Origin of the sequence: Microcystis sp. MC19, assembly GCF_003019735.1 — a bacterium.
Taxonomy (GTDB): Bacteria; Cyanobacteriota; Cyanobacteriia; order Cyanobacteriales; family Microcystaceae; genus Microcystis.
In genome coordinates, this window is record NZ_CP020664.1 from 1,949,767 (window position 1) to 2,175,000 (window position 225,234).

Here is a 225,234-nt window from a genome sequence, read left to right on the forward strand (position 1 = left end):
CAAGGGGAGTATCCCTGTCTAAGGGGTCAATGGAGGCGGATTTATTAACACTATTTGCCTCTCCTGTCAAGGCCGATTCGCGAATTTGCAGGTTAAAAGCTTCGATAATTTGGCCGTCGGCGCTGATTTGGGTTCCCGCTTCAATCAGCATGATGTCCCCGGGGACGAGATTAACCGCATCTATTTCTGTGCGTTGACCCTCGCGGATAACATTAACTTGGGGAGAGGAAAGTTTTTTTAAAGCGGCCAGAGCTTTTTCGGCGCGACTTTCTTGCAGATAGCCGAGGATACCATTGAGGATGACAATTGTTAAGATAGCGATCGTATCTTTGAAGGGAACACCAATTTTAGCCAGATGACCGCGCTGCAATTCCAGTAAGTCCAGTCCTCCGGAAATTATGGCCACGGCAATTAAGAGGAGGAGCATAATATTGGTAAACTGATCTAGGAGAATTTGCCAATTACTGCGCCCTGGACGTTCTTGTAGTTCATTTTTGCCATAATATTTAATTCTTTGGGCGATTTGCTCCCTATTGAGGCCATTAACAGCCGAACTACCGAGGATAGATAGGGTGGTTTCCACCGGATAGGTATGCCAAGGTTGTTGCAAGTTAAGGCTAGAATGGGCAGAATAGTCGGCATTAGCGGCCATGGCAAGTGAAGATAGTTGATCTAGATAGATCTTAGCCCTTTCTTTCCAGGGTCACAGAAAAAAACAAATGTTTAAACTGGCTCTTCCTGCTTCGCTACTCCCTCCGGTGCAGTCTTAACGAGTAATGTAGATAAGTAGCTGGTTATAATTAAATTGAAGATATATCCCCCCTTGATCCCCCCTTGATAAGCTGTCCTTTAGTCACATCTTTCTTAACATTTCAAACCTTTGTGGCACAAGGCTTTCAAGACTCGGTTAACAATTTGTAATATTCCTTGTTGACACCCTTACTGACAAAGAAAAAACTGAAATCAAGTCAGGATAAGGGTTGGAGTGCTTACTGCAAAAATTGTTAAGAAAGATCCCTATAAGGGATAGCTTGATAAGGGGGGTGTCTGAAAGTTTTTAACATCTACCTAGTTAGTCAATAGCCTAGTAGGGCAAAGTAAACCAGAATTGTGAACCTTTTTCGTCATTATTCATAATGCCAATTTCACCCCCGTGAGCATGGATAATTTGACGACATAGATATAAACCTAGTCCTAAACTAATCTGATTATTATTGTTGCCTTTTTGATAGCGATCAAATAATTGTTTTCTCTGGGTTTCGCTAATTCCCACCCCATTATCGGCAATAGTACACCAGAGATAATTGCCCTCTAGTCTAGCGGATAAAGTGATAATTATCCCCTGGGGATTGTGTTTAAGGGCATTGGCTAATAAATTCTCAAAAACTCGCCAGAGATGGTGAGCATCGGCATTAACTAAGGGTAAATCGGGGGAAAAATTATTAATTAAAGTTGCTTGATTTTCCTTTAATCTTAACTCCCATTCCTGACCGATCTGTTGACCGATTTCGTAGAGAGATAAAGGCTTTAGTTCTAGGGAAACTCCCCAAAGATCATTCTGTCGGGTTTCGACGAGAGAATCAATTAAAGTTAATTGTCGATCGCAACTGTTGGCCATCTGTTGTAAAATCTTCCGGGATACTTCTTTAGTTTCTCCCTGAGAATTTTTAATTAAATTATTTAAGATCATTGACATCCCAATCACGGGATTGCGGAGATCGTGAGAGACGGCATGAAGATAAATTTCTAAAGTTTCCTCAGTTTTTTGACGTTCTTTAATTTCGTTTTGTAGTTGTTTTTTTTGACGGCAAATAGTTAATTGATTTTCAATGCGGGCCATGACTTCTTCCCCTTGAAAAGGTTTAGAAATATAATCGACACCTCCCACTTGAAAAGCTTTGACTTTATCTAAAACATCATCAAGAGCGCTGATAAAAATCACGGGAATTTCTCTGGTTTTTTGATCAGCTTTTAACTGTTCACAAACTTGATAACCATTGAGATCGGGCATATTAATATCGAGGAGGATCAGATCTGGAATTAGCGATCGCACTGTATTCAGGGCCATCTGTCCATTAATCGCTTTGCGTACCTGATATCCCTTCTCGGTGAGCATAATCGACAATAGCCGCACATTATTGGGCAAATCATCGACAATTAAGACACTAGGGCGCGGTGTGAGTTGAGTCATGCCGGTTATTTTATAACTCAAACTGTTTGACTAAAGTGTATAAAAAAACAGGGGCTTGCCGAAAAAGTTTTTCCTGGGGGCAGCCTGTCGGGTGGGACAAGCGAGAAAGTCTCCTTACCCTACAGCAATCCCCTAGGGATTGTTGCCCATAAAAAAAGCACGGAATCCCACAACAATCAAGGAAGCGCTCAAGAGAGTTATTAATGTCCAAATTTGGTTACTTTGGGTTCCTTCCACCTTGATCAGTCGATTATCGATACTATCGGCTTTCTCTGTTAAAGTTGCTAGTCCTATCTTCACATCGGTGACATTTTTCTGTAGGTTGTCTAGCTTTTGATCGACATTTTTTTGTAAGGTTTCTAGCTTTTGGTCAAAACTTTTGGCGAGATTATCTAGCTTTTGGGCAAAACTTTTTTCGAGATTGTCTAGCTTTTGGTCAATATCTTTCTGGAAAGTGTCTAGCTTGCGATCAACACTTTTAATACTATCTTTAATTTCCTTGAGGACAGATTCGAGGGAATAGGTAACGTTTTCTGCTGTCATTGCGGTTAACTCCTATCAGTCGAGAGATAATTTCATTATCGATAAAAATCCTCTTAATTCTCCACTTGATTTTTTTCGGGAAATCTCGCCTCATCTTCCAATTTATCGCTGATTTCCGGCAGTTTTAGCAATATTCCAGCGAATAACCAATAGTAAATAGAAACGGGATCGACGGAGAGAGGATAATAGTAGGGGTTATAGCTAATAAAAAGTAGGAAAATCCAGATACAGAGACCCCAATGCTTTAAAGCCGCATTTTTCACCTTTAAATAGGACTTAAAGGTGAGAATACAGAGAATTGTCACCAGTGCCATAAAAGCGATAAAACCGACAATACCGATTTCGTAGAGGAGTTTAGCGTAGTAGGTCTCAATTAGTCTTATCCCTTCTTCTCCCACTATATGACGAGAGCCAGTGGTGGCTGTGCCTAAACCAAAACCAAAAAGCTGTACATATCTGAAGATCCACTGGATTTGATTGACTACAAAGTCAATGGGAGATGAATATAGCCAGCGACCGATAAAATTTAGCCCTCTTTCCCGAATAAAGGGAATTAACGTCACCGCAAGCAGGGAAAGCAGCCCCAAGATTCCCAATTTTAATGGTAACTTTTGTTTATTTTTGCTAGTAGCAATAAAAAGAACCAAGTAAAACAAAGGTACTAGCAATAAAGGTAATCTTTGTCCAGAAACCAGAGTCGCAAGGAAGACTAAAACCATTGCTACCCAACTGGCGACGCGCCATCTTTTTTGTGAATCACTAAAACTGGCTGCGTAACTGATGACGCTACTAGATACTAAAAACCAACCCCATTGCCAAGGATCGGAAAATGTGCCGGGGAGACGAATTAAGCCTCGATCGGGATTATACAACACCGAACCCCCGACAAAACATTGAGCTTTCAAGGTGGCTTTGTCGGTAATATCTGGATAAAATTGGGTGTCGGATTTCGGGGCAACAACTTCCAGTTGATTGAGGAATTCATTATCGGGACAGATACCTTGGACGAGTAAGAAGTATTGAACTAGAGCTAAAACGCAACAGAATAAGATCATCACGATTAAAAGCCGATTAACCACGAATAAATCCCGTTTTTCCTTGATTAGATAGTAGCCACAGAGAACCAGGGGAATATAACCGAGGAGGGTTTTTAATCCCACAATTCCCACGTCAATTGCTCCTTCGGGTAGATTGACAAAAAGAAAAGTTATCAAGCTGCTGACAATTAAAATCAAAGCTGTGATGAGAAAAGGCTTGATTTTGGGGCTTAATTGCTTAAAAGTTTTGGTTTTAAGTAAAATTGCCGCTAAAGCTGGGAAATAAAAGGCATCCTTGGCGATTTTGTAGAGAGCATAGGATGGCTCTTCACCAATAAAGTTGCCCTTTACCTGAAAAACTCTCGCCACGGCAAAAGTGACGGTACTACTCAGGGGAAGATAGATGATTAGGGCTAATAATCCCAGACGGGGATGGATAAAAGAAGCGACCATGGCAGGAACTGCGAAAATTCCCAACAAGGCGGCTTTTTTGTCCAATACAATCCCTAAAACTAGACTAATTATTATGGTAGAGATCGCTAGTATATTTAGTAAGAGATAGTTTCTCTCTTTCATATTGTGCAGCTTTGAGCAGGTTTAGGAGAAAGTGTACCAGATTTTTGCCGAGATTCTCATTCTCAATGGGGAAGTGGGGAGCTTTTCAGTCATCAGTTTACTGATAACTGAAAAGCTGATCACTGATTCAAGGCTGATGGCCGAGAGTTTCCTTTTGCTTCTTAGCTTTTGCTATACTTATGTAAAATTTTATTGATCTCGATCTTGACTCCGTGGCCGAAAATCTTTCTTTTCAAGACCTTTATCAAGCTGGCATCAGTGCTTTTGAGCGTGGACAATATCGTCTTAGTATCGAGCAATTAAATGCGGCTTTAGCCTTAATTTCCTTAGGCTCCCGAGAAGGGGGTGAGATCCAAATTTGGTTAATTTCTGCCCATCAGGGGTTAGGAGAGGGGGAGAAAGCTAGTGAAATCTGTAAGCAACTTATTACCCATCCTATCTATCAAATTCGCGAACAGGCCAAGCGTCTGCTTTATATTATCGAAGCTCCCCGTCTCAAACGCCCAGATGAGTGGATGACGAAGATTCCCGATTTGGAGAAACTTCCCGACAGTACAGCGCAATTTAAAAAGGGAACAAATAAACAGAAAAAAGAAGAACCCCCCGCACCCATGCAGTTAGAGCATCATAAAAATACTGTTTTTAGCGGACTAGCGATCGCTATTGTTCTATTGATGCTCTGGTTTTTTGCTAAAAATAGCTAAATTAGTTGACAATAGGCTTCTAATATGCTAATGCAGTTAGCTATGGCTCCTAGATGGGCGATTTCATAACCGTGGGTGTTTTGGGTGGGAAAACCTAAGCAAGCGGCCCTAGCTATATGACCAAATTTCATGGCAATGGAGGCATCGCTACCAAAACCACTAATAACGGCTAATTGCAGGGGGATTCCCGCCTTTTCGGCCGCTATTCTCAATTCTTGATTTAATTGCTCATCATAGATACCGTAACCATCCTGAGACAATAACACAGGACTGCTGCCATCCTGAATCGGATATTCAGGAGCGAGGGGACAGATTTCTAGGGCAATTAAAGCATCTAAGCGGTTATTTGCGGTGAAAAATAAGGCCCCTAAGGCTCCTACCTCTTCCTTGGCTGAGGCAACCAGATATAGATCCACCGCAGGGTTAATTACTCTGGCCGCTAGTTCTAAAAGAATCGCCACGGAAGCTTTATTATCGAGGGTATAACTGGCAATGTAGTCTTTTAGTCGAAAGGGTTGTTTTCGGTGTTTTCCCACCACGACTCGACTACCGACGCGCACCCCGCAAGCGTCTAATTCTTCTGGAGTCAATTTCGTCTCTATCCATGCGGATTCCCAGGTGACGGGTGTGTTTTCCTGCTGCACTTTTTGCGGGGATTGATGGGAAATATGACGGGAACCAAAGGAGAGAATCCCCGCTCTGGTTTCTTGATCACCGATAATATCTACCACCCCCTCTCCGTAAATCCAAGGAAAAGCTCCCCCAAGTTGGCGAATTTGCAGAGTACCATCGGGATTAATTGCCTTGATAATAGCGCCAATTTCGTCTTTATGACCAGTAATAGCGATTTTTTGGGTCGAATCCCGTCCTTTAATCTTGCCGATGACATTTCCCGCTTGATCTTGCCATGTTTCTAATCCTAACTCTTGAAAGCGTTCTAGTAACAGGCGATCGATTTCCGTCTCCATTCCACTAGGAGAATGATGAAGGACAAGAGTGGCAATATTGTCAAAGAGGTGATCAAAATCCATATTTGTCTTGATTTGTGGGTCGAAAGAGAATTATTATCGAAACTGGAAGCCGAGAAGGTTTTACAGTAACAATAATTGCTAGTTACCATTTAATGATTAATCAGAGGTGCAGAATTAGCCAGAAAACCCGCAACTTTTAGAGACTCTAGCACCGAATTGTCGTCCTCTACCCAATAGTTTTGTCCTAAACGCACAAATTGACGCTGAGTTCCCGCACCGATGCTGGCAATAACGGGAACTTTTGCCTTTTGTTTGTCTCCCGATTGCAGAATACTTTTAAGAAGATTTTGACGATTTTGGTTGACGACATCTTGCAGGGATAAGTTAACCATCACCATTTTAATGGTTTCGATCGGTTCCGCATCTTCGATAATTAATTGTACCCGATCATCTCGGCGATCAACTTTTCCCCACACCATTAAAGTTGCTTCCTCCACTAATAATTTTTGCAGACGTTCGTAGCTATCGGAAAAAACCACCGCTTCCGACTGTCCCGAGGCATCTTCTAGGGTTAAAAAGGCCATAGGAGTCCCCTTTTTGGTCATAATTTTCTTGACAGCATTTAATAAGACAATGGCACTGACTTTTTTTCTGGTTTTGTGTTCTTCTAAGTCAGCTAAATTGATGGGAGATAGGACTTGAGCCGCTCTTTGTAAAGCTTTTAAAGGATGTTCGGAAACATAAAAACCCAAATGCTCTTTTTCCAGTCTTAACTTTTCCTGTAGGGAAAAATCTTCCACTGCGGTGGCACTGGGAGACTGTTCAAACTCCGATTCTTGTTTATTTTCTATGCTCCCTCCTAGCATATCAAAAATATTCATTTGACCACTTTCTTTCTCTTTAGTGCGTTTTTGCGCCCAAGCAACTACTAATTCTAAATCTTCAATTAATTGATGGCGATTCGGTTGAATTTTATCAAAAGCACCAGAATAAATTAGCGTTTCTAAAGCTCTTTTATTGATCACTCGTAAATCAACACGCTCGCAAAAATCTCCTAGGGAAGTAAACTTTCCTCCCGTTGCTTCCCGCGCTTTTAAAATAGCCTCGATCGCATTTTCGCCCAGATTTCTAACTGCGGACAAACCAAAGAGAATTTTGCGCCCAATCGGGGTAAAATGTTTTTGCGATCGATTGATGTCGGGAGGTTCGACATCGATATTCATTTTCTGACAGTTTTCTCGATACTTTTCCACCTTATCCTGATTATCGCTACTAGCAGTTAGTAACGCTGTCATATATTCCACAGGATAATTAGCTTTTAAATAAGCGGTTTGATAGGTGACGTAAGCATAAGCGGTAGAGTGAGATTTATTAAAACAATTGGAGGCAATTAACCCGTTGCCCAGCAAAAAATTATGATCTTTCTCCACACCAATATCATAAACTGGTTTCCTTCCCAGGGATTGACGACCGATAATTTTAACCATATTAGTAACCCAACTCTCCAGAGATTTTGACAACGGTGCTAATAGAAATATAGCATTTATTTGTTCCCTCAGGCTCCCCAGGGCAAAAAAATTACCATATTGATAACTAAAGTGTATATTCTACTGACAATAGATTAGGATCAAATTAAACAAGAGCATCGAAAATTCGGGTCGAAAACACCGCCGTTTGGCTCTTCTGGTTTTTGTGTGGAAGTAAGAAGAATAGGGATAATTTGGGTGCATCTCAATTTGGTTGAAATATCTATAGGACATTTTGGGCGCACGCGGTGCGCCCCTACCATTGGCGCATTATTGTAGGGGCGAATTGCCTTCGCCCTCTTTGAATAACTGCTGCTGCTCACCTATAGGTGACGGAAAGTCATAAATAGGAGATGCAGCCGATAATTTTCGGGAAATACAGTCTTTAAAGCCTTGTGGCCAGACTACTAGGAATGATAAACACTGATTATCACACAAAGTCGAGGAGAGCCGCCGTTTTAGGTTGGATTTACTATTAAATAGTAGCGCATTTAAACGATCTGCTTCGAGAGTGGTAGTGCCAGTAAAAATATTTTGGACCCAGGGCCTGGGGTGTCGGTGTCAGTCTGTAGAGCCACTATGCAAAGCGGGACAAAATGCAGCAGTGGAGATAGCCAAGAAACCTGGCCACTGACGGCAAGGACTTATATCGCACCTTGACCAGAGGTCAGCAATGGGTGGTTCAGGGATTGTGTTATAATTCTGGCCAGGCCATCAAGGGATTTGAAAAGGAGTAACACCATGAGTCTATCTTCAGAAGCCTATCGCCAAGCCCTCGTGCGGGATGGAGAACGGCGCTATCAGGAATGGCACCAAAATTATCACAACCAATGCCGTCAATCAACGGCTGAATACCAAGCTCGTTCGGCCCAACAACGCCCAACAAACCAACAACGCCCAACAAAGCCCTGGATTTCCTCGGAAGCCTACCGCCAACTTTTGGTCAAAGATGGGGAGCGGCGTTTTGCGGAATGGCATGGCCAGTTTTTAGACTATCAACGACAATTTCTGGCCAGTCAATCCACCTAAACGGATGTCAACAAATCCGCATTACAGCAATCTCTGAAAATAGTGGCCAGAGTCCACGAAAAAATAGCTAATACCATTTTTCTTTATTCGGGGCAGGCATCCTACTCCCCCCCACCCCCCCTTGCCCCCCCGAAGTCGGGGGGTTGGGCGTGAGGGTAATTAACCGTCTCTGGCATTACTTTTGAAAAACGATATAACACCAGACAAGATTTACTACATAACATCTCAAGAAAGCTCGTTGATGAAAACGAAATCATAGTAGCAGAGAGCCTTTGTGAAAAAGGATTAGCGCCTACCAAATTAGCTAAATCAATACATGATGCTGGTTGGGGAATGTTGCTAAATTTCTTAAGCTGCAAGCTAGATAGAGAAGAAAGATTCTTTGACGTTAAGTAAGCTAAGACGTATTTAGGGTTTGCTGAATAAATGTGAAATGTCGGCAAGGTAAGGGTTTTGTGGCTTTACGAGCGAAACAGGTGCAAGATTTTGAGAGAATCGTGCTTCAAAACCTTGCGTCTTCATCGGCCCGCATCCTGTAGGGGCGAAGCATTCGGATAGAAAATCTACGGTTTCACCGATAGGTTATTGCCCGAATGCTTCGCCCGTACTTTTTCAGCCAGCCCTATTTAAAGCTCTTATTCTTGGATTGGCCGAATCTCCTCCAATCAGGGTGAGGGCATCTCAAACGCTATTGACAATTGGCCAATTTTGTGATAGGCGTGGGCATCTCAAGTGATACCAGTCAATCAGAATAGTTACGAAATCTTAACATTTGGTCGATTTTTGCTTAACAATTGAGATGAGAAATTCTACTCAAATATGCCTGAATCGCCCTCTGGGTAAGCAACTCACACGAAGTTCATTTTGTCAAGGGTTGTTAAGATGCGCTTACTTTCCCCTGTTGCTTATCTGGTATGAACTGTGTAAAATACCTATTACTCTCGGTTCCCAGATCACCATAGGTGGTGTTTTAATAACTGATAAAACTACCCGCAGTGATATTGGTTCAACTTATGTCACGACAGGCAGTGGACAGCTTAATCGAAAAACACTATGTGTGGAAAATGAGCGAACCGTCAGTTATTAATAAAAATCCCTGCTTCCAATCATTTCTTAAACCTCTGCCTTGATGATGAATTTTCTGATCAATATTTTTTTGTGGCTCGTGTCCGGCTTACTCAAATATCAGCCTAGCAGAGAACAAAATCTCCGCCCTAGTTCCCCTGTATATACTTGTCCTAGTTGTGGTTCTCACCATACTATCAAGAACGGTTCTACTCATAATGGGAAACCCAAACGTCAAGAGCAAGAATGTAGTCAACCGTTTGTGAGCAATCCCACTAATAAAACTATCTCTCCCGATACCAAACAATTAATCCCTCAACTCTTGCTCGAACGAATTTCCTGAGGAGGAATTGTGAGAGTAACAGGGGTAAGTTGCTCATGGTTACAAAATTATGTCAACAATAAACTGGCGGCTGTTCTGCGTCAAGTAAAGGTTTCGGACAAACCAAAAGGTAAATTGCTCATAAAATGTGATCAGATGTGGTATTTTCTTTTTTCTAAGACGATAAAGGTGTATATTTGGCTGGCAATTGATAGAAAGACAAGGGAAATTATTGGTGGCTATTTAGCAGATAGGAGTCGCCAATCAGCCCAAAAACTTTGGGCAGGTTTACCCGGTGTTGACCGACAATGTGCTGTTGCTTACACTCATTTTTGGGAGTCATATAAGACAGTAATTCGGGAGCATCTCATTTATGCAAGTGAGTAATTATACTTGTCCCTAAAACTGGTTTCTAGTAAGGCTTTCAAAATAGTTTGACATAAAACCTGATTTAGGGGTTACAAAGGTGAGATGCTCCCCAGTAATTCCGAGTAAACGTCATCGAGCGGTAGGAAAAGAAACTGGTCAAACTAATCCCATTGAAAGACTTAATAATACCTTTCGACCAAGGGTTTCTCTGTTGGTGAGAGAGATTCTATCTTTCTCTAGAAAAATGTAGAATCACGTTGGGGCCGCTTGGTATTTTATCCATGGCTACAATGCACAGTAAAGCAAAGCATTAAGGCTCCATCACCACTACCGAATCACCACCCAGAAAAGTCAAAAGGTAAATTAGTCAGAGAGTGTGATGAAATGTAGTCATTGGTTTTTTTAAGACGATAAAGGTTTATATTTGGCGGTTAATTGATGGAAAGACAAGGGAAATTATTGGTGGCTATTTAGCAGATAGGGGTCGCCAATCAGCCCAAAAACTTTGGGGCTAGTTTACCCGGTGCTGACCGATAATGTCCTGTTACTTACACTGATTTTTGGAAGTTATATAAGACAGTAATTCTGAGTAAACATGATCGAGTGCTAGGAAAAGAAACTGGTCAAACTAATCCCTTTGTAAAGACTTAATAACACCTTTCGACCAAGAATTTCTCTGTTGGTGAGAGAGAATCTATCTTTCTCTAAAAAAATGGAGAATCACCTTGGCGCTGCTTGGTATTTTATCCATGACTACAATGCGCAGCAAGGCAAAGCATTAAGGATCCATAACTACTAGAGAACCATCACCAGAAATTTTTGTCAAGTTAAAATTGTACCAAATTTAGATGAGCTTACCCTGTATAGATGATTTCCTGACCTCAGATCACATTTTATTGTCTTGTCAACTTCAATCTAAAAACCGAGAAAAAAGCAAAACCGTCCATCGTACCATAAAAAAATTATGCAATAGGTCTAATGTATCGGACTTATCTGAGAAATGATTACACACTTCTTAACGAAAAAAATGAGAAATCCCTACATACTTCTTAACAAAAAACATCTAACTTAGGTATTGACAACGACAAATACAGGGTGTTATCTTTAAAAGTGCGGAAGTGATGAAGGCAGAAACCCCAAATAAGTTTCTGAATCCTCCATGACCTCAGCATTGTACACTTTCTATGAAAACAACAAAAAGGTATACCTACCATGGCAGTTGAAAAAACCAACTCTTCCTCTAGCTTGGCTGAAGTTATTGATCGTATTCTTGACAAAGGTATCGTTATTGATGCCTGGGCTCGCGTCTCTCTGGTGGGCATCGAATTATTGGCGATTGAAGCTCGTGTAGTTATCGCTTCGGTTGAGACCTACCTCAAATATGCTGAGGCCGTTGGTCTGACTCAATCTGCGGCGGTTCCTGCTTAAGGATCGATCACAGATTCTCCCATCTGCTGAGTGAAAACCCAACCAGGTTTTCCAGATTCTCGGATTTTCTTTGATCCCTATTGAGTTTAGTTACCCGTCTCTTGGGGCGCAATAGTCTGTAATTGACAGGCTTGGCACGGCAACGGATAGCGGAAACAAGGCTAGACACAGACAAATTATTTTTGTCACCGTGTTTTTAGCGCTTGCTGCTACGTTTACCGCCTATCACCGGAATGTAAGGCTCGCTGTTTTTTGCGATAGAAACCCATTCTTTGGCTAGGAGGCCACGCCCCTTGGTCTGGTGTAGTTTGCTATCTCAACTTTTGGATCAGCACTGTACACTTTCTATACAAACAAAAAAAGGTATATCTACCATGGCAGTTGAAAAAACCAACTCTTCCTCTAGCTTGGCTGAAGTTATTGATCGTATCCTCGACAAAGGTATCGTTATTGATGCCTGGGCTCGCGTATCTCTGGTGGGTATCGAATTATTAGCGATTGAAGCTCGTGTAGTTATCGCTTCGGTTGAAACCTACCTCAAATATGCTGAAGCTGTTGGTCTGACCCAATCTGCAGCGGTTCCTGCTTAAGGATTGATCCCAGATTCTCCTATCTGCTGAGTTAAAACCCTACTGGGTTTTCCAGATTCTCGGCTTTTCTTTAAATCCCTATTGAGTCTAGTTACCCCTCTCTTGGGGCGCAATGGTCTATGATTGACAAGGTTGGCACGGCAACGGATAGCAAAAACAAAGCTAGACCCATACAAGTTATTTTTGTAACCGTGATTTTGACCTTTGTAGCTAGGTTTACCGCCTATCGCCAGAATGTAAGGCTGACTATTTTTCTGAGTAGAAAGCCATTTTGGGGGTGGGAGGTTGCGCCCCTCAGTCTGGGGTAGTCCCCTACCTCAACTTTGGGATGATAAGAAAAGTCGAAATCTGCTGTCTCTCCCCCCAGTCTCCGTGAAGGTTTTTCTAACGGGTGATTGGGTCAAATCCATTCCATAGTATTTAGTAATTGAGGACAACCCCATGCCTGCTCTCATGGAACAGTTCCGCCAGGATCGTTTATCGATTGCTGAAGAAGTAGCTAAACTCTCGCGAGAAGTACAATCTTTTCTGTTGGATGTCAAAACTGAAAGACAAAAACAAGCGCAAGAACAGGCAACTGCTTTGCGCCAATCTTTCCAAAAAGTTCAACAGGAAAGCCACTTGTTTTTAACAGCTACCCAAAAACAGCGTTTAGCTCAAGCGGAAAAGCAAAAAGAGGATTTACGTCAATTTCAAGAACAACGTTTAGCGGAAGCCAAACGGCTAGACAACGATTTACGTCAACAGCGTCTAGATCGAGCCAAACAGCTGAAAGAGGATTTAAGTCAATTCCAAGAACAACGTTTAGCAGCAGCAAAACAGCTGGAGAACGACTTACGTCAACAGCATCTAGATCGAGCTAAACAGCTGAAAGAGGATTTAAGTCAATTCCAAGAACAGCGTTTAGCGGCAGCGAAACAGCTAGAGGACGACTTACGCCAACTTCATCTAGATCGAGCTAAACAGGTGAAGGATGATTTAAGTCAATTTCAAGAACGACGTTTAGCTGAAGCGAAACAGCTAAAAGACGAATTGCGTCAATTTCGTCAAGATTTGTCTATCTACGTTTTTGGCAAATAAATCTCTAGGTTAATTCCAACCCACTTAACCCTAGGGCTAGAGTAAAAACCCTCTAGTCCCTTTTCCTGGCTAAACTAGAGGACTATCTGAGAATACAACAATAAGCCTTTGGTTTTAAACCTGCCATGCTGATCCTGCTTTTTTAAGTTTCTAGACTCAACGTAGGGGTGGTCGGTTCCTGTATGGGCGACTCTAGGGTTCTGGTAAATTAAGAAGTATTATAGAACTTCGCTTAATTTATAGTTAATGTTGTCATTATTAGTCTTTTATTGACAAAGGAGGTAAGTGAAAAGGACTGCATCTGCCCAGAGCTTGTCAAGGTTCTAGAGCTAATTGATGACAGTTCCTAATCTTTTGCGATATTATGTAGGTAAGCCTTAAAAGCCAAAGACGATTAAACTTGCCGTAAAATTCGGGTAACACGAGCGTCCTTGCCGACTCGGTTATGAAAGGTAAACCTGAACCAGCAGTTGTTAGCTCGAGAATATCCGTCCGCTTCAGGCGGGGATTATCAATGGTATTTACTAGATTTCGACTATGACATTTACTGAAACTCAAACAAGAAGAGCCGTCCTCTGCCTTCGCCCCGGTCAATTTGTTGTTACGCCTTCGATTGATCACATTGCCACTCGCGCCCTACGTTATCTAAACTCTGGTTTTTCCATTCATCTATGTGGTCCAGCAGGAACGGGAAAAACCACCTTGGCAATGCATCTGGCCAATTGTTTGGCCAGACCTGTAATGCTCATCTTTGGCGATGATGACTTTACCAGTTCCGATTTAATTGGTAGCCAGTCTGGTTATACCCATAAAAAGCTGACGGATAACTATATCCACAGCGTTCTCAAAGTTGAAGACGAGCTAAAACACAATTGGGTGGATTCTCGCTTAACAATGGCCTGTCGAGAGGGTTTTACCCTAGTTTATGATGAGTTCAATCGTTCTCGACCTGAGGTCAACAACGTTTTACTCTCTGCCTTGGAAGAAAAAATTCTCACCCTGCCGCCCACTAGCCATCAACCCGATTACCTACAAGTCAATTCTCAATTTCGGGCAATTTTCACCTCCAACCCAGAAGAATATTGTGGGGTTCATGCTACCCAAGATGCTTTAATGGATCGGTTGGTAACCATTAATATGCCTGAACCAGACCAACTGACTCAGACTGAAATTCTTGCCCAAAAAACGGGGATTGGTCGAGAAGATGCCTTATTTATTGTCAACCTCGTCAAAACCTTTCGGGTGAAAACTGAGGCTGAAAAAACCTCAGGTTTGCGCTCTTGTTTAATGATTGCTAAAGTCTGTGCCTCTCACGATATTGTGGCTAGTCCCTCTGATGCGGATTTCCGTGATATCTGCGCCGATGTTCTTTTGTCCCGCACGAATTTATCTATTGATAAGTCAAGAGCAATTTTATGGGAAATCCTCGACGACAATCCGGTAGAATCCTTATCCGTTCTAGAGGAAACGGAGCCTTCCGAAGACCAAGCGTCAACTTCTGAGCCTTCGACGGGAAATCAATCGTTCAAAGCCATTCAATCTTTACTGCGAGGCAACTTGCCCCAGCGGAAAGACTAATTTTATACTCTTATTGAGTGAAACCAACCGTGACTTCTTCCACTTTTGCTGGCTCGCTCAAAACCCAATCAAACAACGCCCTGAAAACAGCAACTCAAGGTTCGGGTTTAGCGGATATCCTCGAGCGAGTTTTAGATAAGGGAATTGTGATTGCTGGCGATATTTCCGTTTCGATCGCCTCCACTGAACTTATAAATATCCGCATTCGTTTGTTAATTGCCTCTGTTGATAAAGCCAGGGAAATGGGAATCAACTGGTGGGAAGGAGACCCCTACCTCCATAGCCAATCCCAAGCTTTACTGGCAGAAAATCGGCAGCTTTCACTCCGACTCCAAACCCTAGAAACTGAGCTTGAAACCTTAAAATCCTTAACCCAATTGAGTGCAACGGAGAGCCATGATACCAGTCCGAACGATGAAGCACATTCCTCAGATGCGTGAAATTCCTCACTTGAATCCTCAAAGGGTAGGAAATTTACACGAGTTGACGATTGCCCCCCTTGATAAAGCCAGAGAAACGGCGATTAACGGCTTGCAAGGTTATCCCTACCTCCCCAGCCAATGCCAAGCTTTATTCGCAGAAAACCTGGAACTTTCACGCCGACTGCAAACCTTAAGATCCTTAGGAAAATTGAGTGCAATGGAGAGCCGTGATAGCAGTCAGAACGATCAGTCACATTCTCCATATACAGTGAAATTTCTCAATTGAATCCTCAAACGGTAAAGAAGTTTACACGGTTAATGATTGCCTCTGTTGATAGAGCAAGGGAGATGGCAATTAATGGGTGGGAAAGCGACTCCTATCCCTATAGCCAATCCCAAGCTTTATTAACAGAAACCCCGGCAGCTAAACTTTAAGCCTTAAAATCCCTACCCCAATCGGGGGCAATGGAGAGCCATGATACCAGTCAACAATGATCAAGCACATTCCTCCTGTCGGCGAAGTTCCTTACTCGAATCTTCCCAAGGCAGAGGAAATTTGACATTGTTTAATTACATCATTTTTTCCCTCAGATAAAATTTCTTGGCCAAGCCCCCCACTAGAGACCACCCTTAAGAACTCCTCATTTACCAACTCCAACCATGACCCTTGCTTGCACACCTTACGATTCTGATAATCAAGCCTTGCTGACCAGTCCAGAAAGTAGTAGCCAAGCCGGTTTAGCCCCTTTACTGTTAACTGTTGTGGAACTGGTACGCCAACTGCTCGAAGCCCAAATCATTCGCCGGATGGAAAAAGGGGTTCTCAGTGAGTCTGATTTAGATAGAGCCGCAGAAAGTATCCAAAAATTGCAAGAACAAGTTCTCTATTTGTGTGAAATTTTTGAGGTCGAGCCAGAAGAGTTAAATGTCCACCTAGGAGAGTTTGGAACTCTTTTACCGGAAGCAGGGAGTTATTACCCAGGAAAGGAGGGTATTAAGCCTTCTGTGTTAGAATTAGTGGATAGACTCCTCAATACGGGAGTTGTTGTGGAAGGAAATGTTGATCTGGGTTTAGCTCAACTAGATTTAATTCATCTAAAGCTTCGTTTGGTTTTGACTTCTCATCCGCTTTAATTTGGGAGAATACTGATGACAGTGGGTCTTTATTTATATGGAATATTTCCCGAACCTGTTCCTGACGGACTGGTTTTGCAGGGTATTGATAATGAGCCAGTTCACAGTGAGATGATTGATGGTTTTAGTTTTCTCTACTCCGCTGCTCATAAAGAGAAGTATTTGGCATCCCGTCGCTATTTAATTTGCCATGAAAAAGTATTAGAAACTGTCATGGAAGCAGGGTTTACAACGTTGTTGCCCCTGCGGTTTGGCTTAGTTATCAAAACCTGGGAATCCGTCACCGAACAACTAATTACTCCCTATAAAACCCAACTGAAAGAATTATTTGCTAAACTGTCAGGACAACGAGAGGTTAGCATTAAGATTTTTTGGGATAATCAGTGGGAATTACAAGCGGCTTTGGAGTCTAATCCTAAGTTAAAACAAGAACGGGATGCGATGATGGGGAAAAACTTAAATATGGAAGAAATTATCCATATAGGTCAACTCATTGAAGCCACTGTATTGCAACGGAAACAAGACATTATTCAAGTCTTTAGAGAGCAATTAAATCATCGCGCCCAAGAGGTGATTGAAAGCGATCCAATGACGGATGACATGATTTACAATGCAGCTTATTTAATTCCCTGGGAGCAAGAGCCGGAATTTAGCCAAAACGTTGAAGCGATCGATCAGCAATTTGGTGATCGCCTAAGAATTCGCTATAACAATTTAACCGCACCCTATACCTTTGCCCAACTTGTCTAAGGAGATTATCAGTTATGTTTCTCGATCTTTTACTTCTTCCTGTTACCGGTCCTATTGGGGGTCTGATCTGGATTGGGGAAAAAATTCAAGAGCGTGCAGATATAGAATATGATGAGGCGGAAAATTTGCACAAATTATTATTATCCTTACAACTATCTTACGATATGGGCAATATTTCTGAGGAAGAGTTTGAAATTCGGGAAGAAGAACTGTTATTAAAAATTCAAGCCTTAGAAGAAGAGGCAGCAGCAGACCAATCTGAATCTTCTCTCTAAACTGGCAATCTTTCCCACCCTACAAGTCAGGAACAAAATCACAAGTTGTAGCAGCACTTAGTAAGGGCGGCTTTGACAGGCTCAAGAACTCGTTGAACCTCGGTCAGAACTAGCCCTTGATCAAGACTTAATATTCTAGGTAAAAAGCTTGGAAATTACTAGAATTATTAGAGGATTGAGCAACAGTTTTGGGGGAATCAGGTTTTTTAGCTACACTAGGAGGATTGACTGTACGCATATTTTGAATACTTTGTTCTGTGATCTCAATTTGATCTGTCACAAACGTCAGACGACTTTTTAACTGCTTAATCTGCCGCTCCATCATTTCTAATTTTTCTTGGATACGTTGTTTTTCAGTAATTAACTTATAAAGCTCAAGTTGCTGATCTGCTTCAGATTGCTTCCGAGGCATAGTGCTAATTTTAGATCTAATTGGTCTGGGTGGACGAGTGGTTGTCATAACAATCCCTGAATAACTTAGAGTATTCTAGCATATCAACGGCCCAATATAAAAATTCGTAAAAAATCGTAAATTTTCTTTCGATCAACCTTATGAAATTGTACAATCTATATACTTACGCTTTTTTGAAAACCCCAATAGAAAGCCTAAAATTACCCGTTGGAATGGCTAACCCGTTGTTACTGATAACCGGCGGAGACCTCTCGGCCGTAGTCGAACCTGAAGTTAGTTTAGACACTTTACAAAATGATGATGAACGCTTGATTCAATCGGTTTTATGTCATGATCGAGTCATCTGTGAATTATTTCAACAAACCACTATTTTACCCTTACGTTTTGGCACATCTTTTTTAGAGACAGAAAATTTACTGACTCATCTTTGTTCCCATGCCCAAGAATATCAAGAAAAAATTGAAGAACTTGAGGGAAAAGGAGAATATCTTTTAAAATGTATTCCCCGTAAGCTAGAGGAGCCTGTACTCTCTTCTGAAAGCAGGGGCAGACAATATTTTTTAGCCAAAAAACAGCTTTATGAAGCCCAACAAGATTTTTATACTTTGCAAGGTTCAGAATGGCAAATTATCGTGGATTTAGTGAGCCAAAGCTATCCGTCAACGAGGATTATTAATGCTCCAGGGACAGAATCACGAATTTATCTTTTAGTTGATTTTCAAGAAGAACCTTTACTAATCGAGCAAGTCTTGCATTGGCAGAAAGCCTGCCCCCGTTGGGAATTACAATTAGGACAAGTTTCTCCCCCCTATCACTTTACTTAACTTGATTTCTCTATGACTAACTTTAACTTGGTAAATAACTCTCTAAGTTGCTATGACACTCGACATTTAGTTATGTTTAGTGGCAAAGGAGGAGTGGGAAAAACCACCCTTTCCTGTGGATTTGCTCGCCGTTGGGCTAAATTATTTCCCGAGGAACAAATCCTATTAATCTCAACCGATCCTGCTCATTCTTTAGGGGATGTATTGCAAACAGAAGTTAGCGATGAGGCATTACCTGTAAAAGACTTACCTAACTTAAAAGTTAGGGCATTAGATGCGGAAAAATTGCTCTTAGAATTTAAAGAAAAATACGGAAAATTTTTAGAAACTTTAGTAGAACGGGGCAGTTTTGTTGAAGGAGAAGATTTAACTCCTGTTTGGGATTTAGACTGGCCAGGTTTAGATGAAATTATGGGTCTATTAGAAATTCAGCGATTACTTATTGACAATGTTGTAGATCGAATTGTTGTTGATATGGCTCCCTCTGGTCATACCTTAAATTTATTGGAAATTAAAGACTTTTTAGAGATTATTCTCAATTCTTTAGAGTTGTTTCAAGAAAAACATCGTGTTATTTCGCAAACTTTTTCAAAAACCTACAATGCCGATGATGTGGATGACTTTTTAGTCAAAACACAAGCAGAATTAACCGAAGGCAAACGAATCCTACAAGATCTGGATTTTACCCTTTGTTTAATTGTGGCAATTGCCGAACCGATGAGTTTATTAGAAACCGAACGATTACTCAATAGTTTGCATCACTTAAATATTCCCTGCGGCAGATTATTTATTAATCGCATTCTAACGGATCCTAATCAAAATTTAGATCGCTACAGTGAGCAACAGCAACTCCTCGATAAATTCCTAAAAATTCCAGGTCAAGAGACAATTTTCACCCTGCCCCAACAGGCAAAAGAACCCCTAGGAGGTGAAGCATTAGATCAGATCATGAGTCAAATTGAAATTATCGAAAAAGTAGAATTTATGGCCCCGCCTCCTATTCAATGGCCGCAAAAAATTCTGCCGAGTTTTAGTGATTTTATTGACGACAAACGCCAACTCATTATCATTGGTGGCAAGGGAGGGGTGGGAAAAACCACCGTTGCCGCAGCTATTGGTTGGGCGTTAGCTAATCGTCATCCCGAGCAAAAAATTAGAATTATTTCTATTGATCCTGCTCATTCTTTGGGAGATGCCTTTGGGACAAAGTTAGGACATCAATCCACACAATTAACTGCTAATTTAAGTGGTCAAGAAGTTGATGCTAATATCATTTTAGAAAAATTTCGGGATGATTATTTATGGGAACTGGCAGAAATGATTAGTGGTGAAGGTAAGGAAGAAGGGAACATCAAACTAGCTTATACTCCAGAAGCTTGGCGACAAATTGTCGCTCAATCTCTGCCAGGAATTGATGAAATGTTGTCCCTAGTAAAAGTAATGGAGTTATTAGACCAGAAACAACAAGATTTGATTATTTTAGATACGGCTCCTACCGGTCATCTCCTGCGATTTTTGGAAATGCCAACGGCTTTAGGAGATTGGTTAAGTTGGATTTTTAAGCTTTGGATGAAGTATCAAGATGTCTTAGGGCGTGTAGATTTAATGGGACGATTGCGAATCTTAAGACAACAGGTGATGTCTGCCCAGAAAAAACTCAAAGACCCCCAACATACAGAATTTATTGGAGTTTTGCAAGCCCAAGATGCCATCGTTGCCGAACAACTGCGATTGACAGCATCTTTGCAAAAAAAGGGAGTCTATCAACGTTACGTCGTGCAGAATCGTTATCATGCTAATGAGGAAATTGATCGGGATTTATTCCCAGATCAAACTTTGATCCGCTTACCCAGTTTACCTCGGTCTGTAGAACCGCTAGCCCGGGTCAAAGCCGCGGCAGATCTGTTATTTTAAAGGTAATTAGTCTTTAAAGTCGGACTTCTTAACCCCATCTATCACCCAGTCCCCATCCTTCACTTGACTCAGGAGAAATTTTATGGTAGAACTATTCAAAGGCTTTGAGCAATTAGTCGAACTGGCTAAAACCTTAGAGGAAAAACTGGAAAAAGGGGAAATTAAAACCGAAGTGCAGTTTAACTCTCGTTCCTTGAGTAACATCCCCCGTGCTGGCGGTATTCCCCGTTCAGGGGGAGTTTCTCGCCCGAGCAATTCTGGTGGGGATGATTTTGAGGTGAATCGCAATCGCGATACCCCCACCGATTCAGGGGTTGAAGACAGTGTGACACCACCCGAAGGACCGACCACGGCTTCCCTGAAAGATGTTGGTGGCTTGACGGAAGTGATTAAAGAACTCAAGGAACTAATTGCCATTCCTCTGAAACGCCCCGACTTATTGGCCAAGTTAGGACTTGAACCCACTCGCGGCGTTCTCTTAGTCGGCCCCCCTGGAACCGGTAAAACCCTGACTGCCCGTGCTTTGGCCGAAGAACTCGGTGTTAACTATATTGCCTTAGTCGGACCAGAGGTGATCAGCAAATATTATGGGGAGGCTGAGCAAAAACTGCGGGGAATTTTTGAGAAAGCCAGTAAGAATGCGCCTTGTATCGTTTTTATTGACGAAATTGATAGCATGGCACCCGACCGCAGTAAAGTTGAAGGGGAAGTCGAAAAAAGACTGGTGGCCCAATTGCTCGGTTTAATGGATGGCTTTGCCCAAAGCCAGGGGGTGATTGTTCTAGCGGCGACAAACCGTCCCGACCATCTTGACCCCGCCCTCCGTCGCCCCGGACGGTTTGACCGAGAAGTCCTCTTTCGGGTGCCTGACCGCAAGGGCCGTTTAGAAATCCTGCAAATTCTCACCCGTTCCATGCCCCTAGATGAATCAGTTTCCTTAGATCTGATTGCCGATAATGCGGTGGGATTTGTCGGGTCAGATTTAAAAGCCGTTTGCCAGAAAGCGGCCTATAGTGCTTTGCGGCGCCAGGTTCCTACGATTGACTCGCGAATTCCAGAAACAATGACGGTAGTCCAAGCCGACTTTTTGCAAGCCCTTAAAGAAGTTAAACCGGCGGTATTGCGCTCTGTGGAGGTGGAATCTCCCCATGTGGCCTGGGACAATATTGGCGGACTTGAACAGATTAAACAAACCCTACAGGAGTCTGTGGAAGGGGCATTACTCCATCCGCAATTATATACGCAAACCAAAGCCCAAGCTCCCAAAGGTATTTTACTTTGGGGTCCCCCTGGAACGGGAAAAACCTTATTGGCCAAAGCGGTTGCATCTCAGGCGCGAGCTAATTTTATTAGTATTAATGGACCTGAGCTTTTGAGTAAATGGGTGGGGGCCAGTGAACAGGCGGTGCGTGAGTTGTTTGCCAAAGCTCGTCAGGCAGCCCCTTGTGTGGTTTTTATTGATGAAATTGATACTTTAGCGCCGGCAAGAGGTCGTTATAGTGGGGATTCGGGAGTGAGTGACCGGGTTGTGGGACAAATCCTCACGGAGTTAGATGGGTTGCAAACGGGGGCAACGATTTTAGTGATTGGAGCCACTAATCGCCCAGATGCCTTAGATCCAGCCTTATTGCGAGCGGGACGTTTGGATTTACAGTTAAAAGTTGATTTACCGAATGCCTCTAGTCGTTTAGCAATTCTGGGGGTCCATAATGATGAACGTCCTTTAGAGGATGTGGATTTAGGCCATTGGGCCGAGGCAACCGAAGGCTGGAATGGCGCAGATTTAGCGTTATTATGTAACCAAGCGGCACTGATGGCAATTCGTCGTTATCGTCATCAGGGAATGACTGACCCAACTGAGATTCGCATTACAACGGCTGATTTTAATCATGCTTACCAACTGTTGATTGAACAGCGTGCCAATTGATTTTTTTTCCCCCTTACTTTAAGTAAGGGGGGAGAATCTCAACTCAGGAAAACCATCCTAAAAAGGAAAATTTGCCAAAATCTCTGCGATCAAATGAGCCACCACCCATATTGGTATAAGTTTAGTTTATGCCGCTATCGGTGGATTTAAAGGGCCAGCTTCTGTCATCCTTGCTTTCTGTTGCTTCAAATCGGCTAGTTGTTTTAGCAATTGTTCTCTTACTTCATAGCGATAGGCAAAAAAATGCTCACCTATCCCTAGGGTCGCTAGATACTCTTCTAGCAGACGGGGCTTGACCCAAGCAATCACCGCCAGTTGCCACCAGAAACGGAACCGCGTCGGTCGGACAATCCCCTGCCGCCAGAGCAAGGAACGGAACAATTGCCACTGTTGCCAATCTAATTTACGGTTCGATTTGCCGCGCCATCCCCCCATCATCATGAAATGGTTGAAGGTTCGTTTCAGGTAGTTAACAGGCTCGTAGATTTCCCAGAAAGCATCGATGTATTCTTCGGTAATCTCTTCCACCGGGCGAGTTGGCTCAAAGTTCATCATCGCTCCCTGATGGAAAGTACCCATGCCATCCACCAGACGACCTTCCCGTTGCAGGCGATTCCACAGGGCAGTATTTTGCAGTGCCTGGAGCAGGCTAAACTGCCCCTGGGGAATACTCGCCTCCATAATAAAATCTTTGATCCGCTGCCCTGCGCCAGATTTCTCATTGTCAAAACCGATAATGAAGCCAGACATAATCTGCAGCCCCATGCGGGTAATTTTGTGACAGGATTCGATCAGGGATTGGCGGGTGTTTTGAACCTTGTTAATGCCCATTAAGCTATCGGTATCTGGTGTCTCAATCCCCATAAACACCAGCACAAAGCCGGCCTTGACCATTAACTCAATCAGTTCGCTGTCTTCGGCCAGATTAAGGGAAGCTTCCGTAATCAGTTTAAAGGGATACTGGTGTTGTTCCATCCAGGGGATCAACTCCCGCAGAAACACCTTGGCATTCCGCTTATTGCCAATGAAGTTGTCATCGACAACAAAAATGTAGCGCCTCCAGCCCAGTTGGTATAACGTCTCCAACTCAGCCAACATTTGTTCTGGGGTTTTGGTGCGAGGTTTGCGGCCATAGAGGTTGATGATGTCACAAAATTCGCATTGAAAGGGGCAACCGCGAGAAAACTGCACGGTAATCGCCAGATAGGCATCCAGATCTAGTAGATCATAGCGGGCGATCGGTGTCATGGTGACATCGGGTTTCTCACTGGCTCTAAAGACACCACTCGGTTCACCCCGCTCCAGGGCCGCCAGGAACAGCGGGATTGTCAGTTCTCCTTCATCCAGAATCAGGTAATCTGCTCCAGCTTTTTGGGCAACTTCTGGATAGGAGGTGGGGTAAGGCCCGCCCACAGCCACTTTTTTACCCAACTGCAACCCTTTGGCAATCAATTCTTGAAAGTCCTTTTTCTGAATGATCATGGCGGAGATGATGACCAAATCGCACCACTCCCAATCGGAAGCCGTTTCTAATCGGACATTGCGATCAACAAACCGGATTTCCCAATCCGATGGCAATAGGGCTGCCACCGTAATCAAACCCAGGGGCGGATTGGTTGATCTTAAACCGGCTAGATCTAAAGTCTCTTGATAGGACCAAAAGGAGTTGGGCATCAGCGGCCACAGTAATAGGGCTTTCATTCAGGTGTCTCCAATGAAGAAGCTAGATGCTTTACATACTAGCCACAAAGCCCAAGTCGATCAAGACTTTTTTTTTACTCATAAATTAGTTCTAAATAAATTGTGAAAAAATAGCTATTTTTTGGAGATTAGCACAATTGAATGCACGATGCTTGCTAAAAACCCGTGTTTTACCATTTTTATCAACGCAATGTAGAGGCTGTTTGCCTCTTTTGGGTATTTTTGGGTAGGTTTGCTAAAAAATCCTGATTCTGACAAACCCTCTTAAAATTCGCAAGCTCCGAATAGTAGAGGTTTCAGTCCCTAGTCAGTCTGTTTTATCGGTAAAACACGAGTTACTAGACATCTCGACCATGACTATTTATGGTCAGGTAAACATAAGCGTAGTTAGACAATTTTATACCGACATGGACAAAAAATTTTCTCCTATTAATTTTCGTCTTTATGACAAGCGGCAGGGAAAAACCAAGAAGGATGACTTGAGAGAAATGGTCAAGGAGGTGATGGAATGGGGGTAGTTCCCTCATACATAATTTGGGATAGATCGATCTGTAGTATTATTTGGCCGATTGGATAGTTTAGGTTCCTATCTCTTGAGATTTAAGCAATATTTATGATCCCAAAATTACCAAGAAATTTATCATAAATCAACTATAAAAAATATAGTTTATGTCTCTTTAATTTTCGACAATAAATAAATTAAATAACTGGTAATTATAGTCAAATTTATGACCAAAATCAATTATATTCAGCTATTTGTCCGATTAATTCTCCTCCCTTAGGAGAGGGACAATCTCGCAGATAGACAGTCAATCATCTTCGGGTGCGATTGTCTGGTTTTAACTAATTGCGGTAAAATTAACCTAAATTCTCTATCGGCAAATTCGATGACTGCCTTCACTACTTCCCTAGCTCTTTTAAGTCAATTTAAATTGGGAGATTTAAACTTAGAAAATCGTCTTGTGCTTGCTCCCATGACGCGAGCGCGAGCCGGAGAAAAACGTCTGGCCAATGAGATAATGGCCGAGTATTACCGGCAAAGGGCCAGCGCGGGATTAATGATTACGGAAGCGACGGTAATTTCTCCCCAAGCTAACGGTTGGCAAAATACCCCCGGTATCTACACCGATGAACAAGCGCAAGCATGGCAAATGGTGACAAAAATCGCCCAAAGAAAAGGAACACCACTTTTTTGTCAATTGTGGCACTGTGGTCGCGCTTCTCATCCTAGTTTTCAGGAAAATCGGGCTTTACCCGTTGCCCCTTCCGCAATTAGGATTAAGGGGGAGTCGTACACACCCATAGGTAAACAGCCCTACGAGACCCCTAGAGCCTTAGAAACCGAGGAAATCCCCACAATTGTCGCCGATTACCGCCAAGCCGCTCAGAGGGCAAAATTAGCGGGGTTTGATGGCATAGAAATCCATGGGGCTAATGGTTATTTAATCGATACTTTTCTACAATCGGCCACTAATCAGCGTCAGGATAAATACGGTGGCAGTTTAGAAAATCGCTATCGTTTTTTACAGGAAGTAGTCGAGGCAATTTTAACTGTTTTTCCCAGTCATCGGGTGGGGGTGCGTCTGTCTCCCAATGGGGTTTATAATGACATGGGTTCCGAGGATTTTCGAGAAACTTTTCTCTATGTTGCCCAAAGATTAAATGAGTACAATTTAGCTTATTTGCATCTGCTAGATGGCTTGGCTTTTGGTTTTCATGAAAAGGGTCAACCGATGCTTTTATCCGAGTTTCGGGCTGTTTTTAATAGTGCTTTAATCGGCAATTGTGGTTATACAAAAGAAACTGCTGAAGCCGCTATTAAGTTAGGAGATGCGGATTTAATTGCTTTCGGTCGCCCCTATATCAGTAATCCCGATTTGGTGGAAAGATTCGCCAATAATTGGCCCCTTAATCCCGATGCTGAGATGAAAGATTGGTATTCTTTTGACAAGGAAGGTTATATCGATTTTCCCAGTTATAAACCCTAGTTAGATATGTGCAATCAATTGTGTCTAGCTACTTATCCATAATAACTACCGCTTTGACTCAGTGGAAGTCAAACAACTTCCCTTTCGCCTTGATGGAGTCTTTCAGCCTCAAAATAATAACCCGAGATTTCATCGTCAAACCAGGGTGGGGACGAGGATAAAGTTATCCCCTCACCCAACCTTACTTACCAACGATTTAAGAAACCGCCACCATTACCCCAGCGCGGTCGGGAATTAAAGAAACCACCACCGTCAGACCAACCATTGCGCCAAGGCCGCGCATTAACGAAACTACCACCGCGACCATCTACCCAACCACCGGCACGACTATTCCCCCAACCGCGATTGCCACCATCTCCCCAGCCTAAAGCTTGTAAACTAGGGTCGGCAGTACCTTCTGGCAGTTGGTTAACTCGTTCGCGTACAGCGCTAGATAGACGACTTAAACGCGCTTCAATGGGATTAGCCTCCTCTGAGGCAGCCTGGGCAGTGCTAGTCAGACCGAAGGCAGATAAAGCGAGAAGAAAGCCGACTAAACCGGTTTTATTGCTGATATTCACCTGAATTTCTGCTCCTATTTGGCTTCTTGGGGATTAATTTGGGCGTGTTCGATAACTTTGAAGGCAAAAAACCCCTTTAATAATTCTGGGGGGATGGGAACCATGCCTTGACTACCGAACCAGCGATCGATTTGACTAACGGTGGCCGTATCATTGGTGATGTAATCCTGCATCATTTTAACAATGGCATAGTTGACATCATCCAAAAAAGTAGAGTTATTTTCAGGAACCATGCAAGCAATGCCAAAATTAGCTAGAGCTTCTTCGGGGACGATTTCGTAAGCTTGAGGGTTATCTCTGAGGATTGTTCCCGCTAAAGAAATGCTATCCCCCGCTATTGCGTCAATTTTACCAGTTTTTAAAGCTTCGATCGCTTCTTCTACGGTGCTGTAGGTAGTAACAATTGTTGCCTGCGGTTGTACTAATTTAATCACATCCACGGCCGCAGAAGTGGGAACCAAGGCGATCCGTTTACCGATTAGGGATTGAGGAGTGGAGAGATTGCTACCCTTTTTGGCTAAAATCCTAATCCCAGAAATGCTGTAACTGATGGAAAAATCGACCACTTTCGCCCTTTCCCAAGTAAAAGCCGTACTACAGGCGATATCGATGTCCCCGCTACGAATGAGATTAATTTTCTCTCCGGGTTGGTTCGCTTCCACCATTTGCAGGGTGACGGGACGACCGAGACGAGTTTGCAATCGTTTTCTAATTCGTTCCAACACATCCATAGAATAGCCGACTAATTCCCCCTTATCATTGATGTAGGAGTAGGGAATCGCATCAAAACGGGTTCCTACGGTCAAAAATCCCGTGCGAGCCACTTTTTCCACCACTGTTTCCGCTAAACTTGCACTGGCGAGGAACATAGGTAATATGCAACCCAGTCCCACTAACTGTAAAATTTTCTTCATAAATCGAGTGCTTGCTCCCGTACAAACATAACTATACTAGAAGTCGCTAAAAAATCTTCAAGGTTTCCATAATAATTTCTGTGAACTTTTACAAATTAGATGGCGGTTCAAGGCGAATTAATTGGCCGTTACCTTCATCGGTGAGCAGGTATAAAAATCCATCAGGACCTTGACGCACATCCCGCACCCTCTGACCGATGGGAATCGCTTCTTGATTGATAATTTCACCGGATTTATTCACTGACAGACGGCGAATATCCCTGGAAACTAAACCACCGGCGAATAAATTTCCCTGCCAATCAGGAAAACGATTACTGGTATAAAAGACCAATCCCGAAGGAGCGATCGCAGGTGTCCAAATTGTTTTCGGATCGATCATACCGGGGCGAGATTTTTCGCGGGAAACCGGGGTATTAGTGCCGTACTCTTGACTAGCAGAAACCACTGGCCAACCATAATTTTTACCTTTTTCAATTAAATTTAATTCATCCCCTCCTTTCGCTCCGTGTTCTGTTGCCCAGACTCTTCTAGTCATCGGATCAAAGCTGATTCCTTGAATATTCCGATGGCCATAACTCCAAATTTTAGAACCCGCAAAAGGATTATCTTTCGGTATAGAACCATCGTCATTGATGCGGATAATTTTACCTAAATGACTTTGCCGATTTTGGGACTGTTTTCTAATTAAATCCCCCGCTAATTGTAGGGGAGGATTGCCCCCGTCCCCAATCGCTACCAATAAAGTGCCATCCGGTAGCCATAATAACCGCGAACCGAAGTGTTGAGAGCCAGTTTTTGCCTGGGAAACTTCAAAAATAACCCGCACATCTCGCAAACTTGCACCATCATAAACCGCACGAGCGACGCGGGTACGATTAGCCTCCTGGTCTCCGTGGGCATAAGTTAGATAAATCCAGCGATTTTGGGCAAATTGGGGATGAATTGCCACATCGAGCAATCCTCCTTGTCCGACGGCAAAAACTTCGGGAACTCCAGCGATGGCTTTTGGTTCTAATTTGCCCTCTCTAACCACTCTTAAACGACCGGGACGCTCTGTGATGAGGATTTCCCGGTTAGGTAGCCAAACCATCGACCAGGGATGCTCTAAACCCTCGATTACGGTCACTTTTTGCCATTGATTTCTCTGGGAATTATTCGCCGAAGTTAATACATTTGCACCTTGACAACTGGAGATAATTATGGTAATTAAAACGCTAGATACTAAAGGCGAGAAAAGGCGATTGAAAGAATTAAGCATTAGTTGGTAACTCCCCAAGTTTGCCATGGCATAGACATCATTAAGGTTGGTTCGGGTTAATTGCTCGTACAAACTATTTTGCAATACCTCTAATTTTCGCTTTGACTTTTTCAATGAATGAAGAAGAATTAACATCGTGGAGATGTTGTTTACTGGCTTTACTTAGGATTGATGCCACTAAACCAAAGGAGGACTGTGAAGAAAAAATCAAATCATTACAACTGGCTAACAAATACATATCCATTAATGCTTCTATGCCATTTTGAACGCGATCAGGACATTGATCCCAGTTCTGGTGCATTCTTTCTCCCGATGGTGGAAACCATTTTGGTGTGGTGATAATATTTGGGAACTCCTCTTGAAATTTTTCAACAACTTCTTGAGAATCTGTCGCCAAGAAAATGCTGTTAAATTTATTGTTTTTGTTGATTTTTTTAGTATTAGTAATTAGCTTATCTAAAGGAATCTTCATGTCTGTATATCTAACATGAACGCCTAGGGTATTCACTCCAAAGTAAGATGATCGGAAATCTTCGATAGACTGAACAATTTCAGGTTTCAGGCTTAGATGAGAGTTTAATACCTGTTTGATAATAGTACGATCATCCATTTTTGCCAAGTAATCGAACTTCCCATGAAAGAGTTGTCTCATCTGGTTGATTTTATGAGTATAGGCACAGAAAACCAGAATCTCACTCTCATAATTTGTTCTAGATAATTCAACCGACATAGATTGATCCGAAATCCTTAAATCTTTTCTTAGTCCACCAAAAGATTGATCTAACTTATCAATCCATATCTCAGGATAGACAGACTTGGTATCAGGTATAGATTCTACTGAAACGGTCTTTGGACAGTTAAAAAATAGAGGGAAGGAGTTGATATCGTCATGACAATAAGTATTATCCCGCCAATCAATAACTAACTGGCGATTACTAATTTCACTATAGATTATTGCACCACAGGCGGCCAGAATTCGGTTTCCCATGCCAGAGGAACCTTTACAAATCAGAAATTTTCTAGAGCTATTCATATTTTCTATTAAGTATCTACTAAACTATAAACCTAGGCGACGGCGAGCTCTTTTCAAACTAAAGGGGGAGTGAGCCATAAATAGCTTCACAAATTCTAGGCGACGCAGATAGAATCTGTTGGGTTAAACCCTTTAAAACGGATCTTCTCGACTTTGTGTGATAATTTTTGCTTATGTAAGGTTAAATGCTTACTGGGCAATACTTTTAGGACTATTTTGTGGAAGAAACTATCAGTATAAACCTCGTTTCCACACAGAAACCAGAAGATACTTAAAACTTCCTTGAGTAGGTCGGAACGAGTAAAAACTGTTAAAATAACTGGCGGCAAAGAACTAGGTAAAGGCACCTCATCAAGAGACATTGGTAAACTTGTTAAATTCATAGACTACCGCAAAACAAAAATTTTAACATCTGCACAAATCATGCCCAATATGGTAACACCTTAATTTGACTGTGTCAAGCTTGATCACACTTAGATAACTCCCAGCTAGAATTTTTTGACCTTAACTGGAGAGAAAACTTTTATTATAATGTTCTATCTCCTGTCTCCTTTTCATGACCACTTACTTAACCGTAACTTTCTATCCCTAGATAAAATTTTGCATAGTTAGCGATTACTAAAAATTATATCATTGAAAACCCCTATCGGTCATTAAAGGGATAAGGAATAATTATTTTAGATACTTTATGTTTTTTCTCACCTGCTTCTCTAAGTATCTTGAGTCAGATAGCGGATGCGAGATTTCAGAAATTCAGCGACTCCATAAATTTCATCAAGACTGTCTATATTCGTGGTTGCTTTTTTACCAGTTTCGACGTTATCGGGAATACTGATTGATTTCTTGCCAGTTTTTTTGAACCACAGACGACAGACTGTTTTGGTTACTTTTCCATCTAAGTTGATACCAAAATAACTTCTAGTATCTTTAAATTGAATGCGTGCGGTATTGATTTCTTCCCGTAGAATTGATTTAATAATGTAAAATACTTCCAGTTTTTCGGGATTAATTCCAGGTTCCTCTGGTTCTTCTGGTGGAGGATCTTCTGCTGGTATATCAGGAGGATTTTGTCCAGTTTTTTTGATGATATCATTGATATACTCTTTGAGAGAACGCTTAATAATTTCTGTGAATTTTTCAACAACTAATGCAGTTCTCACTCCAGAATACACATGACTAACAAAAAACTTAACAAATTCGGGGGAAGGATCATTTAATTGCTGGGCAATCACTTTTTTAACTTCTTTGGTGTACAATAAATTGCGAGCAGCCTCTTTTATTTTGCCAGAATTGAAGTCAGATGTGCTAGTGCTAGATTTAGAAAAACGTTTTAATTCGTTAACAGAAGAGTCGTCAAAGTCGAGAATGTTAAACTCAAAAAATGGCTTATTGTCCATGATATTATCCTTGACGATATCCGTATAAAACCGATAGATAATCCCATTAGTTAAAACTCCAAAGTTAGCTCCAGTTGCATTAAAATATCGATGCAGTTGGGAACTATGTTTAGGATGCTCAAGATTTTGATGACAGCTTTTACATTCCATCAAAATAATCGGTTGATTGTCCAAACAAATAGCATAATCTACTTTTTCTCCTTTTAATCCAGTTAAATCGGCACTATATTCGGGGTGAACTTCCATGGGATTGAACACATCGTAACCCCATGCTTGCAAAAAAGGCATAATAAAAGCTGTTTTGGTTGCCTGTTCGTTTTGGATTTGAGAACGAGAGGTTTCAACTTTTTGAGCAATTTCTTTGAGTTTATCGATTTCCATGATAGCCTCATTATCTAGGATGTGTGGGTTCTCAGCCTAACCATAATTTAACCTTTTTTTTACATCAGGGTCAAGCATTTTTTACTGTCATCATCATTGATTCACAAATATTTACACTAATCCAGTGCCATCCGGATATTTTGTGCTATCATTTCTAGGAACGGGTTATTTTTCTTATGTCGCCATTTGATCAAAGATAATGCTTGCTTTAGAACAGCTTTATGAACGGGAGTATGATCGCTGGTTAAGCGAGACGATCGAGTTATTAAAAAATCGTCAGTTCGATCGGGTAGATTACGAACATTTAATCGAGGAGTTGGCAGCTTTGGGACGAAGCGAAAAAACTGCTGTTAAAAGTTTAAGTTTACAAATAATAATCCATCTCCTAATTTATCAATTTTGGACAACAGAAAAAGAAAGAAATAGTAATCATTGGGCGGCAGAGATTATCCCTGTTCGAGTACAATTAGAAGATAAGCTCACCACCAATTTAAGCAAATTTCTAGAACTAGAGTTAGAGAATATCTATGAAAATGCCCGCTTAATTGCCGAAAAAAAGACAGGATTAAAAAATTTACCGATAATTTGTCCCTACTCTCTGACACAAATTCTTGAGAAACAGTGGTTTCCCGATACAGATAATCAATAAACTCTCAAAAATATGGACTCTCACAACAGTGAACCGATTATAATTGCCGAAGCTGTGGAAAAATGGTATGATAACCGCTTTCATGCTTTGCGGGGAGTCAATCTCACTGTGAATAAACAGGAAGTGGTCGTGATTATGGGTCCGTCTGGTTCGGGAAAATCCACCTTTATCCGCACTTTTAACGGGTTAGAATCCTATCAAAAAGGCCGCATTATTATTGACGGAATAACTGTGTCCCACAACCTCAAAAATATCGAGGCAATCCGTCAGGAAGTTGGCATGGTTTTTCAACAATTTAACCTATTTCCCCATCTGACGGTATTAGATAATGTCACCCTCGGTCCGATGTGGGTGCGCGGTTGGAAAAAAGCGCAAGCGGAGGAAATAGCGAGAAAACTCCTCGAAAAAGTTGGTATTCTCGAACAAGCGCTTAAATATCCCCCTCAGTTATCGGGAGGACAACAGCAGCGGGTGGCGATCGTTCGCGCTTTGGCCATGCAGCCGAAGGTGATGTTATTCGATGAACCCACCTCAGCTTTAGACCCAGAAATGGTGCGAGAAGTCTTGGAAACAATGCAAAGTTTAGCCAAATCGGGGATGACCATGGTTTGTGTCACCCACGAGGTAGGATTTGCGCGAGAAGTGGCCGATCGAGTGGTATTTATGGATCAGGGTTTAATTTTGGAAATTGCCCCCCCAGCAGAATTTTTTAATAATCCTCAATCCGATCGAACTCAGCAATTTTTAGCAAAAATTCTTTGATTTTCCATGACTTGCTCTGCAAAATTAAGTTATCGAGGAGCTATTGAATCAAAATATCGGCTCTTTTGGATTTGGTGGGTAAAATGTATTCTAAGATACAGTCCTGCTGGCGAGGGAGTGGAAGGAACCACAGAGACACAGAGGACACAAAGATCGATCGAGCCTATGTGAGTTAAACTCATCACACAAAGAATAAGAGATCCGAAGATTTTGGATTTTTGCCAGAAATCTATGATTAAACCATCTCTTTTTCTTTTTCTACCTCGACTAAAAGGGGAACGAGATTTTCATTTAAACGACCGGCTCGAATTAGTTCTGCGTAGGTATTAGCTTCGATATCAAGTAAAGTATCTTGAAATTGTTCGGCCACCACGTCTTTTAATTGTGGGTTTTCCTGTAGTAATTTTTGCAACTGATCGCCCAAGGACTTTAATTGTCCTTCCACCAGAGTTTTTTTGTCGCGATAAAATTCGGGATCGATATCGGGAAAACGTTCTGGTTGTTGTAGATAATTAGACACCCTAGTTAAAGCAATCTGACGAGCAATTAAGGCCGAATATTCGGTGCGAATCGGTTGATCACCAATAAGATTGAGGGCATTTAACAGCCATTGTATAGATAATCCTTGCACCAATAAAGTAAATAAAACCACCCCAAAAACCACGTCAATAATTTCTTGACGGTAGGGGATAGAGGTAGGAACACTTAACGCTAGGGCGATCGAAACCGAACCGCGCAATCCTCCCCACCATAACACCGTTCTTTCCTTGAAACTGATCCTATTACCCGTAATTAGGTTACTAATTCCCCCTAGTCCAAAAATTGAGAACAGACGGGAAACCACCATAGCGGCGATCGCTATTAAAATCCCGGTTAAGTGACTGCCGAGACTCTCAAAACGAGTTTGATCACCGATCAGTAAAAAGATGATGGAATTGACAAAAAAGGCGATAAATTCCCAAAATTCGCTAACTACCAGGCGCGTGCGGGGACTCATACCAATGCGCGAACCGAGATTACCGAGAATAATCCCGACAATTACCACCCCAATCACACCGGATCCGCCTAATTTTTCCGTGACGAGATAGGTTCCATAGGCAGAAACTAGGGTGAGAGACTGTTCCACAAAAGGCAGATCGAAGCGTTGGGTAAGGTAGGAAATGCCGAAACCGATCACGCAACCCACACCGATGCCAATCCCCACAAAGGTGCAGAATCGAGCGATCGTCACGGGGACGGAAAAGGTATCGACTCCCAAGGGAATCCCCACCAAGAGGACAAAAGCCACCACAGCGACCCCATCATTAAAGAGACTTTCCCCTTCCATCAGGATCGTCAGTTTTTTACTGGCCCCCAATTCTTTAAATAGGGCAATCACAGAGACGGGATCGGTGGCAGCTAGGGCAGCACCCAACAGAAAAGCGATCGATAGGGGTAAATTGGCAAAAATATGTAGGGGATAGGCGACTCCCAAAACGGAGATAATCACCCCGATAACGGCAAAAAGGACGATAGTAACCCAATATTCCTTTAATTTAGCCCAAGGAATATTCCAAGCGGCTTCAAAAAGGAGGGGAGGCAGAAAAATTTCCAGAATTAATTCCGGGGAAAGATTAACTAGACGCAAATCTAAAAAAGCTAAACCCATACCGACAATAACTAACAGCAGGGTGTAGGGAATTTTGCGGAGGAAGGCAACGGTTCTCGATAAAGTGGCGACACTCAAGGAAATGGTCAAAACTAGCAGGAATTGCTCTAAATTATGAGCGATCGCCTCGTTAGCAGTAGATTCTAGACTCATTATTTTCAGTTATCAGTTATCAGTTATCAGTTATCAGTTATCAGTTATCAGTTATCAGTTATCAGTTATCAGTTATCAGTTATCAGTTATCAGTTATCAGTTATCAGTTATCAGTTATCAGTATTAAGTGGCAATTGCGGGGCTTTCTTTTTTCTTTTCAGTGATTACTGTTTACTGATTACTGATTACTGATCACTGAAAAAGTCTCCTAACACCCTAGTCATTCGGGGACTGAGGAGAGATTTTCAAAGAGGAAATAGCCCCTTCTTCTATGGGGGTTTCTGATGTATTTCTTTCGCCACCGAGAGAAGGAGTTTTACTATTGCCAGAACCGCCACTTTTCGGGGGTTTCGAGGAGAGGAATCGGGCCTCGAACTGTTTGATCAGCACATACAACACCGGGACGAGAAATAAACTCAACACCGTGGAAATCAGATAACCGCCTAGGATTGCAGTTCCCAGGGACCAACGACTCATCGCCCCGGCGCCGGAAGCGATAACCAAGGGCAAGAAACCGACTAAACCGGAAATAGCCGTCATCAGAATCGGTCTTAAGCGTTCCGTCGAGGCCCGGGCTGCCGCATCGGGAATACTTAAACCCAAAGTACGGGACTGGTTAGCGAATTCCACGATTAAAATCGCATTTTTAGCCGCTAAACCGATCAACATGACCAAAGCCACCTGAGCATAGATATTATTATTCACCGCCGGGAACAGACTACCCACTTGTAGGAAATTCGCCCGCAACAGTAAGGCCCCCATGGCACCTAGGATCGCTAGGGGAACCGTAATCATGATGATAATCGGGTCGATATAGCTTTCGTACTGGGCCGCAAGGACGAGGAAAACCACAATAAAGGCTAATCCGAAGATAACTGGGGCAGCCCCGGCGGAAGTTTTTTCTTGGAAAGCTGTACCCGTCCAAGCGTAACCGAAACCGGGCTGCAGGACTTTCCGACAAACATCTTCCATCACTGCGATCGCCTGTCCCGTACTAAAACCGGGGGCGGGACTACCCTGAACGTTAATCGAGGGATAGAGGTTAAAGTTAGTGATAATCGGTGGATAGGTGAAGCGTTTGACGCTAACCAAACCCGATAGGGGAATATTGGCCCCGGTACGGGAACGGACGTAAAGACGGTTAATATCTTCAGGATTAGAGCGATAATCCGCTTCTGCTTGGGCAAAGACTCGATACAAGCGATCGCCTAAGACGAATTGATTGACGAAGTTGGAACCGAGATAGGTTTGCAGGGTACCGAAAACGGCCTGCATATCGACGTTTTGCGCCTGTAGCTGGTTGCGATTGATGGAAAGTTCCAGCATCGGCGTGTCGGTGGTAAATTGGGTGAAAATTCCCGATAATTCTGGTCTTGTTCGGGCCTCGGCCATGACGTTATTAGCGTTGGCAATCAAAGCGTCCATGGGGAAAGAAGCGCGGTTTTGGATAAATAACTCGAAACCGCCGGTAGAACTTAATCCATCCACGGGGGGCGCATTAACGGCGAAAGCGCGAGCATCTGGGACTTTAGTGGCTAATTGTTGGTTAATTTTCCGCAGAACCCCGAAAACCGACTTATCTTCCCCGGGCCGTTCCGACCATTCTTTTAACTTGACAAAAAATAGCCCTTGGTTGCTGCCACTTCCGGCAAAACTAAAGCCCGCCATACCGACAAAGTGTTCGATTTCTTCGATACCGTCGAGAATTTCTTCGTTAATCTGACGGATAACCTGGTCGGTGTAGCGCAGGGAAACCCCGGGGGGTGCTTGCACCAAAACGAAGGCATAACCTTGGTCTTCTTCGGGGATAAAACCCTGGGGAGTGGTGCTATAACTCCAAGCTGTGAGAAAGAGGGCGGCGATAAAGAAGGGTAACACTAAAAAACGGATGCGGATCAGAAATTCGATCGAGCGTCGATAGCCTTCTTTAACTGCGTTGAAACCTCGATTAAAGCCCTCGAAAAACAGTCCCAAGGGTCCGCGGGTGCCTTGGGGCGGTTTCATGATAATCGCCGACATGGTGGGGGAAAAACTGAGGGCGTTAAAGGTGGAGATGATAATTGAAGCGGAGATGATGACGGCAAATTGTCGATAAACGATCCCCACCGTACCGGGGAAGAAGGTGACGGGAATAAAAACTGCCAGCAGTACAAGAGAACTGGCGATCACCGCCGAGGTTAACTCACCCATGGCATCGAGGGCAGCTTGAAATGGCCGCATTCCCTGCCGTAATTTTTCCGATACCGCTTCTACGATCACGATGCCGTCGTCCACCACTAAACCGGTGGCTAGAATGACGGCAAACAAGGAGAGGTTATTGAGAGAATAGCCTAAAGCCAGGGCGACGGCCATGGTTCCGATCAAAGATACGGGAATAGCGATCGCCGGAATGATCGTGGTGCGCCAATCCTGAAGGAAGATAAAAATGACGAGAATAACCAGTAAAATCGCCTCCACCAGAGTGCTAAAGGCTTCTTCCAGGGAAGCGGCGACAAAGGCGGTATTATCGAGGGTAATGGCGATATTTAACCCCGGGGGGAAACTTGGTTCTAGTTCCGCCATTTTTTCTTTTACCAGTTTGGCAGTATTCCAAGCGTTGGAACCGGGCAACTGATAGACGATATAGACAACGGCGGGGGATTTGTCGAAATAGGCGGCGGTACTGTAGCTTTCGGCTCCGATTTCTGCGCGTCCTACGTCTTTAATTCGGATTAAATCGCCATTTTCCCCGACTTTGACGACGATATTTTCCGCTTCCTCCCCGGTGGCAACCCTACCAACGGCGCGAATGGCGATCTGGAATTGCTGCTCTTCGGGACTGGGATCACCGCCAATTGTCCCCGCACCCACCTGAATATTCTGTTCTCGGATCGCCTGTACTACTTGTTCCGCCGATACACCCCTAGCGGCTAAAGCATCGGGATTAAGCCAAAAACGCAGGGCGTATTCCCTTTCCCCGATGATTGTTGTACTACCAACCCCCTCGATCCGGCGAATCTCAGCATCGATGACTCGGTCAACAAAGTTACTTAAAAAGACCGTATCGTAGGGATAATTACCCTTTTCGTCCGGTTTGGCGGAAATCCCGTAGGCAAGGGTAACGCTGGGGGATTGGGTATTGGTTGTCACCCCCTGCCGGTTCACTTCTTCCGGTAAACTAGCGGCGGCGGTACTGACACGGTTTTGTACCAACACTTGGGCAATGTTCCGATCCATTTCCACCGGGAAAAAGACATTCACCGTACTCTGTCCAGTATTGGTACTCTGGGACTGCATATAAACAATCTGTTCTGTCCCGTTAATCTGGCGATCGAGTACCGTGGTAACGTTATCCTGTACGGTTTTGGCATCGGTTCCCAAATAGTTGGCATTTACCGCTACCTGAATAAATGCCAACTGGGGCAGTTTTTCTAGGGGTAAAAAGGGAACAGCGATCGCTCCGATCAAAACGATTAAAATCGAGCAAACTGTGGTCAGAACGGGTCTTTTAATGAAGGTATCGGCAATACTAAGGATCATAGGGCGTTACTGGTTCATCTTTTCTAGGATAGTTGCGGCGGTGGGAGATTTACGAGTCAGATAATTAAATATTAATAGTTTAAAGATGGTATCTAGGATAACGGGAACAGTGGCCACAAACAAGCTAATAAATGTAATATTCTCGCGCCAACCAAAGTGCCGGAACAAAGTTTCTAAGATTACCGTCCAACCCTCCGCCGAATGAAAACCGACAAATATATCGGTAAAGAGAATAAAAATAAAGGCTTTGGTGATATCATTTAAGCTGAGAAAATAACGACTAACATAAGCTCGCGTAATTGCCAATTGTTGACGACCAAAAATTAAGATCGAAATAAAGGCTATTAATCCCGTGAGATCCGATAGTAAGTTTTTCCAACCATCTTGACTTTCATAACCAGCTTCTCTGAATAATTCTTGCACCTGTTCCCGAAAGGTTTCTTCTGATTCATTCCCTACTTTTGCTACTCCTAAGACGTGCTTGATTTCTTCAATTTCTTGAAGTCTAGCAAATTCCCTGAGATATTTTTCGCCAATTTCTTGAGAAATATAAACTTCTGATATTTTCGCTCTATCCACACCAAAATAGTTTAAAACAGGGCTAAAAATAAAGTTCCTACTAATAACCTGCACCAAGAGAGGAACTAAAATAATAATCAGGATAAAACGAATAGCAATCCGTTGCTGTTGTCGCAAGGTACGGAGTTGTTTAATAACGGTTTGTTCGTATTCGGGGGTTAATTCTTGCTGGAAGTTAAAAAATTTATTACCAGTTGCAGGAGAAATTATCTGGTTATCTTTATCCCTGGGTTTATCATCGGTGAGATTGGTATTAGGCAGATTTGGGGTTTGATTATTCGGTAATGGGGGCAGCAATTCCCCTAAGTCTAGGCGATATTTACCGATAATATCCTCGATCGCCTTTAAAGTCTCTAGGATGTTATTATTTTCTGGGTTAGTTTGCGGATTGATAAAATTACCCAGACGCACTTGAGTTAAATCGAGACGTATCTGTAATAATTCTCGCTCTAGGGTACTTTGAAAGTAATCATAAACACTTTTTCCTCCCACGGCAGCCGGGGAAATTTTTTGTCCCCCAAAATGTTTATCTTCGATCGCTTTAATTTTCAGCGCTCTCTGATAAGCTGATTCTAAGGCCACTAAAGAGCGTCTTTCTACCCATTGATTAACTCGATTCCAAGGCACGGCTATAATCCTCGCTTTTCTGTCATCACAATCACCACGGTAAGCTATCAGCGTTGGCTAGATATCTACTTTCGAGAAATATCCATAATATTATTACATTTTGAGCGCAGGTGATGCACTCCCACCATTGAGGAAATACAACGTTTCTCATCAAAATAAATTGTAACCTAATTTGTTATCGACGACCGATGACTGACTCCCTAAAACGAAAACCTCCTAGCTCTCCCTTAAGATAAAGGCTATCATTAAATTTAGCAATAAATTTTAGAGATTGAATGTTCCTCGACAAATAAACTATAGTTACTTTGAAAGATTTCAGGAGTAAATCTATTAGCCTGTTGCCGACAATTTTCTGGAGCAATTTTATCAGCGTGATCAACAAAATATTTAACTGCTTCTACCAAAGATTGGGGATTTTGTTCCCCAAAAAGTAATCCTGTTCCCTGGGGAGAATTTTCCCGCAGATCTCGCACGGTTTCTAAAGCACCTCCGGCAGCAAATGCAATCACGGGAGTACCACAAGCTTGCGCTTCCACTAAAGCAATACCAAAATCCTCACAAGCAGCATAAATAAACGCTTTTGCTTTCGACATATATTCTGCTACCATTCGATCGGACACTGCCCCTAAAATCTGAATGTTATCCCTTGCTAAATGTCGGATTAAAGCCATCTGGGGACCATCTCCAATAACCACTAGGGGTAATCCCAATTGATTAAATGCCTCCACAATTAAAGGGACTTTTTTATAACTAACCAAACGAGATACTACTAAATAAAAATCTTCTTTTTTCTCTTGGTAGGGAAAACGCTCAATTTGTACGGGAGGATAAATAACTTTTGCCTCCCGTCGATAACAGCGCCAAATTCGTCTAGCGGTGTGGTGGGAATTAGCCAGAAAATAGTCCACACGATTAGCAGAAATCACATCCCACTGACGCAAACCATGCAAAAGATAACGGGTGAAAATACCGGGTAATCCCTGTCCTAACTTACTATTAGCCAGATAGTCAAAAGTTAAATCCCAAGCATAACGCATCGGAGTGTGACAATAACAAATGTGCACCTGATCCGGTCGTATTAAAACCCCTTTAGCCACACAATGGGAGGAGGATAAAATCACATCATAATCCTCTAAATTTAACTGCTCGATCGCTAGGGGAAGAAAAGGTAAGTATTTTTGTACGCCATTTCTCGCTTTCGGGAAATTTTGCAGAAAAGTTGTCCCGATCGAGCGACCATAGAGATAACTATCGGGATTAGTGGACTCAAAATCGATCAAAGCGTATAAATCCGCCTCTAGACATTGTAAAATCTCCCTAACCACTAATTCCGATCCCCCCGTCGCCTTTGGGGTTAACCACTCGTGAACCAGAGCGTACTTCATAGGATAATCAATAATCTCAGCCGTAATTATAGCAGTAAGGGATCAATAGTTCACTTTCTGGTTTTCTCTTCCCCAAAATTACCGATACCTATCCGATCAAGGTAAAAAACACCAGAAAGAAATTATTAAAATTTTCCAGAAAAATTGCAAAGTTTAGTAAAAATTACTAGCAAGATCAGATGATCGAGTTCATAATGGGGATCAAGGAAAAAATAGACTTAAACCGATTGGGATCAAGAAAAACTAGCTTGATATACAGAAGATAACTAATTAATGAGGTTTGCTATGATCACCCTGCAACAAGTGCGCTGTCCTAATTGTGGAAATTTTGCCGAAAGACAGCATATTTTAGAACACCATCTCGTTAGCACCGCCTGTTCTCACTGTGATTATCTGTTAATTAGCTGCAGTCTCACAGGAAATGTACTAGAGTGCTATGCACCCGGTATTGGTTTAAGAAATTAACACTGCCCCCTAGCCGGATCGAAAATGTCTTGTCAAAATTAGAGTGAGAAGACAAAATCAAGGAGCTAAGTAGCTATGGGGGGTAATTTCTTCAAGGGAGCGATCGCCCTGGGGGTAATAGCGGGGATTATGGGATTTACCAATCCCCCCCAAGAACTTTACAGCGAATACGCCGCCGAAAAACTCCTCGCTCATGCCGACAAAATTGCTTGCGAGAAAATCAGTCTCTGTGACTCGATCGATTCCTTGCCAGTGGCAGCCAGAAATGTGATCAAAAATCAAATCTTAAAACCAGCGATCGAAACCTCTAGTCAACGGCAAAATTTAGGTGTGTTCAGTATTTACACCACAGAAGTACCGGGGGTGGCTAAAATTAGAACTATTGGCGCTTTTGGGCATTTCTTAACTTTCTCGGAGACTTAGGCTTTGATTAGTGCTGGTTTAACGGCTACCAGCTTAATAATGAGTTAAGATGATCGTGTTAACCCGCGATTTAAGCGATAGAGTCGTCAAGAATACAGATTAATGCTGCCTAACCGTGTTTAATTTTCTGCCCATTCTCCGAAAAGCGATCGCCCGTTGGTGGTCCGAATTCACCCTCCAAACTAAATTAATGGCTGCGGCTACTTTAGCCGTTTCTTTGTTGATGAGTGGTTTAACCTTTTGGGCGGTTAACACGATCCAGCAGGATGTGCGTCTCAATGATACCCGTTTTGGCCGGGATTTAGGGCTGTTATTAGCCGCGAATGTCTCCCCCCTCATTGCTGAGGACAATTTAACCGATTTAGCCCGTTTTTCAGCCCGTTTTTATAGTAGTACCTCCAGTGTTCGTTATTTAATCTACGCTAACGAGGAGGGTGAAATATTTTTCGGTATTCCCTATTCTACCGCCGAAGTTAAGAACTCCCTGACGATCGAGCGTCGCATTCAATTACCAGAAAATTATGGCGAAAATGGGGAAACTCCCCTCATCCGTCAGCATAAAACCCCCGACGGTGAAGTCACCGATGTCTTTGTTCCCTTAAATCATGAAGGCAAATATTTGGGAGTATTAGCGATCGGGATCAATCCTAACGCTATTGTGGTGGCTTCTTCTAATCTAACCCGTGATGTTACTATTGCCGTTTTTGTCTCGATTTGGGCTATGGTGATTCTCGGGGCAGTTTTTAATGCTTTGACTATCACCAAACCGATCAAGGAGTTATTAGTCGGGGTAAAAAATATTGCAGCGGGAAATTTTAAGCAGCGCGTTGATTTACCCCTGGGAGGAGAGTTAGGGGAATTAATTCTCAGTTTTAATGAAATGGCGGAAAAATTGGAGCGATACGAGGAACAAAATATCGAAGAAATGACCGCCGAAAAAGCGAAACTAGATACGTTAATGTCCACTATTGCTGATGGAGCAATTCTCTTAGATACTAACTTTCAATTATTATTAATTAATCCAGCAGCTCGGGAAATATTTGGCTGGGAAGATCGGGAAATTATCGGTAAAAATGTTTTACATCTTTTTCCCTCGGAGTTAACCGTTAAACTAACTAAACCCCTCTATCAAATTGCGGCGGGAGAACCACTCCAGAATGAAGAAACCGCTAATCAAAATCAGAAAAATGCTGTTATTAATCAGGAAAATAATAACTATGCCCCAGCGGAATTTAGATTATCTTTAACTTACCCGAAACCCTGCACAATTCGCATTTTGTTAACTCAGGTATTCGATCAGTATCGGGAGAATGTCCGGGGAATTGCCATGACGCTACAGGATATCACCAGAGAAACAGAATTAAATGAGGCAAAAAGTCAATTTATTAGCAATGTTTCCCATGAGTTAAGAACACCTTTATTTAACATCAAATCTTTTATTGAAACCCTGACAGAATTTGGTGAGGATCTCAGCGATACAGAAAAAAGAGAGTTTTTAGAAACCGCGAATCATGAAACCGATCGCTTAACTCGTTTAGTTAATGATGTTCTCGATCTTTCTCGGTTAGAATCCTCGCGTAACTATAACTTAGATGCGCTCGATATCGGACAATTAATCGAACAAACCCTAAGAACCTATCAACTCAATGCTAGGGATAAAGGACTAGAATTAAGCTCGGAAATTGAAGCCAATTTACTACCAATTTTAGGCCATTATGATCTACTCTTACAGGTATTAACTAATCTAGTTGGTAACTCCCTAAAATTTACTCCTGCCGGCGGTAAAGTGGTGATCCGTGCCTATAAAATAAGCAGAGATAATCCCCAAGAAACTCTCAAAATTCGCGTAGAAGTATCCGATACTGGTATTGGCATTGATGCCGAGGATCAAAGTGCCATATTTGATCGATTCTATCGGGTAGAAAATCGCGTTCATACTCTAGAAGGGACGGGATTAGGATTATCGATCGTCAAAAATATTATTGAAAAACACTATAGTCAAATTAATTTGATTAGTGAAGTGGGAATTGGCACAACTTTCTGGTTCGATCTAGATTTATATCAAGGCTTGATCGCCAGCAAAAAAATTAACGACGTGAGTTTATAAAAGCCAAAGCAATACTGGCCAAAATCAGGGTTAATAATAGCAATAATCCCTTATTTCTGAGACACCAATTTTTAAAAACCCTAGGCAGCGGGAGAGGAGGAATTTTTTCGGCTATTATTTGGCTATTTTTGTATAAAGTGCAACTGGTAGCGTAGGGACGTTGGGGAAAATTACAGCTATCATCGCCATGATAAAGACAGGTTTCACATAAAAACTCACCCGTGACGGCTTGATGTAGGGTCATACCGGGATGACCATAGGCCTTGAAAATATTAGCACAGTAGGGACATTGTAAGGCTTGACTATCGACCTTGTGCTGACAACGAGGACAGGTAATCATGATCGCTAAATTTTCCCTTTGAGGATTGTCATTGCTAAGGTAGATCCCCCCGCCTATCGGCACCCCCCTTATCAAGGGTAGATCCCCCCGCCTATCGGCACCCCCCTTATCAAGGGTAGATCCCCCCGCCTATCGGCACCCCCCTTATCAAGGGTAGATCCCCCCGCCTATCGGCACCCCCCTTATCAAGGGGGGCAGGGGGGATCGAACCCAAAATCTATCTTCAATTTAATTATAACCAGCTACTTAGCAAAATCCCCTGGCTTTTTCCGGTTATTTGACTAAATAGCTGCGCCATTGGGAGGCAACTTCTTCCAGTAAACGCCAAGTTTTTCCCTCGATCTGTCTTTGTAAATAAAGATCAAAATTGTTGTGTTGTTTGGTATCTTTTTGATGGGGCAATTGTAGAGTTAGATCGTAATCCCCCTGCAAGTGATAGGCGGGCAAATTGCCCACATAAATCGGTTCCAGACTGGTGACATTAATTTTAGCAATTTTTACCTGCGGCTCATCGATCTGTAAAGATTGACTAAGACGATCGGATGTGTGACGAAATTGTAATAAAAGGGCTTTAGTGACGATTTCTCCAGGGGGGGCAAATTCTTGGGGGGGAGTGACACTACCACAAGCAGTCAGGAAGACAAGGAAAATACTGGTTAAAAAACCGAGAAAACGGCGCATACAATGATATTTTGAAAAAGAATGGCAGCGGGTTAAGAAAGATTATGACTCAACCAAACGAGCGAGAGAATTTCAGCCAAGCAGAAACGGTGATCCGACTACAAGAGGCGATCGAGCAGTTAAATTCGATCGTTTCCCAACTTAACACGGGAACGGGGACAGTGTTACCTCCCAAAGTTGTCGTTGATAATCTTCTTAACTCAACGCAACAGTTAGCCGCTGCCTTAAAACCAGACGAATTCGCGGAAGTTGAGCAAAGTTTAACCCCAGATTCTCCCATGGAAGCAGTCGAGGGAATCGACGATATTTTACCGGATTTCGATCAGGTGGAGGGGTGGTGGACGGCAATTTTGAACAAAATTCGCCGACTTTTACCGACGGGAATTGGCGAAAAAATTCCCGATTGGTTAATCACTGGCTTGTTAACAGGAAGTTTAGTCACTATCCTCTTAGTCGCCGTCATCAGTTTACCGAAAAATCCCGGGGAAATTGCCGAAAATATGCCCGAAGTTATCCCTAGTCTCCCACCGGCAGCCGGGGAAATTATCGAAACTCCCCCAGAATTAACCGCACCAGAGGCACCGATTCCCGTCCCGATTACCAAAGCCAAACCGCGATTGACTCCCGAACAAAGTTTAGTCGCAGCCATTCAAGAGGAAATTACCGATTTAACTACTCGTTATCCCGCCGGTATTATTTCTACCGTAGAGGCAGATTTTTTGGCTAGTCGTCTAGTAGTTATTTTGGGCGATAATTGGTATAGCCTCGAGGCATCACAACAGGATAAATTGGCTAATTCGGTGTTTCAACGTTGCCAAAGTCTCGATTTTCGCCGCTTGGAAATGAAGGATAACGAGGGAATTCTCCTCGCTAGAAGTCCCGTTATCGGCGATCGAGTGGTGATTGTCAATCGCACTCAACCCAGCACTGGCATCTCCTCCGGTGAGTAGTTGTGAGCGCAGGGGAAGAGAGTTTTCGACCAAGACAGCCGCAAGAATTCTCGCCCACCAGGCCGCTTTTTTCTCTCCCTGGTTAGATATCTATCTGAATATACACAAAAATTAGTGATCCCTGACTTAACAGTGCTATAATTGGCTAGGTAAAATTTTGTAACGATTCTTAATCTTGAACCTACCCGATAGTCAATGCCTCCCCCCGCCCTGGGTGGACGCGACCTTTTTGGTGCCAGAAAAATTGCTCCGATCTAACCCAACTCCCTTAAACCTTTCTAGGGTTTCCCTGACCGCCAAAATTTTGCCCTAACTACCAAGAGTTAAGAGATTTCAGATTATACCATGAACTCTGTTATTCGTCAACAGCGAGCGCTGATCACCGGAGCCAGTAGCGGCATCGGCAAAGAAACCGCCCTCGCTTTCGCCAAGGCGGGAATTAATCTGGTGTTAATCGGTCGCGATCAACAAAAATTGGCAACCGTGGCGGCAATGGCGGCAGATTTAGGCGTATCAGCCCAAGCTTACCCCTTAGATTTGGCAGATATCCCGGAAGTAGCTCCTAGTATCGCTAAAATCGCCCAAGAATCCGGACCGATCGACATCCTGATCAATAATGCCGGCATGGGTTACACAAATCCCTTGGCCGACACACCTTTGTCAGACTGGCAGCGGGTGATCGCTCTCAATTTAACCAGCGTTTATCAGTGCGTGCAAGGGATTTTACCTGCTATGCGTCAACAGGGGGGAGGCATGATCGTTAATGTTTCCTCGATCGCCGCCGATAATTTTTTCCCCGATTGGGGGGCCTATAGTGTCAGCAAAGCTGGATTAGTGGCATTTTCTCGCATTTTGGCGATCGAGGAGCGGGCCAACGCCATTCGCGTCACGATTATCACCCCCGGGGCTGTCAATACTCCCATCTGGGACAGCGATAGCGTTAAAGCAGATTTCGATCGCTCGGCCATGTTGACCCCAGATATCATCGCTCAGGCCATTCTGCAAGCGGTGTTACTGCCCAAACAGGCCGTAGTGGAAACGATGACCATTATGCCCAGTGCGGGGGCATTATAACCCAAAATACTTCTATTTATCAATCAATTCGCCTACAGGCATCCTCATTATGACCATAGCTTCTTCTAACGGTTTAAACGGTAATCTAACCGACGCTATCCAAGCACGCGTGACCACTCGCCCCGATCGCAACACCCACAATGGCAAAACCGCTCAAATTCATCCAACTTCCGACGAAAACAAAGAACAGATGATGGATGCGGTCAGAAATATCCTGATCTCGGTGGGGGAAGATCCCGACAGAGAAGGTTTATTAAAAACCCCCAAACGGGTGGCCGAAGCGATGCAGTTTCTCACCCAGGGCTATCAACAATCCCTAGAAACCCTCGTTAATGGTGCGATCTTCGATGAAGGTCATAATGAGATGGTATTAGTGCGCGATATTGACTTCTTTAGTCTCTGTGAACATCATATGTTACCCTTCATGGGTCGGGCCCACGTTGCCTATATTCCTAACCAAAAGGTGGTCGGATTAAGTAAATTGGCCCGCATTGTGGAAATGTATTCCCGTCGTTTACAGGTGCAAGAGCGCCTCACCCGTCAGATTGCCGAAGCGATTCAAGAAATTCTCGACCCCCAAGGGGTTGCGGTAGTCATGGAAGCAACCCATATGTGTATGGTGATGCGCGGGGTGCAGAAACCCGGATCCTGGACCGTCACCAGTGCCATGTTAGGAGTCTTCCAAGACGAGCAGAAAACCCGCGAGGAGTATCTTAACCTGATCCGTCATAAACCCAATTTCTTCTAGTCAGGGCAATGGGGAAATGGGGAAATGGGGAAATGGGGAAATTTCAACTAAAACCCCAAAACCCCCCGCAACGCGCACGCAGTGACCACCCCAAGACCCCAACACCCCAACACCCCAACACCCCAACACCCCAACACCCTAAAACCCCAACACCCTAAAACCTTATAACTGATCACTGAATTTTTGCAGTCGCTCTAACAAGAGGGCGACTTTTTTGAGGTCTTTATCCCCTGGCGATCGCTCAACGCCGCTAGAGACATCAATGCCATCGGGGTGCAGCCTGGTTAAAGCTTCACCAATATTATCGGGGTTGAGTCCTCCGGCGAGAAACCAGGGCAAGGGGGGCGAAAAACTGGCTAAGGCTTGCCAGTCTAAGGTATGTCCCGTACCGCCGAGCAATCGGGGATGGTAGGCATCTAAAAGTAAAGTATCGACGCTATTAAAGTAAATTGCCGACTTTTCCCAACTTTCTCTGTCTTTGATCCGCAAAGCTTTGATAATTTCCCGGTCGGGTAATAATTGCCGCAACCTTTGGCAATATTCGGGAGATTCCATACCATGTAACTGCACACTTGTCAAGGGGGTTTTAACAATTATTTGCTGAATAATTTCCGGTTGCTCGTCGGCAAAAACCCCAATAAAATCAATTTTGTCGGGTATTGCGGCGATAATAGCGTTAATTTGCTCGCTGTTGACGTAACGAGGCGAACTCGGTACGAGGATAAAACCTAAGGCCGTAGCTCCTAAATTGGCGATCGCTCGTCCCTGGTCTGGTTGGGTAATGCCGCAAATTTTAATTCGCATTTAATCTTATTCGCAAAACGTTACAAAAACTGTTAAGTATTCAAACAAAAAGCAGTTTCGGGTCAAGAGCTTTTTATAATGCCCTGTGATTAACAAAATCTTATCAAGACTGGAGCGCAAATGATCCCTTCCGCCTTACTTTTAGCCACTGCTCAAACCATTCCTTGGAATTTATCCGTCGGGATTACCATGACGTTAGCTAACCTAGTAGCGTTCGTTATCGGTTATTTTGCCATCCAAAATACCGGAGCAGGCCCGGCTTTACCCTTGCCGCAGTTAGCCTCCAAAAAAAGCTTCGGTCTGCCGGAATTATTGGCTACCATGAGTTTTGGCCATATTCTCGGTGCGGGACTGGTTCTCGGTCTTTCTAACGCAGGTATTCTCTAATCAGTAATCAGTAATCAGTAATCAGTGACCGGTAATCCTCAGAGAGAGGAGCCAGTAGTCAGTAGTCAGTAGTCAGGAGAACTAAGTATAAAGATATTTTAGGCAACTTCATCCCTATTTTCCCATTTTTGAACTCTCAAGAGTTAATTATGTCAGAAGTCTAGGTGATTATTCTGGCTGCCCGCGAGAAAATTAAAAAATCAGTTGCTCAAGTTGAAGTTAGAGACTTTGCTGACGAAGAAGAAGCAGTATTGGCTAAATTAACCCATGAAAGTTAGATGGCTGCGGAAAGCAGTATCGAAAATAATTGGTAAATCCGAACGTTGCTAATCGCTTAATTAATCGTAAATATTGCCTCTGTCTCCTTGCCGATTTTAAAAATAACTCGCATTTTGCCAACACGAATTCTGGAGAATCCTTTCAACTCACCTTTAAGTTTTTTGATATCAAGTTCTTCAGGAGGATAAAGGTTTTGAGTTTCAAGGCAGGTTTTGAGAATACCAATTTTAGTCAAAACAGATTTTCGGCTATTGGCATCTAGTTTCTCCAAAAATTTATTGGCTGATCTACTGATCCAGATCTTCACGATTAAACCAGTCTGTAATATCAACGAAGCCGTCGTCTTTGTAATCAACAGGATTAAAGGTTGCTTCTATGTCAGCTTGTTCTATAGCGTTTCTGATTCACAAGAGGTACATTCCCGATCCTGAACAGCTTAATCAGCAAAGGTTTGAGTGTGCCGCACAGATGCGAGAACCGCTATATATCATCAATATAGGGAATCAGCATCTCGAAGAATTTAAACCATTCTTCCCGCATAACTTTGCGGACGCTTTCCTTGATGATAGTTTTGAGCATTAGAGCATCTAAGCTGTTTGCAGGATCTATATATTTTCCTCCAATCTACTCAAGAAAACGGGTTTCTTACAGCAGTTATCTTAATGATCAGGTAGGAAGTTTTCGTTTTGGGGTGTCGGTGGTCGATACCAAATTAGGTTACACTTCATCTTGATGAGCAACACTGTACCGCGAACCGAAGTTAAGTACAGCCAATAGATCGTAAAATTTAAACAGTTATTCTATGGATTTTTAAGGCTTTTTTCTGAGATTGTAAAATTTGGTTAAGCAACTAAGTAAAAGTGAGCGATCGATGCTAGAAAAAACACCAATGACAATGATAGATTTCTTTCGCAAAAGTGAAGGAGTTTGGTTTTCTCAACGTACTGTTCATCGTTTTGACGCGGCGGGAGATGAATCAGGAGAATCTAACTTAATTATCAAGGTTTTAGCCGCAGATAATCCCAAAGTTCTGGAAGTTTGCCGAGAACAAGGGGTAAATCCAGAGTTAATTAGTGGCGGAGCTAGTTTTCAATGGCAGGGCAATTTAAGCGAAAAAGCCCCCGATCCTAACTACGAAGCGATTCTAGTCGATGTTCCCAATCCTGTCAATGCTCGCTATGGCAAATTTCTCCGCAATAAAGGCTATGTGGAAGACATTCCCGTTATCGGGGTCTATCATTTTGCCGAGGATGGAGTATTAACTATAGATACAGAATACGAGCGTAATCAAGGACAGGAGCGCTGCTGGTTTATTACCGATAATTTTCGTGTGCGCGTCAGTACAGTCAAGATTATTAATGGTGTGAATTTAATGACCTATTGTTCCGAGCGCCGTTGTGTCGAGTCTTCTTTTTTAGAAGACTTAATCGAGAAAAATCGCCAGCGAGCCATTAATAGTTAAATATTTTCATCAAAGCGAGTTTGAAAACTGCCATACTTAAACCAATATTGTTTTAATTCATGGTGGGGAGTGTGTAAACTCGCTTTCACTTGGTAGAGGAGAATTTTGCGGTGAGTGCCGATCCAAACTCGTTTAAGCGGTTCCACAGAAATCACCGTTCCGCCTAAACTTTTCACACACTGCTCGAAGCGTTCCACCGCAGAATAATCTAAGGTTTCAAAGAGGAAAAAGTTGCCCGAACAAACCAGATGACGGCTCCGGATCCAAGCTTGCATTTTTTGACGGGCGACTGGTGGGAGCATGGTGGTAGATTCTTGGATAGTTTCCATTGGTTTCCGTTCAGTCTGCTGATTAACCGTTCAAATCATCGAAGGAACTTCGGCGGCAAAATTCTGTATTTTGACAAATTTCAAAGCTCCCGCCGTTGATCCCCATACCTGTTCGTGGTTGTCCACATCTAAACCGCGATCAAAACTGACAAAAGTGTTTTCTGTCAGTTCCACATCGCTAACTAAATAGGTTTTTTTGCCGTATTTTTCGATAAAACAACTATTGCCCTCTACCTGGCCACGAAAGAGATTTCCCTGCCGTTGAAAAATCATCGAACAGTGATAACGGCGATCAATTTTGTCTGGTTTTATACTGCGTAAAATTGACAGTTCCCGTCCCGCTCCTGCATAAAACATCGGGTTTTGTAAACTGTAATTTTCGATATAAATATCCTCTCCTCGATCGATAAAACGATGCACCCCTTGCCGATAGGGTCGCCAGAGATCGTAATCGTAAACCTGTTCGGAATAAAACCCAATTCCTCCGAAAAAATCCCAGGGTAAAGGTCGGAAAAATACATGGATATGGGCGTAATTTTTGGCATCTTCAAAAGCTTGTTGCTGATTGCTAAAATCCCCCGCTATCCAGTGAGCTAGAGTTAAAAGTAAATCACTGTCCGCCATGGTTTTTACTGCCCTAAGATACAGATAAATCGCGAATTTCTGAGGAAAAAGAAGCCGTAACTACTCCCGTCCCCTCACTGGTTTTAATCAAAGATACTCGTAGGCGAAAATTAGGAGTAACAAACCAGATTTTTTCTTCAGCAGTGGCTCTTTCATATTCGGTTAAGAGGACAAAAGTGCCGTCTTCTTGAAAGTGATAACGACCGATGGAGGGAATAGTTTCTGCATAACCTTGATCCCGCAATAATCGCCCTGATCGAGGATTATTTTCATCGGGAATTGGGATTAAAATTGTCGTTCCTTCAAAGGTAGATTCATCATCCCAATCCGATTCTCCTTGCCAACTCATGCGAAAGGGATTACTGGCAAAATTTGCATCGATATCATAGGACTTACACAGGTCGATTACCTCCTGATCTTCTTTTTTTAAAGGCACGATATCGATCGTCGATTTGACCTGTTCAAAGTGAGTAAAAGCTAGATGGTGAGCGCTGCGCTGAGATCGCCAACGACCGAGGGAAAGTTTGACAAATTGTCTGATATCCATAGGATAAAGCAGGTTTTAACGATTAATTATCAAGGAATTTTCGTAGAAAAAAGAGCGAATAAGAAGGGGGCATTTCACTATTCGCTCTCGAAAATTTTAGGAGATACTTAAGTGTAATCTTAAGCTATTCTTCTTCTGATTATAACTTATTTTTTTTTCAGTGGAATTATAATTTTTACTAGGATTAACTGAGTCGCAATCAAACCAGTGATTGTTATTAAACAATCAACAAAACAACAGTATTGATCGTGAAAATATTTCGGTAAATTAATCACGATTACTCTGGTTATAGCTAAATATTAAAAAGCTCAATATTTAGCCTTAAAATAATAACTGTTTTTTCGGAGATTTAAAGTCAGCTTTTTGGTATTTAAATTACTCCTTGAGACCGTTTATGAGAGGGAAGAAGGTAGCTGCAAAAGAGGGATTTCGAGCATTTGTACTAAAATTCTTCTAGGCCGTTTAAATCCAGTAAGCCAAGACCCATTTTAACCGCCTATCCTTAGATTAGCCGAATCTCCCCCAATCCCCCCAACCCTCCTTTGCCCCCCCCCGAAGTCGGGGGGGTTGTGGGGGGGGTCTTGCCTCTTGCCTCATCTCAACAAGCAGTTTAAATCCAGTACAGCTTATCTGTGAGGCAAAAACCCCCTCAACGAGTAGAGAAGCTATCCCTACTCGTTCACTATCGAGGTTTTTAGGCGATTTCGGTGATACTAACGATCGTACCGCCCGCCCGATGGATACGCTGAATTTGGGGAGTCATGCGATCGCCTGGTACCAGATATTCCGTGGTACTAACCCGGCGAGGACTATCAAATTTCGCCCCTTTAACGACAATTTTGAAAGTCTTCTCGGTTGCGTCTTTGTAGGCACTCAAACGACCACCTTTACTAGGTAAAGTGATGGGACTGGCGCTATTAGTCGCCACTTCCGCACCCAAACGGGCCGCGGAGAAAGCACTATCAACCCCGGCATAACCTTGGTAGAGGGAAAGGGTGCGATTGTAGTTAATATTTTTCTGACCGACTTGGCTTTTCGCCCCTTGGTAATAGGGAACAATATTATCGCCGAATTTGCTTTGATATTCGCTGCTATCGAGATAGGAGTCGATTTCCGCTTCGTAGCCTTGACCGACACAAATCTGGATATGGGCTGAAATTTCTCCCTGGTCCGCCGGGGCCCGACCTAAGAGGTGTTTGAAATTTAACTCGATAAAACGGTAGGGAGCGCAGGACTCAAAGTAACGACGGCGATAAAAATCCGATTTAGCAATCGCACGGACAAATTCCCGCACCGTCAGATTACCATTAGCCAGTTGCGATTCGGCAGTGGTTAGGCGCTCGCTTTCCATCACGTGGGGATTCCCCAAAACCTGCTTGTAAACTGCCCGAATTACTGCGGCCACTTCGTCGGGACTTCTCGACGGTCGCAGCTCCACTGGACTTTCTAAAACTAAACTCATTGAGATTCTCCTAAACAAAAACGATAGCTGACCGGAACTCTAGTTAATCGGGGTGATACTAGCGATAACACCCCCCTCACGGTGGATGCGCTGGTATTCTTGGGATAATTTGTTAAAAGGGACGAAATAAACCTGATTACTGCGGCGGAACTTGGAGACGCGGTTAACTTTGCCCAAGGAACGATAACCGGTCACCTCAATGCGGTAAACCTTGCCTTCTTCCCCGGCACCGGCACCCAAACGCGACCGCGCACCACTAGAGGTATCTTGGAAAGACCAACCATCACCCACAGAACCACCGGAGGGGGGAATAACGGGGAGGGGAATTTCTTGAATAACGTATTTGTTCAGTACGGGAGCTTTACCAGAAATACTGCCCTTCAGGTCGCTGCTGGAGTTACCGCGAGATAGAGCGAAAATATGGGTGAATCCCACCATATTGCGCCCCGGTTCTGTTTTATAGCCTCGACAATAGGGAACGATGTTTTCGCCAAAGGTGTTTTGGTATTCGTCGCTGTCGAGGTAGGAGTCAATTTCTGCCTCGTAGCCTTGGCTATCGAGAATTGTACTGTGGGCGCGCATTTCTTCCAATCCGTCGGGAGCGCGACCGAGGAAATGTTTAAAGTTGAGTTCGATAAAACGATAGCGGGGACAGGTATCGAAGAAACGGGAGCGATAGAGATCGGATTTAGCGATCGCACGGACAAATTCCCGAACGCTTAATTCTCCTATTTTTAATTGGGATTCAGGAACCACTGCCCGTTCGCTTTCCATAACGTAGGCATTGCCCAAAATTTGCCGGTATACGGCTTGAATTAAAGTTTCTTTCTCGGCCGCCGATTGTCCGGGGAGCAATTCTAGCGGGGGAGTTTCTTCGTACCGGGCCACTCCAAGTTGGGAAGCAGGTCCAAAAGTCATAGCAAAACAATCTCCTTAAGGTGGGGTAAAGGATTGCTGCGGGACGACTTCGGGACAAAATGCCTTCTCAGCCTTTCCCGCAGGGTCAATTTGGCGATCGATGCTTAATTTCTCGGGCGAGTCCATCAAGAACGCTCAACAATTGTAGCAAAGGACACGAAAAGAAACCGGTGAAAAGATCGAAAAGATATCGATAAAATTTGGTAAAGATATCGGGAAGATCAATATAGTAAAGAAATCGGAAAGATAACGGAAAGAAATCGGAAAGATTTTTCTCCAACCCTTGCTAGGTAAAGCATAAGTTGGTTATTTAAGTGCAAGAAATAATTAATCTGAAATATAACTTTACAAAATTTTGGTCAAAGAGTCGAGAGGTGTTTTATTATTAAGCTGTATTTCAAAGAATGAACATTTTTTGATAAGTTTAAACTGATGCTGATCTTGATATCGGCAGCTGCTAACGGTTAACCCATCTCTAGCGTTCCATGAGGATTCTTTTAGTTGAAGACGATAGCCGTTTGGCAGCCACCTTAGCGGAAGCCCTCACCGACCAATTTTATGTGGTCGATACGGCTTTAGAGGCAGAATCGGCTTTAGAATACATCAGGGCCAGCGATTACGACCTGTTACTATTAGATGTCATGTTGCCGCAATTAGATGGCATTAGTTTTTGTCAACAATTGCGATCGCGTGGTTATCAGATGCCGATCCTAATGGTGACGGCCCGGGATACAGTTAGCGATAAAATTTCCGGTTTAGATGCGGGAGCCGACGACTATATCGTTAAACCGGTGGATTTAGGGGAATTATTCGCCAGGGTGCGGGCTTTACTCCGTCGCAATGTGGCCTCGCTGCCGCCGATTTTAGAATGGGGTCATTTACGCCTAGATCCCGGGGCCTACGAAGTTAGTTATGCCGGCGTTGCCATCCATCTCACCCCCAAAGAATACTGCATTTTAGAACTGCTGCTGCGCCACGGTTATCGCTTAATCGGTCGCCGCACCATCATCCAGCACGTTTGGCCGATGGAGGAATCCGTGGAAGAAGATACGGTTAAGGTTCACCTGCGCGCACTACGACAAAAGCTAAAAGCGGCAGGAGCGCCCGAAAATTTTATCGAAACTGTCCACGGTGTCGGCTATCGTCTCTGTAAAATCGATTAACCCCGATCCTCACAAACAAAGTCCACTACTCGATCGGTTTCCCGGGATGAGCGGATGCGACGACTACCGCTGCCGAGTTCGCCGCCACGACAATTAGCCCACCAACGCTCGCGACTGCCATTAACGATCGCATCAAATTCTCTAATTCTGCCACTATCATAATAACTGCGGCGATCAACGACAAAACGACCGATATTGGGGAGGCGAAATTCTTCGTAAACATTACCTTCCCAACCGCCACCAGAATTACCGTGATGGTCGTCGGTGCGTACCTCAAACTCGCCCCGACAACCATTTCTGACCACAATATTGCCGTTTTGGAAATCCCAATTACCCTCACAGGGAGCAGCGGAGCGAGTGCGGGTTAATCTCACCTGGGCCCATCGAGCATTGACGGGACAGCGAGTAGTGCGACCGCTTTGACTTTCACAATTAACTCTCATGGTTCTGGCCGCTGCTGGCTCGCTCCCTAGGGGATAAATTAGCAACAAACCGAGACTAGATAATAAAATTTGGCGAAACATTGTTTTTATCTCCAAGAAATTCTCTAGTTTATCTTACAGGGGTATCCAGAAAATGAGTAATAGTTGCTTGAGATGCGTTAATCAACAAAAAAGAAGGGTGATTTAACTTCACCCTTCCCCCTATTCGGTAAATTTTCTTGCCATCCTTAGAGAGCGTTACCGCGAGGTAATACTTCTTCAGGGAAGATAAAGTTTTCGTGGGGTTGGTCTTGGGGAGCCATCCAAGCTCTCAGACCTTCGTTAAGCAGAATATTTTTAGTGTAGAAGGTTTCAAATTCCGGGTCTTCCGCCGCTCTCAATTCCTGAGAAACGAAGTCATAGGCCCGGAGGTTAAGGGCTAATCCCACTACACCCACAGCACTCATCCATAAACCAGTCACGGGGACAAAGAGCATGAAGAAGTGTAACCAACGTTTGTTGGAGAAAGCGATGCCGAAGATTTGCGACCAGAAACGGTTCGCTGTCACCATGGAGTAGGTTTCTTCCGCTTGGGTGGGTTCAAAAGCTCGGAAAGTGTTGGAACCTTCACCGTCTTCAAACAGGGTATTTTCTACCGTCGCTCCGTGAATAGCACAGAGAAGCGCACCACCGAGGATACCAGCTACACCCATCATGTGGAAGGGGTTGAGGGTCCAGTTGTGGAAGCCTTGGAAGAAGAGAATAAAACGGAAGATACCGGCCACGCCGAAGCTAGGGGCAAAGAACCAGCTAGACTGACCGAGGGGGTACATCAGAAAGACACTGACGAAGACCGCAATCGGACCGGAGAAGGCGAGGGCGTTGTAGGGACGAATGCCGACTAAACGGGCGATTTCAAACTGACGTAGCATGAAGCCAATCAGGCCGAAAGCACCGTGGAGGGCGACAAAGGGCCATAAACCGCCGATTTGACACCAACGGGTGAAGTTACCTTGGGCTTCCGGTCCCCAGAGAAAGAGGATGGAGTGACCGAAGGCATCGGCGGGGGTGGAGACGGCTACAGTCAGGAAGTTGCCGCCTTCTAAGTAGGAACTGGCTAACCCGTGGGTGTACCAGGAGGTGACGAAGGTGGTGCCGGTTAACCATCCACCTAGGGCCATGAAGGCGCAGGGGAAGAGTAGTAAACCAGACCAACCGATGAAGACGAAACGGTCTCTTTTGAGCCAGTCATCGAGAGCATCAAACAGCCCTCTTTCTGGGGCGCGTCCGACAGCAATGGTCATGGGGGTTTTCTCCGAAAAATGTATATTATTGCTAAGATTCCGCCCTCTCTTCTCCATCTATCCGAGCAGGCCAGCAGATGTGTTGAAGAATTGTGAGAAATCTTTACTTTTCTTAACTTACACTATATTGGAAAAAATGACCAATATTTTTTAGGTCGATCTTAAAAAAATCTAAAATTTTTTCGGGAGACCAGTTGCTGGGCGTTGCGGGAGGAGACCACTTCGTGCGCGTTGCGGGGGGATTTGGGGAGATGGGGAGATATGCCGCCTCAATTGCTTGGTATTGTCGTCTTCACGTCTTGAGTGGAATGCTGGACCCCTCTGTGGGGTAATTATCCCAAAATTGAGGTGATTAAACCGCCTAGTGTCGTATTGGGTTTTATTTAGTGGTGTTGGATCTATGCAAGTGGGATAATATAGAGGGGGTTGCTCGATCGCAGGAGGCGGTATAAGGCGTTGCTGAATCGAGATATGAACACTAAAGGAAGCGATTGTGCATCGTATCCACAAGTTAACTCAGTTTTTGGTTTTAAGAATTTCCTCAAAGACAATTCATCCTTAAAATCAGCAACGCCCAGTATAATTAATGGTTATGTGGCAGACTTGGGTTTGTCACTTTCAGGAGGATATTGCTCAGGTGGTTTTTTTTGCCCTACCGGGGGGGAAGGCGGCTTGACCGGTTTCTGACGCTTTTCCATACTCAGATTTAGTAACTCTGTCCAATCTCGAACAAGCTTGTCAAGAACATTCATATTTTCAGACTCTTGCTTAGAATCGCAAGACTCTTGCCCAGAATCATACATTAGAACTCTCCATTTTCAGGTCTATCGTCAAAATTATAACATTCCTCAAAAGACCATCCCATCAGTTGACCATGAGATTTTATATTTCTAGCATAAAAGTAAATCATTATAGTTTTAATTTTCTCTGGATATTTATCTGTTCTATGTATGAAATCGCAGTATATATCGTCCGATTCCCCCGGTTCAATTACAATGATTGCACCTTTTTTTTTAGATCTACCTTTTTTGAATATATTCCTGGAAAATCGATTTGTAAATTCTCAAATTGTTCCGCTTCTTGGATAGAGTAAATAACATCTTCTATAATAGGTGATACCCAATTAATTCTTGCTTCGACGTGATCAATCTTTATTAGCACATTACCAATATTTTCGATCTTTGCAATAATACGAATCAACAAAATTTTGTTGTTTAGTAGCATATTGCTATGAATGCAATGATGAGTGATTTTGTGAGTAATTATCGCCTTGGGTTGAATTTGTCTTTTCTGCCAAAACCAAATTGCAGTGGCAAAAATACCAACAATGGTGACGATAGACTGAAGGGTTTGAGCTACATTTCTGATCACTTCACTATTTGATACAAACCAGTTAAGTGATATCTGAATATTTGTCATAAATTGGTTTAAAAATTGCATTTTTTTATTTTTAAGCTAAAGTGTTTGAGATCATATCTTCTGTTTTTTGTGACTATCAAATTAATCAATATACCCCAATTGTTTTATGATTTGTTGTGCGTCCGTCCTAGTGCAATCGCTATCGCTGTAGGGTGCGTTCCCCGAAGCCTTTGGGTTTTGCCAACCGGATTTGGACAGAACCATAATAACAATTGTACTTAACGATGTACAACTCTGATGAGCGTCAACATTGTCAACTTTAGTGCGATCGCTGATCTTGTAGGGTGCGTTCCCTGATGCAACTCCTACTGCTGCACCGATAGATTTTTGGGGAACGCACCATGCTCATTCATTGAAGCAAGTGATTGCCAGCTAACAACGCCTCTGCACACTGACTACTGAATGAAAGTCAATCGGTTATGATGTTAGGGTTATCCCCACAGTGAACAGCAATCAGTGAACTGAAAACCCACATCTGATCACTAATACCCTAAAACCCCAACACCCAAGCCCTGCTATACAATGGTTTTTGACTTGTTTTTTGGAAGGGAACGCTAAACTATGTATTCGATCGATATTACCCTGAAACTCTCCCCCATCCCCATTTCCGTGCAGCGCAAGGAAGAAGCAGGAGCAGACGCTTTGTATCAAACAATTATTAACGCTATGCGATCGCCAAATCCCGAATTATTAGAATTAACCTGCGAAAAACAAACCGATAAAAAGGTGGCGGTTTTGAGCGATCAGATCAGTGCGGTGATTGTGTCACAAAAATCCGGGGCTGCCTCCACCGGTAGAGCGCCGGGGTTTGTCGCTTTAGCCACAGAATAGTTCTTTAATCAGTTATCAGTGAGCAGTAATCAGTAATCAGTGACAAGAAAACGGCAACCACCTACATAATACTTTCCACTGAAAACTCAAAACTCAAATCTGATAACTGATAAGCTGTTCATAATTTAAATTGCTTGTTGAGACGAGGCAAGAGGCACTCTTGCAAGAGGCAACAGTAAAGGGATTGGAGGAGATTCGGCTGATCATTAAGAATAAGCGGTTTAAATAGGGTTTGCGGCAAAAAGTACGGGCGAAGCATTCGGATAGAAAATCTACGGTTTCATCGATAGGTTATTGCCCGAATGCTTCGCCCCTACAGGACTCGGGCCGATGAAGACGCAAGGTTTGGAAGCACGATTCTCTCAAAATCTTGTACCTGTGGGAGCAAGAAAAGCCACAAAACCCCTATCTTGCCTACATTTCACATTTATTCAGCAAGCCCTAAATAAGTCTTAGCTTAACTGATAACTGATAACTGATAACTGATAATTCATGACTATAAAAGTAAAAGACCTCTGGTTTAGCTGGCCGAATGGGAAATCAGTATTAAATGGCTGCTCTTTGCAAGTTCCTAGAGGGGAATTTTGGATGTTGTTGGGGACAAATGGCAGCGGTAAATCAACCCTGCTGCGGCTCTTAGCGGGATTATTAAAACCTAGTCGCGGGGAAATAGAGATACCTAACCCCCTCGGTTTTGTTTTTCAAAATCCCGACCATCAGTTAGTGATGCCAACAGTGGGAGCAGATGTGGCCTTTGGGTTGGTATCCGAGGGTTTATCCACGCCGGCAATTCGGGCGCGGGTGCGGGAATCCCTAGGGGCGGTGAATTTATTAGAAATGGAAAAACGACCGATCTATGCTCTCAGTGGCGGACAAAAGCAAAGAATCGCCATTGCGGGGGCCTTAGCTCGTCATTGCGAGGTTTTGCTCTTTGATGAACCCACCGCCCTTTTGGATGGGGATACTCAGTTAGAATTAGTCTCTCAAGTGCAGAAATTGGTCAAAAACCGAGGGATTACAGCCCTTTGGGTGACGCACCGCCTTGATGAATTGGATTACAGCGATGGAGCATTTTTGTTAGAGGGGGGCAAGGTAACGGAGCGGGGAAATCCCCTAGACTTAAAAGCGAGATTATTGGCCAGTGCGGCGGGAGAATCCTAAATTTTTTGTTAATATCATTAGGATGCTGTTTTTTACAACTGCCCTTAATGCCACACAAATTACTCTCAAAGCCATGCTTAATTCTTCTGATCGTTCCCTTCTGCTGGTTGACGGCTACAACGTCATCGGCGCTTGGCCGTCCCTGAAAAAAATCAGCGATCGCCACGGTCTCGAACCGGCGCGAGACAAGTTAATTGAAACCCTAATCGGTTACACCCACCATCAGGGTTATCAAACCCAAATCGTCTTCGATTCCTACCTTCAAGACACCCCCGGCAGCCAAGAACGCTACACTAACCATTTATCGGTTTATTTTACCGCTCACGCTCAAACCGCCGACACCTATATCGAGAAAACCTGTGCCGATTTTTGGTACAATCGCGCCCCAGCTATCGGACGGATTATCGTCGCTACCTCTGATAATGCCCAAAAAATGACCGTTATGGGTTATGGGGCCCAGTGGATTTCCGCTCAACGTCTGGAAATCGAGGTGGATTTAACCGGTCGTCGTCTGAGAAAATCCCAGAGTTCTTCTCAAAGTCCCAAAGGGCGTTTTTTATTCCATTCTCTCGATGCTCAGGTGCAACAGAAATTAGAGAAAATGCGCCACGGAATTAGTTATCAAAAACCTTGACAAATTACCCCAAATATGTATCTACAAAATCCCCAGTAGAGGCACAGGTAACTGTGTCTCTAAGCTTTTCAAGGTCAGTTGCGGTCTGGGGGATTTTGTCAAAAGCTTATACTAAATCCGTTGAGTACAGGCTAGTTATGAGGAGAGGCACTCATGCAAGAGGCAAAAGGCAAGGGGGAATAAATCATCAGTTTTTAATAACCGGATTTAGTATTACTTGCTGTTCGATCTAAACCACTGGTGTCACAGTTGCAATTCTGCTAAACCTAAATAATTAATTCCCGCGGGTGTCACTTGGAAGCGACAGGGTAAAACTTTGACTCCTTTAGCCACTGCTTGACGCAATAACTGCCCGTATTTAGCATCTTTACTATCCCCCGGAGCAAATCGGTCACAATCACCCCGATTAATAAAGTAGAGCATAATCGCCTCCGCTGCCGGCAATAAATCCATTAATTCCTGTAAATGCTTCTGTCCTCGCGTGGTGACAGTATCGGGAAAAAGTGCCGTTTCTCCCTGATTCCAAGTGGTATTTTTGACCTCAATATAGGTGAGGGAATTATCACCATGGGTCAAAAGAAAATCAATTCTACTGCCATTATTTTGACCGTAGGCCACTTCCGATCGCACCTCGGTGTCATTTTTGACCAAATCGGGAAAAACTCCTTGCAACAGGGCATTTTTCACCACCTGATTAGGAAGATTGGTATTAACTCCCACCCAAGTCTCCCCCAATTGAATCATCTCCCAGGTGTAAGCTAATTTTCGCTTCGGGTTATCACTGCGAGAAAGATAAACCGGTTGACCCTCTACGCATACATCCGTCATCGGTCCGGTATTAGCGCAATGGGCCGTAATTAATTCTCCGTTGTCCAGTTGTATATCGGCAAAAAAGCGTTTGTAACGTTTAATTAAAATACCCTTGACAAGAGAAGGGTAAGTGTGAACTAACAAGGAAGTCATCAAATTTCTGCCGAGGAATATAAGGTAAAGAATAGCCTTTTTTTGGGAGCTTAACCTGAAGACAGGAGACCTTTCAGTTATCAGTGAACAGTGATCAGTAAACAGTAATCATAGTATTTTCCTTTATTCGTAGCAGGCATTTTACTCTCTTGGGTTTGGTGGGTAAAATGTATTCTAAAATACATTCCTGCTGGCGAGCAAATGGAACGAACCACAAAGACACAAAGGACACAAAGATTGATCGGTCTTATATAAGTTAAACTTATCACACAAAGAATAAGAGAGCCGGCATTTTACTCCCCTCTCCCTTTGGTTGTGGGGGTAAGGGAAATTAACCATCTCTGCGATTACTTTTGAAAAATGGCATCAGTGACAAGAAAACGGCAATTTTCTACTTAAGACTGTCCACTAAAAACTCACATCTGATCACTGATAACTGATAACTGATCACTGATCACTGATAACTGATAACCGCTCAGGTACAATAAAAGCTTGAGGCTTAATAGACATTGAGATTATGGGTAACACTTTCGGACGACTATTTCGGGTTTCCACTTTTGGAGAATCTCACGGGGGTGGGGTAGGAGTGGTTATCGATGGTTGTCCCCCGCGCTTAGAAATTTCTGAAGAGGAGATTCAAATCGATTTAGACCGTCGCAAACCGGGACAAAGCAGAATCGTGACCCCGCGTCGGGAAAATGACATTTGTGAGATAATTTCGGGCGTTTTTGAAGGCAAAACCCTCGGTACACCGATCGCTATTTTAGTGCGGAATCAGGATGCTCGCTCGCAAGATTACAACGAAATGGCCGAGAAATTCCGACCTTCCCACGCGGATGCTACCTACGAGGCAAAATACGGCATTCGCAACTGGAAAGGAGGAGGCAGATCCTCGGCCCGGGAAACCATCGGCCGGGTGGCTGCAGGAGCGATCGCTAAAAAAATCCTTAAATCTGTCTATAATGTCGAGATTATCGGTTATGTGAAGCGAATTAAAGATATTGAGGCAATCATCGACCCCAACACCGTCACCCTCGACGAGGTGGAAAGTAATATAGTGCGTTGTCCCAACGGGGAAACGGCCGCCCAAATGATCGCCCTGATCGACCAAATTCGCCTGAATAAGGACTCGATCGGCGGTGTGGTGGAATGTGTAGCCAGAAATGTGCCGAAAGGTCTAGGAGAACCCGTTTTTGATAAGCTAGAAGCCGATTTAGCTAAAGGGATGATGTCCTTACCCGCGAGTAAGGGATTTGAAATCGGATCGGGATTTGCGGGAACCTTCTTAACCGGCAGCGAACACAATGACGAGTATTTTATCGATGATAACGGGGAAATTCGCACCACTAGCAATCGTTCGGGGGGTATCCAAGGGGGAATCAGTAACGGTGAAAATATTATTATCCGCACCGCTTTTAAACCCACCGCGACTATCGGTAAAGAACAAAAAACCGTGACGCGCAGCGGGGAAGAAACCACCCTGGCAGCCAAAGGAAGACACGATCCTTGCGTTTTACCCCGAGCGGTCCCGATGGTAGAAGCGATGATGGCTTTGGTATTATGCGATCATCTGCTCCGTTTTCAGGGACAATGTACGATTAGCGATCGCTTTTTCTAAACCTTTACCCGCGATGAAATTTTTATTCCTTCATTCCAATTTTCCCGCCCAATTTCGCCATTTAAGCACGGTTTTGGCTCAAGACCCCGGAAATCAAGTGATTTTCGGCACTACCAGGCAAGAGGGAGAGATAGCGGGGGTAAAAAAATTTATTTACAAGGAAAGTCGCGCTGTTTCTCCCCAAACCCATCATTATGTCCGTCCCCTCGAAAGTGCGGTTTTACAAGGTCAAGCGGTTTATGGTGTTTGCCAACAACTGAAAAATCAAGGTTTTTATCCCGATATTGTCTATGCACATTCCGGCTGGGGGCCGGGCCTATTTATCAAGGATATTTTCCCGAAAACTAAGTTTTTAGCCTATTTTGAATGGTTTTATCATGCCCATGGTTCCGATGCTGATTTTGATCCGGCGGATCCCCTTAATGCTGATGCCGAGGCCCGGATTAGAATTAAAAATGCGACGATCCTCATCGATCTGGTCAGTTGCGATCGAGGTTTATCGCCGACTATCTGGCAAAAACAACAATTTCCCCCCGAATTTCACTCGAAACTGACGGTTTTACACGATGGCATCGATACGGACTATTTCTGTCCCCGTCCCGATGTGCAGTTAGTGATTCCAGAGATAGGTTTAGATTTATCCGGTGTTAAGGAGATTGTCACCTATGCAACCCGGGGAATGGAACCCTATCGCGGTTTTCCCCAATTTATGACGGCTGTTTCCCTAATTTTAGCCCGTCGGCCTAACTGTCATGTGGTGATTGTCGGGGAGGATCGAGTCGCTTATGGGAAAACTCTACCGGACGGCAAAACCTATAAACAATTGATGTTAGAAAGCCTTTCTTTGGATTTATCCCGGGTGCATTTTACCGGTTCTCTGCCCTACGGTCAATATAAACAGGTTTTACAGGCATCAGCGGCCCATATCTATCTTACCCGTCCTTTTGTGCTGTCTTGGTCAATGTTAGAGGCTATGGCCATGGGTTGCGTGGTGATTGGTTCCGATACTCCCCCCGTGCGAGAATTAATTACCGATGGAGAAAATGGTTTATTAGTGGATTTCTTTTCTCCCCAACAAATAGCCGATCGCGTCGATGAAGTGTTAGATTATCCCCAGGGTTGGCAAAATCTGCGTTTAAATGCTAGGGAAACTATCAAGCAACGCTACGACCTCAAGCAATGTTTACAGAATCATCTAGATTGGTTATTGAGTTGATGAAATGAGAGCATTTTCCCAAAAATACTGTCTTTTCAAGGATTCATATCGCTATTAAATCCTTTCTCTTACAATCCTAATTCCTTGCCAAGCAGGAATATTACCGGCTCGTCTTTCTTCTAATAATACGGAGGCGATAAAACGGTTAAAAACTTGTTCCCTTTTGCTGGAATATTGAGAATTTAACTCTTGGCATTCTGCAACTGTTAAGTTAACCCATAATCTTTATATAGGCAGAAAAAATCACCATTTTCTATTGTTATGTTGATTCAATAATTTTTATCCCTGCTCTAAATTCTCGCAGTGCTTGAGCATGATTTTCTATACCAATACAACGCATCAATAAACCTACATCTAAACTCGGTAAAAGTTGCGATTTACTAACAGCCTCATATCCCTCATTTCCTAAACTATAAAACAATAACTCATCATTCATCCAAAACCAAACTTCAGGAATTTGTAACCGTTTGTATGCTTCCAGTTTATTAATTCCTCCACTACTAACAACCACCTCAATCACTAAATCAGGATGTTTTCTATTTGCTCCCAATTCATAGGATTCATCACCTTCTCTTTTAACCTTTTCAAATTCATTTTCTAAGGTGACAGAACCAGTAGGAGTAAAATCTAATCCCAAAAATTCTAAATAAATTTCTACTAAGGAAGCAATACGTTTTTTGATAGTTTCGTGTTTTTTCCCTGGCATTTTTCTAATCTCCAAAACTCCATCTAAAAAAGATAACCTTAACCCTGGGCGATCGATCAGCTGTTCAACAGCTTTAAATTCTCTCCAAGTTAAGTCACTAATTAAAATTGGTTCTGCTTCTCGTTCGATGAGTGTAGTTATCATAATTTAAACCCAAATTTAGAGAGTGAATTTTTCTTAACATGATATCAGATAAAAACAGATTATCATGAAAAATATCAGAGTCTGACAAACCACCCTTAATCATACCATAGCCTTGATCAGTAAACCTTTTGAGAATACCAAATCATCAGACCTCTTGTAAAAATCAAAAATTGTTGTTAGGGTTAGAAGTCAGTAGCCAGTAGTCGGTCGTCAGGAGAATTAAGAATGAATAAAAATCAATTAAGTGGTCTATTTACATATTTTATGCAATTTAATCCTTATTTTTGACGTTTTTGAACCCTCAAAAATCAACTATGCAAGAGATATTATCTAAATTACTTGTTAATAAGTAGTCGTGCAAAATAAATTTCCTAGTGAAGAAAGGCAAAAGGCAAAAGGCAAGAGGCAAGAGGTGGTTAGATGTGTGTAATTAATTTTGCTTAGGTACTTACTGCACACTTAAAACTCAAATCTGATAACTGATAACTGATAACTGATAACTGATAACTGATAACTGATAACTGATAACTGATAACTGATAACTGATAACTGATAACTGATAACTGATAACTGATAACTGATAACTGATAACTGATAACTGATAACTGATAACTGATAACTGATAACTGATAACTGTCTTACTCGGCCTTTACCAAACCCTGAGAGCGAATACAGGCCTGTTCCCAGCGACAATCGGGATTAACTTCCACCGGTTTGAGTCGCGCCCAGATTTCGCCTTGAGCATCGGCATAAAAACTATCGATAATAGCGGGAACACGAGTACCGAAAGGTTCGGTAATCAGTACAGAATCGGTCAGATTAAATACTTCGCCACTGGCTCCCGTCGCTTTTTCGATGACGGGAATTTCTGCTTTGGGAATCGGTTTTCGGAATAGAGGAGCCGAATCGGAACGGGGACGGAGGGGAGATTTTATCTCACTACTGACTGATTTTACCATTTCTGCGGCCGGTTTTTCCTCAATTATTTCTGGAGGGGTTTCCGCGGGTTTGGGTGGTACTGCAGCCCTAGAACCCTTTTTAATAATTTGTAGAGGTTGTAGGGGAGGAGTGGCTTGAATTGGCTCTTCGGGGGGTTCAGGGGTGCTAGGGGTTTTCTTCGGGGGACGTGGCATGGTAGGACAAGGAAAATAAAAACTATAGGATTATTGAAGCACATCGAGCCGCTAACCCGCTCGACCGCTGCTGGTATCAATTTTGCTGTGGCTAATTCTTCCCTGGCCCCGGGCTAGATACCCGCACTACAGCTATCTTAGGAATTAGTCGATTCCCCTCTCCCCCAACTTATTGAAAAAAATTCTCATTAAGTATTGACAAAAATTCCTAATAAGCTTATAGTTATATATAGTGTTCTCCTCTTAAGGATCGGCAGTGGAACCGCGCGGCAGTCTCTAACAACGCGGTTCCCATTTTTTTTTGGAACGATAGAAGGCTTTTAACGTCTCTAAACTTCTAGGTTTCCTCATCCTTTGGCTTTTATGAACGATAATTCCGACCTGTACCTCGATCATCTCACCCATGCGGATACTGTCATCACTGCTGAAATTGTCGAGCATGAGAGTCAATCAACAGATGAGACAGATTGGGCAGCTCTATCCTCTCATTTACGTCAACAAAATCAAGAATTACAAGCGGAGATCTGGCGACGGGAGCAAGCTATCGGGGAACTGCGATCGCGGTTAGCCGAGCAACATCGTCGCTTGCAAAGTTGCGATACCCTAATCCAGCAGCAAAACGAGGAACTGCAATACGAAAAGCAACAATTACAGCGAGCGTTAGGAGAAATCGAACAGTATCGTCAAGCAGAACAACGGCAACCGATGATTATTGCCAATTTGACCGCAGAATTGACCCGCACGCGCCAACAATTAGCCCGTTTAGAGCGAGAATGTGCCTTAATCCAGGAAAGTTATCAGGAAAAAAGCCAAAAACTGTGCAACTATGACCAGCAATTGCAGGAATTACGCACCCGTCTCCAACGTCAGCAACGCTACACCCTCCAGTATAAATCGGCCTTGGCCCAGTATTTCCAGCGCGGTAGCGATCGCAATTCTCCCCCAGATTTAGCCATTGTCGCCAAGGCAGCCGCGATCGAGCCTTGGTCTCAGACAGAGAGCCAAGAAAGCGATGAAGTGGCTCCCATCGATGAGTTTGTAGCGGAATTAGAGACAATTGAGCCAGTAGAATCCTTAAAGAAGAAAGACAGGGATTGGCCCGCACCTATCATCTCTCCTTCCCCGAAATATGCCTCTTTTCGGGTTGATTTGCCCACTTTTATTAAATATCGCCAAGAAAAAAATAATTCCTGAACAACAGAAAGAGAGCCGGCGACTGTCCATGTTTCGTCTCGGCTCTCTATTCTGGTTCGCTCCTCACACTAATTAAAATCTATCATAAGCTGGTGATTTTATCTACTAAATTCATAAAAGTTGATATTTTTATAGTTCCGTCATCGGCAGCAGTTGCCATTTTTGATGGAGAAGACGGTTAAGTAGTTTTTGACTGACGCTAATCAGGATTAATCTCGATCGCTGAATTGGGGCCGATTCTCCGATAATGCGACAGTTACGCTCAAAATTGAGCATCGCTTCGCAAAAATTCGCGGTTAGGGGATAGAGTTTCTGGCCTTCCCAACAATCGCAAACGGTTAAAATTTGCAGGATTAAGGCTATTTCGGCGGGATGATGCCAGGATAATAGTTCTGGCTCGGTTAAACTAATTTTTTCCCGATTGAGCAGTTGTAACAAACTAGAATAGCGAGCGTGGGTGTATTGAAATAAAAAGAAAAATTCTCCTCTGGGATGGAGAGGAAGCTCATCCGAGAAAAATTTATCGATTAAATCGTTTAATTTCAGTAACCAAAAGGACAAAAATTGCTGATCTAATAATAATTCTAGCCATCCTTCCCTAAGCTGAATTTGTGGAAAAAAGGTGATTAAATGGTTAAATATGGTTTGACATTGAGCGGACGTAAAATAATAAAACAGAGGTGAACGATAGAGGATAATATCAGTTTTTGGGCAACGATAGAAAGTTAATTTATGGTTGTTTTCTGGAAAAATATTAATTAATTGTTGTTTTAAACAATGCTCGATCGAGGGGTGATTGCAGATAAAATTCATACTCAGAAGGGTAAACGTAGTCGTGCCAAATTAATTGCCATTGGCGAGATAAGTAGGTGGGTGGAATTAAATATAAAATGAACGTAGGTTGGGTTGAAGCATGAAACCCAACGCCCGCATGGGTTACGCTACCGCTAACCCATCCTACAAATAATTGTGCCTACCTACTTAAGCACTGTGGTCAAAGCAAATTTTTGGCTTAAGATGGATATAGGCAATCGGATAGTCTTTCTCTTATCAGAAACTCCAGACTATCTCTAGGGGCTTACCTCTGTCAATCTGGGGGGTTGCACTTCACTTTTGCATGGGCGATTCATGTCGTCTTTTCTGTTAGGCTTAATTTTTGTCAATTATTGATCAGTAATTCCTGGATTTCTCCCCTATTATTGCCCTGGGAATTAATATTTCGTCGGGCTTTTACCCTTTGAATATTATAATCTTTATATAAATCATCAAAAAAATTATTGTCAGAGTCAAAGTTTTTAAGGTCGGAATTACTTAAAATAAATTTATAACCTGCCCGATCGACTCGATCGATAAATTGTTTTAATCTTATTTGCTCCTCATCGTTAAAATCTTCTTTAGTATAAGAGGTAAAAGCTGATGTTTTTTTAATCGGTTTATAGGGAGGATCAAAATAAAATAAAGTCTTGTTATTGGCATAATTCAGGGTTTGGACAAAATCTCCTTGTAGGATCGTCACTTTCTGTAAATGATGGTTGACAGCTAATAAGTTTTCTTCATTGCAGATCAACGGTTTGACATATTTTCCAAAAGGGACATTAAAAAGTCCTTTGCTATTGACTCTATAAAGTCCATTAAAACAAGTTTTATTGAGAAATAATAACAAAACTGTTTTTTCTATATCTTCATCACAGCCACGAGAATTAAATTCTATTCTTTTATCTAAAAAAAACTTTTGTTGTTCCTCTAGATTTTTAAGTTCATAAAAATCCTGCTGGATTTGTTTAAGCTTGAATATTAATTCTTTGACATTATTTTTAATAACATTATAAGCCATGATTAAATCAGGATTGATGTCATTAATAATGACTTTTTGGACAGAAGAAAAATTATTTAAAACTGAGAATAAAACTGCCCCACCTCCGACAAAAGGTTCAATGTAGTTAAACTGACAATCTTGAGAAATCTGGGAATTAATCAAAGATAGAATATTAGGAACCAGTTGAGTTTTGCCTCCCGCCCACTTTAAAAAAGGTTTGCCGCTAACTGTTTTCCTTTGAGACAAAGAAGTGGTCATTATTCCTACCAGATTATCCTAATTTATTCAATTTACAGCGCAATTCAAGAAAACCTGAAAGGCGGATTTGGTATCAGAAAGGTAAACGGGGCATTGTTTTCAATACTGATTCAATTTGGTTGATTAAATCCAGCAGACGATTGCCATCCACATGAACCTCGCTGGTGGGATAATTGTCGAGGACTTCGATGACTTGAATCTCATTGTCGTTGAGGGCAGAAGTGACTAAGGAACCGCGTAAAGCTTGCCGACTAGCGGCTCGATTGGGGGTGTGGACAATTTCGGCGGCGTAATCTAGCAAACTTTCGCCAAAAAAACTATTAAGAAATTTGGAAAGAAAGATGGCATCCACCGCTACGCGACGATTAAGGATTTTGCGGAATTCTTCGGGTTTTTGGTTAGCCATCTTTAATTGTGAGGCTAAAGCGGGAGCTAATTCGCCTGTTTCGCTCAATTGCTTTAATTCTGATACCGATACGGACCCTTGGAAGATGTGGTATTTTATGATAGCTGATTCGGCGGCTGACAAAGACTGACAAACACCGAGAAAGATAGATATTCCTAGGGGAAGTAAAAGATTTTTGAACATAAACCAAAGGTGCAAAACAAGCGATAAGCGATCGGGATGATTGACTCATTCTAACGGAATTGGTTGCCGCTTAGGAAAAACTTAAGACGGTGTGGATTATCTAGAGATGAATTTTTTAGTCACCCAACTAGAAGCAAAAAGCTGATGGCTTAATGCTAATCATTAATTTACATTCGCGACAGGGCGGCGATTTTCGCTAGTTTATCTTTTTCCAAACCGTTGAGATCCTCTAGCTTTAACCATCCTTCCTTTAATAGTTGAGCAAAGACAAAAATTAGGGAAGTATAGCGATAGTCATATTTACCATCAATCTGATGTCGTCGGGCGCTCAGATAATCGTGCATTTGCCAGATATCATCTAAAACCGTGATCTGACCAGACTGTTCTTTAATATGTTCTATTAAAGTGCTAGTTTCTCGCTGATAGGCTTTTTGGAAAGCAGTTTGAGCAATTTCTTGTTCCGTATCTGACCAAATTATTTCACTCATAGGCATGATTTTAGTTTTAGGGATGATAATTTTGGATTTTTGAACTACCTCGACTCTTTTCGCCCACATCTGTAAGAATAATTGTTTAGTTATTCTTACCTAGATCGGAGAAGAAACCGGTGTATTTACCAATTTTTTTAAGTCAGCCTTTTAATTGTATAAAAAAAAGAGTTCACTTGACAAGGAACTCTAATAAGTTTCATCAGAATTTTTAATGATTTCTCTCAGTAGCTATTTAGCCACGGGCAAAGTTTAATAATTCTTTCGGAGAAGCTAATAAATCGATCGCTACGAAGAAAATTTTATTATCAGGAGTTAGGAGGAAGCGCCATGCCATATTCATACCCACACCTGCACCAAACCAAGGAGTTTGTACTTTTCCCGTCACTTTAATCTGAGTAAAACCGTCATCGGCGGGTTCTACTACACCGCGTTCGGGGATTAATTTCAAATTTTGGCATTCTTCCCGGAAAAAGCGATATACTGCCTCTTTACCGACGACGGGACGTTGGAAAGGTGGTTGCAGAGCGCCGTCAGGGGTGAATAATTCAATTAATACATCAAAGTCGTTAGCGTTGAGGTTGTCCATATAGTTGAGGACGGTGGCATTGGTAACGCCTTCAATGCTAACTTTGGTCCGTTCGGCAATATTTTGGGGAGGAACCACGGGTTCGGAAATACGGTTATAATCGCCCAGTTTCTTGGGATCATAGCCCATATCCACCACACAATTCCGCAGAACGGTGATTTGTTGTCCCGACTCTAATTTTTTAATCCCGTCTAAAACGGCGCTGGCATTAGCAGATAGTTCATAACCCTTGGGAATTGGCGCAACACTGCCATCTTCCATCCATTGTCCTAATTGATACCAGAATCCCAGTTTGATGTTAGCAGACCAAGTGCTGTAGGTGCGACAAACCGGGGTGTCAGCGTGGTTGGCTAAGTCGCACATCACCTGCGACTGTTGCAAAGGTGACATCTGCCGAATCTCATTCATGGTTTTTTCGGCAAATACCATACTAGCAGCGCCGGGGGCGGCAACGGTGATGGTTTTGCCCATTTCTAGGTAGGCAAACCAAATCAAGGCTAGTTGATCTTCGGTATTCAGCTGATTGAAACGCGCAATCGTGGCGGGAACCACATCCGCTGATAGCGTGTTGGGGAAAATGCTCCGCGCTGATTCGATCGTAAACGGCATAGATTCACCTTGAAGTAAAGTTTTGTATCAATTTACCAGCATTCTATCATATTTGCGCCCCAAGGCAGCACCCTTGGGGAAACTTTCCCAAAAAAAGCTGTACTTTAGATCACACTTACCCAGGATTATCACAAAATCTTAATGGTTGAACAACTGTTCTATCAATTATCTGGTTTTGCGGCAGCAACGAGCGATCGCTTTTAGTTTGGCGATGCTATATAATAAAAAGTATCTCCAGAGAATGATTTTTCCTGTCTCTATGCAACACCCCTCTCTGACTCGTTTTGAACCTGCGACTACTCTTGATGAAATCCATTTAACTATATCTCCTGAACCCCTATTAACTCAGAAGGAAATAGATGCTTTTTATCGAGAAGAAATGAATAAAGTGAGAGGGGAAGATAAAATTGAACGTCTAAAATTAGGGTTAAAACGGGTCATAGATACGCAACAATATTACAAAGCCTGTTTAATGGGACACACGGGGGTAGGCAAATCGACAGAATTAACTCGTTTAATTAATGATCCTGAGATTAAACAGCATTTTGAACCCCTGCGATTTAGTGTTTTAAATGAACTCGATGCGATTAATTTCAGTCCCCTTGATGTGTTTCTCTTTATGGTGGTAGAAATTGTTGAGAAAACCGCTAAAATTTCTCGACAACCCAGTGATGAAAATTTACAAAAGCTTTGGGATTGGTTTAGTTCTGAAGAATTTACCCGCAAGGAAACCAGAGAAAGTCAAATCAAAACGGAAGCAGGAGCGGGAGTAAAGGAAGATTCTTTCTGGAATAAAATTCTCGGACTTTTTGCCTCTCTCAAGGGAGAATTCCGGTTTGCTTACTCGCGAGAGAAAAAAGTTATTGAATACCGTCTTTCCCGTTCCAGAGATTTAATTAATATTGCTAATCAACTCCTGAAAGAGTGTAATCAGAACTTACAGGAAACTATGCAGAGAAGCTGGCTAATTATTGGAGAAGACTTCGATAAAGCTGGTGTTTCACAAGAAGCGGTCAGGGATTTATTTTTAAACTATTCTAACATTTTCAAAGATTTAGACATTCACATTATTTTTAATATTCCGATTGGATTGTATAATTCATCTCCTGGGATTAACCTCACTTTTGACCATAATCTCCTGATTCCCGATACTCCAGTTTTTTGCCAAAAAGATCATACTCCTAACCAAAAAGGACGGGAAGCAGTGAGAAAAGTTTTAGAAGCAAGAGTTAAATCTAATTTATTTGAAGATGGACAAATAGAGCGGGTTATTATTGCCTCTGGTGGCAATATCAGAGATTTATTTTATTTAGTTAGAGAAGCTTCTGATGAAGCAATTGTCAATCAACAAAATCTGATCATGTCTAGTCATATTAGCAGGGCAATTCGCAGTTTAAGAACAGAATATGAAAGACGTTTAGGTCAAAATCCTTATGATATCGATCATGTTAGTTATGGGGATAAGGTATTATTGTTAAAACGAATTTATGATGCTAATCCAGAAGCACAAATTCCCAATGAAGTATTATACGCTTTATTAAATGATCGAGCGATTCAAGAAGTAGATGGAGACGGGGAAAGATGCTTTATGGTGCATCCCCTTGTGGTTGATATTTTAAATGCTCAAGGTCATATTCCTACTGGTCCCGATGGAGGTGTCCCCGGTGGTACATCAAGTTAATCAAACTAATCAATCGGAGTTAGAACCGGGTACTATTTCCCATACGGCAGCTCGTTTGCTATTGTGGGGACGAAGACCATCTAGAGGTTTAGCTAGGGTGGAATTTTATGATGAGTTTTCCCGTCAGCAAGTAGTTAGAGAATTAGAGAATAAACTGCAAGAACAAGGCATTATTTTTCATAAAATTGTCTTACCAAGATGGGAAAAACCCTCTTTTGTCTTGAACTTCTTGTTAACAGAATTGGCAGAATTGGAGTCGGGAGTAGTATCAATTACTGGTTTTGAAACCGCTTTTAGTTCTGATGTTTCCCTAGTAGATGCCTTGCAATTAATTAATTTCAATCGAGAAAATTTAGCTCGCTTTAATCTCCGACAAATTTGGTGGATGAATCATGATTTTACTAACAAAGTTATTCGGTATATGCCAGATTTAAATTCTTGGTTTTTCCTGCGGTTATTTTTAACAGAAAATTCAACCCAAGCTACCAACTATAATCAGCTATTTACCGATAAAAATACCGTTCATGATCCCTATAATTTACCAGGAACAGCAGTTAACTTTGTTGGTAGAGAACAGGAATTATCCCGGATTCATCAAGCTTTTCAGCAATCTTCCCCAATTGTTTTAAGTGGGATGGGAGGTTCGGGAAAAACTGAATTAGCTTTACAGTATGCTTGGCAACATAAAGGGGATTATCCTGCGGGTATTTGTTGGATAAATGTCCTTAACAGTGACCCCGGTTTAGCTATTTTATTTTTTGCCAGAGAATACCTGGGTTTAAACATCCCCAATCAGGGAACCTTAAGTGAACGAGTGCGTTACTGTTGGCAAAATTGGCCCGAGGGAAATGCTTTAATTATTTTTGATGATGTGCGTGACTACGACCAAATTACATCTTATCTACCACCGGGAAAAGAATCTCGTTTTCGGGTTTTGATTACCACTCGCTTTAGTTACTTAGGGGTATCGCTATCAACGATAAACTTAGATGTTCTCACAGCAGCGCAAGCTTTAGATTTACTGCAAACCTACTTAGGAAAAGAACGTCTAACCGCGGAGTTAGAGGCAGCCAAGCAACTTTGTCAGTGTTTAGGATATTTGCCTCTAGGATTACAATTACTAGGCAGTTTTCTGAGACAAGCAACCACTGAAACTTTAGCAAATATCAAGGAAAAATTCCCCAAAAAAGGCTTAAAATATCTCAACTCTGATAAGGAGGAAGTCCGCAGTATTAAAACAATTCTGGATCTCAGTTGGCAACTGTTAGAAACAGAAAAACAAAAATTAGCTCTTTATCTCAGTTTATTTGCTTCGGCACCTTTTCCCAAGCACTTAATCATCAGTTTATTTTCTGATGAAGCTAAAGACGAGATAGAAAAATGGTTAACCGATAGCTTGGTTAAGCTTAATTTGCTGAAATCTTTAGGCAATGAATGGTATCAACTGCATCCCCTCATCCGTCTTTATCTACGGGAAAAATTAGAAGGTTCCGAGATAGCCAATACCGCAAAAAGTCGTTATTGTACGGTGATGACAGATACATCGAGAACAGTCCCCCAAACTCCTACTCTAGATATTATTCAAAATCTGACTCCCTTAATTCCCCATATTCAACAAGCTGTCAGGGAATATCCAGAATATATCGCTGATGAGGATTTAGCCGAGTCCTATATGGGTTTAGCTCGTTATTATAATGGACAAGGATTGTATGCTATTGCTGAACCTTACTGTCAAGCTTGTTTAACCGCAACTCGAACTCGCTTAGGAGAAAATCATCTCGATGTGGCAGATTCCCTCAACAATTTAGCACTCTTGTACTATTCTCAAGGCAGATACGCAGAAGCGGAACCATTGTATAAGAGCTCCCTTTCTCTGACAGAACAGCTATTAGGAGAAAACCATCCCGATGTTGCTACCAGTCTCAATAATTTAGCAGCATTATATCAATGCCAAGGCAGATACGCAGAAGCGGAACCATTGTATAAGCGCTCCCTTTCTCTGTGGGAACAGCTATTAGGAGAAAACCATCCCCATTTTGCTACCAGTCTCAATAATTTAGCAGAATTATACCGATACCAAGGCAGATACGCGGAAGCGGAACCATTATATAAGCGCTCCCTTTCTCTGCGGGAACAGCTATTAGGAGAAAACCATCCCCATTTTGCTACCAGTCTCAATAATTTAGCAGAATTATACCGATGCCAAGGCAGATACGCGGAAGCGGAACCATTGTATAAGCGCTCCCTTTCTCTGCGGGAACAGCGATTAGGAGAAAACCATCCTGATGTGGCAGTTTCCCTCAACAATTTAGCACTATTATACCGATGCCAAGGCAGGTACGCAGAAGCAGAACCCCTGTATAAGCGCTCCCTTTCTCTGACAGAACAGCTATTAGGAGCAAACCATCCCGATGTGGCAACTTCCCTCAACAATGTAGCAGGATTGTACAATTCCCAAGGCAGGTACACAGAAGCAGAACCTCTCTATCTAGAAGCGATTAATATTTTCAGGGAAAGATTAGGAGACAATCATCCCAATGTGGCACAATCCCTCAACAATTTAGCAGGATTGTTCCGTTCCCAAGGCAGGTACACAGAAGCGGAACCTCTCTATCTAGAAGCATTAGATTTGAGAAAAAGACTCTTAGGAGACAATCATCCCAATGTGGCACAATCTCTCAACAATTTAGCAGCATTGTACGATTGCCAAGGCAGGTACAAAGAAGCGGAACCTCTCTATCGAGAAGCGATTAAGATTGCTACCCAAGTATTAGGAGACAATCATCCCCATACCCAAACAATTATGGAGAACTATAAAACTATGTTGTCGCAACTCCGACAAGCAGAATCAAGATGAGTTAGAGTTTAAATGCTTAGGAAAATAGGGCTTGTAGGCGCACGGATTTTCCATTATGAATATAATATCATGTCAAGGGGCTTTTGTCAAGAGAAAATTTGACAACATCCAGATAATGTAGGGTACGTTAGACGGCAAAAATTTCCGCTTTAACTTCAAGCTAACAATCCGTCGTAACGCACCACCAATCATCAACTATGATTGAATTAATCACTGATAACTGATAACTGATAACTGATGACTGATAAAGCTATGACACTCAAAGAACAACTAATTAAAGAAATCGAGCAGACACCTGACACCCTTTTGACTGAATTACTTGACTTTTTGCTCTTTATCAAAGAACGACATACTGCAATAGAAATTACAGAAGAAGAGCAAGCTAACATAATCGCTTCTGAATCAGCTTATCAAGCAGGAGACTATCTAACCCTCGAAGAATATGAGACAACTCAAGCGTGAACTACAGAGTTATTATTCCGAAACCAGTTCAAAAACAACTAAACAACTTACCCAAACAACAACGCGAACGCTTAATTACTGCCATTAGACTACTTACCGATACACCTCGTCCTAGCGGAGTCAAGAAACTCAAAGGATATGATGAAACCTACCGAATTAGAATAGGAGATTATCGCATCATTTACAAAATTCAAGATCAAGAAATGCTGATTATCATATTGAGTAGTATTCATCGAAAAGATGCTTATTGAACCTCTAAGTAGGTGGGTGGAGTGAGAACTATAAAACTATGTTGTCGCAACTCTGGCAAGCAGAATCAGGATGAGTTAGAGTTTAAATGCTTGGGAAAATAGGGCTTGTAGGCGCACGGATTTTCCATTATGAACATAATATCATGTCAAGGGGCTTTTGTCAAGAGAAAATTTTTTTGACCCGGAAGGAATTCAACCTAGATAAAAACTGAGGATCAGAGCCACTAAAAAAGTCATTAACAGGCATAAAATTCCGAAATAAAGGACGATTTTAGGACGGAAAGCTGATAGGAGGAGGATAAAAGCTTTAATATCAATGAGGGAAGCGACCAGTAAAAAAGCTAGAGTGGAACCCACGGACAGATTAGTAATTAAAGAACCGGGGACAAAAGTGCTAAGACTGGCATTAACAGCGAGGGTGAAACCAAAGAACAACTGCACGAGAATTTGAGTAACGGGAGTATCCCCCCAGGCAATTAATTGACTCTGAGGTAATAATAACTGAAAGATACTAGCGATGGCACAGCCAATAATTAATAATCCCCCTAATTCCAGCGCTTCATCGATAAAGTTATCGAGAAATAACTGCACAGAAATTGGCCAAGCTTGCCTATCTCTAGTTTTATACTCATAAACAAGACTGCCGACTCTTTGTAGGGGTTGACTGGCTGCTTCCTCCGGTAAAAAACTACCAGAAAGAACTAAACTCGATTCTAGGGGAATTTCGCTATCGGTGCGGGGTTTTTCCCGATAGAAACTAAAGAGAGTGCCGATAACAATTGCCATTAACCAGACCGAAAGCGATCGATAGAAGAAAATACTAGAATAGGTGAAAGTCTGCCAAGTTAGCCAAAGAGTGACGATATTTAGGGTAGGTGCAGCGGTGAGAAAGCTAAACACCACCCCTGGGGGTACTCCCTCTAATAAAAATCTTCTAGCGACGGGAATCGTGCCGTATTGTCCGACGGGTAAGATTAATCCGATTGTACTGCCAACGATCGCTCCTAACAGTCGATTACGGGGAAATATCGCCGCTAATCGCTGTTTATTGACGAAAACCAGCAAAAAACTGGAAACGGCCGTCCCGAAAAGTAAAAAGGGAAGCGAGATCAAGACTAAACTAAGAAAAAAAGTAACAGCGATAGAAATTTGATTCATGAATAGGGTTCAAGATCGGAAGCTATCCTACAAAATAGCAGATAAGGTAAAAAGTAAAAAGAGCGGTTTTAGATGCAACAATAGGTTAGTTTGTTGAAATCAACAATTAAAAAGAACGTAAAGCGATTAATTGTGCCTCAGCTTTATGAAGGGATTCTAACCATTCTTTTTCGGGATCGCTATCGGCAACTATTCCCGCTCCCACTTGTCCCCAAACGGTGTTTAAATTCCCTTGAGCAGTCATTAATAGGGTACGGATGAGAATATTCAAATCTAAATGACCCCGTAGGTCAATATAGCCACAGGAACCATAGAATAAATTGCGTCGCACCGGTTCCAATTCTTCGATAATTTCTAGACAACGAACTTTCGGACAACCGGTAATTGTTCCCCCCGGGAAAAGAGCTTTAATTAAATCAATAGCATGATACTTTTTATCTAATTTTCCTTGAACATTACTGACCAAGTGCATAACATGACTATAACGCTCGATCGTCAGTAATTCATCCACATGAACCGATCCCCATTCACAAACTCTACCCAGATCATTACGTTCTAGATCCACTAGCATAATATGCTCGGCCCGTTCTTTTTTATTAGTTAATAGTTCCTCGGCCAATTGTCGATCGAGTGCCTCGGTTTTACCCCGGGGACGAGTTCCAGCGATCGGTCTAGTGCTGGCTATTCCTCTTTCTAATTTCACCAATCTTTCGGGAGAACAACTAATCATTTCTCCCCAAGGGGTGCGCCAATAACTGGCAAAAGGAGAAGGGTTAATCTGTTGTAAACTGCGATAAATTTGCCATCCTTTTGCCTTAGTTGTGCTTTGAAATCTTAGGGATAAATTTGCTTGAAAAATATCACCTTTTCTGATATAATCTAAGGCTTTTTTAACAGCTTTTTCGTAGTCGAGTTGAGAAGTATAAAAGATTAAGGGAGAGGGATGGGGATCGATAAACTCAAAATCGGGGTTAGTGGTTAAAGATTGTTCGTATTTATCTAAATCTTCAGGTTTAGTGGCAGCTAACCAGAGAATTTGTGCTTGGTGATCGAGAATGGCAAAACTATCCGGTTCATACCAATAAGCGACGGGAAAAGGGAGACTATCAGCTTTCCTGTCGGGTAATTTTTCTATTTCCCAAGCTAAATCGTAGCCTAACCACCCCAACCAACCACCATGGAAGGGAAGATGATCGGGAAGATGATCACATCGGGGTTGGGGGAGTAAACTGCTTAAAAAGGGCAAAATTTCGCCCAGTGCGGGGGTCCAAAGCTGACGCGGGGAACCAGCACAAAGAGAGTAACGGGAGAGGGAATTACCCGGATAGGGACTTTCTAGTAAAGTAGCGATCGCATCTTGGGAGAATAAGCAGGCAAAAACCTCGGAACCAGTGCGCTGATGCAGAGGAAGCGATCGCCAATGCCATGCTAAAGGTTTTTGCATCTAAAATCGCGGGCCAAAATAGCTGGGAAATTGGGTATAACTAGGGTTTTGGTGTTAGTTGTGGGGGAGTTGATCTTTCCTATCTGCTAACACCTATGATCTTAGTCCTAAATGTTTGCTGCCTCGTAATTATCCCCGATAATCGAGGTCAATTTCTTTAGAACCGCCGCGCTGTAATTGGCCTAACAATTCCCCTAACTGACTCCAAACCAAACCACCGATAAAGATAGTCATCGGGAGAGAGATAGCGTAGGCAACCCAACCATTGAGAATAAATATATCTAATCCCGAGGCCAGGAAAAGACAGATTCCTACACAAATACCGATAAAAGGAATTTGTAAGGAACTAGATTTTAAAAGATTTTGATCGTCTGAACCCTTATTTTTATACCAATTGTTAACCACTTGCTTGAGACTAGCTTCAAAAGCGGCCCCGCAGGTAATACCGATAAATAAACCGGCAAAAACTAGAAAATAGGGCGGTTGGGGCAGAAAATAATAATCCATAGAAAAAGTGATTAACCGATGATGACCTTAAACACTTTAACGCGAACTGGTTTCTCGCGGAAGGACAGCGGCCACACCTTGGGAGGATAATTCCCGAAAAGCGCTCATGGCCACATCCAAGAGTCGCCGCGGTTGCAATTCTCCTTGAATTAAACCCCAGAGACGTTGTACTTCGGCGGTATGGAGACGGTCATCTTCCGTTAAAGCTAATAGCAATTGACGACGCAGATAACGACCTTCTTCCGAGAGAAGAAAAGTGATGCCTAATTGCGCTGTGGGCAGTAAATCGAAGTTACTTTCCGATCGAGCCATTGTAATCATGTTTTCTAGGCGTTGCCACTGGAATTTACCGTCTTTGAACAGCACATCCAGTAAACGCCGGCGCAGTTGCGGTGATTCCCCGGTCAGGAGACGTTTAGCAACGTAGGGATAGGCCACTTGGACGATTTTGAAGTTAGGATCGAGGGTGAGGGCTGCCCCTTCTTGGGTGACGAGGGAACGAATAATCAGGGCGAATTTGGCGGGAATCCGGAAGGGATACTCGTACATCAATTCGGAGAAATCATCGGTAATGGTGCGGAAATTGAAGTCACCGACCCTTTGACCGATGGCATTGCCTAAAACTCGTTCTAGCGCTGGAATAATAGGTTTTATATCGGTTTCTGGGGTTAAAAATCCCAGTTTGACAAAGTTGCTGGCTAGGTTTTCGTAGTCTTTGTTAATTAAATCGACGACGCAACTGGCGAGGGTTTCTTTAGTTTCCTCCTCTAACTGGTCCATCATGCCAAAATCGATATAGGCCATGCGACCATCAAAGGTGGCGAAAAGATTACCCGGATGGGGATCAGCATGGAAAAAGCCGTGTTCGAGGAGTTGCTGTAATCCGGAGGTGACGCCGATTTTAACGATATTATTGGGGTCTAATCCTAAAGCTTTGATGTTCTCGGTATCGGTGAGTTTATAGCCATCAATCCATTCCAGGGTGAGGACGCGGCGACCACTATAACGCCAGTAGATACTGGGAACTTTAACTTCGGGGTTATTTTGGAAGTTGGTGGCGAATTTTTCGGCGTTGCGACCTTCGTTTTGATAGTCGATTTCCTCAAAGAGTTTGGTGCCGAATTCATCGACAATCAGGGTGAGGTCGTGGCCGAGATTGAGGGGTAATAAACGGCCGAATTTTTGGGCGGCCCAGCGCATTAGATATAAATCGAGGCTTAAAAGCGCCCGCAGCCCGGGCCGTTGCACTTTAACGGCTACTTCTTCACCGGTGGGGAGTATCGCTTTGTAAACCTGGCCTAAACTAGCGGCAGCCACAGGGGTGGGGGATATTTCCCGATAGGCTTTTTCTACAGGCATCCCCAATTCTGTCTCGATAAGGGCAAAAGCGATGTGGTTATCGAAGGGGGGAAGTTGGTCTTGCAGTTTAACTAATTCGTCTAAAAAGTCTTTGCGAACGAGGTCGGGACGGGTAGAGAGAGCTTGACCGACTTTGATGAAGGTGGGACCCAAACGGGTGAGAATTTGCCTAAGTTCGCTGGCACGCCGGTATTTATTGGCTTCTTCTTGCTTTGTCCATTTGTCCCAGAGGAGACTGAGGAGAAATAATCCTAAAGACCAAATAATCACGAAAGCGCGACCGAACAATTGCCAAGGTTTATAACGGTATTGTTGAGCGATCGCTTCTGCACTGTAAGGAGTGAACTGTGTTTCTTCTCGTTTCCGGTCAGTTTGACTGTCTTGATGCCGACTCACTAGCTAATCTCTATATATCTTACGCCACTTGATATTGTATCTAAGTTCCTGACATCAGTATACAAAACTACACATTATTTAATAATTGTTATAATTCCCTGAGAAATTATAAGTATTTATAACTAGACTGCCGGGGAAATTCTCGGCTAGTGGATGTCCTCAAGTACCTGATGGATATTTTCAACAAGCTGTTCTATAAAGGTAACGGCATCATTAACCATATTTTCATCAATATTCCAGCGATTGCCAATGCCATAACTCGGGTCTATATCAGCTTCATGGGCGATTTTATTCCTTCGATCAACAATTGCGCTAAGTTGGCTTTTAATATCTTTGGCTGGTTTATTTAGTTTGCTGGCCACTTCTTCCCACAATTTCTTGGCTGAAATTAGTCTAATGGCCTCCGCTATCTTGTCCGGTTGTTGATAGCTTTCATAGCTGAGTTTTTCTCTAATTTCAGCTTCTAGCCAATGATTACTATTAAGTTTGTTGGTGAGAAGATTTTCAATCATTGGTAGTACCTCGGAAATTGAGCGAGATTCTTGACCAAAAAAAGAACCGTAGTTTTGTTGAATTTCGTTCTCTAACCAAGAGCCAATACTAATAGCTATCAATCGTTCTTGTCGTGCGCCATTCAAGGAGACTTTAAAACGAGAAAAGGCAGATTGAGAACTGTTAGGAGTGGGAGAAGGTTCTGAACGTTGGCCTCGATAAATTTCTAGCATTCCTAGAGTAACCACTTCGTGAATATAATAATCTAAAGCGCTCACAGTCAGGACTAAAGCCGCTCTGAGGATATCCGATACATCTAGGGCCGAAGTAGTCTGAGATTTGAGGGAATTGTGGATGGCGTTCAAGTCACGAACGCGGGCAAGACTAAGGCGAAATTGTTCAATGGCTATCTGCATAAATCTCGGAGGTAAGACCGATAACTTTGTCTGCTAAGTCAGAAAAAATATCTTTAAATTTTTGTTGTTTTTCTTGGGCTTGATCTAACACTGTACCCTGCGACTTAGCTGATTTCAATTGTTCAGCAGTTAGTGCAAAAACGGGCGTTTGATGCTCTTGAGATAAGGCAATAAGACTATTAAAATTAGGAATTTTTACTAGAGTGCAGCAGTCTGATACACCATTCTGATCGTAGATAAATTTCGGTAGCATCATGCCATTTTTTCCTAGGGCTGTAATCATTTTATTGCCAATATTTTCCTCGATTTCGTTAATCCAGTTTTCAAAGGCTTTTGTTTCTTTTCCACGAATAATTCGATAGTTCTGAACAATAGTTCCCAAAAAATGTAGGTTAACTTCGGGGAAGGGATAGTTGGCGGTTTTGAGAATTGGTAAAGCACTAGCTGCCTTAGCCCATTGGTGCCACTTAGGCAAGATTTTAGTTAAAGAATCGATAGCCATAACCGAGAAAAAATCCGCTGTGGTTGGCACAATAAAAAAGTTGCTGGTCATCAGTATATTTTGATTGATTGACCCCAAACTGGGACTCATATCGATTAAAATATAGTCAGCTTGAAATCTTTCGGCAGTTTTGTCTAATAAATATGTAATCGCACCGGGGAGATTTTTTAAAGCCTGAATTGACCCACTAAGTTCTTGAGCAATACCTAGGGTAACTTCATATTCAGCTAACCCCACATGACCGGGCAATAGAAATAAACGATCACGACCATCAATAGGAATACAGTCCACAGCTTCAATTAATCTCGGTTGAGACTCAAAAGCAGGTGCTAAAGCTGTTTTAATATTAGAGTAAGTATTGTAGATTGCTTGTAGTCTTTCCTCCCTATCTTCACTTTCTTTAGCCAAAGCCATACCAGTTAAGTTGCATTGGGGATCGGTATCGACAATAATTACTCTTTTGCCCTTCTCAGCAAGCATCCAACCAAGGTTAAAAGTGGTTGTAGTTTTGCTGACTCCACCTTTATGATTAAAAAAAGCTATTTTTTGCACCATGGCATTAATTATATTTGAAGATTGTTGCCCTTGGTCATTATTATAACATCAGTGGGGGTTAAGCAGATTTTGCCATGATTTCTAGGGAAGAATAGGGCTAACCTTCGGATTCCTCGTGTTAATGCCTAGCAATTAAGAAAAAATTGCGCCATGGTTTCTGCCCTAACACCCCCAACTGGATATTTAAGCAATTTCATCGGGATTAATGCCCAATTCTCGCAGCTTTTGGGCTAATTTTTCCGCCCGTTGTTGTTCTCTTTCTTTGGCTAATCTTTCCTGTTCTTTGGCTAATCTTTCCCGTTCTTTGGCTAATCTTTCCTGTCGGGCCGACTCTTGAGGGGTGGGAACCAATTCACCCGATTCGGTGAAATAGCGCAATTTATTGGCAAAAATCCCTAAATATAATCCTAGTTGCTTACTCCATAAATAACCGTTTTCATTGGGGGTAATCGGTTGGTATTGTCCCTCGATTAAAGTGAATCCTTGCCATTCTAAAGTATTGGGATCAAACAAAAAATATTCAGGAGTCCGGAAAGTATGCTGATATAGTTCCTTTTTGGCTTTTCTGTCCACATTAGCAGTGGAATCGGAGAGAATTTCGATGATTACATTGGGATATTTACCCCCTTCTCCCCAGACAACCCAACTTTTCCTGGGACGTTTCTCTGTATCTAAAACCACGAAAAAATCTGATCCACAAAAATCTCGCTGTTTCAGTTGTCTTTCGTTATAATAAATAGTCAAATTGCCCGAGGCATAGTAATCGTTTCTATCTTGCCAGAGCCAATCAAGACAAGATAATAATAAAATAATTTGTTGTAAATGCAGATCACTTTCCACGGGTGGTTCATCACTCCATAAATCGGTGGGAGGACAGACAATATCGGTAGCAATATCTAGGGTTGTCATCGTTTATAAACCCATTGAGTCAATTTGGGGTGATTCTAGCCACAAGCCACAATCAATACAATTATATTATAAGTCCGATCGTTTTGCTTGGGGTACATCTCATTTTTGTAAATCTACTAAGTGGGGATTTTTAAGGGGAAACTCTCTGCTAAAATCGGGCGTTACTTTCGGTTTTATCACTCAATCCAAGCTTTTGGGGGGTTCTACCCCCCAAACCCCTAGGGCTGATTCATTCTCCGAATCTAATTCTTTTTTTTGCTACCTTTAATCGCTTATGAGGCAAGCAAAGCACGACGTTTTTAAAAATTTTCAGATATTTATTCCAAGAAATCGACTAAAAACGTTGCCAGATAAGGATTTGAGAGAATGACATTTGAGAGAATGAAACGACCCTACCCAAACCCCGGAGCGCATTAGTTTTTCGGTGAGATGCTTACACGCGATTGTTCATATTTTTGTACCAATTTAAGAGTCACTGATAATTGCTGATTGTCGGTAAGTAGTCGTGCAAAATTAATTTCCTAGTGAAGATAGGCAAGAGGCAAAAAGCAGGAGGCAAGAGGTGGTTAGATATGTGTAATTAATTTTGCTTAGGTACTTATTTCTGCAAATATAGGATGCATTCCTTAATCTTCCGCTCGGTCTTAGGGAGATTTTTGTCAAGTCTGAACTCGAATTACTTAACAATTCGGTGAAGGTGAATCAACGAGAGCCGTTAATCTTTATTAAGGAGGGTTTGCCCTCAATCCTCTTGGTTGAAGGACTTATAAAAACCAGAAAAAAGCAACTAAAATAACAGTGAGAGTGGCGGCAAAAATGAGAGCGTATTCAATTTTCTTATTGATAATACCAATAACCATGACTAGGGTAATTGCCAGAAGAAACACACCGATATAGACTAGATTTTGAGAACCTGAATTAACTAAATTATTATTTAAAGTCGTTGTGGGTGTGGGAGTTTGTAGAATTGTTGATGAGAGACTAATCGTGGAGGTAATGAACATAAATATTTATGACTACCATAGAACTAATTTTATACAGTAAACCGGACTGTCATCTTTGCGAAGGGTTGTTAGAGAAACTAGAAAAAATCCGTCAACCGGACTGGCAGTTAGAAATTAGGGACATTACCAGTCGAGAGGATTGGTTTAACGCTTATCAGTACGAAATCCCCGTCCTCTGTCAAAAACTGGCCACGGGGGAAAAAATCCTTCCTCGTCTTTCCCCCCGGGCAAATGCCGAACAATTAGCCCGTCTTTTAGCAAATAATTTAACCTAGGGGCTAATTACCCGGACTAGGACTAACGACCGGACTCGGAGAGGGAGAAGACTGGGCGACCGGTTGCGGTTTGGCTGCGGGTTTAGATTGATACCATTTAAAGTGTTGGTAGGCCGTGCGTGATATTTGTTGAATCAGAGTCCTAGCGTTACTATCATTGTGGGGACGTTTGACCATCACTGCTCCTAGATAGCGTTTGCCGTTGGGCATATCAATAATCCCCGCATCCCCTAACATAGAGCCAATATCACCGGTTTTATGGGCAATATCGGCGGCTTTCTCGATACCTTGCGGCAGCAGGGTGCGGGTGCGCGTTTCCTGCATAATATTCAATAGACGATCGCGGGAACGTAAACTGAGCAATTCCCCTTGATTAACTTTTCCTAAGATTGTCACCAAATCTCTCGGACTTGTGGTATTGGTTCCTTCCAAGTCAGGTAAAGGGTTATTAATTACCGTACTGGTCAAACCCCAAGCTTGAAAACGCTGATTAAGAGCCTTTTTGCCGCCCATGCGCTTGATTAACATATTAGTAGCGGTATTATCGCTAATTACGTTCATTTTAGTGGCGGTTTCTAGGGCAGTATAGGTTTTATTCACTCCTAGATACTGCATATCCCCGGATCCACTGGCCATGACATCCTTACTGGCCACAAGGGGTTCATCGAGACGAATTTTTCCCGCATCCACATCCTCAAAAAAGGCCACCAGAATGGGGATTTTAATCGTACTAGCGGCGGCAAAAATAGTATCTCCGCGAAAATTAGCGTAAGCACCGTTATCGAGGTCAATAAATAAAGCTCCCGCCTGTAATTTCGGATATTTTACCACTAAAGCCTGTAATTTCTGGTTAAGGCTGCTGAGATTTTCGTTGAAAACTAACGTGGTCGGTTTTGGGGTGACGGGTTTAGGAGTCGGGGAATTAGTAGCGGTGGGTTTTGGGTGTAGGGGTAATTTGCTCGGATCCACCACCGTTAAAACCGTACCAGCGATCGCACCTAAACCGACACCAAGGATAGAGAAGCGAAGAACCTGAAGGAGAAAAGAAGCGATTAGGTTAGGTTTACGTTGTTTTTTTGCCCTTTTAACCGGTAAAGACCTTTTTTGATTGTTTGAGTCCAGGGACCTAGGGGACTCAGGGCCAGATTGGACTTTAGTAGGACGACGAGTTACTTGACGAGTCACGGTTTTCCTCAAGGGTATCCAGATTTATTATCGATCGCTAGGAGAATTTTTTTTCTTGCCCTTGAGACTATCAAGACCGAGAAAAAGTTGCCCGATACTTTCAATATGACCGATAATGCCCCGCAGCAGGGCTAATTCCTCCACCGTGGGCCGGGCCCGATGATAAAATTGCCGGAATTTCTCCATCCTAGCGGCGGCGGTGTGGGGGTAAAGATAGCCAATTTTGAGCAAAAAGCTCTCTAAGTGCTGATAATAGCCTTCTAGAGCCTCAAAAGTGGCATTAGGGAGCATTTCTAACGGGGGTTCGAGCCTATTTTCCGTCGCCATTTGGTACAGTTCGTAGGAGCAAACCGCCACCGCTTGGGCGAGATTGAGGGAGGAATATTGAGGATTAGCGGGAATACCGACAAAACGCTGGGCGTGGTTCAGTTCGCTGTTACTTAAACCCCGGTCTTCTGGACCAAAAATTAAGGCCGATTCCAGGTTAGGGGTGAGTAACCAGGGTAAGGCGGTCCGGGGTGTTTCGAGGGGAGTATTCAGGTGACGGGGTTTCGAGGTGGTGGCAATGATGCGATGACAACCCTGCAAAGCTTCCCCAAGGGTGGCTACCCGTGAACAGTTTTCTAGGACTTCAATTCCGTGTACTGCCATGCGTCGCGCTTCTTCTGCAAGGATATCACAGGCGGGATTGACGATAATTAAGCGACTTAAGCCCATATTCCGCATAATTCTGGCAGTGGAACCCACATTTAAGGCTCCGGCCGGTTCAACCAAAATAATTCTCAGGCGATCGAGTGGGGAACTCTGATTATTTTCATCTACACTCATAGATAAGGCGCAGTTTTTGACTTTTTAATTTTAATCATGGCACGTCAGGTCTCGAAGTCCGATCTTCCCAGTAAAATTTGTCCCGTTTGCGGTTTATCCTTTACTTGGCGCAAAAAGTGGCAAAACTGTTGGCATGAGGTCAAATACTGTTCAGAACGTTGTCGTCGTCGCAAGTCCTCGGCCAATCAGTAAAAAGCCGAGAATTTTAACTATCAAATAGGCACTCTTGCAAAGGGCAATTTTTAGCTGGGGACTTAGATGGATAATTAATTTTGCTTAGGTACTCTATTAGCTTTTAATTTTACGGCTAATTTAGTAAGCTGATATTTGACTAAATTAACTTTTTCTTAAGAGAATCTGAATGCACATTGCCTGGTTAGGAAAAAAATCTCCTTTTTGCGGTAACGTTACCTATGGGCGAGAAGTGACTAATTCCCTGCTCGATCGAGATTATCAAGTCAGTTTTCTGCATTTTTCCTCCGAAAAACCCACCGTAAGCGATTGGCCCGACTTTTACGACGAAATCACCCTGCCACGTCTCTATAGTTCCCAAGTCTATACTATTCCCACCCTGAAATCGAGTCGGGTTCTACAGGATAAACTCAGGGAACTGAAACCCGATTTAGTTCATGCGTCCTTACCCCTGTCTCCCCTCGATTTTCTGCTACCAGAAATTTGTGAGTCTTTAGATTTGCCTCTGGTGGCGACTTTTCACCCGGCTTTTGATAGTAAAATTCGCAATCTCATCTCCAGTACCCAATTATTAACCTACCAACTACACGCCCCTTTTTTAGCTAATTACGATAAGGTAATTATTTTTTCCACCTCTCAACGGGATTTTTTAGTTAAATTGGGAGTCCCAGAAGAAAAATTAGCCATTATTCCCAATGGGGTTGATGTTAATAAGTATTGTCCAGGACTATCGCATATTAAAGCTCAATATAATGCCGATTGTTTATTTATTTATCTCGGTCGGATCATGCCAGAGAAAAATGTAGAATCTTTATTGAAAGCTTGGAAAAAAACTAATTTAGGGAGTAGATGCAAACTGCTCATTGTTGGCGATGGTCCATTGACTCCTTCCCTCAAACCTTTTTATGGAGAAGAAGATGGTATTATCTGGTTAGGTTTTATCGGCGATGAAAATAAACGAATTGAAATTTTGCGCGGGGTTGACGGCTTTATTTTACCCTCATTAGTGGAAGGTTTATCGATTTCCCTCTTAGAAGCGATGGCCTGCGGTGTTGCTTGTCTGGCTACGGATGTGGGTGCCGATGGGGAAGTGTTAAAAGGTGCGGGAATAGTTCTAGATACTAAAGGACTAATTACCCAATTAAAAACTCTCTTGCCTGTCCTACGAGATCATCCCGAATTAACCACAATTTTAGGTCAAAAAGCCCGTCAAAGAGTTTTAGACTCTTATACTCTCAGTAAAAATATCGATCGCTTACAGTTAGTTTATCAAGAAGTGTTAGCCCAAAAACAATCTTCTCTTAGCTACTTTCACTAAGGAATTTATATGACGATTGCCCGGACAATTTGCTTGGGATTTATGGCGGTAATTTTAGCGGGAACTTCCCTGTTGATGTTGCCTGTTTCTACCACTAGCGGCACTTGGAATGATCCAATTGTTGCCCTCTTTACCTCCACTTCTGCTGTCTGTGTCACGGGTTTAGCAGTGGTAGATACGGGTACTTATTTTTCTTTTTGGGGTCAATTATTTATTGCTTTATTAGTGCAAGTGGGGGGGTTGGGTTATATGACCACTACCACTTTTTTAATGTTATTAGTTGGGCGAAAATTTGACCTGAGACAGAAGTTAGCGATTCAAGAATCCTTTGATCGACCTTTTCTACAAGGTAGTCAAAGTTTAATGAAATCAGTGATTGCTACTACTCTAGTTTTTGAGTTAACAGCAACCTTGATTATGTTAACTGTCTTTGCCCAAAAGTATGATTTTAGATATGCGGTGTGGTTATCTTTATTCCATAGTATTAGTGCTTGGAATAATGCTGGTTTTGGCTTGTTTAAAGATAATTTAATGTCCTATCAGTCTTCAATTATTATTAACTTATCTATCACAGGATTGATCATTTTTGGAGGTATCGGTTATCAGGTAATTATCGAGTTTTACACTTGGTCTATTCACCGCTTTCGATATAAAAGAAAAGGATTTGTTTTTTCCCTTAATTATAAAGTTGCTATCAGTACAACTATATTTTTATTAGTGATAGGAACCTTGGCTTTTTTATTTACTGAACAGGGAAATGGTGACACTTTGGCTAATTTATCAATTAAAGATAAATTGCTGGCCGCTTGGTTCCAATCGGTAACATCGAGAACAGCAGGATTTAATACCATTGATATTGGTAAAATTTCCGTAGAAGGTTTATCAATTACCATGGCTTTGATGTTTATTGGTGCCAGTCCTAGCGGTACAGGGGGCGGTATTAAGACCACAACTTTTAGGATTTTATATAATTGTACCCGCTCGGTTTTAAGAGGCCGTGAAGAAGTTACTCTCTATCAAAGACGCATTCCTACGCCGTTAATTTTAAAGTCAATGGCGGTGGTTTTTGGTTCGGTTATAGCGATTATTATCTCCACCCTAGCTATCTCATTTGTGGAGACAGATTTTCAAATGATTCAACTGTTTTTTGAGGTAGTTTCTGCCTTTGGAACTGTCGGCCTATCTATGGGTATAACTGCCGCTTTATCGCCGATTTCTAAGTTAATTATTGTTTTTATGATGTATCTGGGACGGGTGGGAGTTATACTTCTAATAGCGGCTATTATCGGCGATCCAAAACCAACAGTTATTAACTACCCCGAAGAAAACCTTTTAGTGGGATAATTAATATCAGTTATCAGTTACTGGCACTCATTGACACTAGCATTTTAAATGCGTAACAGTTTAACTTAAAATTATGCAATCAATTAAATTTTTCAGTAGTATGCGTCCCCAAAATCGTCAATTTGCCGTCATCGGATTAGGCAGATTTGGGCGCGCCGTCTGTGAAACCTTACGCAACCAAGGTTATCAAGTGGTAGCGACGGATATTGACGAAGGATTAGTAGTACAAGCGTTATCCGATCGAATAGTAGATAATGCGATCGAGCTTGATTCTACCAAACCTAACGCTCTGCGAGAAGCGGGAATTTTTGAAACCGATACGGTGATTGTCGCTATTGGTAAATACGTGGAAGAAAGTATCATTACTACTCTCAATTGTAAGGAAGCAGGGGTTAATTTTGTCGCCGCTAAAGCCTCCTCAGAAATCCATGGAAAATTACTCAAAAAAGTTGGTGCAGATTTAGTAGTTTTTCCCGAATATGATGCCGGTTGTGAGTTAGCACACCGTTTAACTAGACCATCAATCTTAGAACGATTTGATCTCGATCCCGAACATAGTATTGTCGAGTTAAAAGTCCCAGAAGCTTTTCACGGTAAAACCCTAGCAGAGTTAGAAATTCGTAATCGTTATGGGTTAAATATTGTCGCTGTCGGTAATGCGGAAAAATTCAAGATTAACCCCAATCCCCAAGAAAGATTACACAAGGATTTAGCCATGGTGGTAATTGGTTCTAACCGAGATATTCAGCGTTTACCGATGTAAAATTTAGTCAAATAGATGAAGGCGATTTTTTAGCCGTCAGCCGCCAGACTTCGGCGTGAGACTTCGGACGTTCGGCGAGACTTCGGCGTGAGCTTTTGTCGAACACTTTTTTCTCCTGATATCCCTGATAACTGATAAGTAGGTGGGTGGAATTAAATATAAAATAGACGTAGCGACTGTCTTGATTGTCAAGGGGTAACTCAAAAAACAATCAAGGAGTTGCTGTCGAACCTAAAATCTCAAGCCAGAAAAAAGCGCAGCAAAAACTAAGTCGCTCAGGTTAAACCAAAGCAAGCGCAACCCTTGATCAGAGATAACAAAAAGTGTGAATCTCTAGGAACAAGGTGGTAAATTGTCAGCAAGCTGCCAAGGCTGATTTTGGCGAACCATTGCATTAAGAATAACTAAGATTTTCCGCACACAAGCAGTCAGAGCCAGTTTTTTTGATTTACCGCGTCCGACTAGGCGTTCGTAAAAGGTTTTAATCACCGGATTATGACGCATAGCTACCACCGCTCCCATGTAAAGAGTCGCCCGAATCTGAGCGCGACCTCCCTGAATCATTCGCTTACCTTTATGTTGACCACTATCATGATTAATCGGTGCGACACCGACTAAGCGAGAGATTTGTTTGGCGGTTAATTGACCGAGTTCTGGTAAGTCGGAGACGAGAGTAGTAGAAATTACTTGACCAATCCCCGGCACGGTTTTGAGTAAATTGACTTTCTCGAGCCATTGTTGGTTAGCTTGGGTCAATTCCTCAATTTCTTGATTGAGTTTTTCGAGGCAGTTATCGAGATACTCAAGATGGGCTTCGATATCGACCAAAGCTTTACCGCGAGCGCGTTCCCGTCGGTTTTTTTCGGCAGTCCGCATCTCGACAAGTTGCCGGCGACGACTAATTAAGTCGCCCAATTGACGAGATTCTTCCGACTCAACCGCTAATATTTGCGGTTGCATTGCTTCGCCAAAATGAGCTAAAATTTGAGCGTCAATGGCATCGGTTTTGGCTAATTTACCAGTGGCTTTAGCAAAGTCTCTTCCTTGACGGGGATTGATTAAGGCTACAGGTAAATCCGCTTCTTGTAATTGAATCACCAGTTCAGTTTCTAAACCTCCTGTTGCTTCCAGAACGATGAGGTTGACAGTGTAGGATTTTAGGGTTTCGACCAGTTTAGATATGTCCTCCTTTGTGTTAGCAACTTTCATCGCTTTACTGAGGGGACGAAGGTAAACATCTAGGGTCGCTTTACTAATGTCAATGCCTACCCATTGAGAGATATTTTCCATGATTAAACCTGAGAAATTGGCGGGATTAATGGTTCTTTTGGAGAGCATCCCCTTGATTTTACTCATCCTTGCCCGATACGGTCTCTTAGCTTAACAATTGATTGTTTTCGCCACGACCCCGGCGACTGTTCGAGTTTTGTCAGGGAGATTATGGTGGTGACCCTTGCTACGAAGCGGTCTTTTCCGACCAAGGTTGGGACGGTCTACCACCTCTCTCAATATACAAGGTTGGGTTGAAGCATGAAACCCAACGCCCGCATGGGTTACGCTACCGCTAACCCATCCTACAAATAATTGTGCCTACCTACTTAACTGATAACTGATAACTGATAACTGATAACTGATAACTGATAACTGATTAATTTCCTCGCCAAAAGACAATCGAATTATTGAGAGGTTGGATGATAGTGCCGGGATAATAGAAAGCGAGAATTTGTTCAGGAGACCAACCCAAACGGGCTAAATTATAGGAACCAAATTGACTTAATCCTACCCCGTGGCCGAAACCGCCACCAATAAAGTTATAACCCTGGATCTGTCGATTGGTATCGTAGATAGGATCGATGTAGAATAGGGTACTGCGAGGCGGTCCTAAGGCACTACGCACCTCATTTTTATGCAGTTCCAAAATCCCCTTATCGGTTTGAATAGTCATAGTCAGAATCCGACCGGAAGGAGAGCGCTTAGTCACTTCCATCCATTGAATTTTCTGGAAGTGGGCAAGGGGATGTTTTCTGCGTGTTAAATAGGTTTCTAGGTCTTGACTCAAATCAGCTAAAGAAGCTTGTTTTTGCCAGCGAAAAACCCTTCGGCCTGTCTCATTAAAACCATCTTTAAGATTAATAAACTGGCGAAAAGTTGTCTCATTAGCGAGGGATTGTTTCGACAGATCCCAGACTCGATTAGGGGAGTCCACCACTGCCCGGAGATAAGGTCTTTCTTCCCCATCCCACACATCACTAAAGAGGGCAGTTACCCCGCCGGTGGTGGAGGAATAAAGGGCATCCACTAACTCATTTTGGTAGGTTAAAACTAGGCCTCGCGTGGCCGTGATCGCTTGATCAGCCCGGGGATTAGTTCCCGTCAATCCATAATAAACTTGACAATGGGTATCGGCACAGAGTTCGTAATTATCGGCTTGAAAACGGCGCAGATTGCGGAGGGCGTAGGTGCGGGCGATAATAGTTTGCGCCCGGGTGGCACTTTCCGGGGCATCATGACCGATTTCGTGGGGTACAACCCCGCGCAGGTAGGTTTCGAGGGGAACGTTATTAACTAGGGTAAAAGTGCCGTAGGCGTTGGGCTGTAGGCGCATGGTTCCCCCGTACAAACGCACCTGATTGGGGCTATGAGTAACTTGAATCAGGTTTTTTTGGCTCTCGATTTCTAATTCTTTGGGAAAATAGCGCACCCCGTTGATCTGGAAAGAAACTTGCGGCTTTTCTTTGAGTAAAACACTATTAATATAGGGTTGATTGTGGCCTTTGGTTTGCAAACTGGTCAGCAACCAACGTCGCACTAGGGGATTTTCATAAACTTCTCGCTTTGCCCAAACCTGCCAGCGTCCGGGTTGGGTAATTTCTACTTTAATGCCCATTTTTGCCCAATTTTTGGCGCTATTTTCGGCGGTTTCAAAAGTGGCGTGGTCGCTCAAAATGACTTTTTCTTGGAGGATGGGAGAAGCGAGGGGACGGGGAATAACTTCTAATTGTAGGCGATTGGTTTGCAGAGTTTGGGATTGGCCATCTTCTCCCACCACGCGCAGGGTGAGATTATCACCACTGGTACTACTCAGGGTTAATTTTTCCTTGGCTTCATCGCCAAAACGTTGGACAATGCCCACTCTCAGAAGGACATCCTTGGCCACAGCGGCAGGAATTAGGGTTAAACTGAGCAAGATCGCCGCAGTTATGGAACCGATGCTAATTATTGGTTTTTTTTCCTTGATTTTTAGCATAAAGTCAAGTATCTGTTAATAAGTTTTCATAAAATTTGAGGATAATCAGAGATTATAGCAGCAGGTGGTAGTGATTTTATTGTAGTGGTGATCGCTCAAACTTTTGCTAATTGGTCATTGCAAGCTGTTCGTAATTTAAATTGCTTGTGAAGACGAGGCAAGAGGCACTCTTGCAAAAGGCACCCCCCCAACCCCCCCGATGTCGGTAGGGCAAGGGGGAGGAGGTTCGGCTAATCCAAGAATAAGCAATTTAAATGATTGACAGCTTAGTCATGGATAAAGCACCAAATAGCCCCGATGTGATTCTCCACATTTTTAGAACAAGAGAGACTCTTTCTGACCAATCTAGAAATCCTTTGTCTGAGGGTATTATTTAATCTTTCAATATGATTTGTTTGATCCGTTTCCTTGCCAACTGCCCGATGACGTTATGGGAGGGAATGGGGGCGACGACCTTCTCGATCCCTAATGTATAAGTAATTACCATCTCTAGCTGGGAAAGATGTGCCAAGCTTTTCGGTAGTAGGCTTCACGATCGGCAAGTCCATTCTCTCCACCGTTTACTCGTCGAGTGATTTCTTCTACCGTTGCACCGCGATCGCAAAGAGCATTCATCTGATTGTCATACCACCAAAAACCGCCACTGATAAAAGGATAGGTGATACTAACATAATCCACCCCTTCCATAACCTTCGGATCGTGAATATAATCAGCAAAGTCCTGATAGTACTTGCGCCCTGTTAATTGAAGGACTCCTGCTCCCTTATATTTAGGTCCATCTCCTGGGTAAATATTGCCGAGGTCTTTTCTTCCCTCATACCTACTGCCTGATGCCAATTCTTTGAACCATTTTAATCCACCGCTTTCATGGGCACTTTGGCTCAAAAAATGACGCATTCTCGGATGAGTATTAATCTCAAAAAGTTTTAAACAAGCATTAAGGTCTGACAATTCGGAATCCGAAATACGATTACCATAGATGTATTCTGTTTGCGTTTTGGTAATTAAATCGGGGACATCCTTGAGAGCAAGTAAGAGATGAGCCGTTCCAGGTCCTAGTAATTCAGGTTCAGATTCATGCTTATTTTGTTTGAATTGATGAAAAGCTTGTTGGGTTTGAGGGCCATAAATTCCATCTATCCCATTAATAGGAAGAAATCCAGCTAAGTGTAAATGGCTTTGAAGGTCTTGGCATAAATCTGGATCGTCTTTGAGCGAACTGAGTTGCACAGTCAGATTTTTTTGTACTAGATCAGATAATTGCATGGCTTAAGTTCCTCATGAAATTAATTAAGAAGTTGTCAATTTATAATTATAGCGTTTACCAATCTCATGAGGTACACCAAAATCTTAACTCCTCAATCCTGACCCCTCAAAACCTAAGACTCTGTGCCTCACAACTATGGGAATTGCTATAACAGGGTAAGAGCATCTCAATTAGGCTTGACAAAAGGCTTTCAGCACAGCCATCATATAGTTATTATCCATGGCCGCCCGTTTACTTTTTTGTGCCAGACTACGTCGGTAAGTGGATTCCTGGTTAAGAGCGTTAAGTGCTACTCGTCTCAAGAAGGCAAAATTACGAGGGCTGTGACCAGAGCGAATCCGACATTGATCCTCATTAAAAGTAACATCTAAAATCCAATGAGCCTGATTTTCAATGCCCCAATGTTTACGAATAGCATTACCTATTTTTTGAGCATCAGCAGGGAGAGAACTGAGATAAAATTGGACTTCACAAGTGGTTTTATTCCAAAGATGACGAACTCGTTTAACCATGATAATACTTTGAAGTCCTTGCCATTGAGCCTGTTGATAAAGACCGCCGAAAGCTTCTAAAGGTACAGCCCAACACCAACGTTTTTCGAGGCGATGATGACCTTTTTCCAGACGGTAATCATAACTAAATTGAATACCATCAAATTGATGTGCTTGAGCTTGCTCAAACCAGTTTTTGACCTGAGTATAAAGAGTCGGATGATTAGCTTTAAGGGCGACAACGTAGTCAGCTTTTTTGGCTTGAATATGATTAATAATCGCCGTTTGAGTTCCCATAGCATCTAGGGTGATAATTGCCCCTTGAAGGTCTAACAGTTCTAGTAAAGCGGGAATAGCAGTAATCTCATTGGATTTATCTTCCACCTTGACTTGTCCTAAAACTAATTTCTGCTCCCCCGCCCAAGCCGTCACTAAATGCAAGGCTTTAATTCCTTGATTACGGTCGTAAGAACCTCTGAGACTTTTCCCGTCTATGGGAACTATTTCCCCCGAAAGAGAACCGATTAAATGGGGCAGCCATTGAGACAAAACTTTGTCCAAAACTTCCGGGTTAATCCGTTCAAAAACCCGCCGAAAAGTGTCATCAGAAGGAATGCCATTAGGTAATTCTAAAAACTCAGATAACCAAGACTGCTTACTGAGTCCATAATTTTCCATGTCTTCCCAACCTTTGGCTCCTGCTATAACTGCTAAAACAGCAATGACTAAAATATCAGTTAATAAATGTTTTTGGGTTCGGGACGCTCTTGGGTCAGGAATATCTTGAAGATAAGTCAATAAACTAGCTTGAATTTCATTTATTGATGTTAAAGGAAGCTCAGGTTTTAGTTGAGCTTTATTTCCGGTGGGGAGAACGGGAGCAAAACCTTTACCCATGAGCTATTTCCTCATTAATTTTCATCAACAACAGTGAGACTAAGGCTAATTATAAATTATACAGAGGTAGCAGCGGCTAAGTCTGGGTACTGGCAGTGCGGGACGGTGCTATGGCGATTTGATTACCCTATTCAGAAATCTTTGTCAAGTACAATTTATACCAAATTAGATGAGCTTACCCTGATTGCTATAATCAGAAATACTAATTAATATTTAAACCAACTATAGGTTAAAACGACTGGCTTGTTTTACTTCATCTATCGCTATTTTGACATCTTGTAATAATTTTAAAGCTTCTTGAGAATTACTTCGATCCATCGTTATTTCTAATAAACAAGATGGACATTGAAAGCTTTGTTTATAGAGCAAATCTTCAAGGGATATTTGAATAAAGAACCGACATTCCGGACAAGGCATTCCTGATGGACGATTGGTTTGATTTGCGATCATGATTGTTTCCTATTTTTGTTGGTTTACACAAATTTCCAATTGGAGAAAATACCCGTTAATTTGAATCGTGAAATAAATGACGAAGTTCTAAGAATCATAGAAAATATAGCTATCACTACTCACGGTTAGTTGGCAATAGCTAATAATTAGTTAATTGCTCAAGAACTATTCGTTTCTTCCTTGCTAGATTCATTAACTATCCTGTTTTCAATCGATGATCCTTGATGAAGAATTACCATTAAATTAGCAATTCCTGTGGGCAAATCAGCCTGTCTCATTTTGATTTTGACTTTCATATTGGCTGTAGTTTGAGCAATTTTATCACCTTTTTGACCACTGAGCGCAGGTAAACTAGCCATAAAACTCGGTTGAGGAGGCAGATTATCTGAGGCATCTGAGGCATTTGTTACAGTAGAATTTTCTCCTAATAAGGAGGGGGGCTTGTCGGGCTGACGAGATTTTAAAGATTTGTGAGGATAAATATGAACATTAAAAGAAAATTCTGCGTCGTCAACTTGTAGTAAGGGTAAAGGAATTAAGGATAGCGCTGGAACTTGAATATTAACATATTCATCTTTTCCAGTTTGAAAATTGCGACGGTTATACCAAAAATTCACCATTCGCAGTCTGCCAAATTTAGTTCCGGAATGATTAACTGCTACATCTGGGGTTTCTTCTTCTGACACTGACTCAAAGCCGTATTCCTGCACAAATTCCATATACTTATTGGCGGCTCTAAAATCAGCTTCAATGGTCGCCAGTAAGGGTGCGCTAAATATTTCGTGAAGATGAAAAGCTTGATGATTACTCATAACAAAATACCTTAATTTAGGGAACTCTTTGTAAATGTTCTGAAATATCAGATATTGACCATTGATAATTGTTTAGTTCAGCCTTGATTTTGATCGAGGAAATCAGATCAGTTGGTACGTCTTTAAGTTGTTCTGGACTAACTAGAATATCTAACCTAGAATAAGTAGCTGCTTGCAGAGTGCCAGAATCAACCGTTATTTCGTCATGTAATGTATTCACCATTTGTTTAAAATTGTTATTAATTAAGGTATTTGCCCTAGTTCCCGTTCCTAAAGCAGATTTTATGTCATCATTATTTAAGAGAAACTGATCTAATAGGCTAGAGACAAGTGTAACAAACTCGTCTCGATTCAAAGCCCCTTCTGAAGAGAGTAATCGCATCCGATTCTCTAGCAGTGAATCTGTCACACGATCTGTCAAATGATGTATAAAATCTTTTGACTTCAGATTGGCCATTATTCTGTCCCATATTTCTGGGTTTTCAGCTAAAGTTTTACTGCGATCTATAAATTCAGTTAGTGTGTTTATTGCCTTCTGAACAGCTTCATGAGCAAAGTTATTAAAAAATTCCGTTACATTGTTTAAATCAATCGCTCCTTTTTCGCTTGTTACGTCATTAATAACAAAATTCAGGTTTAACTCAATTTCTTTGAGAACTCCATTGGGAACATAAAAATCACTAATGGCATTAGTATTATTAGCGTAAGTTTTATATTTTAAACCGAGTTTGCTAGAATACTCATTGGCAGCGTCCTGAGCTGCTGTTAGATCAGTTAAAATAGTTCCTACAAGTTGGCTTAGTAGCATTACATAACCTCTCCACAATTATGTAGGTGGGCAATTAAATTTACTGTCATCGAAGGCATATTTAGCTGGTTGCAATACTCACTAATTTTGAGAGAGTTTCAAAATTACTATAAGGAAAAGAGAGAGGCGCTTAAGCCATCATCGCTCCTGCTAAATATGCCTTTATAGTACAATAACCTAATTAGGGAGATTTGGGAATTTTAGGGATATTCAATGCTACAGTTTCCGTAACACTCTCACCAGCCAAAGTTCCTGTAATTTTCAACGTAAGCGTCTGTGCTTGAATGTCAGCAGTAATAGGCTGGGAAGGTTTTTTAACAGGTATTTTTACCGTAGCACTTCCATCATTGTCAGTTATAACAATTATAGGAGTAGGAGTAGGACTTGGTGAAGGTGGAAGTTTTTTCTGTGCAGAATCGAGATTTCCTATAGTTATTCCACCACTTGTGGGAGCATCAAGAGCAATAGTAAGCTCTGAATTTTTGCTTCTTAAACCCTGATTGTCAAAAGCGGTTATATTGACCGTATAATCAACGTCCTTGGAGGGGTCAATATTAATGATCTTAGGAGATACCTGAAGATTAGCATGAGGGATAGTGGGCGTGATACTAGATTGTAAAATGTTGAGAACGGATGCTAAACCAGCCGGCATATCTGCCTGACTTGCTCCCACATGAATATCCATTGTGTACTCAACCGAATATTTAGACTCCTGAGTTGCTTTTGAGTCTTTTTTACTAGAATAATTAGCATGGAACTTAATGTCAGCCGAGAAGGGACCCCATCCTACTTTAACTTCTCCTTCACCACCAGCATCAATCGCTTGTGAAGAGGTGTCTTCTTGGGCAACAGTGGAGGAGGCTGAAATATTAGCTTTGAAGTCGATAGTAATATTATCAACAGATATATAGGGAATGGGAACAATGGCTAAAAGTGGAACAATCAATTTCACTTCTCTGCCATTGCTTGTATAAATAAAGTCAACAGTCACGGCTTTTTTCTGTCCGTTAACTTCCTGTAAACCAACTTCTTTGATAAATGTCCATGAAGTTTCTGCTGCTTTTGCTTCCGCTTTAATCGCTGCGTCTAATGGACCACCGATCAAAGTTTCAAAGGGTATGCTTTGTAGTGCCGTTGTTGCTACTGTTGAGGGAGTGGTATCGATAGGCATGAATTTCTCCTTTTAGTCATAATGCTTGCTATGAAGCAAATATCCAGTCTTTTGGGCTAAAAGTGATTTTTTCAATCGTCTTTGATGTTAGGATAGTCGTTATTTTTGCCGATGGCAACGCAAATGTTGAAGCCTGTAATAAAACTTAACATTTACGGATAGAAACATCCCATCTCCATCTCGACGACATTTGTTAACCTTTTAGGCTCTTCGGTTTTTGTTATGCAATGGACGGGATTATAAGAAATGAAACCCTTATAGAGACAGACATTGCTGCTATTTTTGTCAACTGTTGGCTCTTCTAGGTTCTGTGTGATAAGTTTAACTTACATAGGATCGATCTTTGTGTCCTTTGTGTCTTTGTGGTTCGTTCCACCCCCTCGCTAGGAGAAATGTATCTTAGAATACATTTTACCCACCAAAGCTGGGAGAGCCAACTGTTTTCGCTCTAGAGCGAACTAATCAATTAAATCTCTTGCCAGATAAGGATTGAGTCGATTTATGCCCCCCTATCGAACCATAGCAAGTAACGAAGAACCACCTTTTATAACTAAACTTCCCCCTTATGAATATATTAGCTATGGCTAAAAGTCGGCTCTTCTGGTTTCTGTGTGGAAACGAGGTCTATACTGATAGTTTCTTCGACAAAATAGTCCTAAAAGTGTTGCCCGATAAGCATTTCACGATTCCATAAGCAAAAATTATCACACAAAGTCGAGAAGAGCCTAAAAGTCTTACAGAGCCTCAGTTAAAGCAACAAAACACTAATGTACTAATGAGTACAAGATACTGAAATCCCTACACAGATAGGGTTGGAAGCAAAAGTTTTCAAATTTAACCTCCCAACTGTTATAGCTTGTTTCGGGACAGAAAACCATCACAAAAATCACTACTGACTCCTGAAGACTTCAAGACACCCAACCACCAACAAAGCATCTAACTTCCCCCATCGCTGATAATGCGTAAACGTACCATTTTTTGCCCACCTTCATCCAGTTCTACTTCGATCACTTCACTGGTTAAACTTTCTAAACAGGTTAACATCGATCGCAGATGGGGATTACTTGCTCCCGTATCCACATAGAGGCGATCGGACAAACTACCTAAACGTTTCCAAGTAGTATAAAGTTTAGCCACGGCCTGCTCTAATTGTGTGGCTTGTTTAACCAGATCCGCCGCCGTATTTAGACAATCGACGCGCAACGCTTCTTCTAGAGCCATTTCAATATCTAAATTACCCCGTCGGAGAGTTTGTACTTGGGCCGCCGCGTCGAGATATTTAGCTAAACTGCGTGCTTCCGAGGTGATTAGTTTTACCGTATCTACATCGGGATTAGCGGCGATTTCTTGACGGAGAGTGTCGATATGAGTATCGGGTAACTTTTCTAATTCTTTCACTAGGGGGGCGAGATGACGCGCCGGTAAACTGCCGTCGCTGGCTTTTTCTTTCACTTCATCGGGTAGTAAATCTGAACTCATAGCCGTCCATTCATCGGCCAATTGCTTCACCTCCCGACGGGTAATTCTCTCCCCTTGTCGGGCCGCATCACTGACTAATTTTTGAATTTCGGGGGCAGATTTGGCCGTTTCCACGAAGGCGCGTTTACTAAAATTATTGATACTATCGGGATCCAGTTGTCCTTCTGCCAAGAGAGTATCGGCACTATTAGCCAATTGAATCAGAGCATAAGCTTGACTTTTAGTGATTTCTCGCTGTTTTAACCAGTTTAAAAAGCCTGTACCCCGACTATCACCGCCTTGCTTCTCCCGGTCGCGAATAGCTCGCAAAATTCGCCCCCGCCAGATTTCCGTTTGCAAATCAAAGCGATCGCAAACTTTCCAAAAAGAATCCAGTTGCTGCTGAAAGTCATGATCTTGGATGGTTTCATCTTCGGGATCTGGCAGTTGAAAGTTAAACTCTAGAGGCGTTTCAAAGGCATCAATGATCGCGGAGGTGTCGGAGGAGAACGTCGCAGCATCAACCATAGGATAGACTCGGCAGTTAATCGGGCATTTTATCTTAACTCGCTCTGGCAACCCCCGACAAGCCGATTAATCTTCAGCCACATATAGGGAAGTGGGGAAGTGGGGAAGTGGGGAAGTGGGAATTAGGAATTATGAATTAGGGATTGGGGGGACTCGGACTGGTGACAGGTGCGGGAGGTGTTGTCCCGGTCGTGGGACTAGGACCTGTGACAGGTGCAGGAGGTGTTGTCCCGGTCGTGGGACTAGGACCTGTGACAGGTGCAGGAGGTGTTGTCCCGGTCGTGGGACTCGGACTGGTGACAGGTGCGGGAGGTGTTGTCCCGGTCGTGGGACTAGGACCTGTGACAGGTGCAGGAGAAATCGATGGATTGGAAGCGGGATGACGACTCAGGAATTGCCAAGCGATCGCCACCAGCAAACCGAAGACCCCGACAGCGATCGCTGCTAGGACTAGAGGTGAAACGCTAGTACGCGCAGGGGGAGAGGTAGGACTAGAAAGAGAAGAAGATGCAGGGGTGGAAGTGGGTATTGACGTCACCACTTCTTCTCCGGGGCAGGTGTCCCCGCTGGGATCAAAATCTTGGTCATTAAGATTGGCAATAATCCGTTCTTTGGCCTGAGCATAAACTAAAGGCGTGACAGGTTCAGCCGCAGGAACTACCCGACAATAAACTAGGGCGATGGTGGAGTTATCGTGACCGTTTTTCTGGTTAGCTAGTTGTAATAAACTTTCCCCCACGGCGGTTACAGTTTTCTCCCCTTGCAAAAGAGGCACGATTTCACTGTCCCAGTATTGTTCTACCCGATCATAATCACTCAAACCATCGGAACAGAGCAGAAAAACACAATCTTGATCAACAATCAACCTCTGAACTGTGGGATGGAGATTAGTGGCGCTACCCATCCCCAAAGCTTGCACCAAGGCCCCGGCGTTGGGATACTGTATGGCATCACGATAGAGGAGATAGCCTAATTTCACTTCCCGGTCAGCGAGATCATCATCCACCGTCACTTGATGACAACCCTGGGCAGTAATCCAATAGATACGGGAATCCCCCACATGGGCTGCGTACATTTCCTGGGCATGGGCAAAAGCCATAACTAGAGTAGTACCCATGCGCTGACGATCTTGTCTTAATTCCCGATCATTGCGTTGACTGATCAGATCATTGGTGACACGAATCGCCTGTTCGAGGACAAGACTGTGACTATCGGGATAGAATTCAATATCGCTCGTGGGACTGTGATTAATTTCCCTACTCAGGGTTTCGATCGCCAATTGAGCAGCGATTTCGCCCCCTTCCTGACCGCCGATGCCATCACAGACGATTACCAGGGGATTTTGACTATGGGCCAGGGTTATGGCCTGATTAGTCGGGGGATAACAGGCATCCTCGTTGTGTTCCCGCAGCGGACCGGTATCGGTGCAGGTAAAAATCTCATAGGTGCGTTCTTGACCTGCACCGTAGTGCTGTAGTGCATAATCGAGCATAGCGATCAGGGATTCCGGGCGATCGAGATCACCGGATTCTAGCTCTTGGGTCAGGGATGCGAGAAAATCTTGAATATTAGCGGCTGCCGTCGGGATCAGACCGGTCCACAGGGTCCCTAAATCTCGTAGATTGGGAGTGGTAGCCTCGTCTTTACTTAATTCTAGCAATTGCAGCAGTTGATTATTCACTCTGGTCAGAGAAGGGTTGAGCAGACTAGAGACCACAGCTTTTTTCTGGAGGGGATGCCAGAGTTTGGCCATTTGCCATAACCAGTGAATTTGCCTTAAATCGGAAGCTTGCGACCAAACCTCGGCCAGAGTGGGCAATAGTTGCGGATAAATTAATTCTCCCGTTTCATCGAGGGGAATAGTGCCGTATTCTAACAGCCAGATGTCCATATCTAAGCGTTCATCGGGACTGGGAATATAGCCATAGACTTGGGGAATGTGGAGACGGAAGGGTAACAATTTTAGGTAGAGGGAAACCCAGCTAGGAGGTTCGTCTGGCGCTTGGGGTGCTTGAGCGGGTTTAGTATCAAGAACAATTTGTGGTTGTTTGACCAAATAACGATTATCAATTAGCTCACCCAGACGATAATAGGTTCTCACCCAATCACCCATCATCCATAAATAGCGCTTAACTAAAGGAGTACCGCATTTTTCACAGAATCTATTAGTGAGGGCGTTGGGGGATAGACAGGTTAGGTTTTGACATTGGAGGGTTATCACGGAATCCATGAAAACTGCTGACTCCTAAAGCGCGATTAGTATAGGTTAATAAAATAGCGTGTTTTTAGCCCCGTTGACTGCCAGTGTATTGCAGTGTTTCCCAAATTTTACCCTTTGTGGCTCGATCGAGAATAATTAATGCTGACACTGCCATCCCTAGGGGGCTGTCTGGGGTTGGGGAAGTGGGAATTATAAATTATAAATTATGAATTGGGGAGATGGGCAAGTGGGGAAGTGGGGAAGCTGTCTCATCACCCTATCACCCGTTCGGACCTCGGCGTGAGACTTCGGCGTGAGCTTTTGTCGAACGCTCAGTCGAACGCTGATCTCACGGCCGAAGCCCAAAACCCTATCACCCCAGGGTAAGCGTATGTAAAAATGTAGCAAATTATACAGACATCTAAGACAAGTAATGATATTAAATCCGTTGAGTATAGGCTACTTAGGAGGATAGGCAAAAGGCAAAAGGGAATAAATAATCAGTTTTTAATAACCAGATTTAGTATAAGGTGTAGGCAAGAGGCATGACAATTTGTCAGCTTTCCTTCCCTGGAGAGGACTTTTAGAGGATGATAGTTGTTGTCCCACTGATTCGCGACCCTCTCATGTCCCAAGGATTTGCTCCCACGCTGACTCAAGGAAAGAACCGTCGGAAAACTCTGGAAGCGAGCGCTCTGAGTCAGCGTCTGAAGGACTGTTTTGCCGCAATTAAAGACCCTCGGGTAGAACGGACTCCCTTGCACCAACTGGGGGATATTTTAACCATCGCCATTCTTGCGGTGCTGGCATTACTATGGTAAGTATCTAAGCAAAATTATTTGTAGGATGGGTTAGCGGTAGCGTAACCCATGCGGGCGTTGGGTTTCATGCTTCAACCCAACCTACGTTTATTTTATATTTAATTCCACCCACCTACTTAAGTATCTAAGCAAAATTAATTACACATCTAAGCCACTAAGCTGTTCGTAATTTAAATTGCTTGTTGAGACGAGGCAAGAGGCACTCTTGCAAGAGGCAACAGTAAAGGGATTGAGGGAGATTCGGCTAATCTTAAGAATAAGCACTTTAAATGCGTCTTAGCTTACTCCGTCAGACTTCTGGTGTGAGGAAACAGTGAACTGAAAACTCAAATCCGATCCCTAATAGCTGTATCCCGTCTCCCGTCTCCCGTCTCCTGTCTCGGAGTCTCCTGTCTCGACTAGGAAATTAATTTTGCACGACTACTTATTGAGATATTCCCTGACAACCACTGTCTTCTCTGCTGGTAGTTGAACGGTGAAAACGAACTCGACTTTTTTTAAATAAACTAAAATCATGACCGCTGCCTTTACCACAAAAGACACAGATAATCTCCGCTGTATTTTTATCAGCTACTAATTGGTATTTTCAAGTATGATAACCTCTTTGGAAAAACAACAAGAACGACAAGCAAAGGCGAGATTAGCGGCAAAATTGCGAGAATTAGGCATCAATCCCCAGACAATTTAGCCGGTTAAAATCTGCAAAGGGCGATCAATAACCCCTTGAGTTACAATTATCTTGATTTGACTGGACAGACTTGAATGCAACTCACTCCCGAACAATACAAAGAAAAAATGCAGCGCCGCAAGGTCATCCAAGAGGAACGTTTAGCCGAAAAAATCGCTGAAAAAGGTTTAATTATCGTTAATACTGGCGATGGCAAGGGAAAAACCACGGCAGCCCTCGGTATGGTTTTACGTTCCCTCGGTCATGGTTACAAAGTGGCGGTGGTACAATTCATCAAAGGTGCTTGGGAACCTGCCGAACAAAAGATTTTTAGTGTTTGGGGGGAACAAATCGAGTTTTATGCTATGGGGGAAGGTTTCACCTGGGAAACCCAAGATAGAGAAAGAGATATAGAGAAAGCCGAAGAAGCATGGCAAAAAGCCCTAACTTTTCTCGAAAATCCCCAATATCAATTAATTTTACTCGATGAGATCAATATCGCCCTTAAATTCGGTTATCTAGATATTCAGGAAGTTATCGCTGGTTTAGCCCGAAAACCCGCTAATTCTCACGTTATTCTCACTGGTAGAGGAGCTTTACCCGAATTAATCGAGATAGCGGATTTAGTCACGGAAATGAAGTTAATTAAACATCCCTTTCGTCAACAGGGAGTGAAAGCGCAACCCGGCATCGAATTTTAACTACTGCTTAAGCGTTGTACCGTCTCTCCCGACAATAATCGATGAGTTTCGGCGAGAAGATAAGGAATTTGATCAGCGTGGGGACTAGCGGCTAAACAGGCAGTTAAATCGAGTTTTTCCACCTCTTTTGCCTGTTGACCGGGGAACCAATGACCCCCATTCCCCAAGAGATTGTATCTGGCCTTGGCAAAGTCGAGCATATCGTAGGAGATAGCGAGATTGTGTAACCAGAGGATAGAAGGAATATTAATCTGATTGGGGGTATTTTCCCAGCTAGGTAAACCCACAGACCAAGTTTTTACCCAATTATCGCCTAAACAGTTGATCATCTCCCCTTGCAATCTCTCGATAATTGGCGGTAAAATCTCTTCGGCTCGATCGAGTAAGGGTAAAGTTTTCAGGTGTTCATCAAAATCTCTGGCTCGCGCAGCACCAATACTAAGGGTATGGACGGCCGGATGACTGAGACAGAATAGGTCATTAAAAACCATCGGACTGAGAGGAGAACAGAGAGCCACGAGCTTAGGGGGAGGATTATAGAGATGGCCGCCCTTATCGGAGGGACTAATGATAAAAACCCCCATATCGTGCTGTTTTGCCGCTTCTATGGCCGGCCAGTTATTCTGAAAAATATAGTACCAGTGCAGATTGAGGTAATCGTAACAATTTGTTGCAATAGCCTTGACAATTACATCAGTTGGTGCATGGGTGGAGAAACCGATAAAACGAACTTTTCCCTGTTGCTGTAATTTTTTCGCCTCTTGCCAACAACCGCCCTCGGCCATAGTGTCATCGAGAATTTCGGCCGTGTTGATGCCATGGATACCCAACAAATCCACATAATCTAACCGTAAAAATTGCAGGGATTGCTCAAATTTACGGCGAAATTCCCGCACATCTTGACTAGGAGAAACTTTCGTCTGCACGATAATCTTATCCCTCGGTAGTTGCGGCAAAATTTTGCCCAATTGCATCTCGGAAGTGCCGTAACCCCTAGCGGTTTCGATGTGATTAATCCCCACTTCCAGAGATTTATTAATGATTGCCTCTAAATTGCCTTGATTCTCGTCAGGAATTTGCGACATTGGCAGCTCCTGCCACTGAAATTGATAGCGCATTCCCCCACAGGAAAACACCGGCATTTGTAGATTAGTGCGACCGAAACGACGATACTGCATATATTCAGTTATCAGTTATCAGTTATCAGTTATCAGTTATCAGTGGGGAGACCACTTCGTGCGCGTTGCGGGGGGTTTTAGGGTTTTGGGGTTTTGGGGTATTAGTTGAAACTTCCCTATTTCCCCATTCTCCCATTCCCCATTCCCTGTTCCCTGTTCCCTAAATTTAATTGGGTACAGTGAGAATTTCCACACCGGTTTCGGTGACAGCGATGGTGTGTTCAAATTGGGCCGAAAGTTTACCATCTTTAGTAATAGCAGTCCAACCGTCTTTTAAGACAATATGTTGCCAGGTTCCCTCATTAATCATTGGTTCAATGGTGAATACCATGCCGGGGCGAATTTTTTTGCCCTTGCCACGAGTGCCGTAGTGGGGAACCTGCGGACCGGTGTGAAAAACATTACTGATACCATGACCGACAAAATCTCTAACCACCGAAAATCCTTGTCCTTCGGCATATTCTTGGATAGCTGCGCCAATATCGCCGATTCTCCCCCCCGGCTGCACTGCATCTATGCCTCTTTGCAGACATTCTCTGGTAACTTCCACTAACTTTTTGGCCAGGGGGGAGGGAGTACCGACAAAGAAAGTCTGGGAGGTATCGCCGTGATAACCTTCTAAAATCGGGGTGACATCGATGTTAATGATATCGCCGTCTTTGAGGATTTGATCGGCGCTGGGGATGCCGTGACAGATAACCTCGTTAATGCTAGTACAGATGGACTTAGGAAAGCCATGGTATCCTAGGGGCGCACTTTTGGCTCCATGGGCGCGAGTCCAACGTTCTGCCTCATCATTGATTTCTAGGGTACTTACCCCCGGTTTAACCATTTCTGCCAGATGATCTAACAGTTTAGCCGCTAATCGTCCGGCTCGTCGCATTTTGTCAATTTCCCGCGGGGAGAGTAAGGTGATGGTATCGTTGCCCATGAATTATCCGACTGTTGAGAAAGATTCTTGTTACATTTCTTATCCTAGCAAAATCGGGCAGCCTTAGGGTTTAGGGGGTTCGGTTATGGGAGCGGGGTGTGGGGTGTGGGGTGTGGGGAAGGAAACCTCTTTCATCTCTGGTGGTGAAAATTTTTTCATCGGGACTGACTTCTGACTTGCGTGCTTACCTTGACCTTGAAAGGGTTTGGTAGCGACAATTGGCAATTGGGTATCCTGGTTCGACTGCCTCTCACGCTAGAAAGCTCTATGGAGGGAACAACCTTTTTCGGGGAGTTTTGGTTCTCGACATATTTTTTTAGTCGTTCGATGGTAACACCTCCACAACTAGCCACGAAATAAGCTCCCGTCCAAAAATAAGGTTTATTGTCGAAATACTTTGCCGCTAAGTAAGGAAATTCTTTTCTAATTAACCGACTACTAACTGTTTTAAGGTTAGCGATTAGTTTGGATAAAGCGATGTCAGGTTTGTAATCGATAATCCAGTGAACGTGAAATGTGCTGTCCCATTTCGTGAGCGTTGACACAAAGATTTCTTTAAGTCGGGCTAAGATTTCATCGTTAATAGCTTTTCGCCGGTATTTAATAATGAATACGACATGAGCGGTAAGTCTATAAACAGAACAAAATTGGCTCTCCCAGCTTTGGTGGGTAAAATGTATTTTAAGATACATTTCTCAAGAGCGAGGGGGTGGAACGAACCACAAAGACACAAAGGACACAAAGATCGATCGATCCTATGTCAATTAAACTTATCACACAGAACCTAGAAGAGCCCAAAATTTATGATGGTAATCAGTTTATATATTAGGCAGTAAGTGTTATAATTTAACTATACATCACGAAACTAACGACAGTGATAACGCTTACCTACCAGTACAAACTAAAGGTAAACAGACAACAGGAGATAATCCACATTCTTGATGTTTGCAAAAGCGTTTATAATTACGCTCTTTCAGAACGGAAAGATTGGTTAAACTCTCGAAAGTGTCTTGCGGATCACTGTTCGTTAGTTTCCGAGTACATAATTCCTGCGGATGAACCCTATCCTAATTACTTTGTTCAAGCCAAAAATCTAACGGAAGCTAAAAAAGTTTACCCGATATTAAAGACGGTTAACGCTCAAGTCTTACAGCAAGTCTTAAAAACTTTAGATAAAGCTTTTGACCAGATAAAATCGAAAGGCTTCGGCTTTCCTAGATTTAAGAAAAAGATGCGGAGTTTTGTTTTTCCTGCGCTGTCAAAAAGCTTTCTAGGTGACGAATACTTAAATTTTCCACAATTGGGAAAAATTCGGATTAGGAAATCTAGAAAGTACCCGTCTGGGTTCGAGCCTAAACAAGCTCGAATTATCCAAAAAGCGTCGGGATTTTACGTTTCGGTTTCCTTCCAATCTACGGAATTAGTTCCCGATATGACAGTGGGGAAAACCTGTTTAGGAATTGACGCGTGGATTGAGAGTTTTGTTGCTACTTCACGGGGAGATTTAATCAAAGCCCCTCGATTTTTGTTAAAAGTACAGAGTAAGCTTAAATTGCTACAAAGACGCTTGAAACGGAAAACTAAAGGCTCTAGCAATTGGTTAAAACTCAAAGAGAAGATAGCGAGATTACATGAAAAAGTGTCTAATACTCGTAGAGATTGGCACTTTAAGTTAGCTCATTACCTTTGTGATCTCGCTGATAATATCTTTGTTGAAGATATTAACTTCGTTTCCTGGTCTAGAGGGATCGTTAGAAAACAATCTCTGGATTCAGGTATCGGTAGTTTTATTAACGAGATACTACCGTTTGTCGCTTGGAAACGGGGGAAATATTATCTTAAGGTCGATAAAAACGGAACTTCCCAGGAGTGTCCGAATTGTGGCGCAATTACTGGCAAAAAAGCGTTATCGGAAAGAGTTCACCGGTGTGATTCTTGCGGCCACATTGAACCGAGAGATACGGCATCAGCAAAGGTAATCGAGAACCGAGGAAAAAACGCGGTCGGACTGACCGTGTTAGAAAACGCTCGCGGAGGCGATTTGACGGGGATCGACCGGGTTAAACCAGGTCGATCTAGTTAAAAACCTATGAACCGAGAATCTCCCGCTACACCGCGCTCCGCGGTTAGCGGGGGAGAGTCAACTAACTTATCGTCGTCTAACCCACCCGACATTATCTGTTATACTAAAAAGCGTAGTCGTTATGAGTTGCATTTACGGTTATGACTGTCGAGAATTTAGTCATTATTGGTTCGGGACCCGCGGGATATACGGCGGCGATTTATGCGGCGCGTGCGAACTTAAAACCCTTGATGTTCGAGGGTTTCCAAGCGGGAGGCATTCCGGGGGGACAATTGATGACCACCACAGAAGTAGAAAATTTCCCCGGTTTTCCCGAAGGAATCACCGGTCCGAAGCTGATGGAAAGAATGAAGGAACAGGCCGAAAGATGGGGGACGGAATGCTATACCGAAGATGTTATCTCGGTGGATTTAAGTCAGCGTCCTTTTACCATTCGTTCCACGGACCGGGAAGTTAAGGCCAATAGTATTATTATCGCCACGGGAGCCACTGCCAAACGCTTAGGATTACCCAGCGAGGCCCAATTCTGGAGTAACGGGATTTCCGCTTGTGCTATCTGTGACGGTGCTACACCAATATTTAGAGAGGAAAACCTCGCTGTCATCGGTGGCGGTGACTCGGCGGCGGAAGAAGCCGTATATTTAACTAAATACGGCTCTCACGTCCATTTATTGGTACGCGGGGAAGCGATGCGCGCCTCGAAAGCAATGCAGGACCGGGTGTTAAATAATCCGAAAGTTACCGTTCATTTTCACACCCAAGCGCTGGATGTGTTCGGTACAGGCAGTAAAATGGCAGGACTACGCATTAAAAACTCACAAACGGGAGAAATTAGCGAATTAGCCGTTAGAGGGTTATTTTATGCCATCGGTCACACTCCCAATACTTCCCTATTCCAAGGACAACTAGAATTAGACGAGGTGGGTTATGTGAAAGTCAAACCGGGGACTGTTGCTACCAGCGTCGAGGGGGTTTTTGCCGCAGGAGATGTGCAGGACCACGAATACCGTCAGGCCATTACTGCCGCAGGTACGGGGTGTATGGCGGCGTTATTGGCAGAAAGATGGTTATCGGAGCATAATTTAATCCAAGAATACCGTCAATCAGCCACTTCTGAACATTACGAGACGAAAACCGTTAGCGAAACCCCGGCCGATACGGAGGAGACTTTTGATATTGACAAAACCCGTCACGTTGGGGGTTATGCTTTGCGGAAATTATTCCACGACGGCGATCGCTTGTTAATGGTAAAATATGTTTCTCCCACCTGTGGCCCCTGTAAAACCCTGAAACCGATTTTAGATAAAGTGGTCGATGAGTACGATGGCAAAATTTATTTTGTCGAAATTGACATCGAAGCTGACCCAGAAATTGCCAAAATGGGTCAAGTAACTGGGACTCCCACGGTACAATTCTTTAAGGACCGGGAATTAGTCAAGGAAATGCGCGGAGTCAAACAAAAAAGCGATTTTCGTCAAGTAATTGAGAGTTATCAATAATCAGTTATCAGTTATCAGTTATCAGTTATCAGATGTGAGTTTTGAGTTTACTGTTTACTGAAAAAGCTCCCCACACCCCCACTTCCCCACTCCCTAATTCATAATTCATAATTCCCTAATTCATAATTCATAATTCCCCATGCTAGAGGCCTTACAATTTGATTTTATGCGCCATGCCATCGCCGCAGGAATATTAGTTAGTATTGCCTGTGGGATTGTTGGTACTTTGGTAGTAGTTAATCGCGTGGTTTTTATCAGTGGGGGAATCGCTCACGCTGCCTATGGAGGGATAGGAATCGGTTATTTTTTCGGGATTAATCCCCTGGTGGGGGCGATATTTTTTACCTTTTTTTCGGCTTTAGGCATGGGGTTTTTACAGCGTCGCATCCGAGAGAGAGCCGATACTTTAATCGGGGTTATGTGGGCGATTGGTATGGCGATTGGGGTAATTTTTATTGATTTAACCCCCGGTTATAAAGCTGATTTAATGAGTTATCTTTTTGGTAGTATTTTAACTGTACCGAGGGATGATTTATGGATAATGGCGGCCATAGATATATTAATTATCACCTTAGTTAGTATCTTTTATAAGGAGTTGTTAGCCATATCTTTTGATGAAACCTTTGCGATTATTCGTAATATTCCCGTGGAGGTAATTTATTTGGGTTTAATGGGAATAACCGCTTTAACTATTGTGGCAGTAATGCAGGTGGTAGGATTAATTATGGTAATTGCTTTATTAACTATTCCCGCCGCTATCAGTGGACAATTTGTTAAAAATATGAAGGGAATGATGATCCTAGCGATTATTCTAGGAATTGTTTTTACTTTAGTGGGTTTGTGGTTATCCTATAGTTTAAATCTCACCTCAGGGGCGACAATTATTTTAGTGGCAGGATTGGGTTATTTAATCAGTCTTACTTGGAAACCTTTGATGCTCACTATCACCAGAAAAATATCTCATCTTTAAGGCTCTCCCCTAGTTGTGGTGATCAGAAAAAGTTATCTAGGGGAGGATGAAGGCAATTCACCCCCATATTGCCCCACATTAGTTGTTCTCTAGAGGCCGATGGGATAGTCCCGCCAATTATAACCCTAAACGCTGCTTTTGGCGGGCTTTATAGGAAGCTAACAGCCAGATAGAGCCAGAAATCAAAGAAGGAGCAAGGACGAAAAAAGTGGCCATGGTTACGGGATGTTCCCGGGCCCAGACCCAATAAATCATCACGGCAAAAATCAAGCCACAGTAAGCTAGTCCTAGAAAGGGGATGCCAATGACCAAAATGGCGAATCGAGTATCTTTATCCATAAAATATCGGGATGGCAGCGAAAATTTAGCTGATGGGTTCCGCTTGTTCCTATCTTTAGTTATAATCTTCCTTCTGGGATTGCTGGCGGAAAAATAAGGTATTTTTTAGAATTAGGCGCTGATTATTGGGAGGCCTTCCTTGCCGAAACAAAGATTAGATTTATTATTAGTAGCCAAAAATCTCTGTGATTCCCGTCAACAGGCACAGCGATTAATTCGCGCTGGAGAAGTGAAAGTCAATCATCAAATCATCGATAAACCGGCCACAGAAATCGATCCAGAAGCGGCGATCGAGGTTAAGCAGAAACTGCCCTATTTGTCAAGGGGGGGCGAAAAATTAGCTAAGGCCTTAGAATTGTTTGCTATTGATGTCAGCGATCGCATTTGTTTAGATGGCGGCATTTCTACGGGGGGATTTACGGATTGTCTCTTGCAAAAAGGAGCAAAACGGGTTTATGGGGTCGATGTGGGTTATGGACAAGTAGCCTGGAGTTTACGGCAGGATCAACGAGTTATTTTACTAGAAAGAACTAATTTTCGCTATTTAACCCCAGAAAAGTTATATGGACAAGAAAAACCCGCCAATTTAGCAGTTATGGATCTGTCTTTTATTTCTCTGACCAAAGTTTTGCCGACCCTGTGGACGCTATTAAATCCACCGCGAGAGGCGATTTTATTGGTCAAACCCCAATTTGAGGTGGGACGGGAAAAAGTCGGCAAAAAAGGGGTAGTTCGCGACCCCCAAGACCAAGCAGGGGCAATTTTTCAGGTTTTACAGGCCGCCGAAGCCCTAGGATGGTTCTATCGGGGTTTAACTTGGTCTCCCATTACCGGACCTGCGGGTAACGTCGAGTATCTTCTCTGGTTATCCACCGATACTGGCCCAGTTAGTCCCAGGTTATCAGCGATCGCAGAAATTACGCAAGCAGCGATCGAACAGTTTTAACCCCGGTATTTTCTCAAGGAATTATGAATTATGAATTATGAATTATGAATTGAGGTGTGGGGAGATGTATTCTTACATACAAAAACGATGATCGGGGAGTTCAATGTATCGGAAAATGGGAGAGATAACCCGAAAAATTCTTGTTAAATCATGTTAAGTCCCGTAGAAACGATTAAAATTCTCGAAAATCATCCCGATCGCACTTTTCCAGCTGGTGAAGTTATTTTTGCCGATGGCACGGAGGGCGAGTTAATGTACGGTATTCTTAGCGGAGAAGTGGAGATGTATGTCAAGGGACAATTGATAGAAACTCTAGAAAAAGGGGACGTATTCGGAGCAGGAGCGCTCCTGCATGGCGATAAACTGCGAGAATCCACAGCTATCGCCAAAACTGATTGTAAATTAGCCTATCTCAATCAACCGCAGTTTTTATTTGCCGTGCAGGAAACTCCCATGTTTGCGATCGAAGTGTTAAGAAGTTATTCCGATCGCTTTCGCAAGTTGAAAAAAATCTTCACCGGTGAAGCATAGAGGAACAAAAGAAAGCCATACCCCGAAAACTATTGACCGAAAGTCTCACCGATAGTTAAACGGGAACCATTGACCAAATCCCCACCAGAACGCGGAGGTTTCCCCGATAATTGCACTTCTTTTAATAATAATAAACCCTCACCCGTCTGCACCACCGGCCCGAAATTTTTCCAGAGAGCCACGATCGATCCCACTTCTCCGCTTAGATAAGAAAGGTCTTTTGTCTGTAATTCTGGAGGAAGTTGACCGAGATCCTCTAGGGGAATAGTGGCCATCACTTTTAGGGGTTGTCCCCGGAAAGTGGTTAGCGCATGAGGATAAAAACCCCGGACTCGATCGTGAATTCTCCGGCCTGAATCTTGCCAGGGGATTAGATAGTCAGATTTCTCAATTAAAGAGGCATAGGTGGCATCGTCGTTATTTTGAGGAATTGGGGTAATTTCTGCTCGATCGAGCTTAGAGAGGGTTTCTAGGAGCAAATCCGCCCCCATTTGGCCTAGGGTTGCTCCCACCTGTTCGGCATTGTCAAAAAGAGCGATCGGGCTGTAGGCTTTCAGTAACATCGGTCCGGTGTCCATGCCCGCATCCATTAACATGGTGGTAATGCCGGTTTCTTTTTCTCCCCTAGCGATGCACCACTGCACGGGGGCCGCTCCCCGATATTTCGGCAAAATTGAGCCATGAACGTTAATACAGCCTAATCTCGGCATCTCTAGGATTTCTGGGGAGAGAATTTGTCCGTAGGCAACGACTACAAAGGCATCCGCTCGCGATTGTCTGAGAAAATTTAAGGTTTTAGCGTTTTTTTTCACACTTTTGGGCTGCCAAACCGGTATTTGCTGTTCTATGGCTATTTGTTTCACCGGTGAGGGGATTAATTGATTGCCCCTTCCCCGGCGCTTGTCCGGTTGGGTAACGACGGCAATCACTTCTATATCGGGATTGGCTAATAATTTTTTTAGGGTGGGAACAGCAAAAGTCGGGGTTCCGAAAAAAACAATACGCATGGGAAAGGGGGGATTTTTCAGTTATCAGTGAGCAGTAATCAGTAATCAGTGAAAAGAAAAGGGCGAATTCTTGAGTGAGAATGTCCACCCAGTTATTAACGACTAACTATGCCAGACCATTGGATTTTTTTGGCTTTTTCCCGACGATAGGAGAAAAAATGCTCCTCTTGTTGATAGGTACAAAAAGGAGCGATCGCGATTTGTTCATCCCTAATTCCTAACTGTTGTAGTTGATGATAAATCACCCGTCGCACGTCTAAGCGCACTTTTCCTTTTTCCTCGTCAGCAAATAAGGGGGAAGGGGACAGGTTAAATAAATTCGCCAGAATTTGCTCGGGATTGGTTTCTTGGGGAAATAAACTTAAACCCACTTCTGCGGCAACTTCTCCATCTACTTGATACACTTCCCCGGCAATTGCTGGCCCCAGGGCCAGGACTAAGTTATCTAAACAACTACCGGAGTTTAATAACTGCTTAACTGCTTTGGCAACTATCCCCTTGGCTGTCCCTCTCCATCCAGAATGAATCGCCACCCCAACACCGCTAGAGCGATCGCCTATTAGTACGGGTGTACAGTCAGCACTGGCCACCCAAATCCCTTGACCGGAAGCATCGGTAATAATTCCATCCGCTTCGGCTATTTCTGGGTTAGTAATCCCTTGGGGATTTAATAGGCGATCGCCATGTACCTGTTTGACGCGATAAACCGGTACATTTGCCCCTAAAGCGGTCGTAAAAGCTTCCGGGGTTTGGGGGTAATAATGACGGGTAAAAAAGCCGTGGGACCAATCCTCTAGGAGATTACAGGTAAGATAGGGCAATCCTTGCCATGTTTGCCATTGCCACAGAGCAGTCTCGGTTAATCGGACATTGATCGCTACATTGGTCACAGTCTAAGCCTCTCTTGCTCCATTAATGCCTCGTTCTCTCCTATCCTAGTTCTGAGCTTGGCAAACGGCAACCGGAAGATTATTACCCAAACCCTTGACAAATGGCGAGACTTGCTTTATGCTTTTTGTATGGTGGGAATCCCTGCGCCCATATATATAGAGTTTTTGAGCGAAAATAAGAGAGAAAAAAATAGGCTCAAAATAAGTACCTAATTGAGATGCTCTCACCCTGAGATTCTATTCAGAATCATCATTATAAATATCTTGGAGAGTTTTATTTTCGTAGCGTTCCTGATCTTGATTTTTGACGCGACGGGAAGGACGACGATATTTTTTATTAGCTAATTTGGGTTCATAGGTTTCTTGACCTGCTTCCTTAATTTTTAACTTTAAACTTGACTCTTTCGTGCTAGTTTTCTGTAATGACTGTTCTCGTGCGATCGCTTCTTCTAAAAATTCTAAATAATGTTGGTAACGTTCCCAATCTCCCCTGACCACACAGTTAGGTTCCCGACGGTGAGTACAATCATTAAATTGACAATTTCCCAAAGCTAAACGCTCTCTCACCTCCGGAAAATAAAAAGTTAATTGTTCTGGTGAACAGTTAATATCCGGTTGGTTAAAACCCGGACTATCGGCCAATAAACCGCGATTTGGTAAAGCAAATAACTCCACATGACGGGTAGTGTGACGACCTTTTTGCAGTTTTCCCGACACATCCCCCACCCGTTGATTAATTTCAGGAATTAGGCAATTAATTAAACTCGATTTTCCCACTCCCGAAGGACCGGCCAAGAGAGTGATTTTATGGTTTAATTGTGCCAATAAAGCCTCAAATCCCCGATTTTTCTCCACACTGACAAAAAAGGGCTGGTATCCCCAACCAGCTAGGCGATCGCCCCAGAGTTCTATTTGTTCTGGTTCCCCCAGATCGATTTTATTGACACAGACGGCAATTTCTAAGCCTGTGGACTCGGCTTTCACCAAAAAACGACTAATCAGCCAAGGATCGAGGACGGGTTCAGCAAGGGCAAAAACTAGCAAAATCTGCTCGATATTAGCAACGGCCGGCCGATCGATCTCGGTACTGCGGGGGAGGACTTCTGCGATCGCACCCTGTTGATCGGCAAAATTGACCTCCTCCACGCGTACCCGATCACCAACCATTACCGATTGACCGATTTTTTGCAAGCGAGCGCGACGGGTACAGAGAAGATTTTCGCCGATAACGGGAGAATCCAAGCGTACCTGATAGAAATTTGCCTGTACAGCCACCACTGTACCGTATAAATCGGTTAATTGTGCATCTACCATTTAGGAATCGGGACGATAGACTTTGAGAACAAAAAAGCTATCTCGGTCTTCGATCGATTCTATCTGATAACCTTCCACGGTCAGGCTAGTGGGAACCTGTTCGATCGGTTCCCCGGCATCTAACCAGACTTCCAACCGTTCCCCGGCGGTCATTTTCTCTAATTGCAATTTTGTGCGGACAAAATTAATTGGGCAGGGAGTGCCGCGCAGGTCTAAAGTCATAGTTATTTATGGAAGATATTACCTAAAAAACCCTCGATGCCGCCTTTCCCCACGGTTTCCCCGCGAACTTTCGCCAATTTTTCCAGCAATTCCCGTTCTTCTCCCGTGACACGGGTAGGAATCGAGATTTTAACGGTAATGCGATGATCACCGCGACTGACGGGATTGCCTAATTTGGGAACCCCTTTATTTTCTAAAATCAGTACGGTGTTCGGTTGAGTACCGGCAGGGATAGTCAGGTCTTCTTGGCCATCTACAGTATTAATTTTAATAGTACAGCCTAGAATGGCTTGGATATAACTAATCGTGACATCCGATTTAATGTCATTACCTTCCCGTTGAAATTCCCCATCGTTTTCCACGGTTAGATAAACAAATAAATCCCCCGGCGGACCGCCTTTCAGTCCTGCGTCTCCTTCCCGGGCAACGCGCAATTTCATGCCGTTGTCAACCCCCGCGGGGATGGTAATTTTCAGTTTTTTGGTTTCCTGTCTGCGTCCGGAACCGCCGCAAACGTCGCATTTTTCCTCGATCACTTCGCCAGCACCGTCACAGGTGGGACAGACCGAAACCTGAGCAAAAGTACCGAAGGGAGTACGGGTGGCACGACGCACCTGACCAGTACCATTGCAAGTAGTGCAGGTGCGGGAACTCGTCCCCGGTCTGGCCCCACTGCCTTTACAGGTTTGACAGGTTTCCAGATGACGGATGCGGATTTCCTTTTCACCGCCAAAGACCGCCTCGCGGAATTTCAGTCTAAAATCGAGACGCAGATCCTCGCCCCGGGTAGGGCCTGTGCGTCGGCGGGTGGTTGCTTGGCCGCCCATGCCGCCGAAACCACTAAAGATTGTCTCAAATATATCGGCGAAACCGCCCATATTGTCGGCATCAAAACCGGCAGCGCCCCCAGAAACCCCAGCTTCACCAAAGCGGTCATAACGATTGCGGGTTTCTGGTTCCGAGAGAATTTCGTAGGCGCGGTTAATTTCCTTGAAGTATTCCTCGGCTCCCGGTTCTTTGTTAACATCGGGATGGTATTTTCGGGCGAGACGACGATAGGCGCGTTTGATGTCTTCTTTGCCGGCATCTCGCGAGACACCTAGAATTTCGTAGTAATCAGTGGGCATAGGGGGCTATGGTTCTGCGGGCAATTTATAAATAGAGTTTAAGTCTAGTTGTTACTCTAACAAACTATACATAATAGTTTAGTTGGGTTATCCCTACTATTTCTTTTTGTTGGGGGTTAGGGGTGGGGGAGTGGGGAAGTGGGGGAGTGGGGAGGGGGAATTATGAATTATGAATTATGAAGTGGGGAAGTGGGGAAGCTGTCTCATCACCCTATCACCCCAAAACCCTATCACCCCAAAACCCTATCACCCTATCTCCTGACGACCGTCTCGGAGTCTCCTGTCGAACGACTCCTGACGACCGATAGCTTTTCCCTTTTTTAATCTACGGCCTCGTAGTCACTGGCGCTCATTTCTTCCTCATCATAGGGAGCCTGATCACTGCCCGATTTGCCAGCTTTAGTTTCCAGATTACTATAGGTTCTGGTTCTAGTGTGGGAGATGGTTGGCCGGTCGGCGAAGGTATTCGAGGAAGTGGTCTGGATGCGGGTGGGCCGGGTCTGTCTTTCGGTGACATCGATCGATTCAAAACCAGTAGCTTTGAGGGCTTGGGTTTCGTCTTGTTTACCCCTGTAGATGCGGGTACCGATTTCGAGGACAATCTGACGAAATTCTTCCAGGGTGGTTTTTAGCTTTTCTGGGGATAGGGAGGGGTCGCGCAGGGCGATTTCTAACTGTTGCCGCTTCTGGTCCGCCAGTTGCCGGATATCGGGGGTGACTAACTCACTGTTTTCCCTGAGGGTGACTTCGTAGCTATAGAAAAGACTATCGGATTGGTGGCGAATATCGATCATTTGCAGACGACTGCGATCAAATTCGGCGTATTTTTCGGCTTCTAGGCGCATTGTTTCAATTTCGTTCGGTTTCAGCCCTCCAGTATGGCTAATGACAATGCTTTGTTCCTTGCCGGTGCCTTCGTCGCTGGCGGCCACTTTCAAGATGCCGTTAACATCGATCTCGAAGGCCACTTCGATTTGTGGCATACCCCTAGGAGCGGGAGGAATTCCCGTCAGGAGAAATTTACCGAGGGTTTTATTATCCCGGGCCATGGCCCGTTCCCCTTGTAGAACATGAATTTCCACCGAAGTTTGACCATCGGCAGCGGTGGAGAAAACCTGAGATCTGCTGGTGGGGATAGTGGTATTGCGATCGATAATTTTGGTAAAGACTTCGCCGAGGGTTTCAATGCCGAGGGAAAGGGGGGTGACATCGAGGAGGAGGACATCTTCCACTTCTCCACCTAAAACTCCAGCTTGAATCGCCGCCCCCAAAGCCACGGCCTCATCGGGATTAACAGAGCGATCGAGTTGGCCTGCAGAAAAGAAACGGGAGATTAATCGCTGTACGGCGGGGATTCTGGTGGAACCGCCGACGAGGATGACACGATCGATATCGTTAGGCTGCAGTTCGCTATCTTTGAGGGACTGTTGTACGGGTTCGAGGGTTTTTTCCACTAATTCTCTGGTTAATTCCTCGAATTTAGCGCGAGTTAGTTCTAATTCTAGGTGTTTAGGGCCGGTTTCGTCGGCGGCGATGAAGGGGAGATTGATCGAGGTGCTAATCAGGCTAGAAAGCTCGATTTTGGCTTTTTCGGCGGCTTCTCGCAGTCTTTGGATCGCCATGCGATCGCTGGCTAGATCGATGTTTTCTTGGCTTTGAAAGTTCTCCACCAGCCAGCGCACTAAGAGGTTATCAAAATCGTCCCCCCCAAGATGGTTGTTGCCGGCGGTGGCTTTCACTTCAAAGACTCCCTTTCCCAGTTGCAGGACGGAAACGTCGAAGGTTCCTCCCCCCAGGTCAAAAACGAGGATATGTTGATCTTCGTTTTGTTTATCTAAACCGTAGGCCAGGGCGGCGGCGGTGGGTTCGTTAATAATTCTTAATACTTCTAATCCTGCGATCATCCCCGCATCTTTAGTGGCTTGACGTTGGGCATCGGTAAAATAGGCAGGAACTGTAATCACGGCCTCGTTGATCGGTTCCCCCAGATAGGCCTCAGCATCGGCCTTTAATTTTTGCAGGATCATGGCCGAGATTTCTTGGGGGGTAAATTCCCGATCGCGAATTTTGATATTGACGGTATCATCGCGACCGCGTTGGCAATGATAGGCAACTCGTCCCCTTTCTACCTCGGTGTCTTGCCAACGCCTACCGATAAAGCGTTTGATGCTATAGACGGTATTTTCGGCATTAGTGACCGCTTGACGTTTGGCCAGTTGTCCCACTAGGCGCTGGGCCTTGCCGAATCCCACGATACTAGGAGTTGTCCTTCCCCCTTCCGAGTTGGGAACTATAATCGGCTGACCTCCCTCGAGTACCGCAACACAACTGTTGGTTGTCCCTAAGTCGATGCCGATGACTTTTCCCATGACGCTCTGATAATAATGGTAGTTAATAGGATACAATCGTTTACAAAAATTGTCCCCAAATTGGCCACGGGCTTTTCACCTCGTCTAAATCTTGCCGAGGATGAAACGGGACAATTTTTATCCGATCCTAACAAAACTTCTCGGTAAAATCCACAAGCGGCAGGCGAGTGGTCTATTAGGTCAGATGCAAGCTTAACCCAAAACCAGTAATTTTGCTGATGCTTTCGATCCCGATTTTTTGTAGTATCAAAAAATCACCCTTTTGACTATTTAGCGATCGCTAGTCCGCTCAAATCCGTTTTAACAGTATGATTAACTCCCAAGTTATGGATTGTTTCCCCCGCTCCGGTGTTTCCCACTTTCCTATACCTTTTAAACAGGATTGAGGACAAGCCATACTCAGAGCAATTTAGGATAAGATAAGCAATAAAGCGATCCTAGAGGACTTAATCATGATTAGAGCCTATGCTGCCCGAGAAAAAGGCGGAAAACTAGAGCCTTTTGACTACGATCCGGGTATATTAGGGGATGAAGATGTAGAAATTGCGGTGGAATATTGCGGCATCTGCCACAGTGACCTAAGTATGCTCGATAACGATTGGGGACTGACCACCTATCCCTTTGTCCCCGGCCATGAAGTGGTCGGCACGATCGCCGCTCTTGGTGCTAAAGTCAAAGAATTAAACCTAGGGCAAAGAGTCGGTCTTGGTTGGTTTTCCCGTTCCTGTTCCACCTGTGAAACTTGTATGTCGGGGGATCAAAACCTTTGTGCCACTGCCGAAGGAACTATCGTCGGTCGCCATGGCGGTTTTGCCGACAGAGTCCGCGCTCATCATAGTTGGTTAGTTCCCTTGCCGGACCAGTTGGATGCTGCCAAAGCTGGCCCGCTTTTTTGTGGTGGTATAACCGTCTTTAATCCGATTGTCCAATTTAATATTAAACCCACGGCCCGAGTTGGTGTGATTGGTATTGGTGGATTGGGCCATATAGCCTTAAAATTCCTCAAAGCTTGGGGCTGCGAAGTAACCGCTTTTTCTAGTAGTCCCGATAAAGAAGCGGAGGCCAAAGAATTAGGCGCGACTCATTTTATCAATTCCAGAGACCCCGAAGCCTTGCAATCGGTACAAAATTACTTTGATTTCATCATCTCTACCGTTAACGTTAATCTCGATTGGGGTCTTTATATCGCCTGTTTACGTCCCAAAGGTCGTCTGCATATTGTTGGCGCTGTTCTTGAACCCATGGCTACCTATGCTTTTCCCTTGATTATGGGTCAAAAATCGATTTCCGGCAGTCCTTTGGGTAGTCCCAGTACCGTCAGTAAAATGATTGAATTTGCCTCTCGCCATGGCATTGAACCGGTGACAGAAACCTATCCTATCTCCCAGGTGAATGAAGCTATGGAAAAATTGAGAACTGGACAACCTAAATATCGCCTCGTCTTGCAAATAAAATAAAACCATCTCTATCCCGGACGTAACCCCGATGACTCAACCCCTCACTCCTCCAGTTATCGATTGGGAAGAACCCCCCATTCCTCCAGAAGACTTGATTTTTGATGATGGAGAACCTTTGGAAACGCACCGTCACCGCAAGGCCATGAATGTCTTAATCGATTCTATCGAACAAGCCTATCAGGATCGAGAGGACTTTTTTGTTGGCGGTAATATGTTTATTTACTTTAGCCGTGAGCGGGTTTTTAATAAAGATTTTCGTGGCCCCGATTTTTTCGTTGTCCTCGATATCGATGGTAGTTATAAACGACAAGGATGGGTGGTTTGGAACGAAAAGGGACGTTATCCCGATGTGATCGTAGAATTAATGTCAGAAAGCACCGCAAAAATCGATTTAACTATCAAAAAAGACCTCTATGAGCGGACTTTTCGCTGTTCCCAATACTTCGTTTATAATCCCTTTGATGCCACTTCCCTGCAAGGTTGGGCGTTAGACCAAAATCAATGCTATCAAGAAATTATTCCCGACCAGCGCGGTTGGTTATGGTGTCAACGTTTGGGATTATGGTTAGGAGTCTGGATGGGCAGCATCCAACGAGAAGAAGCCCCTTGGCTGCGTTTTTATGATCTAGATGGCAATTTAATCCTCTTACCTGCGGAATTAGCCGAAATCGAACGTCAGAATGCTGAAATCGAACGTCAACGCGCTCAGGCAGCCTCTCAACAGGCCGAAAGCGAACGTCAACGGGCGGAACGTTTAGCGGCGCAATTACGGCAATTAGGCATAAATCCTGATGAAACCCCGTAATCGGCCCAGGAATGACCCCTATCTCTAAAAACCGAAAACCCACACATTCCGAGATCGGTTTGTGTGGGCTGATTGTTCACTTAATTCTAAGATTGAAAGCTGACACTTTGGCGAAATCTAAGAGCCTAACTCAGAGTAGCACCAGAGCGATCATAAGTTTGGGAAGAGAAGTCGGCCGAGAAGCGACGTTGAACGGTTTCCCCGTGGCCATTATCATTGTCAATACCGATTTCAGAAGCACTTCTGCCTAACATCGATTGTTGACGATTTTTAACGGCGTGGTGGTGACGCATCATTAAGGCACGAGCTTGTTGTTCTGTGGACATAATCATTTCCTCCGATCTGCAAATCGCATTTTGAACTTTTTTAATCACCCACTAATATATATAACATACAATTCTGTATCTATTTTTACAAAACGTCCTAATCCCAGAAAAATTAACAAAACTTTACAATAGGATGCAGGAGACAGGAGGTAGCTTTTATTTATTATCCCCACTTCCCCACTTCCCAAGACATCAATCGTCCTCAGACCTTAATCGAACTAGGTTCATCGACGGCGGCGATAATGCGATGACAACCAGAAAAGGGTTGGGACCATTGATACTGGTGTTCTAAAGGATTACCCCAACAGAGGCCGAGATATAATTCCGTGCGCGCCACATCTAATTCCGCCCATTCCGACTGGGCAACTAATTCGGCTAGAGAATCGGCAGAAATGGGACGACGGGAGTTAAGCGCCCACCAAAAATTCATATTAGAGGTGATACTGTTCCAAAACTCTAAAACCGAGGCTTTGGCAGCCATGAGAATTTCCTTGTCACCCGCCACGGCAACTAATTGATTATGAATTTCGGGATAACGGAGAGTGCGATCGCCCCATTGACAAACACGCCAGATAATACCCGAAACCTGATATTTTTGTTGATAATCGTGAACTTGGCGGCGAAAATCCTGATAGGCGAAGACTTTGCCCACCTTTTCTAGATTGATCGCCTTGGCAATCACCGGATTATCAATGCGCTCCGCCGGGGAGAGTAACAGACGTTCCCCTTTGCAAGTGGCGTGCATTTCTCGCTCGAGGATTTCAATTAACTGCTGTGTCGAGTAAGCCATACTACCGCTCTTACCTGAGAGAGGATTTCTTTTTATGATAAACTCGAATTTCCGTAGTGGAAAGGCTCGAGTGCTAGAAAATTGTCAATCATCGGAAATATCGGCAGCATACCCGTTAATACTTATCGGCGAAAAAACCCCTGAAAACACCGGAATTGACAGGGAGAGAAGAGAGTCTAAGTGCTAGGTTTGACATCGGTTACTTTTTTTCCCGTCTAGATGGCGAGAATTGTCAGGAAAAGTCAACCCATCACTCCCCCTCAAGGATTTTTATCGATTCCAGTCAATCGATCGGGAACAGTATAAGTGTATTTAATTAACTGGCCGACGTTTAATTTATTGTTCTAAGTATCTAAGCACAATTAATTACACATCTAAGCCACTAAGCTGTTCGTAATTTAAATTGCTTGTTGAGACGAGGCAAGAGGCACTCTTGCAAGAGGCAACAGTAAAGGGATTGAGGGAGATTCGGCTAATCTTAAGAATAAGCACTTTAAATGCGTCTTAGCTTACCCCGTCAGACTTCTGATGTGAGGAAACAGTGAACTGAAAACTCAAATCCGATCCCTAATAGCTGTATCCCGTCTCCCGTCTCCCGTCTCCTGTCTCCGTTCGGGGCTCGACTGAGCTCGCCGAACGTCCGAAGTCTCACGCCGAGGTCGGAACGGAGGCCGTTTTTGTAACGGGGATTTATGCCCCGCTCCAAAAACTTTTCGCCTTAAGGCGAGGTTTTAGACCTGATTTTTTCGATCAACAATAAACTTAAACTAATAAAACAAAGAGGCTATTTGGGTTAGAAGTAGGTTGTCTTGGCATCTTGTATGTTGATTGAGCATAAAGAGTAACGGAAGAGCCATTTTAAAAGAGTTTTACCATGATTCAGCAAGCCCTATATCTTTCGACAAAATTGAGATGGAGCCGCTCAGATTTGAGTTTTTAGTGAGCGGTATTAAGTAGAAAATTGCCGTTTTCTTGGCACTGTTTACTGTTGCCTGTTGCCTCTTGGCTTTAGAAGCTGATTACTGATCACTGTCTTAGCCTAGCTCCACATTACCGGTTCCTTGAAACATCAGCCAAGAGAGGAAAAAATTAGCCACAAAAATCGCTAATAAAGAAGTTACCACAGCCGTGGTAGTAGATTGACCAACTCCTTTAGCACCGCCGGTGGTGGTTAAACCCCAACTGCAGCCGATAATGGCAATTAAAACCCCAAAAATTAGGGACTTTAACATAGAACTAATTAAATCCCATGTTTCCAGAAAATTTTGGGCTGATTGTAAGAATAGGGAATAGGAAATACCGTAAAGACTATCAGAAATAAATAAACCCCCCAGTAGCCCTGTGACTAAAGAGATAATAGTGAGCAGGGGTAACATTAAACTACAGGCAATCACCCGGGGAATGACCAAATAATCGATCGGATCGGTTTTTAAAATATATAAAGCGTCAATTTGTTCTGTGACTCGCATTGTACCAATTTCGGCGGCAAAAGCCGAGCCAACTCTTCCCGCCACCACCACTGCGGTTAAAACCGGGGCTAATTCTCTCGTTAAAGCCAAGGAAAGGACTCCCCCAACAAAACTACCCGCCCCAAAAAAAATAAATTCTCTGGCTACCTGAATAGTGAAAACCATACCCACAAAAGCAGCAGTAATTAGGGCAATGGTCAAGGATTCTGGCCCAACAATACTCATTTGTTCCAGGGTATTACGTCGGTGGATTTTGCCATTAAGAATATGTAAAAAAGCTTGTCCCGCTAACAAACCGGCAGCCCCCAAACGCTGAAACCATAAACTTAAACCACCGGCAGCATCACTTTTTCTTGGCATTTGTCGAGGGAATATCGCTAAAATCTAACTTATTATAGGCGAGAATTCTCTCTGATTATCCCTCGATTGTGGGGACTTGCTTTGATGCCACTCGATCGAGGGATGACAAACCATGGTTTTGTGCTGCTGGCAGGGGATAATAGAATTATCTAGTAGCCGTCAGCTATCAACCCTGATTCTTTATCCATGCCAGATTTAGCGAAAATTATCCTGAGAAACCATAAAATTGATGCTGTTAAACGATTCCATCCTTGGATATTTTCCGGGGCGATTAAAGAGATGGAGGGGGAAGTCAAAGAGGGTGCTATCGTAGAGGTTTATAGTGATCGAGGCGAATATCTAGCCACTGGACTGTATAATCCCAGCAATATTGCCGTTAAAATTCTTTCTTTCCCAAAAGTCAGCGATATTGCTCAATTATTTCTCGAAAAATTCCAGAATGCCTATCAGCTGCGGCAACAAATCGGTTTAGTCGATAACCCGAAAACTAACTGTTATCGCTTAATTAACGCTGAAGGAGACGGTTTACCCAGTTTAATCGTCGATTGGTACAATGGCACGGCGGTTATTCAAGCTTATTCCCTAGCTTTATACCAACGTCTCGATCTGATTGTCGATTGTCTGAAAACTATCTACGCTGACAATTTACGGGCAGTTTACGATAAAAGTGCCGCAGTTTTGGCGAAAAGCGCCCATACTTCCGAGAATAAATACTTATTTGGTCAAAAAACTGGCGATGAGGTGTTAGAATCAGGCCATCGCTTTATTGTTGATTGGGAAAAGGGACAAAAAACGGGATTTTTCCTTGATCAAAGGGAAAATAGAGCATTTTTATCTCAATATTGCCAGAATAAACGGGTTTTAAACACTTTTTGTTACTCTGGCGGCTTTTCCGTCTATGCTATGCAAGCGGGGGCTGCCCTAGTCCATTCCGTTGATAGTTCCCACGGTGCGATCGCTCTTACCGAAAAAAATATCGCCCTGAATAATCTCAGTCAAGTTCCCCATCAATCCTACAGCGCCGATGTTTTTAACTTTCTGCGCGACTGTCAGGAGGATTACGATCTGATTGTTCTTGATCCCCCCGCTTTTGCCAAAAGTATCCAATCCCGTCATCAGGCGGTTATGGCTTATAAAAGATTAAATCAGCAAGCTTTCCAGAAAATTCGCCCCCAAGGTATTATTTTCACCTTTTCCTGTTCCCAAGTGGTTAACGAAGAACATTTTCAGGGGGCTGTCATGGCTGCCGCCATTGAATCGGCTCGCCCAGTGCGAATTTTAGCACGTTTAAGCCAACCGGCAGACCATCCCACCAGTATCTATCACTCGGAAGGTTCCTACCTGAAAGGATTGGTTTTAGCGGTGGATTGATGGAAAATTAAACGATTACCATCGGGATCATAGATGTAGATTTCCGGACCGTGGGAAGCCTGGCTAATTTCTCCCCTAGCACCATAGCCGATTTCGCTCCAATGCTCGATCGCTTTTTCGAGACTCTCCACCTCGAAACAAATGCTCATGCCACTGCCCCTAGAATCGCCAAATTCCTCTCTGTGGGACTCTTTAGGGCAAAAAAGACCTAATTTAAGGTTAATCAGCCTAAATTCCGCATAAACGGCGGCAAGGTAGGGGTTTGGTTCCTGTTGCAACAGTTGACGATAAAACTGCACCGAGCGATCGAAATTACTCGTGCCTAGGGCAATAAAAGCTTCTGTGTAATTGAATGGACTATCGGGGGGGTTATTCATTGGGGTTGGGGATTAGGAGATGGGAGATTGCCCAAAAGATCTACTTCAGTGCGGTGAAGATGTCAAGTCCCTTGTACTGCCAATAGTAGTCGCGTCCATTGCCAGACTTTCTATCTCCCTCGGTAGTAAGCTCTTTAAAATACCTATATCTGCAAGTCCCCTGGGGTTTCCATCCGCTCGAGGATCACCCTGAGCGTTCATCCGATCGAGTGATTTTGGGGAAAAAGTGTTAAAAAAGATTGCTGTTTGTAAAGACAACTGTTACCGTGGGTTCAAGAGTGCGCTTTGAAGGAGGAAAAATCCCATGCACCCTAACCTATCCATCTATCCCTCGATTGCTTCACTACTTATGTAGGGCATAGATGCACAAATCAAAGATTTCAGAAGCAAAACCAATAAATTTCTGTACTGTTGCTTAAAACAGGAGTTTGATCATGAAATTACAGGGAAAAACTGCCCTAGTCACGGGGGCATCCCGGGGCATTGGACGAGCGATCGCCTTAGAATTGGCCCGACAAGGTTTAAGCAGAATTGTGATTGTTGCCAGAGATCAAGAGCGATTAGAAAAACTAGCGAAAGAAATTGAGTCCCTAGGGGTCATTGCCACACCTTTAGCCCTAGATTTAACCGAAAATGACCTTGTTAGCACTTCAATTATCCGCGTTTGGCAAGAATGCCGTGGCATTGATATCCTCGTTAACTGTGCCGGTATTGCCCATCAAACCCCCTTTCTACGCTCGCAATTTTCGCAAGTGCAAGCAGAAATATCTTTAAATCTGATGGCCCTGTACACGGTTACTCGCTTAATTGCCCGCCGGATGGCAATTCGGGGACAGGGAACCATCGTCAATGTTTCCAGCATGATGGGTAAAATTGCCGCTCCTAGCTTCGCTACCTACTCGGCCACCAAATTTGCAATTTTGGGTTTTAGTCAAGCTCTCAGGTCGGAATTACGGGAACACAACATCAAAGTTGTCACCCTCTTACCCTCTTTAACCGATACGGATATGGTGCGAGAATTGCAGTTATTTCGATGGTTAAAACCGATGAGCGCCGAAGAAGTCGCCCAGACTCTAATTACCGGGTTAAATAGGGAAAAAACGGAAATTGTCGTCGGTTGGCAAAGTCATCTAGCTCTTTGGTGCCAAAAATTTGCCCCGAAACTGCTCGAGAAAATTGTCGATTTAGCCTCTCCCTTACGCCAAGGCAAAGGAAAGCGAGGATGGCGAGAAGTGTTTAACTAGGGTTTGATTAAATCTATCAGGGTGAGCATGGCTCACCCTAATCACCTTAACTAACAGGCAATTAAACGGCTGTCAGGGTTTTTTCTAGAAGTTGTCGGGGAGTTTGAACCGAACCACGACAGTGGATTTCGGCAGAATTATTGGGACTTTCAATCAGTTTAACTTTATCTAATTGGGCCCCTAATTGGCGGATCCGTTCCTCTAATAGTTGAGCGATATATAAGGCAATATTTTCGGCGGTGGGAACCACTTCGGCAAAGTAGGGAATATCCTTATTTAAAAAAGCATGATCGAAGGGTTCCACTACCAATTCATCGATCGCTTTTTGTAAATCCCCTAGATCTACAATCATACCGGTACGGGGATCGATTTCTCCCGCCACGGATACTTCTAGGTGATAATTATGGCCATGACCGTTTACCCTGGCGCATTTGCCGTAGATTTCCGAGTTTTGTTCGAGGGTTAATTGCGGTAAAGCCAAACGATGGGCGGCGCTAAAATGGGTTTTGACGGTTAAAGTTGCTTCCATATCTTTTCCTTGATATTCTGCCCACAATTCGGGGTGTTCAAATAGTTGAATTTTGACCAATGGTAAATAGGGTGCTAATCTTTGCCAGATAACTCTAGCGATATTTTCTGTGGTGGGTAGGGTTTGCTGAAATTCCGGCCAGACTTGATTGAGATAGGAGTAGTCTAATTGACTGGTTATCTCTCGTTTAATTACCTGTTTAACGGTGGAGAGATTCTCCACCATGCCATAAAGATTGAGTTCTTTGTATAGGGAGACGTATAATTCGTAATTGTGACCATGACCGGGAAAACGGCTACCAAGACCAAAAAGTCTTTGATTTTCGGCTTCGTCCCATTCTGGCAGATAATAGCGATGGCTGGCTGAAAACCGCGCTCGACGATTGATGATGCAATCCATAAATGTGGGCGATCGATGACTTTGTAAAGTTACGTTAAGAGTAACTCTTTCTAGCATAAACCAGTTTTGTCTCCTCTGGCTTGCGGACAGGAGAAAGTTATCCCTCAATTCCAGCAGGATGCGATCGCTGTGAGCTTCTAGTGAGAAAATTGGCGTTGCTGAATCAAGGTAAGTAGGTGGGTGGAATTAAATATAAAATGAACGTAGGTTAGGTTGAAGCATGAAACCCAACGCCCGATTATGTTACGCTACCGCTAACCCATCCTACAAATAATTGTGCCTACCTACTTATGAATGCCAACCGTGCATCGTATCCAAAAGTTAGTTTGAATCTAGGTTTTAAAAATTTCACATAGGAGAGGTGTTACTAACAACAATCACAGATCGCCTAAGCTTTTTAGAGTTTGTAATTCTTGTGGCCAATCTACACTATCATAATTTACGCAAATATTCCTCTTGTCCAGTTCTTGACGAAGCAAAAGCGGCTGATTTTGCGCTACTGATATGATAATCTCTAAACATAATGATTGCCAGTTATTCGCAACAGTTGCTCGTTTTTTCCTGTTGCTTGTATAATTTCGTTGGCAATCACAATAGTTCTGGAATGTTACGATATTAAACTAAGAGCCATCATTGGATTACAACAACTATTTGTGAGCAATTAATTAATAAAAAATTAATGAGTAGAAACAGGGGCAAAAAATAACCACCTCAAGATTGATTGAAGGGGAATTTATAGTATTTTAGCTGACAGGGGGACAAGTAAGCTGAAAAGCTTATGTAGCATGGAATATAGATATCAACTCCCCAAAAAGATAGGTCATATATAGTAAATATGACCTAGAGAACAAAAATGATAAGTGAATTATACCAGAAAGTGTTAGAAAATGAACTGGGACGAGCCAGATATCTACTGTTGTTAATGATAGTTGGAACCTTGCAAATACTAAAGCAAGCTAAGTTAGAGATATTAGCAGAAGCACTGCCAATACCGATCCTGTTTGAGAGTCGGAGAAAAAAACTAAAAAGATTTTTAAAGCTGGAAATTCTGAATATTGAAAAAATCTGGTTTCTCTGCCTAAAAGAGATGTTAAAACAGCAGGATAGATTCACAACAAAAGGATTAGTATATATTGCCATAGACCGAACGAGTTGGTGAGCAATTAATATCTTGATGGTGAGTCTAATTTATGACAAGAGAGCCATGGCAATCTATTGGGAGATATTGGATAAAAAAGGAAGTAGTAATCTCGAAGAACAGCAGCGAGTATTGGGGAAAATATTGACGGTGCTATCAGGTCATAAAATCGTGGTGTTAGGAGATAGAGAATTTTGCTCGGTCAGTCTTGGAAAGTGGCTTCAGAAGGAGAGTTTGTACTTTTGTTTAAGACAAAAACAAAGTACAAATGTGAAGAAAAAAGAAGGAATTTATCAAGAAATGAGAGCCTTAGGTTTAAGTCGAGGAACTCAACTATTTTTGAATGATGTCAATATTACAAAAGAGCAGGGATTTGGACAGTTTAACTTAGCTGGTAAGTGGAAAAAACCTATCGGGGTTTTCAAACAAAAGAACCTTGGTATATTCTGACAAATTTTGGGGATTTAGAGACGGCAATAATTGCCTATCAAAAAAGATTTGATATTGAGGAGATGTTCCGAGATTTTAAGTCGGGAGGCTATAGCTTAGAAGGTTCTCAATTAGTCCCGCAATACCTATCAAAGCTGATAATTGTTATAGCTATCGCCTATACAAGTGCCACACTACAAGGTAAAAAAATTAAGAATATGGGAATCCAAAAATATGTCACAAGACCTGAAAAAAGATATAAAGGTCAACGCAGACACAGCAGTTTTTATGTGGGTCAACATCTCTATCATTGGCTCCAGCTACATCAAATGTTCCCAAAAAATATAGAAGAGCTAATGCAAATTAGCCGCTATCGGTTGAAGGATTACATCAAGGGACAAAGAGCTATATCGCTTGCTCTATCTACCTTCTAGCTGGCTTGTCCCCCTCCCAGCTCGATTGGCGTTGGGAAGTTTCATTTTATTTGTCGGATTCTCCTAAGTTTCCCTGAATTTGCCCTGACAATTACTCACACTCTTTAACCAAGGTAATCCCCAATTCTTGGCATAATTCAAGCGCTTGTTGGCAGTAGTTGAGGGCAAGTTCAGGGCGATTGGTTTTGTGAGCGATTTCGGCGAGAAACACCAATTCGGATTTGAAGTAGCGCAATGTTTCTAAATTATTAGCGATAGACATCTTTTCGATGTTTACATTGCAAGATGAGTATTGCCTGTTTTGGGTCATCAATTTCATAGCGAACTCGATAGTCACCAACACGCAAACGGTATTCATAATCAGAATTTTTTAATTCAACTACACCAGAGGGACGCGGTTCTATTGATAAATCTTTGATTTTTTCAAGAATACGACTTTTGATGGGATTAGGTAAGTTATCAATCTGTTTTTGTACAGATTTAGAGATTTTAATACTATAATCCATTGTGATTTAATCCTTGCTCAAGTATTGTTCAAGGGTCACATAGTCGCCTGATTGATATTCATCCCGAACTTGTTGAAGTTCTGCTAAGGTTTCCTCGTCGTCTTGATAGGAAGTTTCTTCTGCGGCTCTCTTAGGTTTGGTGGGCAAAATGTATTCTAAGATACATTCTTCCTAGCGAGCGAGTGGAAGGAACCACAAAGACACAAAGGACACAAAGATTGATCGATCCTATATAAGTTAAACTTATCACACAGAACCTAGAAGAGCCCTTCTGCTTGAAAAATTTGTTGTTCTAGTATTTCTAATAATTGTTGTTTTTGCGTTAAGTCAAGGGATTTAATCGTTATTGTCAAACATTTCTAGGAGATAACCTGCTTCTGGTTGTTGTTTGTTAGGAGGTAATAATTCTAGAATCGTCCCTTAATCGCCTTTTTAAAAAATAGTGTCGGGGACATCTCTACATAATTTGACTTGTTGAAAAAGTTGGACGGTTTGCATTATTCATACTCCTTAATTTTATCGTAGTAAAGAGTAACAAAATTAGCTTTTTGATTATTTTTATCGATCTGCCAAATACTAATTCACTTTTTCATGCGGTTCTATATAAACTCTATGTGATTATACATTTCTTCGGGTTCAAGAATTTCCCAGATTAAGAGTAGTCCTCGAATTATTTGACCAATAGATTTACTTTGTTGGGGACAGTAAGCAATTCCTGCATGAGTTATAGATGATTGATTGATTCTTAAAAAATCAGTATCTTGAGTAAAAATCACGCGACCATTGGATAAAGCAAATTGCAATTGTACTTCATCAGATACCCCCAATAAATTTTCTTCTGGAGTGGTAGTAACATCAAGGCATCGCTGGCGCAATCCAAGAGCAATGCTATAGCTTACATTTTCATCAAGGTGAAATTTAATTTTATTGCCCATTCATTTTTTTTAGTTTTTCTTGGACTAGAGAAGGTGTTTTAGCTTGCATTTCCTTGGCAAAGGTATCATCATCTGTGATTTGTTGTCTAATTTCTTCAAGGTGATCGTGATAGTAAGAAAGGGCCGCGTAAACATCAGCTAAAGTAATGCTGGGATAATGATAAACAATTTCATCGGGTGACATTCCCAGGCGTTCGTGCCAAATAACGACATCTTGGACTTTGATGCGATGACCTGCGATGCGCGGTTTACCGCCACAAGTTTCTGGGGTAATTTCAATGTGATTGATTAAAGTTGTTGTCATTGATAATAACGAATTTGTCCGATTATAGGGTCACAAGGAATCTGCGCCCAAATGTCATATATATTATATCACGTCAAGGTTTATAGAATAATTTTATTATGACAACTCTTATAAACTTGATGCTAATTGAGGCGCGACAATAGTTTCTAGGGAAAAAGCATTCAGATCCGTTAAGCTTTTGGCGTGTTCCAAGGTGATTGCACAAATATTACCCTGCTGATCAAGATCGACCAAGGTATTTTCATTGATTTCTTGAGTCTCGACAATAGGATTGTTATTGAACTCTAGGTATAGAGTATCCGTATCCTGAAAGTAGGTGATTTTCATGGCTGACTTGGGTTATCAAGAGTTTCTAATCTTCTTCTAATAGTGATTCATTTGGCGGCGATTGCGGTTTTGAGAATTGTCCATCATATTTGAAAGTTAAGCGACAGCGAAGCCTGTATATTGACGTATTTTAGGTTCATGGAATCCCAAAACAATATCTTCTTTAGCAATGCCTGCGCTTAGTAATTCTTTGGTGATACCGTCTTCGGTGTTGTCACATTGTACCCAAATTTTGTCGTTAATAATTTCTAAATGAATCAGACAATCATGATAACGCTGATTCTGTTGCCAACCTTCTGAAATGACGAGATATTGATCATTCTGAGGATCAAAAGCTAGACGATTTTGAATGTCCGCATTGTTATAAATAATTTGGCTATAGGGGACAAGAATCTGATGAATAATTTTGCGGTAATGGTTTAGTTTATCCATTGGGTGATTACCTCATTGTCAGGGTTAAAGATAATTAGGGTCTGCTGAAAAAGTCATTGAAAAGTACAGGTCTCTTAATCAATGATTTCACTTAGCTACAAGCATAAGCTTTAGTTGTTGATTAATTTTTAAGTTATAACTTATCCTAATCATTGACCGAGAAAAAGTGCTGTTTTTCCATTTCAGACATAAAAAAGCCCAAAAAACCTGCCTCAACAGGTTAGAAAGATTCATGACTAAAAAAGTAATAGCAATCGCTGAAAAGGAAGTATGAGGAAGTTTAGCCATCACTTTACCTAAGCTAAATCTTCTTTTCCCCTGTCCAAATTTGCCCTCTATACAATTCCGAATCCTCTCATCATCGGTAGCTTGTTTCTTTTGTTCTTTACTAACATTTTTGGCTGGTCTTCCTAATGGGGGACCACTGATTCTGATTCCCCTTTCTTTACACCAAGCTCGGTTTTCTCTGGTTCGATAAATTTTGTCCACATGAACTGATTCTGGATAGTATCCTGTATAGTCATAATAAGCTTCTATTTGTGCTTTTAAATCTCCCGATTCATTAAAGTTATCCCAACTAATCCGGTCTAAAAATATGTAACCATCTATACAGCTTGCTGAGAATTTAGCCCCAAATTCTACGGGTTTTCCAGCTTTTCCTCTGACTATCGGACGGATATGGGGTTGAGTTAAGCTGACAATTCTGTCTTCAATACTCTGTTTGTTATTTTGGTACATCCAGAGTTGTTGGCGATAAACTTCTGTGACTACTAATAACAGTTTATAGTCTCTTTTTTTCAAGCTTTGTAGCGAGGCTCCTTCTGCTAAAAGTTGTTCAATATGGTCGAGATTTCTTTTTAGATATTGCAGTTGTCTTTTCAGAGCTTTTCGTCTTTGTTTGACGGTAGGTTTTCTTTTTTTTGCTACTTCTAAATAACTTTTTCTGGCTAGGAGACGATAGGTTCTCGGTTTTTGAACAAGTTTTCCTTTTAAAGTTTCATAGAGAATATCAATAATTTTTTCGGTTTGTTTTCTTCCTTGATTTAACAGGTTTAAATCCGTAGGATAACTAATATCTGCGGGCGCACAACTGGCATCTAAAATTAATTTACCTCGATTTTCTGGTTGACTTTGGGTTTCGCTCTCTAACTTTTTTTCGGTGTTTTCTTCTTCTTTTATTTCTCTCGAATTTTTGACCATAAAGCGATTCACTTTATTAATTAGTTCCAGAGTGATTCTTTCTCGAAAGTGAACCAACATTGACGCTTCAAACCGGGGTTCATTGCTGTAGGATGAAAACCCCAAGAAGTATTGTAAATAAGGATTTTCTTTGATTTGTTCTACCGTTTCTCTATCGCTTGTTCCTAATTTTTCTTTAATAATTAATGCTCCGAGTGCTGTCCTGAATGTTTTGGCGGGTGTGCCCATTTCTTCTGAAAAAAGTGATGCGTATTCCGCTTCAAATTCTGACCAGGGAATGAGGTTGGCCATAATTACCCAACGATTGTCTTGGGATAATTTCCCCTCAAAGGGCAGCTCGAAGTTTTCTGGTGGGGTTGAGGGTAACTCGCTTTTACGGTACATTAGCACTAATTAGAGAAGATGCAAGGGTGATGCAAGGGTGATGCAAGGGTTTTAAGAGATTCTAGCAGATTTAAGTGCATTTGGGAAGCTCTCAATCAAGCTAAAAGCCCTTTCCTGTAAGGTTTTTACCATTATTCAGCAAACCCTAATTAGTCTTAGTGTTTTTTCTTCAAGGAGTATTTGACCAATTTCTTGATGAAATAAGCTGTTGAAAGTTTTTTCCCGAATAGCAAGATAAAGAGTTCTATCTAAAAGTTGGCGAAAGTTTTATCTTAGACTGAGACTAATTCAGGTTCACTGATCAGCCGTAGAAGTTTTGAGTGATCAACGGTTTCCATCGCAAAGGTTTGGCCGTTTTGATCGGTAAAATCAATCAGAAAAGCTTGCTGATTAAAAGACATTAAAACAGTTCCCATTTGTCCGCGACGCAGAAGGATGGGCTGATGGGTCGTTTTGTGAGTAGCCGTAACATCTTCCGTTAGGGCAACGAGATCGTATTCTTGAATGGTGTTCATCATGGGCTAGTTAATTAATGGGATAGACATTAGTAAGACGAGGAAAATTTTCAGTTATTTGGACAATCCAGCAACTTAAAATTAAGGATTCTCCGATGTCGGTACAGAGGTTAAATTTCAGATCATAGTGAGTGCCATATTGATCGATTTTATAAAGTTCGGCTTCTCCTTCCATTACTGCTTTTTTAAGAGCATTTTCTAGTATTTCTTTATTAGCTAAGGTAATCCCTAATCTTTGTTTGAAAAGCAAGGCTTTATGTTTTCCTTTTGAATGCTCAGGATTGAGGCAGTAACGTTCAAGTTTGTCTCCTAGGTTGGCTTGATCGGCATTGGGAAGTTTCATTTTATTTGTTGGCTTCTCCTAAGTTTCCCTGAATTTGCCCTAACAGTTCCTCACAATCTTTAACCAAGGTAATCCCCAGTTCTTGGCATAATTCAAGCGCTTGTTGGCAGTAGTTGAGAGCGCAATCGCAGTGATTCATTTTGTGGGCTATTTCGACAAAGGCTTTTCAATGATTCTTTATCTACCGAAATTTTACGGGAAATAACGATAGAATTCTCGACGATGAAGAACACGAGCAAATGTAATTGTATCTTCTTCAACAAAAAAACCAATTCTATAGTCACCAATTCGGATACGATAGGCATTACATTCTCCTTTTAATTTTTTAAGGTTGTTAATTTCGCTTAGCTGCTTAACTGCTAAAATATCAGTAAAGACAAGGTTTTTGATGATTGATGACTGAGTAAGGGGAGGTACTTTTTAAATCTTTAAGATCCTTGATAAAAGTAGGAAGATAGTTAATTTTCATTCTTTTTCTAATTCAATTAAAGCTTCCTCCAAAGTTAAGGGAGTTTCATCTTTAACGTCTATCATGGCGCAATAGAGTCCAGTATCTTCATAGGTTTCTATTATTTGTTGATAGTCTTCAAAGTTAATAATAACTTGCTGTATCTGACCTTGATTATCTGTAATCAAGTCTTGAGCAAAGGGATAATCTTTGATGTTCATAATTAATTGTTCCTCATTTTGCTTGGGTTTCTAATCCCCTTCTAATTTGATATTGATTATTTTCGATCAGAGAACGGGCATCATCACTAAGATTATTATCACCTTCGATAAACCATAAAAAGGCGTGGGTATCCATTAAAATTTTCATGGCATATATTCCTCAAATTCTTCGATGGGATCATCAAAATTGTCAAGCATTTTAACGATGCCTTTTGCGCTTCCATATTGGGGATGTTTAACAGTGGGAGCAAGAGAAATGATTTGAAAGTCTTGACCTTCATGATTCTGGATAATAACTTGTTCACCTTTTGAGGCAGCTTTAAGGAGGTCAGGTAGTTGACTTTGGGCTTCGTTTAAAGTTAGTTTTATCATAGCTTTGTTCAGTTAAATATTGATTTTTGAGAGAATAATTTACCTTAATTATTCTCTAATGTAGCCTGAATTTGCCCTAACAATTCCTCACAATCTTTAACCAAGGGAATCCCCAATTCTTGGCATAATTCAAGTGCTTGTTGGCAATGGCTGAGGGCAAGTTCAGGGCGATTAGTTTTGTGGGCGATTTCCGCAAGGACTTTTAAACTACGGGCGGTTAATTCTTTAAACTTAATCTTTTGAGAAATAACTAAGGATGCTTGAATTTTGCTTTCGGCTTCGCTGTAGTTTTGTAGTTTGAGCAATATACTCCCTATAGTATGTAGAGAAGATGCTACCCCTTGCTGATCGCCCATTGCTTCACTGATGTCGAGAGATTGCTGGTGATAGGCGATCGCTTTTTCATACTGTCCCAAGGAAAAATAACAATTGCTTAGATTACCGAAAGAAATTGCCACCCCTTGCCGAAAGCCGATTTCTTCACTGATATCGTGATATTGCTGATGTAGTTCTATCGCTTTTTCATACTGCCCCAAGGAATTATAACAATTGCCTAAATTCCCTAGAGCATTTGCCGTCTCTTGCCGATCATCGATTTCTTTGCAAATTTCAAGAGATTGCTGGTTATAAGCGATCGCTTTTTCATACTGCCCCAAGGAATTATAACAACTGCCTAAACTCCCGAGAGAAATTGCCACCCCTTGCCGATTGCCGATTTCTTCTTCGATTTCGAGAGATTGCTGGTGATGGGCGATCGCTTTTTCATACTGCCCTAATGAATAATAACAATTGCCTAAATTCCCGAGAGAATTTGCCACCCCTTGCTGAAAGCCCATTTCTTCACTGATGTCGCGATATTGCTGGTAGAAGGTGATCGCTTTTTCATACTGTCCCAAGTTTTTATAACCAATGCCTAAATTCCCTAGAGAAATCGCCACCTCTCGCTGATTAACTATCTCTTCACTGATGTCGTGATGTTGCTGATGGTAGGTAATCGATTTTTCATACTGCCCTAGGGAATTGTAACAAATGCCCAGACGGTTTAACGATTTGCGATAACAAACCTCTTCCCGTTGACTGGCTGCGATCACTTGCTCATATAACTGTGCTTGCTGACTATAAAACCCTTGAAATTCCAGAAATAGATCAACAGATTCATTTTTCCCTTCTCCCCCTCGCTCCTCATTCAAAATATCATAAGCTAACTGCCATTCTCCCAGTGCTCCCGCATGGTAAAACGCCTCTAAATATTCCTTCAAATCTTCCAAGGATTCCCAGGGAGGGACAGGTAAATGAGCTAAATAATAATCTAAGGCTAATTTATGGGCGGATCGCAATATTTCAGGATTTGCTTGATCTTGCACCACCATTGATATTAAAGGCAAAAACTGAAACTGTCGCCGTTTTACATTGTATTCGGGGGGAAATTCTTGTAATAAGGATAAACGAGCTAAATAGCGTAAATCTTCCTCAGTTATTTCTGGAATTAACCCCTGGGCTAACCTGTCATCAAAATTCTCCCGCAGTACCGACAACCGCGTTAAACTCTCCCTAAACTCTTTCGATAATCGCGCTAAACTGGCGGTAATCACTTCTCTGACACAGGTTTCCGTGTCGCGGTGATACCCTTCCACATCAAACATATTTAAGCCTAAATTTTGCGACTCGGTGACAGAAACTCCTTTCCCAAACTTATCTTTCATCAAACTACAAACCAGTTCCATTAAGAGGGGATGACCTCCCATTTTATCGACAAATTGGGCTAATTCTTCATCGCTTCCCGTTAAGCCGTGAGTGATCTTCGGTGACATAACGCATCGCATCCGCTTCTTTTAACCCTTTTAAAGGCCAAGAATAATAATAATCTTGCAAATTGACGGGGAATTTTAGCTGTTCTCGACTGGTGACTAATAGCTTACTGCTGCTTTCTGTGTTTAACCATTTTTGCAAGAATTGCTGATAAACCAAATTTACTGGGGCAGTTAGTACCGTTTCCAAATTATTCAACACTAATAAACAGGGTTTAGCGGTTAACCCTTTGCTGATTGCGTCTATTAATTGCCCATCATTCCATTTTTCATCATAATTTTGTTTTAACTCCTCTAATAACCACCGTCCGAACTGTGCCAAAGGGTAAGGCTGGTTAAAATTAACCCATAATACCGGCCAATCAGCAGTTAATTGATCTGTAAACTTTCTGGCCAGGGCAGTTTTACCATAACCTCCGGCGGCGGTAATCTCGATTAACCTTAGATGGTCATTCCCTAACGCTGTTTGGAGTTCTTGCAATTCTTCCCGTCGTCCTTGCCATCTACGCACGGGTGGGAGTTGCGTATCCACTAACCCAGAGGTGGTCAGGGGTTGGACCGCTTTTTTAGAGGGTTCAGACTGTTTTTTTTTAGATTCTTCAATCAGCGATCGCAATTTATCCTCAACGGATACGAAAACTTTTTCATATTCTGATTTCTTTAGATCACAGAGAGGATTGCTGGGAGAATTATTGCTAGGAGACTGAAATTGATGTAAGTAAAATCTTTGTTCTATTCCCTCTTCATTAGTGTATTTAAAAGAAACACTTTTCACAGTAGAAGGTGTAAGAAATATAGGAATTATAACGACTCCTTCTTCTTCACGTCTTTTCAAAAGACGGGGTAATTCTTCATTCTTCACATAACGAGAATTAAGCAGGTCTTGGCTAACCAATACCATCGCAATTGTTACTTGTGATAAACTGTCTTTAATTTTTTCATCCCAAATATCCCCCGGTTGTATGTCGAGATCTGACCAGACTATTTTTTCCTCATCATTCAGAGGTTCGAGAAATTTTAACAGTCTGTCTCTCCATCCTTTGTCTTGGTGGGAATAACAAATAAAAATTGATGGCATATCTTTTTCCTCTGACATAACCACTTTTCTGTTATACCACATCTAACCCAGAAAACGGGTTTCTTAGAGAAACCCGTTTTCTAACTTAAGATTGGTCGATTTCAATCCAGGCTACTTCTTTCAAACATTTTGTAAATGGCAATGTTTGAAGCCTATCACGTTCCGCTCTATTTAAAACTGGCTTTATAAGTAATGGCGGGAAGCGGATTTGAACCACTGACCTTCGGGTTATGAGCCCGACGAGCTACCAGACTGCTCTATCCCGCGTTGCTTTATCTAGTATAGAACTAAATCTCGGTAAATGCCAAGGAGTTTGTAATATTCCTTTACATTTACCGTCCGACCAGAGGTTAATACTTACGTTCCACGGGGGTGAAATCCTGAATTACCACGGGCATATAGTCGATATCGATGCCGGAGGGGGAATAATAGGCGAGGGTATGCTGAAGGAAATTTTGGTCATCCCGTTGGGGAAAATCTTCGCGGGAATGGGCCCCTCGGCTTTCTTGACGATTGAGGGCAGAGGTGAGGATAATTTCCCCCACCACCATGAGACTTTGTAATTCCCAGGCCTCGATTAGTTCCGTATTCCAGCAATCACCCCTATCATCGAGGTAAATCTGCTCGTATTGGCGCTTTAATTCGCCGATTTGTTTAATTCCCTCGCGCATGGTCGCTTCGGTGCGAAAAACGCCGCAATGTTGGGTCATACAGTCTTGGAATTGCTGACGTAGTTGACCGATGCGAATCGTGCCTTTTTTGGTCAATAAAGCGGTGATTTCCTCTTTGGCATCCTGAAGGTAAATATCGGGATTAAAGACGGGAAAAGCGCGTTTTTCGACGTATTTAGCGATCGATTTGCCGGTTCTTCTCCCATAGACCACACATTCTAACAGGGAATTACTACCCAAACGATTGGCCCCGTGGACGGAGACGCAGGAACATTCCCCGGCGGAGAAAAAGCCCTCGGTGAGGGTATCGGCACTTAAGCGAACGCGACCATCGGTATTAACGGGAATGCCGCCCATACAATAGTGAACTGTAGGACGGACGGGCATCGGTTCCTCTACCGCATCGACACCGACGAGACGGTGGGCCTCCTCCCAACAGAAGGGAATGCGACTCATAATTTTTTCCCGGCCTAAATGGCGTAAATCCAGATAGACAAAGGGACCCCCGGCGCTACCGTCCAGATTTACCCCCCGGCCGGCGCGAATTTCTAGGGTAATGGCCCGGGAAGTGATGTCCCGGGGGGCTAATTCCATGCGCGAGGGGGCGTAGTCTTCCATAAAACGACGACCTTCGCTATTGATTAAATAAGCACCTTCACCCCGGACTGCTTCCGAGATTAAAACACCGACGGGATAGAGTCCAGTGGGGTGAAATTGGACAAATTCCATGTCTTCTAGGGGAATACCCGCTTTTGCCGATAAAGCTAAACCGTCCCCCGTACAGGCGAAATCGTTGGAGGTGGTGTTATAAACGCGACCATAGCCCCCGGTCCCGAACATAATTGCTTTTGCCCGGAGGATTTCTAACTGTCCGGTGGCGATTTGGTACATTACTACCCCTTTAGCCGTACCTTCTTCGAGGATAAGGCGCAAAACGTACCATTCATCGTAGATTTTTACCTGATTACGGCCTAAATTGCTGACTAATTCGTGCAGCATGGCGTGACCGGTTTTATCGGCGGCGTAACAGGCACGGTTATGGCTGTGACCGCCAAAGGCTCTTTGGGCAATGCGTCCATCTTCGAGACGGGAGAATAACACGCCTAGATGTTCCAATTCGATGATAACTTCGGGGGCTTCTTGGGTGAGGATATCCACCGCATCCTGGTCAGCCAGAAAATCGGAACCTTTGACGGTATCGTAGGCGTGGGCCTTGGGATTATCTTTGGGGTCAACGTTTTGCAGGGCGGCGGCGATACCTCCCTGGGCAGCGACGGAGTGGGAACGAATTGGGTGGGTTTTGGCAACGACAGCAACATCGATAGTCGGGTTGAGGCGTTTGATTTCTAAGGCGGCGCGGCAACCTGCTAACCCACCGCCCACTATAACGACATCGTGTTCTTTCATGGCTGATTTTCCTCCGGGCTTCTGTTTCTATGGTGGGGTGAGAATTGCTCGCAAGTCAGTTTTGTAACCGAGACTTTATATTTCAGGAGACAGCCCTTTCAGTTATCAGTTATCAGTTATCAGTTATCAGATGCGAGTTTTCAGTTCACTGATTACTGTTTACTGATTACTGAACTTGGTATGGTTCGCTCGGGGGGCATAAATCGACTAAATCCTTATCTGGCAAAAAACTTAATTGATGAGTTCGTTCTAGTTCAAAAACAATTGACAAAAATCGCCAAATGTCTTTCTCTATAAGAGTTTCATTCCTTATAACCCTGTCCGTTGCATAAGACAAACTGAAGAACCTCACTGATTACTGATTACTGTTTACTGATAACTGAAAAGTCTTCATAATTCCCAAAAAAGAACCCGCGGCAGTTAACCGCGAGTTATTTTTGGCTAAAATCGGACAATTACTCAACGGTAATCGTTCCGACCATACCGGCGCCGCGATGGGGTTCGCAGTAGTAGGTGTAAGTACCCGGTTCGCTGAAAGTGCTTTCAAAGGACTCACCGGCGGAAAAAGCCAGACCTTTATGGGATAATTTAGCAGCCTGGGCTTCGGGAACCTTGGTGCTATCGAAAACTATGTTATGGGGAGAAAGTTTGTTATTGACCCATTTCACCGTATCTCCTGCTTTAATAGTGAGGGCGGGGGGATCAAATTGTAGTGTACCTGCATCACCGCCCATCTTCACCGTGAAGGTTTCGGCGGAAGCGGCGGCAGTGTTGAAGAAGAAGCTAGAGAGGACTAGCGCCACGGTAGCGAACAATAAACCTAATTTTTTCATGCTTGTTAATCCTTTACACGAGGGAAGATGACAAGTTTGACAGCCTGTCTTTTGACAAAAAAGTAAAAGTTTGCTTTTAACTGTCCCATTGATTAATTCTACACGAAGTTTGACAGCTTGTCTTTTGACAAGAAAACCGGTTTTTTCTGACCATGGTTGGGGAATTTCTTAAGAAATAGAGGAGAACCAATCGTGAAAAGACTATTAATTTCCCTGTGCTTGCTCTTGGCTGTGGTTACTTTCGGTATGGCTCGTCCCGCTTTAGCTGATGGGGCTTCGATTTTCAGTGCTAACTGCGCTTCCTGCCACATGGGCGGTAAAAACGTGGTTAATGCCGCTAAAACCCTGAAAAAAGAAGATTTAGTTAAATACGGCAAAGATTCCGTTGAAGCTATCGTTACCCAAGTTACCAAAGGTATGGGGGCGATGCCTGCTTTCGGTGGTCGTCTCAGCGCTGAAGATATCGAAGCTGTAGCTAACTATGTCCTCGCTCAAGCGGAAAAAGGCTGGTAAAAGTTAGTTATCGGTGGCGAGTTATCCGTTGTCAGTCTGGTAAGAATTGTAGCGATCGAAATTCTTGGGTCAATTGCTGGCTTAAAATAGCTAATGGTTCATCTCGGGACAAGGTTGTGAAATTGCGATCGTTTTTCTATATTTTAGGTGCGACGGTAATCATTCTCCTAGGAGTCGCTACAGCCAGTTTTGCTTGGATTCTCGCCGATAGTCCTCTGTCTTTGCTCAAAGGTGGGGTGCTGCGGGAACCGGCGGCGGCGATTTTTGTGCCGAAACAGGCCCCAGTTATGGTATCCTTGCTGGTCAATCCCGAACGTTTAGAGTCTTTTGGTCAATTAATCGCTACACCGGCTAATCGACGACGTTCCCACCAAGAAATTAAGGATTTAGAAAAAAGTCTGCTCGGCAAAACGGGATTAAATTATCAAAAGGAAATCAAACCCTGGTTAGGGGAGGAAATTACCCTCGCTGTTACTTCCCTAGATTTCGATCGCGATACCGATAATGGTATCCAACCGGGTTATCTTTTGGCAATTCAAAGTAAAGATGGCGAACGCGCTAAGGAATTTCTGCAAGCTTCCTACTCAAAACAGGCGGTTTCGGGCAAATTTGACCTTGTTTTTGAACTCTACAAGGGAGTTAACCTCATTTATCAACGTCCCTTGACCGCAGGAGATAATAATCGTTTTCTCGCTAGTGCCGTCGTCGGTGATACGGTGCTTTTTGCCAATAATATCAAGGTTTTGCGCGAGGCCCTTAATAACGTGCAAGTACCGGATTTAAACCTAAAAAATAGCCCCGATTACCGAGAAGCTCTCAAAAATATCACCGAACCGCGTATAGCTATAGTTTACGGCAATTTACCCCCGTTATCGGCTTGGATCGCTAATCAACCCGTCCCGGAGAGTCCCGAAGCGAAACAACGATTAGCCACGGCTTTTACCCTCAAATCTGGGGGAATAGTCGCTCAAACCGCCTTAATTGGAGTCTTAGGACAGGATGACCAAGCGCCAATTTTATCTAGTCCCGTGGGAGCATTATCTTTTATCGGCGAAAATAGCCTTTTAGTCGCCGCTAGTCGCGATTTAAATCGTTTTTGGACTCAGGTAGAGGAGGGGTTAGAAGCAGATAGTCCCCTACAGGAATTAATAACACAGGTCTTAAACCGCTTCCAATCGCCTTTAGGTTTAAATTTGCCTGAAGACGTTTTTAGCTGGGTTAGAGGCGAATATAGTCTTGCTCTCGTGCCTAGTTCAAAGGGGATGGAACCCGATAGTGTTTTTCTAGGGGAACGGGTGATGGGGGTAGAGGTGGACAGTGCGATCGAGCATTTGGATGAGTTGGCCCGCAGTCGCGGCTATAATGTGGTTAATCTGCCTTTACTCGATCGAACGGTGACAGCTTGGACAAAGTTAACCACGGCGGTCCCGGGGGGAAAAGCGCAACTAGAGACGCTCGTGACGGGAGTGCATACTAGGGTCGATAATTATGAAATTATCGCTAGTTCTGTGGAAGCGATGGGTTTAGCTTTATCTGCACAGAAAAACCCCATCTTAAGTAGTGGTAAGTTTCGACAAGCAATTACTGCTTTACCCGCAGAAAATGATGGTTATTTTTACGTCGATTGGCGACAATTGCAACCGGTAATCGAGGCAAAATTCCCGATCGTGCGGGTGTTAGAATTATCGATTAAGCCTTTATTTAATAATCTGCGTTCTCTTACTATTAGCAGCCAAGGTAGTGAAAATTCTGTGCGTCGGGGAACGATTTTCTTTAACTTGGGAGTGAAGTCTTAATCAGTTATCAGTTATCAGTTATCAGTTATCAGTTATCAGATAGAAGCTTGTAGGTTTGGTTGAGCGATTTAATAATTAGGAGAAAACTGCTTGATTCAATGGTTTGAGGTAAACCCAACATTCTTGACGACATTGGTGTGGTTGGGTTTCCCTCAAGCGTCGCTAATAACCGTTCCGGATTCGTTATCAAGTAGCCAGTGGTATTGATTCTGTGGAAGGACTCTCTTGGGGTAGTATAAATGTAGAGGGAGAAACATTACCTCTCCAGACGCGAATCGCTGAGGGTCATCAATTCCAGGATTAGATTCCAAGGTAGCAAGCCCTAGCTTGAAAAATTCGCTAAAATATATATAATTAACTTGATCAGATTATTTATAAAGTCTGTTTAACAGCTAAAGTTAATAAAGTTGATTCTGAAGCCGATGACCAAAGAGCTACTCATACAAATCAATCGAGAAGGAAACCTCGAACTTCCTCCTGAAGTTCAAACCCGCCTCAACCCAGGAGATAAATACATGATTTCCCTGACGGAAGACTCCATCATTCTCAAAAAAGTTCATCAAGATAAAGTCAATCTAGAGCAATTCTTTGAGCGACTAGAAGCAATGGAACCAGACCCCAATCAACCGACTCTAGCTGAGATTAGCCAGATGATTAAAGAAGCTCGCCAAATTAGACGCGCCAACTCATGAAAGTTGTTGTAGATGTCAATGTTTGGATTTCAGGATTGTTGTGGGGAGGAGTTCCGGGTAAAATCCTTAAATTAGCTAAAAATCAAAGAATTACAATCTTTGCCTCCCAAAAGATATTAGCTGATATAGAAGATACATTAGAACGACCCAAACTCCAATCTCGAAAACAATATTGTGGATATACAACTGCATACCTGATGACTATCGTTCAAGAACTTATACAACCTTGTGTTGACAGACTACTAGAAGTTCCTCAACTTAGAGATGCAGATGATGCTGTTATTTTAGCGAGCGCTATAGTTATTCAAGCAGAAGTTATTATTACAGGAGATTTAGATTTACTAACATTACATGACTTTGAAAATATCCCCATCATTACTCCCCAAGAATTTCTTAGTCGCTACTTTAATGAGTAGAGAAGAGGAGTAAGGTAATTAATTGACGATTTACCCCAAGAGAAAAGATAAGTTTGACCGACAATAATTGCTATGATTACTGTAGGATTTAAAAAAAAGTGATCGCTCTTACTACTTTCTAATTACTTTAGATAGTAGTAGCCTAGTGCTTTTTAGACAAAAAAGCCTATTCTGTATATTCCCAAAAAAGCAGCCTATGAATTAAGTAGGGGTTGCTGAATAAATCTAAAAACCTTGTTGGATAATATTTTTAGGCTTTTTTAGCCCAAAAACCTTTTTTAGCAGGATTTACACCGATATTCAGCAAACCCTAAGTAGAATTTAAAATCATCCCCAGTGAGGAACTAGCCATGAAATCCTTTGCCCTTCTTACCACCGTTAGCCTAATCAGCCTTTCCACCCTCGCGACTGTTCGCCCCGTCATGGCGCTAGAGAGCCGACAACCAGCCGAAACCCGGATCGCTCAAGGGAACAATCAAGACGCGATCGGCCACTATAACCGGGGAGTTGGCTACATCCAACAGGAAAAATACGATCTCGCTCTCGCTGAATTCACCAAAGCGATCAACATTAATCCCCGATTCGCTGAGGCTTACCTCAATCGGGGGCTTCTTTACGCCGTACAGGGGAAACCAGACCTCGCTCTGTCCGATTTCAATCAGGCGCTCAACATTAATCCCCGAGACGCAATCGCTTACCTCAATCGCGGGGGTCTTTACCGACAACAGGGGAAACCAGACCTCGCTCTGTCCGATTACAATCAGGCGCTCAACATTAATCCCCGATTCGCTGAGGCTTACCGCAATCGCGGGAATCTTTACAAAGAACAGGGGAAACCAGACCTCGCTCTGTCCGATTACAATCAGGCGATCAACATTAATCCCCGATACGCAATGGCTTACGGCTTTCGGGGGCTTCTTTATTACTCTCGACAAGAAAGGGAAAAAGCGATCAGAGATTTGCGACAAGCCGCCGAACTGTACCGCCAGCAAGGAAACGCGGCGTTATATGAAAAGGTTATGGAACTCCTACGGGAATTGGGCGCGGTCTAGTCCTTTTTCTTGGGTTGAGTCCGTCGGTGGGGTTGAGCGAATCAATGGGTTAAAGAAAACCTCTCAATTCTCAGGGAAAGGGAAACCCAACAGCCAACACCTAAATCCGTCGGAATCGGCGATCGCAAATTTTGTCGGCTGCATTAACGAATGTCAGGCGGCAATCTCGCTGCCAACCCTGATAATAAAGCTGATCGTGGCTTGAGAGCAATTCCGTTATAATAGGGGTCAACTTAATATCGTTAGCAACGCAGAATGAGGATTTCACCATGAGAATTCCATATACATATTGGAAAGAATCAGATGGGATGTTCTTGGGCTATTTGAATGAATTTCCCGATCATTGGACCCAAGGTGTTGACTTAGAAGAATTAATCGAAAACCTGATCGATCTCTACAGAACATTTACTACGGAAGAAATCCCCGGAATCAAGAGAGTTGCAGAGTTTGAATTCGCATGAAAAGACATGATTTAATTGCACAATTGGAGCAAGCTGGCTGCTACTTGATTAGACGTGGAGGGAAACATGATATTTACCATAATCCAGATACTGGAAAAACAGAACCAATTCCCAGACATCGAGAAATTAATGAGCGATTGGCTAAAAAGATTATCAAAAGTCTTACTGGTGACAGATAAATTCACAGTGCCAATCAAACAAGGCTACAAGGAAGCAAAGGAGCTATGGAAAAATGATTACTGTAGGATTTAAAAAAAAGCGATCGCTCTTACTACTTTCTAATTACTTTAGATAGTAGTAGCCTAGTGCTTTTTAGACAAAAAAAGCCTATTCTGTATATTCCCAAAAAAGCAGCCTATGAATTAAGTAGGGGTTGCTGAATCAATCTAAAAACCTTGTTGGATAATATTTTTAGGCTTTTTTAGCCCAAAAACCTTTTTTAGCAGGATTTACACCGATATTCAGCAAACCCTAAGTAGAATTTAAAATCATCCCCAGTGAGGAACTAGCCATGAAATCCTTTGCCCTTCTTACCACCGTTAGCCTAATCAGCCTTTCCACCCTTGCGACTGTTCGCCCCGTCATGGCGCTAGAGAGCCGACAACCAGCCGAAACCCGGATCGCTCAAGGGAACAATCAAGACGCGATCGGCTACTTTAACCGGGGAATTGACTACATCCAACAGGAAAAATACGATCTCGCCCTCGCTGAATTCACCAAAGCGATCGAACTCGATCCTAACTATACCGAGGCTTACAACAATCGCGGGTTTCTTTACGCCGGACAGGGGAAACCCAACCTCGCCCTATCCGATTACAATCAGGCGATCAACATTAATCCCCGATACGCCGAGGCTTACCTCAATCGCGGGCTTCTTTACCAACAACAGGGGAAACCCGACCTCGCCCTATCCGATTACAATCAGGCGATCAACATTAATCCCCGAGATGCCGATGCTTATCTGAATCGGGGGGTTCTGTACGCCATACAGGGGAAACCCGACCTCGCCCTGTCCGATTTCAATCAGGCAATCAACATTAATCCCCGAGATGCCCAGGCTTACAACAATCGGGGGAATCTTTACGGCGAACAGGGGAAACCCGACCTCGCCCTGTCCGATTACAATCAGGCGATCAACATTAATCCCCGAGATGCCGATGCTTATCTGAATCGGGGGGTTCTGTACGCCATACAGGGGAAACCCGACCTCGCCCTGTCCGATTTCAATCAGGCAATCAACATTAATCCCCGAGATGCCCAGGCTTACAACAATCGGGGGAATCTTTACGGCGAACAGGGGAAACCCGACCTCGCCCTGTCCGATTTCAATCAGGCAATCAACATTAATCCCCGAGATGCCCAGGCTTACAACAATCGGGGGAATCTTTACGGCGAACAGGGGAAACCCGACCTCGCCCTGTCCGATTACAATCAGGCGATCAACATTAATCCCCGATACGCGGAGGCTTACGTCAATCGGGGGGTTCTTTATTACTCTCGACAAGAAACGGAAAAAGCGATCAGAGATTTCCGACAAGCCGCCGAACTGTTCCGCCAGCAAGGAAACGCGGCGTTATATCTGAACTTCCCCCCATACATATATACTACAATAGCCGAAAACCCTTATCCATCAATGGATGCACCCCCTTAACTTTTCTTAATGTACCCATGTAATTTGTAACATTTCTTAATGGACAAGAATTCTCTCCATTTGCTAAAATGATAGCCATGTATATAGAAAAAGTTCCTAACCGTAATTCTCCCCCCGCTGTTCTTCTTCGAGAATCCTACCGAGAAGGAGATCAAGTCAAAAAAAGAACCCTTGCCAATCTCTCAAAATTACCCGATGATATTATCGAAAATCTGAAACTGGCTCTTAAAGGAGCAACACTGTCCATGAATGAAGGCATTCCCAATCATTTTGAAGTGATTAGAAGTCTTCCTCATGGTCATGTAATGGCTATTTTAGAGACGATTAAAAAATTGGGTTTAGATAAAATAATCAATGAAAAATCCTCACGAATCAGAAACTTAGTGGTGGCGATGATTGTGGCAAGAATCATCAATCCTAAATCGAAACTAGCCACAGCGAGAGGGTTTAATAGTGAGACTTGTAGTCAGAGTTTAGGACAATTGTTAGACTTAGAGAAAGGCGATGAAGACGAATTATATAACGCCTTAGATTGGTTATTAGAAAAACAAGAGAAAATTGAGAAGCACCTAGCAATTAAACACTTAGAATCAGGAACATTAGTCTTGTATGATGTCACTTCTACCTACCTAGAAGGAAATGGTTGTGAACTGGGAAAATATGGGTATAATCGAGATAAAAAGAAGGGGAAAACTCAGATAGTGTTTGGTTTGCTCTGTTCAGCTAAGGGTTGTCCGATAGCGGTAGAAGTATTTGAAGGAAACACTTCAGATGGTGCTACTTTAAGCGGACAAATTGAGAAAGTCAGAAAGGGTTGGGGGATTGAGAATGTGGTCTGGGTAAGTGATAGAGGAATTTTAACTAACTCGAAAATCAAGGAATTAGTAAAACCGATAGAAGGATTAGACTATATTACTGGTTTAACTAAGCCTCAAATTCGGAAACTGGCTGAGGTGGAAGTGATTCAATTAGGATTATTTGATCAGGTAAACTTGGTGGAATTTGAGAGTGAAGATTATCCCGAAGAAAGATTAATTGCTTGTCGGAATCCCTTAATCGCCCAGAAAAATCAACTACAAAGAGAGGCATTATTAGAAGCGGTAGAGAAGGAACTAGATTTGATTGTTCAGGCGACTCAAAGGGAGAAAAGAGCTTTAAAGGGCCAAGATAAGATAGCTTTGAGAGTGGGCAAGATTCTTAATCAGTTTAAGGTCAATAAATACTATAACCTAGAGATAAAAGAAGAAGGCTTTTCTTATCAGCGTAAGCGGGAATTAATCGCTCAAGAAACGGCCTTGGATGGTGTGTATGTGTTAAGAACTTCTCTGGAGTCAACCTTGATGGATGCAGCGACGACGGTTAAAGCTTATAAAAGTTTATCTCAAGTGGAGGAGGCATTTCGCTGTTATAAGTCAATTGATTTAAAGGTACGTCCTATCTATCATTATAAGGGTGATAGAGTCAAAGCTCATATCTTTTTATGTATGTTGGCTTATTATGTGGAATGGCATTTAAAACAGTGCTTGGCTCCTTTATTATTTGAGGATGAAGAAATTGATGATGGTTCTCTGAATGTGATTAAAGCCAATCGGAGTGAATCCGCTCAGTCTAAAGAGAGAAAAAAACGGAATCAAGAGAACTTTCCTGTGCATAGTTTTCGGACTTTGTTGGAAGACTTGGGGACAATTTGCTTGAATACAGTGGAATGTACGATTAGAGAGGGAAGTTATCGTTTTTCTAAGATAACTCGACCGACCCAACTGCAACAAAAAGCGTTAGATTTATTGGGAGTTTCCCTGATTTGTACCCAGTAACGGGGCGGCGTAAATTCTCTTAATCCCTTCTACAGCACAGCTTATGGCTTTTTGTCAACGGGGAAGTCCAGTTATATGAAAAGGTTATGGAAATCCTACGGCAATTAGGTGCGGTCTAGTTCTTTTTCTTGGGTTGAGCGAATCAATGGGTTAAAGAAAACCTCTCAATTTTAAGGGAAAGGGAAACCCAACAGCCAACACCTCAATCCGTCGGAATCGGCGATCGCTATTCTCCTCCTCCCATGGCTTTTTGTGGGGTTTCCCTGGATCAATCCAACCGACGGTAATTGCTATGATTACTATAGGATTTGAAAAGGGCGCGCGTTCGGCCTTAATTGGAGTCTTAGGACAGGATGACCAAGCACCAATTTTATCTAGTCCCGTGGGAGCATTATCTTTTATCGGCGAAAATAGCCTTTTAGTCGCCGCTAGTCGCGATTTAAATCGTTTTTGGACTCAGGTAGAGGAGGGGTTAGAAGCAGATAGTCCCCTACAGGAATTAATAACACAGGTCTTAAACCGCTTCCAATCGCCTTTAGGTTTAAATTTGCCTGAAGACGTTTTTAGCTGGGTTAGAGGCGAATATAGCCTCGCTCTCGTGCCTAGTTCAAAGGGGATGGAACCCGATAGTGTTTTTCTAGGGGAACGGGTGATGGGGGTAGAGGTGGACAGTGCGATCTCTCATTTGGATGAGTTGGCCCGCAGTCGCGGCTATAATGTGGTTAATCTGCCTTTACTCGATCGAACGGTGACAGCTTGGACAAAGTTAACCACGGCGGTCTCGGGGGGAAAAGCGCAACTAGAGACGCTCGTGACGGGAGTGCATACTAGGGTCGATAATTATGAAATTATCGCTAGTTCTGTGGAAGCGATGGGTTTAGCTTTATCTGCACAGAAAAACCCCATTTTAAGTAGTGGTAAGTTTCGACAGGCAATTACTGCTTTACCCGCAGAAAATGATGGTTATTTTTACGTCGATTGGCGACAATTGCAACCGGTAATCGAGGCAAAATTCCCGATCGTGCGGGTGTTAGAATTATCGATTAAGCCTTTATTTAATAATCTGCGTTCTCTTACTATTAGCAGCCAAGGTAGTGAAAATTCTGTGCGTCGGGGAACGATTTTCTTTAACTTGGGAGTGAAGTCTTAATCAGTTATCAGTCATCCAGGGTAAGCTCATCTTATTTGGTATAAATTGTACTTGACAAAGATTTCTAAATAGGGTAGCGAACTCGCTGTAGCACCGTCCCGCGCTGCCAGTACCCAGACTTAGCCGCTGCTACCTCTGTATAATTTATCATTAGCCTTAGTCTCATTGTTGTTCATAAAAATTAACGAGGAAATAGCTCATGGGTAAAGGTTTTGCCCCCGTTCTCCCCACCGGAAATAAAGCTCAACTAAAACCTGAGCTGCCTTTAACATCAGTCAATGAAATTCAAGCTAGTTTATTGACTTATCTTCAAGATATTCCTGACCCGAGAGTGTCCCGAACCCAAAAACATTGCTATTTTAGCAGTTATAGCGGGAGCCGAAGGTTGGGAAGACATCAAAAATTGTGGCCTCAGTAAGCAGCCTTGGTTAAATGAAAAGCCCAAGAATTCTTTTTCCTTCCGATGCTTTACTGGTCAAGCGATTTCCCCAGTATGGTTATTTCTGGAATCTTGTCTTCGAGGAGCTATACAATAGCATTAAGACCAAAATCAAAAGTCTCTGGAAAGCATGACTAATTATCGTGCGATACTTTACTAATCTCTTTTTATTTTCCATGAGTTATCAACACCCTTTATCCACTTCCTAGTTGGCCAAATTCCAGAAAAGCTGCTGAAGGAAAATTAAGTGGTCTCCCCAGTGGAAGAATTTATGCAGTCTTATAAGTAAGTGGTTTTAATTAAATACAACCACTTACTAGGCTCAATTGAAGTTGGCTGTATAAGCTATATGCTGTCAGGGGTTCCTCTTTAACTAATCTCTGCTTCATTATGTCTTAACAAAAAGTCCCTTAATCGCCAGGTTAAACCTGATTGGGGAAATTGAAAATTTCAGGCAATTCAATCTGACTTTTTTCGTAATCTTGGGGGATGCCTATGTCAATAAAATATTCGTCAGAGATAAACCCATACATAGGAATTTTCTCGCTATAAACTTTGAGAAAGTCGTCCTCAAAAGAAAATTTTGATGGCAGATCAAAGCCAGACAATATTTTTTTCCATACACAATACATACCGCCATTAATATAGCCTTTATCTTGATATTTTTTGGATTCAAACCCGATAATTTTTTGGTCATCGTCTAGGAGAACATTATTATAACGATCAAACTCAGTTAGTGGCTTCATAGCAACAGTTATCAGGGATTTTTTTTGATTATGTAAATTAATTAAGGCGGATAAATTGACATTAAATAAGGTATCTCCGTTGACAATTAATGCTTGTTCGGTTTCAATTTTATTGAGTGCCAACTGGAGCGCTCCTCCAGTTCCCAAGGGGGTATCTTCTATCAGATAAGTTAGCTCGTATTCCTTGTATTTATAACCAAAATGATCGATAATTTTCTGATGTTCATAGCCCACAGAAACTAAAAATTTATTGGTAATTTTTTGAAAGATTAGGTAATCTAATAGATATTCTAAAAAAGGTCTGTCGGCAACGGGAGCCATAGGTTTTGGTAAACTGTTGATCACCGATCGCAACCTAGTTCCTAACCCACCCGCCAGAATAATTACATCCATAGATACACCTCAAAAATTTGAATTATTGCCAATCTTTTAAAAACTATTTTTAGGGTTATAGGGATAATCCTCCCCCGTCGATCCTTTGCTTGCTATAATGTCCATGCTTGGGTTCCGTATTTGGTAAAGTGAAAATTAATCACTTGGCCTCCTTCTGATTTCAAAGCTTTAGTTACTTCGATTTTCTTGGTAGGATCGACCATAAAGATAATGAAACCACCGCCACCGGCTCCCGATATTTTGCCTGAATAGGCCCCGGTTTCCCTCGCTACCCGATAAATGCGATCAATCTGCGGATTACTAATTAATTTGGATAATTTCTTTTTCGCTTCCCAAGAAGTTCTCAGAATTTCTGCTATCCCCATAAAATCTGATTTAAGCAGTGCTTCTTTAAAGAGAATTGCTTCTTTTTTGAGTTGATGGGTAGCGGCGATCGCCTGCTCATTTTTTTCTTGGACATTCTGAATTTGATCCTCAATTACTTGAGATGAGTAGCGAGAAATGCCTGTATAGTAGAGGATCAGAGAGACTTCTAATTCATTGATCACCCAATTTTTAATTCTCAAAGGATTAACTATGACTCGATCTTGTTCATAAAATTCCATAAAATTAAAACCGCCAAAAGTAGCAGCGTACTGATCCTGCTTGCCCCCTAACCAACCTAGATCAATTCGTTCGATCTCGTAGGCTAAATGGGCGATATCGTACTCGCCTAGGGGCAATTTTAACAGTTCCACAAAGGCTTTAACTATGGCCACGGCTAGGGTAGAAGAAGAACCCAATCCCGAACCAGCTGGCGCATCGGAAAAAGTGGTGATGTGCAGCGGCAAGGGTTGCCCTTGATTAAAGTCTTTAATCAAACGATTATAGACCGCTTTATGCAGATCGAGAACGCCGTTATAAGGTAGAGGAAACTGGAGGGTTTCTATTTGTTGTTCTCCTCGATCAGCGGCCACAAAAATGACTTGTTTGTCAGTAATTTCCGTGACTGTACAGTAGGCATAGAGATCGATAGTAGCGTTGAGAACGTAACCCCCATAAAGACTACAGTAAGGTTCCACATCGGTGCCGCCACCACCTAAACCTAATCTTAAAGGAGCTTTGGTTCTGATGATCATAGGTAGGCTGTTTAGGTTGATTTTTTGCTAGGAGATTTTAGTCAGGAAATATCGCTTCTTCGATCGCTAAACAAATAGTATGAAGAACAAAACCATGACCTTCTTGAATGCGCGGGGTACTGGTACTAGGAATCATCAAACAATAATCGGTTTTTTGCTCTAGAGCTAATCCCTTCGCCCCAGTTAAACCGATGCTAGTGAGACCTTTTACTTGACAAACTTTGAGAGCTTGATGGATATTGGCGGAATTTCCCGAAGTGGAAATACCGATAAACACATCGCCAGGGTTTCCTTCCGCTTCTATCTGGCGGCTAAAAATATATTCGTAACCATAATCGTTAGCAATCGCTGTTAAACTGGCGATATCGCTATTGAGGACGCGAACTGGTAAAGACTCTCTTTCTTTCAGAAATCGGCCGTGCAGCTCACCGCCAAAATGGATAGCATCGGCTGCACTGCCTCCATTACCTGCGACCAATACTTTGTGGTTGTTGCGATAAGCATGGATACATACTTGGCAAATCTCTTGGATTTTCTCTAGATATTTTGTCTCGGTTAGTAGTTTTTTCTTCAGGTTATAAGCTTCTTCCAATTCAGTCTTGATTAAAAGTGACAGAGAGGGATCGCTCTGGAAACTATCCAATTTTTTGTTTGATTTTTCCGCCATTCGCATAGGTTTGATTTTTCCAATTTTTATTAGTTGAATAAATTTAACTCTCAATTATCCTGTCATTATATTGAATAGTATCAAAAGACCAGAATCGCTCTCCATTAATTGGGGAGAAAACCCTTAGAATGGTGGAATCGATCACGGGAACCGAGTCAAAAGAGTGATCTTTTGCCAGTTATTCTGGGAATATACCACAAACGCCCCAACCTTAGCACAATTTGTTTTGTTTGTAAATAAATTTTTGATGTATTCTGGCCCAGACGAGCGATTTCTGAGCGGGGGATTCAACCCTTGCCAGTCTTGGCCTTGTGTTTGGCTGGAGAAAAATGTTAACAATTCATGACAATACCGCCGATATAATCAAAAGCCCAAAGGCCTGAAGGCGTATAATATGGCGTGATTACTATACTCTGACACCTAGATAGTGAGGAGAAGCAATTTAGTCGAGAAAACTAGCACAAATCGCTACAATCCCTCGAATTTTGTCTGTGCATCAGTTCAAGCTCTCGTCTCTGACAGAAGAACTGAGAATTCTAGTCCCCGACTCGAAAAAGTCCAACATAATGAATCCTTTCCCCGCAATTTCTGTCAATGACGGCCACCAAAAATACCCGTCTCCGCCACCTCCAGGCAATTCTGACCAAAAAAGCGAAGATAGAGCAAAAAAGAACAAAGCCTTATTTCTCGATCGAGATGGGGTAGTTATCGACTATATCCCCTACCTGAGTAAACCAGAACAGGTGAGCATTCCCGCCGGGGCAGCGGCTGCCTTAAAACAGTGGCAGGATGCCGGCTATCTGCTGATCATCATTACCAATCAATCGGGGATTGCTAGGGGCTATTTCACTTGGGATGATCTAGCGGCGATTCACGGGCGCATGATCGAGGAATACCGACAATTGGGCGTGCATTTTCACGATCTTGCCATCTGTCCGCACCATCCCGACGAAGGTTGTCTCTGCCGCAAACCCTCCCCCTATCTGCTGCTGACAGCCGCCCACCAATATGGAATCGACTTAGCTGGCTCGTTGTTTATCGGCGATGCGCCCAGTGATCTAGAATGCGCCCTAGAAGCCGGTTGTCAGCCGGTATTGCTCTTAACAGGACGAGGAAAAGTCACCCTTGGGGAGATCGAGAAATACCCAGTTCAGATTCCCGTGTATGGCCAACTAAAGGAAACGGTAGAATTATTGTCAAAAACCGATGCCGAACCCGAATTATGAGAATATTAGTCCTTTCTTACCATAATTTTCTCTACCGGCCTAGTCGCGGGGCAACCGAAGGGAGAACTTTTAACCTGATCAAATGTCTTGATCAAAACCAGGATGTCACCCTGTTCCCTCGTCGGCTGGAGAATGTCAGCGAAACTGAGAGCGAAGAATTAAAAACCTTTACCGATCATCTTGTCTTATTTCCGTCCTGGGGAATTCCCGATTAAGGCAAGGGACTGACAAAACTAATCGGTCAAACAGGACGCTTTCTGGGGGGAACTTTTTGAGAGTTTTACCGCCATAAAAATTGATTTTTTGGAGCCTAATCATGAAAGTTTTAATAGTAGGAAATTACGTCAACGATCGGCAGATCAGTATCAATCGTTTTGTCGGTTTAGTCGAGAAAGGACTCAGACAAAAAGGACACGAAATTCGGCGAGTGCAAGCACAGCCTATTTTCGGTCAACTGAAATCCTCTCCCCAGGGACTCGGCAAGTGGTTAGGGTATATTGATAAGTTAATTATTTTCCCAGTGCAGTTACGTCAGCAGGTTGATTGGGCCGATATCGTCTGCATTTGTGATCAAGCTTTATCCTATTTAACTCCCTATCTAAAAGATCGCAAATATTTTGTCATCTGTCACGATCTGCTGGCTACTCGTTCCGCCCTAGGAGAAATTCCTGAAAATCCCACCAGTTGGACGGGTAAACAGTATCAGGCGATGATTTTGCGAGGATTAAAACAGGCTAAATATGTTGTCTGTTCTTCCGAAGCTACTCGTGCCGATGTTCTCCGTTTAACCAAAATTACCCCCGAACAAACGGAAGTGATCGAGGATTGCTTGAGTGAGGGCTACGGTCCGATGACAAGGGAAGCGGCGGTAAATCTAGTGGCTAAATTTAACATTAATAGTGATTGTCCCTGGCTAATTCATGTCGGGGGCGACCAATGGTATAAAAATCGATTGGGATTGCTGAAAATATTCAAGAAGTTAATCACTTTCGCCGGTCTGGAAAATTGCCGACTGATCCTGATGGGAAAACCTTTGTTGCCGGATGTGCGAAAATTTGTTAATCAGAATAATTTGTCCCCACAAATAATCGAACTAGGAACCGTCTCCGATGAGGATATCCGCGCTTTTTATTGCCTAGCAACTGCTTTAATTTTTCCCTCCTTTCAGGAAGGATTCGGTGTTCCCGTTATTGAAGCTCAATCCTGTGGTTGTCCGGTCTTTACCTCCAATCGTCTGCCCATGACTGTTATCGCTGACGATGCAGCTGTTTACTTCGATCCCACCGAACACGAGGCCGCCGCTACTATTATTGCAGAAAATCTTCTCGCTCCCGATCGCCTGGAAGATTTGAGGCAAAAAGGTTTTATCAATGCCACTCGCTTTAGTTACGAAAGAATGATCCAATCCTACGACCGATTATTGCCAAAATTGTAGTCTAGAGCTTTTTGGCGACTTAAGAATAAACTTTATTAGCTTTAGCTGTTAAACAGACTTTATCAATCATCTGAGTTTTTCCAATCAATGAGATGACCTGATTGTAAATCCATCTCAGCTGCTTTTAATTTTTCTATGATCTTGGGAATTTCTCTAATTTCTTGGGTTGCTTGCTCACTCTCTTTATCTGATAAATAAGCAGCAAATTCTAGAATAGTCTTTAAATTTTCTAATGATAAGGTTTGGAGATATTGTTGAATTTTTTGCTGCATTAAATCAATCTGTGCTAATGTTTCAGAATCTAAAAAATCTTCTGAGGTCGAGAGATTTACTTGAAGGTCAGTAATAGTCATAGTCTGATAAATTGCTACTTTTAAGTTAAGTAGCTGGTTATAATTAAATTTAAAATGTATTTTAGGTTCGACCCCCCTGCGCCCCTTAATAAGGGGTAGGGCTGTTTCATTTAAATTAAGTACAGCTGATTTTGAGTCAATAAATTTGACTAAAGATTCTCAAGTTTATCTTTTTCTAACCAAAAGAGTTAGCCACAATAATTAATCTTTAGTCTTCTGCCAATATTTATTATGAATAGATTGATAAAGCTTGTTCTCAAGCTACTAAAAGCCTATCTCTCCTGAAATTGTCTGAGAGTAAATTCTGTTAATTTAGCTAATTTTTCTGCTTCTTACGTCGATAAAACTATCAGTTTTTCCTAACGTTCAGCTAACCACCTCTGTCCCTCCATTATTGAGAGAAAACCCAAACCTCTGAAAAGATTCAATCCTATAGTTGTGAGAATTGACCAATTGCTTGCTGCTTGAAAATCACTTATCTCGCTTTTATCTTCCTCAAAAATTACATCTTTTACCCAATGTAACTGATTTTCTATTTTCCAATGTCCTCGAATAATTTTAGCAAATACTTGGGCGGATTCAGTTAGGCTACTGATATAGTAAGCTGTTTCTTCATAAGTTTTATCCCCGCGACTACCCCTTCTTTCTACTTTAATAACTCTTCGTAGATTTTCAAACCCTTGTCTTTCATTTTTACTCACTTTAAAAACTTCTATTTTTCTTGATATTTTTCGTCCATGACTATTATCTTGTTCGAGAAAGCAACTTTCTGGCTTTGAGGAATTACTCAGGTCTTGTATTCGCTGATAAAGATTTTTCTGATTTCCTTTAACGGTGATAACATAATCATTTTTACTCTTGGCTATTAAGCTGATTGTTTTTTTCTGACAATGTAAAGCATCGCCAGTAAAAACTTTATTTTGGAGAGAGCAATCTTCAATTATAGCTTGACCTTCCTCGATTTCAGACCCTTTTTTGTTTTCGATTCTTTTTAAGTGTAATACTAAGCCACTTTCTTGACTAAACAATGAAACAAACATAATAAAATTTTGTTGTTCATCATTAGGATTCTTTAGGGTGTTTTTGAGACTTTTTCCATCCATCCCTAGCCAATTTATATCATCTCTTTGTCAATATTCTTCTAATGCCCATTCATTAAACATTTTTAACAAAATCTGCCACTCAACTCCCATCATTACCCTTCTAATTGTTGAATAAGATGGGACTCTTTCTGGAATTATGTTAAATTCTTGACTGAGCCTATGCCGACCCTTCGACTTGGCTCAGGGCAAGTTATTTTTAGCAAACTCTCCTAGCTCTCTATAACCTGAGTATCCTAGCATTGTTCCCAGTATTATTACTACTAATACTATCCATAAAGGGTGTCTTTTTCCTTGATCTTTCCGAAAGTCCTTGACTTGTTTCAGTTTTTCTATTAAGCTCAACATATATTTGAAAGGTTGGCGGTCACTTCTCATTTTACAAAGATAGTGATCGCTTTTACTTTTGATATTCTGATGGGAGAATGAATCAACCCTACCTTAATAAGGGGGTGTCGATAGGCGGGGGGATCTGAAAGTTTTTAATACCTACCTACTTAATTATATATAGCGTTTTTCAGTCTCCTGATGTACAAAAGTTATGGGTTTTAGGCAAAAGGCAAGAGGCAAAAGGGAAGAAAAATAGGTGTACATCACTAGCTTAGGAAATGCTATATATCTTAGCAAATTTTTTTTCAAGCTAGGGCTTGTTACCTTGGCACCTGATGTGGGAATTGATGACACTCGGCGATTCGCACTTGGACAGGTAATGCTTCTCCCTCTAAATTTATGCTACCCCAGGAGATTCCTCCCAGAGAATCAATACTAATGGCGGCTTGACAACCACCACCTGAACGGTTACGATGAATATTTGTACACAAATTGAGGTTAGGATAAAATGTTAATAAAAATCACAGAAATACAAGCCTCCGATAGTGTAAAAATTTATATGCAGTTCGAGAATATAATAAGAAGAAAGAACAAAAATTTTTCAAACAGGAGCCACTAATATTGTCAATGACTAGGTATAATTATTATTAACTTCGATCAAACAGGGAATCTCCCAAGTAAGTCCACCCAGTCAGGTTACTTGAGAATTTGGCTTACAAGTTGGGGGTAAAACTGGTATCTCTTTAGGGAAAAAAGGTTCAGCACAAGTCAATAGTAAGGCTGCTATTGAATGGAAATTTAACCAAGATAAGGGAGGTTAGTATGCAAGTTCAAATCGAAAAACGGTATTATACACCCGAAGAATATTGTCAGCTAGAAGAAACAGCAGAATACAAAAATGAATATTTAGATGGAGAAATTATTCCCATGGTAGGAGCAACTACTAATCATAATCTGATTGCTTTGAATTTCTGTAAAAATTTTCCAGCTAAGATTAATAATGAAGATTATTGGACTTTCATTAGTGATGTCCGGTTATGGATGCCAATATACCGCTTTTATACTTATCCTGATGTCATGGTAATTAAAGGCAAACCATTATATGAAGGAAAAGGCACAAATACCGTAACTAATGCCTTAATCATTGTCGAGGTTTTATCAAAATCAACCAGAGATTATGACCGCACTGATAAGTTTAAGTTTTATCGTTCAATTCCTGACTTTAAGGAATATATTTTGATCGATCAATACCGTTATTATGTGGAACAATTTTATCAACAAGATAATGGAGAATGGTTGTTTAAAGCATCTGAATCAGAGAATGATGTTTTAAGGTTTAATTCTGTGGATTTTCAAATCTCATTGCTGGATATTTATCAACGAATTGATTTTAATTTAAGTGAAGAATAAGGATTAAATCCCATCTCAATTATCTACCAAAATCAGTTGATATTGCCATTCTCAAGATCAAGAAGGAAACCCAAAAAAAATAAGAGGATCGAAATAGCGATCGCTAATTCAGACGGATTGAGGTGTTGGGTTTAGTTTTCCCTTAAAATTGAGAGGTTTTCTTTAACCTATTGATTCGCTCAAACCAACCGACGGACTTTATGAAAGGTGGCTAAATAAGTAATCATTATGTTCCTCATTTCAGGTTAGCATTAGATTATATTGGCTCTTCTAGGTTCTGTGTGATCAGTTTAACTTACATAGGATCGATCTTTGTGTCCTCTGTGTCTCTGTGGTTCCTTCCACTCCCTCGCTCTTGAGGAATGTATCTTAGAATACATTTTACCCACCAAACCTGGGATAGCCTTATATTCTTCGCGGATTGATGAAGTTAGAGATTCCACTAAGATTAATTTTTCCTCAATTGACAGGGTTTTTCCTTGTTTAATTAATGTTTGTAAAGGCATCTTTTTCAAATCAAATTCAGGCACAATTAGAGACAATTCTTGTGTTTGTTGATTTTGTAAATCAGTAATTAATTCTTGTAAAAATAGAGAATCATTACTTAAGTCTGAAACTTCATCTTCGTAGTTTTCGAGAGCTTCTAGTTGTTGAATACGGTCACTATAATTTTTGAGAAGGGCTGCGAGAGCTTCGATAATAAATTGGATGTCTTTAAATGATAGAGTTTTCATAGTTTACCTCAACTTACACGATAAAAAAATTTACCAATTACCCTTAAAGCTTGTTGATAGGTTTCTATTGACATGGGAAATAAGGGTTTCCATAACCAGTGATTACCTCGATCATTAATTAATTCTAGCTCACTGGGAATAGAAGTACCCCGATCTAGTTTCCACCAGTTGTTTCCTATTCCCTGAACGGAAAAGGTGGAAATTACTCCCGGTGTTTGTCCATCAACAAGGGTTTCTTTTACCCATATTTGCCCATTATTTTCATAGATAGCAATATCTTTGTTAGGACGAACACGATCCATTCTGGGAGATGTAGCATTACCTCTACCGTATAAATCAACGGGTGTTTTTATCATTTGTCACCTCCCTAATTCCCGTACAAGTTGCATCACTTGTTCATAAGCTGCCCTATTATAGCAATTCTTGAATCTATGAGGTACAATGGAGGGTAAATAGACAAATAATAGAATTCGCCAGCTTCCTATGAGACCCTATTCCGTAGATTTTCGCCAAAAAATTATCGATGTCTGGAAGAAAGAAAAAATTTCCATTCGAGGACTAGCCCAGAGATTTGACGTGGCTAAAAGCTTTATTCAGAAGTTATTGAAGCAACATAAAGAAACAAGAGATATACGTCCTCTTCCGCAAGGGGGAAGTCCGCCAACCAAGTTAAATAGTGAACAACTGATAATTTTAATACAAATCATCGAAGCTAACAATGATGCAACTCTCGAAGAATTATCGGACTTACTGTATGAAAAGACACAAGTGAAAGTCAGTAGAGCCACCCTGGGGCGGCTTACGCAAAAACTCAATTACAGTTTCAAAAAAAACACTACACGCGGCGGAAAAAGAAAGTGAAAGGGTACAGCAAAAAAGAGTGGACTACTGGTCTTAAGTGCGTGAAATTGAGGAATCAAAACTAATTTTCATGGATGAATCGGGGGTAAATTTAGCCCTTTTGAGACTCTATGCTAGAGCCTTAATTGTCCAAAAATCTCGGGAAAGAAAACCACAAAAAAGAGGGAAATATTTCAATAATTAGTGCTACAAGCTTAGAAAAAGTTGTCGCATCAGTCAATATATACGGTGCAGTGGATGCGGTAGCATTTGAAGGATTTATTCTGAAGGAAGTGCTTCCAAAAATTAAAGAAGGAGACTGTCTGATCATGGATAATGCCAAGATTCATCTCGGAGAAATGGTCAGAGAAATAATTGAACAAGAAAAAGCTAGACTCATCTATTTACCTCCTTATTCTCCCGAATTCTCTCCTATTGAAAACTTTTGGTCAAAAGTCAAAGCGATATTAAGAAAACTGAAGGCGAGAACTTACAAAGACTTAATAGAAGGGATTGAATTAGCTATGTTAGAAGTTACTCAAAAAGATATTCGCAATTGGTTTACTCACTGTTGCTACTGTACCTCATAAGTTAGAAAATTGCTATATTATTTGTTACAGATATTTATCGCCAACCTACTCCTTATCAAAACATTCAAGCCCTAATTACAGTAATTCTATATTGATTTTCTGTCACCACAACTTCAGTGGATAATCTTTCTTCCATTGGTAAGGCATTTTTTCGCCTATCAAAGATAAATAACCAACCAAAATCTAAACCCAAACGCCCTAAATAAGATTCTAATTGTTCAATTCCGTCAGCTTGCGGATCGCGTTTTTTATCTCGCCATACTTTTAATTCAATCCCTAAAATTACATCTTTATACTGTAAACATAAATCCATTCTATCACTACCAATTGCATATTCCCTTTCTAAAACTCCCCCACCATTAACCACACGATGTAAAAAAGCCATTAATACTATATGTGGCGCGATTTCATGGTAAGCAGCACTACTTAATAATGGTTCGACCTGTTGTCGCCAAAACCTGAGAAATGCTGTTAATAAAGCATCTATATTTAATTCACCTTTTGCTGTCAACCAACTAGGACTAATTAAAGGTAAACTGTCCTGAGTTCCTTGTACTAAAACACGGGGAATAACTTCACGATAAATGGGGTTAGAAATAACTAATCCCCCCATCGGATCACGTCGTAATAATCCTAAATCTATTAAATATTGGCGATCATCTGCTAGGGTATCTGGTAATGTTTGCCCTGCTAAAATTGGTTGAATAATGTTTTTAACTCGTTTTTCTCTGAGTTTTTCCGCTAAACTATCTAAATGAGTATCCTGACGAGCTATTAATATTTATTTGGCTGTTAAAATGTGTTCTTTGGTAATAGTAATACTTCTATCTTTTAACATTTTTTCTACAACTTCTTTAGCCAAAGCATTAACTAACCAAGGTTGTCCTTGGGTTAAATCATAAGCTGTTTCTATAGCTTCTGGTGTGAAAATTTGTCCGGTTGCTGCTGTATGTTGTTGATATAATTCTCCCACTTCTGCAAGATTAAAATTTCGCATAGTCAGAGAAGCAACTTTTATATTAAAAGGACTAGATGTATTTAATCTATCACTACCTCCCGATGCTACTTTATAATCTCTCACATCTCGTAAACCAATTAATCCTACCGAGGTCGGAAAATTTTCAGGACGATTAGGAAACCCATCTCTTAACTGTCGTAAAACTGATATTAATGTTTGGTCTTGTAAAGAGTCAATTTCATCTATAAATAATACTATGGGACGATTTAAAGATGTTGCCCAATCTGATAAAAAAGCCTTGATTCTGCTTCCTGCTTCTTCCTGTTGCCATTGTTTAGCAGCTGGTTACAATTCTTTAGGTAAACGGATATTTATTGTATTATACCATGCCCCTAAAATTGCCAATTCTGCGGCTGTAGGATCATGATTAAATGCACTTCCTACTTCCACTGATACCATGACTGCGGCATAATTTCCAGTATCGGTAAGTTGTTTTGCTAGGGATAACATAGCGGTGGTTTTCCCCGTTTGTCGTGGTGCGTGAAGGACAAAGTAACTTTCTTGTTTAATTAAATCCTCTAAATCTGGTAATCGTACTGTGGGAGATAACATATAGTGGATATCGTCCTTACAGGGACCGGCAATATTAAACCAGCGAGTCATGGTATTTTGGCAGTGGGTGAACTCTTTAAGTTTACACTATCTATAATTATGTTGGTATCAAGCAAGATTTTCACAGGTTATGTTTCTCCTTTAAATATTCCCATTTAGCTTGATCTGGATCAAAATCAGGAGGTGCAGGTTGGGTTTTCTCAAACCAGTTTTGCAAAACCTTGATTTTAGTTGGTCTTTTTGGTGTTTCTGGTGCTGATTCAGTGGTTAGGGTTGTGGTATGATCAAGGGTATCTGTAGCTGCCCAAACTACAATTTCCCCTTTTCTGGGGGGTAAATTCAGGGGTTCGGTAATTACTAAGTTACCAGATTGATCAATTTTTCCTTTGAGTTTGTATGCTTGCATGATGTTTTTCATGAGACTCTGTTTTTATATTATTATCTCAAATTGACTGAATTGGAGGTTATTAACTGAATGTACACCTTAAAAATTAGTAGAGTTGGAAATTCCTTGGCTATAACATTACCTCAAGAAGCTCTGGAAAAACTTAAAGTTCAAGAAGGAGACAGTGTATTTGTCACTGAAACACCAACAGGTATTATTATAACTGCTGGTAATCCTGATTTTGAAAAAGCAATGGAGGCTTACAGAAAAGTCAGCACAAAATACAGAAATGCACTTCATGAGTTAGGGAAATGAATGGAATTTTCTGGTTAGATGAAATAATTGTTAAAGCCATACATGAAGACCAATTAATACAGCATGGTGGTCTGGCGGGTGTGCGAGATAACAATTTGTTTTTCGCTAGTTTAGATAGACCGAAAAATTTACTTGCTTATGGTGAACCTACACCCAGTATATTTGATTTAGCTGCGGCTTATGGTTATGGATTTGCTAAAAATCATGCTTTTATAGATGGTAATAAACGGGTAGCTTTCGTAGTAATGGCTATCTTTCTGGAATTAAATGGATATTCGTTAGATGTTCCAGAACCCGAAGTTGTTTTAATAATGGAACGACTAGCAAACGGTCAAGAAAGTCAAGAAACTATATCAGAATGGCTGCGAGAAAATTCTATTAAATATTAAAGGTTATCTGTGGCTGCCCAAACTACAATTTCCACGTTTCTGGGGGGTAAATTCAGGGGTTTGGTAATCACTAAGTTACCAGATTGATCAATTTTTCCTTTGAGTTTGTATGCTTGCATGATATTTTTTTAGGACTTACGCAAAAGGGAACGAAAGTAGGGGTAATTCATGAATTACCCCTACGCAAGAATAAGGTTTTCAGTCACATCTTGCGTAAGTCCTAAATATAAAATGGTGATTTTTCCGCTCTTTCGCATCAAGACTTGTGGATTGTAACCTATGTTAGGATGTCTCTAGTATATTTTCTAAAAATTAATCTACAGGAATATCACTATGAGCTTACAGCGAGAGGTAGAATTAAAATCAGATGCAGGAATGGACTACAGCAAACTCCGTGACTTACTCAAAGCTGGGAAATGGAAAGAAGCGGATGAGGAAACAGCAAGGGTAATGTTAGCGGTTGCAAACCTCGAAGAAGAAAGTTGGTTAGATAATGAACACATTGATAATTTTCCCTGTGCAGACCTCCGCACCATTGACCAATTGTGGGTAAAATACAGTAATGGTAGATTTGGGTTTTCTGTTCAGAAACGCATTTATCAGGGTTTAGGGGGAACGAGAGAATATAACCGAGAAATCTGGGAAAAGTTCGGGGACAAGGTAGGATGGAGAGAAGGAGGAAGCTGGTTGTCTTACATTGATATTACTTTTGAGATGAAAGCACCTAAAGGCCAACTCCCATGTGATTGTTGGGGTTTTTAGTTTTTTAGGAATGATTTTTCGTTTGCGTCTTCTCTCGCGTCGAGACTTGTAGATTGTAACCTGTAAAGATTACAGTTCGTAGGGTGCGTTAGGAGCGCAAAAAGATTATAAAATGTACAAATAAATTAAATACGCGACGTAACGCACCATTATTATTAAATGAGATTTTTAAAAACATAATAAAATAAATTATTGAGCAAATATGAGGTGCGTTACGCTGTCGCTAACACACCCTACAAATTATCTATTACATCAGAAGATTAATAACAGAAGTCGGGGATCTAAATTTTATCAGAGGTGCGTTACGCTGTCGCTAACACACCCTACAAATTATCTATTACATCAGAAGATTAATAACAGAAGTCGGGGATCTAAATTTTATCAGAATCAGATATAATCAAATTGGGTAAATAACCAAAATAATCTATGAATACGTTAGAACTTCGTGAACAAATCCAAAAATATGTTGAACAACTGTCACCAGAAAAATTACTTGTAGCAGTTGATTTTTTAGCATATTTGGCAACAAGAGAAGATGATGCTACTCAAGAGTTATTAGAGATTGTAGGATTTAAAGAAAATTTTGATCATGCTAGAGAAAATGTAAAACAAGGAAAGGTGATTACTGTTGACAAACTTAAACGAAAATATTAATTATACTGTTGTTATTAGTATTGATGCAGGGGAGTTTTTTGAATCTGCTTCTGCTACTTTACAAAAAAAGTTAGATAGATGTTTTGAACGTTTAAAAATTAATCCTCGTAATCATCCTAATATAAAATCTCTCAAAGGTGAGTTATCAGGTTATTATCGTTATCGAGTAGGTGACTATAGAGTTATTTATGAAATTAATGATGATTTAAAACTGGTAACGATAATTTTTATCGCCCATAGAAGTAAAGTTTATGAATAGCTGAAATAAAAATTAAGCAGCCAATCCTGTAGGGTGTGTTAATTAAATGCAACGTACCTTATAAATTCACCGTTAAATATCTTTGAAAAAAGCATTGTTTCCAACAATACTTCATTTAAAAGACTCAAGCTCTAATCACAGTAATTCTATATTGATTTTCTGTCACCACCACCTCAGTGGATAACCTTTCTTCCATTGGTAAGGCATTTTTACGCCTATCAAAAATAAATAACCAACCAAAATCTAACCCTAAACGCCCTAAATAAGATTCTAATTGTTCAATTCCATCAGCTTGCGGATTGCGTTTTTTATCCCGCCATACTTTCAATTCAATCCCTAAAGTTACATCTTTATACTGTAAACATAAATCCATTCTGTCGCTACCAATGGCATATTCCCTTTCTAAAACTCCCCCACCATTCACCACACGATGTAAAAAAGCCATTAATACAATATGTGGAGCGATTTCATGATAGCCAGTGCTACCTAATAACGGTTCTCCGTGCTGTCGCCAAAATTTGAGAAATGCTGTTAATAAAGCATCTAGATTTAACTCCCCTTCCGGTGTTAACCAAGTCGGTGCAATCATTGGTAAAGAAGCCATTGGTGTGACTGTTAAAACTCTGGGTAACACTTCCCGATAAATGGGATTAGCAATAGTTAAACCTCCGTAGGGGTGCATTTTACATAATCCTAAATCAATCACAAATTGAATATCATCATTAGGTATATTTCCTAATTCTAAACCTGCTAACATTGGTTCAATAATGGCTTTAATTCTTGGTTCTCTTAACCTTTCCGCTAAACTATCTAAATGAGTATCCTGACGAGCTATTAATATTTCTTTGGCTATTAAAATGTGTTCTTTTGTAATAGCAATACTTCTATCTTTTAACATTTTTTCTACAACTTCTTTAGCCAAAGCATTAACTAACCAAGGTTGTCCTTGGGTTAAATCATAAGCTGTTTCTATTGCTTCTGGTGTGAAAATTTGTCCAGTTGCTGCTGTATGTTGTCGATATAATTCTCCCACTTCTGCAAGATTAAAATTTCGCATAGTCAGAGAAGCAACTTTTATATTAAAAGGACTGGATGTATTTAATCTATCACTACCTCCCGATGCTACTTTATAATCTCGCACATCTCGTAAACCAATTAATCCTACTGAGGTCGGAAAATTTTCAGGACGGTTAGGAAAACCATCTCTTAACTGTCGTAAAACTGATATTAATGTTTGGTCTTGTAAAGAGTCAATTTCATCTATAAATAATACTATGGGACGATTGATAGCTTTTACCCAATCTGATAAAAAAGCCTTGATTCTGCTTCCTGCTTCTTCCTGTTGCCATTCTTTTACAGGTGGTTGCAATTCTTTAGGTAAACGAATATTTATTGTATTATACCATGCCCCTAAAATTGCCAATTCTGCGGCAGTAGGATCATGATTAAATGCACTTCCTACTTCCACTGATACCATGACTGCGGCATAATTTCCTGTAGCAGTAAGTTGTTTTGCTAGGGCTAACATTGCGGTGGTTTTCCCCGTTTGTCGTGGTGCGTGAAGGACAAAATAACTACGTTGTTGAATTAGCTCCTCTAAATCTGGTAATCTGACTGTGGGAGAGAGCATATAGTGGATATCGTCCTTACAGGGACCGGCAATATTAAACCAGCGAGTCATAGAATTTTATTATTTAGTGGACATTTTAATTTTAGATGATTTTGGTGGGGTTTGTCATGGCAGGAAGGAAGAGGTGATGATCGGCAATACCTTGTTATGCTTGATTATGATCAATTATTGTTATATAAGGCAATAATGCGCTGATTTTACGTTTGCTAATGGGTAGTGATACTAAATCTGGTTATTAAAAGTGGCATTTAATATACAAGACTTTGATTGTTGATAGCTTACTGGTATAATACTGGAGCGCACTGGTAGGGTTAACTTCCAGTACCATCGTTACCGAAACCCGATCGAACGATGGTGACAGGAGATCAGTTAATGATCAAAATTGAAAATCTTAAGCTAATTGCTAAAAATTATGGCCGCTGAAATTATTTGTGTAGGAACGGAATTATTATTAGGGGATATAGTTAATACTAACGCCCAATATTTAGCCCTAGAATTGGCAAAATTAGGCATTCCCCATTATTATCAAACGGTGGTGGGGGATAATGTAGAAAGACTGAAAAAAGCGATCGCTATTGCTCGAGAACGTTCCTCAATTTTAATTTTTACCGGGGGACTGGGACCTACTCCCGACGATTTAACCACAGAAACAATCGCCGATTTTTTCCAAACGCCCCTTAGAGAAGATAAAGAGATTTTAGCAGAAATCGAGGCTAAATTTACGAGTTTAGGGCGAGAAATGCCTCCTAGTAACAGTAAACAGGCTTTAATACCTGTGGGAGCCGATTTTTTGCCAAATCCGACGGGAACCGCCCCCGGCATGATCTGGCAACCACAGACTAACCTGACTATTCTCACTTTCCCCGGAGTACCCTCAGAAATGAAGAGAATGTGGGTAGAAACGGCTATTCCTTACCTAAAAAGTCAAGGATGGGGCAAAGAGAGGATTTATAGTCGTTCTCTGAAATTTCGCGGTATCGGTGAGTCAGCTTTAGCGGAAAAAGTTGTCCATTTATTTGATCTGACTAACCCCACCGTTGCCCCCTATGCTGGTTTAGGCGAAGTGCGTTTGCGAATTGCGACGAAAGCCCCTTCTTTAGAGGCTGCTTTGCAGGTAATTGAACCGGTAGCGACGGAAATTAAGGAAATCGCCGGATTAGATTATTTTGGGGCCGATGATGATACTTTACCCTCGGTAGTGGGGGAACTGTTGCGGCGACAAAAACAAACTTTGAGTGTGGCAGAATCCTGTACCGGAGGAGGATTAGGGGAAATTATCACCCAAATCGCCGGCAGTTCCGATTATTTTTGGGGTGGGGTTATTTCCTACGATAATCGGGTAAAAGTTGCCCTCTTAGACGTAAATGAGCGGGATTTAAATAATGTCGGGGCTGTCAGTGCCATTGTTGCCCAACAGATGGCACTAGGGGTGCGAAAACGCCTCGCTACGGATTGGGGGATCAGTATCACGGGTATTGCCGGACCGGGAGGTGGCAGCGAGACAAAACCCGTGGGCCTAGTTTATATCGGTTTAGCCGATCCTCGGCGAAATGTCACCGTATCAGAGCATCGTTTCGGAGAAAATCGAGATCGCTCGACCATTCGCCAGATTAGTGCTTATACCGCCCTCGATCGCCTACGACGGAACTTATTAACAATATCTTAAAAAAGAATTGCCAAGAATATATACTCAGACTAAAAAGTTATGTTAAGCTTAATATAAATACAAGATATAGATTCCCCCGCTCGTCAGATTTAACAGCCAAACGATGAAAATCAGTTAAAATTCTCTAGAATCAAGCTGTTGCGGGGATCAATCGACGAAAACTCATAGCTAGTATCTCAAAGGAGCCATTTGGTCAATGGACTATTTAGATGAAGTGATAGACAAGTTGAGAGAATGGGCGCGCAAACTGATCGAGAGTGTTTTTGGTCCGGAACCCGAACCCGAACCCGAATTAATCCCGATCCCCGTGCGCGATCACAGTCGATAAGGCCACCGGTAAAACAGAATATTGCGATAATATCAGTGCAAACTTACTATGAGTCTGCACTTGATTTTTACCTGAAGCCAAGCCTAGCTTAATTTGGTGACAATTTGATTATTTAGTAACAATTCTTGACTGAGTAAATCTTCCACATTAATCCGCAGGAAACACTGATCATCAATCCAGAACTGCACTTTAATGCGATCTTTGCCGGGGAAACCTAAAGGATCGAGTTTAGCGATCGAACAGGCCCCCTCGCGATCATTTAAGGGTTGAACGCTAGTTTCTCCACTACCCAGGGAACGAGTAATTAATTTATCACCATCAAAATAGACCTCCATTGCCCCCCTTTCTGGGCCTAATTCGCCGATAATTAACTCAATGCTGGGTTGATTGTCCACGGAAGCACCTAGTACTAATTCCACGGGTTTTTCCATGGGATAGGGTTGTCCGGAGTTAATAATCGGATGCCAAGCGTGGGCATTTTTGCGACGATTCCAGTAACGAATCCCGTAGCTATGATAAAGAAAATCTTTGACTTGATAACCTTGGGCTAATTGTAACGCTCCCAAAGCGATCGCTTCAAAGGGTCGATCCTCTTTAATTTTACTACTATCAAAATACTGTCGCACCCAATCTTTTACCGCCGGAATTTGTACGGTTCCCCCAACTAATAACACCGCATCGATATCGCTAACTTCAATTCCATTGCGTCTTCCCTGTTGCAAAACTCCCGTCATTAAATCATCTAATTGATTAAAAAAGTTTTGTTGTTGGAGAATATCGGTCAATTGTTCTCGATCTAAGCTTAACTCGTAACTCTCGAAATTTTCCTCATCAAAATATACTTCCTCGGCGGTTAATTGGGAAGAAAGTTTAATTTTTAATCTTTCTGCTAGACGAGTAGTTAGGGAAGTTTTCGCTAAAGATTGCTTTTGGGCAAAATAATCGACAATCCAATCGTCTATATCTGACCCACCTAAATTTGTCCCTGCCTTGGCTAAAACTCTCGCTATTTTAGTTTTTTGGGCGGAATTATTGCCTAAAAGTTTTTCTCCCCACTTGAGAATAAAACCTTGATTTTTTTGAGGATTATCTAAATCTAATTGTACCAAAGAAAGATCGAGGGTGCCACCGCCAAAATCTACCACTAAAATCACCTGATCACCCGTGGTTCCATAACCCAAAGCGGCGGCCGTGGGTTCATCAATTAGGCGAATTTGTTCGATTTCCCAACCCTGACAAACATTACTTAACCAATTGCGGTAACTTTCAAAACTATCGACGGGAACGGTTAAAACTAGCGATTGGGGGGTTTCCAGGGCGGTGTTTTTTAAGTGGTCGATGATGCTATCGAGAAACCATTGGCCAACCCCCTCGAAACTGAGGACAGTTTCCTCTAATTCTGGTAAAAATCCTTGAATTTTTGCGCCGATACCTCGTTTAAAGCGACGAAAAAAACGCGGATCTCGATCGATATCTAAACCCTGATCGCGCACTGCTTGACCAGCAATTACTTGCAGGGGATTGGCTGATTTAATATAGAGTAAACTGGGAATTAGGGGCGGATTGTCGGCTATTTGTTGGGATAACTCCGATAATTTCACGGTTTCGGCCCTATTTGTCGCCCCATTCCAACGAGTAATGACGGTATTACTGGTTCCGAAATCAATAGCGTAGAACACGATCGATGGTTTTTAGGTAAATTTAGTTAATTATTCGCTATTATAACCTGTTATTTATTGAACCCGCCCGATCGAGGTGGAAGTTTCCCCAAAAAATCGGGAATTTGTTCAGCGCAAGCTCAAGAATTCTGTGCAGAAACTTGACAAATAATCTTTAATAGTATATATGAGTTCCACCTGATCAAAGGATTATGTTAGCAGTTACTACCTCACCCGAAACCCTCTCCTTAGAAATTCCTAGCGCAATCGCTCTCTCTATCACCCTTGAACAGTTTGAAGCCCTTGCGGAGGTCAACCGGGACTTAAAATTAGAACGTACAGCCCAAGGAGAATTAATCGTGAATCCCCCGACAGGTGGCGAATCAGGACAGCGTAATTTTCGTATAACAGGACAATTGTTTTGCTGGTGCGAAGAAAATGAAGCTTTAGGAGTCGGGTTTGACTCTTCCACTGGATTTATACTACCAAATGGGGCGATTCGTTCTCCCGATCTATCTTGGGTGAGTCGAGAACGCTGGGAATCTTTAACCCCTAAGCAGAAAAAAGGATTTATTCCCCTCTGCCCCGATTTTGTGGTGGAATTGCGCTCTGAATCCGATAGTCTTGACAAATTACAGAAAAAACTGCTTGAGTATAGGGAAAATGGCGCAAGGTTAGGCTGGTTAATCGATCCCCAGAATCGGCAAGTTGAAATTTATCGTCAAGGAAAGGAGGTAGAAATATTAGAAAATCCCACTGATTTATCGGGTGAAGATGTTTTACCTAATTTTAGCTTAAATTTAAAGCTCTGATGTTTTCGGGAGTAATCCTGCGATATTCTGCCAATGTTTTTGAGATCGGGGAGTCGCTTTAAAATTATCTAAGAATTCTTTTTTCTAGGTCATCATCAAATGAGCATCGAAAAGTCGTTAGTCTCGTCAGGTAAAAGTCTTTATCAAGAAGATTTCTACCGATGGTTACAAGAAACCGCTAATTTACTCAAAGAACATCGTTTTGAAAAATTAGACTTAGAAAATTTGATCGAAGAAATTGAAACGATGGGAAGGAGTGAAAAACGAGAACTAGAAAGTCGCTTAACCGTCATTGCCGAACATCTGCTTAAATTGACTTACTGGCTAACTGAAAAGGAAGCAAATGCTCAAGGGTGGCGCAGCACAATTGTTGAACAACGCAGACAAGTTCAACGCTTATTAAAAGAGAGTCCAAGTCTGAGAAGATTGATTCCTGAAATCTGGATAGATTGTTACCTAGCAGCCAGAGAAGATACTTTCAGAAAGTATCAACTTGCTGCTGATTTATTCCCGATTGAATCACCCTTCACCCTTGCAGAAATCCTTGATTATGACTATCTTCCTTAAAAATGAATTCGGTATTTTATCGATGAATACAATGCCTAACAAAGCCAAGCTTTAAACGGCAATCACTACCTCTGATTTACCAAATCAAAGTAAGATTTAAACTAAATTCTGGCAGCATATTTTCCCCCGATAAACTCTCTGGATCGGTTAAAATTTCTACTGCCTGTTCTTGACGATAAATTTCTACTTCTCTAGTTTTTCTATTGATTAACCAACCCAAACGAGTCCCATTATCTAAATATTCCTGCATTTTTTTCCTAGTAGTTTCTATGTTGTCATTAGGAGACATTAATTCAATGACAAAATCGGGAGATAGAGGTAAAAACCTTTCCTTTTGTTGTGGGGTTAAAGCTTGCCATTTATCTAAAGGTATCCAAGCAGCATCGGGAGAGCGATCGGCTCCATTGGGTAGTTTAAATCCTGTGGAGGAATCAAAAGCGATACCCTTACCATTGTTATCTGACCAATTAAATAATTGTTGGGTGATTCTACCGTTACTATTGCCCGTTTTTCCTCCCGTCGGTGGCATAATAATTAAATCTCCTTTTGGGTTGCGTTCCAAACGTAAATCTCGGTTATCCTGACAAAGTTGAAAAAACTGTTCATCGCTCAGTTGCCAAGATTCAAATTTAATTTCTACTACTGTCATCATAGATTCTCTTTTATAGGATTATAGAATTACCAAATACTATCAAGTTCTAAGACAAATTGAGATAAAATACTTTCCCCCGATAAACTCTCTGGATTAGTTAAAATTTCTACTGCCTGTCCTTGACGATAAATTTCTACTTCTCTAGTTTTTCTATTGATTAACCAACCTAAACGACTCCCATTATCTAAATATTCCTGCATTTTTTTCCTAGCAGTTTCTATGTTGTCACTAGGAGACATTAATTCAATGACAAAATCGGGAGATAGAGGTAAAAATCTTTCCTTTTGTTGCGGGGTTAAAGCTTGCCATTTTTCTAAAGGTATCCAAGCAGCATCGGGAGAGCGATCGGCTCCATTCGGTAGTTTAAATCCCGTGGAGGAATCAAAAACTACACCTAATTTATTTAGGTTATTCCATAACCATAATTGGGCAGTGATTCCAGCGTTAGAATTGCTGGTTTTTCCCCCCGTTGGTGGCATAATAATTAAATCTCCTTTTGCGCTGCGTTCCAAGCGCAAATCTCGGTTATCCTGACAAAGTTGAAAGAACTGTTCATCGCTGAGTTGCCAAGATTCAAATTTAACTTCTACTGTCATTATTATCCCCAGCCTACTCTCGCCTAACATTTATGGTAACACCCTAGGGCAAGAGATGTTCCTGGATGAAATTAGTGTAAACATCTCCAGCTAAAAAGGCGGGAGTTTCCAATATTTTACGATGGAAATCAATAGTCGTCGGTACTCCCGTGATCGCACATTCCCGCAGGGCCCGTTTCATGCGTTTAATCGCAGTTTCGCGATTTTCTCCCCAGACAATTAATTTCCCAATTAGGGAATCGTAATAGGGGGGGATTTCGTAATCGGTGTAAACGTGGGAATCCATGCGGACACCAGGACCGCCGGGAGGCAGATAAGCGCTAATTTTGCCGGGGTGAGGGCGAAAATTGTGATCGGGATCCTCGGCATTAATGCGACACTCGATCGAATGTCCTCTAAATATCACCTGATCTTGCTTAATTTGCAGTTTTTCGCCCTGTGCCACCAGAATTTGTTCTCGGATCAGGTCTATCCCCGTGATCATCTCCGTGACGGGGTGTTCCACCTGAATACGGGTGTTCATTTCCATGAAGTAAAAATTACCGTGTTTATCCACTAAAAATTCCACGGTTCCCACCCCGACGTAATTAATCGATTTAGCGGCTTTAACGGCGGCATTACCCATTTTTGAGCGTAAATGCGGCGTTAAAAAAGGACTGGGGGCCTCTTCTAGCAGTTTTTGGTGTCGTCGCTGAATCGAACAGTCTCTTTCTCCTAAATGGATCACGTTACCGTGACTATCGGCCAAAATCTGAAACTCGATATGTCGGGGACATTCGATAAATTTTTCTAGATATACTCCCGAATTGCCAAAAGCCGCTTCTGCTTCCCCTTGGGCGGCTTTTAACATATTACCTAGTTCATCTGCACTCTTGACAAGACGCATCCCACGCCCTCCACCGCCGGCGGTGGCTTTAATCAGGACAGGATAACCGATGTCATCAGCGATACGTTTTGCTTCCGCTTCTGAGGTAATTAAACCACCACTGCCGGGGATAGTGGGAACTCCCGCTTTTTGCATGGTTTTTTTAGCGGTAGATTTATCCCCCATAGCCAGAATAGCACTGGGAGACGGACCGATAAAAGTTAACTGATGGTCGGCACAAATTTCGGCAAAGCGGGCGTTTTCTGCCAAAAAACCGTAACCGGGATGGATGGCCGTGGCGTTGCGTGTTAGGGCAGCCGAGATGATATTAGGGATATTTAGGTAACTTTTGCTGCTCGGAGGCGGACCAATACAAACACTCTCATCGGCCAATTGAACATGAAGGGCATGGCGATCGATGGTAGAGTGGACGGCAACGGTTCTAATACCCAATTCTTCGCAACTATGAAGGATTCTTAAGGCGATTTCCCCGCGATTGGCGATTAATATCTTGGCAAACTGCATTGGACGACCACGAGATCAGGCTGGTGTGATAGGCGACTATTTAGTAGAATATCTGGTTTTGTTACCTTGGGGAAATCGGGAAGTGGGTAATTATAAATTATGAATTATGAATTATGAATTATGAATTGGGGTGTGGGGTGTGGGGAGAATAAATAAAATAATCTGCTATCTCCTATCTCCTGACTCCTGACTCCCGACTCCTATCTCCTGACTCCTGACTCCTACCTACCGACGGCTAAATTAACCGACTTCGTCTCCCTCCCCGGCCAAGATTGAAAGCGATAAGCTAGAGTGTGAGGAGTGAAAACTTTTTAATCTCGTTTCGCCCCTAGAGGATAATAGCTCGATGTTGCGAATTATCACAGAGCCATGGTCAGCCAGAACGGAACTGAGACGAATTCGGGAACGGTTCGACGATCCGGAAATTCGGGAAAAAGAATCGCTTGTCCGAGAGATTGTCGATCAGGTGCGACTTACTGGCGATCGCTCGTTGGTGGATTACACAGAAAAATTCTACCAACAGTCCCTTAATCTACAACAACTTAAGGTGAGTGGCTCGGAACTGGATGCCGCTTATCAACAGGTGTCCCAGGATTTATTAAATGCGATCGCTGTTGCCTGTGCAAAAATGGAGGCTTTTCACCGTCAGCGTCTCCCCAAAGCTTGGGTACAGTTTCCTGAGGATGGTACGGTTCGGGGGAAACGTTATCAACCGATTAACAGTGTGGGAATTGTTGTTCCCGATGGTAAACGGGCCTATCTCAGTTTATTGCTCCAACAGGCGATTCCTGCCAAAATAGCGGGGGTTAAACGCATTGTCATGGTATCTCCCGCCGATGAGGATTTACGCATCCATCCGGCGATTTTAGTGGCGGCCCAATCGGTGGGTATTAGTGAGATTTATCGGGTGGCTGGACCACAGGCGATCGCCGCTTTAGCCTACGGCACAAAAACGATCGCCCCCGTGGAGATGATTGCAGGAATAGGTGATTTTTACACTAATTTGGCTAAAAAACTGGTTTCTGACCATGTAAAAATCGATTATCTCTCTATTACTTCTGATTTGGTTATTATTGCCGATAGTCAAGCTAATCCCAGACAGTTGGCCCTAGACCTATTAGCGCAAGCGGAACAGTATTCCCTAGCGGCTGCGATTTTATTGACGACGGATAAGGCTTTAGCCCTAATAGTACAGGAAGAAGTGCAAAAACAGTTACAGGTACATCCCCAGAGATTGTTGACGGAAAAAGCGATCGCTCATTATGGTTTAATCGTGGTGGTGGAGTCATTGGAGAAAGCGATCGAATTATCGAATCTTTTTGCTCCTACCCATTTATCTTTGATGATCGATGAGCCTTGGCAAAAGCTATCTTCTTTGAGACAATCGGGAACTATTCTCCTCGGTTCTACTACCCCAAAAGCGGTGGCTGATTATTTGGGTTGTCCCGTGGGAGTGGAAACTTTTCTCGATTCCGCCACTTTGATCGAATATCCCGCCGATTCTTTCGCCTCCATAGCCCATAATCTGCAAATATTAGCGCAAGCGGAGGGATTTACGGCAACGGATGCTGGTATAGAATACCGAGGTCAGGACAAGACCTAGAAAAACTATAATCTTCTCAAAGCAACGATTGGATCCAATTTAGCGGCACGATGAGCGGGAACAACACCGAAAATTAGACCGATGGCACTGGAAACTCCTAAAGCGAGAATTATGGCAGGGATTGAGATACTGGTGGTTAGAGCGGCAAAAATTCCCGCTAGATACATTCCTTGAATGCCGACAAAAATCCCGATAATTCCGCCCGTGGTGGCTAAAATCACCGATTCAATCAGAAATTGACCTTTTATATCCCCTTCTTTCGCTCCTAAAGCCTTTCTTAACCCGATTTCTTGGGTTCTTTCCGTGACTGACACGAGCATAATATTCATGACACCGATTCCCCCGACAAAAAGGGATATACTGGCGATCGAGGCTAACATTCTAGTTAAACTCTCGTTAGTCTCTTTGGTCATTTCTAAGACTGCGGTTTGGGGGAAAATCTGCACATAATTCTCGTCACTGACCTGATGACGCATTTGCAGCAGGTTGCTAATCTGAAACTGGGCGGCCTTAATTTGGGCGGAGTTTTTAGCCAAGACAGAAATATGAGTCAGGGGAATGCCAAAGATAGAATTGCGCCCTTGAACCTGATTAGACATGGTAGTTAGGGGAATTAAGGCTCGATCGTCCTGATTAGCCTCAAATAAGGAGCCTTTCGCCTGTAAAACTCCAATAACTTGAAAACTAAGATCGCCGATGCGAAGATTTTCGCCGACGGGATTGCGATTACCAAAGAGATTTTTAGCTAATTCCGCTCCCAAGACAATCACGCGATTATCCCGTTTCAGGTCAGATTCCATAATAAATCTACCTTTAGATAGTTGACGGTTACGCACGTTTAGGTACTCGGCTCCCACCCCAATCAGGGGGCTATTACTGGTTCTATTACCGAAGGATAAGATTTTTTTACCGCTCAATTCGGGAGAAATGGCGGCAATGGCGGGAACTTGAGATGCGATCGCTTGGGCATCTTCGTAGGTGAGGGGCCGGGGATTAGGAATTGTCCGCCGGACATTGCGCGAGGAGGTGGAAACAAATAAAACATTCGGACCGAGAGCTTCAAACTGCTCGAGGGCGACTTTTTGCGCTCCTTCACCCACTCCCACTAGGGCAATGACGGAGGCGTTACCGATAGCAATTCCTAGCATAGTCAGACCACTACGCAGTTTATTGCCCATCAAAGCGGAAAAAGCCATTTTCAGGTTTTCGAGCATTTCCATGGTTAGTTACATTCAGTGATCAGTAAACAGTAAACAGTGATCAGTAAACAGTAAACAGTGAAAAGTAAACAGTAAACAGGGATAAAGATGAAGATAAATAAATAAATAAATAACTAAATAACTAATTAACTTAAAACTTAAAACTTACATCTGATAACTGATAACTGATAACTGATAACTGATAACTGATAACTGATAACTGATAACTGATAACTGATAACTGATAACTGATTAGCGTGCAGAGATTTGGATCGTTTCCGGTTTGCTTAAATCGCCAGTAATAGTTAAACTGCGCTGATTAGCGTGGAGATGACGGACGATTTTATAGATAGCTTCAACTTGGTCACTAGCGCTGATTTTGGCCGCTAGAGTGGCTAAGTCGAGAGCAGTTCCCGTTTCCCGAACAACTTGCACGATTTTTCTTTGTAAATCCAGAATAGAAGCGGCGGCTTTTTTCCCTGCTTCTACCCCGGGTTGATGGTAGGCGTTAATATTAACTAAACTAGCATAGAAACTAACGGCCCGTTCGTAGAGGGCAATTAAAGCTCCTACCTGACGGGGAGTAACCTCTGGGATAGTGATAGTGATAGAGTGACGACTATTTTCGTATAAAGCTTGTCGAGTACCTTGCAGTAATCCTGAGAGAAAATCACCGGCAGTGGAGCCGGTTTCCACTTCCATGGAATCTCCTTGTCGGTCTTTTAACACTTCAATAAAAGTAGCGAAGAAATTGGGAATCCCTTCGCGTAATTGTTGGACGTAGGCGTGTTGGTCTGTGGAACCTTTGTTACCATAGACGGCGATACCTTGGTACACCTTATTGCCCTCGAGGTCTTTTTCTTTACCGAGGGACTCCATGACCAATTGTTGCAGATAGCGGCTAAAGAGATAGAGACTGTCTTTGTAGGGCAGAATCACCATATCTTTCTCTCCCTTGCCGTTGCCCTCATGATACCAAGCTAGAGCCAGTAGGGCGCTAGGATTTTTTTTCAGGTTGTGGACGCGGGTGGCGATGTCCATTTCTTTGGCCCCGGCTAACATTTCATCGATGTCGATACCCTGCAAAGCGGCCGGGAGAAGACCGACGGCGGATAGTTCTGATGTACGACCACCGACCCAATCCTGCATGGGGAAACGAGTTAGCCAATCTTGGGCGTATTTGTCCAGTTGGCTACCAGGCATAGTGACGGCGACCGCGTGTGGCGGAAAGTCTAAATCTTGTTTTTCGTAAGCGTTGCGGACTTCTAACATTCCGTTTCTCGCTTCGGGAGTGCCGCCGGATTTACTGGTGACGATAACCAGGGTGGTAGCTAGGGGTAAATGGGCTAAGGTGCGATCGATGCCTTTAGGGTCGGTATTATCAATAAAAGCAATCTCTAAGGGGGGATTAAGGGGGGATAGAGCCTCGGCAACGAATTGGGGACCCAAAGCAGACCCCCCGATGCCGACACAGAGAATATGGCTAAATTTTGCCCGATTGGGTGGCTTAATCGCTCCGGAGTGAATTTTCTTGACAAATTCTTTGATCTGTGCTATGGGTTCGGTGATTTCGTCCCGCAGTTCCTGGTTAGGAGCGAGTTCAGGAGCGCGCAGCCAGTAGTGGCCGACCATACGCTGTTCGTCGGGATTGGCGATCGCACCCTGTTCTAAAGCTGCCATATCTTGGAAAGCGCGCTCAAATTTTGCTTCTAGACCTTTGAGAAAAGCCTCATCAAAGGGAATCCGACTGACATCGAGATAAAGTTCTAGGTTAGGGTGATAGTATAACCAATCTTGGTAACGTTGCCAGAGTTGCAGATTATCCATAAAAAAAAGCGAAATTTTTGTTTAATTACTCGTTTAGGGGAGATAGGATTCTATCCTCTCCAATCATCATACAGGTAGTTTTAGACTAGAAGTTGACGGTTAACCATATATTAGGGGTTGGCAAAATGCTAACAGTGACGGAACTATCCCCTAATTGTTCGGTTTGCTGGTGTTGGCTGTTGATTTTTTAACCTTTCCTATGGCTATCTACTCATCCCCTCTCAAAATCGGTAACTTAGAAGTGCATAGCCGCGTCTTGCAATCACCTTTATCCGGTGTCACCGATTTAGTTTTTCGGCGCCTGGTGAGACGCTTTGCTCCTGATTCGATGCTCTATACGGAGATGGTTAATGCAACAGAAATCTCCCAGCTGCAAGAGTTACCGCAATTGATGGTTATCGGGGACAAAGAACAACCAATTAGTATGCAGTTATTTGATTGCCGTCCCGATTTTATGGCTGTGGCGGCGAAAAAAGCGGTTAAAGAAGGAGCGATGACCATCGATATTAATATGGGTTGTCCTGTTAATAAAATTACTAAAAAAGGCGGCGGTTCTTCGCTTTTACGACAGCCAGAAATTGCCGAGCAAATTGTTAGGGAAGTGGTGGGAGCGGTATCGGTGCCAGTAACGGTGAAAACTCGCTTGGGATGGAACGCTCAGGAGATTAATATTATCGATTTTGCCCGTCGTTTAGAAGATGCGGGAGCGCAAATGTTGACCCTGCACGCACGCACTAGGGAACAGGGTTATCACGGGCCGGCCGATTGGCAATGGATTAAACGGGTGAAGGAGGTTTTATCAATTCCTGTCATTGCTAATGGTGATATTGTTTCTGTGGAAGCGGCGATTAATTGTTTGGAATTTACCCGGGCCGATGGGGTGATGTGTTCGCGGGGAACCCTCGGTTATCCCTATTTGGTGGGGGAAATCGATTATTACCTCAAAACAGGCAAAAATTTGCCGAAACCCACCTCTATTGACCTGTTAAGCCTAGCTAAAGAGCATTTACAGGGGCTATGGCTATATAAGGGACAACGCGGTATTTGGCAAGCGCGGAAACATCTGGCTTGGTATTGTCAGGATTTTACCGGTGCGGCACTTTGGCGCGAGCGGTTTTCGCGCATCGAATCCCTGGGGGAGGGCTGTGATTTAATTGATGGAGCTATTGCCCAATTAAACCTTGAAAACGAGAATATTTACAGATAACGGTTGAACTGACCCGTTATCCTAAACTTTGGATGATAAGTAGTCGTGCAAAATTAATTTCCTAGTGAAGATAGGCAAGAGGCAAGAGGCAAGAGGTGTTTAGATATGTGTAATTAATTTTGCTTAGGTACTTATGATTAGTCTAACTCTCGGTTGTCAAGACCGTTTCAAGGAAATAAGTTACAGTTTCGTTAGACATTTGCTAAACTCCCAGAGTTATCGTGCCGGCTCTCCCAGCTTTGGTGGGTAAAATGTATTCTAAGATACATTTCTCAAGAGCGAGGGGGTGGAACGAACCACAAAGACACAAAGGACACAAAGATCGATCGATCCTATGTCAATTAAACTTATCACACAGAACCTAGAAGAGCCTCGTGCCGAGTTTAAGATGGATTAGGGTTCACTGCCACGATTGCGCCAGACTTGCCAACCGACGTAACCGAGGAGGAGAGTCGCGCCAAAGGCAAAACCCCAACCACTGGGAACATTGGAGAAACCGAGGGCTAAACTGCCCACCCAGAGAGTTAGGGCGTAGATAAATAATACTGTCAGACGGTGAGAGATACCCGCTTTCAGTAAACGATGGTGTAAATGACGTTTATCAGCCACAAAAGGGGATTTTCCGCGTTTGAGACGGGAAATAATCACCGTGGACATATCGAGGAGAGGAACTGCGAGGATGAGATAGGGTAATAGGACGGCGGTAACGGCAACAGTAGTCACAGCAGTAGTTTTCGCCAATCCAATCACCGCCACACCCGCCAGGGTAAAACCCATAAAATAAGCCCCACCATCCCCCATAAAAATTTGGGCGGGGTTAAAATTGTAACGCAGAAAACCCAAGGCCCCACCCGCTAAAGCGGCGGCGATAATAGCGGCGGCCGGTTGTCCCATCACCAAAGTTACAATCAAAATCACGACGGCAGATATACCCGAAACCCCCGCCGCTAATCCATCTAAACCGTCAATCCAGTTAATCGCATTAGCCATCCCCACTAACCAGAGGAGAGTAACTGGTAAACTTAGCCAATGAATTTGTAATAAATCGCCGAAGGGAATAGAGAGGAAATCGATCCTAACGCCAGCTTGCCAAGCTAGAAAAGCGACGCTAAACTGCATTACCAGACGATTGAGGGGCGAAAGATTAAAAAGATCATCCGCTAGACCGATGAGGAAAAAGCCGAAACCGCCTAGGGTTACGCCCCACACTTCCCATTCTCGATCGCTTTTTAAACCAGCAAACCCTCCCAACCACCAAACGATCAGGAGGGCCGTTAAAGCGCCGACAAAAATCGAAACTCCCCCCAGTCGAACCATAGGCTTTTCATGGACCTTCCTTTCGTTGGGTTTATCGACGTAACCGCTTTTCAGTCCGACGGTTCTGACGAGGGGGGTACTCCAAAGTACCACGGTATGGGCGATCAGAAAAGCAATTAGATAGTATAAATCTCCGGACATGGGAATTGGGGGGCGATTTAATTCACAATTGGCAACTGACAGGCAATCGCCAATTATGAACTTTTATTATCTCTCTTTTTAGGCCAAGGCGGGGACGGAAATATGGAGATGGGGATAGAGGGGGAAGCTTTCACAGAGTTTGGCTACCCGTTGACGGCAAGCAGTTCTCAGGACTTCATCACCTGGATTAAGGAGAATATCGGCGATAATGTTGCCAATCTCGATAAATTCCGTTTCTCCTAGTCCTCTGGTGGTCATAGCCGGGGAACCCAAGCGCAGACCACTGGTGACAAAGGGAGACTCGGGATCGAAGGGAACAGTGTTTTTATTAGCGGTAATATTAATGGTACTCACCAGGCGATCGGCTTCTTTCCCGGTCATGCCCACGGATCTTAAATCGAGTAACATCAAGTGATTATCCGTACCATCGGTGACAATTTTAATCCCTCTAGCTTTCAACTGACTGGCTAAAGCTTGGGCATTAGCGATTACTTGGCCCGAATAGATTTTAAACTCCGGTTTCAGGGCCTCCCCAAAAGCCACAGCTTTCGCCGCAATCACGTGTTCTAGGGGTCCGCCTTGGGTACCGGGGAAGACGGATTTATCGAATTTTTTGCCTAATTCCTCGTCTTTGGTCATAATTAACCCCCCCCTAGGACCGCGCAGGGTTTTGTGAGTGGTGGTAGTGACCACATCACAGTGGGGTAGAGGGTTAGGATGATGACCGGTGGCCACTAAACCGGCAATATGAGCGATATCTGCCATCAGATAGGCCCCCACTTCGTCGGCGATGGTGCGGAATTTCTCGAAATCAATCCGGCGCGAGTAGGCAGAATAACCACAGATAATTAGTTTTGGTTTTTCTTTGCGGGCGATGTCAAGGATGAGATCGTAGTCCAGGAGTTCGCTTTCGGGACTTACTCCGTACTGTACCACTCGGAACCATTTCCCGGAAACGTTAACGGGGGAACCGTGGGTAAGATGACCACCGTGGGAGAGATCCATGCCCATAATCGTATCGCCTGGCTGCAAGAGGGTCAGGAAAACGGCGAAATTAGCTTGGGCCCCGGAGTGGGGTTGTACGTTGGCGTGGTTTGCCCCAAATAGTCGTTTAACCCGATCAATCGCTAATTGTTCCGCTTCGTCAACGTATTCGCAACCGCCATAGTAGCGTTTTTTGGGCAGTCCTTCTGCGTATTTGTTGGTTAAAACCGAACCCTGGGCGGCCATGACGGCAGCCGAGGTAAAGTTTTCACTAGCGATTAATTCTAGGTGATCTCTTTGACGTTGCAGTTCTTTTTGCAGAATCCCTGCGATCGCTGGATCCGTCAGGGATAGTATATCTAGGTTGGTATCAGTCACGGTTACTCGATCCTTTTTTTGACAATTTACCTGTAATCATTGGGTCACTGCTTCCATTTTGGCACAATCTCTAATCTTCCGACACACCGGTGAGCTTAATTGCTTCTCTTCGGGGTCGCTCATCAATTGTCAACCGTTAGCAGTAAAATCTTCATTTTTAGTTAATAGATAATAGTAATATTAACCAGTAGAATCCTTCCCGGTGGGGATTGAGTAATAAAATCGGAAGTAATACTAAATCTGGTTATTAAAGACTGATTATTTATTCCCCTTTTTGCATGAGTGCATGAGTAGAAAACGGGTTTCTCCGAGAAACCCGTTTTCTGTGCGTTACTCAAATGCCCAATTTTAGCTGTGATTTTCCCTTGAAAAATAACAACTTAGTAGAAATTATACAAAAAGTTTACAAATCACAAAAATAGGGTGGATTACCTTCAAGATAACCACCCGAAAACTACCATTAATTATCTGTAATCAACCGGTATTTCTCATCCCTGCGGCAATACCATTAATCGTCATTAAAGCACCCCTTAATAACTCCTCTTTAGAATAGCGGAAATGAATCACACCGGATTGAGCTTGACTATTGTATTGACGTAAACGCTTCAGGAGAGACACCTGTAGGAAACCGAGGGGAACGATCGAACCGTTGCGTAACTGCACCGAGCGCTGTAAACTCGGATCATTATCTAATAAATGTTTCTCGCCAGTGATCTGGAGAACAATCTCGCTAGTGCGATTATATTCCTCTTTAATCCTTTCAAACAGACGTTCAAAACGTTCTCGATCTTCCTGTTTAGAAAGTTCACTGACGTAGTGATAGGCCATCTGTAGATCCACCTTTGATAGAGTCATTTCTGCCTTAGAAATCACCATCTGGAAGAAAGGCCACTTGTGATAAAAATGGCGTAACAATTCCAAATTTCGGTTAGGAGAATCATCGAGAAACATCTGTAAAGCTGTCCCTAAACCATACCAAGCCGGTAAAAGAAAACGGGTTTGGGTCCAACTAAACACCCAGGGAATTGCCCGCAGGGTACTTAAATCCTGTTGACCACTTTTCCGGCGGGCTGGTCGGGAACTAATCTGTAAAAGACTAATTTCAGGAATGGGAGTCACGGACAGAAAGAAGTCTAAAAAGTCCGGTTCTTCATAAATCAAACTGCGATAGGTTTGCCGTGAACAGGTGGCCAAGTCCTCCATGATGCGATTCCAGGGTTCGAGATCATCAAAACCACTGCCCAGTAAACTTGCCTGTATGACTGCCGTTACGGCCGTTTCGAGGTTATACAAGGCCAATTCCGGTAAGGAGTATTTCGAGGCTAAAACCTCGCCCTGTTCCGTGATTTTAATGCGACCGTTAATAGTTCCCCGGGGTTGGGCGAGGATAGCGGCGTAGGCCGGTCCACCACCGCGACCGACGGAACCGCCCCGGCCATGAAAAAGACGTAGATCCACGCCGTATTGTTTAGCGGTTTTCTGTAAAGCCTTCTGGGCCTTATGAATTTCCCAATTACTGCTTAAAAAGCCGGAATCCTTGTTACTATCGGAGTAACCCACCATAATCTCCTGTAAATTACTCGGTTCGAGGATGGCCGGTTCCGGGGTCACTTCCTCCCCGTTTAAAGCCGCTAAATGGTCGTAACCGCCGGCTAGGGCTGCCCGATAGAGGGGCAATTCAAACAAAGTCTGCATGATGCCGGGGGCGTGTTTGAGGTCATCGACGGTTTCAAAGAGGGGAACGATGCGGAGGGAACTGCGGCTAGTGGCGGGGTCGTATAAACCGGCTTCTTGGGCTAATAACAGCACTTCTAGCACATCGCTGGCCTCGTTGGTCATGCTGATAATGTAGGTTTGGCAGATTTCCAGACCAAATTCCCCTTGCAGACTTCTTAAAACTCGCAGGGTTTCAATGGTTTCGCAGGTTCTTTCCGAGAAGGGCATTTCCCGGGGAATTAGGGGCCGACGGGTTTTTAATTCCTCCACTAACCAGGCGATTTTTTCTGATTCGGTTAATTTGCCATAGGGTTTCGGTAAAACTCCGAGATAGGCGGCGATTTCTTCGATACATTCGGCATGACGGGTGGATTCTTGCCGAAAATCTAACTGAGTCAGGACAAAGCCAAAAATCTCTACTTGGGCGATCAGTTGCTCGAGTTCTTGACAGGAAAGACCAGTTTGCAAGAGACTGCGCTGTAATAGCTTTAATTCGGCTAAAAACTCGGAACCGGAGCGATAGATGTTGGTTTCGTTGAGTTTAGTTAATAATTGTCGTTCTTCCGGGTCATTGAGGCGGTTATTGCGATCGCAGGTATTTTCCAGACGTTTTTGAATAAAGGCCAATTTCAGGCGATAGGGTTCCTGACGGTAGCGGATGGCCAACTGGCTATAGATTTCGGGCATTTGCTGTTTATCTCTGTCTAGAGAGTCCAGCAACTCCGGCAAGACGTGACACCAGTGCAGGGAGGCGCTTAAAATACTGGTCAGGTCGTGAATAGCATCGAGATATTTTTTAATAACCAGATTGCGCTGATAACAGCAGGTTTTCCAGGTGACTTCGGGGGTAACGGAGGGATTGCCATCCCGATCCCCTCCCACCCAAGAACCGAAGCGACAGAAGTTATTTTTCGGCGCTTGTAAACGGGGAAAGGAGGATTGTAGGCTTTGCTGCAGACGTAGGGTTAACTGGGGTAGGGAATCGAAGAGAACCTCATCGAAGTAGTGCAGGGCATAATCCACCTCATCGACGACGGTGGGTTTAAATTGATGTAGTTCATCTGTTCGCCACCAAAAACGTATTTCTTCTTTTAACTGTTTGGTGACTGTTTGTGCTTCTCTGGAGTTAGTTAACCCCATGCTGCGAAAGATTTCTTCTGCTTGGTCGAGTTTTTCGAGAATGCCCGAGATGCGGCGCTGTTTAATGCGAATGGTATGACGGACAATTTCCGTGGGGTGGGCTGTGAAAACCAGACGAATATCTAACTGATCGAGAAGACGCTGGATTTCTTGGGGGGGGACGTTAACCTGTTTGAGATAGGGAAATAACCAGTGAAATAGTCCCGATTTTGGGCTGGAATTATCGGACCCGTTCAGGGTTTTTTCTAGCCAATCAGCCCCCACAATGGTGGCTAAAATGCTTTTTTGCGTTGGGTCTGTCTTGGGACTTTCGTTTTCTTCCCCGATCACCGTCCGTCGCAGTAGTTGCTGATCCCTTTGTTCGTAGTGTTGTTCGATGATATTGATTAACTGGAAATAGAGGGCAAAAGCGCGGGTGACTTTGATCGCTTCCCCTAGTTCCAAGTCTTCAATCATTTTGGCGATCGTTGCTTCCGCACTATCATCGGTCACTTGTCCTTCCTCAGAACAGAGATGGCGCAGTAATTCCAGTAAATCGACTAATTCTTGACCACATTCGGAGACCAAGACTTCTTTCCATAAATCTTCGGTTAATTTCAGTCTTTGCTGCAGAAACAGGTTGGAAGTGGTGAAAATATCCTGTTCGGTTTCGGTCGAGGGGACAAGGACGCTCATAATTTCAGTAAAAAGTGAAAAGGAGTTAGGAGTTAGGAGTTAGGAGTGGGGTGGGGTGTTGGGTGTTGGGGTAGTGGGGCAGTGGGTAATTTAGCTGAAATTTCCCTATCTCCCTAAATCCCTATCTCCCTAAATCCCTATCCCCTGTTCCCTGATATATCGGGATGTACTTTGTTGAAATGATTAGTTCTTAGGGTTTGTCAAAAATGAGATTTTATCCCAAAGAATCACATTTTTTGCAATTTTTAACAAAAATTTCACTATCCTAGCCTCTTTTCAGGAGCAAAAGGACTTTTTTCTTGGTAACTCTTTCCAGAAAAGATCATCGGTCACTGTTTGCCGGTAACTGATCGGCAATATTGAGAAGGGGTAAGCGATCGCCGCGAAACACTTCCTCACTTTCCTGGCCCAATTCAATTAACCAATGATTGAGGGAACGCAGGGCTAGATAGGAGAGAAGGAAGGGACTAACCGCTAGACTAAGACAAAGCTCGATCGGTGTAGTTTTCATGGCAATTTCTCGGTTAAAGGACGGCGTTTGATCCGACGAATCGGAAAATTAGCAATCAGGGCTGTAGTTCGTTGGTCACTTTCTAGGAGTAACTCGGTTTCCTCGGTGTCGATATCAAGATAACGACTGACCACTTCTAAGATTTCTTGACGCATCATATTGAGAATTTCGGGACTAAGATCGGCGCGATCATGGGCCAGAATAAGTTTTAAACGTTTTTTAGCTTGGTCGCCACTTTTGCCCGAACCTCGCCATGCGAGAAGTTTATCGATCAGGTCATTCATAGTAGGTTAAGGGGTTGAGATGAGAGAGTTTAGGGCCCAAATAAGCGACGACGCAGACGAGTAAGAAAACCTTCCTGACCAGCCATTAAATCTAGAAACGGCACATCGCGACCCTGTAAACGTTGGGCAATGTTTCTAAAGGCCATGGCGGGGAGAGAGGTCTTCTCCTCTAATACTAATGGTTCCCCTTTATTAGTGGAAATAATAATTTTTTGATCGTCGGGAATAATCCCCAACAGGGGAATTACCAAGAGGTCGAGAATATCCTCGACGCTGATCATCTGGTTAAGTTGAATCATTTCCGGCCGCAGCCGGTTGACAATCAGACGGATACTTTTAATATCCTCGCTTTCTAGTAATCCCACCACCCGATCGGCATCTCTCACCGCCGACATTTCTGGGGTAGTAACGATGATCGCTTCTTGGGCAGGTGCGATCGCATTGCGAAAACCCATTTCAATTCCTGCTGGGCAATCAATCAATACATAGTCATAACTTTTTGACAATTGGGCGACTAAATCCTTCATTTGATCGGCAGTAATTGCCTCTTTGGTACGATTTTGTGCCGCTGGTAATAAGACCAGATTTTCCTGTCTTTTATCCTTAACTAAAGCTTTATCAAGGCTACAATCTCCCGCCACCACATCGAGGGCAGTATAAACGATACGCTGTTCTAATCCTAACAATAAATCGAGATTTCTTAGTCCGAAATCGGCATCGACAAGGGCGACTCGACAGCCTAATTGAGATAGGGCTGAACCTAAGTTCGCCGTTACCGTCGTTTTACCGACTCCTCCCTTTCCCGATGTCACCACAATTACACGAGCCATAATTTATATCAGTTATCAGTTATCAGTTATTAGTTATCAGTTATCAGTTATCAGTTATCAGTTATCAGTTATCAGTTATCAGTTTTATAGAGTTTTTCGTTTCAACGCAGTTAATCGCTATTTTTACCAGTGACTGAATCACTGTTTACTGATCACTGTTTACTGATCACTGTTTACTGGTCACTGCTCACCTTTTTTCGACCCACCCCACTTTATCTTTAAATGTGTAGGTTCTGGAAAAATTATAAGCCCCAATGATGCGAATTCCTCCTTCGCTGGTACAGGCAATTTCTGGTTCCATGCGATCGCTATCTAAAGCCGGGGCCCGTGCCACTAATTCCGCGATCCTCAGTTGAGTTAAATCGATTCGCAGGGCCATAATTACCGCCGCTCGATCGCCGCGGAATCCGGCATGGGCCACACCGCGCAAACTCCCCCAAACTAATATATCGCCATCAGCGACGATCGATCCGCCGGGGTTGACATCGCCCATGATTATAACTGTACCCGGGTGACGGATTTCTACACCCGATCGCAGGGTGGTTTTTAAGTACAAAGGTTCGGCAAGGGGAGATTGGGAAGGTTGCTCATCCCCGAAAACCCCCGGATTGGAGCGCATTTGTTCGACATTGTAACCCATAGTTGCCGCTGCCACTGCGGTTTGTCTTCTTTGGGTTTGGATCGTGTGCAGGGGTAATTCGGCACTGTCTAAAATTGTGGCGATCGCTTGTAGTTGCCGCGTATCCATCAGGCGATCGTTGGCCTGTAGGTGTACTGGTGTTCTAGCGGGGCTATTTTGGCCGCTATTACGGAGATAATATTTCAATCCTGTCAAGATATCTGTCCAATCCTGACTTGTCTCTCCGGCACTGGTTTTGGGTAAAATTAGCACCAATTTCTCACCCTCACTTTTTAGGTGGATTTGGGCGTATCTCGACCTTACCGAGGCTAATGGCTCAATTTTTTCGGTTTCTAGGTCGATTTCTTGATTTATTTCGGTTTTAGTTTCATCCATAAAGATAATTTTTTACTTAAACAAGACAAAGCGTAAAATAGCGATCAGCAAACCGACGGAAGCGGTAATCAGTGAACCCCCTAAAATGGTTATCAATGCCCAAATTTGATTTTTTTGACTGCCTTCGACTATTTTGAGGCGATTATCCATCCCTTCGACTCTTTCGGTTAATTTGGCCTGTCCTATCTCTAGGGATTTAACATCTTGCTTGATTTCCTTAATATCAGCTTTAATTTCGCCAATATCAGCCTTAATTTCGACGATACTATTCTCGATCGCCGTGAAACGAGTCTCGAGCGCTTTTTGTCCGTTGATAATTAAGTCTTCTAGCCTTTTTAAGTCCGTATCGGCAAGAGTTTTCATAAAAATTAACCAGCTATCAGTATAGATGTTTCTTTAATTATGAACCTTGAGCAGCCAGCAGCAGTGGGAATTAGGAATTATGAATTAGGAATTGCGGCTGATGTGAGATAGAGAGGTTTGTAAAATCAAAGGGAGAGGTCACGATAAAGGTAATCACTCCAAAGCTTGACATCCTCGCCGCCGTAAAACGGACGGCGATTCCCAAACCTCACGATTTAGGTTTCTGCTTCTTTCCCTTGCGGGGTTCCGCACCTGCCTTAACAGATTTACTCTGTTCTGGTCTTATGGTCGCTCTACAGACTGACACCGCAAGCCCTGCGGCCAAAATGTTTTTACTGGCGTTAATATCTCGGTCATGGTGAGTCCCACAGATTGGACAATCCCACTCTCGAATATTTAACGGCATTTTCTCAGCAATATACCCGCAATTACTACACCTTTTAGAGCTAGGAAACCATCTATCTATTTCGATGTAATTTCTCCCATACCAACGGCATTTATAGGCTAATTGTCGCCCCCCCCAACCCCCCCGACGTCGGGGGGGCAAGGGGGGGCAGCTTACATCAGATATTGCCTGAGATAATTTCGGGTTTTTGACCATATTCTTGACGGCTAAATTCTCAACTACAATCGTTTGATTTTCACGAACTAATTGAGTGGTTAGCTTATGTAAATGGTCTTTTCTGTTATCAGTAATTTGGGCATGAATCTTGGCTACTTTGATTCTCGCTTTTTCCCGATTTTTTGAGCCTTTTTGTTTTCTAGAAAGATTTTTTTGCGCTTTTCGCAACCTCTGATAATGTTTCTTGAAATGCTTAGGATTAGATACTTTATCGCCATCGCTGGTAATTACAAGGCTACTAATTCCTAAGTCAATTCCAATGGCTTTATCTGTTACTGGTAAAGGCTTAATCGTTGGGTCATCAAATCTTATTGAGATATGCCAACGTCCTGATGGATGTAGCCTGACTGTTACTGTACTTGGGTCACAGCTTTCTGGTATTTGTCTTGACCATCGAATAGGTAAAGGTTCTGTGCATTTAGCTAAATAGATTTGTCTGTCTTTAAATTTAAAAGCAGATTTGGTAAATTCGGCACTTCCTCCCTGATGTTTTTTCTTAAAGTTAGGATACTTAGTACGACCAGCAAAGAAATTAGTAAAAGCTGTTTGTAGGTGTCTTAACCCTTGTTGTAAAGGTACACAGCTAACTTCGTTTAAAAAGTCTAATTCTTCTTGTTTTTTCCAATCGGTCAACATTGAAGAAGTTTGAACATATCCTACTCTTTCTTGTCTTTCATACCAAGCTTGTGTTCTGACATGGAGAGCTTTGTTGTAAACTAATCTTACACAGCCCAAAGTGCGCCGCAATAGCGACTCTTGTTCGGGTGTTGGGTAAAATCGGTAAGAATAGGCTTTTTCCATGTCTCACATTTTAGCATATATTTTGTAAATGCGCTAATATTTAACAGTAAAGCCGTCGTAGAACGACGGGGTTTCAGACCCAAATTTTCGATGAGGCCCCCCATGAATAGGATAGATGCTCCCAACCTCTTGACTATTATTTATGTCCTGGTGGATGACTGGTATCAAGAACAGGGATATCGCTTGACTCCCATGCTGCCTGGACCTGAGCCTAGTTTCAGAGATAGTGAAATGTTGACCTTTTGGTTTATTCCCTCGTCCCTGCTCATACTGACGAACGCTCCCGCAGCAGAATCCGTATTGCAGTTCATTCAAGGCAACAATATCCTAGCCGACAAGGGGTTTATTGGTACTGATTGGCAGACTGAGATATCAAGAACCACAGGTAATCGAGTCTCTACAGCTAAGAGAGTCAATCAACATCAACAAACTTCTCCCGTCTTTGAGCGACTTCTTCAACATTTTCGAGAACGGATTGAGGGGGTTTTCAATGAGGTGCAGAATACAGGAGGCAACTTGGAGCGATTGCTCAGAAAGAAAGTTGAGGGACTTTGTGTCCATCCTTTGAGCAGACTCCTGTTCAACCCTTTGGGCAACTCATATAAGGCGTGATTTTAAAAATTAACTTAATCATAAAGAAAAATTTAACTTTCTCTTTTATGGTAAATTGCAAAACACGATCGAGCGGAAAATTAAGGGGAAAATTTTGATACTACTTATACTAAAAGCCATCCTGATCACCCTAGCGCTCTTGCTACTCGGTGATTTAATTTCTACGTTTCTCTACCATGTTCCGGAACAGGTTTTCGGCAAGTTTCACGCTGCGGTACACCACGGCAAAAATCGGAACTTTTTTCATTACGCGGTGTTAAATCGAAATCCGCTAGTTTTACTCGATGGCTTTCTCGGCGCGCTCCCCTATAGTATATATGTATGGGGGAAGTTCAGCTAAAACGCGGTTGAGAAGCTGGGCAACCTTGTATGTTATTAAATTATGTAATAACATGATATGTAGTAAACTTTGCCTAAAATCATGAGTAACAAACAATACAATCTAACCTGGGCTAGAATAGGCAATGCTTCAGGTTTCCGTCTGAGTGCCAGTTTTTTTAAGGATAATCCCCAATTCAAAGAAGCTAAAGGTGCTGTTGAAGTTATCAGCCCTGATACCTTATTAGTCCGCTTACAGCCTCAATCTGTAGAACAGGAGGAAGATGAACTGATGCTGAGTTTATTCTTAGATTTTCTGACCAAGCAAGCCCTATTAAATCCTGATGCTGAGTTAGAAGCTTATACGGAAGCGATGGCAGCGGTCGATGAAGAGTTGATGACAGGAGTAGAACTTGATAGTTAACGGTTGGCGAATCTACTTTATTAAAAGACTTTTTGGGCAACAACGCCGCGATTTACAAGTTGAGGTTCGTAAACTAAAAAACACCTTGCCAGCAGAAGCATACCGTACTCATTCTACAGTCAAACTCTACAGGGCGATTATGGTCGCCATTAAAGAAAAAATCCCTCTCGATCCTTTTACTTCCCATTTTGCTCTGACTGGGGCGCTCAAGCATTACGGAAGAATCAAAAAGATGGGACTACCTGACCGTTATCGCTTATTCTTTCGGGCTATACAAACCGAGGAGTATAAAGCAATTTTTGTTTTATGGCTAGGCTATCCTCGCAAACAAGGGGATAAAAATGATTGTTATAAAGCCTTCACAAAAATGGTTGAGCGAGGTGATTTTCCCAATTCTCTTGACGCTTTAATCCTTGATAGCCAAGAAGATTAGCTAGTGATAAGGTGGTTGAAAAAGCGATCGTAACCCACAGATACACTTTCAACTGCGCCTCCACAGAAAGATTGCGATCTAACATTAGCATGAGATCGATGATCGCACTAAGATGATATGATAGTAGTGCATTTTCCTAATTATTGATGATTAAGAGTTTTGCATCTAAGGAGACAGAGCAGTTATTCAAACGTAAATTTTCACGAAAATTACCTCAAGATATTCAACGAAATGCTCGGAGAAAGCTAGAAGTTTTAGACGCGGCCGAAACTTTACAGGATTTATACATTCCTCCATCTAATCGGTTGGAAAAACTCTCAGGAGATAGAAAAAATCAGCATAGTATCCGAATTAACGATCAGTGGCGGATCTGTTTTATTTGGAAAAATGGCAACGCCTACAATGTAGAAATAGTCGATTATCATTAATTGTTACTCAATAATCATGACTGAGAAAAAATTATTAGCCCCCATTCATCCTGGTGAGATTCTGTTGGAAGAATTTCTCAAACCGATGGAAATTAGCCAAGAACGTTTGGCAGAAGATCTTAATGTACCAATAGAGCAAATCAAGGAAATTATCGAGGAAAAGCGAGGAATTACTGCCGATATTGCCTTAAGGCTTTCTCGTTATTTTGGTATGTCTGAAAGGTTCTGGATGAATCTTCAAACAAGGTATGATATTGAAGTAGAAAAAGATAGGCTCAGAGAACGTTTAGAGAAGGAAGTAAAAGTCTATGCTGCTTCACAAGCACTGTAGCATAACCGAAGAAATAGGGGAAGAATAATAATTTTAACCCCCCGTAGGGTGGATTAGCGCAGCGTAATCCACCATTGAATCAATTATTGAATAACCATAGATTAGGTGCGTTAACGAAGTGTAACGCACCCTACAAGAGCCTATTTTGAGGCGATTATCCATCCCTTCGACTCTTTCGGTTAATTTTGCCTGTCCTATCTCTAGGGATTTAACATCTTGCTTGATTTCCTTAATATCAGCTTTAATTTCGCCAATATCAGCCTTAATTTGGACGATACTATTCTCGATCGCCGTGAAACGAGTTTCGATCGCTTTTTGTCCGTTGATAATTAAGTCTTCTAGCCTTTGCAAGTCCGTATCGGCAACAGTTTTCATAAAAATTAACTGGCTATCAGTATAGATGTTTCTTTAATTATGAACCTTGAGCAGCCGGCAGCAGTGGGAATTATGAATTATGAATTATGAATTGGGGAGCTTTTTTCAGTAATCAGTGAACTGAAAACTTACATCTGCTCACTGCTCACTGATCACTGATTGCCTCCTATTGACACAAACGTTGATAAACTGTAGCTAAAGCTTGGACATCACCGACGTTACCCGGGAAAAGAACCACGGGTAAATTAGAAAAGAGAGGATGATCGGCTTCTGTGCGGACCATGGAGACACCGGGGAGAATCTGACCGAGTAAACGGGCCGATTGCAGGCTTAAACCCGTACTTAAGACATCATTGGAGGTAATTCCGCCTTTACTGATTAAAAAACTGATATCACTGGGTAAACCCTTAACAATGTCCATTAACAGGGTGGAGACGGCAACCCCAAAATCAAGACGTTTCTGCACAGAGGCAAAGGTTAACTCTTGCCGACTGGTATAGATCACGGGGGTTTGTTTATTTTTGTGAATAAGCTTGACTTTTTCCAGAGCTTGTGCCATGAGTTGATCTCGTTGCTCAGGACGATCGCGCAATGCCGTCACATCGATTTCGACTCCGACGGTGTTGGGTTGTTGAAGCAGTTCATCTAATTGTTGGCTAGTTTTTTTGACGTGGGAACCGACGATAATTGCCCCGGCTTCCCCCGTGGGCTTATACTTACCCATAGATTCGGGTGCGATCGGTTGAGTTCCTAAATTAGCCAAAGAAGTTAAAATACTGGCGGCACTACGGAATAAAAATTTTTTTCCCTCCCCTGCGGCGGTTAAAATATCTTCAGCAAAGCGATCGAGATCCGCTTGAGTTTCCCCATCTACCACCCCACATTGATTATTTTCGAGCTTTTGCAATCGTTCTAAACTACCTTGACGGATATCTGCCAGTAAAAATCTCTCCACATCATCTGCTTTAATTTTACCTTTCGTTTTCTCCTCCACATAATCCGGCAGATAACTGTAATGGTAGGCAAAAACCGAATCCCGAGCAAATTCTGTCTCGTGGACGGGAGTGGGAACGCCATCGATGATTAAATAGTGAATACTATCGCGAGTGATTCTCCCCCCCTCAAAAAAGGCTGGAATCAGGAAATGAGCATCAAAACCGCCCAATTCTTCGGCAATAACATCAGTTTCGATCGGATAATGCCCGCGCAGGGTAGAATCGGAACGACTAACCACCAAAAAATCCTCGATTCCCTCTTTAGTTAAGGCAGTTTTCAGGTTATGACAGACTTCTCGCGTGACAGACTCGGCTTTTTCGGGGGTTAAAGCGCGAGTATTGGTCAAAACAAAGAAAATTGGCGCATTATCTGCCAATCCCAAGCGGAGAGTATCTTCATCCCACCGCATCAATAACAGACAACTATGGACTGTTTGGGAACCTGTCGGGTCGTCATCTAAGACTATAATTTTAGGTCTATTATTACTCATATATTTTTTATCAGGATGGGAGGGACGAAGGAACCAAGAGAATCTGGTTAATAGTTTATCGGGTTCTGGCTCCCCATTAAAGTCGTCCCCTCCGCAAGCAACCGCTATCAATCTTGATCACATCTGTCCAATATAGGATAAGCTATACCATGATTCATACAGTGACGAAGTTGAGCGCGGGAGACTTCCCTTTGAATACGTTAATCCACCCCACTGCGGTTATCCATCCGTCGGCAAAACTTGATCCCAAGGTTAAAGTTGGTCCCTATGCTGTGATCGGGGCCAATGTGGAAATTGAAGCTGATACAATTATTGATGCCCATGTGGTCATTGAGGGTCCGACCAAAATTGGCAAGGGTAATCATATTTTTTCTGGGGCTGTTATTGGTAATGAACCACAGGATTTAAAGTATAAAGGTGGCGAAAGTAGCGTAGAAATTGGTGATAATAACCAAATTCGCGAGTTTGTCACGATTAATCGCGCCACGGATACGGGAGAAGTTACCCAAATTGGCAATAATAATTTATTAATGGCCTATGTTCACGTTGCCCATAATTGTATTTTGCAAGATAACATTATTATCGCTAATAGTGTCGCCTTGGCCGGTCATGTCCATATTGAATCAAAAGCAGTTATCGGGGGGGTTTTAGGAGTACATCAATTTGTTCATATTGGCAAAATGGCCATGTTAGGAGGAATGAGTCGTATTGATCGCGATGTTCCCCCTTTTACTTTAGTAGAAGGCAATCCCTGTCGCGTGCGAACTCTTAATTTAGTCGGTTTACAAAGAGCAGGTTGTACCGATGAAGATCTAGCTTTACTGAAAAAAGCTTTTCGGATTATCTATCGTTCTAATCTAAATCTTCAGGAGGCTTTAGAACAAGTTTCTCTCTTAACCGATAACCCCCATGTTCAACATCTCTGTCAATTTTTACAATCCTCTACCACAGGAGAAAAACGTCGCGGTTTAATTCCGGGGAAATAACTTATTGATTGAGGAACAGTCTGTGGGGAGTGGGAATTATGAATGATGAATTATGAATTATGAATTGGGGAGCGGGAAGAAAAAGCGTTCGACAAAAGCTCACCCCGAAGTCTGTCTTCTCAATCCTGACTCCTATCTCCTATCTCCAGCAATCCTGTCTCCTGAATTCTTTTATTATCAAATAATTATCCAAATGCGTATATTTATTAGTACAGGTGAGGTATCGGGTGATTTACAGGCAGCCATGCTGATTGAATCCCTTTTTAAACTAGCTAAAACCCAGGCAATTGAGTTAGAAATTTTTGCCCTAGGTGGCGATCGCATGGAGTTAGCTGGGGCAAAAATGTTGGGTAAAACCACTCGACTGGCTGCCATGGGATTAATTGAATCTATCCCCTTTATTTTGCCAACTTTACAACTACAAAAACGAGCAAAAGAGTTTTTTAGAGATCATCCTCCCGATCTAATTATTTTAATTGATTATGTGGGGGCAAATGTGACGATCGGTCAGTCGGCTAAAAAAATTATTCCCGGTGTCCCAATTATCTATTATATTGCCCCACAGGTGTGGATTTGGTCGGAAGAAAATATTCCCTCAGCTAAACTAAGGTCCACAGCAGAAAAGTTATTTAATACGGAAAAATTAATCGCCGTCACCGATAAATTATTGGCAATTTTTCCTGCCGAAGCCCGTTTTTTTGAAACAAAAGGTGTACCGGTAACTTGGGTGGGACATCCTTTAGTTGATCGTATGGCCAATGCTCCCAATCGCCAAGAAATGCGGCAAAAATGGGCAATAAAACCCAAAGAAACGGTGATCGCTTTGTTACCCGCTTCCCGTCAACAGGAGTTTAAATATCTCGTGCCGACGGTGTGCGCTGCTGCCCAAAAATTACAGGAAAAAATTCCCGATATTAAGTTTTTAATTCCCGTTCCCTTAGCTTTATACGAACCAAAAATGCGAGAATTGGTGGCGGAATATGGATTAAATGCGGTGATTATGGAACGAGATCAGACTTTAGAAGCAATTGCAGCGGCTGATCTGGCTGTGGCTAAGTCTGGTACAGTTAATCTCGAAATTGCTTTATTAAACGTGCCGCAGGTGGTGGTTTACCGTTTAAGTGCAGTTACTGCTTGGATTGCCCGCAATATTATGAAGCTTTCTGTACCATTTGTCTCACCGGTAAATTTAGTTCTAATGCGAGAAATTGTTCCCGAATTATTACAAGAGGAAGCTAATCCAGAGAGAATTATGCAGGAATGTCTAGACCTATTATTAAATCAGCAACGTCGCCAAAAAATGTTAGATGAATACGCAGAAACTAAGGCCGGTTTAGGAACAGTAGGCAGTTGTGAGCGAGTGGCGCAAGAGGTATTTAATACTAAATCCAGTTATTAAAAACTGATTATGTATTACCCCTTTTGCATGAGTGCATGGAGTAGAAAACGGGTTTCTCCGAGAAACCCGTTTTCTGCGCGTTACTCAACGGATTTAGTTCCAAAAAACCCAAAAAAAGCGGGGTAATTTGCCACTACCCCACCAATACTATCAAGGAATTACGATTACTTATAAGCGTCCATACCCTCACAGGAACAAACCAGATTTCTGTCCCCGTAGGCATTATCAACCCGTCCGACTACTGGCCAGAATTTATAATCTTTTAGCCAAGAAAGCGGGTAAGCTGCCTGTTGACGGGAATAGGGACGACTCCAATCATCGGCAGTTAAAACCGCAGCTGTGTGGGGGGCATTTTTCAAGGGATTATCGTGGGGATCCATGCTACCATTAGCGATCGCTTGTACTTCTTGATAGATAGTTAACAAAGCTTCACAAAAACGGTCTAATTCCCCCAAAGATTCGCTTTCCGTGGGTTCCACCATCATTGTACCCGCCACGGGCCAAGAAACCGTCGGCGCGTGGAAACCGAAATCCATCAAGCGTTTTGCCACATCTTCCACCTCGATGCCGGCCTGTTTTTTCAGGGGACGTAAATCGATCACACACTCGTGGGCAACCGTTCCCGCGCTACCCTTAAATAACACCGGATAGGCCGACTCCAGACGAAAAGCCATATAATTAGCGTTCAAAATTGCCACTTCTGTCGCTTTTTTCAAGCCAGCGGCCCCCATCATAGCGATATACATCCAAGAAATCACCAAAATGCTGGCACTACCCCAAGGCGCGGCCGAAATTGCGCCAATCGAGTCCTGATGCTTACCGTTAGCGGTTTCTGGGGATAATTTCGCCAAAACCAGGGAAACATCGGGCAGAAAAGGCACTAAATGGGATTTGACTCCAATTGGTCCCATACCCGGTCCCCCCCCACCGTGGGGAATACAGAAAGTTTTATGGAGATTCAAGTGACAGACATCGGCGCCAAAATCCGCCGGACGACATAAACCCACCTGAGCATTCATATTGGCGCCATCCATATAGACTTGACCACCGTATTGATGAATCAAGGCGCAAATTTCGCTAATTCCCTGTTCAAAAACGCCGTGAGTGGAAGGATACGTTACCATCAAAGCCGCTAGATTATCCTGATGCTTCTCGGCCTTAGTTTTCAGGTCATTAATATCAATATTGCCCCGAGAATCGCAATTAACCGCCACTACTTTCATACCACACATAACGGCACTGGCAGGATTAGTCCCGTGAGCGGATTCAGGAATTAAGCAAATCTGACGATGACCTTGACCGCGACTTTCATGGTAGGCTCGGATCACCTGTAAACCGGCATACTCTCCCTGAGAACCAGCGTTCGGTTGTAGAGAAATGCCATCAAATCCGGTAATTTCCCCTAACCAAGTCTCTAACTGTTGAAAGAGCAGTTGATAGCCTTCTGCTTGGTCAATCGGTGCAAAAGGGTGTAATTTGCCGAATTCTGCCCAAGTTACCGGAATCATCTCCGCTACGGCATTGAGTTTCATCGTACAGGAACCGAGGGGAATCATGGAAGTATTTAAGGCTAGATCCTTTGTTTCCAGACGGTGCAGATATCTGAGTAATTCCGTTTCCGAGTGGTAACGATTGAACACCGGCTCGGTAAGATAGGCACTGGTACGGGTTAGATTAGCGGGTAATTCTAGACTAATTTTCTCGACTAATTCCGCCGTGGTAAAGGGCAATTCCTCGGTTGGCGCAAAAATTTGCCATAAATCCCACACATCCCTGAGACTGCTGGTTTCATCGAGACTAATTCCTAAATTATTCTCATCAAAATAACGCAGATTAATCTTATGGGTTTTGGCCTTGGCGAGGAAATCCTTAACTCCCGTGGATACCGTAACTTTGAGCGTATCGAAGCGCGGTTCTTTCCCCACCTCATAACCCAACTGTTTTAAGCCAGTTGCCAATAAAGTGGTTAATTTCTGCACTCTTTGGGCGATTTTCTTGATTCCTTCTGGTCCGTGATACACCGCGTACATGGAAGCAATCACCGCTAGTAACACCTGTGCGGTACAAATATTACTGGTGGCTTTATCCCGGCGGATATGTTGTTCCCGGGTTTGCAAAGCTAAACGCAGTGCGGGTTTACCCTGACTATCCTTCGATACCCCGACAATGCGCCCCGGAATACTACGTTTATAGGCATCTTTGGTGGCAAAATAGGCGGCATGGGGACCCCCATAACCCAAGGGAACCCCAAAGCGTTGACTGCTACCCACGGCAATATCAGCCCCCAATTCGCCGGGGGGAGTCAACAGGGCTAAACTGAGAATATCGGCGGCAACGGTGACTAAAGCCCCATTTTCCTGCGCTTTGGCGATAAATTCCCGATAGTCATAAATTACGCCATCGGTGGCTGGATATTGCAATAATGCGCCAAAAATCGGCGTTTGGAAGTCAAAGAGACGATGATCCTCGATAATAATATCAATACCTAAAGGAATCGCTCTGGTTTTAACAACTTCAATCGTTTGGGGATGGCAACTACTGGAGATAAAGAAAGCATTGGCTTTAGTTTTACACAGTCCGTAACTCATGCTCATCGCTTCCGCGGCTGCTGTTCCTTCATCGAGGAGGGAAGCGTTAGCAATTTCCAGACCGGTTAAGCTAGTGATGAGAGTTTGGAAGTTTAAGAGAGCTTCTAAGCGTCCCTGGGCGATTTCCGCTTGATAGGGAGTATAGGCGGTGTACCAACCCGGATTTTCTAAGATGTTGCGGAGAATTACCGGCGGGGTGATACAGTCATGGTAGCCCATGCCAATAAAGGAGCGAAATACCTGATTTTTTGAGGCAATCGCTTTTAATTGGGCAAGAGCGGCGTATTCACTCAAGGCAGGTGGTAGATTAAGGTTTTTTTGTAAACGAATTGCTGCGGGGACTGTTTGAGCGATTAACTCCTCCACGGTAGCAACACCCAAAACCGCCAGCATTTTCTCGATTTCCGTCTCCGTCGGTCCAATATGACGGTTAACAAAGCTATCGGTACAGTCTAGCAGGTCTTGCAGGTCAGCAGGAGCGAATTCCTCAGTTTTCTCGGCCGTAATTGACCTATTTAGCATATTAATCTCGGTTTCAACAATTACAAAAGTGTTGCGTTTCATCGCTAGGGGTGATTTTAACGCAACTTGTAAAATTTTTGTAACATTTGAAGCCGGCAAGTTAAAGCCTAAGCTAATTTGCTATCGAAAGTACGCACAAAATTAACCTCACTACTGCTTCGTCACCAAAAACCAACCAGAATCCATCGACTCGATCACCTTTAACCCTTCTAAATCAGTAGCTTCTTTGGTTTGACGATCGATAATTAGGTAAGGTTGCTTGTGACTTTGCCAATGATTGATTAATTCTTCAGCAGCAAGGGGAAAAACCCGACGACCACTATAAAAATTTAATGAGGGACGCTCGTAGGCAAAAGCAATATAAACAGGGCGATCGGCTGGCACATATTTCTGCACTAAACTCGCCACCGGTTTGACAGGGAAATTCTCATTTAATTCCCAGATCCACAGGGGAGAATTGACAAAAATAAACAAAGAAACCAACATTCCCCAAAGTAAAACCACGCTGAATTGTTCCGAGCGCCGGGCTAACAAAATCGCCGTTGTCACCATAGTCAGGGAAATTGACAATAAGCTTAAAATAATTAAGGGATGGATCGGTTCGATCAGGGCAAAATTACCAGGAAAATAGGCCATTAAAGCTAATAAACCCGCCACAACGCCGATAATACCCACAATAATTGACCAGATGGGATGATAGGGGCGATCGATGGGAAGATTCACCACCTGCGCCAAGGCATAACCGGCCGCTAAAGCTAAGGCCGGATAGATCGGCAGAATATACCAAGGCAACTTGGTCGCCATTACCGAAACCACCAGCAGATAAACACCCGTCCAAACTAACAGTAACTTCGCCCAACTGTAGAGACGTTCCTGACGGGCTAAACCTAAACCCCAAACCGAGAAAATTAACCAAGGCCAACTATATTTCAGAATTTCCAGCAGATAATACCAAAACGGGCCACGATGATGGTCGAGATCGTCACTAACTCGCTTTAACTGTTGAACAAAAAGGGAATCGAGAAACTCCCGCTCGTAGTGCCAAAATTGGGCGGTGTACCAGGCAAAAGCGGGGGCTGCTCCCAATAACCAACCCGACCAAAAATAGGCAGAAGTTAATAACCGGGGGGTATCCCAGAGCAGAAAAATCAAGCCGATACCCGCTAATAATAGCCCCATAATACCCTTAGTCAGACAAAGGAGGGCAAATCCTAACCCCGCCCCCACAGACCAGCGTAAATCGCGCCGTGAGCGCAGTAAACCAACAAACATCAGCATTTCAAAACACAATACCGCTCCATCCAACATGGCTAAACGGCCATGGCGCACCACCGGCAAAAGAGTTAAATAGATCAAGGCCGACAGTAAAGCTGGCAAACGAGCGGGAAAAATTTCTCGACCGAGAAGATAGAGAAGCGGCACCGATAAAGCTGTTAAAAAAGCGGGAATTAGTCTAGTATTAGCCTCATTGATGCCCCAGAAATGGTAGGTTAGACCAATCAAACTATGAATCAAGGGCGGTTTATTCAGGTAGGGATCACCCCAAAAACTGGGAAATAACCAGCGCAATTGTTCCAGGGGGGTTTGGCTAATTTCCTTGGCCACCTGAGCGATGGTCGCTTCATCCCAATCCCGCAAGGGTAAATTCCCTAATCCCACTAGATAGATAATTAAGGCCGCTATTAATAATCCCAGTAAACACAGAAATTCTTTAAAATTTTCTCTTTGACGCAATTTATAGCTAGAATATCCCCAAGTGAATTTTTGACGGTTCATAAGCTAGGGCAGTTATCAGTAAACAGTAAACAGTAATCAGTAAACAGTAATCAGTAAACAGTAATCAGTAAGGCTCTCCTAGACTGGTTATAGCAAATTAGTAGTTTCAATGAGCCTAATCCCTTAAATAGCCTAGAATCCAACCAAGCAAAAAGCTTTGATTATTTTGGTTCTTCGGTTTGTGTTATGCAATGGACGGGAGTTATAAGGGGTGAAACCCTTATATAGAAAGACATGGCTGCGATTTTTGCCAATTGTTTTCAATCTAGAACGAGCTAATCAATTAAGTCCCTTGCCAGATAAGGATTTAGCCGATTTCTGCCCCCTGATCGAACCATACCAAGTAACGAAGAACCATTATTTTCTGCTAAAATATCATAACTACTCTAGAAGATCCTTAAAACTCAAATCTGATAACTGATAACTGATAACTGATAACTGATAACTGATTATGTATTGGTATAATGGCGAATTAATCGAGGATGAGCGAATAAGTCTGGGTATTGATGATATTGGACTGCTTTATGGAGCCACACTCTTTACTACCCTGCGTATCTATCAACACAGCTTAGATCATCCCCTGACCCATTGGCAAGAACATATCAAACGTCTGCACTCTAGTTTACAAGTTTTCCACTGGTCCACTCCCGATTGGCGGCGAATTCGCCAAGGATCCGAAGAATTATCCCTATTCTATCCTGTCCTGAGAATTACAATTTTTCCCGATGGTAGGGAGTGGATTAAAGGCAGATTTCTCCCGGAAGATTTAAACATTAGACAAGAGCGGGGAATTATTGGGTGGGTAACAGATAATCCCGCTTGGCAACGCGTTTTAGGAGAACATAAAACTGGTAATTATTTGACCCCTTGGTTAGCGTCACAAACTGCTCAAAAAAAAGGAGCAAAAGAAGCGATATTAGTCGATCGATTGGGGAATTGGTTAGAAACTAGCACGGGCAATTTATGGGGATGGAAAGATAATTGCTGGTACACTCCCCTGCTTACTGCTGATATTTTACCCGGGATCGGTCGCTCGGCTTTGATCGGTTGGTTAAAAAAACAAAATATTTCCCTGCAAGAAAATATCTGGACCCCGGAATTTGTCGGGACTTTACAGGCGATCGCCTATAGTAATTCCCTGGTGGAAATTATCCCTTTTAATTCTATTCTTGGCTCTGATCTAGAGATAAATACAGCTATTTATAGAGAAATTTTGCCAGATTTACAGCAATATTTTTGCGGTCAGTTAGATAATAAATAAAGGTGTGTTACTAGAGGCTAACACACCTAAAATCGGGAAATAATGCCGCTCAAGCTTTAAAATTCTCGCTCGGAATAAGCCTCACTATCGCGTTTAGAACCGAGTAAATCTAATTGATCGACGAGAATCACCGGTTTAGAGCGAGCTAATCCGGTGTTTTTATCATTCCAGGTATCCATTTTTAAAGACCCTTTAATCCCGATTAAACCGCCTTTTTTCACATAATTAGCGGCCACCTCCGCCGTTTTGCCCCAAATTTCCAGATCGAACCAATCCGGCTGATCGCTATTTTTCGAGCGACGATTAACCGCTAAAGTGAAGGTACATAAAACCTTACCCGACTCGAAATACTTCGTTTCTGGGTCTCTCCCCGCTCGTCCCACCAAATGAACCAGATTTAAACTCATGGTCTTAAATCCTCAATTTAGTACAATAGTATGTTTATTTTAGCCCGAAACCTCGGCCTTGACCGGTGGCCAGGGGGAAAATTAGGGCAGGGATTTGCGTCAATCTGGAGAGAAAGAAGCGATAATTAACTAGACTTGAGAAACAAAACCTAATAAAATCCAAGTCGATTCGATCGAAAGTCTAGCTATAGCAACGTTTTATAAGAACAGGAGTGAAAACAAGTGGGTTTTTTTAGAGGTCTAGGCTTATCAAGGGACATAGGTATAGACTTGGGGACAGCAAACACCCTCGTTTATGTATCAGGGAAAGGCATCGTTTTAGAGGAACCATCGGTAGTGGCGATCGATCAAGATCGTAACCCGGTCGCCGTCGGGGAGGAGGCAAAAAAAATGCTCGGTCGCACTCCGGGCCATGTCACCGCTCTGCGACCCCTGCGCGATGGGGTAATCGCCGATTTTTACAGTTGCGAGATCATGTTAGCGGAATTCATCAAACGAGCGCTCGATGGCACGATTGGCAATCCCCGCATGGTAATCGGTGTTCCCAGTGGCATTACTGGAGTAGAAAGACGCGCGGTGGTGGATGCGGCCAAAAATGCCGGTTCGCGAGAAGTGGGGTTAATTGATGAACCGGTTGCGGCGGCCTTGGGTGCAGGTTTACCCGTCTCGGAAGCGACGGGTAATATGATCATCGATATCGGTGGTGGCACCACGGAAGTGGCCATTCTCAGTCTCGATGGGACAGTGATCAGTGAATCGGTCCGTGTGGCCGGGGATGAACTGACGGAAGCAGTTATCGCTTATCTGAAAAAAGTCCATAACCTGATTATCGGGGAACGCACGGCCGAAGATATCAAAATTCGCCTTGGTTCGGCTTATCCCTCCCCCGGAGATGAATTTCCTCCTCTGGAAGTGCGGGGATTGCATCTTATGTCGGGTTTACCCCGCACCGTGACGATCAAAGCGGAAGAAGTGCGGGAAAGTATGGATGAGCCACTTTCCGTGATCGTTGATGCGATCAAACGTACCCTAGAAAAAACTCCCCCCGAATTGGCCGCCGATATTATCGATCGCGGCATCATGTTAGCGGGAGGAGGTGCTTTATTACGGGGACTCGATCGCCTAGTCAGTCACGAAACCGGTATCGTTACCCATGTGGCTGAAGATCCCCTGCGCTGTGTTGTCAAAGGCACGGGAGAAGTGTTAAAAAATCAGAAACTCTTTGAGCGGATCGTTAATGAAACAACTCGCAATGTCTAAAGGTCACTAGGATCGGTTAGCGGCAAAAGACACGGATTCTCACTCTACACAGCCAAGAGGTTTAAAATCGCTCATGTATTCAGCACGACGAAAATGGACACAGCAGGGATGGCGACTTTTGCTGCTCGCTGCCGCTCTGGGGGTAGCTTGGTACATTCGCACCTATCAAAGTGGGGCGATTTTAGAATTGTATGGTTTATTAACTCGCCCTTTTCAGGGAGAGGAAACTAATCTGCAAGAGCAACTTCTGGCCGATCAACGGGTGCGGGAATTACAAAATCGTTTAAGTGAAGTCGAATATCAAAATCAACAATTAAAAAAACAGCTTGGTTATTATCAAACCCAGAAAAAACCCCTGATTTCTGCCCCAATTATCGGCCGCAGCGCCGATGATTGGTGGCAACAGGTAATTATCGGTCGTGGTAGCGCCGATGGTGTGCCAGTGGGTGCTTCGGTGACGGGAATTGGTGGTTTAGTGGGACGGATTACGGAAGTTACTCCCCACACCAGCAAAGTTTTATTGGTCAGTAATTCCCAAAGTCGCATCGGAGCAACGGTGAATCGTAGTCGGGCCATGGGTTTGATTCAAGGTCAGAATTCCCAAGTCGCCACCCTGCGCTTTTTTGAAAAAGCTCCCGATGTCAAACCGGGAGATGTGGTGACAACTTCGGCTTTTAGTAGTCTTTTTTCGCCAGGTTTGCCCATCGGTCGCATAATTTCCCTTAATTTACAGGAAAATCCCGCCCCCACCGCCAAAATTGAATTTACCGCCACCGTGGACAATCTCGAATGGGTGTTCGTTCACCCGCAACCTCAGCAGTGAGAGGGGGAATTATGCTGAAATTAAGCCGTTTATCAGCCCGTTCTCGTTTTATACTGAATATTTTGGTCACTGTCGCTTCGCTGCTTCTCTGTGCCTTTCTTTCCTTAATGCGGCTGCCCGGTATGGAGATTTTAGGCATCGCTCCCAATTGGTTACTGATTTGGTTGGTTAGTTGGAGTCTCAATCGCTCTTGTCTCGATAGTGTGGTGGCCGGATTAGCGATCGGTGCTATTCAAGATAGTCTTACCTCTAATTATCCTTCCCATATCATGGTTTTTGGTCTGATCGGTTTCCTCACTTCCCGTTTACACCGACAGCGTTATGTTAAAGAAGAATTGATCGCCGTGGTCTTAATTGTCTTTTTCATGACTTTAATTGCCGATGCTGCCATCGCTTTTCAATACTATCTACAAGGAGGCAAAAATCTCGCCGATCTTTGGCTCGATTATCAACGCATTGCTCTCACTGCTGCTCTGCTTAGTAGTCTCTGGACTCCCCTCCTCTATTATCCTCTCCAGCAATGGTGGCGACAATTTAGCGATCTTTAAAGAGTCAGGAGTCGGTCGTCGGGAAATTATTTTTATTTATTCTCCCTGCTCCCCTCTCCCCAATTCATAATTCATAATTCATAATTCATAATTCCCACTCCCTCACCCGCTCAACTAACATGAAATACAAACAAAAACTTAGTCAATTTTTTCATAATCTCGCTAATAAATTAGAGAATTCCCAGCAACCACCTAAAGTCGATCCTATCGACTCCGAATCTGCTCCCGTTGCGGAGGAAAAGCCAGTAGAAGCCACTTCTGAAGAAAAAAAGGTGAATTTAGTCTCCAAAACCAGTAGTAAGGCTCTAGAGACATTAAAACCTCTAAAGAACAAATTTACTACCCTGATCGACAATTCCCCCTTACCGCAATGGCGACAGCATCCCCGCTTTGGGTTGTACTTGGGATTGGGATTAGGGGTGACAGGGGGACTTTTGGGGGTAGGTTGGGGCATTTATCGCCTTGAAACCTCTCTACCGCAAAATATCGCCGATATACAAACCTATGCTCGTCCAGGCACCCTGACAATTCAAGCCGCTAATGGGGAAATCCTCAAGCAAAATGGCCCTAGCACTTACGAAACCGTGAAAATTGCCCAAGTTCCCCCACTGGTACAGGAAGCCTTTATCGCTAGTGAAGACCGCCGTTTTCGCCAACACGGGGGAGTTGATGGTCAGGGTATTGCTCGCGCTCTCTTTTCTAACCTGAGAGCCGGGGGAGTGGTGGAAGGAGGCAGCACCATCACCCAACAATTGGCCCGGATTGTCTTTTTATCCCAAGAAAGGAGTTTTGATCGCAAATTACGGGAAATGCGTATCGCTCAGAAAATAGAAGATAAATATACAAAAGACCAGATTTTAGAGCGTTATTTTCACCTAGTTTATCTCGGTTCCGGGGCCTACGGTCTGGCCGATGCCGCTTGGTTATATTTCAGTAAACCCGTCGATAAATTAACTCTAGCCGAAGCTGCCACCCTTGCAGGCATTGTTCCCGCTCCTAGTCTCTATTCTCCCCTCGAAAACCCTAAATCTGCCCTAGAACGGCGTAATATCGTCCTCAAAACTATGGCCGAGGTGGGATTTATTACTAACGCTCAAGCACAACTGGCGATCGCATCTCCCCTAGGCCTGAAAACCAGTCCCCTAAAACGTCTGCAACGGCAAGCGGCCTATTTTACCGATTATGTGGAAAAAGAACTGCCGCAACTGGTTCCCGCTAAAACCCTAGAAGCGGGGGGATTGGTGGTAAAAACTACCCTTAATCCTCGTTGGCAAAGCGAAGCGGAGGAAGTGGTAGAAAGAGCGGTTTCTCGTTATGGCCAGTGGCAGAACTTCCAACAGGCGGCTTTAGTGGCAATTGACCCCAAAAATGGGCAAATTAAGGCTATGGTCGGGGGAATTGACCACGATAAGAATCAATTCAATCGGGTGACACAAGCAAAACGTCAGCCGGGATCTACTTTTAAACCTTTTGTCTATGCGGCGGCGATTGCGGCGGGTAAATCCCCTTATTCTGATTATAAAGATGCTCAGTATGTGGTGGATGGTTATAAACCGGAAAACTACGGTGATAGGTATAGCGGCCGCGAGGTGTCCATGCGCGATGCTTTGACTTCTTCCCTCAATGTGGTGGCAGTTCAGGTGTTAGTGGCTGTGGGTTGGAATCCGGTGATTAAATTAGCTCAAGATATGGGGATCCAGTCGAAACTTTTACCCACTTATTCTTTGGCTTTGGGTGCTTCGGAAGTCAATCTTTTAGAATTGACCAGCGCCTACGGGACTTTTGCTAATAATGGTGTGCATCAACCAGTTTACGGTATTAATCAGGTACTCGATCGCAATGGTAAAGTAATTTATCAAGCCAATTTTAAACCGAAAACTGCTCTGAATCAAAACACGGCAGCGACGATGACTTGGATGCTGCAGGATGTGGTTAATTCGGGAACGGGAACCCCCGCACAAATTGGTCGTCCGGTGGCAGGAAAAACTGGCACTTCTGACAAGGCTCGTGACCTTTGGTTTGTCGGTTATATTCCCCAATTAGTCACGGGAATTTGGCTCGGTAATGACAATAATAAACCCACCAATGGAGCCAGTACCATGTCCGCTTGGATGTGGCGACAATTTATGTTAGAAGCAATTAAGGATATTCCCTATCAAGGTTTCCCAGAACCGAATTTAGGTAAACGTCCGGTGACATTAAAAGCGGAACCCATTAAACCCCGACGTACCTACTTTACCCAAACTATTAATAACCGTTTAGCCAGCAGTGATGAGGGTTCCCCCACCGAAGGCCCCATCCGCAGACGGCGACGGGTTCGGGTAAGTCGTGAGCAAACTATCGTCCGTTCTAATACTAGCGAACCGAGCCAACGCCGTTCTAGTCGTCGGCGTACTACCGTTGCTCCTACCAGCGCCGCTGCTCCTAGTCCTCAAAATACGGCCCCCGCAGCAGCCGAACCGATTACCGTTCCCGTCACTGTGGCAGCTCCCGAAACTCGTTCGGTTCCCCTAGAGGTGACTCCTCCCCCTGATGTGATTCCTCCCGCACCCCCGGCAGAAAGACGCTGAATCGGCAAAAAAACCCCCGCAGGATTTGCGGGGGTTACAGTGCCAAAACTGCTCGGTCAAATAGACCGCTTGTAAAAATCAAAAATTGTTGTTAGGGTTAGGATTCAGTAGCCAGTAGTCAGGAGTCAGGAGAATTAAAAATAAGTAATAATCAATTAAATAGTCTATTTACAGATTTTAGGCGATTTAATCCTTATTTTTGCTGTTTTTGAGCCATCAAAAATTAATTATCCAAGAGGTCAAATCTTGCAAAACCATCGGATTTTTGGCGGCGAAACCGGGGAATTTAGCCGAAAGCTTGCCGCTATAATAACTAAAAAGCTTGTTTAATGCCGATGACCAGTCTTATTTCCCCCACTACCATCTCCTCAACTCGTTTAAGTCTCAGCTATCAAGTGGCTATGTCGGAACCGACTTCACACCTCTTTGAAGTCACTCTACAGATTACTGGTTGGCAAGCTCCGATTTTAAACCTAAAAATGCCGGTTTGGACCCCCGGTTCCTATCTGGTGCGGGAATACTCCCGTTTAGTCCAAGATTTTCAAGCTGTTAACCTCAAAAGTCGCAAAGTTGCTAAAAATCACTGGCAGATTGACAATGGTGACAGTTCCGAAATAACGGTCAAATATCGCGTTTTTGCCCACGATTTAACCGTCAGAACCAACCATCTCGACGATACTCACGGTTACTTCAACGGGGCTGCTTTATTCTTCTATATCCCCGATTATCAAAAACATCCCCTCACCTTGACAATTATCCCCCCCCATGGCGATTGGCGCGTTACCACTGCCTTAAAATCTTTACCCGGACAGAAAAACAGCTTTCACGTTCCCGATTTCGATACCCTAGTGGACAGTCCCGTGGAGGTGGGGATTCATCAGTTATACGATTTTGTCGTCGAGGGAAAACCCCATCAATTAGCTATCTGGGGACGGGGAAACGCCAATCCTAGTCAAATTATCGCTGATACCACTAAAATTATTCAAACCGAGTCGGCTATGTTCGGTGGACTCCCCTATGATAATTATCTCTTTTTGCTACATCTTTCGGCGGCTGGTTACGGGGGACTAGAACATAAAAATTCCTGTACCCTTAACTATGCGCGTTTGGGATTACGAGATAAGGATAAATATAATCGTTTTCTGCAATTAGTCGCCCATGAGTTCTTTCATCTCTGGAATATCAAGCGTATTCGCCCAAAAGCTTTAGAAAGCTTCGATTATGACGCAGAAAATTATACTTCTTCCCTCTGGTTTGCCGAAGGAACCACCAGTTATTACGATATAGTAATCCCTCTACGGGCGGGAATATACGATAGTAAGACTTTTTTAGAGCTTTTAAGCAAAGAAATTACTCGTTATCTCAATATACCCGGTCGTCTTGTCCAACCTCTAGGCGAATCGAGTTTTGATGCTTGGATAAAACTCTACCGACGGGATAGCAATAGCGATAATAGTCAAATTTCCTACTATCTCAAGGGGGAATTATTGTCGCTGCTTCTGGATTTACTAATTCGCACCCACACCGATAACCGTCGTTCCCTCGATGATGTTTTACGCTCGATGTGGCAACATTTCGGTAAAGAGGAGATTGGTTATACCGATGGGGAATTGCAGGCAATTCTCGAATCGGCTGCGGGAGTGGATTTAAGTGACTTCTACTGCCGTTATATCGACGGTTTGGAAGAATTACCCTTTAATGAATATCTTGAACCTTTTGGACTCTATCTGCGGGGTGTTGGCAATGGGGAGACGATACCTTATCTGGGAATGCGGGTACAGAGTGAAGCGGGTAAAGAAATAATTAAATTTGTCGAGATGGGTTCTCCTTGCCAAAAAGCGGGAATTAATGCTGATGATGAATTATTGGCTATCGATGGATTGCGGGTGACGGCGGAACAGTTAAACGAAAGATTAAAAGACTACCGCGCAGGTGATATTATTCAGATAACAGTCTTTCATCTCGATGAATTGCGAACCCTTGCTGTTCCACTGGCTGCCCCGCAGACGATTCGCTATGAAATTATCAGGGTAGAAAATCCTTCTAATAGCCAGAAACAAAATTTTTCCGCATGGGTAAATCCCGTTTAATTCTTGGTTAAATCAACAAAAAAATGTCTATTACCGCCGAAATTCCTTTCCTTCCTCTCGCCTATTTTGAGAATAAATTTATCCCTTTTACTGAGGCAAAATTATCCATTGCTACCCACGCACTACACTACGGAACTGCCGCTTTCGGTGGTTTACGAGGTACTCCCGACCCTAGCAATCCAGGACAGATATTATTATTTAGATTGGAACGTCATTGTCAGCGTTTAAGTCAAAGTGCTAAGTTTCTTAATTACGAGATTTCTGCTGATAAAATCTATCAAATAATTATCGATTTTGTGAAAAAGAATCAGTGTAATCGACCTTTTTATATTCGTCCCCTTGTCTATAGTTCAGGGTTGGGAATTGCTCCGCGATTGCATGGTATCGAGAAGGATTTTCTAGTCTATGGTCTAGAAATGGATGATTATTTAGCTGCCGATGGGGTTAACTGTCGGATTAGTTCTTGGTATCGTCAGGAGGATAGAAGTTTCCCGTTGCGAGGTAAAATTAGCGCCGCTTATATCACTTCTGCTTTAGCAAAAACGGAAGCGGTAGAATCGGGGTTTGATGAGGCAATTTTAATGAATTCTCAGGGTAAAGTCTGTGAAGCGACGGGAATGAATATTTTTATCATCAGAAATGGTCAGCTAATTACTCCTAGTTTTGACCAAGATATCCTAGAGGGTATTACTAGAGATAGTGTTTTAACTATTGCGCGGGATTTGGGTATTCCGGTTATTGAAAGACCCGTAGATAAGACGGAGTTATTTATCGCTGATGAGGTGTTTTTAAGTGGCACTGCGGCGAAAATTACTCCGATTAAAAGGATTGAAACTTTTTCTTTACCTGCAGCTAAACCGATTACTTATCAGTTAAAAGAAAAGTTAAGTTCTATTGTTCTTAATCAGGAACAAAAGTATCAAGATTGGATTACTCAAGTTCCTTTATAGTTAGGGAACTTTACTTTATTTTTCCTTGAGATGCGTCAAATCATGACCCATCTCAAGGAACCCTGAAATAAACGGAAATTATTCATTTTTAGGTTTGGCTCCTTCCTGTATGTAGGGTATAGTTTTATTAGGATCAAGATTCAGGATGGGTTTATTATCTCTTGTTATTTTTTGTCTTTGATTATCGCTTTCTTGCTGATTGTGATTATTATCGGTTGTATGTTCCATAGTAGAGCAAATAAATATGACAAATATTTGGCTTACCTATGATTATACCTTAAACTCTCTCAAAGTTGTCAAGGATAGTATTAATCAACTAAATACAAAACTTACTTTGATTCTAACTATTAGTTAGCTGCTGTTTTGGTTAATTGTGGCTAAGATTTACCTGCTTATATAGTTTTCCTTGAATGTAACCAATCTCTGTTATGCGTGGGTGAAGCTGTCCTGCATTTAAACGATGTCTGGGAAATTTTATTACCAATGCTCAAACTCTCAAACTAGGGATGAATTTCCGGTATCACTGGTCACTGAAATAGGTACAATAAACAGTGGCTCGTTTTCATAGAGAACTTAAATGACGCAAAATAATCCCCTAGAGTTGATTGAGAAGTTAGAAACAGGAATCCCCGGCTTTGATTTTCTTTCGGAAGGGGGATTACCGAAAGGACGAGCAACTTTGATAGCGGGGACGGCAGGAAGTGCTAAAACGGTCTTTGCCTGTCAATTTCTCGCAGAAGGCATCAAAAATGGAGAAAATGGCGTTTTTGTCACCTTCGAGGAGCCACCCCAAGCACTGAGAAAAAATATGGGTGGTTTCGGTTGGAATATCCGGCAGTGGGAGGAGAATCGCCAGTGGGCCTTTGTCGATGCTTCCCCCCAACCGGAAGAAAAGCCGATGGTGACAGGAGAATACGACCTAGGCGCATTAATCGCTCGCATTGAGTTTGCTATCCGCAAAAATAAAGCTAAACGGGTGTCTATGGATTCTTTAGGCGCAATTTTTAGCCATTTGAGTGATAGCGCTCAAGTGAGAAGTGATCTTTTTCGTCTGGCAACCGCTTTGCGAGAATTGGAAGTAACAGCGATTATGACCGCAGAAAGAACCCAAGAATACGGCGAAATCAGTCGTTATGGGGTGGAGGAATTTGTGGCCGATAATGTGGTGATTTTACGCAACGTTTTAACCGATGAGAAAAGAAGAAGGACGATCGAAATTTTAAAATATCGGGGAACCGATCACCAAAAAGGAGAATTTCCTTTTACAATTATTCCCAATAAAGGGGCCGTGATTATTCCTTTATCAGCCATTGAATTAGAACAAAAATCCTCTAATATTCGTATTACTTCCGGCAGCCTGGAACTCGATAGAATGTGTGGGGGTGGTTTCTTCCGCGATTCGGTTATTTTGGTTTCGGGAGCCACAGGAACAGGAAAAACCCTGATGGTGACAGAATTTATGGCTGGGGGAGTAACTAATGGGGAAAGATGTTTAATTTTTGCCTTCGAGGAAAGTCGCGAACAGTTATTTAGAAATGCTACCGGTTGGGGTGTGGATTATGACCGCATGGAAAAGGAAGGTAAATTAAAGGTAGTCTGCCGTTATCCCGAAACTACGGGTTTAGAAAATCATTTAATTATGATGAAGGAAATTATCGAGGAGTTTCAACCTAATCGAGTGGCAGTAGATAGTTTATCTGCTTTAGAACGGGTTTCTAGTCTGAAAGGATTTCGGGAATTTATTATCGGTTTGACTTCTTTTATTAAGCAAAAAGAGGTAGGAGGATTATTTACTTCCACCACTCCCACTTTATTAGGAGGTTCCTCGATTACAGAAGCTCATATTTCTACAATTACCGATTCAATTATTCTACTGCGTTATGTGGAAATGTATGGAGAAATGCGCCGCGGTATCACTGTTTTAAAAATGCGCGGTTCTATGCACGATAAGGATATTCGTGAGTTTTCGATCGATCATCAAGGTATGCACATCGGCCAACCTTTCCGCAATGTTACCGGAATTCTGGCCGGAACTCCTATGTACACAGCACAAACAGAGGTAGAACGTTTGAGTGGATTATTTGAGGATCGTAGTTAAAATATAGCAGTACTTGCTAATCGCGCGTCGGTGGTTAGCTTTTTTTCTCCCTATCTCCTTCTTGCTTTCTTGATATGTCTAAAAACTTTTGCTTTATTTTTCTAGGTCTTTTACTGATAAATAACCTACATTTATCAGCCTTGGCAGAAACAGTTTTACAAAGAATTGCTCGCACGGGAGAATTAAAAGCGGCAGCTAGAAAAGACGCTACTCCCTTTAGTTATATCGATGAGAAAACGGGAAAATGGACAGGTTACGGAGTGGAATTAATGCGCTTAGTCCAACGTCGATTAGCACAAGAATTGGCTAAACCGATTACAATAACCTTTACAGAAGCGACGACTAATAATCGTTTTCAGCAAGTGGAACAGGGACAAGTAGATTTATCCTGTAATGCGGCAACAATCACGGAAGAAAGACTAGAAAGGGTTAATTTTTCTATTCCCTATTTTATGACAGGAGCGCAATTTTTAACTAAAAGGGAAAATGTTGATAAAATAGATATTAATAACACTTTAGCGGCAGTTGCGATCGCCTATATTCCCCACACCACCACCGATAGTATTATTCGTTATATCTATCCTCTGGCTAATTGGCAAGCTGTCAGCGATCGAAGTGAGGCAGTGGCAAAATTACAAAGGGGAGAAGTAAACGCAGTGGTTAGTGATGGAATTCTTCTGCTGGGGGAACTCGTTAAACAAGGACAGGATCCGCGACAATTTGTGCTACTACCCAGTCAACCGATTACCACCGAACTTTATGGCTGTATTTTACCCAAAAACGATCCCGAATGGAAAAAATTTGTTGATACTGTTGTCGGCAGCAATGATAACCAGAAACTGCGAGAACAATGGTTTAATTTAGAAGAAAGTTCTTTCCCCTATAGGATTCTCAATCAACCCTAAAAATAGACTGTAATTGCTGAAAATTAAAAGTTAGTAAATTCTAGTTTTTTTGCTTTTGACTTGTTACTTTTTCCTGAAAAATTATGTCTTTTGTCGGTTTACATATTCACAGTGATTATAGCTTACTTGATGGTGCTTCCCAATTGCCGGCACTAATTGATCGAGCGATCGAATTGGGACAACCAGCGATCGCTTTAACCGATCATGGAGTCATGTATGGTGCGATCGAATTAATTAAAACCTGCCGTAATAAGGGAATAAAACCAATTATTGGCAACGAAATGTATATAGTCAATGGCGATATTGAAGTCAATCTTCGCCACCGAAAATATCATCAAGTTGTTTTAGCCAAAAATACCCAAGGCTATAAAAATCTAGTTAAATTAACAACTATTTCTAATCTGAAAGGTATTCAAGGTAAAGGCATTTTTGCTCGTCCTTGTATCAATAAAGAGTTACTCCAACAATACCACGAAGGATTGATAGTTACCAGTGCTTGCTTGGGTGGAGAGATTCCTCAAGCGATTTTAGCTAATAACAGGAAACTGGCTAAGGAAACTGCTAAATGGTATAAAAAACTTTTTGGTGATGATTTTTATTTAGAAATTCAAGACCACGGTTCTAAAGAAGATCGGATTGTCAATGTAGAAATAGTTAAAATTGCTAAAGAATTAGGAATTAAAGTAGTTGCTACTAACGATTCTCACTTTATTTCCTGTTACGATGTAGAGGCACACGATGCCTTGCTTTGTATTCAAACTGCCAAGTTAATTACTGAAGACAAACGCCTCCGTTATAGCGGCACAGAATACTTAAAATCTGCTGATGAAATGCGCTTACTTTTCCGTGATCATCTGCCAGAAGATGTGATTGAAGAAGCGATTAATAACACCTTAGAAGTAGCAGAAAAAGTCGAACCTTATAACATATTTAATGAACCAAGGCTGCCTAATTATCCTGTTCCTGCCGGACATACTGCTGATAGTTATGTAGAAGAAATTGCTTGGTTAGGATTACTAGAAAGATTAAAATGTCCTTCTCGTCACGAGATTGAACCCGTTTACAAAGAAAGGCTGGAATACGAATTAAAAATGTTACAGAAAATGGGATTTTCTACCTATTTTCTCGTCGTTTGGGACTATATAAAATATGCTAGAGATCATGATATACCCGTCGGTCCAGGACGCGGTTCTGCGGCCGGTTCTTTGGTAGCATATTCTTTAAAAATAACCAATATTGATCCCGTTCATCACGGTTTATTATTTGAGCGTTTTCTCAATCCTGAACGAAAATCTATGCCTGATATTGATACGGATTTCTGTATCGAGAGACGGGATGAAATGATCCAATACGTTACGGAAAAATACGGTGAGGCTAATGTTGCCCAAATCATTACTTTTAACCGCATGACATCAAAAGCTGTTTTAAAAGATGTGGCGAGGGTGTTAGATATTCCCTATGCCGAATCGGATAAAATGGCGAAAATGATTCCCGTTTCTCGCGGGAAACCGACACCGTTAAAAGTGATGATTTCCGATGACACTCCCGAACCAGCATTTAAAGAAAGATACGATACGGAACCCCATGTGCGTCATTGGTTAGATATGGCAATTCGTATCGAAGGTACTAACAAAACCTTTGGAGTTCATGCCGCAGGAGTCGTCATTTCTTCCCAGCCTTTAGATGAAGTGGTTCCCCTCCAGAAAAATAATGATGGTGCGGTAATTACCCAATATTTCATGGAAGATTTAGAATCATTGGGATTGTTAAAAATGGACTTTTTAGGGTTAAGAAATTTAACCACTTTGAAAAAAACCGCCGATTTAATTAAACAAAATCAGGGCATAGAAATTGATCTGGATCAATTGCCTTTAGATGAAAGAAAAGCCCTGCAAATTCGGGCCAAAGGGGAACATAAAAAACTACCTCCCGATATTCTCAAAACCCACGGATTACTAGAAGAAGGGGATTTAGAAGGTATTTTCCAGTTAGAATCGTCGGGGATGAAACAGATCGTTAAAGAGTTAAAACCATCGGGTATTGAGGACATATCTTCAATCCTAGCACTCTATCGTCCCGGTCCTTTAGATGCGGGATTAATTCCTCTCTTTATTGGCAGAAAACACGGTAGAGAACCCATTCGTTATGATCATCCTTTATTGGAACCAATTCTTAAGGAAACCTACGCAGTTTTAGTCTATCAAGAACAGATTATGAAAATGGCGCAGGATTTAGCTGGTTATTCCCTAGGAGAAGCAGATCTATTGCGTCGAGCAATGGGTAAGAAAAAAGCCTCCGAAATGCAGAAACAAAGGGAGATGTTTATCGATGGTGCTGCTAAAAATGGTGTGGAAAAAAGAATCGCTGAAAATCTCTTTGAACAGATGGTAAATTTTGCCGAATATTGTCTGGGAGGTGAGACGTTAATTTTAACTGAGGAATACGGATTATTACCAATTGCTAAAATTGTGAGCGAAGAAATTAACTGCACTGTTTATAGTGTAGATAAAAATGGTTTTGTTTATAGTCAACCAATCTCTCAATGGCACGAGCGAGGTTTACAAGAGGTCTTTGAATATACCCTAGAAAATGGGCAAACTATCCAAGCAACCAAAGATCATAAATTTATGACTAGCGACGGAGAAATGTTAGCCATAGAT

The 225,234-nt window shown here is 42.7% G+C and carries 220 protein-coding genes, 1 tRNA gene and 14 pseudogenes (2 of these 235 cut by a window edge); 106 read left to right on the forward strand and 129 right to left on the reverse strand.

Translation table 11 applies throughout. The annotated features are described in order from the left end of the window. The 4 genes from B5D77_RS09895 to B5D77_RS09910 all read right to left on the reverse strand — a co-directional run. Positions 1-652 carry the start of a cation-translocating P-type ATPase gene (locus B5D77_RS09895; protein ID WP_106908755.1) on the reverse strand. Its footprint begins 2,135 nt before the window's first position, so the window shows 652 of its 2,787 coding nt (coding positions 1-652); its start codon is at positions 650-652; its stop codon lies off the left edge, out of view. A 432-nt stretch (positions 653-1,084) separates the two neighbouring features. Next, positions 1,085-2,191 carry a hybrid sensor histidine kinase/response regulator gene (locus B5D77_RS09900; protein ID WP_106908756.1) on the reverse strand — a complete coding sequence of 369 codons (1,107 nt, stop codon included), beginning with the start codon at positions 2,189-2,191 and terminating at the stop codon, positions 1,085-1,087. Positions 2,192-2,323: 132 nt separating this feature from the next. After that, positions 2,324-2,734 (reverse strand): hypothetical protein, encoded by a 411-nt coding sequence (locus B5D77_RS09905; protein ID WP_106908757.1) that lies wholly within the window; start codon positions 2,732-2,734, stop codon positions 2,324-2,326. Positions 2,735-2,787: 53 nt separating this feature from the next. Continuing rightward, complete coding sequence (locus B5D77_RS09910; RefSeq protein ID WP_008205060.1) at positions 2,788-4,347, reverse strand: hypothetical protein; 1,560 nt, start codon at positions 4,345-4,347, stop codon at positions 2,788-2,790. Positions 4,348-4,559: 212 nt separating this feature from the next. Here B5D77_RS09910 and B5D77_RS09915 point away from each other — a divergent pair, with 212 nt between their 5' ends. Continuing rightward, the gene (locus B5D77_RS09915; RefSeq protein ID WP_008205059.1) at positions 4,560-5,051 is read left to right on the forward strand and encodes a hypothetical protein; all 492 of its coding nucleotides are present in this window, start codon (positions 4,560-4,562) and stop codon (positions 5,049-5,051) included. Here B5D77_RS09915 and B5D77_RS09920 read toward each other — a convergent pair. Continuing rightward, positions 5,048-6,082: a M42 family metallopeptidase gene (locus B5D77_RS09920; protein ID WP_008205056.1), complete on the reverse strand. Its 1,035-nt coding sequence runs from the start codon at positions 6,080-6,082 to the stop codon at positions 5,048-5,050. The genes B5D77_RS09915 and B5D77_RS09920 overlap by 4 nt on opposite strands. Before the next feature lie 89 nt (positions 6,083-6,171). After that, complete coding sequence (locus B5D77_RS09925) at positions 6,172-7,509, reverse strand: OB-fold nucleic acid binding domain-containing protein (protein WP_008205055.1); 1,338 nt, start codon at positions 7,507-7,509, stop codon at positions 6,172-6,174. 780 nt (positions 7,510-8,289) lie between these two features. Here B5D77_RS09925 and B5D77_RS09930 point away from each other — a divergent pair. The 11 genes and pseudogenes from B5D77_RS09930 (at position 8,290) to B5D77_RS10005 (ending at position 17,590) form a co-directional block, all read left to right on the forward strand. After that, complete coding sequence (locus B5D77_RS09930; RefSeq protein WP_008205053.1) at positions 8,290-8,577, forward strand: hypothetical protein; 288 nt, start codon at positions 8,290-8,292, stop codon at positions 8,575-8,577. A gap of 1,132 nt (positions 8,578-9,709) precedes the next feature. Further along, a pseudogene (locus tag B5D77_RS09945) lies at positions 9,710-10,351 on the forward strand (ISNCY family transposase). Positions 10,352-11,545: 1,194 nt separating this feature from the next. Beyond that, positions 11,546-11,761 carry a gas vesicle structural protein GvpA gene (gene gvpA, locus B5D77_RS09960; RefSeq protein ID WP_002735503.1) on the forward strand — a complete coding sequence of 72 codons (216 nt, stop codon included), beginning with the start codon at positions 11,546-11,548 and terminating at the stop codon, positions 11,759-11,761. 374 nt (positions 11,762-12,135) lie between these two features. Further along, positions 12,136-12,351, forward strand: coding sequence for a gas vesicle structural protein GvpA (gvpA, locus tag B5D77_RS09965; protein ID WP_002735503.1), 216 nt, complete (start codon positions 12,136-12,138; stop codon positions 12,349-12,351). Between the two features lie 441 nt (positions 12,352-12,792). Then, complete coding sequence (gene gvpC, locus B5D77_RS09975; RefSeq protein ID WP_008204983.1) at positions 12,793-13,431, forward strand: gas vesicle protein GvpC; 639 nt, start codon at positions 12,793-12,795, stop codon at positions 13,429-13,431. Positions 13,432-13,968: 537 nt separating this feature from the next. Further along, on the forward strand, positions 13,969-15,009 hold the full coding sequence (gene gvpN / locus B5D77_RS09980) for a gas vesicle protein GvpN (protein WP_008204981.1): 1,041 nt from the start codon (positions 13,969-13,971) through the stop codon (positions 15,007-15,009). 29 nt (positions 15,010-15,038) lie between these two features. Next, positions 15,039-15,449 (forward strand): gas vesicle protein, encoded by a 411-nt coding sequence (locus tag B5D77_RS09985; protein ID WP_106909987.1) that lies wholly within the window; start codon positions 15,039-15,041, stop codon positions 15,447-15,449. Continuing rightward, positions 15,406-15,717 (forward strand): hypothetical protein, encoded by a 312-nt coding sequence (locus B5D77_RS27175; RefSeq protein ID WP_008204895.1) that lies wholly within the window; start codon positions 15,406-15,408, stop codon positions 15,715-15,717. The genes B5D77_RS09985 and B5D77_RS27175 overlap by 44 nt, the downstream gene beginning before the upstream one ends. Positions 15,718-16,091: 374 nt before the next feature. Beyond that, complete coding sequence (locus B5D77_RS09995) at positions 16,092-16,565, forward strand: gas vesicle protein K (RefSeq protein ID WP_039900427.1); 474 nt, start codon at positions 16,092-16,094, stop codon at positions 16,563-16,565. Positions 16,566-16,580: 15 nt separating this feature from the next. Beyond that, positions 16,581-17,315, forward strand: coding sequence for a GvpL/GvpF family gas vesicle protein (locus tag B5D77_RS10000; protein ID WP_008204891.1), 735 nt, complete (start codon positions 16,581-16,583; stop codon positions 17,313-17,315). A 14-nt stretch (positions 17,316-17,329) separates the two neighbouring features. After that, positions 17,330-17,590: a gas vesicle protein GvpG gene (locus B5D77_RS10005; protein WP_008204889.1), complete on the forward strand. Its 261-nt coding sequence runs from the start codon at positions 17,330-17,332 to the stop codon at positions 17,588-17,590. 127 nt (positions 17,591-17,717) lie between these two features. On the opposite strand, the gene B5D77_RS10010 is transcribed toward B5D77_RS10005, so the two are convergent. Beyond that, a complete protein-coding gene (locus B5D77_RS10010) occupies positions 17,718-18,050 on the reverse strand; it encodes a gas vesicle protein (RefSeq protein ID WP_106908759.1) in 333 nt (110 codons plus the stop codon). Between the two features lie 92 nt (positions 18,051-18,142). On the opposite strand from B5D77_RS10010, the gene B5D77_RS10015 reads away from it, so the two are divergent. From B5D77_RS10015 to B5D77_RS10025, 3 genes are all read left to right on the forward strand, one after another. Continuing rightward, positions 18,143-18,826: a GvpL/GvpF family gas vesicle protein gene (locus B5D77_RS10015; RefSeq protein ID WP_008204885.1), complete on the forward strand. Its 684-nt coding sequence runs from the start codon at positions 18,143-18,145 to the stop codon at positions 18,824-18,826. A 12-nt stretch (positions 18,827-18,838) separates the two neighbouring features. Continuing rightward, positions 18,839-20,740, forward strand: coding sequence for an ArsA family ATPase (locus B5D77_RS10020; protein ID WP_008204882.1), 1,902 nt, complete (start codon positions 18,839-18,841; stop codon positions 20,738-20,740). Positions 20,741-20,822: 82 nt separating this feature from the next. Next, entirely contained in the window at positions 20,823-22,667 is a 1,845-nt protein-coding gene (locus tag B5D77_RS10025; protein WP_008204880.1) for an AAA family ATPase, read from the forward strand. A 126-nt stretch (positions 22,668-22,793) separates the two neighbouring features. Here B5D77_RS10025 and B5D77_RS10030 read toward each other — a convergent pair whose 3' ends face one another. After that, positions 22,794-24,368 carry a B12-binding domain-containing radical SAM protein gene (locus B5D77_RS10030; RefSeq protein ID WP_008204878.1) on the reverse strand — a complete coding sequence of 525 codons (1,575 nt, stop codon included), beginning with the start codon at positions 24,366-24,368 and terminating at the stop codon, positions 22,794-22,796. A gap of 887 nt (positions 24,369-25,255) precedes the next feature. Here B5D77_RS10030 and B5D77_RS10035 point away from each other — a divergent pair. Together B5D77_RS10035 and B5D77_RS28050 are read left to right on the forward strand one after the other, a co-directional pair. Further along, positions 25,256-26,356, forward strand: coding sequence for an alkene reductase (locus B5D77_RS10035; RefSeq protein ID WP_008204874.1), 1,101 nt, complete (start codon positions 25,256-25,258; stop codon positions 26,354-26,356). Between the two features lie 40 nt (positions 26,357-26,396). Then, positions 26,397-26,579 (forward strand): annotated as a pseudogene (locus B5D77_RS28050) (DUF2887 domain-containing protein); the annotation flags it as partial. Here the strand turns inward: B5D77_RS28050 and grrA are convergent. The 6 genes from grrA to B5D77_RS10070 form a co-directional block, all read right to left on the reverse strand. Continuing rightward, positions 26,542-26,916: a GrrA/OscA1 family cyclophane-containing rSAM-modified RiPP gene (gene grrA / locus B5D77_RS10045; protein WP_008204872.1), complete on the reverse strand. Its 375-nt coding sequence runs from the start codon at positions 26,914-26,916 to the stop codon at positions 26,542-26,544. The pseudogene B5D77_RS28050 and the gene grrA sit on opposite strands and share 38 nt — an antisense overlap. 14 nt (positions 26,917-26,930) lie before the next feature. Beyond that, positions 26,931-27,830, reverse strand: coding sequence for an extracellular substrate binding-like orphan protein GrrP (grrP, locus tag B5D77_RS10050; protein WP_008204870.1), 900 nt, complete (start codon positions 27,828-27,830; stop codon positions 26,931-26,933). 88 nt (positions 27,831-27,918) lie between these two features. Further along, complete coding sequence (locus B5D77_RS10055; RefSeq protein ID WP_106909988.1) at positions 27,919-29,088, reverse strand: PQQ-dependent sugar dehydrogenase; 1,170 nt, start codon at positions 29,086-29,088, stop codon at positions 27,919-27,921. A 73-nt stretch (positions 29,089-29,161) separates the two neighbouring features. Further along, on the reverse strand, positions 29,162-30,121 hold the full coding sequence (locus B5D77_RS10060; RefSeq protein WP_106908760.1) for a NodZ family protein: 960 nt from the start codon (positions 30,119-30,121) through the stop codon (positions 29,162-29,164). A 95-nt stretch (positions 30,122-30,216) separates the two neighbouring features. Continuing rightward, positions 30,217-30,504 (reverse strand): hypothetical protein, encoded by a 288-nt coding sequence (locus tag B5D77_RS10065; protein ID WP_008204865.1) that lies wholly within the window; start codon positions 30,502-30,504, stop codon positions 30,217-30,219. Between the two features lie 327 nt (positions 30,505-30,831). Next, complete coding sequence (locus B5D77_RS10070; protein WP_106908761.1) at positions 30,832-31,899, reverse strand: type I restriction endonuclease; 1,068 nt, start codon at positions 31,897-31,899, stop codon at positions 30,832-30,834. Positions 31,900-32,098: 199 nt separating this feature from the next. Between B5D77_RS10070 and B5D77_RS10075 the strand changes: the two genes are divergently transcribed. Beyond that, positions 32,099-32,548 carry a DUF29 domain-containing protein gene (locus B5D77_RS10075; RefSeq protein WP_008204861.1) on the forward strand — a complete coding sequence of 150 codons (450 nt, stop codon included), beginning with the start codon at positions 32,099-32,101 and terminating at the stop codon, positions 32,546-32,548. 12 nt (positions 32,549-32,560) lie between these two features. Further along, positions 32,561-33,310 (forward strand): amino acid ABC transporter ATP-binding protein, encoded by a 750-nt coding sequence (locus B5D77_RS10080; protein WP_002784428.1) that lies wholly within the window; start codon positions 32,561-32,563, stop codon positions 33,308-33,310. A gap of 235 nt (positions 33,311-33,545) precedes the next feature. Here the strand turns inward: B5D77_RS10080 and B5D77_RS10085 are convergent, their stop codons facing one another. The 4 genes from B5D77_RS10085 to B5D77_RS10100 form a co-directional block, all read right to left on the reverse strand. Continuing rightward, on the reverse strand, positions 33,546-35,111 hold the full coding sequence (locus B5D77_RS10085; RefSeq protein WP_106908762.1) for a sodium:proton antiporter: 1,566 nt from the start codon (positions 35,109-35,111) through the stop codon (positions 33,546-33,548). Between the two features lie 216 nt (positions 35,112-35,327). Next, positions 35,328-38,630 carry an efflux RND transporter permease subunit gene (locus B5D77_RS10090; RefSeq protein WP_106908763.1) on the reverse strand — a complete coding sequence of 1,101 codons (3,303 nt, stop codon included), beginning with the start codon at positions 38,628-38,630 and terminating at the stop codon, positions 35,328-35,330. Positions 38,631-38,636: 6 nt separating this feature from the next. Beyond that, positions 38,637-39,836, reverse strand: coding sequence for a hypothetical protein (locus B5D77_RS10095; RefSeq protein ID WP_008204851.1), 1,200 nt, complete (start codon positions 39,834-39,836; stop codon positions 38,637-38,639). Positions 39,837-40,087: 251 nt separating this feature from the next. Further along, complete coding sequence (locus B5D77_RS10100; protein WP_106908764.1) at positions 40,088-41,221, reverse strand: glycosyltransferase; 1,134 nt, start codon at positions 41,219-41,221, stop codon at positions 40,088-40,090. A 285-nt stretch (positions 41,222-41,506) separates the two neighbouring features. Here B5D77_RS10100 and B5D77_RS10105 point away from each other — a divergent pair, with 285 nt between their 5' ends. The 3 genes from B5D77_RS10105 to nblS all read left to right on the forward strand — a co-directional run bounded on the left by B5D77_RS10105 (position 41,507) and on the right by nblS (position 44,216). Continuing rightward, entirely contained in the window at positions 41,507-41,686 is a 180-nt protein-coding gene (locus tag B5D77_RS10105; protein WP_002800600.1) for a hypothetical protein, read from the forward strand. Between the two features lie 75 nt (positions 41,687-41,761). Further along, entirely contained in the window at positions 41,762-42,109 is a 348-nt protein-coding gene (locus tag B5D77_RS10110) for a DUF4359 domain-containing protein (protein WP_002737573.1), read from the forward strand. Positions 42,110-42,224: 115 nt separating this feature from the next. After that, positions 42,225-44,216, forward strand: coding sequence for a two-component system sensor histidine kinase NblS (gene nblS / locus B5D77_RS10115; RefSeq protein ID WP_008204843.1), 1,992 nt, complete (start codon positions 42,225-42,227; stop codon positions 44,214-44,216). Here the strand turns inward: nblS and B5D77_RS10120 are convergent. Both B5D77_RS10120 and B5D77_RS10125 read right to left on the reverse strand, forming a co-directional pair. After that, the gene (locus B5D77_RS10120; protein WP_008204840.1) at positions 44,197-44,556 is read right to left on the reverse strand and encodes a hypothetical protein; all 360 of its coding nucleotides are present in this window, start codon (positions 44,554-44,556) and stop codon (positions 44,197-44,199) included. The genes nblS and B5D77_RS10120 overlap by 20 nt on opposite strands. A gap of 273 nt (positions 44,557-44,829) precedes the next feature. Next, complete coding sequence (locus B5D77_RS10125) at positions 44,830-45,237, reverse strand: hypothetical protein (protein WP_002784438.1); 408 nt, start codon at positions 45,235-45,237, stop codon at positions 44,830-44,832. A gap of 44 nt (positions 45,238-45,281) precedes the next feature. On the opposite strand from B5D77_RS10125, the gene B5D77_RS10130 reads away from it, so the two are divergent. From B5D77_RS10130 to folE, 3 genes are all read left to right on the forward strand, one after another. Continuing rightward, a complete protein-coding gene (locus tag B5D77_RS10130; protein ID WP_008204749.1) occupies positions 45,282-46,187 on the forward strand; it encodes a hypothetical protein in 906 nt (301 codons plus the stop codon). Between the two features lie 345 nt (positions 46,188-46,532). Beyond that, positions 46,533-47,261 (forward strand): SDR family oxidoreductase, encoded by a 729-nt coding sequence (locus B5D77_RS10135; protein WP_008204746.1) that lies wholly within the window; start codon positions 46,533-46,535, stop codon positions 47,259-47,261. A 49-nt stretch (positions 47,262-47,310) separates the two neighbouring features. Next, positions 47,311-48,009: a GTP cyclohydrolase I FolE gene (folE, locus tag B5D77_RS10140; protein ID WP_008204743.1), complete on the forward strand. Its 699-nt coding sequence runs from the start codon at positions 47,311-47,313 to the stop codon at positions 48,007-48,009. A gap of 162 nt (positions 48,010-48,171) precedes the next feature. Here the strand turns inward: folE and B5D77_RS10145 are convergent, their stop codons facing one another. Next, on the reverse strand, positions 48,172-48,813 hold the full coding sequence (locus tag B5D77_RS10145) for a phosphoribosylanthranilate isomerase (RefSeq protein WP_106908765.1): 642 nt from the start codon (positions 48,811-48,813) through the stop codon (positions 48,172-48,174). Positions 48,814-48,933: 120 nt separating this feature from the next. Here B5D77_RS10145 and psaK point away from each other — a divergent pair, with 120 nt between their 5' ends. Then, the gene (psaK, locus tag B5D77_RS10150; protein ID WP_002756861.1) at positions 48,934-49,200 is read left to right on the forward strand and encodes a photosystem I reaction center subunit PsaK; all 267 of its coding nucleotides are present in this window, start codon (positions 48,934-48,936) and stop codon (positions 49,198-49,200) included. Between the two features lie 164 nt (positions 49,201-49,364). After that, the gene (locus B5D77_RS10155; protein ID WP_039900412.1) at positions 49,365-49,478 is read left to right on the forward strand and encodes a hypothetical protein; all 114 of its coding nucleotides are present in this window, start codon (positions 49,365-49,367) and stop codon (positions 49,476-49,478) included. 56 nt (positions 49,479-49,534) lie between these two features. Here the strand turns inward: B5D77_RS10155 and B5D77_RS10160 are convergent, their stop codons facing one another. Continuing rightward, a complete protein-coding gene (locus tag B5D77_RS10160; protein ID WP_232306223.1) occupies positions 49,535-49,750 on the reverse strand; it encodes a type II toxin-antitoxin system RelE/ParE family toxin in 216 nt (71 codons plus the stop codon). Between the two features lie 600 nt (positions 49,751-50,350). Here B5D77_RS10160 and B5D77_RS10170 point away from each other — a divergent pair. Continuing rightward, positions 50,351-50,941, forward strand: a complete 591-nt coding sequence (locus B5D77_RS10170; RefSeq protein WP_106908766.1) for a phycobiliprotein lyase — start codon at positions 50,351-50,353, stop codon at positions 50,939-50,941. On the opposite strand, the gene B5D77_RS10175 is transcribed toward B5D77_RS10170, so the two are convergent. The 5 genes from B5D77_RS10175 to B5D77_RS10195 form a co-directional block, all read right to left on the reverse strand. Beyond that, positions 50,938-51,243: a hypothetical protein gene (locus B5D77_RS10175; RefSeq protein ID WP_039900414.1), complete on the reverse strand. Its 306-nt coding sequence runs from the start codon at positions 51,241-51,243 to the stop codon at positions 50,938-50,940. The two genes, B5D77_RS10170 and B5D77_RS10175, sit on opposite strands and share 4 nt — an antisense overlap. Before the next feature lie 57 nt (positions 51,244-51,300). Continuing rightward, positions 51,301-51,894, reverse strand: a complete 594-nt coding sequence (locus B5D77_RS10180) for a chromophore lyase CpcT/CpeT (RefSeq protein WP_106908767.1) — start codon at positions 51,892-51,894, stop codon at positions 51,301-51,303. Between the two features lie 13 nt (positions 51,895-51,907). After that, a complete protein-coding gene (locus B5D77_RS10185) occupies positions 51,908-52,441 on the reverse strand; it encodes a phycobiliprotein lyase (RefSeq protein ID WP_106908768.1) in 534 nt (177 codons plus the stop codon). 694 nt (positions 52,442-53,135) lie between these two features. Beyond that, positions 53,136-53,903 (reverse strand): phycobilisome rod-core linker polypeptide, encoded by a 768-nt coding sequence (locus B5D77_RS10190; protein WP_008204728.1) that lies wholly within the window; start codon positions 53,901-53,903, stop codon positions 53,136-53,138. A gap of 39 nt (positions 53,904-53,942) precedes the next feature. Then, complete coding sequence (locus B5D77_RS10195) at positions 53,943-54,821, reverse strand: phycobilisome linker polypeptide (protein WP_008204727.1); 879 nt, start codon at positions 54,819-54,821, stop codon at positions 53,943-53,945. 485 nt (positions 54,822-55,306) lie between these two features. Between B5D77_RS10195 and B5D77_RS10200 the strand changes: the two genes are divergently transcribed. After that, the gene (locus B5D77_RS10200; protein WP_008204725.1) at positions 55,307-55,984 is read left to right on the forward strand and encodes a response regulator transcription factor; all 678 of its coding nucleotides are present in this window, start codon (positions 55,307-55,309) and stop codon (positions 55,982-55,984) included. On the opposite strand, the gene B5D77_RS10205 is transcribed toward B5D77_RS10200, so the two are convergent. From B5D77_RS10205 to B5D77_RS10220, 3 genes are all read right to left on the reverse strand, one after another. After that, the gene (locus B5D77_RS10205) at positions 55,981-56,508 is read right to left on the reverse strand and encodes a DUF3011 domain-containing protein (protein ID WP_106908769.1); all 528 of its coding nucleotides are present in this window, start codon (positions 56,506-56,508) and stop codon (positions 55,981-55,983) included. The genes B5D77_RS10200 and B5D77_RS10205 overlap by 4 nt on opposite strands. A gap of 146 nt (positions 56,509-56,654) precedes the next feature. Continuing rightward, positions 56,655-57,710: a photosystem II D2 protein (photosystem q(a) protein) gene (gene psbD / locus B5D77_RS10210; RefSeq protein ID WP_002737445.1), complete on the reverse strand. Its 1,056-nt coding sequence runs from the start codon at positions 57,708-57,710 to the stop codon at positions 56,655-56,657. A 990-nt stretch (positions 57,711-58,700) separates the two neighbouring features. Then, positions 58,701-59,129 (reverse strand): hypothetical protein, encoded by a 429-nt coding sequence (locus B5D77_RS10220; protein ID WP_159036956.1) that lies wholly within the window; start codon positions 59,127-59,129, stop codon positions 58,701-58,703. 561 nt (positions 59,130-59,690) lie between these two features. Here B5D77_RS10220 and B5D77_RS10225 point away from each other — a divergent pair. The 3 genes from B5D77_RS10225 (at position 59,691) to B5D77_RS10235 (ending at position 61,755) form a co-directional block, all read left to right on the forward strand. Then, positions 59,691-59,960 carry a hypothetical protein gene (locus tag B5D77_RS10225; RefSeq protein WP_008204619.1) on the forward strand — a complete coding sequence of 90 codons (270 nt, stop codon included), beginning with the start codon at positions 59,691-59,693 and terminating at the stop codon, positions 59,958-59,960. Between the two features lie 492 nt (positions 59,961-60,452). Then, positions 60,453-61,121, forward strand: a complete 669-nt coding sequence (locus B5D77_RS10230; protein ID WP_106908772.1) for an energy-coupling factor ABC transporter ATP-binding protein — start codon at positions 60,453-60,455, stop codon at positions 61,119-61,121. A 22-nt stretch (positions 61,122-61,143) separates the two neighbouring features. Then, positions 61,144-61,755, forward strand: a complete 612-nt coding sequence (locus B5D77_RS10235; protein ID WP_008204615.1) for an NYN domain-containing protein — start codon at positions 61,144-61,146, stop codon at positions 61,753-61,755. Between the two features lie 243 nt (positions 61,756-61,998). Here the strand turns inward: B5D77_RS10235 and sfsA are convergent, their stop codons facing one another. Then, entirely contained in the window at positions 61,999-62,718 is a 720-nt protein-coding gene (gene sfsA, locus B5D77_RS10245) for a DNA/RNA nuclease SfsA (RefSeq protein WP_008204612.1), read from the reverse strand. Positions 62,719-62,798: 80 nt separating this feature from the next. Next, the gene (locus B5D77_RS27180; RefSeq protein WP_232306221.1) at positions 62,799-62,987 is read right to left on the reverse strand and encodes a hypothetical protein; all 189 of its coding nucleotides are present in this window, start codon (positions 62,985-62,987) and stop codon (positions 62,799-62,801) included. Positions 62,988-63,235: 248 nt separating this feature from the next. Here B5D77_RS27180 and aroC point away from each other — a divergent pair, with 248 nt between their 5' ends. Both aroC and B5D77_RS10255 read left to right on the forward strand, forming a co-directional pair. Then, positions 63,236-64,336 (forward strand): chorismate synthase, encoded by a 1,101-nt coding sequence (aroC, locus tag B5D77_RS10250; protein ID WP_104395697.1) that lies wholly within the window; start codon positions 63,236-63,238, stop codon positions 64,334-64,336. A 13-nt stretch (positions 64,337-64,349) separates the two neighbouring features. Next, a complete protein-coding gene (locus B5D77_RS10255; protein ID WP_106908774.1) occupies positions 64,350-65,552 on the forward strand; it encodes a glycosyltransferase family 4 protein in 1,203 nt (400 codons plus the stop codon). A 259-nt stretch (positions 65,553-65,811) separates the two neighbouring features. Here the strand turns inward: B5D77_RS10255 and B5D77_RS10260 are convergent, their stop codons facing one another. From B5D77_RS10260 to B5D77_RS10270, 3 genes are all read right to left on the reverse strand, one after another. Continuing rightward, positions 65,812-66,402, reverse strand: coding sequence for a Uma2 family endonuclease (locus B5D77_RS10260; protein ID WP_106908775.1), 591 nt, complete (start codon positions 66,400-66,402; stop codon positions 65,812-65,814). Positions 66,403-66,861: 459 nt separating this feature from the next. After that, positions 66,862-67,095 carry a hypothetical protein gene (locus tag B5D77_RS10265; RefSeq protein WP_159036957.1) on the reverse strand — a complete coding sequence of 78 codons (234 nt, stop codon included), beginning with the start codon at positions 67,093-67,095 and terminating at the stop codon, positions 66,862-66,864. Next, positions 67,041-67,535 carry a hypothetical protein gene (locus B5D77_RS10270; protein ID WP_008204507.1) on the reverse strand — a complete coding sequence of 165 codons (495 nt, stop codon included), beginning with the start codon at positions 67,533-67,535 and terminating at the stop codon, positions 67,041-67,043. Before B5D77_RS10270 ends, B5D77_RS10265 begins: the two co-directional genes overlap by 55 nt. A 363-nt stretch (positions 67,536-67,898) precedes the next feature. Between B5D77_RS10270 and B5D77_RS10275 the strand changes: the two genes are divergently transcribed. After that, the gene (locus B5D77_RS10275) at positions 67,899-68,729 is read left to right on the forward strand and encodes a hypothetical protein (RefSeq protein ID WP_106908776.1); all 831 of its coding nucleotides are present in this window, start codon (positions 67,899-67,901) and stop codon (positions 68,727-68,729) included. Between the two features lie 129 nt (positions 68,730-68,858). Here B5D77_RS10275 and B5D77_RS10280 read toward each other — a convergent pair whose 3' ends face one another. From B5D77_RS10280 to B5D77_RS10300, 5 genes are all read right to left on the reverse strand, one after another. Then, positions 68,859-69,542 carry a DALR anticodon-binding domain-containing protein gene (locus B5D77_RS10280; RefSeq protein ID WP_106908777.1) on the reverse strand — a complete coding sequence of 228 codons (684 nt, stop codon included), beginning with the start codon at positions 69,540-69,542 and terminating at the stop codon, positions 68,859-68,861. Between the two features lie 346 nt (positions 69,543-69,888). After that, complete coding sequence (locus B5D77_RS10285) at positions 69,889-70,803, reverse strand: DNA adenine methylase (RefSeq protein WP_008204502.1); 915 nt, start codon at positions 70,801-70,803, stop codon at positions 69,889-69,891. 73 nt (positions 70,804-70,876) lie between these two features. Further along, positions 70,877-71,392 (reverse strand): alpha/beta hydrolase, encoded by a 516-nt coding sequence (locus B5D77_RS10290; RefSeq protein WP_008204500.1) that lies wholly within the window; start codon positions 71,390-71,392, stop codon positions 70,877-70,879. 167 nt (positions 71,393-71,559) lie between these two features. Continuing rightward, on the reverse strand, positions 71,560-71,949 hold the full coding sequence (locus B5D77_RS10295) for a hypothetical protein (protein ID WP_008204498.1): 390 nt from the start codon (positions 71,947-71,949) through the stop codon (positions 71,560-71,562). Positions 71,950-72,115: 166 nt separating this feature from the next. Continuing rightward, complete coding sequence (locus B5D77_RS10300) at positions 72,116-73,078, reverse strand: orange carotenoid-binding protein (protein WP_106908778.1); 963 nt, start codon at positions 73,076-73,078, stop codon at positions 72,116-72,118. Between the two features lie 259 nt (positions 73,079-73,337). On the opposite strand from B5D77_RS10300, the gene B5D77_RS10305 reads away from it, so the two are divergent. The 4 genes from B5D77_RS10305 to B5D77_RS10320 all read left to right on the forward strand — a co-directional run bounded on the left by B5D77_RS10305 (position 73,338) and on the right by B5D77_RS10320 (position 78,329). Continuing rightward, positions 73,338-74,759, forward strand: a complete 1,422-nt coding sequence (locus tag B5D77_RS10305) for a hypothetical protein (protein WP_106908779.1) — start codon at positions 73,338-73,340, stop codon at positions 74,757-74,759. Further along, positions 74,728-77,616, forward strand: a complete 2,889-nt coding sequence (gene fxsT, locus B5D77_RS10310) for an FxSxx-COOH system tetratricopeptide repeat protein (RefSeq protein ID WP_106908780.1) — start codon at positions 74,728-74,730, stop codon at positions 77,614-77,616. Before B5D77_RS10305 ends, fxsT begins: the two co-directional genes overlap by 32 nt. A 252-nt stretch (positions 77,617-77,868) precedes the next feature. Next, complete coding sequence (locus B5D77_RS10315; protein ID WP_002798302.1) at positions 77,869-78,078, forward strand: hypothetical protein; 210 nt, start codon at positions 77,869-77,871, stop codon at positions 78,076-78,078. Continuing rightward, entirely contained in the window at positions 78,075-78,329 is a 255-nt protein-coding gene (locus B5D77_RS10320) for a type II toxin-antitoxin system RelE/ParE family toxin (protein ID WP_002746390.1), read from the forward strand. Before B5D77_RS10315 ends, B5D77_RS10320 begins: the two co-directional genes overlap by 4 nt. 192 nt (positions 78,330-78,521) lie before the next feature. Here B5D77_RS10320 and B5D77_RS10325 read toward each other — a convergent pair whose 3' ends face one another. The 7 genes from B5D77_RS10325 to B5D77_RS10355 form a co-directional block, all read right to left on the reverse strand. Continuing rightward, positions 78,522-79,487: a permease gene (locus B5D77_RS10325; protein ID WP_106908781.1), complete on the reverse strand. Its 966-nt coding sequence runs from the start codon at positions 79,485-79,487 to the stop codon at positions 78,522-78,524. 106 nt (positions 79,488-79,593) lie between these two features. Next, positions 79,594-80,931, reverse strand: a complete 1,338-nt coding sequence (locus B5D77_RS10330) for an anthranilate synthase component I (RefSeq protein ID WP_106908782.1) — start codon at positions 80,929-80,931, stop codon at positions 79,594-79,596. Positions 80,932-81,060: 129 nt separating this feature from the next. Further along, on the reverse strand, positions 81,061-81,438 hold the full coding sequence (locus B5D77_RS10335) for a hypothetical protein (RefSeq protein WP_002734118.1): 378 nt from the start codon (positions 81,436-81,438) through the stop codon (positions 81,061-81,063). A gap of 36 nt (positions 81,439-81,474) precedes the next feature. Then, on the reverse strand, positions 81,475-83,193 hold the full coding sequence (locus B5D77_RS10340; RefSeq protein ID WP_008204478.1) for an AarF/ABC1/UbiB kinase family protein: 1,719 nt from the start codon (positions 83,191-83,193) through the stop codon (positions 81,475-81,477). Between the two features lie 146 nt (positions 83,194-83,339). After that, positions 83,340-84,101, reverse strand: a complete 762-nt coding sequence (locus B5D77_RS10345) for a HEPN domain-containing protein (protein ID WP_106908783.1) — start codon at positions 84,099-84,101, stop codon at positions 83,340-83,342. Next, entirely contained in the window at positions 84,085-85,158 is a 1,074-nt protein-coding gene (locus B5D77_RS10350) for a ParA family protein (protein ID WP_106908784.1), read from the reverse strand. The genes B5D77_RS10345 and B5D77_RS10350 overlap by 17 nt, the downstream gene beginning before the upstream one ends. 183 nt (positions 85,159-85,341) lie before the next feature. Continuing rightward, the gene (locus B5D77_RS10355) at positions 85,342-86,067 is read right to left on the reverse strand and encodes a Uma2 family endonuclease (protein WP_008204476.1); all 726 of its coding nucleotides are present in this window, start codon (positions 86,065-86,067) and stop codon (positions 85,342-85,344) included. Positions 86,068-86,122: 55 nt separating this feature from the next. Here B5D77_RS10355 and B5D77_RS28055 point away from each other — a divergent pair, with 55 nt between their 5' ends. After that, positions 86,123-86,335: a hypothetical protein gene (locus tag B5D77_RS28055; protein WP_371515165.1), complete on the forward strand. Its 213-nt coding sequence runs from the start codon at positions 86,123-86,125 to the stop codon at positions 86,333-86,335. A 496-nt stretch (positions 86,336-86,831) separates the two neighbouring features. On the opposite strand, the gene B5D77_RS10360 is transcribed toward B5D77_RS28055, so the two are convergent. Next, positions 86,832-87,071, reverse strand: a complete 240-nt coding sequence (locus B5D77_RS10360) for a hypothetical protein (protein WP_106908785.1) — start codon at positions 87,069-87,071, stop codon at positions 86,832-86,834. Positions 87,072-87,079: 8 nt separating this feature from the next. Between B5D77_RS10360 and B5D77_RS10365 the strand changes: the two genes are divergently transcribed. Further along, positions 87,080-87,346: a glutaredoxin family protein gene (locus tag B5D77_RS10365; protein WP_008204472.1), complete on the forward strand. Its 267-nt coding sequence runs from the start codon at positions 87,080-87,082 to the stop codon at positions 87,344-87,346. Between the two features lie 3 nt (positions 87,347-87,349). Here B5D77_RS10365 and B5D77_RS10370 read toward each other — a convergent pair whose 3' ends face one another. Both B5D77_RS10370 and B5D77_RS10375 read right to left on the reverse strand, forming a co-directional pair. Beyond that, a complete protein-coding gene (locus B5D77_RS10370; RefSeq protein ID WP_008204471.1) occupies positions 87,350-88,531 on the reverse strand; it encodes a serine hydrolase in 1,182 nt (393 codons plus the stop codon). Positions 88,532-88,558: 27 nt separating this feature from the next. After that, complete coding sequence (locus B5D77_RS10375; protein ID WP_106908786.1) at positions 88,559-89,359, reverse strand: RNA methyltransferase; 801 nt, start codon at positions 89,357-89,359, stop codon at positions 88,559-88,561. 36 nt (positions 89,360-89,395) lie between these two features. Here B5D77_RS10375 and B5D77_RS10380 point away from each other — a divergent pair, with 36 nt between their 5' ends. From B5D77_RS10380 to B5D77_RS10395, 4 genes are all read left to right on the forward strand, one after another. Further along, the gene (locus B5D77_RS10380) at positions 89,396-89,551 is read left to right on the forward strand and encodes a DUF2256 domain-containing protein (protein WP_002801262.1); all 156 of its coding nucleotides are present in this window, start codon (positions 89,396-89,398) and stop codon (positions 89,549-89,551) included. A gap of 169 nt (positions 89,552-89,720) precedes the next feature. Further along, on the forward strand, positions 89,721-90,869 hold the full coding sequence (locus B5D77_RS10385; RefSeq protein ID WP_008204467.1) for a glycosyltransferase family 4 protein: 1,149 nt from the start codon (positions 89,721-89,723) through the stop codon (positions 90,867-90,869). A 9-nt stretch (positions 90,870-90,878) separates the two neighbouring features. Further along, the gene (locus B5D77_RS10390) at positions 90,879-92,213 is read left to right on the forward strand and encodes a TrkH family potassium uptake protein (protein WP_008204464.1); all 1,335 of its coding nucleotides are present in this window, start codon (positions 90,879-90,881) and stop codon (positions 92,211-92,213) included. Positions 92,214-92,286: 73 nt separating this feature from the next. Continuing rightward, complete coding sequence (locus tag B5D77_RS10395; protein WP_008204462.1) at positions 92,287-92,976, forward strand: TrkA family potassium uptake protein; 690 nt, start codon at positions 92,287-92,289, stop codon at positions 92,974-92,976. A 333-nt stretch (positions 92,977-93,309) separates the two neighbouring features. On the opposite strand, the gene B5D77_RS26595 is transcribed toward B5D77_RS10395, so the two are convergent. From B5D77_RS26595 to B5D77_RS10445, 11 genes and pseudogenes are all read right to left on the reverse strand, one after another. Then, complete coding sequence (locus B5D77_RS26595) at positions 93,310-94,266, reverse strand: IS110 family transposase (protein WP_216362947.1); 957 nt, start codon at positions 94,264-94,266, stop codon at positions 93,310-93,312. Positions 94,267-94,624: 358 nt separating this feature from the next. Further along, on the reverse strand, positions 94,625-96,223 hold the full coding sequence (locus B5D77_RS10400) for a SpoIID/LytB domain-containing protein (RefSeq protein ID WP_106908787.1): 1,599 nt from the start codon (positions 96,221-96,223) through the stop codon (positions 94,625-94,627). A 266-nt stretch (positions 96,224-96,489) separates the two neighbouring features. After that, a pseudogene (locus B5D77_RS10405) lies at positions 96,490-96,621 on the reverse strand (IS1 family transposase); the annotation flags it as partial. A 91-nt stretch (positions 96,622-96,712) separates the two neighbouring features. Next, positions 96,713-97,489 carry a chitinase gene (locus tag B5D77_RS10410; RefSeq protein WP_106908788.1) on the reverse strand — a complete coding sequence of 259 codons (777 nt, stop codon included), beginning with the start codon at positions 97,487-97,489 and terminating at the stop codon, positions 96,713-96,715. 171 nt (positions 97,490-97,660) lie between these two features. After that, a complete protein-coding gene (locus tag B5D77_RS10415; RefSeq protein ID WP_254052976.1) occupies positions 97,661-98,878 on the reverse strand; it encodes an ISAs1 family transposase in 1,218 nt (405 codons plus the stop codon). Positions 98,879-99,100: 222 nt separating this feature from the next. Further along, complete coding sequence (locus B5D77_RS10420; protein ID WP_106908789.1) at positions 99,101-99,328, reverse strand: hypothetical protein; 228 nt, start codon at positions 99,326-99,328, stop codon at positions 99,101-99,103. 158 nt (positions 99,329-99,486) lie between these two features. Then, positions 99,487-100,140, reverse strand: coding sequence for a DUF2589 domain-containing protein (locus B5D77_RS10425; protein WP_106908790.1), 654 nt, complete (start codon positions 100,138-100,140; stop codon positions 99,487-99,489). A gap of 16 nt (positions 100,141-100,156) precedes the next feature. Next, on the reverse strand, positions 100,157-100,948 hold the full coding sequence (locus B5D77_RS10430) for a hypothetical protein (RefSeq protein ID WP_106908791.1): 792 nt from the start codon (positions 100,946-100,948) through the stop codon (positions 100,157-100,159). Between the two features lie 181 nt (positions 100,949-101,129). Beyond that, a complete protein-coding gene (locus tag B5D77_RS10435; protein ID WP_106908792.1) occupies positions 101,130-102,119 on the reverse strand; it encodes a DUF2589 domain-containing protein in 990 nt (329 codons plus the stop codon). 936 nt (positions 102,120-103,055) lie between these two features. Then, the gene (locus B5D77_RS10440; protein WP_002798288.1) at positions 103,056-104,105 is read right to left on the reverse strand and encodes a hypothetical protein; all 1,050 of its coding nucleotides are present in this window, start codon (positions 104,103-104,105) and stop codon (positions 103,056-103,058) included. 136 nt (positions 104,106-104,241) lie between these two features. After that, positions 104,242-106,335 (reverse strand): PP2C family serine/threonine-protein phosphatase, encoded by a 2,094-nt coding sequence (locus B5D77_RS10445; RefSeq protein WP_106908793.1) that lies wholly within the window; start codon positions 106,333-106,335, stop codon positions 104,242-104,244. Between the two features lie 560 nt (positions 106,336-106,895). Here B5D77_RS10445 and B5D77_RS10450 point away from each other — a divergent pair. Continuing rightward, a complete protein-coding gene (locus B5D77_RS10450) occupies positions 106,896-107,126 on the forward strand; it encodes a transposase family protein (RefSeq protein WP_106908794.1) in 231 nt (76 codons plus the stop codon). 430 nt (positions 107,127-107,556) lie between these two features. Here the strand turns inward: B5D77_RS10450 and B5D77_RS10455 are convergent. Next, a pseudogene (locus B5D77_RS10455) lies at positions 107,557-107,733 on the reverse strand (IS5/IS1182 family transposase); the annotation flags it as partial. On the opposite strand from B5D77_RS10455, the pseudogene B5D77_RS28060 reads away from it, so the two are divergent. Both B5D77_RS28060 and cobO read left to right on the forward strand, forming a co-directional pair. Further along, positions 107,731-107,814, forward strand: a pseudogene (locus tag B5D77_RS28060) (Uma2 family endonuclease); the annotation flags it as partial. The pseudogenes B5D77_RS10455 and B5D77_RS28060 sit on opposite strands and share 3 nt — an antisense overlap. Positions 107,815-107,888: 74 nt before the next feature. Continuing rightward, positions 107,889-108,494, forward strand: coding sequence for a cob(I)yrinic acid a,c-diamide adenosyltransferase (gene cobO / locus B5D77_RS10460; protein WP_002760003.1), 606 nt, complete (start codon positions 107,889-107,891; stop codon positions 108,492-108,494). Here cobO and B5D77_RS10465 read toward each other — a convergent pair. The 3 genes and pseudogenes from B5D77_RS10465 to tnpA form a co-directional block, all read right to left on the reverse strand. After that, positions 108,491-109,672, reverse strand: coding sequence for an aldo/keto reductase (locus tag B5D77_RS10465; RefSeq protein WP_106908795.1), 1,182 nt, complete (start codon positions 109,670-109,672; stop codon positions 108,491-108,493). The genes cobO and B5D77_RS10465 overlap by 4 nt on opposite strands. Before the next feature lie 166 nt (positions 109,673-109,838). Beyond that, positions 109,839-110,603 (reverse strand): type I methionyl aminopeptidase, encoded by a 765-nt coding sequence (gene map, locus B5D77_RS10475; RefSeq protein WP_008204359.1) that lies wholly within the window; start codon positions 110,601-110,603, stop codon positions 109,839-109,841. A gap of 284 nt (positions 110,604-110,887) precedes the next feature. Further along, positions 110,888-111,295: pseudogene (tnpA, locus tag B5D77_RS10480) on the reverse strand (IS200/IS605 family transposase); the annotation flags it as partial. Between the two features lie 182 nt (positions 111,296-111,477). On the opposite strand from tnpA, the gene B5D77_RS10485 reads away from it, so the two are divergent. The 3 genes from B5D77_RS10485 to B5D77_RS10495 all read left to right on the forward strand — a co-directional run bounded on the left by B5D77_RS10485 (position 111,478) and on the right by B5D77_RS10495 (position 115,155). Beyond that, the gene (locus B5D77_RS10485) at positions 111,478-112,686 is read left to right on the forward strand and encodes an RNA-guided endonuclease TnpB family protein (RefSeq protein WP_106908796.1); all 1,209 of its coding nucleotides are present in this window, start codon (positions 111,478-111,480) and stop codon (positions 112,684-112,686) included. Between the two features lie 140 nt (positions 112,687-112,826). Then, entirely contained in the window at positions 112,827-114,185 is a 1,359-nt protein-coding gene (gene trxB / locus B5D77_RS10490; RefSeq protein ID WP_008204353.1) for a thioredoxin-disulfide reductase, read from the forward strand. 139 nt (positions 114,186-114,324) lie between these two features. Continuing rightward, positions 114,325-115,155 (forward strand): metal ABC transporter permease, encoded by an 831-nt coding sequence (locus tag B5D77_RS10495; RefSeq protein WP_008204352.1) that lies wholly within the window; start codon positions 114,325-114,327, stop codon positions 115,153-115,155. Positions 115,156-115,272: 117 nt separating this feature from the next. Here B5D77_RS10495 and B5D77_RS10500 read toward each other — a convergent pair whose 3' ends face one another. Next, positions 115,273-115,494 (reverse strand): hypothetical protein, encoded by a 222-nt coding sequence (locus B5D77_RS10500; protein ID WP_002736250.1) that lies wholly within the window; start codon positions 115,492-115,494, stop codon positions 115,273-115,275. Positions 115,495-115,633: 139 nt separating this feature from the next. On the opposite strand from B5D77_RS10500, the gene B5D77_RS10505 reads away from it, so the two are divergent. Further along, positions 115,634-116,440, forward strand: a complete 807-nt coding sequence (locus B5D77_RS10505; RefSeq protein ID WP_106908797.1) for a TlyA family RNA methyltransferase — start codon at positions 115,634-115,636, stop codon at positions 116,438-116,440. 150 nt (positions 116,441-116,590) lie between these two features. After that, positions 116,591-116,971, forward strand: a complete 381-nt coding sequence (locus B5D77_RS10510) for a cyclic nucleotide-binding domain-containing protein (protein ID WP_106908798.1) — start codon at positions 116,591-116,593, stop codon at positions 116,969-116,971. 29 nt (positions 116,972-117,000) lie between these two features. Here B5D77_RS10510 and fmt read toward each other — a convergent pair whose 3' ends face one another. The 6 genes from fmt to dnaK form a co-directional block, all read right to left on the reverse strand. Then, a complete protein-coding gene (gene fmt, locus B5D77_RS10515) occupies positions 117,001-117,978 on the reverse strand; it encodes a methionyl-tRNA formyltransferase (RefSeq protein ID WP_106908799.1) in 978 nt (325 codons plus the stop codon). Between the two features lie 95 nt (positions 117,979-118,073). Then, the gene (gene pgeF / locus B5D77_RS10520) at positions 118,074-118,868 is read right to left on the reverse strand and encodes a peptidoglycan editing factor PgeF (RefSeq protein WP_008204348.1); all 795 of its coding nucleotides are present in this window, start codon (positions 118,866-118,868) and stop codon (positions 118,074-118,076) included. A gap of 237 nt (positions 118,869-119,105) precedes the next feature. Continuing rightward, entirely contained in the window at positions 119,106-120,182 is a 1,077-nt protein-coding gene (gene rsgA / locus B5D77_RS10530; RefSeq protein ID WP_008204347.1) for a small ribosomal subunit biogenesis GTPase RsgA, read from the reverse strand. Next, on the reverse strand, positions 120,183-120,404 hold the full coding sequence (locus B5D77_RS10535; protein WP_002738399.1) for a sulfurtransferase TusA family protein: 222 nt from the start codon (positions 120,402-120,404) through the stop codon (positions 120,183-120,185). A gap of 2 nt (positions 120,405-120,406) precedes the next feature. Next, entirely contained in the window at positions 120,407-121,531 is a 1,125-nt protein-coding gene (dnaJ, locus tag B5D77_RS10540; RefSeq protein ID WP_008204346.1) for a molecular chaperone DnaJ, read from the reverse strand. Between the two features lie 320 nt (positions 121,532-121,851). After that, positions 121,852-123,900: a molecular chaperone DnaK gene (gene dnaK, locus B5D77_RS10545; protein WP_106908800.1), complete on the reverse strand. Its 2,049-nt coding sequence runs from the start codon at positions 123,898-123,900 to the stop codon at positions 121,852-121,854. 452 nt (positions 123,901-124,352) lie between these two features. On the opposite strand from dnaK, the gene B5D77_RS10550 reads away from it, so the two are divergent. Together B5D77_RS10550 and B5D77_RS10555 are read left to right on the forward strand one after the other, a co-directional pair. Then, entirely contained in the window at positions 124,353-125,357 is a 1,005-nt protein-coding gene (locus B5D77_RS10550) for an NAD(P)-dependent alcohol dehydrogenase (RefSeq protein WP_008204344.1), read from the forward strand. Between the two features lie 28 nt (positions 125,358-125,385). Continuing rightward, positions 125,386-126,162 carry a Uma2 family endonuclease gene (locus B5D77_RS10555; RefSeq protein ID WP_008204343.1) on the forward strand — a complete coding sequence of 259 codons (777 nt, stop codon included), beginning with the start codon at positions 125,386-125,388 and terminating at the stop codon, positions 126,160-126,162. Between the two features lie 125 nt (positions 126,163-126,287). Here B5D77_RS10555 and B5D77_RS10560 read toward each other — a convergent pair whose 3' ends face one another. The 3 genes from B5D77_RS10560 to B5D77_RS10570 form a co-directional block, all read right to left on the reverse strand. After that, complete coding sequence (locus B5D77_RS10560) at positions 126,288-126,488, reverse strand: hypothetical protein (protein ID WP_002771911.1); 201 nt, start codon at positions 126,486-126,488, stop codon at positions 126,288-126,290. Positions 126,489-126,690: 202 nt separating this feature from the next. Next, positions 126,691-127,278 (reverse strand): hypothetical protein, encoded by a 588-nt coding sequence (locus tag B5D77_RS10565; protein WP_008204342.1) that lies wholly within the window; start codon positions 127,276-127,278, stop codon positions 126,691-126,693. A gap of 1,034 nt (positions 127,279-128,312) precedes the next feature. Continuing rightward, positions 128,313-129,107 (reverse strand): MlaE family lipid ABC transporter permease subunit, encoded by a 795-nt coding sequence (locus B5D77_RS10570; RefSeq protein ID WP_008204341.1) that lies wholly within the window; start codon positions 129,105-129,107, stop codon positions 128,313-128,315. A gap of 186 nt (positions 129,108-129,293) precedes the next feature. Here B5D77_RS10570 and B5D77_RS10575 point away from each other — a divergent pair, with 186 nt between their 5' ends. Then, the gene (locus tag B5D77_RS10575) at positions 129,294-130,478 is read left to right on the forward strand and encodes a class I SAM-dependent rRNA methyltransferase (protein WP_106908801.1); all 1,185 of its coding nucleotides are present in this window, start codon (positions 129,294-129,296) and stop codon (positions 130,476-130,478) included. Here B5D77_RS10575 and B5D77_RS10580 read toward each other — a convergent pair. After that, positions 130,445-130,855: a VOC family protein gene (locus B5D77_RS10580; protein ID WP_039900328.1), complete on the reverse strand. Its 411-nt coding sequence runs from the start codon at positions 130,853-130,855 to the stop codon at positions 130,445-130,447. The genes B5D77_RS10575 and B5D77_RS10580 overlap by 34 nt on opposite strands. Before the next feature lie 434 nt (positions 130,856-131,289). On the opposite strand from B5D77_RS10580, the gene B5D77_RS10585 reads away from it, so the two are divergent. Further along, positions 131,290-132,099: an SDR family oxidoreductase gene (locus B5D77_RS10585; protein ID WP_008204339.1), complete on the forward strand. Its 810-nt coding sequence runs from the start codon at positions 131,290-131,292 to the stop codon at positions 132,097-132,099. A 61-nt stretch (positions 132,100-132,160) separates the two neighbouring features. On the opposite strand, the gene B5D77_RS10590 is transcribed toward B5D77_RS10585, so the two are convergent. Then, a complete protein-coding gene (locus B5D77_RS10590; RefSeq protein WP_039900330.1) occupies positions 132,161-133,027 on the reverse strand; it encodes a 6-carboxytetrahydropterin synthase in 867 nt (288 codons plus the stop codon). A gap of 853 nt (positions 133,028-133,880) precedes the next feature. Here B5D77_RS10590 and B5D77_RS26600 point away from each other — a divergent pair. The 3 genes from B5D77_RS26600 to B5D77_RS27185 are packed head-to-tail and all read left to right on the forward strand — an operon-like array spanning position 133,881 to position 135,028. After that, a complete protein-coding gene (locus tag B5D77_RS26600) occupies positions 133,881-134,186 on the forward strand; it encodes a hypothetical protein (RefSeq protein ID WP_216824552.1) in 306 nt (101 codons plus the stop codon). 45 nt (positions 134,187-134,231) lie between these two features. Beyond that, positions 134,232-134,615 carry a hypothetical protein gene (locus tag B5D77_RS10605; protein WP_159036958.1) on the forward strand — a complete coding sequence of 128 codons (384 nt, stop codon included), beginning with the start codon at positions 134,232-134,234 and terminating at the stop codon, positions 134,613-134,615. Beyond that, positions 134,564-135,028 (forward strand): hypothetical protein, encoded by a 465-nt coding sequence (locus B5D77_RS27185; protein WP_253257648.1) that lies wholly within the window; start codon positions 134,564-134,566, stop codon positions 135,026-135,028. Before B5D77_RS10605 ends, B5D77_RS27185 begins: the two co-directional genes overlap by 52 nt. 91 nt (positions 135,029-135,119) lie before the next feature. Here B5D77_RS27185 and B5D77_RS26250 read toward each other — a convergent pair whose 3' ends face one another. From B5D77_RS26250 to petE, 20 genes and pseudogenes are all read right to left on the reverse strand, one after another. Next, on the reverse strand, positions 135,120-135,290 hold the full coding sequence (locus tag B5D77_RS26250) for a hypothetical protein (protein ID WP_008204272.1): 171 nt from the start codon (positions 135,288-135,290) through the stop codon (positions 135,120-135,122). Then, a complete protein-coding gene (locus tag B5D77_RS10615; RefSeq protein WP_008204270.1) occupies positions 135,277-135,534 on the reverse strand; it encodes a type II toxin-antitoxin system RelE/ParE family toxin in 258 nt (85 codons plus the stop codon). The genes B5D77_RS26250 and B5D77_RS10615 overlap by 14 nt, the downstream gene beginning before the upstream one ends. 6 nt (positions 135,535-135,540) lie before the next feature. Continuing rightward, positions 135,541-135,681, reverse strand: a complete 141-nt coding sequence (locus B5D77_RS25840) for a hypothetical protein (RefSeq protein ID WP_008204267.1) — start codon at positions 135,679-135,681, stop codon at positions 135,541-135,543. A 452-nt stretch (positions 135,682-136,133) separates the two neighbouring features. Next, positions 136,134-136,469, reverse strand: coding sequence for a DUF5615 family PIN-like protein (locus B5D77_RS10620; protein ID WP_008204265.1), 336 nt, complete (start codon positions 136,467-136,469; stop codon positions 136,134-136,136). Continuing rightward, a complete protein-coding gene (locus B5D77_RS10625; RefSeq protein ID WP_002753976.1) occupies positions 136,459-136,773 on the reverse strand; it encodes a DUF433 domain-containing protein in 315 nt (104 codons plus the stop codon). Before B5D77_RS10625 ends, B5D77_RS10620 begins: the two co-directional genes overlap by 11 nt. 108 nt (positions 136,774-136,881) lie before the next feature. Further along, positions 136,882-137,100 (reverse strand): DUF2283 domain-containing protein, encoded by a 219-nt coding sequence (locus tag B5D77_RS10630; RefSeq protein WP_002734335.1) that lies wholly within the window; start codon positions 137,098-137,100, stop codon positions 136,882-136,884. 96 nt (positions 137,101-137,196) lie between these two features. Continuing rightward, the gene (locus B5D77_RS10635; protein WP_012267893.1) at positions 137,197-137,532 is read right to left on the reverse strand and encodes a XisI protein; all 336 of its coding nucleotides are present in this window, start codon (positions 137,530-137,532) and stop codon (positions 137,197-137,199) included. A gap of 87 nt (positions 137,533-137,619) precedes the next feature. Further along, the gene (locus tag B5D77_RS10640; RefSeq protein ID WP_046660474.1) at positions 137,620-139,116 is read right to left on the reverse strand and encodes an IS5-like element ISMae6 family transposase; all 1,497 of its coding nucleotides are present in this window, start codon (positions 139,114-139,116) and stop codon (positions 137,620-137,622) included. A 135-nt stretch (positions 139,117-139,251) separates the two neighbouring features. Continuing rightward, positions 139,252-139,356 (reverse strand): annotated as a pseudogene (locus B5D77_RS27695) (fatty-acid synthase); the annotation flags it as partial. A 32-nt stretch (positions 139,357-139,388) separates the two neighbouring features. Next, the gene (locus tag B5D77_RS10650) at positions 139,389-139,631 is read right to left on the reverse strand and encodes a DUF4926 domain-containing protein (protein WP_012267894.1); all 243 of its coding nucleotides are present in this window, start codon (positions 139,629-139,631) and stop codon (positions 139,389-139,391) included. A gap of 10 nt (positions 139,632-139,641) precedes the next feature. After that, positions 139,642-139,974: a DUF6883 domain-containing protein gene (locus tag B5D77_RS10655; RefSeq protein ID WP_002800853.1), complete on the reverse strand. Its 333-nt coding sequence runs from the start codon at positions 139,972-139,974 to the stop codon at positions 139,642-139,644. A 1-nt stretch (position 139,975) separates the two neighbouring features. Further along, positions 139,976-140,113, reverse strand: a complete 138-nt coding sequence (locus B5D77_RS26605; protein ID WP_002800854.1) for a hypothetical protein — start codon at positions 140,111-140,113, stop codon at positions 139,976-139,978. A gap of 53 nt (positions 140,114-140,166) precedes the next feature. Continuing rightward, positions 140,167-140,443 (reverse strand): annotated as a pseudogene (locus B5D77_RS10660) (type II toxin-antitoxin system RelE/ParE family toxin). After that, complete coding sequence (locus tag B5D77_RS10665; RefSeq protein WP_002800856.1) at positions 140,440-140,643, reverse strand: hypothetical protein; 204 nt, start codon at positions 140,641-140,643, stop codon at positions 140,440-140,442. Before B5D77_RS10665 ends, B5D77_RS10660 begins: the two are co-directional and overlap by 4 nt. A 13-nt stretch (positions 140,644-140,656) precedes the next feature. Further along, positions 140,657-140,791 (reverse strand): hypothetical protein, encoded by a 135-nt coding sequence (locus B5D77_RS27700; RefSeq protein ID WP_256386925.1) that lies wholly within the window; start codon positions 140,789-140,791, stop codon positions 140,657-140,659. Then, positions 140,788-141,015, reverse strand: a complete 228-nt coding sequence (locus B5D77_RS10670; RefSeq protein WP_106908803.1) for a type II toxin-antitoxin system Phd/YefM family antitoxin — start codon at positions 141,013-141,015, stop codon at positions 140,788-140,790. The genes B5D77_RS27700 and B5D77_RS10670 overlap by 4 nt, the downstream gene beginning before the upstream one ends. Before the next feature lie 44 nt (positions 141,016-141,059). Next, a pseudogene (locus tag B5D77_RS10675) lies at positions 141,060-143,943 on the reverse strand (tetratricopeptide repeat protein). A 151-nt stretch (positions 143,944-144,094) separates the two neighbouring features. Continuing rightward, positions 144,095-144,168, reverse strand: a tRNA-Met gene (locus B5D77_RS10680). Between the two features lie 83 nt (positions 144,169-144,251). After that, the gene (locus B5D77_RS10685; RefSeq protein WP_106908804.1) at positions 144,252-145,979 is read right to left on the reverse strand and encodes a succinate dehydrogenase/fumarate reductase flavoprotein subunit; all 1,728 of its coding nucleotides are present in this window, start codon (positions 145,977-145,979) and stop codon (positions 144,252-144,254) included. Positions 145,980-146,434: 455 nt separating this feature from the next. Next, positions 146,435-146,812, reverse strand: a complete 378-nt coding sequence (gene petE / locus B5D77_RS10690) for a plastocyanin (protein WP_106908805.1) — start codon at positions 146,810-146,812, stop codon at positions 146,435-146,437. A gap of 192 nt (positions 146,813-147,004) precedes the next feature. Between petE and petJ the strand changes: the two genes are divergently transcribed. From petJ to B5D77_RS10755, 12 genes and pseudogenes are all read left to right on the forward strand, one after another. Beyond that, entirely contained in the window at positions 147,005-147,325 is a 321-nt protein-coding gene (gene petJ, locus B5D77_RS10695) for a cytochrome c6 PetJ (RefSeq protein ID WP_002732729.1), read from the forward strand. A 116-nt stretch (positions 147,326-147,441) separates the two neighbouring features. Continuing rightward, positions 147,442-149,121 carry a DUF3352 domain-containing protein gene (locus B5D77_RS10700; RefSeq protein ID WP_106908806.1) on the forward strand — a complete coding sequence of 560 codons (1,680 nt, stop codon included), beginning with the start codon at positions 147,442-147,444 and terminating at the stop codon, positions 149,119-149,121. A gap of 422 nt (positions 149,122-149,543) precedes the next feature. Next, positions 149,544-149,813, forward strand: a complete 270-nt coding sequence (locus B5D77_RS10705; RefSeq protein WP_002796343.1) for a hypothetical protein — start codon at positions 149,544-149,546, stop codon at positions 149,811-149,813. After that, a complete protein-coding gene (locus B5D77_RS10710) occupies positions 149,810-150,229 on the forward strand; it encodes a putative toxin-antitoxin system toxin component, PIN family (protein WP_106908807.1) in 420 nt (139 codons plus the stop codon). The genes B5D77_RS10705 and B5D77_RS10710 overlap by 4 nt, the downstream gene beginning before the upstream one ends. Before the next feature lie 350 nt (positions 150,230-150,579). Then, the gene (locus B5D77_RS10715) at positions 150,580-151,281 is read left to right on the forward strand and encodes a tetratricopeptide repeat protein (protein ID WP_106908808.1); all 702 of its coding nucleotides are present in this window, start codon (positions 150,580-150,582) and stop codon (positions 151,279-151,281) included. A 269-nt stretch (positions 151,282-151,550) separates the two neighbouring features. Continuing rightward, a complete protein-coding gene (locus B5D77_RS10725) occupies positions 151,551-151,742 on the forward strand; it encodes a type II toxin-antitoxin system HicB family antitoxin (RefSeq protein WP_002800870.1) in 192 nt (63 codons plus the stop codon). Beyond that, positions 151,739-151,921 (forward strand): type II toxin-antitoxin system HicA family toxin, encoded by a 183-nt coding sequence (locus tag B5D77_RS10730; RefSeq protein ID WP_012267861.1) that lies wholly within the window; start codon positions 151,739-151,741, stop codon positions 151,919-151,921. Before B5D77_RS10725 ends, B5D77_RS10730 begins: the two co-directional genes overlap by 4 nt. Before the next feature lie 332 nt (positions 151,922-152,253). Beyond that, the gene (locus B5D77_RS10735; RefSeq protein WP_106908810.1) at positions 152,254-153,393 is read left to right on the forward strand and encodes a tetratricopeptide repeat protein; all 1,140 of its coding nucleotides are present in this window, start codon (positions 152,254-152,256) and stop codon (positions 153,391-153,393) included. Positions 153,394-153,470: 77 nt separating this feature from the next. After that, complete coding sequence (locus B5D77_RS10740) at positions 153,471-155,207, forward strand: IS1634 family transposase (protein WP_106908811.1); 1,737 nt, start codon at positions 153,471-153,473, stop codon at positions 155,205-155,207. 319 nt (positions 155,208-155,526) lie between these two features. Further along, positions 155,527-156,357 (forward strand): annotated as a pseudogene (locus B5D77_RS10745) (DUF3352 domain-containing protein); the annotation flags it as partial. Between the two features lie 259 nt (positions 156,358-156,616). Beyond that, positions 156,617-156,794: pseudogene (locus B5D77_RS27845) on the forward strand (transposase family protein); the annotation flags it as partial. Further along, positions 156,790-156,930, forward strand: a complete 141-nt coding sequence (locus B5D77_RS10755) for a hypothetical protein (RefSeq protein ID WP_232306217.1) — start codon at positions 156,790-156,792, stop codon at positions 156,928-156,930. The pseudogene B5D77_RS27845 and the gene B5D77_RS10755, both read left to right, overlap by 5 nt. A 288-nt stretch (positions 156,931-157,218) precedes the next feature. On the opposite strand, the gene B5D77_RS10760 is transcribed toward B5D77_RS10755, so the two are convergent. The 3 genes from B5D77_RS10760 to B5D77_RS10770 form a co-directional block, all read right to left on the reverse strand. Next, positions 157,219-157,935 carry a nucleotidyltransferase family protein gene (locus B5D77_RS10760; RefSeq protein WP_008203912.1) on the reverse strand — a complete coding sequence of 239 codons (717 nt, stop codon included), beginning with the start codon at positions 157,933-157,935 and terminating at the stop codon, positions 157,219-157,221. Positions 157,936-158,027: 92 nt separating this feature from the next. Next, a complete protein-coding gene (locus tag B5D77_RS10765) occupies positions 158,028-159,053 on the reverse strand; it encodes a dehydrogenase (RefSeq protein ID WP_008203903.1) in 1,026 nt (341 codons plus the stop codon). A gap of 37 nt (positions 159,054-159,090) precedes the next feature. Next, on the reverse strand, positions 159,091-159,726 hold the full coding sequence (locus B5D77_RS10770; RefSeq protein WP_008203902.1) for an SIS domain-containing protein: 636 nt from the start codon (positions 159,724-159,726) through the stop codon (positions 159,091-159,093). A 560-nt stretch (positions 159,727-160,286) separates the two neighbouring features. On the opposite strand from B5D77_RS10770, the gene B5D77_RS10780 reads away from it, so the two are divergent. The 3 genes from B5D77_RS10780 to B5D77_RS10790 all read left to right on the forward strand — a co-directional run bounded on the left by B5D77_RS10780 (position 160,287) and on the right by B5D77_RS10790 (position 162,381). Beyond that, positions 160,287-160,946: an HAD-IIIA family hydrolase gene (locus B5D77_RS10780; protein WP_106908813.1), complete on the forward strand. Its 660-nt coding sequence runs from the start codon at positions 160,287-160,289 to the stop codon at positions 160,944-160,946. Continuing rightward, positions 160,943-161,161, forward strand: coding sequence for a hypothetical protein (locus tag B5D77_RS10785; RefSeq protein ID WP_039900287.1), 219 nt, complete (start codon positions 160,943-160,945; stop codon positions 161,159-161,161). Before B5D77_RS10780 ends, B5D77_RS10785 begins: the two co-directional genes overlap by 4 nt. 101 nt (positions 161,162-161,262) lie before the next feature. Continuing rightward, positions 161,263-162,381, forward strand: a complete 1,119-nt coding sequence (locus tag B5D77_RS10790; protein WP_008203900.1) for a glycosyltransferase family 1 protein — start codon at positions 161,263-161,265, stop codon at positions 162,379-162,381. A gap of 62 nt (positions 162,382-162,443) precedes the next feature. On the opposite strand, the gene B5D77_RS10795 is transcribed toward B5D77_RS10790, so the two are convergent. Then, on the reverse strand, positions 162,444-162,734 hold the full coding sequence (locus B5D77_RS10795; protein WP_008203899.1) for a hypothetical protein: 291 nt from the start codon (positions 162,732-162,734) through the stop codon (positions 162,444-162,446). A 359-nt stretch (positions 162,735-163,093) separates the two neighbouring features. After that, positions 163,094-164,182, reverse strand: a pseudogene (locus B5D77_RS10800) (ISAs1 family transposase). Between the two features lie 804 nt (positions 164,183-164,986). On the opposite strand from B5D77_RS10800, the gene B5D77_RS10805 reads away from it, so the two are divergent. Then, positions 164,987-165,574: a Uma2 family endonuclease gene (locus B5D77_RS10805; RefSeq protein WP_008203643.1), complete on the forward strand. Its 588-nt coding sequence runs from the start codon at positions 164,987-164,989 to the stop codon at positions 165,572-165,574. 290 nt (positions 165,575-165,864) lie between these two features. Here B5D77_RS10805 and B5D77_RS10810 read toward each other — a convergent pair whose 3' ends face one another. Continuing rightward, positions 165,865-166,308 (reverse strand): hypothetical protein, encoded by a 444-nt coding sequence (locus tag B5D77_RS10810; protein ID WP_106908814.1) that lies wholly within the window; start codon positions 166,306-166,308, stop codon positions 165,865-165,867. Between the two features lie 8 nt (positions 166,309-166,316). Then, positions 166,317-166,664: a hypothetical protein gene (locus B5D77_RS10815; protein WP_106908815.1), complete on the reverse strand. Its 348-nt coding sequence runs from the start codon at positions 166,662-166,664 to the stop codon at positions 166,317-166,319. Positions 166,665-166,791: 127 nt separating this feature from the next. Between B5D77_RS10815 and B5D77_RS10820 the strand changes: the two are divergent. After that, a pseudogene (locus B5D77_RS10820) lies at positions 166,792-167,738 on the forward strand (IS630 family transposase). Positions 167,739-167,802: 64 nt separating this feature from the next. Here B5D77_RS10820 and B5D77_RS27190 read toward each other — a convergent pair. Both B5D77_RS27190 and B5D77_RS10835 read right to left on the reverse strand, forming a co-directional pair. After that, positions 167,803-169,359: pseudogene (locus B5D77_RS27190) on the reverse strand (AAA-like domain-containing protein). 70 nt (positions 169,360-169,429) lie between these two features. Further along, positions 169,430-169,714, reverse strand: a complete 285-nt coding sequence (locus B5D77_RS10835; RefSeq protein WP_016515349.1) for a hypothetical protein — start codon at positions 169,712-169,714, stop codon at positions 169,430-169,432. A 69-nt stretch (positions 169,715-169,783) separates the two neighbouring features. Here B5D77_RS10835 and B5D77_RS10840 point away from each other — a divergent pair, with 69 nt between their 5' ends. Together B5D77_RS10840 and B5D77_RS10845 are read left to right on the forward strand one after the other, a co-directional pair. After that, positions 169,784-170,008 (forward strand): AbrB/MazE/SpoVT family DNA-binding domain-containing protein, encoded by a 225-nt coding sequence (locus tag B5D77_RS10840; RefSeq protein WP_002751127.1) that lies wholly within the window; start codon positions 169,784-169,786, stop codon positions 170,006-170,008. Continuing rightward, on the forward strand, positions 170,005-170,397 hold the full coding sequence (locus B5D77_RS10845) for a type II toxin-antitoxin system death-on-curing family toxin (RefSeq protein ID WP_002802172.1): 393 nt from the start codon (positions 170,005-170,007) through the stop codon (positions 170,395-170,397). The genes B5D77_RS10840 and B5D77_RS10845 overlap by 4 nt, the downstream gene beginning before the upstream one ends. Here B5D77_RS10845 and B5D77_RS27705 read toward each other — a convergent pair. Then, on the reverse strand, positions 170,394-170,516 hold the full coding sequence (locus B5D77_RS27705) for a hypothetical protein (protein WP_002793363.1): 123 nt from the start codon (positions 170,514-170,516) through the stop codon (positions 170,394-170,396). The genes B5D77_RS10845 and B5D77_RS27705 overlap by 4 nt on opposite strands. Positions 170,517-170,730: 214 nt before the next feature. On the opposite strand from B5D77_RS27705, the gene B5D77_RS10850 reads away from it, so the two are divergent. From B5D77_RS10850 to B5D77_RS10860, 3 genes are all read left to right on the forward strand, one after another. After that, on the forward strand, positions 170,731-171,159 hold the full coding sequence (locus B5D77_RS10850; protein ID WP_008203433.1) for a GUN4 domain-containing protein: 429 nt from the start codon (positions 170,731-170,733) through the stop codon (positions 171,157-171,159). Positions 171,160-171,585: 426 nt separating this feature from the next. Continuing rightward, positions 171,586-171,813, forward strand: a complete 228-nt coding sequence (locus B5D77_RS10855; RefSeq protein ID WP_002734104.1) for a hypothetical protein — start codon at positions 171,586-171,588, stop codon at positions 171,811-171,813. After that, positions 171,788-172,072, forward strand: a complete 285-nt coding sequence (locus B5D77_RS10860; RefSeq protein ID WP_002734303.1) for a type II toxin-antitoxin system RelE/ParE family toxin — start codon at positions 171,788-171,790, stop codon at positions 172,070-172,072. Before B5D77_RS10855 ends, B5D77_RS10860 begins: the two co-directional genes overlap by 26 nt. Positions 172,073-172,196: 124 nt before the next feature. Here the strand turns inward: B5D77_RS10860 and B5D77_RS10865 are convergent, their stop codons facing one another. Continuing rightward, positions 172,197-173,753, reverse strand: coding sequence for an AAA-like domain-containing protein (locus B5D77_RS10865; protein ID WP_106908817.1), 1,557 nt, complete (start codon positions 173,751-173,753; stop codon positions 172,197-172,199). Between the two features lie 361 nt (positions 173,754-174,114). Here B5D77_RS10865 and B5D77_RS10870 point away from each other — a divergent pair, with 361 nt between their 5' ends. Both B5D77_RS10870 and B5D77_RS27710 read left to right on the forward strand, forming a co-directional pair. Then, positions 174,115-175,368, forward strand: a complete 1,254-nt coding sequence (locus B5D77_RS10870) for a competence/damage-inducible protein A (protein ID WP_106908818.1) — start codon at positions 174,115-174,117, stop codon at positions 175,366-175,368. Positions 175,369-175,564: 196 nt separating this feature from the next. After that, positions 175,565-175,696 (forward strand): hypothetical protein, encoded by a 132-nt coding sequence (locus B5D77_RS27710; protein ID WP_002757361.1) that lies wholly within the window; start codon positions 175,565-175,567, stop codon positions 175,694-175,696. Between the two features lie 83 nt (positions 175,697-175,779). Here B5D77_RS27710 and B5D77_RS10875 read toward each other — a convergent pair whose 3' ends face one another. Further along, on the reverse strand, positions 175,780-177,375 hold the full coding sequence (locus B5D77_RS10875) for an Hsp70 family protein (protein WP_008203421.1): 1,596 nt from the start codon (positions 177,373-177,375) through the stop codon (positions 175,780-175,782). Between the two features lie 191 nt (positions 177,376-177,566). Here B5D77_RS10875 and B5D77_RS10880 point away from each other — a divergent pair, with 191 nt between their 5' ends. Both B5D77_RS10880 and B5D77_RS10885 read left to right on the forward strand, forming a co-directional pair. Next, positions 177,567-178,166 carry a Uma2 family endonuclease gene (locus B5D77_RS10880; protein WP_008203419.1) on the forward strand — a complete coding sequence of 200 codons (600 nt, stop codon included), beginning with the start codon at positions 177,567-177,569 and terminating at the stop codon, positions 178,164-178,166. Between the two features lie 99 nt (positions 178,167-178,265). Further along, complete coding sequence (locus B5D77_RS10885) at positions 178,266-178,733, forward strand: DUF29 domain-containing protein (RefSeq protein ID WP_008203417.1); 468 nt, start codon at positions 178,266-178,268, stop codon at positions 178,731-178,733. Between the two features lie 76 nt (positions 178,734-178,809). On the opposite strand, the gene B5D77_RS10890 is transcribed toward B5D77_RS10885, so the two are convergent. Genes B5D77_RS10890 through accC form a run of 3 tightly spaced genes read right to left on the reverse strand, consistent with a single transcriptional unit; the run spans position 178,810 to position 181,371 of the window. Further along, the gene (locus B5D77_RS10890) at positions 178,810-179,385 is read right to left on the reverse strand and encodes a Uma2 family endonuclease (RefSeq protein WP_106908819.1); all 576 of its coding nucleotides are present in this window, start codon (positions 179,383-179,385) and stop codon (positions 178,810-178,812) included. Positions 179,386-179,411: 26 nt separating this feature from the next. Further along, positions 179,412-179,981 carry a Uma2 family endonuclease gene (locus tag B5D77_RS10895; protein WP_008203411.1) on the reverse strand — a complete coding sequence of 190 codons (570 nt, stop codon included), beginning with the start codon at positions 179,979-179,981 and terminating at the stop codon, positions 179,412-179,414. 43 nt (positions 179,982-180,024) lie between these two features. Then, entirely contained in the window at positions 180,025-181,371 is a 1,347-nt protein-coding gene (gene accC, locus B5D77_RS10900) for an acetyl-CoA carboxylase biotin carboxylase subunit (protein ID WP_008203409.1), read from the reverse strand. A gap of 346 nt (positions 181,372-181,717) precedes the next feature. Here accC and hisD point away from each other — a divergent pair, with 346 nt between their 5' ends. Then, on the forward strand, positions 181,718-182,974 hold the full coding sequence (gene hisD / locus B5D77_RS10905) for a histidinol dehydrogenase (protein WP_008203407.1): 1,257 nt from the start codon (positions 181,718-181,720) through the stop codon (positions 182,972-182,974). Positions 182,975-182,979: 5 nt separating this feature from the next. Here hisD and B5D77_RS10910 read toward each other — a convergent pair whose 3' ends face one another. Together B5D77_RS10910 and B5D77_RS10915 are read right to left on the reverse strand one after the other, a co-directional pair. Next, on the reverse strand, positions 182,980-184,194 hold the full coding sequence (locus B5D77_RS10910) for an ABC transporter permease (protein ID WP_008203405.1): 1,215 nt from the start codon (positions 184,192-184,194) through the stop codon (positions 182,980-182,982). A 231-nt stretch (positions 184,195-184,425) separates the two neighbouring features. After that, positions 184,426-186,000 (reverse strand): glucose-6-phosphate isomerase, encoded by a 1,575-nt coding sequence (locus B5D77_RS10915; RefSeq protein ID WP_106908820.1) that lies wholly within the window; start codon positions 185,998-186,000, stop codon positions 184,426-184,428. 199 nt (positions 186,001-186,199) lie between these two features. On the opposite strand from B5D77_RS10915, the gene dusB reads away from it, so the two are divergent. After that, positions 186,200-187,207 (forward strand): tRNA dihydrouridine synthase DusB, encoded by a 1,008-nt coding sequence (gene dusB, locus B5D77_RS10920; RefSeq protein WP_008203129.1) that lies wholly within the window; start codon positions 186,200-186,202, stop codon positions 187,205-187,207. A gap of 393 nt (positions 187,208-187,600) precedes the next feature. On the opposite strand, the gene B5D77_RS10925 is transcribed toward dusB, so the two are convergent. The 9 genes from B5D77_RS10925 to B5D77_RS10970 all read right to left on the reverse strand — a co-directional run bounded on the left by B5D77_RS10925 (position 187,601) and on the right by B5D77_RS10970 (position 197,984). Next, complete coding sequence (locus B5D77_RS10925; protein WP_008203127.1) at positions 187,601-188,665, reverse strand: glycosyltransferase family 4 protein; 1,065 nt, start codon at positions 188,663-188,665, stop codon at positions 187,601-187,603. Between the two features lie 78 nt (positions 188,666-188,743). Then, on the reverse strand, positions 188,744-190,027 hold the full coding sequence (glyA, locus tag B5D77_RS10930) for a serine hydroxymethyltransferase (protein ID WP_008203125.1): 1,284 nt from the start codon (positions 190,025-190,027) through the stop codon (positions 188,744-188,746). A gap of 474 nt (positions 190,028-190,501) precedes the next feature. After that, entirely contained in the window at positions 190,502-193,558 is a 3,057-nt protein-coding gene (gene ppc, locus B5D77_RS10935) for a phosphoenolpyruvate carboxylase (RefSeq protein ID WP_008203123.1), read from the reverse strand. A gap of 322 nt (positions 193,559-193,880) precedes the next feature. Beyond that, a complete protein-coding gene (locus B5D77_RS10945; RefSeq protein WP_008203121.1) occupies positions 193,881-194,069 on the reverse strand; it encodes a hypothetical protein in 189 nt (62 codons plus the stop codon). After that, positions 194,066-194,353 (reverse strand): cell division topological specificity factor MinE, encoded by a 288-nt coding sequence (minE, locus tag B5D77_RS10950; RefSeq protein ID WP_002764792.1) that lies wholly within the window; start codon positions 194,351-194,353, stop codon positions 194,066-194,068. Before minE ends, B5D77_RS10945 begins: the two co-directional genes overlap by 4 nt. Before the next feature lie 29 nt (positions 194,354-194,382). Continuing rightward, complete coding sequence (minD, locus tag B5D77_RS10955) at positions 194,383-195,183, reverse strand: septum site-determining protein MinD (RefSeq protein WP_008203116.1); 801 nt, start codon at positions 195,181-195,183, stop codon at positions 194,383-194,385. A gap of 187 nt (positions 195,184-195,370) precedes the next feature. Beyond that, a complete protein-coding gene (gene minC, locus B5D77_RS10960; protein ID WP_106908821.1) occupies positions 195,371-196,198 on the reverse strand; it encodes a septum site-determining protein MinC in 828 nt (275 codons plus the stop codon). Positions 196,199-196,210: 12 nt separating this feature from the next. After that, a complete protein-coding gene (locus B5D77_RS10965; RefSeq protein ID WP_079210267.1) occupies positions 196,211-196,561 on the reverse strand; it encodes a hypothetical protein in 351 nt (116 codons plus the stop codon). Positions 196,562-196,769: 208 nt separating this feature from the next. Continuing rightward, on the reverse strand, positions 196,770-197,984 hold the full coding sequence (locus B5D77_RS10970; protein WP_106908822.1) for an RNA-guided endonuclease TnpB family protein: 1,215 nt from the start codon (positions 197,982-197,984) through the stop codon (positions 196,770-196,772). 102 nt (positions 197,985-198,086) lie between these two features. Here B5D77_RS10970 and B5D77_RS10980 point away from each other — a divergent pair, with 102 nt between their 5' ends. The 6 genes from B5D77_RS10980 to B5D77_RS11005 all read left to right on the forward strand — a co-directional run bounded on the left by B5D77_RS10980 (position 198,087) and on the right by B5D77_RS11005 (position 200,530). Then, positions 198,087-198,596 carry a transposase gene (locus B5D77_RS10980; protein WP_106908823.1) on the forward strand — a complete coding sequence of 170 codons (510 nt, stop codon included), beginning with the start codon at positions 198,087-198,089 and terminating at the stop codon, positions 198,594-198,596. 94 nt (positions 198,597-198,690) lie between these two features. Further along, positions 198,691-198,936 carry a hypothetical protein gene (locus tag B5D77_RS10985; protein ID WP_216644397.1) on the forward strand — a complete coding sequence of 82 codons (246 nt, stop codon included), beginning with the start codon at positions 198,691-198,693 and terminating at the stop codon, positions 198,934-198,936. Positions 198,937-199,017: 81 nt separating this feature from the next. Beyond that, the gene (locus tag B5D77_RS10990) at positions 199,018-199,338 is read left to right on the forward strand and encodes a hypothetical protein (protein ID WP_002777378.1); all 321 of its coding nucleotides are present in this window, start codon (positions 199,018-199,020) and stop codon (positions 199,336-199,338) included. Next, the gene (locus tag B5D77_RS10995) at positions 199,328-199,771 is read left to right on the forward strand and encodes a type II toxin-antitoxin system YhaV family toxin (RefSeq protein WP_106908824.1); all 444 of its coding nucleotides are present in this window, start codon (positions 199,328-199,330) and stop codon (positions 199,769-199,771) included. Before B5D77_RS10990 ends, B5D77_RS10995 begins: the two co-directional genes overlap by 11 nt. A 146-nt stretch (positions 199,772-199,917) precedes the next feature. Then, positions 199,918-200,199 (forward strand): type II toxin-antitoxin system RelE/ParE family toxin, encoded by a 282-nt coding sequence (locus B5D77_RS11000; protein ID WP_052277943.1) that lies wholly within the window; start codon positions 199,918-199,920, stop codon positions 200,197-200,199. 16 nt (positions 200,200-200,215) lie between these two features. Next, positions 200,216-200,530, forward strand: a complete 315-nt coding sequence (locus B5D77_RS11005; RefSeq protein ID WP_002733868.1) for a HigA family addiction module antitoxin — start codon at positions 200,216-200,218, stop codon at positions 200,528-200,530. A gap of 33 nt (positions 200,531-200,563) precedes the next feature. On the opposite strand, the gene B5D77_RS11010 is transcribed toward B5D77_RS11005, so the two are convergent. Together B5D77_RS11010 and B5D77_RS11015 are read right to left on the reverse strand one after the other, a co-directional pair. Then, the gene (locus tag B5D77_RS11010) at positions 200,564-200,905 is read right to left on the reverse strand and encodes a hypothetical protein (protein WP_106908825.1); all 342 of its coding nucleotides are present in this window, start codon (positions 200,903-200,905) and stop codon (positions 200,564-200,566) included. 166 nt (positions 200,906-201,071) lie between these two features. Next, complete coding sequence (locus tag B5D77_RS11015; RefSeq protein ID WP_106908826.1) at positions 201,072-202,391, reverse strand: four-carbon acid sugar kinase family protein; 1,320 nt, start codon at positions 202,389-202,391, stop codon at positions 201,072-201,074. A gap of 149 nt (positions 202,392-202,540) precedes the next feature. On the opposite strand from B5D77_RS11015, the gene lpxA reads away from it, so the two are divergent. Both lpxA and lpxB read left to right on the forward strand, forming a co-directional pair. Beyond that, positions 202,541-203,377 carry an acyl-ACP--UDP-N-acetylglucosamine O-acyltransferase gene (gene lpxA, locus B5D77_RS11020; RefSeq protein WP_106908827.1) on the forward strand — a complete coding sequence of 279 codons (837 nt, stop codon included), beginning with the start codon at positions 202,541-202,543 and terminating at the stop codon, positions 203,375-203,377. A 193-nt stretch (positions 203,378-203,570) separates the two neighbouring features. Further along, positions 203,571-204,776 (forward strand): lipid-A-disaccharide synthase, encoded by a 1,206-nt coding sequence (lpxB, locus tag B5D77_RS11025; protein WP_106909990.1) that lies wholly within the window; start codon positions 203,571-203,573, stop codon positions 204,774-204,776. A 164-nt stretch (positions 204,777-204,940) separates the two neighbouring features. On the opposite strand, the gene gcvP is transcribed toward lpxB, so the two are convergent. Both gcvP and B5D77_RS11035 read right to left on the reverse strand, forming a co-directional pair. Then, a complete protein-coding gene (gene gcvP / locus B5D77_RS11030; protein WP_008202763.1) occupies positions 204,941-207,928 on the reverse strand; it encodes an aminomethyl-transferring glycine dehydrogenase in 2,988 nt (995 codons plus the stop codon). 108 nt (positions 207,929-208,036) lie between these two features. Beyond that, positions 208,037-209,662 (reverse strand): glycosyltransferase family 39 protein, encoded by a 1,626-nt coding sequence (locus tag B5D77_RS11035; RefSeq protein ID WP_106908828.1) that lies wholly within the window; start codon positions 209,660-209,662, stop codon positions 208,037-208,039. Positions 209,663-210,113: 451 nt separating this feature from the next. Between B5D77_RS11035 and B5D77_RS11045 the strand changes: the two genes are divergently transcribed. Continuing rightward, on the forward strand, positions 210,114-210,923 hold the full coding sequence (locus B5D77_RS11045) for an aminotransferase class IV (RefSeq protein ID WP_106908829.1): 810 nt from the start codon (positions 210,114-210,116) through the stop codon (positions 210,921-210,923). Positions 210,924-210,979: 56 nt separating this feature from the next. Here B5D77_RS11045 and B5D77_RS11050 read toward each other — a convergent pair whose 3' ends face one another. Next, positions 210,980-211,330 carry a single-stranded DNA-binding protein gene (locus tag B5D77_RS11050; protein WP_008202758.1) on the reverse strand — a complete coding sequence of 117 codons (351 nt, stop codon included), beginning with the start codon at positions 211,328-211,330 and terminating at the stop codon, positions 210,980-210,982. Between the two features lie 222 nt (positions 211,331-211,552). Between B5D77_RS11050 and B5D77_RS11055 the strand changes: the two genes are divergently transcribed. The 6 genes from B5D77_RS11055 (at position 211,553) to B5D77_RS11080 (ending at position 219,571) form a co-directional block, all read left to right on the forward strand. Further along, the gene (locus B5D77_RS11055; RefSeq protein WP_008202755.1) at positions 211,553-212,590 is read left to right on the forward strand and encodes a rod shape-determining protein; all 1,038 of its coding nucleotides are present in this window, start codon (positions 211,553-211,555) and stop codon (positions 212,588-212,590) included. Positions 212,591-212,663: 73 nt separating this feature from the next. Continuing rightward, positions 212,664-213,413: a rod shape-determining protein MreC gene (gene mreC / locus B5D77_RS11060; RefSeq protein ID WP_008202753.1), complete on the forward strand. Its 750-nt coding sequence runs from the start codon at positions 212,664-212,666 to the stop codon at positions 213,411-213,413. Further along, positions 213,380-213,961: a rod shape-determining protein MreD gene (gene mreD, locus B5D77_RS11065; protein ID WP_106908830.1), complete on the forward strand. Its 582-nt coding sequence runs from the start codon at positions 213,380-213,382 to the stop codon at positions 213,959-213,961. Before mreC ends, mreD begins: the two co-directional genes overlap by 34 nt. Positions 213,962-214,080: 119 nt before the next feature. After that, positions 214,081-216,531, forward strand: coding sequence for a transglycosylase domain-containing protein (locus tag B5D77_RS11070; protein WP_106908831.1), 2,451 nt, complete (start codon positions 214,081-214,083; stop codon positions 216,529-216,531). 329 nt (positions 216,532-216,860) lie between these two features. Next, entirely contained in the window at positions 216,861-218,621 is a 1,761-nt protein-coding gene (locus B5D77_RS11075) for a M61 family metallopeptidase (protein WP_008202748.1), read from the forward strand. A 23-nt stretch (positions 218,622-218,644) separates the two neighbouring features. Then, entirely contained in the window at positions 218,645-219,571 is a 927-nt protein-coding gene (locus B5D77_RS11080) for a branched-chain amino acid transaminase (RefSeq protein ID WP_008202745.1), read from the forward strand. A 78-nt stretch (positions 219,572-219,649) separates the two neighbouring features. On the opposite strand, the gene B5D77_RS26255 is transcribed toward B5D77_RS11080, so the two are convergent. Next, complete coding sequence (locus tag B5D77_RS26255; RefSeq protein WP_008202743.1) at positions 219,650-219,799, reverse strand: hypothetical protein; 150 nt, start codon at positions 219,797-219,799, stop codon at positions 219,650-219,652. A 349-nt stretch (positions 219,800-220,148) separates the two neighbouring features. Between B5D77_RS26255 and kaiC the strand changes: the two genes are divergently transcribed. The 3 genes from kaiC to B5D77_RS11095 form a co-directional block, all read left to right on the forward strand. Continuing rightward, a complete protein-coding gene (kaiC, locus tag B5D77_RS11085) occupies positions 220,149-221,669 on the forward strand; it encodes a circadian clock protein KaiC (RefSeq protein ID WP_106908832.1) in 1,521 nt (506 codons plus the stop codon). 74 nt (positions 221,670-221,743) lie between these two features. Next, positions 221,744-222,574, forward strand: a complete 831-nt coding sequence (locus B5D77_RS11090; protein ID WP_008202740.1) for an amino acid ABC transporter substrate-binding protein — start codon at positions 221,744-221,746, stop codon at positions 222,572-222,574. 83 nt (positions 222,575-222,657) lie between these two features. Then, positions 222,658-225,234 carry the 5' portion of a trans-splicing intein-formed DNA polymerase III subunit alpha N-terminal partner DnaE-N gene (locus tag B5D77_RS11095; protein WP_008202738.1) on the forward strand. The gene runs 48 nt beyond the window's last position, so only the first 2,577 of its 2,625 coding nucleotides appear in the window; the start codon lies at positions 222,658-222,660; its stop codon lies off the right edge, out of view.

Bases quoted from the DNA above. Each gene is read 5' to 3' on its own strand.
- B5D77_RS10065 (WP_008204865.1), bottom strand. From the start codon at position 30,504: ATGAATTTAACAAGTTTACCAATGTCTCTTGATGAGGTGCCTTTACCT.
- B5D77_RS26595 (WP_216362947.1), bottom strand. From the start codon at position 94,266: ATGGAAAATATCTCTCAATGGGTAGGCATTGACATTAGTAAAGCGACC.
- mreC (WP_008202753.1), top strand. From the start codon at position 212,664: ATGTATTCAGCACGACGAAAATGGACACAGCAGGGATGGCGACTTTTG.
- B5D77_RS26605 (WP_002800854.1), bottom strand. From the start codon at position 140,113: ATGAATCACTGCGATTGCGCTCTCAACTACTGCCAACAAGCGCTTGAA.
- B5D77_RS10670 (WP_106908803.1), bottom strand. From the start codon at position 141,015: ATGATAAAACTAACTTTAAACGAAGCCCAAAGTCAACTACCTGACCTC.
- B5D77_RS10555 (WP_008204343.1), top strand. From the start codon at position 125,386: ATGACTCAACCCCTCACTCCTCCAGTTATCGATTGGGAAGAACCCCCC.
- psbD (WP_002737445.1), bottom strand. From the start codon at position 57,710: ATGACCATTGCTGTCGGACGCGCCCCAGAAAGAGGGCTGTTTGATGCT.
- B5D77_RS10375 (WP_106908786.1), bottom strand. From the start codon at position 89,359: ATGAGTGTAGATGAAAATAATCAGAGTTCCCCACTCGATCGCCTGAGA.
- B5D77_RS10270 (WP_008204507.1), bottom strand. From the start codon at position 67,535: ATGCCACGTCCCCCGAAGAAAACCCCTAGCACCCCTGAACCCCCCGAA.
- B5D77_RS10865 (WP_106908817.1), bottom strand. From the start codon at position 173,753: ATGACTCGCTGGTTTAATATTGCCGGTCCCTGTAAGGACGATATCCAC.
- B5D77_RS10810 (WP_106908814.1), bottom strand. From the start codon at position 166,308: ATGAAAACTCTATCATTTAAAGACATCCAATTTATTATCGAAGCTCTC.
- B5D77_RS10175 (WP_039900414.1), bottom strand. From the start codon at position 51,243: ATGCTCCCACCAGTCGCCCGTCAAAAAATGCAAGCTTGGATCCGGAGC.
- B5D77_RS10575 (WP_106908801.1), top strand. From the start codon at position 129,294: ATGCCAGATTTAGCGAAAATTATCCTGAGAAACCATAAAATTGATGCT.
- cobO (WP_002760003.1), top strand. From the start codon at position 107,889: ATGCAACTCACTCCCGAACAATACAAAGAAAAAATGCAGCGCCGCAAG.
- B5D77_RS11005 (WP_002733868.1), top strand. From the start codon at position 200,216: ATGACTGAGAAAAAATTATTAGCCCCCATTCATCCTGGTGAGATTCTG.
- B5D77_RS10100 (WP_106908764.1), bottom strand. From the start codon at position 41,221: ATGAAGTACGCTCTGGTTCACGAGTGGTTAACCCCAAAGGCGACGGGG.
- B5D77_RS10630 (WP_002734335.1), bottom strand. From the start codon at position 137,100: ATGAAAATCACCTACTTTCAGGATACGGATACTCTATACCTAGAGTTC.
- B5D77_RS10020 (WP_008204882.1), top strand. From the start codon at position 18,839: ATGACTAACTTTAACTTGGTAAATAACTCTCTAAGTTGCTATGACACT.
- B5D77_RS10390 (WP_008204464.1), top strand. From the start codon at position 90,879: ATGACGATTGCCCGGACAATTTGCTTGGGATTTATGGCGGTAATTTTA.
- B5D77_RS10565 (WP_008204342.1), bottom strand. From the start codon at position 127,278: ATGGCTTACTCGACACAGCAGTTAATTGAAATCCTCGAGCGAGAAATG.
- B5D77_RS10070 (WP_106908761.1), bottom strand. From the start codon at position 31,899: ATGGAAATCGATAAACTCAAAGAAATTGCTCAAAAAGTTGAAACCTCT.
- minE (WP_002764792.1), bottom strand. From the start codon at position 194,353: ATGAATGACCTGATCGATAAACTTCTCGCATGGCGAGGTTCGGGCAAA.
- B5D77_RS10845 (WP_002802172.1), top strand. From the start codon at position 170,005: ATGAATGGAATTTTCTGGTTAGATGAAATAATTGTTAAAGCCATACAT.
- B5D77_RS10965 (WP_079210267.1), bottom strand. From the start codon at position 196,561: ATGAAAACTCTTGCCGATACGGACTTAAAAAGGCTAGAAGACTTAATT.
- B5D77_RS10110 (WP_002737573.1), top strand. From the start codon at position 41,762: ATGGGGGGTAATTTCTTCAAGGGAGCGATCGCCCTGGGGGTAATAGCG.
- B5D77_RS10710 (WP_106908807.1), top strand. From the start codon at position 149,810: ATGAAAGTTGTTGTAGATGTCAATGTTTGGATTTCAGGATTGTTGTGG.
- B5D77_RS10925 (WP_008203127.1), bottom strand. From the start codon at position 188,665: ATGTCCGGAGATTTATACTATCTAATTGCTTTTCTGATCGCCCATACC.
- aroC (WP_104395697.1), top strand. From the start codon at position 63,236: ATGGGTAACACTTTCGGACGACTATTTCGGGTTTCCACTTTTGGAGAA.
- B5D77_RS10465 (WP_106908795.1), bottom strand. From the start codon at position 109,672: ATGCAGTATCGTCGTTTCGGTCGCACTAATCTACAAATGCCGGTGTTT.
- B5D77_RS10815 (WP_106908815.1), bottom strand. From the start codon at position 166,664: ATGATAAAAACACCCGTTGATTTATACGGTAGAGGTAATGCTACATCT.
- petE (WP_106908805.1), bottom strand. From the start codon at position 146,812: ATGAAAAAATTAGGTTTATTGTTCGCTACCGTGGCGCTAGTCCTCTCT.
- B5D77_RS10635 (WP_012267893.1), bottom strand. From the start codon at position 137,532: ATGGATAAACTAAACCATTACCGCAAAATTATTCATCAGATTCTTGTC.
- dnaK (WP_106908800.1), bottom strand. From the start codon at position 123,900: ATGGGAAAAGTCATCGGCATCGACTTAGGGACAACCAACAGTTGTGTT.
- B5D77_RS10615 (WP_008204270.1), bottom strand. From the start codon at position 135,534: ATGGATTATAGTATTAAAATCTCTAAATCTGTACAAAAACAGATTGAT.
- fmt (WP_106908799.1), bottom strand. From the start codon at position 117,978: ATGCGTATTGTTTTTTTCGGAACCCCGACTTTTGCTGTTCCCACCCTA.
- B5D77_RS10585 (WP_008204339.1), top strand. From the start codon at position 131,290: ATGAAATTACAGGGAAAAACTGCCCTAGTCACGGGGGCATCCCGGGGC.
- B5D77_RS10315 (WP_002798302.1), top strand. From the start codon at position 77,869: ATGACACTCAAAGAACAACTAATTAAAGAAATCGAGCAGACACCTGAC.
- trxB (WP_008204353.1), top strand. From the start codon at position 112,827: ATGACTGTCGAGAATTTAGTCATTATTGGTTCGGGACCCGCGGGATAT.
- gcvP (WP_008202763.1), bottom strand. From the start codon at position 207,928: ATGAAACGCAACACTTTTGTAATTGTTGAAACCGAGATTAATATGCTA.
- B5D77_RS10170 (WP_106908766.1), top strand. From the start codon at position 50,351: ATGCTAGAAAAAACACCAATGACAATGATAGATTTCTTTCGCAAAAGT.
- B5D77_RS10385 (WP_008204467.1), top strand. From the start codon at position 89,721: ATGCACATTGCCTGGTTAGGAAAAAAATCTCCTTTTTGCGGTAACGTT.
- B5D77_RS10785 (WP_039900287.1), top strand. From the start codon at position 160,943: ATGAGAATATTAGTCCTTTCTTACCATAATTTTCTCTACCGGCCTAGT.
- B5D77_RS10300 (WP_106908778.1), bottom strand. From the start codon at position 73,078: ATGCCGTTTACGATCGAATCAGCGCGGAGCATTTTCCCCAACACGCTA.
- B5D77_RS10510 (WP_106908798.1), top strand. From the start codon at position 116,591: ATGTTAAGTCCCGTAGAAACGATTAAAATTCTCGAAAATCATCCCGAT.
- B5D77_RS10415 (WP_254052976.1), bottom strand. From the start codon at position 98,878: ATGGGTAAAGGTTTTGCTCCCGTTCTCCCCACCGGAAATAAAGCTCAA.
- psaK (WP_002756861.1), top strand. From the start codon at position 48,934: ATGATCCCTTCCGCCTTACTTTTAGCCACTGCTCAAACCATTCCTTGG.
- B5D77_RS10840 (WP_002751127.1), top strand. From the start codon at position 169,784: ATGTACACCTTAAAAATTAGTAGAGTTGGAAATTCCTTGGCTATAACA.
- B5D77_RS10425 (WP_106908790.1), bottom strand. From the start codon at position 100,140: ATGAGTAATCATCAAGCTTTTCATCTTCACGAAATATTTAGCGCACCC.
- B5D77_RS10075 (WP_008204861.1), top strand. From the start codon at position 32,099: ATGCTTGCTTTAGAACAGCTTTATGAACGGGAGTATGATCGCTGGTTA.
- B5D77_RS10915 (WP_106908820.1), bottom strand. From the start codon at position 186,000: ATGGATAATCTGCAACTCTGGCAACGTTACCAAGATTGGTTATACTAT.
- B5D77_RS10765 (WP_008203903.1), bottom strand. From the start codon at position 159,053: ATGATCATCAGAACCAAAGCTCCTTTAAGATTAGGTTTAGGTGGTGGC.
- B5D77_RS11000 (WP_052277943.1), top strand. From the start codon at position 199,918: ATGATTAAGAGTTTTGCATCTAAGGAGACAGAGCAGTTATTCAAACGT.
- dusB (WP_008203129.1), top strand. From the start codon at position 186,200: ATGGCTATCTACTCATCCCCTCTCAAAATCGGTAACTTAGAAGTGCAT.
- B5D77_RS09925 (WP_008205055.1), bottom strand. From the start codon at position 7,509: ATGGTTAAAATTATCGGTCGTCAATCCCTGGGAAGGAAACCAGTTTAT.
- map (WP_008204359.1), bottom strand. From the start codon at position 110,603: ATGGGCAACGATACCATCACCTTACTCTCCCCGCGGGAAATTGACAAA.
- B5D77_RS10195 (WP_008204727.1), bottom strand. From the start codon at position 54,821: ATGACTTTTGGACCTGCTTCCCAACTTGGAGTGGCCCGGTACGAAGAA.
- B5D77_RS09920 (WP_008205056.1), bottom strand. From the start codon at position 6,082: ATGGATTTTGATCACCTCTTTGACAATATTGCCACTCTTGTCCTTCAT.
- B5D77_RS10275 (WP_106908776.1), top strand. From the start codon at position 67,899: ATGAACGATAATTCCGACCTGTACCTCGATCATCTCACCCATGCGGAT.
- B5D77_RS10580 (WP_039900328.1), bottom strand. From the start codon at position 130,855: ATGAATAACCCCCCCGATAGTCCATTCAATTACACAGAAGCTTTTATT.
- B5D77_RS10235 (WP_008204615.1), top strand. From the start codon at position 61,144: ATGCTGTTTTTTACAACTGCCCTTAATGCCACACAAATTACTCTCAAA.
- B5D77_RS10535 (WP_002738399.1), bottom strand. From the start codon at position 120,404: ATGACTTTAGACCTGCGCGGCACTCCCTGCCCAATTAATTTTGTCCGC.
- B5D77_RS11010 (WP_106908825.1), bottom strand. From the start codon at position 200,905: ATGAAAACTGTTGCCGATACGGACTTGCAAAGGCTAGAAGACTTAATT.
- B5D77_RS10305 (WP_106908779.1), top strand. From the start codon at position 73,338: ATGCAACACCCCTCTCTGACTCGTTTTGAACCTGCGACTACTCTTGAT.
- minC (WP_106908821.1), bottom strand. From the start codon at position 196,198: ATGGATGAAACTAAAACCGAAATAAATCAAGAAATCGACCTAGAAACC.
- B5D77_RS10730 (WP_012267861.1), top strand. From the start codon at position 151,739: ATGAAAAGACATGATTTAATTGCACAATTGGAGCAAGCTGGCTGCTAC.
- B5D77_RS11035 (WP_106908828.1), bottom strand. From the start codon at position 209,662: ATGAACCGTCAAAAATTCACTTGGGGATATTCTAGCTATAAATTGCGT.
- B5D77_RS10880 (WP_008203419.1), top strand. From the start codon at position 177,567: ATGTTAGCAGTTACTACCTCACCCGAAACCCTCTCCTTAGAAATTCCT.
- B5D77_RS10080 (WP_002784428.1), top strand. From the start codon at position 32,561: ATGGACTCTCACAACAGTGAACCGATTATAATTGCCGAAGCTGTGGAA.
- B5D77_RS11015 (WP_106908826.1), bottom strand. From the start codon at position 202,391: ATGAGTAATAATAGACCTAAAATTATAGTCTTAGATGACGACCCGACA.
- B5D77_RS10795 (WP_008203899.1), bottom strand. From the start codon at position 162,734: ATGACTATTACTGACCTTCAAGTAAATCTCTCGACCTCAGAAGATTTT.
- lpxB (WP_106909990.1), top strand. From the start codon at position 203,571: ATGCGTATATTTATTAGTACAGGTGAGGTATCGGGTGATTTACAGGCA.
- B5D77_RS10685 (WP_106908804.1), bottom strand. From the start codon at position 145,979: ATGAAAGAACACGATGTCGTTATAGTGGGCGGTGGGTTAGCAGGTTGC.
- rsgA (WP_008204347.1), bottom strand. From the start codon at position 120,182: ATGGTAGATGCACAATTAACCGATTTATACGGTACAGTGGTGGCTGTA.
- B5D77_RS10550 (WP_008204344.1), top strand. From the start codon at position 124,353: ATGATTAGAGCCTATGCTGCCCGAGAAAAAGGCGGAAAACTAGAGCCT.
- dnaJ (WP_008204346.1), bottom strand. From the start codon at position 121,531: ATGCCCACTGATTACTACGAAATTCTAGGTGTCTCGCGAGATGCCGGC.
- B5D77_RS11045 (WP_106908829.1), top strand. From the start codon at position 210,114: ATGTATTGGTATAATGGCGAATTAATCGAGGATGAGCGAATAAGTCTG.
- B5D77_RS10345 (WP_106908783.1), bottom strand. From the start codon at position 84,101: ATGCAGATAGCCATTGAACAATTTCGCCTTAGTCTTGCCCGCGTTCGT.
- B5D77_RS10285 (WP_008204502.1), bottom strand. From the start codon at position 70,803: ATGACCACTTCTTTGTCTCAAAGGAAAACAGTTAGCGGCAAACCTTTT.
- gvpA (WP_002735503.1), top strand. From the start codon at position 11,546: ATGGCAGTTGAAAAAACCAACTCTTCCTCTAGCTTGGCTGAAGTTATT.
- B5D77_RS10435 (WP_106908792.1), bottom strand. From the start codon at position 102,119: ATGCCTATCGATACCACTCCCTCAACAGTAGCAACAACGGCACTACAA.
- B5D77_RS10590 (WP_039900330.1), bottom strand. From the start codon at position 133,027: ATGGATTGCATCATCAATCGTCGAGCGCGGTTTTCAGCCAGCCATCGC.
- B5D77_RS27175 (WP_008204895.1), top strand. From the start codon at position 15,406: ATGATACCAGTCCGAACGATGAAGCACATTCCTCAGATGCGTGAAATT.
- grrP (WP_008204870.1), bottom strand. From the start codon at position 27,830: ATGAAGAAAATTTTACAGTTAGTGGGACTGGGTTGCATATTACCTATG.
- B5D77_RS10255 (WP_106908774.1), top strand. From the start codon at position 64,350: ATGAAATTTTTATTCCTTCATTCCAATTTTCCCGCCCAATTTCGCCAT.
- B5D77_RS10725 (WP_002800870.1), top strand. From the start codon at position 151,551: ATGAGAATTCCATATACATATTGGAAAGAATCAGATGGGATGTTCTTG.
- B5D77_RS10000 (WP_008204891.1), top strand. From the start codon at position 16,581: ATGACAGTGGGTCTTTATTTATATGGAATATTTCCCGAACCTGTTCCT.
- B5D77_RS10990 (WP_002777378.1), top strand. From the start codon at position 199,018: ATGAGTAACAAACAATACAATCTAACCTGGGCTAGAATAGGCAATGCT.
- B5D77_RS10870 (WP_106908818.1), top strand. From the start codon at position 174,115: ATGGCCGCTGAAATTATTTGTGTAGGAACGGAATTATTATTAGGGGAT.
- mreD (WP_106908830.1), top strand. From the start codon at position 213,380: ATGGGTGTTCGTTCACCCGCAACCTCAGCAGTGAGAGGGGGAATTATG.
- accC (WP_008203409.1), bottom strand. From the start codon at position 181,371: ATGCAGTTTGCCAAGATATTAATCGCCAATCGCGGGGAAATCGCCTTA.
- B5D77_RS27710 (WP_002757361.1), top strand. From the start codon at position 175,565: ATGGACTATTTAGATGAAGTGATAGACAAGTTGAGAGAATGGGCGCGC.
- B5D77_RS10705 (WP_002796343.1), top strand. From the start codon at position 149,544: ATGACCAAAGAGCTACTCATACAAATCAATCGAGAAGGAAACCTCGAA.
- B5D77_RS10495 (WP_008204352.1), top strand. From the start codon at position 114,325: ATGCTAGAGGCCTTACAATTTGATTTTATGCGCCATGCCATCGCCGCA.
- B5D77_RS10325 (WP_106908781.1), bottom strand. From the start codon at position 79,487: ATGAATCAAATTTCTATCGCTGTTACTTTTTTTCTTAGTTTAGTCTTG.
- B5D77_RS09930 (WP_008205053.1), top strand. From the start codon at position 8,290: ATGAGTCTATCTTCAGAAGCCTATCGCCAAGCCCTCGTGCGGGATGGA.
- B5D77_RS10650 (WP_012267894.1), bottom strand. From the start codon at position 139,631: ATGAACACCATTCAAGAATACGATCTCGTTGCCCTAACGGAAGATGTT.
- B5D77_RS10655 (WP_002800853.1), bottom strand. From the start codon at position 139,974: ATGAAACTTCCCAATGCCGATCAAGCCAACCTAGGAGACAAACTTGAA.
- B5D77_RS10360 (WP_106908785.1), bottom strand. From the start codon at position 87,071: ATGTTCATTACCTCCACGATTAGTCTCTCATCAACAATTCTACAAACT.
- B5D77_RS10760 (WP_008203912.1), bottom strand. From the start codon at position 157,935: ATGGATGTAATTATTCTGGCGGGTGGGTTAGGAACTAGGTTGCGATCG.
- B5D77_RS10260 (WP_106908775.1), bottom strand. From the start codon at position 66,402: ATGATAACTACACTCATCGAACGAGAAGCAGAACCAATTTTAATTAGT.
- B5D77_RS11075 (WP_008202748.1), top strand. From the start codon at position 216,861: ATGCCGATGACCAGTCTTATTTCCCCCACTACCATCTCCTCAACTCGT.
- B5D77_RS10090 (WP_106908763.1), bottom strand. From the start codon at position 38,630: ATGATCCTTAGTATTGCCGATACCTTCATTAAAAGACCCGTTCTGACC.
- gvpN (WP_008204981.1), top strand. From the start codon at position 13,969: ATGACATTTACTGAAACTCAAACAAGAAGAGCCGTCCTCTGCCTTCGC.
- B5D77_RS11070 (WP_106908831.1), top strand. From the start codon at position 214,081: ATGAAATACAAACAAAAACTTAGTCAATTTTTTCATAATCTCGCTAAT.
- B5D77_RS10620 (WP_008204265.1), bottom strand. From the start codon at position 136,469: ATGGGCAATAAAATTAAATTTCACCTTGATGAAAATGTAAGCTATAGC.
- B5D77_RS10120 (WP_008204840.1), bottom strand. From the start codon at position 44,556: ATGATTACCTGTCCTCGTTGTCAGCACAAGGTCGATAGTCAAGCCTTA.
- B5D77_RS09995 (WP_039900427.1), top strand. From the start codon at position 16,092: ATGACCCTTGCTTGCACACCTTACGATTCTGATAATCAAGCCTTGCTG.
- B5D77_RS10035 (WP_008204874.1), top strand. From the start codon at position 25,256: ATGACTGCCTTCACTACTTCCCTAGCTCTTTTAAGTCAATTTAAATTG.
- gvpA (WP_002735503.1), top strand. From the start codon at position 12,136: ATGGCAGTTGAAAAAACCAACTCTTCCTCTAGCTTGGCTGAAGTTATT.
- B5D77_RS10205 (WP_106908769.1), bottom strand. From the start codon at position 56,508: ATGTTTCGCCAAATTTTATTATCTAGTCTCGGTTTGTTGCTAATTTAT.
- B5D77_RS10230 (WP_106908772.1), top strand. From the start codon at position 60,453: ATGACTATAAAAGTAAAAGACCTCTGGTTTAGCTGGCCGAATGGGAAA.
- B5D77_RS10430 (WP_106908791.1), bottom strand. From the start codon at position 100,948: ATGCTACTAAGCCAACTTGTAGGAACTATTTTAACTGATCTAACAGCA.
- B5D77_RS10500 (WP_002736250.1), bottom strand. From the start codon at position 115,494: ATGGATAAAGATACTCGATTCGCCATTTTGGTCATTGGCATCCCCTTT.
- B5D77_RS10755 (WP_232306217.1), top strand. From the start codon at position 156,790: ATGAAAAGCCCAAGAATTCTTTTTCCTTCCGATGCTTTACTGGTCAAG.
- B5D77_RS10130 (WP_008204749.1), top strand. From the start codon at position 45,282: ATGACTCAACCAAACGAGCGAGAGAATTTCAGCCAAGCAGAAACGGTG.
- minD (WP_008203116.1), bottom strand. From the start codon at position 195,183: ATGGCTCGTGTAATTGTGGTGACATCGGGAAAGGGAGGAGTCGGTAAA.
- B5D77_RS10780 (WP_106908813.1), top strand. From the start codon at position 160,287: ATGAATCCTTTCCCCGCAATTTCTGTCAATGACGGCCACCAAAAATAC.
- B5D77_RS10835 (WP_016515349.1), bottom strand. From the start codon at position 169,714: ATGCAAGCATACAAACTCAAAGGAAAAATTGATCAATCTGGTAACTTA.
- B5D77_RS11090 (WP_008202740.1), top strand. From the start codon at position 221,744: ATGTCTAAAAACTTTTGCTTTATTTTTCTAGGTCTTTTACTGATAAAT.
- gvpC (WP_008204983.1), top strand. From the start codon at position 12,793: ATGCCTGCTCTCATGGAACAGTTCCGCCAGGATCGTTTATCGATTGCT.
- B5D77_RS10060 (WP_106908760.1), bottom strand. From the start codon at position 30,121: ATGAATAGCTCTAGAAAATTTCTGATTTGTAAAGGTTCCTCTGGCATG.
- ppc (WP_008203123.1), bottom strand. From the start codon at position 193,558: ATGAGCGTCCTTGTCCCCTCGACCGAAACCGAACAGGATATTTTCACC.
- B5D77_RS10225 (WP_008204619.1), top strand. From the start codon at position 59,691: ATGTATTCGATCGATATTACCCTGAAACTCTCCCCCATCCCCATTTCC.
- B5D77_RS10640 (WP_046660474.1), bottom strand. From the start codon at position 139,116: ATGTACCGTAAAAGCGAGTTACCCTCAACCCCACCAGAAAACTTCGAG.
- B5D77_RS10355 (WP_008204476.1), bottom strand. From the start codon at position 86,067: ATGACAACCCTAGATATTGCTACCGATATTGTCTGTCCTCCCACCGAT.
- B5D77_RS09900 (WP_106908756.1), bottom strand. From the start codon at position 2,191: ATGACTCAACTCACACCGCGCCCTAGTGTCTTAATTGTCGATGATTTG.
- B5D77_RS10025 (WP_008204880.1), top strand. From the start codon at position 20,823: ATGGTAGAACTATTCAAAGGCTTTGAGCAATTAGTCGAACTGGCTAAA.
- B5D77_RS10560 (WP_002771911.1), bottom strand. From the start codon at position 126,488: ATGTCCACAGAACAACAAGCTCGTGCCTTAATGATGCGTCACCACCAC.
- B5D77_RS10740 (WP_106908811.1), top strand. From the start codon at position 153,471: ATGTATATAGAAAAAGTTCCTAACCGTAATTCTCCCCCCGCTGTTCTT.
- B5D77_RS10440 (WP_002798288.1), bottom strand. From the start codon at position 104,105: ATGGTTGATGCTGCGACGTTCTCCTCCGACACCTCCGCGATCATTGAT.
- kaiC (WP_106908832.1), top strand. From the start codon at position 220,149: ATGACGCAAAATAATCCCCTAGAGTTGATTGAGAAGTTAGAAACAGGA.
- B5D77_RS10855 (WP_002734104.1), top strand. From the start codon at position 171,586: ATGAATACGTTAGAACTTCGTGAACAAATCCAAAAATATGTTGAACAA.
- fxsT (WP_106908780.1), top strand. From the start codon at position 74,728: ATGGAGGTGTCCCCGGTGGTACATCAAGTTAATCAAACTAATCAATCG.
- B5D77_RS10400 (WP_106908787.1), bottom strand. From the start codon at position 96,223: ATGCTAAAAATCAAGGAAAAAAAACCAATAATTAGCATCGGTTCCATA.
- B5D77_RS26250 (WP_008204272.1), bottom strand. From the start codon at position 135,290: ATGTCTATCGCTAATAATTTAGAAACATTGCGCTACTTCAAATCCGAA.
- B5D77_RS09910 (WP_008205060.1), bottom strand. From the start codon at position 4,347: ATGAAAGAGAGAAACTATCTCTTACTAAATATACTAGCGATCTCTACC.
- B5D77_RS10125 (WP_002784438.1), bottom strand. From the start codon at position 45,237: ATGCGCCGTTTTCTCGGTTTTTTAACCAGTATTTTCCTTGTCTTCCTG.
- B5D77_RS26600 (WP_216824552.1), top strand. From the start codon at position 133,881: ATGATAAGTGAATTATACCAGAAAGTGTTAGAAAATGAACTGGGACGA.
- B5D77_RS10295 (WP_008204498.1), bottom strand. From the start codon at position 71,949: ATGTGGGCGAAAAGAGTCGAGGTAGTTCAAAAATCCAAAATTATCATC.
- B5D77_RS27700 (WP_256386925.1), bottom strand. From the start codon at position 140,791: ATGAAAATTTTAATGGATACCCACGCCTTTTTATGGTTTATCGAAGGT.
- B5D77_RS10850 (WP_008203433.1), top strand. From the start codon at position 170,731: ATGAGCTTACAGCGAGAGGTAGAATTAAAATCAGATGCAGGAATGGAC.
- B5D77_RS10180 (WP_106908767.1), bottom strand. From the start codon at position 51,894: ATGGCGGACAGTGATTTACTTTTAACTCTAGCTCACTGGATAGCGGGG.
- B5D77_RS10945 (WP_008203121.1), bottom strand. From the start codon at position 194,069: ATGAAAACTACACCGATCGAGCTTTGTCTTAGTCTAGCGGTTAGTCCC.
- B5D77_RS10365 (WP_008204472.1), top strand. From the start codon at position 87,080: ATGACTACCATAGAACTAATTTTATACAGTAAACCGGACTGTCATCTT.
- B5D77_RS10030 (WP_008204878.1), bottom strand. From the start codon at position 24,368: ATGAAAGCCCTATTACTGTGGCCGCTGATGCCCAACTCCTTTTGGTCC.
- B5D77_RS10980 (WP_106908823.1), top strand. From the start codon at position 198,087: ATGAATAGGATAGATGCTCCCAACCTCTTGACTATTATTTATGTCCTG.
- B5D77_RS27705 (WP_002793363.1), bottom strand. From the start codon at position 170,516: ATGCAAGCATACAAACTCAAAGGAAAAATTGATCAATCTGGTAACTTA.
- B5D77_RS10605 (WP_159036958.1), top strand. From the start codon at position 134,232: ATGGCAATCTATTGGGAGATATTGGATAAAAAAGGAAGTAGTAATCTC.
- B5D77_RS10970 (WP_106908822.1), bottom strand. From the start codon at position 197,984: ATGGAAAAAGCCTATTCTTACCGATTTTACCCAACACCCGAACAAGAG.
- B5D77_RS10005 (WP_008204889.1), top strand. From the start codon at position 17,330: ATGTTTCTCGATCTTTTACTTCTTCCTGTTACCGGTCCTATTGGGGGT.
- B5D77_RS10105 (WP_002800600.1), top strand. From the start codon at position 41,507: ATGATCACCCTGCAACAAGTGCGCTGTCCTAATTGTGGAAATTTTGCC.
- B5D77_RS09905 (WP_106908757.1), bottom strand. From the start codon at position 2,734: ATGACAGCAGAAAACGTTACCTATTCCCTCGAATCTGTCCTCAAGGAA.
- B5D77_RS10145 (WP_106908765.1), bottom strand. From the start codon at position 48,813: ATGCGAATTAAAATTTGCGGCATTACCCAACCAGACCAGGGACGAGCG.
- B5D77_RS10015 (WP_008204885.1), top strand. From the start codon at position 18,143: ATGAAATTGTACAATCTATATACTTACGCTTTTTTGAAAACCCCAATA.
- B5D77_RS10715 (WP_106908808.1), top strand. From the start codon at position 150,580: ATGAAATCCTTTGCCCTTCTTACCACCGTTAGCCTAATCAGCCTTTCC.
- sfsA (WP_008204612.1), bottom strand. From the start codon at position 62,718: ATGACTTCCTTGTTAGTTCACACTTACCCTTCTCTTGTCAAGGGTATT.
- B5D77_RS10735 (WP_106908810.1), top strand. From the start codon at position 152,254: ATGAAATCCTTTGCCCTTCTTACCACCGTTAGCCTAATCAGCCTTTCC.
- B5D77_RS10910 (WP_008203405.1), bottom strand. From the start codon at position 184,194: ATGGAAATGCTCGAAAACCTGAAAATGGCTTTTTCCGCTTTGATGGGC.
- B5D77_RS10185 (WP_106908768.1), bottom strand. From the start codon at position 52,441: ATGGATATCAGACAATTTGTCAAACTTTCCCTCGGTCGTTGGCGATCT.
- B5D77_RS10280 (WP_106908777.1), bottom strand. From the start codon at position 69,542: ATGAATTTTATCTGCAATCACCCCTCGATCGAGCATTGTTTAAAACAA.
- B5D77_RS26255 (WP_008202743.1), bottom strand. From the start codon at position 219,799: ATGGAACATACAACCGATAATAATCACAATCAGCAAGAAAGCGATAAT.
- B5D77_RS10420 (WP_106908789.1), bottom strand. From the start codon at position 99,328: ATGATCGCAAATCAAACCAATCGTCCATCAGGAATGCCTTGTCCGGAA.
- B5D77_RS10395 (WP_008204462.1), top strand. From the start codon at position 92,287: ATGCAATCAATTAAATTTTTCAGTAGTATGCGTCCCCAAAATCGTCAA.
- folE (WP_008204743.1), top strand. From the start codon at position 47,311: ATGACCATAGCTTCTTCTAACGGTTTAAACGGTAATCTAACCGACGCT.
- B5D77_RS10790 (WP_008203900.1), top strand. From the start codon at position 161,263: ATGAAAGTTTTAATAGTAGGAAATTACGTCAACGATCGGCAGATCAGT.
- B5D77_RS11050 (WP_008202758.1), bottom strand. From the start codon at position 211,330: ATGAGTTTAAATCTGGTTCATTTGGTGGGACGAGCGGGGAGAGACCCA.
- B5D77_RS10885 (WP_008203417.1), top strand. From the start codon at position 178,266: ATGAGCATCGAAAAGTCGTTAGTCTCGTCAGGTAAAAGTCTTTATCAA.
- B5D77_RS10220 (WP_159036956.1), bottom strand. From the start codon at position 59,129: ATGACAAATATTCAGATATCACTTAACTGGTTTGTATCAAATAGTGAA.
- B5D77_RS10290 (WP_008204500.1), bottom strand. From the start codon at position 71,392: ATGTTCAAAAATCTTTTACTTCCCCTAGGAATATCTATCTTTCTCGGT.
- B5D77_RS10770 (WP_008203902.1), bottom strand. From the start codon at position 159,726: ATGCGAATGGCGGAAAAATCAAACAAAAAATTGGATAGTTTCCAGAGC.
- B5D77_RS10010 (WP_106908759.1), bottom strand. From the start codon at position 18,050: ATGACAACCACTCGTCCACCCAGACCAATTAGATCTAAAATTAGCACT.
- B5D77_RS10380 (WP_002801262.1), top strand. From the start codon at position 89,396: ATGGCACGTCAGGTCTCGAAGTCCGATCTTCCCAGTAAAATTTGTCCC.
- B5D77_RS10450 (WP_106908794.1), top strand. From the start codon at position 106,896: ATGATAGTTGTTGTCCCACTGATTCGCGACCCTCTCATGTCCCAAGGA.
- B5D77_RS10135 (WP_008204746.1), top strand. From the start codon at position 46,533: ATGAACTCTGTTATTCGTCAACAGCGAGCGCTGATCACCGGAGCCAGT.
- B5D77_RS10805 (WP_008203643.1), top strand. From the start codon at position 164,987: ATGCAAGTTCAAATCGAAAAACGGTATTATACACCCGAAGAATATTGT.
- B5D77_RS10350 (WP_106908784.1), bottom strand. From the start codon at position 85,158: ATGGTGCAAAAAATAGCTTTTTTTAATCATAAAGGTGGAGTCAGCAAA.
- B5D77_RS10445 (WP_106908793.1), bottom strand. From the start codon at position 106,335: ATGGATTCCGTGATAACCCTCCAATGTCAAAACCTAACCTGTCTATCC.
- B5D77_RS10335 (WP_002734118.1), bottom strand. From the start codon at position 81,438: ATGGATTATTATTTTCTGCCCCAACCGCCCTATTTTCTAGTTTTTGCC.
- B5D77_RS10625 (WP_002753976.1), bottom strand. From the start codon at position 136,773: ATGACAACAACTTTAATCAATCACATTGAAATTACCCCAGAAACTTGT.
- hisD (WP_008203407.1), top strand. From the start codon at position 181,718: ATGTTGCGAATTATCACAGAGCCATGGTCAGCCAGAACGGAACTGAGA.
- lpxA (WP_106908827.1), top strand. From the start codon at position 202,541: ATGATTCATACAGTGACGAAGTTGAGCGCGGGAGACTTCCCTTTGAAT.
- B5D77_RS10410 (WP_106908788.1), bottom strand. From the start codon at position 97,489: ATGCAATTATCTGATCTAGTACAAAAAAATCTGACTGTGCAACTCAGT.
- B5D77_RS10055 (WP_106909988.1), bottom strand. From the start codon at position 29,088: ATGCTTAATTCTTTCAATCGCCTTTTCTCGCCTTTAGTATCTAGCGTT.
- B5D77_RS10665 (WP_002800856.1), bottom strand. From the start codon at position 140,643: ATGAACATCAAAGATTATCCCTTTGCTCAAGACTTGATTACAGATAAT.
- B5D77_RS10330 (WP_106908782.1), bottom strand. From the start codon at position 80,931: ATGCAAAAACCTTTAGCATGGCATTGGCGATCGCTTCCTCTGCATCAG.
- B5D77_RS10200 (WP_008204725.1), top strand. From the start codon at position 55,307: ATGAGGATTCTTTTAGTTGAAGACGATAGCCGTTTGGCAGCCACCTTA.
- B5D77_RS11080 (WP_008202745.1), top strand. From the start codon at position 218,645: ATGTCTATTACCGCCGAAATTCCTTTCCTTCCTCTCGCCTATTTTGAG.
- B5D77_RS10570 (WP_008204341.1), bottom strand. From the start codon at position 129,107: ATGCCAAGAAAAAGTGATGCTGCCGGTGGTTTAAGTTTATGGTTTCAG.
- B5D77_RS10895 (WP_008203411.1), bottom strand. From the start codon at position 179,981: ATGACAGTAGAAGTTAAATTTGAATCTTGGCAACTCAGCGATGAACAG.
- B5D77_RS10890 (WP_106908819.1), bottom strand. From the start codon at position 179,385: ATGATGACAGTAGTAGAAATTAAATTTGAATCTTGGCAACTGAGCGAT.
- B5D77_RS10190 (WP_008204728.1), bottom strand. From the start codon at position 53,903: ATGAGTTTAGTTTTAGAAAGTCCAGTGGAGCTGCGACCGTCGAGAAGT.
- B5D77_RS10085 (WP_106908762.1), bottom strand. From the start codon at position 35,111: ATGAGTCTAGAATCTACTGCTAACGAGGCGATCGCTCATAATTTAGAG.